We start from the raw sequence: 228,847 nt of genomic DNA, 5'->3' as shown, positions 1-228,847 counted from the left end.
ACGCCCAGCGAAAGCGTGGCGGCTCCGAGGGACGGCCGAGCAAAGCAGCGCGGCCGAGCAAAGCAGTGCGGCCGAGCAAAGCAGTGCGGTTCACGGGAGACGCCCGGCCGCGGAGAGACGAGAGCGAACAGCAACCGTACGGACCGAACAAGGGAGTGCGCCATCACCGCCCCTACGCCGGTCGTTGGCAGCGTCGCCGACTATGTGCCGAAGACGAATGCGCCGACCACACAGCAGACCGCTCCGACCACGAAGAAGGACTCGGACCAGCCGCTCAACCCCGGTGGGGAGCTTGGCAAGGACACGTTTCTCAAACTGCTAGTGGCGCAGCTGAAGTACCAGGACCCGATGAATCCGATGGACAACACCCAGTTTCTGGCGCAGACGGCGCAGTTCACGACGGTCGAGAAGCTTAACGATCTGGCCAGTGTGCAGCAGAGCCTGCTGACCGCGCAGCTGCAGCTCGGGGCCAGCAACCTGATCGGCAAAACGGTCTCGTACGCCGACAAGGACGGCAAGGTGCAGACGGGCGTCGTGACCGCGGCCAAGTTCGACGGGACCACGCCGACGCTGCGCGTGGGCGACGCCGACATCGCGGTCTCCGACGTCAAGGAGATCAGCGCCGCCGGGGCCCAGCCGACTACGTCACAAACCGGGCAAAGGCCCCCAGCAACGCAAACCGGAACAGCACCGGCCGGGCAAACGTCACCGCCGACGCAGAGCGACCAGACGGCGCCGCCGACGCAGAGCGACCAGACAGCGCCTCCAACGCAAAGCGGCCAGACAGCGCCTCCAACGCAAAGCGGCCAGACGGCGCCGCCGACGCAAAGCGGACCGGAGCCTGGTCAGAGCCAGCCCCAGACGCAACCCCAGACACAGAACCAGAACCAGAACCAGAACGCGCCGAGCAAGCCCGCCGCCCTGGTGTCCTGAAAGGAAACCACCCCACATGCTCCGCTCACTCTTCTCCGGCATCAGCGGCCTGCGCGCGCACCAGCAGATGATGGACGTCACCAGCAACAACATCGCCAACGTCAACACCGTGGGGTACAAGGCGGCGCAGACGGTGTTCGCCGACACCCTCAGCCAGATGATGCGGTCCGCGGGCGCGCCCCAGCCGGAGCTCGGCGGCACCAACCCGGCCCAGGTCGGGCTGGGCGTGCGGCTCGCCGCGATCAACACCAACTTCGTGCAGGGCTCGGCCCAGTCGACCGGGCGGCCGACCGACGTGATGATCTCCGGCGACGGGTTCTTCGTGGTGAACTCGGTGAACGAGCAGCTGTACACCCGGGCCGGGGCCTTCAACTTCGACGCCGAGGGCAAGCTGGTGACCCCGACCGGCGCCGCCGTGCAGGGCTGGCCGGCCGCCAACGGCGTGGTCAACCAGAATGCGCCGCTGGGCGACATCCGCCTGCCGATGGGCACGCTGATCGCGCCGACCGCGACCGACGCGGTGGTCATCTCCGGCAACCTGCCGGCCAACGCGCCCGACCCGTCGTCGATCACGCGGACGATCAAGATCTATGACGTCACCGGCGGGCAGAAGACCATGTCCATGGTGTTCAAGTTCGCCAGTGGCGCGTGGACGCTGGACCTCGACGACGGCGCGGGCGGCACGCCGATCACCGGGCAGGCGCTGACGTTCACCAACGGGCAGATCACCGGCCCGACGTACACCGACGCCAACGGCGCTACCAAGATCGGCCTCCAGTGGGACCCGACCGGCACGGGTAGCAACATCGACGTGGACCTGTCGGGGCTGACGGAGTACACCGGCAGCACCACGGTGCAGCCGCTGAGCCAGAACGGTGCGCCGGCGGCGACCCTCCAGTCGTTCTCCATCAACCCGGACGGCCAGCTCGTCGGCATCTTCTCCAACGGCAACAAGCAGACCGTCGCGCAGCTGGCGCTGGCCAACTTCAACAACCCGCCCGGCCTGGAGAAGGTGGGCGACTCGCTGTACCGCTTCACGGTGAACTCCGGCCTGGCCCAGGTCAACGCGCCGGGCTCCGGCGGCCTCGGCACGCTGCAGAGCGGCTCAGTCGAGATGTCCAACGTCGACCTCGCGCAGGAGTTCACCAACCTGATCGTCGCCCAGCGCGGCTTCCAGGCGAACTCCAAGGTCATCAGCACCTCGGACGACGTGCTGCAGGAGCTGGTGAACCTCAAGCGGTAAGTCCTAGGAGGGCGCCGTGATACTGCTGACCCGCCTCAACGGCCCGGTGTTCGCGCTCAACCCCGACCTGGTCGAGCGGGCCGACTGCACGCCGGACACCGTCATCACCCTCGTCGACGGGACCAAGTACCTGGTCGCCGAGTCGTTGCCCGAGGTGGTGGCGCTCATTCGGCAGTACCGCGCCTCGGTCGTGGCCGAGGCCCAGAACCTCGTCGGGCAGACGCCCGACGAGCGCGCGGAGGCGGCGGCCGAGCGGGTCAAAGAGACCAACGTCGTCCGTCTGCACCGTCGGGAGCGCTAGGCACCATGGATCCGGCAACCCTTGTAGGCATCGTCCTCGCCTTCGTCGCGATCTTCACCGCGATGATCCTGGAGGGCGGCAGTCCCGCCTCGATCTTCCTCATCGCGCCGTTGGTGCTGGTGTTCGTCGGCACCCTCGGCGCGGCGATGGCCGGCGGCATGCTCAAGGACACGATCGGCCTGATCGACTCGTTCAAGCGGGTGCTGCTGAGCAAGTCGGCCGTGTACGACCAACTGGTCGACGACATCGTCAAGCTCGCCGAGAAGGCCCGCCGCGAGGGCCTGCTCGCGCTCGAGGACGCGATGAAGGAGGTGCAGGACCCCTTCCTGAAGAAGGGCCTGCAGCTCGCCATCGACGGCACCGACTCCGAGGAGCTCGCCGGCATCCTGGAGGCCGAGGTCGACGCGAAGAAGAAGGCCGACAAGCAGGCCGCGGCGATCTTCACGGCCATGGGCGGCTATGCGCCGACGATCGGCATCATCGGTACCGTCATCGGCCTCATCCACGTGCTGGAGAACCTCAGCGAGCCGGCGAAGCTGGGCGAGCTGATCGCGAGCGCGTTTGTGGCCACCCTGTGGGGCGTGCTGTCGGCCAACGTCATCTGGCTGCCGATGGGCGCCAAGATGAAGCGCCTGTCCGAGATCGAGTGCGGGCAGATGGAGCTGGTCATCGCGGGCATCATCAACATCCAGGCGGGCGCCAACCCGCGCCTGGTCGCGCAGAAGCTGCGCAGCCTGCTGCCCCCGGGCGCCGCCAAGGAGAAGGAGAAGGCCGCCTAGGTCGTGTCTCGTGGATCTTTGGTGAGGTCGCGTAGCCAGATCTTCATCGTGGCGATGTCGACGGTGGCCCGGAACATGTAGTCGCGTTTGTCGTACCTGGTCGCCACGGCGCGGAACTGCTTGAGTTTGTTGATGCAGCGTTCGACGGTGTTGCGCTGTTTGTAGCGTTCGCGATCGAAGTTGGGTGGCCGGCCGCCGTGGGAGCCTTTCTTGCGGCGGTTGGCCGCCTGGTCGGCCTTGACCGGGATGGTCGCGGTGATGCCCCGTCGGCGCAGGTGCGTCCGGATCGCCTTGGACGAATATGCCTTGTCGGCCAGGACGTGCCCGGGCCGGGTCCGGGGACGCCCGCGCCGGCGCTGCACTCGGATACCGGTCATCACCTGCGCGAAGCCGGTGCAGTCGGCGCGTTGCCCCGGCGTGGTGTGCCGGGAGATCGGCCGGCAGCGCCGGTCCGCGGCGAGGTGCAGCTTCGTCGTCAGCCCGCCCCGGGACCGTCCGAGGCACTCCCGGCCGCCCGATTCGTCCTTTGCTGCTTCCCCTTTTTCGGATGGTCGACGGCTGGGGCATGGCGGGCGCCGGCGGCGTGCGGGTGCGCCCGGATCGAGGAACTGTCCACGGACACGGTCCAGTCCTCGCCTTCCTCGGCGTCGCAGTCGATGCGCAGCGTGTCGCAGATCCGCATCCAGGTGCCGTCGATAGCCCAGCGACGTTTTCGCTGGTAGACCGTCTTCCACGGGCCGAACCGCTCGGGGAGGTCCCGCCAGGTGATCCCAGTGCGTTCCCGGAACAGGATCGCCGAGACCACCGTGCGGTGGTCCCGCCAGCGACCACCACGCGGTGGATCAGGCGGCAGCAGCGGCTGCAGCAACGCCCATTCCTCATCAGTCAGCTCATGCCGTCGAGACACAGCCGTCTATTTACCGCATCCGACACCGATGATCCACGAGACACGCCCTAGCCTCCCGCACCGCGCCACACCGCCCCGGCAACCGTCCGGCACTCACGTGTCGGACGGTTGGGCCGATCTCAACCCCGACGGCGTTACAGCAAGCCAAAAGGGGGGCCGCCGGATGAGTGGTGGTGGACACGCGGCGAAGGCCGGCGCGCACGCCAAGCACAAGAAGGGCGGCCACGAGGAGGAAGAGCACGAGAACCACGAGCGGTGGCTGGTCTCCTACGCCGACATGATGACCCTGCTCATGGTCCTGTTCATCGTCCTGTTCGCCATCTCCCAGGTCGACCAGAAAAAGTTCAACGAACTCAAGAACGGCCTCGCCGTCGGGTTCGGCAACCCCTCCGTCGCCTTCAACGGCGGCGAAGCCAACCTCCTGGAATCCTCCGACTCCAACTCCCCCATGGACCTCTCCTCCGGCATCGGCGGCACCACCAGCGACGCCACCGCCATCCAGGAAGCCGTCCAAGCCAAAGAACGCGCCCAAGCCTCCCGACGCCAGGCCGCCGCCCAGGCCGAAGTCCACAACTTCGACAAGATCAAACAACAGATCACCGACGCCCTCACCAAACAGGGCCTCCAGGACCAGGTCCAGTACTCCATCGACGAACGCGGCCTCATCGTCACCATCGTCACCAGCAACATCGTCTTCAACGGCAACGAAGCCGACCTCCTCACCGACGGCCGGAACATCATCGACAGCATCGGCCCCGCCATCGCCGGCCTGCCCAACAAGATCGAAATCGACGGGCACACCAACCAGCTCACCGGCGGCACCGGCAACTACCCCTCCGGCTGGGAACTGTCCACCGCCCGCGCCTCCGCCGTCCTGCGCATGCTGCACACCGACGCCGGCATCGCCGAAACCCGCCTGCAAGCCACCGGCTTCGCCGACACCAAACCCCTCTACCCCGCCACCGACCCCCGCGCCACCACCCGCAACCGGCGCGTCGAAGTCATCGTCCTGTCCACCCTGCCGGCCGACACCCGGGCGCTGCTGCCCTCGGCCACCACCAGCTGACCGGGGAGGTAACCCACCATGGCCAAAGACGACAAGACCACCGAGGACGCCCCGGCCAAGGGCGGCAAGAAGAAGCTCATCATGATCATCGCGATCGCGCTGGCCGCCCTCATCGGCGGCGGCGCCGGCGGGTACATGATCTTCGCACCCAAGAAGGCCACCGCCGAGCCGCCCCCGACGCCCGGCGTGGTCTCGGTACTGGACGCGATCACGATCAACCTCGCCGACGGGCACTACCTGAAGCTCAAGATGACCCTGCAGGCCACCACCGACGCCGCCGAGGCCCCGGACGGCAGCAAGGCCCTCGACATCGCCATCGAGCTGTTCAGCAACCGGGACCAGGCCGGGCTGCTGACCTCCGACGGGCGCGACAAGGCCAAGAAGGAGCTCGTCGCGAAGGTCGTGAAGGCCTACACGGTGGAGAAGAAGAAAGAGGTCATGGACGTGTACTTCACCACCTTCGTGATCCAATAGGTCAGAGGCGGGGCGGACCTGAGGGGTTTCCGAGGAAACCTTCAGGTCCGTTTCGGCCGTTTTACGTCAACCTGCACCCGAAAAGACCGATGGTAAGAGAGTGACGCAGTCAACGTCCGCGACCGGCAGCGGCCGCACGCCCGGCAGGATGAGCCGGCGCGGCGGCAAGAGCTCCGGCCCGGAGCCGTATGACTTCCGTCGCCCGACCAAGCTCTCCCGGGAGCACATCCGGACCCTCCAGATCGCCTACGAGACCTTCGCCCGCCAGTACGCCACGCTGCTGACCACGAGCCTGCGCGCCGTGAGCCAGATCAGCCTGATCTCCATCGAACAGCTCACCTACGCCGAGTACATCAGCGGCCTGTCCAGCCCGACGGTCGTCGCGATGTTCTCCATCGATCCCCTGCCCGGCACCGCCATTCTGGAGTTCTCCCTGAGCACGGCCATGGCCTGCATCGACCACATGCTGGGCGGCCCCGGCGGCCCGCAGCCACAGCGCCCGCTGAGCGACATCGAGATGCCGTTGCTGCACGGCCTCATCGACCGCACGCTCGGCGAGCTGCGCTATGCCTTCGAGGGCATCGTGGCGCTGCGGCCGCAGATGACGACCATCGAGTACAACCCCCAGTTCGCCCAGGCGGGTGCCACCTCCGACGCGGTGGTGGTGTCGTCGTTCGAGATGCGGGTCGGCACCGAGGAGTGCGTCGCGACGATCTGCCTGCCGTTCGGCTCGATCTTTCCTAAGCTGCAGGGCGAGCGCGGCGAGGGTGTGCTCACCGAGGCCCAGCGTGCCGCGCGCGAGGCCGCGTACCGCAACGTGGTGGCCGGACTGGAGGGTGCGCCGATCGAGGTCTCCGTGCGCTTCCAGCCGGTGCGGATGCACCCCGCCGACCTGATCGGCCTGCAGCCCGGAGACGTGGTGCCCCTGGCGCACTCCACGTCGACGCCGCTGGCGGTCGTCACGGCGGACATCACGTTCGCCCACGCGGTGCCCGGCGCGCAGGGCAACCGGATGGCCTGCCTGGTGGTGCCGAGCCCCCAGCCGGGCCAGCGCCCCACGCAGCGCCCCACCAGTCAGGGCCTAGCCGGCCAACTCGGCATGAGCAGCCGCGCTGAGGAGAGCAGCCGATGACCATCGCCACCAACGAGGCCTTGCTGGCCCGGGCGGAGGCGGCCGCCCAGGCCGCCGTGGCGCTGCTGCCCGCCAGCTCGCCGCTCTCCGTCGGTGCGCCCACGCAGAACGTCGACGAGCTCGGCGTCTCCGGGCAGGCCGTCCGGGCCCGCTTCACCGGGGCCGCGCAGGGCGAGGTCGCCATCGTCGTCACGCAGGACCTCGTCGAGGCGCTGGCCAACTCCCCCATGGGCAGCCTCGACCTCAGCCAGGCCGTGCGGCCCGCCCTGGAGGCCGCCGCGGCCGTCCTCGGACCCGTGGTGGTCGACCCGGGCGAGCTGCTCGAGCCGGCCCAGGCCCTGGGGGAGCTCGTCGCCGCGGGCGGCGTGCTGGTGCCCCTCGTCGCCGACGAGCTCGGCGTGCAGGCCGCGGTCGGCCTGGCCGTGGCCGCGGAGGTGATGGGCGGCCAGGGTGGCGGCGCGGAGGCGCCCGAGCGCGAGCGCGGCCGCAGCGGGCCGCCGGCGTTCGACCTGCTGCACGACGTCGAGATGGAGGTCACAGCCGAGCTCGGGCGCACCCGCATGAGCGTGCGCGAGCTGCTGTCGCTGGCCCCCGGCGCGGTGATCGAGCTCGACCGCGCCGCCGGTGGCCCGGCCGACCTGCTCGTCAACGGCCGGCTCATCGCACGCGGCGAGGTGGTCGTGATCGATGAGAACTTCGGCATCCGGATCACCGAGATCGTCGGCCCGAGCGACCGGGCCTAGCGGACGGCGATACGACGATGATCGAACTGGTGTTGCGCGTTCTGTGCTCACTCACCGTAGTCTTTGCGATACTCTGGGCGCTTACGCGGCTGGTCCGGCGCCCGCTCGGCAGCCGCGGCGGGGGAACGGTCACCGTGGTAGCACGCCAGCAGCTCAGCCGTGGGTCGTCGGTCGCGGTCGTGAAGGTCGCCGATCGGGCGCTCGTGCTCGGCGTGAGCGACGCCGGCGTCTCGCTGCTCGCCGATGCCGACGCCGACCTGTTCCCGGAACCGCAGCCGGCGCAGAACCCGGTCGGGCAGGCCCTCAAACGGTTCCGGACGGGGCCCGCGTGAACCGGCTCAGCATGAAGCGGTTTTTCGCGACGGTACTGCTGATGCTCGCCCTGGTGCTCCTGGCCTCCCCGGGCGTCGCGCAGGCCGTACCGACCCCGAAGCCCCCGGCCCCGCCGACCGCGCCCGTGGTCGACGGCTCGCCGGACGGCAGCGTCAACATCGACGTCAACGGCGTGAAGCCGAGCCAGTCGATCACGATCCTGGTCGCGCTGACCCTGCTGTCGGTGGCGCCGGCGCTGCTGCTGACGATGACCTCGTTCACGAAGATCTTCGTCGTGCTCAGCATCACCCGCAACGCGCTCGGGCTGAGCAACGTCCCGCCCAACCAGGTGCTGGCCGGCCTGGCCCTGTTCATCAGCCTGTTCATCATGTCGCCGACGCTGTCGGACGTGAACAGCCAGGGCGTGCAGCCCTACCTCAAGGGCGAGAAGACGCAGTCCGTGGCGTTCAAGGACGGCTCGGCGCCGTTGCGCACGTTCATGCTCAAGCAGACGCGCAAGGACGAGATCGCGCTGTTCACCAAGATCTCCGACCGCCCCGCGCCGAAGAACAAGAACGACGTGCCGATGACCACGCTCATCCCGGCGTTCGTGCTCTCCGAACTGCGGGCCGCCTTCATCATCGGCTTCGTCGTGTACATCCCGTTCCTGGTGATCGACATGGTGGTCTCCGCCGCGCTGATGTCGCTCGGCATGATGATGCTGCCGCCGGTGACGATCGCCCTGCCCTTCAAACTCCTGCTGTTCGTGCTGGTCAACGGGTGGGGGCTGATCCTCACCGCGCTGGTCGCCAGCTATCGCGGCTGATCCGAGGTACCGAATCATGACCGACACCAAAATCATCGAGCTCGCCGTGCAGGCCATGACCATCGCCGCGAAGCTCGGCGGCCCGATCCTGCTCACGTCGCTGATCGTCGGCTTCGCGGTCTCACTGTTCCAGTCGGTGACCCAGATCCAGGAGAGCACGCTGTCCTTCGTGCCGAAGGCGGCCGCCATCGGGGCCGCGCTCATCCTCGCCGGCAACTGGATGCTGCACGAGATGGTGGCGTACACCGAGCAGCTGTACGCCCAGATCCCGGCCCTCATCAATGGCGCTTGAGCTCTCGCTCAACACCGTCATCGCGATCCTGCTCGCGTCGGTGCGCGCCGGCGTCTGGCTCGCGCTGTGCCCGCCGTTCAGCAACCGCGGCACCCCGGCGACGGTGAAGGGCCTGCTGTCGATCGCCATCGCCCTGCCGCTCGCCCCGAAGCTGGCCGCGCAGGTACCGCCGCAGATGTCGACGCCCTTCCTCGTCGCCAGCGCCGTCGAGCAGGCCGCGGTGGGCGCGGCCCTGGCGTTCCTGACCATGCTGATCTTCGCCGCGACCCAGGTTGCCGGCAACCTCATCGACATGGTCGGCGGCTTCACGCTGGCGTTCGCGTTCGACCCGTTCTCCCTGCAGGGCAACGCGATCTTCGGCCGGTTCTACGGCCTCATCACCATGGCCATCATGTACGCCACCGACGCCCACCAGCTGATCCTGCGCGGCTTCACGCAGTCGTACACCGCCATCCCCCTCGACGGCACGATGTCCGTCAACCACTTCACGCAGCTGGTGACCACCGGCACCGGCGAGATGTTCCTGGCCGGACTGCAGATCGCGGCCCCGCTCGTCGGCATCATGCTGGCCGTCGACGTCGCGCTGGGCCTGCTGACCCGCGCCGCCCCGGCGCTCAACCCGTTCTCGTTCGGCTACCCCGCGAAGATCCTCTTGACCCTGACGGTGGCCGGCACGGCGATGATGCTGCTGCCCAACGCGATGGCGAACCTGACGGACCGCTCGCTCACCCTGCTCCTGCGCCTCCTGGGAGGCTAGCCGGCCCGAGCACGTTCGTGTGTACGCCGGCCGCGGAGCCCTTCGACTTCAGCAGCATGATGAAGGCGAGGACGCGCGCGACGGCGCCGAAGAACTGGGGCGGGATCTCGTCGCCCAGCTCGCACGCGGCGAACAGGGCGCGGGCCAGCGGCGCGTCCTGCACCAGCGGTACACGATGCTCGGTGGCGATCTCGCGGATCTTTGCGGCGACGAGGTCCGCGCCCTTGGCCACGACGCGCGGCGCGCCCTTCTCCGGCTCGTAGCGCAGGGCCACCGCGACGTGCGTCGGGTTCACCACCACGACGTCGGCCTTCGGCACGTCGGCCATCATGCGGCTGCGGGCCATCGCGTGCTGGCGGGCCCGGATCTGGCCCTTGACGTGCGGGTCGCCCTCGGACTTGCGCTGCTCCTCCTTGACCTCCTCCTTGGACATCCGCAGCTGCTTGTTGACCCTTCGCCGTACCACCGCGTAATCCGCCGCGGCGAGCACCAGGCCGGTGGCCGCGGCGATCTGGATGACGTGCAGGACGGTGCCCCCGACCAGGCCGATGACGGTCGGCAGCGGCACCGCCGTCGCCGACAGCAGCGCCGGCACGAGGCTCTGCATGGAGTTGTAGACGACCGCGCCCAGCACGAGGACCTTGAACAGCGACTTGACCGCCTCCCACAGGGCCGGGCCGCCGAACGTCTTCTTCAGGCCGCTGAACGGGTTGAGCCGCTTGAAGTCGGGCTTGAACATCTTCGTCGCCGGCCGCAGGCCGCCCTGCGCGGCGGTGGCCAGGATGGCGAACGCGAACAGCCCGACGGTGAGCGGGGCGGCGATGACCGCCATGTCCTTGGCGCCCTCCTTCACCAGCTGGAGGGCCTTCTCGGGCTCGGGGTCGACGAACGCCTGGGTGGCCCGCACGAACAGCTCGTGCGTGCGGTTCACCGTCTGGCGGGCCATCCACGGGATGATCAGGCTGGCGAGCAGGACGCCGCCCCACGCGCCGAGGTCCGGCGTGCGCGCCCGGGTGCCCTCGCGGCGCGCCTGCCGCTTTTTCTGCTCGGTAGGCTGCTCGGTCTTCTCGCCGGCCATCGGCTACGCCGTCTTCCTTCCGGCCGTCGCTAGGCCAGGCCGCTGCCGAGCGCGCCCTCGATCGTCTTCATCGACCAGCCCACCGCGGACAGGTACGCCTTGGCCAGCTCGCTGGAGGAGACCGGCGACACGGACAGGGCCTGCTCGTCGGCGAGCTCGTAGGCCCGCACCACGGCGAGGACCTGGCCGAGCCGGCCGTGGCCGTCGACGAGCGCCTCGACGACCTCGACGGTCAGCGGCAGCCGCGACGCGATCTCGGCGATCGGCTCGGAGATCAGCTCGGCCACGCCGGCCAGCAGCCCGACCGTGAACGCCGCCTCGCCGGACAGCCCGAGGCGCTCGGCGACGGTCTGGCACAGCCGCGCCCGCGCCATCGTGCTGGACAGCTGCTCCTCGCTGGCCGACTCGGCGACGTCGCTGACGAGCATGAGCGCGGCCCACTGCCGGATCTTCGCCGAGCCGAGCAGCACGACCGCGTCGCGCACGGAGGCGACCTTGCGCGGCAGGCCGCTGGCCGCGGAGTTCGTCGCGCGCAGCACGCGGTAGGACAGGGCCGGGTCGCTCTGCACGATGGCGACGACCTTCGCGAGGTCGGCGTCCTCGGCCGTCACCGCGCCGAGCAGCTCCAGGCGGCGCAGCCGGGACGGGGACAGCGCGACCGCGCTGAGCACCTGCGGCCGCCCGACCGCGTAGCCCTGCAGCAGATCGAAGCCGAACCGCTTCGCCAGCAGGATGTGCTCCTCGGTCTCGAGGCGCTCGGCGACGAGCTTCACGCCGGGGTACCGCCGGCACTGCTCGACCACGACGGCCAGCTCGTCCGGCTCCCGGATCAGCAGGTCCAGCTTCACGTAGGCGGCCAGGCCGAGCAGGCGCTCGTGGCCGAGGCCGAAGACGAAGTCGTCCAGCGCGATCTCGTACCCCTGCTCGACGAGCCGGGCCGTGCCCGACAGCACCGCGGCGTCGATCTCGACCGTCTCCAGGATCTCGAGGATCGCGTGGTCGGGGTCGAACGGCAGCGGCAGGTCGCCGACGAGGAACTCGCGGGTGAGGTTGATGAAGCACTTGCGCCCGCCGACCAGCTGCTCCAGCCCGAACTCGGTGAACGCGTTGACGATGACCTGGCTGGTGGCGTACGAGCTGCGCCGGGTGGCCTCGCGATCGTCGGCCGCACCGCGGAAGAGCAGCTCGTAGCCCACGACGTGCCCGCCCCAGTCGTAGATGGGCTGGCGGCCGATGTGCACGAGCTGGGTGGAGTCGGTGCGGGAGGGGGTTGTTGCGGGCTGCACGTCCCCAACGATCGGCACCGGGCGCTGCAACCCAAGGAAAACCCTCAGAACTACCCGGATGGCACCGATCAGGGGGACAGCGACCGAGGGAGAGAGGAACTGCACACGGTGCCGAAGCGCCTTTCGCAGTACATCGTGCCGATCGGCATCGTCCTGATCATCCTCATGATGGTCGTGCCGCTGCCGTCGTTCATCCTCGACACGCTCATCGCCGCGAACATCACCCTGGCGTTGGTCATCGTCCTGGTCAGCATGTACGTGAAGCGGCCGCTCGAGTTCTCCTCGTTCCCCTCGCTGCTGCTCATTGCGACGCTCTTCCGGCTGGCGCTGAACATCAGCGCGACCCGGCTCGTGCTCACCAACGGATTCGCCGGTCACGTCATCGACGCGTTCGGCCACTTCGTCGTCGGCGGCTCGCTCATCGTCGGCCTCGTCATCTTCCTGATCCTGTTCATCATCCAGTTCATCGTCGTCACCCGCGGCGCCGAGCGCGTCGCCGAGGTCGGCGCGCGGTTCACCCTCGACGCGATGCCCGGCAAGCAGATGGCGATCGACGCCGACCTCAACGCCGGCCTGATCGACGAGGGCACCGCGCGCAAGCGGCGCTCCGAGATCACGTCCGAGGCGAGCTTCTACGGCGCGATGGACGGTGCGTCGAAGTTCGTCAAGGGCGACGCCATCGCCGCCATCATCATCACGGTCGTCAACCTCGTCGGCGGCTTCGCGATCGGCATGCTGCAGCGGGGGCTGTCGCCGCAGGACTCGATCTCGACGTACTCGCTGCTGTCCGTCGGCGACGGCCTGGTCTCGCAGATCCCGGCCCTGCTGCTGTCGGTGGCGACCGGCCTCATCGTGACCCGCTCGGCCAACGACGGCGACATGGGCACGACGGTGAGCCGCCAGCTCAGCCAGAACCGCCGGGCGCTGCAGATCGGCGGCGGCGCGGCGCTGGCCCTGTGCCTGGTGCCCGGCCTGCCGAAGCTGCCGTTCCTGCTCGCCGGCGGCGCCGCGGTCATCATCGCGATGCGCCTGCCGAAGCGGGCCGAGCCCTCCGACGAGGAGCAGGCGGCCATCGCGCAGGCGGAGGCCGAGGCCCAGCCGACGGACCCGACGGAGGCGCTGCTCGGCGAGATGCGCGTCGACCCGCTCGAGCTCGCGCTCGCCCCGGACCTCGTCGACCTCGTCGACACCAGCGGCGGCGACCTGCTGGAGCGCGTCCGCGCGCTGCGCCGCAAGGTCGCCCTCGAGCTCGGCATCGTGATGCCACCCGTGCGCACGCGCGACGACCTGGAGCTGCCCCTGTCGACGTACGTGGTGCGCATCAGCGGCGTCGAGGTCGGCCGCGGCCAGGCGCCGCCGGGCACGGTGCTCGCGATCGGCGAGGGCCTGGACTTCCTGCCCGGCCGCGCCGGCATCGAGCCGGTCTTCGGCCTGGCCGGCAAGTGGGTGCCGGCCGAGCTGCGCCACCAGGCCGACCTCACCGGCGCCACGGTCGTCGACCGGGCGTCGGTCATCATCACGCACCTGGCCGAGATCGTGCGCGTCCACGCGTCGCGGCTGCTCGGCCGCGAGGACGTGCGCGCGCTGACCGAACTCGTCAAGCGCAGCCACCCGGTCGTCGTCGAGGAGCTCACCCCGTCGACGCTCAGCCTCGGCCAGATCCAGCGGGTGCTGCAGGGCATGCTCGACGAGGGCGTGCCGATCCGCGACCTCGTGCGCATCTTCGAGGCACTGTCGATGCAGGCCAAGCAGTCCACCGACCCCGACGCGCTGCTGGAGGCGGCCCGCGCCTCGCTCGGCGCGGCGATCGCCAACCGCTATTCGCACGACGGCATTCTCACCGCCATCACGCTCGACCCGCGGCTGGAGCAGCAACTGCTGGAATCGATCCGCCCGACCGATGTCGGCCTGCAACTGCTCATCGACACGGCCCGCGCCGAGTCGATTATCGCCGACTTCGAGCGCCTGACCGAACAGGGCGAGGAACGCGGCGTAAGCCCCGTTGTCGTCTGCTCTCCGCAACTGCGCACGCCGCTACGCCGGCTGGTCCAGATAGGACTTCCGCGTTTGCCGGTTTTGTCGTACTCAGAGATCGCCGGGAGTACGCTGCGAATTGAGACTATTGGGGTGGTGAACGGTGCCTACCCGGTTGCTGCTTGAGGGTCGTGACCTCGAAGAACTGCTCGCGCAAGTCCGCGACGAGCACGGGCCCGACGCTGTCATCATCTCGGCCGAAAAGGTCCGCTCCGGTGGTGTCGGCGGCCTTTTCGGCACCCAAAAATATGAGCTGACCGTCGAGGTCCCCGACGCCGGAGAATCCGTTCCCGCCGCCGTTGACCCAACTCAATCATCCGCGGCCGCACCCGACCAAGCCGACACGCCGAAACGCACCATCAGCATCGAGGATCTGGCCGCAATGGCCGACGCCGCGGAGCGCCGCGGCGAAAACCCGACGGCGGCCGCCGCATTCGCGGATCTGCTCGCGGATGCGCAGCAGAAAGAACAGCAGACCCCCGCCTCGGTACACCAGGAACGCCCCGCATTCCACCACGAGCGCCCGGCCACGGCCGCCGATGCGCTCAACCGCCTGCTGGGCGGCGACCGTCCGCCCACAAAGGACTCCGACACGGCGGCCCCGTCGGTGCGCCCCTTTCGCCCCGGCGCCGACCAGCCCGTGGCGAAGCTCGGCATGCGTCAGGTGGTCACTCCCCCGCCGCCTCCCGGCTCTGCTCCCGCGGCCAAGCCGGCCGCCGCCACCGGGTTGCCCACCGCTCGCCCGCCGGCCGTGACGCAGCCCGCCGCTCCCGCGCAAGGACCACCCGCGGCTCCGGCGAAGGGACAGCCCGCGGCTCCGGCGAAGGGCAAGGGCGCGGCCGCACGCTCGTCCGCTCCGGCCCCTGCCGCGACGCCACCACCGCCCGCCGCATCCGCTCTTCCGTCGCCGCAGTCGGCACCGCCCCAGGCCCCGATGCCGCCGCAGTCCGCGGCGCCGCAGGGCCCGGCGGCACCGCGATCGGCAACGCCCCCGCGCAGCGCGACGCCGCCGATCGACCCGCCGCGCACCGCTGCACCGAACCTGCCGTCACTCACCCAGACGCCGTCGTCTTCCGTAACCGGGGGGGCCACGGACGCCCCGACCACCGGCGTGCCCGCGGCCGGCGGTCCCGTGAACGGCGGGCCGGCGGCCGGTGGTCGCATGACCGGTGGTTCGCCCTCGGCCGCCGCCCTCCAGCGCGCCGCCGCCCAGTACGCCGCCGCCTCCGCGCCGGCCACGCCACCAAACACCGGCGCCTCGAACGCCACCACCGTGCCGAACGCCCCCGCGCGCGGCGCTGCGGGCCCGGATGCCGCATCGGCGGGCGCCGGACCCAGTGGCGAGGCAGCCGGCGCGATGGCCGCCGGACCGGGCGCCGGCTTCGCACCCGGCCTCGGGGTGACCGAGCCCGTGGTACCGACCTGGACCCCGGCGACACCGCCGGTCATCCAACCCGACGTTGCGGTCCCCGACGATGTGGACTGGAGCGAGCTCGACCGGCTCGAGAGCCCGGACTGGGACCTACCGGCCGCCGCCGAATGGCCCGCCGACGACGCCTGGTCCGCGGCACAGCAGTGGGGCTCGCGGGCCGCCGCAGCCTGGGATCCTCCGCCGCCGCCGAGCCGTGGCGGCCCACCGCCCCCAGGCAACTGGGGCGACCCGTCGGCCCCGGGGAACTGGAGCGACCTCACGGCCGCCGCAAACTGGGACCGCCCACCGGCGCCCGGCACCTGGGGCGAACCCCCGGTCTCGGGCGGCTGGGGCCAACGACCCGTCTCCGGCGGCTGGCACCAGGGCGGATGGACGCAGCCGCCCAGCCTGCGCACCTGGGCCCCGACCGCGGCACCATCGGGCTGGGGGCCGCCGCCGCCCGCCGGAACACCGATGCCGACCGGCGCCGCCCTGCAGGGCGCGGCCGGCCGGGGCGTACCGGGCCGGACCCCACCGGGCCACACGGGCCTGTACGGACACGGCGGCATGCCCGGCAACGCATACGCCGAACCAAGCGCACTCGACAAACCAAGCGCCCTCGACAAACCAAGCGCACTCGACAAACCAAGCGCACTCGACAAACCGAGCGTGTTCGGCGAACCGGCCGCATTCGGCGCGGCGACCGGATATCGGGGATCGCCCGGACGCGGCGCGACCACACTGCGCGGGGTCACCGGCGGGGCGTTCCCGCGCGACCCGGTCCCCCCGCCGCCGGCCTGGACCGGCGGGGCGCGCCCGACCGGGCCGCCGGGCCCGGACGCCACGCCGTTCGAGCACACCGACCACGCGCCATCTGGATTCAACCGTTCCGAGCCGGCCTCGTTCCGGCCTACCGATTCCCGGCAGGAGTCCCTAATGCCTGTTGAAGCGACCGCCACGGTGGAAAAACCGCGTACCCCGCCCGCGAGCGAACGCCTCGCCGGCGCCTACGCACAGCAAGCCTCGGCGCCGTCCATCGCGGCCGCCGAGGCCGCCGCGGCCATGGCTGAGAAGGCCGAGCGGCCCGATCGGCCGCCGGCCGCGCCTGGACTGTCGCGCAAGCTGCAGTCTCTTGGCGTACCGACGGATATTGCGGTTCGCGCGACGAACGGCGACACCTACGGCGCCATCGTCGAGGCGTTCACCGCGCTGCCCGTCGCCGAGCCGGCGCCGGACGCGCCGGGCGAAACGCTCATCGTGGTCGGCGAGTCCACGCACGCCATGGACGTGGCGCGGTTCGTCGCCGAGACGCAGCGCCTGGACGCCGAGCACATCCTGTTCGCCGGGCGCAACGCCGCGGCGGCGGGCATCGACGGCAAGCGGCGCATCACCGGCGCGCACGACGCGCGGCTGTGGGCGAAGAAGCTGCGCAAGTCCGACGCGCCGAGCGTGGTCGCGGTCGAGGCGGCGCTGGACGAGTCCAACTGGGCGGCGGCGATCGTCGAGGCGGTACGCCCGGTCGCGGTCTGGGTCGTCGTCGACGCGAGCCGCAAGACCTCGGACGTCGCGCACCACCTGCAGGGCCTGCGCCGCGTGGACGCGATCTGCCTGCGCGGCACCGGCTCCAGCGGCGACCCGGCCAGCCCGCTCTCGCTGCGCGTGCCGGTGGCGCTGCTGGACGGCCGCCCGTCCACGCCGTTCCAGTGGGCCGCGATGCTCTGCGAGCGGCTGAGCCTGGTGGGCGGCTGACGTGCTCGGGATGGCGCGGTTCTCGACGCTGTTCCTGGCGTTGGTGATCGCGTCCCCGGCGCTCTACGCGGGCTTCGTCACGCATCAGCTCGACCAGAAGACGGCGCTGCTGCGGCTGCTCATCGCGGTGCCCGTGGCCGCCGTGATGCTGGGCATCTTCCGCATGATCACGCGGGGGTACGGCCGGAAGCCCGACGACGAGAAACCCCGCAAGCCGGCGGGGGGCGCCGAGCCGGCCCGCGCCGGCGACGAGCCGCTGCGCGCGGAGGCGACCGCCGGCGAGCCCTTCCCGCAGCGCCGGGCCGAGGACCAGTCCTAAATGTCGTTGGAGGATCGGCTGCGCAGCCCGTAGCGGGCCGCGACCGGGTTCCACACGCCCAGGAAGCGGGCCTTGGCGTCGCTCGCGTTCTGCGACTGCCGCTGCGCCTCGTCGTAGTAGCTCTGACCGCCGCCGTTGCAGCCGCTGGCCTGCTCGGCCTGCCCCCACGGCACGAAGCTGCGGTCGGCGGCGAGCGAGAAGCCCAGCGCCTCCTTGAGCATGGACCGCACCTGCTCGCCCTCCGGGATGGCGGAGAGGTCGAAGCGGGCCACGCTGTCGATCTGCGACTGCCGCTCGGTGCCGACGGTCTGCATGTCGGAGATCGCCTTCTCGATCAGCGTGCACTTGTTGACCAGGTCGATCGCCGCGTTGAGCTTGGTCCGGCTGGAGATGCTCGCGTCGAGCAGCGCGTCGACCGCCGCCGCCTGCGCCTTCGGGTCCCCGGCCGGCGTGGTCGTCGCGGCCGCCGGGGTCGTCTGAACCGCCGCCGGCGTGGTGTTGGCCGGCCCCGCCCCGCCGCCCTGCGTGGTCGCGACGTTCGTGGGCCCCGGGCCGGCGGTGCCGCTCGTGCCCCGCAGGCGTACCACGGCAATCACCGTGCTGGCGATGACCAGCACGACGACGATGACGGTCAGCGGCAGCAGCGCGCGGGTGCGGGCGGGCTTCAGCGGCTGGTAGTACCCCGGCTGCGGCGACCCGGAGATCGGCGTCACCGAGATCGGCTGCGGCGACACCGGCATGCCCGGGTAGGGCGCCCCGCCCGACACGGGCGGCAGCTGCGGATACCCGCCGGTGGGCACCTGCTGGTATCCCCCGGTCGGGAACTGCTGCGGGTACGCGGCCGGCGGCGCCTGCTGCGGGTACGCGGCCGGCGGCGCCTGCTGCGGATACGCCCCGCTGGGGAACTGCTGCCCCGGGTTCGGTGGCGGCGGCCACTGCCCGTTCTGGAAGGGCATGGCCGGGCCCGGCTGCGCCATGACCCCCGGATCGGAGATCGGGTTCACGTCGTACGCCGTCACGGGCGATCCCGGGTATGCACCCGCCGCGGGCGTCAACGACGAGCCGCAGTTCGAGCACTGCGTCGCGGCCGCGTCGTTGCCCGGAAAGAAACAGATCGGGCAGGGCATGGGTCTGAGCCTATCCAGCGCCCACAACCGCGGGGAACCACCGAGCGTTCCGCGTCGTCCACCAAAGGCCGATCCTGTCCCCCGTCAGGACGGACCGCGCTCATTCGGACGGATGGTGCGTTCCGTCAATCGTTGCCGGGACCGCGGCACCGGCCGCAGGCCCGGGCCGCTGAGCACGGCGTTCGCCTCGGCCGCTGGATTGGCGGCCTTCGCGATTGCCCCGCGTGCCGGGCGCCGCGTGAGATCCTCGGACCATGGATGGCGGCGACGAGCGGTTCGACGTCGTGGTGGTGGGCGCGGGCCCGGCCGGCTCAGCGGCCGCGCTCGCGGCCCGACGCGCCGGCGCGACGGTCCTGCTGCTGGACAAGGCGTCGTTCCCGCGCGACAAGCCGTGCGGCGACGGCATCGCCCCGCACGCGCTGGACGTCGCGCGCGAGCTGGGCGTGACGGGCCTCGCCGACGGCTACGCCCCGGTGCCGTCGCTGCGCCTGGTCGGCCCGGGCGGCGGCGCGGTGGCGCGCCGGCACGCCCGCCCGGCGTACACCATCCCGCGCCTGGTCTTCGACCACCGCCTCGTGGAGGCGGCCGTGCGCGCGGGCGCGGTGCTGCGCCGCCACGCCGTGCGCCACATCGAGGACCGCGGCGACCACGTGCTGGTCGACGGCGCCATCCGCGCGGGGGCGGTCGTCGGGGCCGACGGCGCGTACTCGCTCGTGCGCCGCACCCTCGGCCACGCCCCCAACGCCCCCGGCCACCTGGCCCTGGCCATCCGCGGCTACGCGACCGCGCCGGACCTGCCACCCGAGCAGCGCATCGTGACGACGCCGGCGGGCTGGCCCGCGTACGCCTGGGCCTTCCCCATCGGCGACGGCCGCGCCAACATCGGCTACGGCGAGGTACTGCGCGGCCGTTCCCTGTCCCGCGCCTACCTCCTGGAACGCCTGGCCACCCTGCTGCCCGACGTGGACACCGCCGGCGCCCTCGCGCTGCGCGCCCACCACCTGCCGCTGTCGACCCGCCGCCCCCCACCCGCCCACGGCCGCCTCCTGCTGGCCGGCGACGCGCTGTCGCTCATCAACCCGTTCACGGGCGAGGGCATCTTCTACGCGGTGCTCTCAGGCGCCCTGGCCGGCGCCGCGGCGGCCCACGGCGACGCCCCCGCTCCTCGCTACCGCGCCGCCCTGCGCCGCCGCCTCGCCCGTCACCTGCGCCATTCGCGCGCGGCCGCGGCGCTGAGCTCGCAGCGCTGGATCGTCGACGCCGCGGTACGCGCCGCGGACCGCGACCAGCGCGTGTTCGACGCGCTGATCGAGCTCGGCCTGGGCGACGGCCTCTTGGGCCCTTACACGCTGGCGTCGGTCGCGGCCGCCGTTCCCCGTCGCTGACGCCTTCGCCGTTGTTCGTCCACATCGGACTCCGCACTCCCGCACCGGCCTGACGGACCGGCGCGCCGCTCCCAACTCACTGCGCGATCTCCTCGGCCCGTGCCGCCGCCTGCCGGCACCCGATTGGCGCACCGCTGAGGCCCGTGGGCGAAACGACAAGTCGGGCACTCCGTGCCACGACTTGTCGGATTTATACCCCGACAGGCGAAAAATCGGGCGGATCCACCTCGGCCGCGGCTCGCGGGATGCGGTCGAACAGCGACCGCAGGCGGGACGCGACCGCGCAACGACCGCAGGCGGGACACGACCGCGCAACGACCGCCGCCGGAACACGACCGCACAGCGACCGCCGCCGGAACACGACCGCACAGCGACCGCCGCCGGAACACGACCGCACAGCGACCGCCGCCGGAACACGACCGCACAGCGACCGCCGCCGGAACACGACCGCACAGCGACCGCCGCCAGAACGCGGCCGCACAGCGACCGCCGCCAGAACGCGGCCGCACAGCGACCGCAGGCGGAACGCGACCGCACAGCGACCGCCGCCGGGACGCGGCCGCACAGCGGGATGCGGCGCGACCTCGAGGGCGTCGCGGAGGTGCTTGCGGGCGGCGTGCAACAGGCCAGACGGGCCGCGACACGGTCACCGTCCTGCATATGCCAAGACGCCCACATACCCCGTCGGGCGAAAAGTCGGATAAATCTGGATGCGCCAGCATCCGGATTTATCCGAGATTCGCGCTCATCGCCGCCAACGTCCGAACCGTCGTCCGATAGTCCTCATCCGACACCCCCACCATCGCCCGCGCCCGGATCTGCTCCACCTCGGCCAGGATTTCGGCCCGCGCCGCCTCCCCCGCCACCGTCACCGCCCCATCCGCCCCCGCCCACCCGCGAGCCGCCAACGCAGAAACCACCGACGCATACGGCCGTTCCCCCGCCCCCCAGAACGGAGAGTCGGGCCCCAGCCCGTTCAGCACCTGCCACTCCCGCCGCTCAACCCCCCGCGCCGCCAACACCGTCGCAAACGTCGACTCCAAGCGGCGATCGAGTTCCCGTAGCCAGTACCCAATGGGACGCTCCATGGCAAACTCCGTTCCAGAAGCAAGTACATGCCGATAGAATGTAGATAACCGAAATTATGCATACCCACGACGACGGCGACAAGGTGCTCGCGAGCATTGAGAGCGCCATGGTGGCCATCCGGCGGCGGCAGACGCGGCGGGCGCTCGCGCGCGGGTTCGGCGAGGTCGATCGCGCGCTGTTCGATGTCGTGGACGCCGTCGAGGACGGGGAGCTCGGGCACCGCGACGTCACCGTGACCGATATCGCAGCGGCGCTCGACGTGGCGCAGCCGCGGGCCAGCAAGCTCGTCGCGGCGGCCGTCGAGGCGGGGCTGATCCGGCGCGAAGCGGACCAAAGAGACGGGCGTCGAGCGTTTCTGGTACGCACCGTCGCCGGCCGCGAACTCTCCGACCGCGTCCACGCGTCGCGGCGGGGGCGGTTCGCGCGAGCCACCGCGGACTGGACGGCGGCCGAGCGGGCCACGTTCGCGCAGCTCCTGGGGCGGTTCGTCGACGGGCTCACGGATCCGGGGGCAGAACGGCACTGAGCGTCGATTCAACGCGCGCGCCCGTTGCAGTAATCTTCGCCGGGGGTGATGCGGTGGCGGGCTCGGACGGCCAGGGCGATGCCGGCATCGATCCTGCGCTGTCCGCCATTGCGCGCCAGTGGGTCGCCGCCGTGCGGCAGACCAGCTACATCGACCTCTCCGCCGAGGCGCTCCAGCGCTTCTTCGAGCGGCAGGTGGCCGCCCTGCAACAGGATGACCCCGGCGCGTGGGACGAGGCCGGCGTGGCGCTCGTCGCGGCCGGGCTGAACAGCCCGGAGGCGCTGCGGCGCTCGATCGGCGTGCTCCACGCGCTGCCGGGGGCGGGCGGCGAGCTGGTCGGCGCGTTCGCCGCCGGGTTCGCGCGGGCCGCGCGGCAGAAGGTCCTCGACGACCAGGAGCGCATCCGCCGGGCCTGGACGCGGGCGCTCACCGACGCCGAGCACAGCCTGCAGCGCGAGCTGCACCACCAGGCGCACCACGACCCGCTGACCGGGCTGCCCAACCGGGTGCTGCTCTACGGGCACCTGGCCGACGCGCTGCGCGACGCCGAGGACGGGGCGCGGATCGGGGTCTGCTTCCTCGACCTCGACGAGTTCAAGACCATCAACGACACGCTCGGGCACGGGTTCGGCGACCAGCTCCTCGTCGCCCTCGCCGACCGGCTGCGCTCGTGCGTCATCGACGCGGGGCACTTCGTGGCGCGGGTCGGCGGCGACGAGTTCGTCGTCGTGGTGCGCAACACCAAGGGGCCCGACGAGCTGACCGAGCTCGCCGAGGCCATGCTGGCCGCCCTCAACCGGCCGGTGCGGCTCGACGGGCACGAGCTCGCGGTGTCGGCCAGCATCGGCATCGTCGAGCAGGCGGCGCGCGGCGCGGAGCCGGAGGAGCTGCTGCGGGCCGCCGACGCCACGCTGTATCTGGCCAAGGCCGACGGGCGGGCCCGCTACGCCGTCTTCGACGCGCAGCGCAACGCCCAGCAGCTGCTGCAGTACGGCCTCACCGGGCGGTTGGCGGGCGCCCTGGAGCGCGGCGAGTTCGAGCTGGTGTACCAGCCGCTGGTGGCCCTGGCCGACAACCGCCTGCGCGGGGCGGAGGCCCTGCTGCGCTGGCGGCATCCGGACCTCGGCACCGTCTCGCCCAACACGTTCATCCCGGTCGCCGAGCAGTCCGGCATGATCCTGCCGCTGGGGCGCTGGGTGCTGCGCGAGTCGTGCCTGGCGGCCGCCGCGTGGCAGCGCAGCCACCCGGGCCTGCCGCTGCTGATCAGCGTCAACGTCTCGCCCCGCCAGTGCACCGACCCGCGGCTGCTCGACGACGTGCGGGCGGCGCTGTCCGACTCGGGGCTGGAGCCGGGCAACCTGCAGCTGGAGCTGACCGAGACCGTGCTCATGCAGTCGACCGGGCGGCCGGTGCAGACGCTGCGCACGATCGCCGACCTCGGCGTGCGGATCGTCATCGACGACTTCGGGATCGGCTACTCCAACCTGGCGTACCTGCGCCATCTGCCGGTCCACGGCCTGAAGCTGGCGGGCGCGTTCATGGCCGGCATCCGCAAGCTCGAGAGCGACCACGTCGACGAGCAGATCGTCGAGACCGTCATCCGCCTCGCGCACACGCTGCAGATGACGGTCACCGCCGAGGGCATCGAGACCGCCGATCAGGCCGCCCGCCTGGCCGCGCTGGGGTGCGACCTGGGTCAGGGCTGGCACTTCGGCCGGCCCGTGCCGCCCGCCCGCATCCCCGCTACACGTTCGCCCGCCGAAGCCTGATCCAGCGGTACCCGTACGGGCCCAGCGCCAGCTTCGAGAAGTCCCCGATCTCCGGGTACTCCCGGTCGCCGAACACCTCGTTGGGATGGTTGGTGTCGGCCCCCAACTCGCTCAGGTCGGCCACGACGTCCTCGGTGCCGAGGTTGTGCAGGAACAGCATCGCCCCGGTCCGCCCCTCGGCCATGTGCGCCAGCACGCCCGGCGGCAGCGCCCGGTCGACGGCGGTGCAGGTGCCGTTGGAGACCTCGGGGCTCTCCCGCAGGGTGCGGATCATCCGCTCGAACCAGGCCAGCAGGGACCGGTCGTCATGGCGCTGGGCCGTGACGTTCACCTTTTGGTACCCGTACTCCCCCTTGGCGATGACCGGCCGGATCGGATCGGCGTCGCTGAACCCGCCGTTGGTGTCGAACGACCACTGCATCGGCGTGCGGATCGCGTAGCGGCCCGGCAGCGAGAGGTCCTCGCCCATGCCGATCTCCTCGCCGTAGCGCAGCACGGGAGTGCCGCGCAGCGTGAACTGCAGCGAGTACGCCAGCTCGATCCGGCGGCGGTCCCCGCCCAGCATCGGGGCCAGCCGGCGGCGGATGCCGCGGTCGTACAGCTTCATGTCGTCGTCGGGGCCGAACTGGCTGAAGACGTCGTCGCGCTGCTCGGCGGTGAGCCGCGACAGGTCGATCTCGTCGTGGTTGCGCAGGAACGTCGCCCACTGCCCGCCGTCGGGCAGCTTCGGTGTGGTGTGCAGCCACTCGATGACCGGCTCCGGGTTCTGCCGGGCCAGGGCCAGCACCATGCGAACGTTGAGCATGAAGTCGAAGAGCATGTGGATGCGGTTGCCCGAGCCGCCGCTGTCGCCGAAGTACTGCGGCAGCTTCTCCGGCTCGACGTTGGCCTCGGCCAGCAGCATCGCGTCACCGCGGCGCCACTGCACGTGCTGGCGCAGCTCGGTGAGGTAGTCGAAGTCCATCGCCGGGTCGGTCCGGCCCGGCTCGGTGAGCTCGATGATGAACGGCACGGCGTCCATGCGGAACCCGGCCACGCCCAGCTGGATCCAGAACGCGAGCACCTTCTTGATCTCGCTGCGGACCTCCGGGTTGGAGTAGTTCAGGTCGGGCTGGAAGTTGTAGAAGCGGTGGTAGTACCAGGCACGGGCCTTCCGGTGGTACGTCCACGTCTCGGCCTGCTCGCCGGGGAACACCATGCCCTGGTAGCGGTCGGACGGCTCCTTGGCGGACCAGATGAACCAGTCGCGGTACGGCGAGTCCGGCGACGACACCGCCGACTGGAACCACGGGTGCTGGTCCGAAGTGTGGTTCACCACAAGGTCGATGATCACCTTGATGCCCCGGTTGTTCGCCTGGTGCAGCAGCTCGGCGAAATCGCCCAGCGTGCCGAGCCGGGGATCGACGTTGTAGAAGTCCGTGGCGTCGTAGCCGTCGTCCCGCCCGGGCGTCGGATGGATCGGGTTGAGCCACAGGCAGTTGACTCCGAGCCTGGTCAGGTAGTCCATGCGGCTGATGACACCCTGGAAGTCACCGATGCCGTCGCCGTTGGAGTCCTGGAACGTCTCGACGTCCAGGCAATAGATGACACTCTCGGTGTACCACCGCTCGCCCATGCGATTCGGGTAACCGAATCGGGCTCCGCTCAAACGCGCGCTTGCGTGCGCGCGGCCCGGACCGCGAGGATGGCTCCCGGGGGGCTGATGGTCGACTTCGCTGGCGCGCTACGAGATGCAATCCAGGCACGTGGTCTGGGGCTGGAGCGCATCCAGGAGCGGTTACGGGCGGAGGGCTACTCGGTCAGCCTCGCGACCCTGAGTTACTGGCAGACCGGTCGCAGCCGGCCGGAGCGGCGCGAGTCGCTGGCGGCGCTGGCCGAGCTTGAGAAGATCCTGGAGGTCGAGCCGGGCTCGCTCGCCGCGCTGGTCGGGCCGCCGCGCCCCCGGGGGCGCCACCTGCACAAGAGCGCGGAAAACCTTGAGCTGGGCGCATTCTTCTCCGAGCGCGACCTCATCGTCGACCTGGCGCAGGGCATCGACACCCGCTGGGACGAGCGGCTGACCCGGCTCAGCCAGCACGACCGGGTGAACGTCGGGCCCGGCCGCGGCGAGGAGTCGTTCCGGGTCCGGCAGGTGCTGCGGGCCGAGGCCGACGGGCCGGACCGCTGGGTGGCGATCGTCCGGCTGGACGTGCCGGGCAACCCGCTGCCGCTGATCACCCCGTCGCGCAACTGCCGCCTCGGGCGGGTCGTGGAGCACCCGGAGAGCGGCCTGTTGCTGGCCGAATTGTTGTTCGACCGGCCGCTCGCCAAGGGTGAGACGGTGATCACCGAACACGCGCTGCACAATCATCCGCCGTTTCCGCTGGCGATCCAGTACGAGCGCAAGTTCCGGTTGCCGGTCCGCGAATATGTCGTCGAGGTCTGTTTCGACCCCGCCGCCTTACCGCGGGCCGTCTATCAGTATCAACAGATGGACGGCCAGGACGAACAGGTCACGTCGATGGAGGTCGACGTGAACCACACGGTCCACGCGATCGCCCTCGACTACGGCCCTGGCCGTTACGGATTACGTTGGGACTGGGAGTAGCGGGCGCTACTCATCACGAGCCTGCGCTGCTCACAACACCTTTGACAGGGTCGATCGCAACACCTTGGACGGTAGGGAAGAACAACGGGGCGCCGGTGTGGCCAGCGCCCCGCCTCTGTTCCCGGAAATACCCGGCGTCACCATCGGAACGGCTGGGATGTCGCCGCGACGGTTAGGGTGGAACGCATGTGCCGCCTCCACAAGGAAGTCTTTTTCCTTGGGAAGGAACCTATTGGCCGACGCGAGCCGTCTCAAGATTCTGGATCGCCTTAACAGTTAACGCTCGCGGACCTCGGCAGCCTTAACAGTTAAGAGATAAAACAGTTAAGAGTTAAAAAGGGCCGGACGGTCGCACCCGCCAACTTGTGCGACCGCCCGGCGTCTGAGATCCCCGTGAAGGTGCGCCTACGCGAGCCGGATCCAGGCCGACGCGTCCGGCGGCAGCGTGCCGTCCTCGTTGAGCGGGATGCTGCTGAGCAGCACCTCGCGGTGCGGCGGAAGGACGGCCGGCTCCGTGCCCAGGTTGGTCACGTTGGCAAACGAGTCGTCGCGGGCGAACGCGAGGACCTGCGGGTCCGACTCCAGCCAGCGCATCGGCCCGTCACCCAGGGCCGGGTCCTCCCGGCGGATGCGCAGCGCGTCGCAGTACAGCTGCAGGAACGATCCCGGCCTGCCCTGCTGCGCGGCGACCGAGAGCTCGGCCCAGTGCGCCGGCTGGGGCAGCCACGGCTCGCCGGCCGCGTCGGCCGGGCTGAACCCGAAGGGAGCCTCCGACCCCGACCAGGGCAGCGGCACGCGGCAGCCGTCCCGGCCGGGGTCGACACCCCCGGAGCGGTGGTACATGGGGTCCTCGCGTAGCGCGTCGTCGAGGTCCTCGACCTCCTCCAGGCCGAGCTCCTCGCCCTGGTACAGGTAGTACGCGCCCGGCAGGGACATCGTGAGCAGCGCCGCCGCCCGCGCCCGGCGGGTGCCGAGCTCCAGGTCGGACGGGACGTTGAAGCGCTTCTCGGCGAAGGCGAAGTTGGTGACCTCGCGACCGAAGCGGGTCACCTCGCGGGTCACGTCGTGGTTGGACAGCACCCAGGTGGCCGGCGCCGCGACGGGCGCGTGCACCTCGAGGGTCATGTCGATCTCGTACCGCAGCTTCTCGGCCTCCCACGGCGCGCCCAGGAACGCGAAGTTGAAGGCGGTGTGCAGCTCGTCGGCGCGCAGGTAGCGGGCGAACGCCTCGTGGTCGGGCAGCCAGACCTCGCCGATGAGGGCGCGCGGCGGGCTGTAGGTGTCCGAGATGCGCCGCCAGGCCTGGTACACCTCGTGGATGCCGTCGTTGTCCTCGTACGTGTCGCTGACGAGCGGGTCCTTGATGAGTACGGCGGCGGAGTCGATGCGGATCCCGTCGATGCCCCGGTCCAGCCAGAACCGCAGGATGTCCTCGAACTCCTCGCGGACGGCCGGGTGCTCCCAGTTGAAGTCCGGCTGCTCCGGCGCGAACAGGTGCAGGTACCACTCCCCGTCGGCGACCCGGGTCCAGGCCGGGCCGCCGAAGATGGACTGCAGGTCGGTCGGCGGCAGCTCGCCGTCGGCGCCCCGGCCCTTGCGGAACCAGAACAGGTCGCGCTCCGGCGAGCCCGGGGCCGAGGCGAGCGCCCGCTGGAACCACGCGTGCTGGTCGGAGCAGTGGTTGGGCACGATGTCGCAGATCACCCGGATGCCCGCGGCGTGGGCCTCCTCGATGAGCTTCTCGGCCTCGGCCAGCGTCCCGAAGACGGGGTCGATGGCGCGGAAGTCGGCGACGTCGTAGCCGCCGTCGGCGAGCGGCGAGGGGTACCACGGCACGATCCAGATCGCCTCGATGCCCAGGCCGGCCAGGTACGGCAGGCGCGAGCGCAGGCCCGCCAGGTCGCCGACGCCGTCGCCGTTACCGTCGGCGAAGCTCCGCAAGTAGACCTGGTAGATAGCGGCGCTGCGCCACCATGCTTGGTGGTGTTGGTCGGCCACGTGGAACCTGCTTTCTCGCACTTTGAGTTGCCTTACCACGACAGATGGATGTGCTTAGCCCTTGACGGCCCCGCCCAGTCCGGCGCCGGAGAGGAACAGGCGCTGGAAGGCGAGGAAGAACACGACCGGGATGAGCGTGGAGATGGCCAGCGACGCGAGGAACACGCCCAGATCCGTCTGCGACGCGATCGCGGGCAGACGCACCGACAGCGGCTGCTTGTCCGGGTCCTTGAGCACGAGCATCGGCCACAGGAAGTCCTTCCAGCTCGCAATCGTCGCAAACACCGACACGACGCCGAGAATCGGCTTCGACATCGGCAGGACGACCGACCAGAACAGCCGGAACGAGCTGGCGCCGTCGACCTTGGCCGCCTCGAACACCTCGCGCGGGAGGCTGTCGAAGAACCGCGTCATGAGCACGACGTTGAACGCGCTCGCGCCGGCCGGCAGCCAGACGGCCCAGAAGCTGTTGATGAGCGAGGTGCCGATGCCCGGCGGGTTGAGGATCGTGAGGTACAGCGGCACGAGGAGCACCACGCTCGGCACGAACAGCGTCGCGATCACCAGGCCGTTGATGATCTTGCCCCAGGCCGGCCGCAGCACGGAGATCACGTAGCCGCCCGTGGTCGCGACGAGCAGCTGCACGAACCACGAGCCGGCGGCGAGCCAGATCGTGTTGAGGAAGTACCGGCTGATGTGGACGTCGTTCCACGCCTCGGAGACGTTCGCCCAGCGCATGCCGTGCGGGAAGATCGCCAGCGGCGTGCGGATGATGTCCTGCGTGGGCGTGATGGCGAACTTCGCGAGCAGCAGCATCGGCCCGATGCCGACCACGAACAGCACTACCAGCAGGATGGTGTGCAGGACCTTCATGGTGGCGCTGACGCGAGGGTTGCGCCAGTCCTTGGCCGAGACGTAGCCGCGGCCTCCGTCGAACTGGGACGCCTTGCGCTTGCGGACCGGCTCCGCGACCCGGGCCGCGCCGGCGGGCGAGGCGACGTCGGGCGCCAGCCCTCGCGCACCCGCGGCAACCGCGGTCGTCCCCGCGCGGGCGCGGCCGGATCCGTCGGTGGTCGGCGGGTAGGTCATGGTGCTCCTCTCCCCCTCGGGGACGTGCCGGCCGGTCACGACTTGCTCCAGCCGGAGGTGAGCTTGAAGTACACCAGCGAAAGGATCGCGAGGAACGCGGCGAGCATGACGGACAGGGCCGTGGCCGCACCGTAGTTTCCGCCGAGGGATCGGCCGAACGCGTAGTCGTAGATCATCAGCAGGATCGTCAGCGTGGCGTTGGCCGGGCCGCCGTCCGTGAACAGGTACGGCTCCAGGAAGACCTGGACGGTACCGATGATCTGCAGGATGAAGGTGATCAGCAGCACACCGCGCAGCTGCGGCATGGTCACGTGCCACACCTTGCGCCAGATGCCGGCCCCGTCGACCTCGGCGGCGTCGTAGAGCTCGTCCGGCACGCCGATGAGTGCGGCCAGGTAGATGATCACGGTCCCGCCGGCCGCGGCCCACGTCGCCTCGACGACCAGCGAGGGCATCGCCATGGACGGGCTCGAGAGCCAGGTGTACGGGCCGAGCCCGACGTAGCTCAGGATCGTGTTGAACACGCCGTCCGCGGCGCCGTCGTAGAAGAACTTCCACAGCAGCACGGCGACGACCGGCGGCACCACCACCGGGAGGTAGGCCAGCACGGAGTACAGGCCCTTGCGCCGTCGGACCGAGCTGATGAGCACCGCCGTCACGAGCGGGATCGGGAAGCCGATCACCAGGGCGAGCAGCGCGAAGTAGAGGGTGTTGCGGATCGCCGTGGGCAGGTCGGGATCGGTGAGCACGAACTGGAAGTTGTGCCAGCCGACCCACTTGGGGTCCCCGACGAGGTTGGTCTTCTGGAAGCTCATGACGACCGACCGCACGATCGGCCACCACGAGAAGACGCCAAAGATGATCAGGAGCGGCAGCGCGAACAGCACCGAGCTCAGCCCGCCGCGCTGGACCCAGGTCACCGGGTTGCGCCGGCGGACCCGGCCGCCCTTGGGCCCGCCCGTCCCCGGCCCGTGATTGCCCCCGGCGACGGCGGCGTCGCCGGCCTGCCGCAGCGCGCCCGAAGCGCTCACGACGCCACCTCCGCTTCGCCCCGGTGCCGACGCGAGTCAGAGCTGTGCATCCGGTTCGCGGCTCCTCCGCTTCGCTCCGGACCACTCACGACGCCACCTCCGCTTCGCTCCGGTGCCGACGCGAGTCAGAGCTGTGCATCCGGTTCGCGGCTCCTCCGCTTCGCTCCGGACCACTCACGACGCCACCTCCGCTTCGCTCCGGTGCCGACGCGAGTCAGAGCTGTGCATCCGGTTCGCGGCTCCTCCCGTTCGCTCCGGACCACTCACGGCAACATCACTCCTCGTCCTGTTTTCGGCCAGAGCCCCGGTATGGGCCGCCGCTCGCACGACGGCCCATACCTAGGGTTTGTTGATGGTGTTGTGGACGATCAGCCGGCCGAGTCGATGGCGCGCTGCGCCTTCGTGTTGGCGTCGGTGAGGAGCTGGTCGATGTTGGCGTTCTTGTCCGTCAGGACGGCCTGGACCACCGTGTCGAGCGACTTGTAGACGTCCTGGGTGGCGATGGCCGGCTCGTTGACGAGCTTGGCGTCGAAGACCTTGCCGGTGAAGGTGGTCATCTGGTCCAGCGGCACGTTGACGTAGGACTTGATCCAGTCCTGGTACTGCTGGTACTGCTGCTGCGAGAAGATCGGCAGCTCGGGGGTGCCCACCGGCTGCTTGCTGGCCACCATGATCTCCGCGTTCTTCTTGGCGGCGTCCTGGTTGGTGTACTTGCGCAGGTAGTGGTAGTCGATCCACTTGACCGCCGCGGCCTTCTCGACGTTGCTGGCCTTGACGGACACGGCCGCCATGGTGCCACCGCCGAGCACGCCGGAGTCGCCGCCGGTGAGCGGGATCATCGTGAGGCCGTACGTCTTCGGGTTGATGTTGTTGGTCTGCACCAGGCTCGTGTAGACGTCCTGACCCGAGGTGTACATGCCGATCTTGCCGGCGGCGAAGGCCTGGTTGATGCCCGACCAGTCGTAGTTGAAGTTGGCGCCCATCGAGTTGTCGGTCCAGCGCAGGTCCTTGAGGAACTGCAGCGCGGCCTTGGTCCCGTCGTTGGTGAGCGTCGCCTTCTTGCCGTCCTCGACGCGCCCGCCGCGGGCGTAGGTGTCGACCGTCAGCTGCCAGCCGCCGGTGCCGTCCTTGGACATCTGGGCGAAGCCGGCCTGGCCGGTCTTGTCCGCGATGGCCTTGGCGTCCGTGCGGACCTCGTCCCACGTCGTCGGCGGCTTGTTCGGGTCGAGCCCGGCCTGGGTGAACAGGTCACGGTTGTAGTGCAGGCCGACGGCGTAGATGCTCTTCGCCGGGATGGCGTAGATGTGGCCGTCCGGGCCCTGGCCGTACTGCAGCAGGTTCTTGTTGAAGTTCGACGCGTACGACAGCTGGCTCAGGTACGCCTGCATGTCGCTGACCTGCTGGTTCGCGATCAGCGTCTTGCCGTCGGTGAAGGGGATCTCGAACACCGTCGGCAGCGTGCCGCCCGCGAGGTCGGCCGCGAACGTGGTGGCCTTCCACTCGTAGTCGTGCGTCTTGACCGTGATGTTCGGGTTTTCCTTCTGGAAGTCCGTCACCTCGTCCGCGAGCGCCTTCTGCGCCTCCGGCTTGGCGCCGGGGAGCAGACCCACGACGTTGAGCGTGACCTTGGTGTTCGGGTCGAGCGTCGTGGACTCCGAGCCGCCGGCCTTGTCGTCGCTCGAGCCGCACGCGCCCAGCGTGCTGCCGAGCGCGAGCGCACCCACGATGGCGATCGCCAACGTGGTACGTGATTTCTTCATCGTCGCTCCTTGTTGGGGTGTGTGTCAGGCATCCGGCCCGGCACGGGGGCCTTCCCGTGCGGACGCTGTCTTTCGGTGTGGGTCGGATGGATCGGACGAGAGGCTCAAGGTCGCGCGGGGCGGTGGGGCGTCCAACCGTGGCCGCTCCGCACGGTGCGCAGCCCGGCGTCGGGCTGCTGGGAGTGCTTAAGGCGCGTTACTGCTCGGTTTCGATCGCATCGCGTCAGGGTTTCGGCCTGGCGTTGGCAAGAGATTAGGCTCACGCTGCACAAGAAGTCCATGGCCCGTTGCAAAATTTTAATCGTCCGCGGGCACCCATTTGCACGGGCACGCTCCCACGGCACGGCAACTTGCATGGAATCGGCCGAAAACTCGCAGCTAGGGGCCGCCGCGGAGGCGCTGACGATCACCGACGGCGGCCGGGCGCTCGCGCTGGGGTCACGAAGGACCTTGACGAACGGCGCGAACGATGCAAGCGGGCACCGGCAAGCCCGTTGCGCACAGATGCAAAGAGCGCCACCACTTCGCGCAGAAGTCGTGGCGCTCTGGGAGCTTCGCCCCCTCCGGGGCCGTGCCAGTGCTAGCGCCTGTTTCATGACTGGGGTGGGAGCGAGGCCGAGTCCAGATTTCGTCTGGCGGTGGCCCGCGGAAGCCTGGCTACCGGTGTTGTAACCCGGCTTTCGCGGGACGCCGCCAGGCGGAATCTGGGCCGGCCGCAGCCCCGCCTCAGTAATGAAACAGGCGCTAGGCGGCGGTGGTCGCCCGGGCCGCCTCCTGCAGCGCGCCGGTCGAGCCGCGCACCACGAGCTCGGGCTCGAAGAGCATCTCCTCGGTCGGCACGAGCGTGCCGGCGACCTGGCTGACGAGCAGCGTCACGGCGGCCTGGCCCATCGCCTGGATGGGCTGGCGGACCGTGGTCAGCGGCGGGTCGGTGCAGTTCATGAACAGCGAGTCGTCGAAGCCGACCACCGAGACGTCGTCGGGGACCTCGCGGCCGAGCCGGCGAGCGGCCCGGATGGCGCCGAGGGCCTGCACGTCGGAGGCGCAGATGATGCCGGTGACGCCGTGCTTGATGAGCCGGGTCGCGCCGGCGCGGCCGCCCTCCATCGAGAAGATGACCCGCTCGACGTCGCCCTCGTCGACCGTGCTCGACTCCGCCGCGGCCGCCTGGAACGCGGCCAGCTTGCGGTTGGACGGCGCGTGGTCGGCCGGGCCGAGGATCAGCCCGATCCGCTTGTGCCCCAGGGAGCTGAGGTGGTTGAACGCCTGGTCGACGGCGTGGCCGTCGTCAACCGACACCCGCGGGAAGCCCAGGTCGTCGATGGCGGCGTTGACGAGCACGGCCGGCAGGCCGCGGTCGTGCAGGCGGTGGTAGTGCTCGTGCTCCGCCGCCGCCTGGTGGTAGAGCCCGCCGCAGAAGATGATGCCGGACACGTGCTGGTCCAGCAGCATCTCGACGTAGTCGGCCTCGGAGACGCCGTCCGCGGTCCGGGTGCACAGCACCGGGGTGAAGCCGCGCTTGGACAGCGCGCCGGCAACCACTTCGGCGAAGGCCGGGAAGATCGGGTTTTGCAGCTCCGGGAGCACGAGGCCGACCAGGCGGGCCCGCTCGCCGCGAAGCTTGGTTGGCCGCTCGTAGCCCAGCACGTCGAGGGCGGTGAGGACCGCCGTGCGGGTCGCGTCGGAGATGCCGGGCTTGCCGTTGAGCACCCGACTCACGGTCGCCTCGCTCACGCCGGCGTACTTCGCCACCTCAGCGAGTCGTCGAGTCATGCCCGCAAGCGTAGTGCATGACTACGCAATTTTTTGCACGATGTCGCCCACGCAACCGTGCGCGACCGCATCTCACCGGTGCGGCGCCCGAAAAATACCGGATTTTTCGGGCACCACGTCGGCGTTCACGCCGGTCACCCGGCGAGCGCGAGGGAAATCTTGCCGCCGCCGTACCCGCTGACGTCCACCCTGAGGTCCAGTCGCCGCCCGAGCGCGAGCAGGTAGTTCACCGCGTCCGCCGGCGGGCCGCCACCGGGCAGGAAGGTCTGGTGCAGCTTGACGCGGGGAGCTTCGTCGTTGTTGATCAGCCCGGCCAGGATGTTGCAGATCTCGATGGCGTTCTCGCCGATCATCTTCGAGATCTCCTTGTCCTCGATGCACGCCTGCGCCCCGCCCGGCGGGATCAACCCGATCGCCGCGCCGGCATAGGCGGTGAGCTCGAAGTCCATCCCGATCACGGCCATGAGCTGGAGCCGTTCGTCGGTGTAGAGGGCGACCAGGGTGCGGGGAACGTCGGCGGCTTTCAGGGGGTCGGCCGGGTTCACGGTGACCGACCGGCCGAGCAGGTCGTCAAAGAGGTCCTTGACGGCCTTGGGAACGGGCAGAACATGCGACATAGCTCATATCATCCCAAAATAGGATCGAGTGCGTCCTTGAAAGTGTCGGCTGTGAACGGCTTGGTGACCAGGAACAGCGCGCCGGCGTCCTCGGCCGCCTGTCGCATCTCCGGGGTGCCCTCGGACGTCACGAACCCGAACGGGACCTTGTTGCCGTTGGCCCGCAGCATCCGCAGCACCTCGACCCCGGTCATGTGCGGCATGTTCCAGTCCGACAGCACCAGGTCCGGCTTCTCGGCGACCGCCTTGTCGAAGGCCTCCTGCCCGTCGCAGGCCTCCACGAGGTCGTGCCCTTCGTACCCCGCCTGGCGCAGGGTGCGGGTCACGATCTGACGCATCACCCGGCTGTCGTCGGCGATCAGAATCTTCATGCGGGTGCTCCAGCAAGGTCGGCGGTGCTTTCCAAAACGGTGACGATGACGGACTCGGCCAGCCATGAGCCCTGGAGATGGCAGACCTCGGTCACGGACGGGTAGCGGCCGTTGTTGCCGTCGACGTGGACGTGCGGCAGCGAGAGCGCGCACGGCTCCGGCAGCAGGCTCTTGACGTTGCCGCCGATGATGTTGGCCAGCTCCCCCAGGGCGTCGGCCACGTCCTCCTCGGCCACGTCGTCGACCTCCAGGCCGAGCAGCGCGGCCGCGACGTTCTTCGCGGCCAGCTCCGAGCAGCTCACCAGCACGTGGCCGCGCCACGCGCCGGTGACCGAGACCGACGCGGTCACGTCGGTGGCGGGTTTCTCGGGCGGAAGGGGGACCAGCGGGCTCGCCCCGTCGAGGTCGAGGTACGACGACCAGACCTGCTCGGCAATGACCTTCAGGTCCTCTTCGGTGGGATTGGTCATGCTGCGACTCCGTTCGGGACGAGGCCGAGCAGGGCCAGCTTGTCGATGATGGCGTCCGGGGTGAAGGGCTTGATCACGTACTCGTGCGCCCCCGAGGCCAAGGCCCGGACGATCTGACTCTGCTCGCTCTCGGTAGTGACCATCATGAGCGTCATCCCGCGCAGTCGCGGCTCGGCGCGGACCGCCGTGACGAACTCCAGCCCGTTCATCTCCGGCATGTTCCAGTCGACGAGCGCCAGCCCCGGGATCTCACCGTCGCCGTCGAGGACGTTTGCCTTGAGGTAGTCCATCGCCTCTTGGCCGTTTCCCGCCTCGACCACGTCGAAGCCCAGCTGTGCCACGATCCGCTTGAGAATCAGGCGCATCGCGCGCGAATCGTCGATCACCATGGTGAGCATCTGGCTTCACCCCTTTCCTACAGCGCTCACTGGGGTGGCGGCCTTGCCGGCCGCCCGGAGCTTGTATGCGGACGTCCGGCCGGCGACCACCCGTTCGAACCTGTCGTCAATGCCGATCGTCGTCTCGGCGGAGCCGAGAAACAGCCAGCCGTCGGGACGCAGGGTCCCGGCGACGCGCTGCAGCACGGTCCGCTTGGTCTGGACATCGAAGTAGATCAGCACGTTGCGGATGAACACGATGTCGAACGGTCCCATCGGCGGGAACGGCGCCGCCAGGTTGAGCCGGCGGAACGACACGTTCTTGCGCAGTGCCTGCGCAACCTTCCAGTGAGCGCCGTTGCGCTCGAAATGCCGGACCAGCAGCGGCGCCGGCAGTCCCCGATTGACCTCCAGCTGCGTGTACTGCCCGGCCTCGGCCCGGGTCAGCATCTCGGTGGAGATGTCGGTGCCGAGGATGTCGAAGGCCCAGCCGGTCGGCAGGGTGTCCTGCAGCACCATCGCCAGCGTGTAGGGCTCCTGCCCGCTGGAGCTGGCCGCCGACCACACCTTGATGGTCTTCGTCGCCGCCCGCCGCGCCAGCAGGTCCGGCAGGACCGTGTCGACGAGCTGCTTGAACGGCTCGCCGTCGCGGAAGAACGACGTCTCGTTGGTGGTGAGCGCGTCCACGATCTTCGCGTGGATCTCCGGCTCGGGCCGCTGCTGCGCACGGTTGACGAACTCCGAGACCGTCGGCAGGCCGGACTGGCGGGCGAGGGGCAACAGCCGCGCCTCGACCAGGTACTCCTTGCCCGCCTCCAGCACGATTGCCGCGTCACGGCGGACGAGGCCGCTGATGAAGGCGAACTCCTGCGCACTCAAGGTCATCGGGTCACCTCCATGGACTTCGCACCGCGGCCGCCGGCGGTACGGCTGATGAGATGGTTCGCGATCTCGCCGAGCGGCAGCACGGCGTGCGCGATGCCTGCCTGGGCCACCGCGCCCGGCATCCCCCAGACGACCGAGGTCGCCTCGTCCTGCACCACGATCTCGGCGCCGGCGGCGCGCAGCTGCTCCGCCCCCCGCTTGCCGTCCTGGCCCATGCCGGTGAGGATCACGGCCAGCGTCGAGCCGCCGTACGTACGCGAAACGGACCGGAAGAGCACGTCCACGGCGGGCCGGCAGAAGTTCTCCGGCGGCCCGGTGTTGAGCTTGGTGACCACCTCGGTGCCGCGCCGCACGACCTCCATGTGGAAGTCCCCGGGCGCGATGTAGACGGTGCCGGGACGCACCACCATGTCGCCGGCGGCCTCGACGACGGAGAGGGCGGCGGTGCGGTCGAGGCGGTCCGCGAACATCTTGGTGAAGACCGGCGGCATGTGCTGGACCACGACCACCGGCACCGGCAGGCTCGCCGGCAGCGCGCGGACCACGGCGGTGAGCGCGTCGGGCCCGCCGGTGGAGCAGCCGACGGCGACGACCTCGATGCCGCCGGTGCGCGGGGCGGCGCGCACGGGCGCGACCACCGGGCCGCCGGGCGGGACGTTGGGCGGGCGGACCACGCCGGGCAGCGCGGAGCCGCCGGGCCGGGCCAGCGGCGGGGCCGACGGGTGGCCGGCGCCGGGCAGCGGGCGGCCGGGGGCGGCGCCGGGGCGCGGCGGCGCGAGGGGGCCGCGCGCCCGGCCGCCGCACAGGGCGTGGATGCGCGGGATGATCTGCTCGCGGACGCTGCGGATGCTCTCGGCGACGCTGCCGACGTTGGCCGGCTTGGTGACGTAGTCGCTGGCGCCGGCCGACAGCGCGTCGAGGGTCGCGGTGGCGCCGGCCGCGGTGAGCGTGCTGAACATGATGACGGGCAGCCGGGCGTACTGCTGGCGGATCGCCCGCATCGTTTGCAGCCCGTCCATGATGGGCATCTCGATGTCGAGAGTGACCAGGTCGGGGCGCAGCTGCTCGATCTTGGTGAGAGCGACCTTGCCGTTCGGCGCGGTGCCGACCACGCGGATCTCCGGGTCGTCGCCGAGCGCGTCGGTGATCAGACGCCGGACGACGACCGAGTCGTCCACGACCAGAACCGAGATCACGCGCCTTGCCTCCAGCACCGGGGGGCCGCGGCAGTTGCGAGGCCCGTCACGTTCCAGCGGGCTAATCGGCGTCGAGTCCGGTGTGGATAAGGGAAATTCCCAAAAGAACCGCCTCTGCCCGGAGCATTCCGGACAGAGGCGAGGTTCGAACCCGTTCAGCCGGCCAGGGGGCCCATGGCGGTGAAATACGGGTCCAGGAGGCGCTGCGCGGTGGCCGAGTCGAGCAGGTCGCGGACCATGAGCGCCTGCACGGCGCCGCTGAGCAGGTTCCAGACGCCGCCGGCGCGGTCGGCGACCGGCACGCCCGAGCGGTCCAGGGCCTGCACGAGCAGCAGCTGGGCGGCCGCGCCGGCGCGGACGCGGCCGGAGAGGAACACGGCCCACGACGCGGAGTGCACGGCGGGCGCCCAGTCGGTCAGACCGGGGCGGGCGCTGTCGGTGACCTTGTTGAGCCGCTGCATCTCGGCCGGGGTCAGCGCGCCGACCCGGGACAGCAGCGCGCGCACGTCGTCGGCCTGCGGGCCGAGGTCGTGCTCGCGCTCGGGCAGGGCGCGCGCGGCGACGGTCCACGGCCCGCTCAGCCGGCGGCGGGACTCGTCGGAGAGCAGCTCGCGCAGGTAGGCGGCCGCGGCGGCGTCGGACAGCACGCCGGTGGCGCGGCTGGCGACCGGGCTCTGCCGCTGCCGTGGCGTGCGGGCCTGCGGCGTCGGCATGGTCGCGGACGGTGCGGGGCGCTTGCCCCAGGTCCAGTCGAGCACGTCGTAGCGCAGGCAGTGCAGCAGCCCGTCGAGCGTGCCGAGCGGCGCGCGCTCGATCGTGGTCAGCGTGCCGGCGTCTGCGACGGTGGCCCGCCGCTCCTGGGCCGCGGCGTCGACGTCGCGCCACAGGTCGGCGCGGTCCCAGTCGTCGTCGGTGCGGGCGTCGGCGATGGCCGGAAGATCACCCTGCGTAAGGGTGAGGCTGCGAAGCAGTACATCGGCCGCGGCCGATCCACCCTGCAGTCGGGAGAGGTCGAAGCCGAGAACGGGGGCGCTAACCAGGCTGTACATGGCAACTAGTCTGCAACGCAGCTGCACCCCGGTCTGTCCACCGAAAGGGCCGGGGGCGACGCCGGCCGGTAGCCGTGCGTCACCCCCGGGGTGTCAGCCGATGAGCAGAATCAGATCTTGAACCGGGCGACCAGCTGGCGCATCTCGCTCGACATCCGGGACAGGTCGCCGGCCGCGCGCTGGGCTTCGGCTACGTTGCGTGACGTGTTCTGGGTGGCCGTGGCGACCGTGGACACGTTGTTGGCGATCTCCGCGGAGCCGGTCGCCGCCTCGCTGACGCTGCGGTTCATCTCGTTGGTCGTGGCCGTCTGCTCCTCCACCGCGGAGGCGATGGTGAGCTGGTAGTCGTTGATCCGCGAGATGATCTGCCCGATCTCGCCGATCGCGGCCACCGCGCCGGTGGTGTCGGCCTGGATCGCCTCGACCCGCCGGGAGATGTCCTCGGTGGCCCGCGCGGTCTCCTGCGCGAGCTCCTTGACCTCGTTCGCGACGACGGCGAAGCCCTTGCCCGCCTCGCCGGCCCGCGCCGCCTCGATCGTCGCGTTGAGCGCGAGCAGGTTGGTCTGCTCGGCGATCGACGTGATCACCTTGACCACGTTGCCGATCTCGGTCGAGGACTCGCCCAGCCGGCTGACCGCCTGGTTGGTCGACTCCGCCGCCATGACCGCCTGCGACGCGACCTTCGCCGCCTCGCTCGCGTTCTGCGCGATCTCGCGGATCGACAGGCCCATCTCGTCGGCGCCGGCCGCCACGGTCTGCACGTTGCGCGAGACCTCCTCGGCCGCCAGGGCGACCACGTTGGCCTGGTCGCTCGCCTCGCCGGTGCCCGACGCGATCTGCGCGCTGATGCCGGTCAGCTGGTTGGCCGACGTGGCCAGCGACGTCGCCGTCGAGTCCATCGTCTGCACCGTGCTGCGCATGCTGTCGGTGGCCCGGTTGAGCGCGGTGGCCATGGCGCCGACCTCGTCGGTGGAGGCCACCTCGACCTTCGTCGACAGGTCGCCGTTGGCCACGGCGCCGAGCACGTCGGAGACCCGGCGCAGCGGCCTGACGACGAGCGCGGTGACCCAGAACCCGATGCCGAAGGCGGCGATGAGCCCGATCACGGCCGCTGCGATCATCCACATGCGGCTGGTCTTGTAGTCGTCCTCCGCGCTCGTGCGCCAGGCCTCGGCCTCGGTGATGTCCGCGCTCTGCAGGCGGTCGATGGCCTGGGCCGCCTTGGCCATCTGGGGCTGGCCCTGGGCCGTCATGATCTCCACGTACTGGGCGACCCCGCCCGTGGCGATCGCCTGGGCCGCCGGGCCGTCGCGCACCGTGCGGTACGCCGCCACCGCGGTCTCGATCGCGGAGAGCTCGCCGCCGCGGTCCGCCTGGGCATCCGCGCGGTAGCGGGCGATCGCGTCGGCGAGCTTGGCGTCCGCCGCCTTCTGCTGGTCGAGGCTGAGCGCGCCGAGGATGTCGGCGAGGCCCTGCCGCATGTCGGCCAGCGCCACGAACTGCTTGTTCTTCGCGGTGAACTGCCGCATCTTGTCGTTGGCGCTGCTGAGGCTGCTGAGCCCGACGAACGTGATGACGACGGTGACGATCCCGCCGACGGCGATCGCCGCGAGCACCTTGGCCCGGACGCTCATGTTGGTGAACCAGCTCATGTGGTCATTCCTCGCGGTTGTTGCCGATGCCGGGCGGGTTGGTGTTGACGGCCTTGGTGGTGTCGAGCGCGAGCAGGAGCCGCCCGTCGAGCTTGAAGGCGCCGGTGATCAGGTGCCGGGCGCGCCCCTGCAGGGTGTCCGGCGGGGGCTCGAACGTGTCCTCCTGCAGCGTCACGACCTCGCCGATGCGGTCGACGAGCAGCGACACCGACTCCTCCTCGGTCCTGACGATCACGTTCATGGCCGGCTCGGCGGACTTGGTGCGCGGCGGCAGGCCGAGCTGGACCCGCAGGTCGACCGCGGCGATGACCTGACCGCGCAGGTTGAACAGGCCGCCCACGGACTCCGGGGCGAGGGGGACGGGGGTGTACTGGTCGAAGGAGAGGACCTCCTGGACCTTGGCGACGTCGAGGCCGAACAGCTGGTCGGCGACCTCGAAGGTGGCGTATTGACGGCTGGCCATGGTCAGGCTCCGGCGGGCTGGTAGGAGTTGTACTCGGCCTCGGTACCGGCCTGGTACGGGTCGTGCTCGTAGGGGTCCATCGAGGTGTGGAACAGGGGGTCGGCGGCGAGGATCGCCCGCCGCACGTCCAGCAGCTCGGTGACGCGCTGCTGGATGACGGCCGAGCCCAGCAGGCCGTCGTCGCCGAAGTCGCGGCGCGAGTCGTCGAGGCCCTCCTCGACGATGTCGATGATCTTCTCGACGGCGAGCGCGACCGAACGGCCGTTCTCGGTGTAGACGACCACCGGCACCGTCGGGCCGGGCTCCGTCTCGTAGGCGCCGAGCAGGTGCGACAGGCGCAGAACGGGCAGGATCTGGTCGCGGTACTGCACGACCTCGCGGCTGCCGGTGCGCTCGATGCGCTCGACCGGGAACTCCTCGAGGCGGGTGACCATGTCGAGCGGGATCGCCACGCGCCGGTCCCCGACGCCGGCGATGAGCAGCCGGTCGGCGTTGTCGCCGCCGCGGCGCACGGTGGTGTCGGCGTCGGTGCGCTCGCCACCGGAGGCCAGGTGGGCCCGGCGGGCCAGCGACGCGACGTCGAGGATGAGCGCGACCCGGCCGTCGCCGAGCAGGGTGGCCCCGGCGTACACCCCGATGTCCTTGAACCGCGAGGTCAGCGGCTTGACCACGACCTCCTCGGTGTTGAGCACGCGGTCGACGACGAGCCCGAAGCGCTTGCCCTCGGCCTGCAGGACGGCGACGTAGACGTCGGTGTCGTGCTCGCCGTCGCGGGCCAGGCCGAGGGTGTCGTCGAGGTACACCAGCGGCAGCAGCTTGCCCCGCAGCCGGTACACCGGCGCGCCCATCGCGTGCTCGACCACCCGGCCGGACTGGCCGTCCAGATAGACCAGCTCGTGCACGGCGACCTGCGGGATGACGTACCGCTCGGCGCCGCACTCGATCGTGAGGGCCTGGATGATGGCCAGCGTCAGCGGGATGGTGAGCCGCCACGTGGTGCCCTGGCCGACGACGGAGTCGACGTCGACGGCGCCGCCGATGCGCTCGATGTTGGTCTTCACCACGTCCATGCCGACGCCGCGGCCGGAGACGTTGGTGACCGCCTTCGCGGTGGAGAAGCCCGGCCGGAAGACCAGGCCGAGGACCTCCCGGCGGTCCATCGCGGCGAGCTGGTCGCGCGAGACGATGCCCTTCTCGACGGCGATCCGGGCGATCTTGTCGGGGTCGATGCCGCCGCCGTCGTCGCGGACCTCGACGATGACGTGGCCGCCCTCGTGGTACGCGCGCAGGGTCAGCGTGCCCTCCGGCGACTTCCCGGCCGCGACGCGGTCCTCGGGGGTCTCGATGCCGTGGTCGACGGCGTTGCGCACGAGGTGCGTCAGCGGGTCCTTGACCGCCTCCAGCAGCGATCGGTCGAGCTCGGTCTCCTTGCCCTCCTGGGCCAGCCGGATCTGCTTGCCGAAGGTCGAGGAGAGGTCGCGCACCACCCGCGGCAGCTTCGACCAGAGGTGGTCGATGGCCTGCATGCGGGTCTTCATCACCGATTCCTGCAGCTCGGAGGTGATGAGGTTCAGCCGCTGGCCGGTGCGCGTCATGCCCGGGTCGGCGACCGAGCCGATCGCCCGCACGAGCTGGTTGCGGGTGAGCACGAGCTCGCCGACGAGGTTCATGAGCTTGTCGAGCAGGTCGACGTCGACGCGGATCGACTGGTCGGCCACGCTGCGGCGGGAGACCGCGTCATCGCCCGGCTCGGCGGCGGCCGCGGGCTTGGCCCCCGCGGGAGCGCTCGGCGCGGGTGCGGGCGGCGGCGGGGCGGCGGTCGGCGGGGCGGCGGCCGGCGGTGGAGCGGCGGCGGACGGCGGGGCGGTGGGGGCCGGCGGCGGGGCGGCGGACGGCGGCGGTGAGGCCGGGGCTTCGACGACCGCAACCACCTCTTCCACGACCACGACCTCGACGGGTTGCTGCTCGACGACCACAACCTCGGGCGCCGGTGCGGCGGCCGGCTTCGCGGCGGCGCGCGCGGCCGGAGCCGCCTTCGGGGCCGAGTCGTCGGTGATGCAGGCGTTGACCGCGGCGACCACCTCGGAGTCGTCGCCGGGCTGCTCCTGGCCGTTCTCCTCGATCTCGGAGAGCAGCCCGCGCACCGTGTCGACCATGCGCAGCAGCGCGTCGGTGGTGGCGGGAGTCATCTCCTGCGCGCCGTCGCGCAGGCGGGACAGCAGGGACTCGCCGACGTGCGTCACGCGCTCGAGGCGGTTGAACGCGAGGAAGCCCGACGTGCCCTTGATGGTGTGGATCGTGCGGAAGATCGACGACAGCAGGTCGCGCGAGCCCGGCTGGGCCTCGAGCGCGACCAGGTCGCGGTCCAGCTGATCGAGGTTCTCGTGGGACTCAACGAGAAACTCCTGGACAATGTCACCCAACTCGCTCACGGCCAGGCGCTCCTTTCGACCCCCGCACGGGGGACACGACACGCATCGGGACGAACCCAGCGGCTGCGACCCACTGGGACAATCGGCACCCACGATGGCCGGTAAAGGAGATTCGCCGCGATTGGTAATGACCCCGCTACGCCGGGTAAAGGACCAGGTCAGGCCAGTTCTGCCGGGCGGGGGCCGGCGTGCGGGTCGCGGCGCACCAGCGTGGCCTGCCGGACCAGGCGCCGGGCCGCGCTCAGCCGCGGATCGCCGGTCACCAGGGTCAGCCGCGGGCCGGCGCCGGGCGGGGGCGGCTCGAGCAGCGCGTCGTCGTCGGGGCGGACCACCCGGGCCTCGATGACGCGGTACACCAGCCACGCCTCCCGCGTCTCCAGCACCACCGGGTCGCCGATGCCGACGCGGTCGAGTTCCCAGAACACCCCCGGATACCGGCCCCCGGCGATCCCGGTGTTGCCGGCCGCGCCGATCGGGGCCGTGCCCGGGATGAGGCCCGGCCCCTGCCGCAGGTCCGCCTCCGCCGATCCGCCCACGACCACGAGGTCGAGGCGCAGCGTCGGCAGGTGCAGGCGGGCGATCGGCGCGGGCCGGGCCGGCGGCGCGGCGCCGCTCGCCCACTGCGCCTCGAGGCCGCGCGACAGCCGCTGCTGGGCGGCGTGGATGTCACGGGTGCGCCCGAGCCACGTCCACGCCGTCGTGCCGCCCGCCGCGAGGGCGGCGAGCAGCAGCAGTACCGCGGCGGCCAGCAGCAGTCGCGGGGCGCTGTCCCGGCGAATGCCCATGAACGCACTATAAGTGGATCAACGGGTCAGCGCGGGCGCCCCGGCCCGACGCGTGAGCAGGGCGAACGCCCCGCCCGCGCAGGCCAGCACGCCGATTGCGCCGGCCAGGACCAGCGTCGCGCGCGGGCCGATCCCCTCGCACAGCGCGCCGAGCACCGGGGCGCCGACCATGCCGCCCAGCGCGCTGACCATGGCCGTCGCGGCGACCACGCGGCCGCGCATGTCCTCGCGGGTGTCGAGCTGGACCCGGGAGGCGACCGTGGTGTCGACGATGACCGCGGCGGCCGCGATCGGCACCAGCGCGGCGGCGAACGTCCACAGGCCCGGCGCCACGCCGGCGAGCATCTGCAGGCCGCTCGCGACCAGCCCGGCGACGATGAGCAGCTGGTGGGTGAGCTCGCGGCGGCGGCCGATGACGACGGCGCCGAGCACGGTTCCGGCGGCGAAGACGGTCGACAGGGCACCGTATCCGGCCGGACCGGCCGACAGCGGACCGTCGCTCATTGCCGCCATAGTGACCTGGTAGTTGCGTCCGAGGCTGCCCAGCACGAACGAGACGGCGAGGGTGACCAGCACGATCGGCTGGGTCGCGAGGTAGCGCAGGCCGGCGCGCACCGCGCCCCGCTCGGCGGCCGGCGCGGACGCCAGCTCGTGCAGCGAGGAGGTGCGCATCGCCAGGAGCGCGGCGATGACGGCGGCGAAGCTCACGCCGTTGGCGGCGAACAGCACGGCCGGGCCGGCCGTCGCGGCCACCACGCCGCCGACGCTCATGCCGACGATGCGGCCGGTGGAGCTGATGAGCGAGCCGTTGGCCAGCGCCCGGGAGAGCAGCCCGGGCCCCGCCACCATGCCGCCGAAGCGGCCCAGCGCCGGCCCGTCGGCCGCCGACACGACGCCGGTGAGCAGCGACAGGGCGTACAACCACCACAGCGAACCACCGGAGATCACCACGGCGGCGAAGCCGAGCGACAGGACCGCGTGCGCGGCCTGCGTGACGAGCAGGACCCGCCGCACCGGCAGGCGGTCGGCCAGCGCCCCGCCCAGCGGGCCGAGCAGCAGGATCGGCAGCGTCTGCAGCATGAGCGCGAGGCCCATCGCCGTCGTGGATCCGGTGGCCTGCAGGACGAACCAGTTGACGCCCAGGACCTTCATCCACGTGCCGGTCACGGAGACCAGGTCGGCGGCGGCCCAGAGACGGTAGTTGCGCGATTTCAGAAGACTCACGCCGTTTCGCATCGGAACCGGTGACGCGGCACCGAAGCGCTGATCCGCCTTGCACCCCGTCGCGCAACCCGCCTGCACCGCGCGTCCCGGTCAATGAGTATGTGCGAATCTGGCTGTGGTTTCTGGTGTGCGCCGTTGTGGGCTCCGCGCTGGCCGCCGCGCTCTCGCCCGACGGCTCCGGCCGGCTGAACCTCGTGGTGCTCGCGATCGGCATCGCCGCCGCCGTCGCGGGGCTTCGCCGGCACCGGCCCGAGCCGGCGGCCGCCTGGTGGCTGCTGCTGGCCGGCGTGGGGGCGTCCGCCGCCAGCACCTTCGCCGCCGCCGTGCTGCCCGGCGGGCCGCCGGCCCTGCAGTCCGGGTACCTGTTCTGTTATCCGCTGACCGGCGCCGGCCTGTGGCTGATGGCCCGGCGGCTGCGGCCGTGGACCTCCACGCGGCTGCTGGACGCGGTCATCGTCACGCTGGGGATCGCCCAGCTGACGTGGGTTCTGGTGTTGTACCCCCTGTTGCACCGCGGCGACCTGAACCGCATGACCACGACCGGCATCGCCTCGATCGTCGCCTGCCAGCTGCTGCTCGTGGTGCTGCTGCTGCGCTTCGCCTTCGCCGTGCGCCGCAGCGTCCCGGCGCTGCTCGTCATCGCCTCGACGACCGCGATGGTCGTCACCGACGCCACGTACGTCGCGATGCTCGTCGTCGGCCGCGGCGGCGAGGTGCACAGCTTCGTCACGCCGGCCGGCCGGCTCACGTGGACGTTCCTGCTCGCGGCCGCGCTGCTGCACCGCCGCATCGGCACGGTGGCCGCGCGCCCGCGCACCACCGGCGCGGACACCGGCACACCGATCGCGGGGTGCATCTGCCTGGCGCTGCTGGGCCCGTGCGTGGTCGTCGTCGACCTGTTCCTGCGCCCGGGCGTGAACTCGTGGCAGCACGCGCTGGTACCCACCATCCTGACCGCCGCGCTCATGGTGGCGATGGTGCTGCGCCTCGGCCGCGCGCTGCGCGACCGGGAGCGGCTGCAGCAGGAGCTCGCCTTCCGCGCCCAGCACGACGTGCTCACCGGCCTGGCCAACCGCGAGCTGTTCCGCAGCAGCCTGCAGGTCGGCATCGACGCCGGCGGCGAGGTCGGGCTGCTCATCATCGACCTCGACGGCTTCAAGGACGTCAACGACACGCTCGGCCACCCGGCCGGCGACGAGCTGCTGCTGACCGCGACCGAGCGGCTGCGCTCGATCGTCGGCGACGCGTCCCCGTGCGCCCGGGCGTCGCTGCTGGCCCGCCTCGGCGGCGACGAGTTCGCCATCATCTGCCCGCCGGCCGCGCTCGACGAGCTGTCGGCGGCGCTCGTGCAGGAGCTCGCCCAGCCGTACCGCGTGGCCGGCCGCGAGCAGCGCATCAGCGCCAGCGTCGGCGTGTACGCCGGCACCCCGGCGAGCACCGGCGAGGCGCTGCAGAGCGCGGACATCGCGCTGTACGCCGCCAAGGAGGCCGGCCGCAACCGGGCCGTGCGCTACCACCCCGCCATGCGCGAGGCCCACGTCGCCCACACGGTGCTCGCCGACCAGCTGCGCGCCGCCGTCGACGCCGGCGCCGGCTTCGCCATGCACTACCAGCCGGTCGTCGACGTCCGCACCACGCGCGTCACCGCGGTCGAGGCCCTGCTGCGCTTCACCGCGCCGGACGGCACGGGGGTCTCCCCCGCCGTCTTCGTCCCCGTGGCCGAGGAGATCGGGCTCATCGGCCGGCTCGGCGCCTGGGTGCTCGAGCAGGCCTGCACGGACGCGAAGGCCTGGCACGACGAGCACGGCATCTCGGTCACCGTCAACGTCTCGGGCCGCCAGCTGCGCAACCCGCAGTTCGCCGACGAGGTCCTGGCCGTGCTCAAGCGCACCGGCCTGCCCGGCGCCGCGCTCGTCCTGGAGATCACCGAGACCGTCCTCGTCACCGCCTCGATCGAGGAGACCGCCGAGGTGAGCCGCCGCCTGGCCCGCCTGCGCGCGTTCGGCATCCGCATCGCCATCGACGACTTCGGCACGGGCTACTCGTCGCTGGCGTACCTGCGCACGCTGCCCATCGACGTGCTGAAGATCGACCGCGCGTTCGTCTCACGCATCGAGGAACGCCAGGACAAGGCCCTGTTCCGCGCCGTCGTGGAGCTGGCCCGCAGCCTGTACCTCCAGCCGGTCGCCGAGGGCGTCGAGACCCGCGGCCAGGCGGGCGTCCTGCGCGAGCTGGACTGCGGCCTAGCGCAGGGCTTCCTGTTCTCCCGCCCGCTGCCGGCCCCGCGCCTGGCCGAGTTCCTCACCGAGCAAGCCACCGCCCCCGCCGCCTAGGTGCGGCCCTCGCGCTCCTGGGCCGACTTCAGGGTCGGGGAGTGCGGGACCCAGGCGGCCAGGCGCACCGGGTAGCCGAGCTCGCGCAGGCGCGACACCACCTCCGGGTCGTCGTCCACGACGACCTCGATCGGGGACTCCTTCGCCAGGCGGGTCAGCTGGCGGGGCTTGAACTCGCGGGCCGGGCGCCGGTCGTTCGCCGGGCGCATGAACAGCAGCTCCGCCGGCAGGCCGGCGGCGCTCAGCCACGCCGACGTGATGTCGCGCAGGTGCTCCGGGCGGCCGGTGAGCCAGACCAGGACGTGGTTCGCGGCGTACTGCTGGGCGAGCTCGACGCCTTCCGGCAGTACCGGATCCCGGTCCGCGGCGGCGAAGAACCGGGTCCAGTCCTTCGGGCGGCGCTCCAGGTAGCGCAGCCGGTGCCGCACGTCGGCGACCACCCCGTCGATGTCGAACACGGCCAGCGAGGACTCCATGCGCCCAGTCTGGCAGGCGCAACCGGGCGGCAACGGTCGGCGAACCGGGCGCGCACCGCCGTGTCGGGAGTCTGGAGACACCTCGCCCCCACCGGCTGACCGAAGGAGACCCTTTCCGATGCGTGCTTCCCTGCGGACCAGCTTCGTCTCCGCCGTCGCCGCGGCCGGCCTGCTCGCGGCGGGCAGCCCCGCGCTGGCCGCGCCCGAGGGCGAGATCCTCGGCGCGAACGAGGCCGGCGCCATCAAGGGGCGCTACATCGTGGTGTTCAAGGACTCCGTGAACGCCGACGCGACCGCGGCCACCGCGGCCCGCCTCGCCGACAAGTTCGGCGGCACGGTGCGCCGCTCCTTCGGCAAGACGCTCAAGGGCTTCTCGGCCCAGCTGAGCGAGCCGGCGGCGCGCCGGCTCGCGGCCAACCCGCTCGTCGACTACGTCCAGCAGGACAAGACGGTGAGCGTCGCCGACACCGAGACGAACGCGCCCTGGGGCCTCGACCGCATCGACCAGCAGAGCCGGCCCCTGGACGGCAGCTACACCTACGCCTCGACCGCGGCGGGCGTCACCGCGTACGTGCTCGACACCGGCATCCGCATGACGCACACCGAGTTCGGCGGCCGGGCCCGCTCCGGGTACGACTTCGTCGACAACGACACCGACGCGAGCGACTGCCACGGCCACGGCACCCACGTCGCCGGCACCATCGGCGGCGCCACCTACGGCGTGGCCAAGGGTGTGTCCCTGGTCGGCGTGCGGGTGCTCGGCTGCGACGGCTCGGGCAGCTACTCCGGCATCATCGCCGGCATCGACTGGATCACCGCCAACGCGCGGAAGCCGGCCGTGGTCAACATGAGCCTCGGCGGCGACGCGGACGGCTCGCTCGACCAGGCGGTGCGCCGCTCGATCGCCTCCGGCGTCACGTACGCGGTCGCGGCCGGGAACTCCAGCGCCGACGCGTGCAACGTCTCCCCCGCCCGCACCGCGGAGGCCATCACGGTCGGCGCGACCGACCAGAACGACGCCCGCGCCTCGTTCTCCAACTACGGCGCGTGCCTGGACATCTTCGCCCCCGGCGTCGGCATCGTCAGCGCGAGCAGCGCCGGCGACACCGGCAGCCGGGTCATGAGCGGCACGTCGATGGCCGCCCCGCACGTCGCCGGCGCGGCCGCGCTGTACCTGTCGGCCCACCCGCAGGCGACCCCGGCCGAGGTCCGCGACGCGCTCGTCGCCGGCGCCACGGCCGGCGCGGTGAGCAACCCCGGCTCCGGCTCGCCGACCGGGCTGCTGTTCGCCGTCGGCGGCCCGGCCGCCCCCGTCCAGGAGAAGGCGCCCGTGACGGCCCCGGTGAGCGACCCGGTGACGCCGCCGGTGGCCCCGGTGACCCCGCCGGTCGCCGCGCCCTGCAACGTGGCGAGCAACGGCACCGACGCCACGATCCGCGACCGCGGCACCGCCGTCAGCGCCGTCGCCGTGACCGCCTGCCCCGGCAAGGCCTCACGCGCGGCCAAGGTCGAGGTCCACGTCGTGCACCCGAAGCGCGGCGACCTCGTCGTCGAGCTCATCGCCCCGAACGGCGCCGTCAAGCGCCTCAAGGCGGCCAACCAGCGCGACAAGGCGGCCAACCTCAACGCCGTCTACACCGTGAACCTGGCCAACCGCCTGCGCAACGGCACCTGGAAGCTGCGCGTGCGCGACTCCTACAAGGGCGGCGCCGGGTACCTCGACTCGTGGACGCTGACCGTCTAATTCGATCGCCGTCGTCGTCCCCCGCCGCCTACCCTCGGGGGACGATGACCAAGCGGACCGACCCCCGCCTCGTCCGGCTCGACGAGTCCTGGACCACGCTGCCCAACCCCTACGACATCCCGGTCGAGATCTGCGCCGGGCCCGGCGTGCCGATCGAGCCGGCCGCCCTCGACGAGCTGCTGACCGTCCTCGACACCCAGCGCACCCTCGAGTCGCTCGCCGCGGATGGCGTACATCCACGCATCGACCGCGTCGTGTGCACCCCCGACTTCCACAAGGGCGCCGGCATCCCGATCGGCACCGTCCTGCGGACCGCCGGCGCGCTCGTGCCGCAGGCGGTCGGCAACGACATCAACTGCGGCATGCGGGTCGAGGCCACGTCGCTCACCGTCGAGCAGGTCCGCCCGCGCCTGGACGAGCTCGAGCGCCGCCTGCGCCACGTCTTCTTCGAGGGCGGCCGGCGCATCGGCCTCACCCCCGCGCAGCGCGAGGCCCTGCTGCGCGGCGGGCTGCCCGGCCTGCTCGCCGAGGCCCCGCTGGACCACACCGTGCGCGACGCCGACCGCCTGCACGCCGGCGCCTTCCCGGCCGCGTCCGCCGCCGACTTCCAGGACTGGGTCACCAGCGGCGGCGGCACGAGCTACGACAGCATCATCGGCAGCGTGGGCGGCGGCAACCACTTCGCCGAGCTGCAGTACGTGGCGGCGGTCCACGACGGCCCGACCGCCTACGCGTGGGGCCTCTCCCCCGGCCGGATCGTCACGATGGTGCACAGCGGCTCGCTGTCGCTGGGCCACCAGGCCGGCGCCACCGGCCGCGACGCCGCGCGCAAGGCCTGGCCCACGGGCCGCCCGCTGCCGGACAACGGCATCCTGCCGATCCCGCTGTCGGAGAGGACCGAAAAGCCCCGGCAGCGGTACCTCACCAGCTTCGCCAACGCCGCCAACTTCGCGATCGGCAACCGCTACTTCCTCTCGCTCATGCTCCGCGGCGCCCTGACGACGGCCGTCGGCGAGCTGGACGCCCGCCTGGTCTACGACGCCCCGCACAACCTCCTGTGGCCGGACGGCGACGCCGTGCTGCACCGCAAGGGGGCGACGCCGGCCGGCCTGTCCGCCGACGGCTGGGGCGAGCCGGTCATCGTGCCCGGTTCGATGGGCGCCCCCAGCTACCTGCTGCGCGGCCTGGGCAACGAGCGCTCGCTCGCGAGCGCCTGCCACGGCGCCGGCCGCAGCATCCCGCGCGGCGCGACCGCCCGCGGCGGCGACGAGGAGCTCGACGCGTTCCTGCGCGACTTCCGGGTGGTGACCCCGCTGAACCACCGCGACCCGGCGGTGGCCGCGCGGCGCGACATCATCGCGGCCTGGCGGCGCGACCTGAAGCAGGAGGCGCCGTGGGCGTACAAGGAGGTGCGCCCCGTCGTCGACAGCCTCCGCACCGCGGCCGTCGCCGAGCCGGTCGTCGAACTGCGCCCGCTGCTCACCGTCAAGGGCTGACCCGCCTCCGGTCCTCCACCACCCGACCGCGGCCCCGCGGACGGGCCACCCGGTCCGGCGCCGCCACGCGGACGGCCGCCACCCAGACGGCGCGGCGGCGCGGCCGTCAAAGCGCGGCCGTCAGGGGCCGACGCGGCGTTCCACCGTTTGCACCAGGCGGGCCGCAACGGTGGTCAACGGCAGGTCGAGCCGGCTCGCGGTGGAGCGCAGCACCTCCAGCGCCGCCTCCGCCGAGCAGGCGCGCTGGACCATCATGATGCCGACGGCGCGGTTCACCGTCTCGCCGTCGGCCAGGGCCTCGGTCAGCTCGGCATGGGCGCCCGCGCGGCGGCCGCGGTCGAGCACCGCCGACAGCAGCAGGCCCGCGTGCTCGGCCACCAGCATGGCGGCCAGGCCGACGTCGGAGTTGAAGCGGCCCGGTTCGGCGCAGAAGACCGTCAGCGCGCCGATCACCTGCTCGTCGATGTCGACCGGGACGCTCAGCACCGCCTTGACGCCGGCCGCCAGCGCGCGGGTGCGCCACGACGGCCAGCGGGTCTCGGCGGCCAGGTCGTCGGCGAGGATGAGGTCGCGGGTGCGGATGGCCTCCATCGACGGGCCGCCGTCGCCCTCGCCGTCCAGCAGCGCCTCCGGCAGGCCGGGCGACGCCGCCGCGGTCGACGGGCCGCCCGAGCGGACCAGCGTGACCGCGCACCACGACGCGCCCTCCACCAGGTCGGCGGCGGTCTCGACGAGGTCCTCCAGCGCCTCGTCGAGGTCGTCGCTGGCAATGAGCCGGGCGGTGAGCTGGCGCAGTACAGCAGCGATCTCCACGGTGTGGAGGTCAGACACGGCTCCCCCTTCGTCGGCCGGGGGGCCTACTACCCGGTGGGCGCGGATCTCAACCGTCGAGCAGCGCCCGCCGCAGGCCGTCCAGGGTACGGCTGAGCAACCGCGACACGTGCATCTGCGATATACCCAGGTCGGCGGCGATCTGGGCCTGGGTGCGGTTGCCGTAGAAACGCAGCGAGAGGATTCGCCGCTCCCGCTCGGGCAGGCGCGCGATGAGCGGCTTGATGGCCTGGCGGAACTCGACGCCGTCAATGTCCCGGTCGTCGTCGCCCAGCACGTCGGCCAGCGTGCCGGCGTCGTCGTCGCCGCCCAGCGGGGCGAAGAGCGACACCGGGCGGTACGCCGAGGACGCCACCAGCGCCTCGAGCACCTGCTCCTCGTCGATGCCGAGGTGGTCCGCGACGTCCTTGGGCGTCGGCGAGCGACCCAGCCGCTGGCCCAGCGAGTCGCGCACGCGGTTGATCTCGATGCGCAGCTCCTGCAGCCGGCGCGGGACGTGGACGCCCCAGCCCTTGTCGCGGAAGTACCGCTTCAGCTCACCCACGATCGTCGGCGTCGCGTAGCCGCCGAAGTCGGTGCCGTAGTCGGGGTCGAAGCCCTCGATCGCCTTCATCAGCCCGAGCGCGGCGACCTGGCTCAGATCCGCGGGCGACTCGCCCATGCCGTGGAAGCGGCGGGCCAGCCGATCCGCCAGCGGCAGGCTGTGCGCCACCGCGCGGTCGCGCAGGGCGCCCCGGCGCGGGTCGCCGCGGTCCATGGCGGCCGCCTGGCGCAGCAGCTCGTTGACCGTGGTCCACTGGCTGGGCGGCTCGGTGCCCTCGGTCTCCTGCGGCGGGGCCGGCGGCGCGCCCGGCGGCGGGTCGTCGTACGCGCGCAGCTGCTTCGCGGCGCCGATGATTTCCAGCACGTCCAGCACGAGGTCGTTCGCGCCCGGGGCGCGCAGCGCGCCCCCGCGCTCCTGTGCCTCGGTCTGGGCGCGCAACAGCGTGTCCGCCGCGGCGCAGTCGAGCAGGCGGAGCCGGGAAAGGTCGACGGTGAGGTTCAGCTGCCCGGCGTCGAGCCGGCGCGAAAGCTGCATCCGCAGTCCGACGCTCGCCGCATAATCGAGAACTCCGGAAGGACGCAATACTTCGTCGTCGCCATTCCGCCAGCTGTCCAGTTCGGGCAAACAATCCGTAGGCATTGTCTCCATGGCGGAGACTCCCCCTAATCTGCTCAGGCGGATTTGCTTTCCGGATCACTGTACGCACCAATTCCCGCGCAAATTCAAAGCGAAAGGATGAGTTCGCGGGTGAGCTTTTTAAATGCGAAGAGTCGCCCAGACCACCTTTCCATCGGGCACCGGAGTACAGCCCCAGGCGTGCGTCAGGGCGCTCACCACAAGCAGGCCGCGGCCGTCCTCGCGCAGCGGCTCGTCCTCCGGCTCCACCGCCGTGTACTCCGTCGGCGTCCGGCCCGCGGCGGCCTGGCCGGGCACCGCGCCGGCGGTCGCCATGACCTTCGCGGTGGGCCGCTTCCCGCCGCCCAGCCGGGGCAGGCCCGGTGCGTGGTCGCGCACGGCGATGTGCAGCAGGCGGCGGTCGCGGGCGACGCCGACCTCCATGTCGGTGCCGGCGTGGCGCAGGACGTTGCTCACGAGCTCGGTGACGACCAGCTCGGCGATGTCGCGCACGCGGTCGACGCCCCACCGCACGCAGGCCCGGCCGACGAGGTGGCGGGCCGCGGAGGTGGCGTCGAGCATCGGCTGGAGCTTGAGCCGCATGCGCTCGGCGGCGCCGGTCGTGCTCTTCAGGGCGGCGTCGGTCGTCGGGAACACCGGCACCGAGCGGCCCACGGCCATGCGGTCCAGCGCGGAGGCCAGCTGGGGCGGGGCGGCGGCCAGGGTCATGGCGCTGCCGGGCCACGCCGCGGCGTGCTGGGCGAGCGCCGGCAGCACGGTGAGCGCGACGTCGTCGCGGTGGCGCAGGTCGGCGACGTCGAGCACGATCACGGACGGCTCCGCGGCGAGGCAGGCGAGCACGGCCGATCGCAGCGACGGGGAGCTGTCCACGTCCAGCACGCCGTCGAGGCGCACGACCGTGGCATCACCCCGGCGCTCGACACGGGCCCGCAGGTCTTCCGCCCTCATGGGGTGATGCTCTACCCACCCGCGGCGTTATAAACACCGCGATCCCGGCACCTTCTCGGCGCCGGGATCGCGGTGATCGGAATGACCCTCGGTTTACACCGGGGTGGGCAGTGCGCTTGCCTCCCACATCTGCGTGCACATCTGCAGCACGTGGGTGTCGGTGAGCGGTGCAAAATCCTGGTAGTACAGGCCCAGGGCGAAGAACTCGCGCGGGCTGTGGATGTCGATGACCGCGTCGACGTCGGCGGCGAGCAGGTCGACCGACTCGGCCGCACACACCGGTGCGGCGAAGACCAGATGGGCCGGCTTGCCGGCCCGCAGGGCACGGGCGGCGGCCCTGGCGGTCACCCCGGTGGCAAGGCCGTCGTCGACGACGACCACCACCCGGCCGGTCACGTCCGGCGCGGGCCGGGAGCCGCGGTAGCGTTCCTGGCGCCGGCGCAGCTCGACGCGTTCGCGCTGCACCGCCGGGGACAGGTCGCTCACGGTGAGCCCGACGGCGGCGACGGCGCTGAGGTCGAAGACGGCCGGGCCGTTCTCCGCGATGGCGCCCACGCCGTGGTCGGACTGCCAGGGCAGGCCGATCTTGCGCGAGATGACCAGGTCGAAGTCGGCGCCGAGAGTCTCGGCCACGCTGACGCCGACCGGTACGCCGCCCTTGGGCAGCCCCAGCACCAGCGGGGCGCGGTCCGGGTTCAGACCCATCCCGCCCGTGTGAGTCTCGCGCAGGTGGTTCGCGACGGCGGTGCCGAGCATGCGTCCCGCGGCCGTACGGTCCGCGAACCGCTCGTGTTCAGGCGGCCACATCGGCGTCACCCTTCGCCCGGCGGGCATTGCGCCCGGCGTCGCACGCGATCCGCAAATCGATCCGCATCAAGCGGACACCCCCTTCGGTCGGCGCGGTGTTCCGGTTCGCCCTGTTCGGCGCCCCTCGCTGTCGCCGCTCTGCCGCGGTCGCCGCGCCCGGTGCGAAGCCTACCCGTCGCTGACCTGGGAAAACTCCGGTTTGGCTACTCTTGTGCGGGTGATTGCCCCACGGTGCGGATAGACATGGTGACGGAGCGCGAAAAGCCGCATAACCGAAATATCGGATATGTCCGTCACGAAGTGGCGGACATATCCGTTGCTTTTGTTCTTGGCACCGCGGAGGCCGGGATTCCTCGTGGGAAGAACGGTCGTGAGTTGCACGGACCCGAGCCATGGAAAAACGAACTAATGGGAAAGGCAGTTTATGGTCGCCAGGAGGCTGTTCAGCGGGCGGCCGTGCGTGAGGCGGGCGTCGGCCAGGGAAAGGCCGTGCACCGACGTCGCGTGCGGGGCGTTGGCGCTGTAGAACACGACCGGCAGGTCGGCCGTCGCCGTGTTGTGGCGCAGCAGGTCCAGCAGTTCGTCGCCGTCGGCGCGGGGCAGGTGCAGGTCGAGGACCGCCACGTCGAAGCGCGGATGGTCCGCCGCCATCGTCAGGGCCTCCTGCGGGGTGGCGGCGGAGATCACGTGATGGCCGCCGATCTGCAGGCGGATCGCGGTGGTCTCACGGATCTCCGCGTCGTCGTCGATGAGCAGGACTCGCGCCATGGCCACATGGTTCCCTTCCCGAGGGGTCGCAATCCCCATCGGTCGGGCGGCGGCGAAATCAAGCGCGCGGGCGGCGCCGGCGCATGATGATCACCGCGACGACCACGGCGGCGATGACGACCACCGCGCAGCAGCAGGCGCCGATCGCGCTGCCGCGACCGTAGCCGCGGCGGCGGTTCAGCTCCAGCCCGGCGTCCAGGGCGTCCGTGGCCGCCGGGCTGAGGTAGCTGTACAGCATCGCGAAGAGTGCGGTCATTCTTCGACGGTAACCGCGGCTGTCACGCCCGCAGCCACGCCGTGGTGTCCGGGGGCAGGCCGCCGTCCGCCGCCAGGTCGCCGCTGGCCAGCAGGACCTCGCCGGGCGGCAGCGGGATGGGTGCCGCTCCGAAGTTGGTGATCACCCGGACCGCGCCGTTGCGGAAGTCGACCGCGTCGGGGGCCTCGTTCCAGGCTGCATCGGTCCAGGTCAGTGTACCGCGACCGAGCCCGTTGGCCCGCCGCAGCCGCAGCGCCTCGACGTACATCGACATGGTCGAGCCCGGCACCCCGCGCTCGCGGTCGGCGGCGAAGCGGGCCCAGTCGGCCGGCTGCGGCAGCCAGGCGCCGGCGCCCGGGCCGAAGCCGTACGACGGGGCGTCGGCCTCCCACGGGATCGGCACCCGGCAGCCGTCGCGGCCGCGGACCTCGTGCCCGGAGCGGGTCCAGGTCGGGTCCTGGCGCACCGCGTCCGGCAGCGTCGTGTGCTCGGGCAGGCCGAGCTCCTCGCCCTGGTACAGGTACGCCGAGCCGGGCAGCGACAGCATCAGCAGCGTGGCCGCCCGGGCGCGGCGCAGGCCCAGGGCCTCGTCCGGCTGCGGGTCGTCCACGCCGATGCCGCCCTGCGTGGAGTGCCCGGGCGGGAACCCGAGGCGGCTGGCGTGCCGGACCACGTCGTGGTTGGACAGCACCCACGTGCAGATGGCCCCGACCGGCTCGACGCCGGCCAGGCTCGACTCGATCGCCTCGCGCTGGTCGGCGGCGGTCCACGGGGCCATCAGGTAGTTGAAGTTGAACGCCTGGTTCATCTCGTCCGGGCGCACGTACCGCGCGAGCCGCTCCGCCGGCGCCACCCACGCCTCGCCGACCATCATCCGGTCGCCGGGGTAGCTGTCGAGGATGCGCCGCCACGAGCGGTACACCTCGTGCACGCCGTCCTGGTCCCACATCGGCGGCGTGCGGTGCTCGGCGCCGGGGCTGGTGATCGGGACCTGGGCCGCGGTCCAGTCCGGCAGCCCGGTCTCCTTGATCAGGCCGTGGGCCACGTCGACGCGGAAGCCGTCGACGCCGCGGTCGAGCCAGAAGCGCAGCACGTCCTCGAACATGGCCCGCACCTCGGGCAGGTCCCAGTTGAGGTCGGGCTGGCTGGTGTCGAACAGGTGCAGGTACCACTCGCCGTCGGCCACGCGGGTCCAGGCCGGGCCGCCGAAGACGCTCTGCCAGCCGTTGGGCGGCAGCTCGCCGTCGACGCCGAAGCCCTTGCGGAAGTGGTAGCGGTCGCGGGCGTGGCTGCCCGGGCCGGCCGCGAGGGCCTCCTGGAACCATGCGTGGTCGCTGGAGGTGTGGTTGGGCACCAGGTCGACGATGACGCGCAGGCCGCGCTCCTTGGCGGCGGCCATGAGCTTGTCGAAGTCGGCCAGAGTGCCGAAGCGCGGGTCGACGTCGCGGTAGTCCGCGACGTCGTAACCCGCGTCGTGCTGTGGAGAGGGGTAGAACGGCGACATCCACAGGGCGTCGACGCCCAGCTCGACCAGGTGGTCGAGGCGCGACGTGATGCCGCGCAGGTCACCCATCCCGTCGCCGTCCGCGTCGGCGAACGAGCGCGGGTAGACCTGATAGATCACGGCATCGCGCCACCAGAGCAGCGGACTCACCCCTTAACTCCACCGGCCAGCAGGCCGCGTACGAAATAACGTTGCAGTGACAGGAACACGACCAGCGGGATGATCATCGACACGAACGCGCCGGAGGTCAGCCGCTGCCAGTCGTTGCCGCGCGTGCCGGCGAGCTCGGCGAGCCGCACGGTCAGCGGGCGGCTGCCCGGACCGGAGGTGAAGACCAGCGCCACCAGCAGGTCGTTCCAGATCCACAGGAACTGGAAGATCGTGAGCGACGCCAGGGCGGGCGTGATGAGCGGGAGCACGATGCGCCAGAACGTCATCGCGGGACCCGCGCCATCGACCCGCGCCGCCTCGAAGAGGTCCTTGGGCAGTTCCACCATGAAGTTGTGCAAAAGGAAGATACCCAGCGGCAGGCCGAAGCATGTATGCGCGAACCAGACGGCGAAGAAACCGCCGCCCCACTCGGTGTAGTTGTGCAGGAGCTTCAGCAGCGGGATCAGGGCCATCTGCAGCGGCACGATCTGCAGCGCGAAGACCCCGATGAAGATCCAGTCGCGACCGCGGAAGTTGAGCTGGGACAGCGCGTACGCCGCCATCGCCGCCAGCGACACCGAGAACAGCACGGCCGGAACGGTGATGACCAGGGAGTTGATGAAGTAGCTGGCCAGCCGGCCGGACGAGGCGCTGGTGCCGAAGACGACCTCGTTGTAGTTGTCGAGCGTCATCGTCGGGTGCTTGAAGAACGTCCACCAGCCGGTGGTCTTGATGTCGTTCTCCGGGCGCAGCGAGGAGACGAACAGGCCGAACGTGGGGATCGTCCAGATCAGCGCGATGATGATCGAGATGATGCTGGCCGCGCGGGTCGCGAGCTTGCGCCGCACCCGGCCGGCCATGGTGTCCGTGCCCGCCTTGTAGAGCGGGCTGGCCTCGGGCGCGTCGGTGCTGACGGTGCTGCTCATCGGATCTCCGTTCGGTGCCGCAGTTGCCGGGCCTGGTACACGACGACCGGGATGACCAGGACGAAGAGCAGCACGGCGAGCGCGGAGCCCTTACCGTCGTCGTAGGAGCGGAACGCCTGGGTGTACATCTCGAAGGCGAGCACGCTGCTCTTGAACTGGCCGCCGGTGGAGGTCCGGACAATGTCGAAGACCTTCAGCGTGGCGATGGTGATGGTGACCGTCACGACCACGACCGCGGGCCGGATGCTCGGCATCGTCACCCGCCAGAACATCTGCCACGGGTTGGCGCCGTCGAGCCGCGCCGCCTCGACGATCTCGGCGGGGATCGCCTTGATGGCGGCGGAGAGGATGACCATCGCGAAGCCGGCCTGGATCCAGATCAGCATCACGATCATGTAGAACGTGTTGCCCGGCGCCTCGCTCAGGAACTGCTGCGGCTTGCCGCCCAGCCAGATCAGGATCTGGTTGAGCAGACCGATCTGCTCCTGGTCCGGCTCGCGGTAGGCGTAGATGAACTTCCAGATGATCGACGCGCCGACGAGGGAGATGGCCATCGGCATGAAGATCAGCGACTTGGCGATGCCCTCGCCGCGGGCCTTGTCCACCAGGACCGCGTAGAGCAGGCCGAAGCCGGTCGACAGCAGCGGCACGCACACCACCCAGAAGAGCGTGTTGCGCAGCATCAGCAGCGTGTCGTCGTTGGTGAAGATCCACGTGTAGTTGTCGACGCCGATGAACGACGAGCCGTCCTCGTTGAAGAAGGACAGGTACACGGTGCGGATCAGGGGGTAGAGCAGCCCGAGGCAGAGCAGGACGAGCGCCGGGCCGAGGAAGCCCATGGCCTGCAGGCGCTCCTTGTGCTTGCCCCAGCGGGGCAGGATGTCGAGCACGAGCAGCAGCGCGCCGACCGCGACGACAAAGATGACCATGAACGTGAGAGCCGGCCAGATCTTGTCGACATCTTCGGAGAAGTCGTAATCCATGGGGGTGTCCTCCGACCAGCCGGGTCCGGCGCCGTGTTGCTCTGGCGCCGGACCCGGACCTCAGCTCATTACTTGGGCCAGGTGCTTTCGATGTAGTCCAGCGTCTGCTTGGTGTCCTTCGTGCCGTTGATCCAGTCGGTCATGCCGGTCCAGAAGGACTTCGAGCCGACCTGCGCGGGCATGAGGTCAGAGGCGTCGAACCGGGCCACGGTGGCCGGGTCCTGCAGGATCTGCACCGACAGCTTGTCGATCGAGCCGGCCACGGCGCTGACGTCAAGGCTCTTGTTCGCCGAGATCCAGTCGCCGAGCTTGGCCTTGCTGTTGGCCCACTCGCCGGAGGCGAGGTAGGTCTGCACCTTCACGACCTCGTCGCGGTCCGAGAACGCCGAGACGAACTCGCCGCCGACCTCGACCGGCTTGCCCTTGGACGGGTCGATGGCCGGGAAGTAGAACGCGTAGACGTCACCGTCCGGGCCGACGTTGGTGCCCTTCGGCCACTGGTTGGAGTAGAAGTTGGCCTGACGGTGCATGCCGCACTTCTTGTCCTTGACCGGCAGGCCACCCTCCTGGAACGAGGTGGTCACGATGGTCTTGGGGTTGCCGACGTACTTCGGGTTCTTGAGGATCGACCCGACGCGCTCGGTCGCCGAGAAGATCTTCGGGTCGTTGAACGGGATCGTGTGGGCGACCCACTGGTCGTAGACGTCCGGGCCCTGGTCGCGCAGGACGACGTCCTCGATCCAGTCGGTGGCCGGCCAGCCGGTGGCGTCACCGGACTCGATGCCCGCGCACCACGCCTGGATGCCGCTCGCCGCGATCTTGTCGGACAGGGCGATCATCTCGTCCCAGGTCTTCGGGACCTCCCAGCCCTTCTCCTTGAACAGGCCCGGGGAGTACCACACCAGCGACTTGACGTTCGCGCCCAGCGGCACGCCGTAGACCTTGCCGTCGACCGTCGCGTACTTGGCCCAGTCCTTCGACCAGTTCTTGTCGAGGTTGGCCTTGACCGGCGCCGGCAGCTCCTTGAGCTTGTTCGTCTTCGCGAACGAGGCGAGCAGGCCCGGCTGCGGGAAGACCGCGATGTCCGGCGGCTGGCCGCCGTCGGAGCGGACCTTGATCTGGGTCTCGAACTCGCCGGAGCCCTCGTAGTCAATCTTGATATTGGTGCAGTCCTCGAACTGCTTCCACGACTGCTCCAGCTTGTCGGCCTCGGCGTCACGGATCGTGGCGTAGATCGAAACGTGCTTCGTCTTGTCGACCTTGTACTGCGCGTAGGGCGCGCACTCGGGCTTGTCGGCGTTGCTGGAGCCGGTGCCGCTGTCGCCACTGCCGCAGGCGGATGCGGCGAGGGCCAACGCGGCCACACCGGCGAGCGTGAACGCCCGACGCCGCCTCGAGAGGACGGCCATGGTTAGCCTCCTTTGGCTAAACCCGGTCCGAGGGCGTTGCTTCGCCCGCGTACCCGGTGTGCTGGGGTGTGCCTGTGTTCCTCGGATGTAAGCGTTTGCAAGGTCGGTTTGTCGAGCCCTTCGGCCGCTTTCATCGATAACGAGTTAGCAACACGGCGGACATATTGCCGTTGCCTCCCGCGTTGCCTAGCCTTCCGCGTGTGGCTGACGTTCCACCGCCCGTCAGCATGGAGGACGTTGCCCGGCTCGCGGGGGTTTCGACCGCTACCGTGTCGCGGACGCTCCGCGGGCTGCCCAACGTTTCCGGCGAGACGCGCGACCGTGTGCTGCAGGCCGCGGCGTCGCTTTCGTATGTCGTCTCGCCGATCGCGTCGCGCCTGGCCAGCGGCCGGACCCACACCGTGGGCGTCATCGTGCCGTACGCCTCCCGCTGGTTCTTCGGCCAGATCGTGGCCGGCGCCGAGTCGGTCCTGCGCGAGCACTCGCTGGACCTGCTGCTGTACAACCTCGGCGACATCCCGGCCCGCCAGCGCTTCTTCGGCGCCCTCCCCCTGCGCCGCCGCGTCGACGCGGTCCTGACGGTCGCCATGCAGTTCACCGACGCGGAGATCGCGGACATGCAGTCCCTCGGCGTCCCGATCGTCGCCGTCGGCCACAACGTCCCCGGCGCCGGCTGCGTCCGGATCGACGACATGGCCGCCGCCGCCACCGCCGTGCAGCACCTGCTCGCGCTCGGCCACCGCCGGATCGGCATGATCTCGACGTTCAACGACCAGAGCATGTTCCTGCCGGTCGCCCACGCCCGGCGGCGCGCGTACGTGGAGACCCTGGCCACGGCGGGGATTCCGGTCGCCGAGGAGCTCGTCATGTCCGTACCGCACGGCATGGACGGCGGCGAGCAGGCCATGCGTCGCCTGCTCACCCTCCCGGACCCGCCGACGGCCGTGTTCGCCGAATCGGACGAACTCGCCTTCGGCGCGCTCAGCGCCCTGCGCCGTACCGGACGTCACGTATCGGTCATCGGCTTCGACGACCACGAACTGAGCGCCCTGCTCGACCTGACCACCGTCCGCCAGCGCGTCTTCGAGCAGGGCGTGCTCGCCGCCGGCATGCTGCGCCGCGCGATGACGGCCGGCGACTGGACCCCCGAAGAGCTGCTCATGCCGACCACCCTGGTCCTGCGCGCCTCGACCTGGCCGGTCGCGGTTAGGACCGCCGACGCCGGGTAGGTCGCCGCACGCCAGTTTGGCAATCAGATCCGGTACCCACGGGGGTGTGCCATGACAGCCGAGATGCCGAATTCGCCCGTGACCTGGGACCAGCCCGACGACGAGCTGGACGAGCTCGCCGGCCCGGACTCGGACCTCCTGGAGGAGGACCCGGACCAGGCCTCCCAGACGGACTTCTTCTGGGAGGACGACGAGGAGTAACGCGGGCCACGTTCTGGACGGGGGTATCTCGTTTTTGCGGCCTCGCGGGGCCGTGCTAGGGTTACCTCCGTTCAGCCAGCGCCGCTAGCTCAACTGGCAGAGCAGCAGACTCTTAATCTGCGGGTTGTAGGTTCAAGTCCTACGCGGCGTACGGAATCAAATCGGCGGCCTCTGCTTCGCGGCGGGGGCCGCTTGCCGTTGTTGATTCCGCGTATTTCGCGCTCGCTTCGCTCGCTCCCCGATGGGGGAGCTCCGCTCCACCCACACCCCCTCAAGACGTGCATTTTCGCGCGTCTTTGAGGTATCAGTCCACGGCTGGAATGGTCCTTCGCCCGGGCTAGTCCGACTGGCGACGAGGCGCCAATTCGCGGCAGGCGATATATAGGGCAGCGTTAACGTTGCTGATCAACTAATCTGCCGCGGTGTTCCTGACACGCGCAACACTCACGGGGGTCGCCATAGCGGCGGTCCTGCTTCCCTCCTCCGTCGCGGCGGCCGACACCGTCCCGTCCGCGACCGTGACCGGCACCGCCACCTGCGATGCCGCCACCAGCACCTGGGTGATCCAGTGGAGCATCCGGAACAACGTCGACGCGCCGGCCCGCGTGGACGAGTTCGCCGTCGGCCCCAGCTACGGCACGATCTCCGGCCTCAAGGTCGGCGACGGCATCGGCACGCGTACCGGCGGGCCGGTGACCGTGATCGAGCGCGTTCCCTCGTACGCCATCGACCCTCACTGGACCGTTGACGCCGGGCTGGCGCTCGCTCTGACGTGGGGCGGCGTTCAGGCCGAGGCCGATGGCCAGCTGACCCTGACCGGCACCTGCGGGCCCTCGATCAATCCGACTGTCACCTTCACCTCCAAGTGCGATAGTTCGGTCGACGTCGCCGTCACCGAACCGGCCAACGGCGTGGCCACGCCGGTCGACATCATCAACATCAAGCGCGTCGAGTTGCAGCCCGGCGGCACCGTTGTCGTGAACGTTCCGTTCCCGAACAGTTCGAACATCAACGTGTACGTCCACAACGTCCTGATCGGCCATGGCGCGTTCGCCTGGCCGGCGGGCTGCTACCCGGCCGGCCCGAGCGCGGCCGACCGCCTCCACGAGGGCGAGGGCCTGATCCGCGGCCGCGCCGGCGCGGACCGCATCACCTCGCCCGACGGCCGGTTCAGCCTCGTGCTGCAGGCACAGGACGGCAACCTGGTGCTGTACGAGTACGGCAAGCGCCCGCTGTGGTCGAGCGGCATCCACGGCAACGCCTCGTGGGCGACCCTGAACTGGGGCTCGCTCAGCCTGTACGACGACCACCACCAGCCGATCGGCTGGTCGACACCGGCCACCGGCAATTTCCCGGCCACACTGGTGATGCAGAACGACGGCAACGCGGTGGTGTACCGCGACAGCGACCACGCCGTCCTCTGGGCGACGAACACCTGCTGCCACGCCCCGGCCCCGCCTTCGCCGGCGCCCGGCGCGCACCAGCTCAACGTCGGCCAGGCCCTCCCCCTGGGCGGCCAGATCACGTCGCCGAACGGCGTCTACCGCCTCGTGCTGCAGGACTTCGACGGCAACCTCGTGCTGTACAAGAACGGGACGAAGGCGCTGTGGGCATTCGGCGCGCGCTTCGACTCGTACTTCAAGAACCAGACCGACGGCAACCTCGTCGCCTACCTGTCCGAGGGCCCGGCCGTGTGGGCGTCGAACACGGCCGGCAAGGGCGCGGGCACGCTGGTACTGCAGGACGACGGCAACTTGGTGCTGTACCGCAACAGCGACCACGCCGTCATCTGGGCCACCAACACCTACGGCAAGTAACAGCAGGAAGGGCCCGGCCATCCGCATGGCCGGGCCCCGGCGGCCCACTCGTTGACCCGCCCCTTGCACGTCTGGTCCGTCCGGTGTGGACGGTGGCTGCCCGCTGCGTGCTTCCTGCTGGGTCCTCGCCGCCCGGCCACCCCGGCTACGTCAGCGGCCGCTTCCGGCTTCTGCTCCGCCAGCTCGACATCCCACCGATCCGCCTGCACGACCTGCGCCACACCGGCACGTCGATCGCCCAGCGCCGCAGCGCCGACACCACCGCCAACTCGCCCTCGTCGTCACCCACCGCACCCGTACCAAGATCCGCGAGAAGGCGGGCCGCTGCCGGCCGCCGACCAGAGCCCCATCCCCAGCTGGACCCAACCCGCAATCACCGAGCTCGGCGAACGCCCGCGAGCGGACTCACGCAAGGTACGGCACCCACCGTCCACAAAGGGCGCGCATCGGTGCGGATAGTGCTCGACAGGTGCGCGGCATCCGATCACACCCGGAACACGACGCGATCGCAGCCCTCGCCGCTTTGGTGATACGCAGGGTTCGGCCGGCGACCTCGAACGACCATGGTCACGTGCGCACTCATGCCGATGAGCGGAAGTCCGTCGTCGCGGATTCCAACCCCATGGACATTGTCGACTTCGGTCGTTGGAGGAGGCGTTGCAGGAACGCTACCGCTGGTCTCGGGCTCGGCGCCGCACGGCGGCTGCCACCTCCGGCGGTAGCTCGTCGACTTCGTCCATGGTCCGTCCGGGTCGTAGAAAATCGAACAACAGCACCGTGCGCGTGCCCGCGGAATAGTTCCACGCTTCATGAGCGACCGAGTCGTCGAAGACGAACAGCCCACCTTCGTGCCAGGGCCGGGTCTGCGAGCCGACCCGCAACGCGCAGTCGCCGTCCGGCACTACCAAGCCCAGGTGGGCGCGGTAGACAGTCGTGACCCAGCCCTGGTGGGGCTTGATGTGAGTCCCGGCAACCATGCGGGAAAAGCCCGCGGTCGTGAGGCCCGGGATCTGACTCAGCGCGGCTGCGGTGCGCGGGCAGTTCGCCAGTGCCGCGTCGATGCGGGTGCCGAACGCGACGATTCCGTAGACGCTCCAGCCGGTTTCGTACATCTCGCGTTGTACCCAGGGCTCGAACGATTCGTCGCCCAGCGTCAAACACTCCGCGCGGATGTCTCGCCAGACTCGTTGAAGATCGGCCAGGAACGGGAACTGGTCATCGTCAACGCACGCCGAACCTCCTCCCGCGGTTGGCGCACGCCGAACGGCCGGTGTCCGACGCCACCCCTCACGCGCTGGACAGTACCGCACAGCAGGGGCGCTTCCTGGGCCCACGAGCTACTGCGCGGATCTGCCGCGATGGGAGCGCGATGAAAGGCCAGGGATCGTCACGCGTGGTGAGTGGCGGTGCGACGGCGTGGCCGTGCCGGCTGTGGCCGATGACCGTATGCGCCGGACGGAACGTCGGCGGGTCGACTGGTCGGAACAATTCGTGATTGGGCGATTCGAGGATGCCGTGGCATAACACCACGCATGACTGGGCCGGTCTGGTGGATGCTGATCACCTGGCCGAGGTGCGCCAGCATCCGGACAGGTTTGCTCCCGGCGGCATGCTGCACCTCATCCTCGAGGTTCTCGCGTACGCCGCCGACGACACCCGAGACCGCTGCCGCCGGACGGTGCATCGTCACCCTGCACGCCGACGGCTCGGTATCAGTGGGCGACAGCGGGCGAGGAACCGATACCCGCCACGGTGAGCAGGGCCGGCCGATCAAGAAGCCGGTCATGGCGACCAAGGATCTGCGGTACTTCGAGTTCCCCGACGCACAACGCCTCCCGGACCGTCAGCCCCGCCGGGGGATGTCCGTGGTCGCGGCACTCAGCGCATGGCTCATCCACACCAACTGTCGCCACAACGGGGCGTGGAGCCAACGTTACGAATACGGGATGCCGGTCACCGACCTGCTCCCGATCCCCGCCGATGACACGACAGGAACGACCGTGCGTTTCCTCCTCGGCGCAGCAGCACGTACGACACGGCCGGTGTCAGCGTCGGGCTCGCTCGATTCACCCTCACTGCCTGGCCCAAGCTGGCCGTCGAGATCGTGGACGAGCGCATGGTGTGAAGCAATTCGGCCCTGCGGCACGCCGCAGGGCCGGATCGCGCTCACACATGCCGCCGACGGTGCGCGGTTCATGAGGCATGGAGGCCCTCGCCGACGATGGTGAGCCGGCTCCGCGTTGGCGATGCGCTTTGGCCGTGGCCCACCTGGACGAGTACCGTAAGCGCAGCCACCTGCTGGCGGAGTTGGCCCGGCCGATGGTTGCGTCCGGCGCCGGCGCGGATGAGGTCGGCCATCGACGCCGCGACCGGCATGGGCATGGGCATCGGCGAGGCCAGGCGGATCGTGCACCACAACCACGACCCCGACGTTCGAGGCGACGGACAGGTCCACGGCTCCGTCCCTCGTAACGCATGCCATCGCGATATTGCTCAGACTAGAGCCACCGCTTCACGCCACCGTGGTGGGAGCAGGTGCCTTGCCGATGCTGGCTGAAGCTGAACGTGCCGTCGTTGCATTCCGCGGTTGCTCCGGCCGGCGCTGCCGGAGCGGCGGTTGGACGATGCACGCAGTTGCCCGAGGAGTTGACGTAGTAGTCGGGGCCGCAGTGCACGGCCGGCGCCGTGGTGGTCGTTCTGGTCGGCGCCGGGGCTGGCGCGGTGGTCTCGGCTGCCACCACCGTGGGCGGCGGGGTCGCCGACGTGGTGGGTGACGGCGTCGCGACCACGGGCGAGGAACTGACCACCGGCGCTGGCGTGACCTGCGTCGCCGCGCCGCCCGTGCCGGCCGCCGTTGGTCCACACCCGGCCAGCAGCGCCACTGACGCGGACACCATCAGCATGCGGAGCTTCAAGACCATCTGGTCACCGTAGCGTCGCGCAGCGTGGAGAACATCGACCGTACCGGCGAGGACCGGTCTCCGGCCGGCGGTGATCACGCCACCGTACGACGGCCGGGAACGAGAAACGGACCAGACAATCCGCGTCTATGCCAACAGCGACGTGAGGATGTCGGCAATGCCGTTGACGAGATTCAAAGCCTGGCCTGACGAGGTGCTTGACGACCGAAGGGTCCGCCGGGAGCAGCTATCGCGCTCGTATCCGTCGACTCGGCGGCGTCCGGATCCCGAAGACGCCACGAGCCCCGGTCCGCTCTCCGCGACGTGGTGATTCGTGACGTGACGATCCCCCACCGCCGGGATTCGACCGGTCGCCGAGGCCGCCGCTATGCGCGCACATGCCGCGATCCGGTCGGCCTCGGCGGTAGCGCGAGCCGTGGACTATTGCCGGCGCGGCAAGGCTGAATCCGCCGCACGCCACGGCCATTCGATCGACGCTCTAGAAAGCCAGACGGGGGTGGCATACCCCCATGCCGCTACCCGGCCGCAGCGCCCCCAGGCAGCGCCCCCCGCGCGATCCGCTGAAATTGCGCGGGCCTACCGGCTGGTATCACTCGTCCGGGTGCGCTTTCCCGACGAACTTGATCATGGACCGGCTCAAACGCCTCCACATTGGACATCGGCTGTTCGGACAAATGGCGGCTGCCGGAAGCCCGATTGGGCTTCCGGCAGGCTCCTTGATGTCGGCGTCAGGCGAAGTGGAGGGTGTCGGGGCTTGCGGTCCAGCCGCTGCCGATGGCGGTGGTGGTGCCCCAGTTGCCGGGTGAGAGGTTCGGGTAGTCGTAGATGTAGTTGTTCTTGTACTGCAGCAGGTCGGCTTGGCCGTCGCCGTTCATGTCTGCGAAGTACACGGTCTTCGGGTCGACCCCGGTCCAGCCACTGCCGATCGTCGCGGTGGTGCCCCAGTTGCCCGGCGACAGGTTCGGGAAGTACAGGACACTGTCGTTCTTCAACTGCAGCATGTCGGCCTTGCCGTCACCGTTCATGTCCGCGAAGTAGATCGACTCCGGGTTGACCCCCGCCCAGCCACTGCCGATCGTGGTCGTGGTGCCCCAGTTGCCCGGACCGTTGCTCGGGTAGAAGTAGATCAGCCCGTTTTTCAGCTGCAGCAGATCCGCCTTGCCGTCACCGTTCATATCGGCGAAGTAGATGGACTTCGGGTCCACACCGGTCCAGCCGCTGCCGATCGTGGTCGTGGTGCCCCAGTTGCCCGGACCATTGTTCTGGTAGTACAGGATGCTGTCATTCTTCAACTGCAACAGATCCGTCTTCCCATCACCGTTCATGTCCGCAAAGTAGACGCTGTTCGGGTCCACACCCGCCCAGCCACTGCCCACCGTGGCCGTCGTGCCCCAGTTCCCCGGCGACAAGTTCGGGTACTCACTGATATTCCCGGTCGACGCCGTATCCACGTACAACAGATCAGCTTTACTGTCCCCCGAATACGATGCGCCGCTGGGCAAGATGTTGTCGTACCGGATCGGCGTGTAGTTCTGCAGGTCGTTCCAGCTGTTGAAGCCACGGTTGCCGAAGTTGCTGTTCGCATACGGGTTCTGCACCGTCTCGTTCGTGCTGTTGAACGAGTAGACGTAGGCGCCCTGATGGTGATCGGTGGGGACTTTCCAGAACGCGAACAGCTCAATGTGGCCGTTCTTGACCATTGCGTCGCCCGGCTGGAAGCTATCCAGGCCCGGTAGTACCGTCCACGGGTGTGCCGAGTCGTGCGGCTTCTGGAAGTCGTCGGTCGTGGGGCTCCAACTCAGATGCCAGGTCATCGAAACCAGCCCGGAGCAGTCGGTTCGATAGTTCCGGCCGGCTGGATCAGGTGCCGACTTCGTGCTGATCACATTGCCGTTGCCGTCGAAGACAGTGCCGTAGAGGACGCCTTGATTCACCCAGTACTGGGCACGGGACAGGACCTCGTTTTGCGTGATCGGACCGGCGACCGAGGAGTCGGCATGAGCGGCAGTAGTCGGTCCGGCGAACGCGGCCGCCGTAGCGACGCCAACGGTGAGCAGACCAGCGAGGGCACGGAACGCCAAGGTAGAGGGGCGCATGGTAGGTGGTCCTTTCGACTTCGGGGTTTGATAGAGGTGGTGCGGCGTCAACGCGTGGCGGCGTCGAACACCGCGCAGGCTTGAGCTAGAACCGGGACGGCGTCGCCGCAGTCGATGGCCGCACCTCGCGCGAGGGTGGCCCAGTGACCGCCGGTGTACTGCAGGAAGAACTGGTCTCCGGCCGGTCGCTGGCCAGTTGGGTCGGGGTTGGCCTTCGCGTATAGCCGGGCGTACCCACCGACACAGTTGTCGATCTTGACCTCGCCGAACCCGGTCGCCGGTCCGTGCTGCGTACGGACATATGCGAGCAATGCGGCAGGAGTGCACGCCTCGCCGAAGCCGTTCGGCGCAGGTGGCACCGTCGATAGCGACGGCATCGGTGAACGTTCCTGCGTGCTGAGCAGACTCGTCGTGATGCTTTGCTTCGGCGCGGCCACGGTCGCGGCCGCCGACGCTTGCGGCACCGTCGAGGCGACGGGGGGTTGCGCCGCTGCATGGGCGACAGGTGGTTCGGCGGCCCTCAGGTCGGGGTGGTGCGCCGAGGAGCATGCGCCAAGAGCGGTAAGGGCGATCCCGGCCATGACGGTTCCGGCCAGCACCCGGGCAGCGGTGAACATTGCTTCACTCCTTTTCTTCAGATCGGGTCATTCGATGAGGTGCCAGCCCGCGAGTTCGGGATGTTTGGCCAGGACTCGCAGACAGAATTCGCGGGCATTTCCTTCCGGAGTGCGGACGAAGAATCCGAGGTGCACTCGGTCCGGACCGGCTCGGGCGCTGACGTGTTCCAACTGGTCATCGATCCCTATGTCCCGCCGGAAGAACTCCACAGCCTGAGCCGCTGTCAGGGCTCGCAGCCGGGCGCTGCCGGTCGGTGCGATCGCCAGGCTGACCAGGTACATCGCTCAGTCCCAACCCCACCCGTTGGTCGAGGTGGGCGACGGGGCCGGCGAGCTCTCGGCGTGCACCGAAATCGAATGGCCAACCGGATGCGCGGCGGAGACCGCCGGTGCAAACAATGCGACGGCGGCCACGACAATTGCCGCTGCGATGCCGATTTTCCGGACCGAAAAAGACATGGCTCCGCCCCTGTTCGAGAGTGGGATTCAAATTCCGGTTTCGCGTTCCGCCGGTTTCCGTTGCGCCGGCGAGAACTACTGTTCCGCACCGGCGGAACAAGTGAAAGGCTTTCGGAATGGACGGTTCCGGCCTGACCGGAACCGTCCATCGGCCACGCCAAATGGTCGGATATGTCCGCTTTGTTGGGGGTCACGAAATATCGACCCATTGCTATGGACACCCGGGCTTGAGATGATGACCGGCGATCGCGGGGGGATGAGATGCTCGAGTACTTGGGGCTCGACGCGACCGCCGAAGGCGTGTATCGCTTGATGCTGGCCAACCCCGACTGGGGCGTGGCCAGGCTCGCCGACGAGCTGGACGTTGAGCCGAAACAGATTCATGCGGCGTTGGACGAGCTCTTCGAGCTATCGCTCCTGCGTGAGTCCGTCGAGCGGGACGGTCACTTCCGTCCCGTCAGCCCGGGCGTCGGCCTGCAGTCGCTGATTGCCAGGCAGCAGGCCGATCTGGACCGGCGCCAGCAGCAGATCGCCGAGAGTCAGGCGGCGATGGCCGCGATGGTGGCCGAGTTCACCGACCGGCAGACCAACGACCGCCCGGCCGACGTGGAGCACGTCATCGGCATGGACATGATCCAGCGTCGCTTGGAAGACTTGGCCGAAAGCGTCCGGGTCGAGGCGCTGAGCATCATGCCAACCATGCAGACACCGGAGGCTCTGACCGTCGCCATGCGCAACAACACCGGATTGCTCGCCCGGGGGGTGACGATCCGAACCGCAATGCAGGACTGCGCACGCAACGACAAGCCCACGCTGGCGTACGCCCAATCGCTCACCGACGCAGGGGCCGAGGTCCGCACGGTACCGGTGCTGCCGCCGCGAATGCTCGTCTCCGACCGGTCCACCGCAATCGTGCCGATCGACCCGGCCGATACCCGGGCCGGCGTGCTCGTCCTGACCGGCCGCGGGGTCGTCGCCTCGCTGGTCGCCCTCTTCGAGCAAGTCTGGAACACGGCGGTACCGCTGGGCGCCAGCAAGGCCCGCGACCGCCAAGGCGTCACCGCCCAGGAGCGGGAACTGCTGAACCTGCTGGCCCAGGGCCACACCGACGAATCAGCCGCGAAGCGCCTCGGCGTCTCGGAGCGCACCTGCCGAAGGATGATGGCCGACCTGATGGAGCGCCTCGGCGCACGGTCCCGCTTCGAGGCCGGCCTGCTGGCCGCGCGGGAGGGCTGGCTCTGACCGGGTGAGACAGCGTCCGGCTCAGGCGGCAGGAGCCGGGTATTGGCCTCGGCGATGGGGGCGTGCAACTGGTCGAGCTGAGCATACGGTCCGGCGAGTTCAATGCCGGGAACGCCGCGGTGTTCGAGGTAAACCAGGATGCTGCGCAAGACGCGTAGTTGCGCGTCCACGATGGTCAGGAGTGCGGCGATCTCCGGGTCGGATCGAGGCCCCCGCAGCATCGACCGTACGGCGCCGCGCCCCCACATGACGCCTCGCCAGGCCGATAGCTACTATCGCGTATAGACGGCCCTCTTTCGCTCATTCCGTCGCCTTCCGGTGGCATCCGCTCATGCCGCATTCAGGCGAGCGCTGGATGGAGTACGCCCGGATCAGCGGGCCGCGCGGCGCCGGCGCAGGAACGGGCCGAGGCCCTCGCCGTCCTCGATCGCGATGAACGCGCCCCGCGCCCGAAGGAGCGTCTCCTCGGCGTGTGAGGCGCATGACCAGGCGGCATCGCCCCACGAGTCGGTCAGTTTCACCTCGGCCGGCTCGCTGCACGCATCGCCGTTCGGCTGGCCGATCTGGCAGCGCTCCGGCGCGCCGCCGCGTTGCTCGATGGCCTCCGCGGCCCGGCGGATGAGGGAGAACCGGGCCTCCGCCCCGGTCGGCTGGCGGCGTTGGTCCTCGGCAACGGCCGAGCGCTGGCCGAACAGCACCACGTTGCCGTCCGGGTCTTTGGTACGCGCCTCGCCGCCCGGCGCATGGTCCGGATATCCGGCCAGGTCGACGGTGTGCCCGGCCGCTTGGAGCTGCCGCATCGTCGTGTCGAGATCGTCCACGAAGATGTAGATCAGCAACGGCAGCTCGACGGTGATGAGCTGCGGCTGCACCGCGGCGATGAGCATCGTCAGCTCACCGGCGTGCAGGTACAGCCAGCGTGACGCACCGTCACTGCCGCTGCTCGTTTCCGCGAACCCGAACAGCGCGTAGAACTCCTTCGCGCGGTCCACGTCAGCGACGTAGAGCACGGGCACCAACGCTTCAACTTGTTGTCGCACTGCACGAAGGTACCGGCACACGTTGCGGGTGACCGCAGGGCCATCGCAGTTGCCGCCAAGCCGTGACGGGCGGACGCACGAACGCCCCGGCCGGACCGCCGGATCCGTCGTCTCCACCCGATGCCCGCGTCTCCACCCACGGGTGGACGCCGTGGATCAATTCTGACGCCGACGCGACCGGGGGGCGGTGCGCCCTAGCGTCTGGGACATCGACGTTCCCCGGTTCGCAAAGGAGAGTCCGATGCGCCGCATGGCCCCGGTCGTCACTCTGTTCTTCGTAGCACCGTTCATCGCGGAGTTCCTCCTCGGCGACATGCCCATCGTGTTGCTGCCGGCCATCGTCGCGCTCGCACCGATGTACGGCGGGGGCGCTCTGCTGATCCGCGAGGTCGCCCGGCGGACCGGTCGCGGCTGGCCGACGATGCTCATACTCGGGCTCGCCTTCGCGGTGATCGAGGAGGGCCTGCTCACCGAGTCGTTGTTCAACCCCAACTACGTCGGTCAGCATCTGCTCCAGTACGCGTACATCCCGTTCCTGGGCATCGGCGGGCTCTGGACGCCGTACGTGCTCGGCATCCATGTGCTGTGGAGCGTGGGCACGCCGATCGCGCTGGTCGAGGAGGCGACCGGGCCGCGCCGGACGCAGCCCTGGCTGGGCCGGCGCGGGCTGTGGGTGACGAGCGCCCTGTTCGTCGTCGGATGCGCGGTCTTCTTCGCCATCTCGTACGGGATGAGCAACGGCTTCCTGGCCTCCCCGGCCCAGATGCTCTCGTCCGCCGCGATCGCCGCCGCCCTGGTCGCCGCCGCGTTCGTCCTGCCCCGCCGCCCGTCCGCGGTCGCACCCGGCACCGCCGCGCGCCCCTGGCTCGTGTTCCTGGCGGGCGCGGTCGCCGGCGCGCTGTTCATGGGCATCACGTTCCTGCCGTGGTACTCCGGACTGGTTGCCGGGCCGGCCGCGGTCGCCGTCCTCGCCGTCCTGGTGTCTCGCTGGGCGAAGCGTGCCGACTGGGGGCACTGGCACCGCTTTGCGCTTGCCGTCGCCGGTGTGTTCACGTACGCCTGGCACAGCTTCATGATCAACGGTGTCACCACCACGGATCTGGTGCTCGACATGGTCAGCCACGTGACCTTCGGTCTCGCCGGGGCCGTGCTCGCCTTCCGGGTGTACCAGCGGATCAAGAGCCACCACCCGGCCGCCGGACAACCCGTCGCCACGGGCCTCGCCGCCCCTGCGCTCGTCGCGGCCTGACGCCGTACCAGGGAAAACGACCCGAGAAAGGTTTCCGTCCATGAGCAACGTGCAGATCCTCGCCGCGATCGGCATCGGGGTGGCGTTCGCCGCCTTCGTGATCAGCCGCCAGGTCCGGCGGCGCGCGGTCACCCCGCGGGGCCTCGTCGTGCTGCCGGTCTGGTTCGTGGCCCTCTCGATCCTCGCCGACCACCGGATGGTCTACCGTCTCGACTCGGTGGTCGCGATCGGCTTCTTCGCCGCCGGCGTCGCGTTCGCGGTCGCCATGGGATTCGCGCGGGCCGCCACCCTGCGGGTCTGGCACACCGAGACCGGGCCGATGTGCGAGGGAACCTGGCGCACCGGCGCGTTGTGGGTCGCCACGATCGCGGTACGCATGGCACTGTTCCTCCTCGCGGCAAAGCTCGGCGCACACGAAGGGATGGGCGAGGCGATGGTGTTCGTGGCCGTGACCCTCGGCATGCAGAACGTGCTGCTCGCCCGGCGCGCCGGCCTGTTCTCGCCGGCTCAGGGCCGGACCCCTGCTCTCGTCGAGGAATCCGCCCTCGTAAGGGAATCCGTCTGATGTCGTGGCTCCGACGGCTCCGTCCGAACGCCTCCGGTGTGGTGATCGGGCGGGCCGTCGGCACCGTCGCGTACGCGGTCGCCGCCGTCGTCGTGGTGCCGGCCCACCTGCGGTGGGTGGCGCTGCTGTGCACGGCGGTCGCGTTCGCCGGTGCGGCGTACAGCTGGCGGGCCCGGATGGACCAGCCCGTGCACCGCGTGATCGGCCTGCTGGTGATGGCGGCCGGCGGTCACGCCCTGTACGTGGTCGACCCGTCCTCCCCCGGCTGGCTCCCGGCCGGCATCGCCATCTCGGTCGCGCTCGCGGTGCTGCCGCTGGCGATCGCGGTGCCGTTCGCGTTCCTCACCGCGGGCGCCGGCGCCCTGATCGCCGAGTTGCGCAACCCGACGGCGATCGTCCCGCTGCTCGCGGGGTGCACCGGGTTCGCGGTACTGGGGGCCGTTGTCGGCACCTCCCGGCAGCGGGCCGACCAGGCGGAGCGGTTGCTCACCAGCGAGAAGGCCGCCCGGGAGGCCGAGGCCCGGGCGCAGGTGTACGCCGAACGCGCCCGCCTGGCCCGGGAGATCCACGACATCCTGGCCCACACGCTCTCGGCGCAGATCGTCGGCCTGCAGAGCGCCCGCCTGCTGATGCTGCGGGGCGCGCCGGCCGAGGCGGTGCTCCAGCAGATCGACCAGGCGCAGAAGCTCGCCCGCGAGGGCCTCGACGAGACCCGCCAGGCCGTGTACTCGTTGCGCGGCGACACCCGGCCGACCGCCGACGCGGTCCGCGAGCTGGCCCAGGGCGCGAGCGCGAAGCTGACGATCGAGGGCACGCCGGAGCCGCTCACCCCGGAGGCGGGGCTCGCGGTCGAGCGCACCGTCCGCGAGGCCCTCACGAACGTCCGGAAGCACGCACCGGGGGCCGCGGTGCGCATCCGGCTCGCGTACACCCCGGACCAGGTCGAGGTCGAGGTGTGCGACGGCGGCTCCGCAATGCACTCGGCGCTGCGCGACGCCGGCACCGGCTACGGTCTGGCCGGGCTGCGCGAGCGCGCCGAACTGCTGGGCGGCAAGCTGGACGCGGGTCCGGTCGATGACGGCGAAGGGTACCGGGTGTGGCTGACGATCCCGAGGTGACGACCATCCGCGTGGTGATCGCCGATGACCAGCGGGTGATCCGCGACGGCATGAAGCTGATGCTGTCCCTGATGGACGGCATCGAGGTGGTCGCCGTGGCGAGCGACGGCGACGAGGCGATCGCCGCCGTCGCCGAGAACGATCCCGACGTCGTGCTCATGGACCTGCGCATGCCGCGCTGCGACGGCGTGACGGCGACGAGGCGGATCCGCGCCGAGCACCCGCGCACCCAGATCGTGGTGCTGACCACGTTCGCCGAGAACGCCGAGATGCTGGCCGCCCTGCGGGCCGGCGCGCGCGGGTACCTGACCAAGGACGCGGACGCCGACCAGGTGGTGCAGGCACTGCGCCGGGTGGCCTCCGGCCAGGCCGACCTGGCCCCCGAGGTGCAGCACCGGTTGCTGGAGCTGCTGCCGCCGGACGGCCCGGTGCGCGAGGGCCCGCCGCCCGACGGCCTCACCGACCGCGAACTGGAGGTGCTCCAGCTCGTCGCGACCGGCATGTCGAACGCCGACATCGCCGCGCACCTCATGGTGAGCGAGGCGACCGTCAAGACGCACATCAACCACTTGTTCGCGAAGACCGGCGCGCGGGACCGCGCACAGGCGGTCGCCTACGCCTACCGCAACGGCCTGGCCTCCTGACCGTCCCGCGGCGTGATCCCCGCGGGCGCCTCGCTGCCGACGGCGAGGCCGGCGACGAGGTCCGCCTCAGCCCACGGGCGGCGCCGCCGGCCACGACGGCGAGTCGGGCGGCAGCTCGGCCGGTGGCGCCGTCAGCCACGCGGGCGCCTCCTCCCAGACCGGCGCCGCCTGCCAGGCCGGTGGCGGCGCCTCGATCGCCGCCGGCTCGTCCCTGCCGCGGCCGACCACCCGCCGGCCGAACGCCGCGCCGCGGCTCAGCATCGGCGCGGTGGCGTTCTTGAGCTGCCGGCCGTAGTCGACGGCGGACGCGCGCACGTCCTGCGTCAGCGACGCGGCGCGGTCCTCGTCACGCAGCGGGTAGTCGCCGGCGAGCGCCGCCGCGTACTGCTCACCGCGCGCCCACCCGTCGAGCTCCGCGACCCGCACCACGACAAGCGGGTGCGTCGCCTCGCGCGCCAGCATCACCCGGGCCACGGTGTCGCGTACATCGCCGACCCGCGAGTACTCCGCGGCCTGGAGCATGAACTCGTCGATGTCCATCTCGTGCAGATGGGAGCCGCCGGCGTCGCGCACCATCGCGTGCAGCCGCCCGAACTGCCGATCGCTGGTGCGCACCGCCGCCCCGAGGTGCTCCATGCGGATGAGCCGCTCGGGGAACAGGCTCTGGAACTTCTTGACAGCCGTGTCGAGCCCGTGCAGCTTGCGCAGCGCGCCCAGGGCTGCGCCGTCGGCCGGGTGCTCGTACGCCCGCGACGAGATCCCGCCGAACCGCACCCGATCACCGTCGGCAACCGCCAGCTCACCCATGCGCCTGAGGTTAATGCGGCCTCACCCGGCCCAAATCGGCCGATCGATCGCGCTCTGTGACCCGATCAGCGCCCCGTTCCGGCAGTCTCCGAAATGTTGTAGGTTTCGGCTTCCGGTCCAGGTCCAAGGAGTGTCATGCCTCAGTCGGAGTCCGCCCCGGCAGCTGCCGCGAGGCGTCGGGGTCGGCTCGTTGCGTCCTATTCGATGGATGCGGCGCGGAGCTCCGACTGGCTCAGGCAGTTCCTGCACACCCTCGCGAAGAACGCGGCCTCAGCAGCGGAAGCGGCCGGGGCGGAGGTCAGGTTCGTTGACGCTGCCCGACCGGACGGCGATGCGGCGGAGCTGGTGCGCGACGCGGACGGCGTCCTCATCCTCGGCGGCGGCGACCTGGATCCCGCCACCTACGGACAGCAGCGCCGGGTGAAGAACCTCTATGGCCTCGACGCCACCGCCGATGCCTTCGAGCTCGGGTTGGCCCGGGCCGCCCTCGACTCCGGTGTACCGATTCTGGGGATCTGCCGCGGCATGCAGGTCCTCAACGTTGCCGCCGGCGGGTCGCTGATCCAGGATCTGGGCCCCGGGACGATGCACAACGTCGAGTCGGACAACTCGACGATGACAACGCATACCGTCGAGATCATCCCGGGCACGCTGCTGGGCGGCATCTACGGGCCCGTGCAGCTGCAGGTCCGCTCCGGTCACCACCAGGCCGTCGATGCCGTCGGCGCCGGCCTTACGGTCAGCGCGACCGCGTCGGACGGAATCGTCGAGGCCTTCGAAGGCACCGCAGGCTGGGCGCTCGGCGTGCAATGGCACCCCGAGGACCCCGACGGCGATCCCGAGCAACTCGCCACGTTGATGAAAGCCTTCACCACGGCGATGGCCGCCTAGGCCAACCGGCCGGGCTGGTGAGACGAGACGACCGCGGCGACGGCGGCCGACATGGTGGGCACCAGCGCCGGGTGCAGCGCCTCCGGCAGGAGGCGGCTGGGCGTGAGCAGTTCGTCGCCGACCAGGCCGCCGAGGACGTCGGCGGCGGCCAGGAGTGCGGCGGCGGTGACCTCTGATGCCCGGGCGTTGAGCAGGCCCCGGAGCGTGCCGGGGGCGGCCGGCAGGTCGCTGATGTGGTTCGGGTACTCGCGGCGGGCGGTCGCGATGATCGCGCTCGAGCCGGCGAGGTCTTCGGGCTGGATCTCCGGCTCGGGCCGGGCGAGCGCGAAGACGATCGGTGGTGCCGCCATCGCGGCGATGAGGTGGGGGCTGAGCAGGCCGGCGGCGCTGAGCCCGATGACGGCGTCGGCGGCGGTGAGGGCCTGTTCGAGGTCTCCGCGCAGACGCCGGGGATTGGTGGAGCCGGCCAGCCACGCGGTGTGGGCGGGCAGCCCGGCCAGGTGCGGGCCGAGAATGCCGTGGCGGGTCCAGACGGTGACGTCGTGGGCGCCGGCGTACAGCAGCAGCCGCGTCACGGCGATGCCGGTGACACCGGCCCCCATGACGACGATGCGGGCCGTGGAGAGCTGCTTGCCCGTGATGCGCAGCGCGTTGCGGAGGGCGGCCAGGACCACGACGGGTGTGCCGTGTTGCTCGTCGTGGTACACGGGGATGTTCAGGGCGTAGCGCAGGCGACGTTCGACGTCGAAGCACGCCGGAGCGGAGATGCCGGTGAGGTTGACGGCGCCGAAGGTGGGCGCGACGGCCCGGATCGCGGCGACCATGCGGTCGGGCTGGTCGGTGTCGAGGGCGAGCGGCACGGCGTCGATGCCGGCGAGCTGCGCGAGCAGCGCGGCCTTGCCCTCCAGCATCGGCAGCGCGGCGAGCGGCCCGAGGCGGCCCAGGCCGGGCAGTGCGCTGCCGTCGCTGACCACGGCCACGCGGTTGGGGCGGCCGGTGACGTCGGCCGCGGTGCCGGGCCGCGAGGCGATGGCGGCCGCGAGGCGATCGGTGCCGGGCGGGGTCAGCAGCGCGAGATCGTCGCCCGTGCGGGCCGGGTGCCGGGGCCGCGTGGTGATCCGGCCGCCGGCGGACATGCGCCAGAGCCGGTCCGTGTAGGCGATGACCCGGCGATGCCGGCTCGCCGCGTGGCAGAGCCGGTGCAGCTGCCGTTCGTCGGCGACCTCGATCAGCAGCTGCTGATGCTCGGGCCGCTGGGCCGGCAGTGCGGTCACGGTCCAGCCGGGTTCGATGAAGTCCAGCGCCGCGACGGCGGCCTCGGGCGTGTCGGCCTCCACGGTGAGGGTTGCGGTGACCCGGTCACCGTCCCGGTCGCGCCCGGTTCCAGCTGGGGATTTCATCAATTGCAGATTTTAGCAATTTACGAGTACAGCAACAGGCCCGATCACAACCCGGCAACGGGCGTGGTGGCGTGGTCGGGGTGCTCGGTCGGCGGCCGGTGCTGGAGGTGGTGGCGGGCGTAGCTGATGGCGCTCGGTGTATCGGGGAAGACGTGGCCGGCCTCGCGCAGCCGGTCGGCGATGCCGAGCGCGGTCAGGACCCGGTCGTGGTGGTCGGCGATGCCGGACAGGAGCACGGTGACGCCGCGCCGGCGCAGGCGGGTGATGGCGTCGCCGAGGACGCTGGCGCCGGTGGCGTCGATGGTCGTGACGCGGGACATCCGCAGGATCACGACCCGCACGTCGCTCACGTCGGACAGTTGGATCAGGAACTGGTGCGCGGCGGCGAAGAAGAGCGGGCCGTCGAGCCGATAGGCGACGATGTGCTCGGCGAGCAGCCGCAGCTCTTCGGCCGAGTGATCGGCGGGATCGAGCGGTACCTGCTCCATGCGGACGGTGCGGGCCACGGCGCGCAGCGCGAGGACCACGGCGACGCCGACGCCCACGGCGATGGCGGTGACCAGGTCCACGGCGACGGTCACGGCGAACGTGAGCGCCAGCACGAGGGCGTCGCGGCGGGTGGCCCGGGCCAGGGCGAGCAGCGAGCCGGCCTCGACCATGCGCACGGTCGTGGCCAGCAGGACGCCGGCCAGCGCGGCCAGGGGAATGCCGGCGACGAGCGGGCCGGCGGCGAGGACGATGCCGGCCAGGACCACGGCGTGGGTGAGCGCCGCCAGCCTCGAGCCGGCGCCGGCGCGGACGTTGACCGCGGTGCGCGCGATCGCCGCGGTGGCGGGAATCCCGCCGAACACCGGCGTCACGAGATTGGCCACGCCCTGGCCGAACAACTCCCGGTCGGGATCGTGCTGCTCGCCGACGCTCATCGCGTCGGCGACGGTGGCGCACAGCAGGCTCTCGAGCGCCGCGAGCGCGGCCACCGCGAGCGCGGAGGGCAGGAGCGTGGCGAACGCGCCCGGGTCCAGGAAGCCCAGCGACAGCGGCGGCAGCCCGGTGGGGAGGCTGCCGATCCGGGCGAGGTCGAGGCGCAAGAGGTCGGCCAGCGCGGTGGCCATGGCCACCGCGATGAGCGAGAACGGAAGCCGCGGCCGCCACCGCGCGCCCAGCAGCATGACGGCGGCGACGCCGATCGCGACGGCCGGTGCGGTGGGGTCGGGGTGGGCGGCGAACCGCACGGCCGCGTCGGCCGCGACGGCCCACACCTTCCCGCCGTGCGCGTCGAGAATCCCGAGCGCGGCCGGGACCTGCTGCAGTGCGATGACCACGGCGATTCCCGCGGTGAACCCCTCGACCACGGGAGTCGGCAGGTACCGCACGTACCGGCCGACGCGGAGCACCGCGAGGACCACGAGGATGGCACCGGCCATGGCCCCGACCATGAGCACGCCCGGGCCGCCGAACCGGGCGACGACCGGCACCAGGACGACCGTCATCGCCCCCGTCGGACCCGACACCTGCAGGTTCGACCCGCCCAGCACCGCGGCGACCGCGCCGGCGACGACCGCGGTGACCAGCCCGGCCTGCGCGCCGAGCCCGGAGGTGACGCCGAACGCCAGCGCCAGGGGCAGGGCCACGACGGCGACGGTCAGGCCGGCCAGCAGGTCCCTCCGTGGGGCGCGGCGGGCGGCGGCCCAGTCCCGGCGCCGTGGCAGCAGGCCAACGATGCGTACCGCGGCGCCGCGGACGGTTTTCGTGCGGATCGGCATGCCACCCCAGTCCCAGCGTCACTTCAATGCGAAGACTTTATCAGTTGCAAAAGTCTTCAACTCATGGCACTGGCGCGGTCGGCGCACCCGCCTCCGCGGCCCGCCGGCTGCTAGCCTTTGATGCCAGAAACCCGGCAGCGTGGTCGCGAAGGCGCGCCGAGGCATCGAGGATGCAGCGGCTTCGCGACCCCACGCGAACGAGGGATGGTGCGCGCAGGTGTCGGTGCCGTTGTACCAAGCGAAGGCGGAGATGTTCCGCACGCTCGGCCACCCTGTGCGCATCCGGGTCCTCGAGCTGCTGCAGAACGGGCCTCGCCCCGTTCGTGAGCTCCTCGCCGAGATCGAGGTCGAGGCGTCCAACCTCTCCCAGCAGTTGGCTGTGCTGCGCCGGGCCGGGATCGTCACCACCTACCGCGACGGCCCCCTGGTGATGTACGCCCTGAGCACCCCGGACATCGCGGACCTGCTCGCCGTGGGCCGGAAAATCCTCAGTTCGCTGCTCACCGACCGCGACGGCCTGCTGGTCGAGCTCCAGGCCCGCCCCGAGTAGAAGGCTCGCGACCCGGCCCCAGGCGCCGGCGCGGGATTCCTTGAGGGCCGGGGGCCGGTGCCGATGTCCGCTACGTCGTCGGTGGTGGCTTGGGAGGGCTCGTGGCGGTCTTTGCTCGTGCGGCCGGTCGGGCCGTCGCGCTCGCGTTCCGACCGGCCGCCGCGCTCGTCGGGCTGCTCCGCTACGCGCAGAAGTTCGTCGTCGTCGGGCTGGTGCTGCTGGTGCCGCTGTTGTCCGTGGCCGTGCTGTACGTCGGCGAGCAGGCCCAGGTGATCCGCGCAACGTCCCTGGAGCGGCAGGGCGTGCAGTTCATCGAGCCGCTCACGGTGCTCACCACGCACCTCGTGAACGCGCGGCACGAGGTGGTGCTGTCCGGCGGGACCGCGCGGCCGGACCCCGGGGCCGACCTCGCCGACGTCGACCGGCTCGATCAGCGGCTCGGGGGGCGGCTCGGCACGAGCGCGGACTGGCGCTCGGTGCGGCGGTCGATCGAGGCCGCCGGGAGCTCCACGGCCGAGCCGCTGGATCGGATCCGGGTGTACGACGCCGCCGCCGACGCATTGCTGGCGTTCATCGTCAAGGTCGGCGACGAGTCCGGTCTCACCCACGACCCGGGGCTGGACGCGTACTACCTCGTGCAGATCGTGCAGAACGAGCTGCCCTCGCTGCTGGACGCGGTCGGGCGGGCCACCGATCGGGCGGCGTTCGCCGACTCGCGCACGCTGTCGCCGGACGCCGACGCGTTCATCGAGCTCGGGGTGTACAGCGGCGTTGTGTCCAGCGCCCACCAGGCCATCAGGCGCGACGCACGCACCGTGGCCGCGCGCACCGGGGACGGCACCGTCCGGCGGACCGTGGAGAGCCACTTCGCGCGGCTGAACGTGGTGAGCGGGGCCTTCGTGCGGCAGCTGCAGGAGACCGTCGCCGGGCGGCGGGTCGGTGCGGCGTTCGCCAACGGGGCCGACAGCGTGCGCTCCGAGGCCACGTACTTCGCGACCGACTCGGCCACCGCGCTGGACCGGCTGCTGCAGACGCGGATCGCGACGCTCACGACGCGCAAGGAACAGGTGCAGTACGGCGCCGGGCTGGCGTGCGTGCTGGCGGTGTACCTCTTCGTCGGCTTCTATCTTTCGGTGGCGACGCCGATCCGGCGCATCGTCACCGCGCTGGGCGACGTCGCGGAGGGCGACCTGACCCGGCGCGTCAGCGTCGACACCCGCGACGAGATCGGATTCGTCGCGCGGGCGCTCAACGACACCGTCGCCCGGACCGAGGTCGCCACGCGGCGGCTCGGGCGGCAGGCCAGCCACGACACCCTGACCGGGCTGCCGAACCGGGCCACCGTGCTGCTGCGCCTGGAGCAGGCGCTCGAACGGACCCGGCGCGGCGACTGCGCGCCGATGGCGGTGCTCTTCATCGACCTCGACAAGTTCAAAATCGTCAACGACTCGCTCGGCCACCCGGCCGGCGACACCGTGCTCCGCACGGTCGCGGAGCGGCTGGCCCGCACGATGCGGCCGGACGACCTGGTGGCGCGGCTCGCCGGCGACGAGTTCCTGGTGATCGCCGAGGGACTGCAGCGACCGGACGAGGCAATCGCGGTCGCCGAGCGCATCGTCGAGGAGGTGAGCCGGCCGATCGCGATCACCACCCAGAACGGCGAGCGGGAGGTGGGCGTCGGCGGCAGCGTCGGCATCGCGTTCGCCGACGGCGCGCGCACCTCGTCGCCGGACGAGCTGCTGCGCGACGCGGACCTGGCGATGTACCGGGCCAAGGAGCGCGGCCGGGGGCGGGTGGAGGTCTTCGACGACGAGATGTACAGCGCGATCGAGTCCCGGCTGGAGCTGCAGGCCGAGTTACGCCGGGCGCTGGACGAGGACGGGATCGAGGTGCACTACCAGCCGGTGTTCGACCTCGCGGCCGGGCGCGTCGTCGCCTTCGAGGCGCTCGTGCGCTGGGACCACCCGGACCGGGGCATGGTCGACGCCCGCGAGATCGTGGCGCTGGCCGAGGAGACCGGGCTGATCGGCGCGCTCGGCGCCGCGGTGCTCGCGCGGGCGTGCCGGCAGGGCGCGGCCTGGCGCGCCGAGCGGCCGGACCTGGACGGGCTGAGCGTCGGGGTCAACGTGTCCGGGCGGCAGTTCGGGGAGCCGGGGTTCGTGGCCTCGGTCGCCGCGGCGCTCGCCGAGTCCGGGCTCGAGCCGGGCGCCCTCTGGCTGGAGATCACCGAGACCTCGATCATGGCCGACACCGCCGCCACGCGGGCGACGATCGACGCGGTGCGGGCTCTCGGCGTACACCTGGCGATCGACGACTTCGGCACCGGCTACTCGTCGCTGTCGTACCTGCGCCGCTTCCCGGTCGGGGTGATCAAGATCGACCGGTCGTTCATCGCCGGCCTCGGCGCGGACGAGACCGCCGAGGCGATCGTCGGGCTCCTCGTCGGCCTGGCCCGCGCGCTGGGCATCCACATCGTGGCCGAGGGCGTGGAGAGCGCCGCCCAGCTGGAGCGGCTCGAGCGGCTGGGCTGCCCCTTCGCGCAGGGCCGCCATCTGGCGCCACCCGCGCCCGCCGCGGAGGCGATGCGGCGGGCGACGGCGGGCGAGATCGTTGGCGCCGCATAAGCCCGTTTTGCTGGGAAATATCATGCTAGAACGGAGCCATGCGAGGCGTCCCGGTGCCCGTGGTCGGCGTGCTTACCGCGTTGCTCTCGACCGCGGGCTGCACGCAGAGCGTGGAGAGCGCGCCGCCGGCGTCGCACACCGTCAGGATCGGGTTCATCACCAAGTTCCCCGGCGATTTCTACGACACGATGGTCGGCGCGGTGCGCCAGTACGACACCGCGCACGACGACGTCGAGGTCGTCTTCGGCCAGGGTAAGAGCGGCACCGACGACGAGAGCGCGATCGGATTCGTCGACGACATGATCGCCAAGAAGGTGAACGCCATCGCGATCACGCCGACGAGCCCCAACGTGCAGAGCGCGCTGGACAAGGCGATCGCCCACGGCATCAAGGTCGTGCTGGTCGACAACGACATCCCGGCTGGACCGGCAAGTCCGCCGTCGTGGCCACCGACAACCTCGCCGGCGGCCGGCTGGCCGGGGCCTGGCTCGCCGGGCGGCTCCCGCGCGGCGCGGCGCTGGCCGTGCTGCAGGGCCGGCTCGGCAACCCGTCGCTGGACGACCGGGTCACCGGCATGAAGGACGGCCTCGGCGCCGGCTTCGACGTCATCGCCGAGGTGGCCACCGACTGCGACCGCACCAAGGGCTTCAACGCCGTTCAGGACATCCTCGCCACCCACCCCGAGGTCGCCGCCATCTACAGCGCCTGCGGCCCGCCCGCGGTCGGGGCGCTCGAGGCCGTCAAGGCGGCAAACCGGCGCTCGAGCGTCACACTGGTCGGCTTCGACGCGAGCACCGAGGAGCTGGCCGCCATCCGCTCCGGCGACCAGGCCGGCTCCGTGGCCCAGTTCCCGGCCCGCATGGGCTCGATGGGCGTCGAGGCGGCGGTCTCGGTGGCCCGCGGCCGCGCGGTGCCGGCGAAGATCGACACCGGCACCGAGATGGTCACCAGGGCCAACGTGGACGCCTTCAGGTAGCCGGGCGGCGAAGTGCTCAGGTCCGGGCGTCGCGCTCCGATTAGCGGGCTGACAAAGACCCGGACGGCAGGACGGTGCACGTGGCTGGGCTCTCCATTCTCGGGCGGATTCTGACCGCGCTGTTCGTCGTCGCACTCGCGGCGGCCGGGGTCGGGCTGCTCTCGCTGCAGCAGATGTCCAAGCTGAGCGGCGACCTGGACGACCTGCGGGTCGCGCAGAGCGCCAGCGACGAGGCGCTGCAGCGGGTGCGGGCCGCCGAGGCGCTCATGTTCCAGAACCTGTGGTCGCTGGCCGCGCAGGGCGAAGGCGCCGCCGCCCGGACGAAGGCGGCCGTCGCCGCGTCCGACGAGGTGATGGACAAGGCCCTGCAGGACTACGGCGACAGCGCCGCGAGCGCGGCGACCCGCGCCGCCGCGACCGACTTCACGAAGCAGTGGAAGCAGTTCCAGCAGGTGCGCGATGCGTTCGTGTTCGGTGCCGCCGCGCCGGCCGGGGTGTCCGTGCCGGGCGACGCCGAGGCGTTCGAGTCGATCGCGATCCGGCTCGGGGCGGGCCTGGAGCGGATCGTGCGGGCGCAGCAGGCCGACGCGCGGGCCGCGCAGGCCGTTTCGACGCACGCGTACTCCCGGGCGCGCAACATCGCCATCGGTGGCATCGCGATCGGGGTGCTCGCCGCGCTGGCTATCGGCATCTTCATCTCCCGCATGATCGCGCGGTCGCTGTCGCGGGTGTCCGAGGTGCTGAAGGCCGTGGCGGACGGGGATCTGACGCAGTCGGTTCCCCAGCAGTCGGCGCGGGAACTGCAGGCCATCGCCGAGTCGGTGAACACCGCCACCGGCAGCCTGCGCGAGACCGTGTCGGCGCTCGCGAAGAGCTCCGAAGTACTCGGCGGGACCTCGAGCCAGCTCAGCACGAGCAGCGACGCGCTCAGCGTGGGGGCCGAGCACGTCAGCGCGCAGGCCGAGCGGGCCACCGCGACCGCGTCGTCGGTGTCCGAGAACATCGGCACGATCGCGGCGGCGGCCGAGGAGATGAGCATCTCGATCCGGGAGATCGCCTCGACGACCCTCGAAGGCACGAAGATGGCGAGCCAGGCGGTCGACGTCGCCGAGTCCACGAGCCGGACGATGGCGCGCCTCGGCGAGTCCAGCCAGCAGATCACGCAGATCGTCGAGATCATCACGTCGATCGCCAAGCAGACCAACCTGCTCGCGCTCAACGCCACGATCGAGGCCTCGCGGGCCGGGGAGGCCGGGCTCGGCTTCGCCGTGGTGGCCGGGGAGGTCAAGGACCTGGCGCAGGAGACCGCGCGGGCCACCGAGCAGATCTCGCAGCAGGTCGGCGCGATCCGCACCGAGTGCGAGGAGGCGGTGTCCGCGATCGCCTCGATCACGTCGATCATCGGGCACGTCAACAACTTCCAGGCGACCATCTCCGCGGCGGTCGAGGAGCAGTCGGCCACCAGCCTGGAGATGAGCCGCAACGTCTCGATGGCGGCGACCGGCAGTACCGAGATCGCACACGACATCGAGGCGATGACGGTGACCGCCCGGAGTTCGGCCGACTCGTCCTCGCACAACCGGCGGTCCGCGGCCGAACTCGCGGCGTTGGCCGGCGACCTGCAGCACATGGTCGCCCGGTTCCGCATCTGATCGGCTGGGGGTACCGAAATGGCAAGGATTGTGTTGGGGCTGGCGCTCGCCGCCGTCATGGCGGCCTCGGGGTGCACCGAGAGCATCTCCGCGCCCGACCGGAAGGTGACGCTGACCGTCGACACGTTCGGCAAGTTCGGCTACGACGACCTGTTCAAGCAGTACGAGCAGGCACACCCGGGCATCACCATCAAGAGCCGCGTGGTCGAGAACCTCGACGCGTACTGGCCGAAGCTCAACGTGTACCTCGCGGCGGGCAGCGGCGCCGGTGACGTCGTGGCGATGGAGGAGGGCGTCATGCCCTTCTACAAGGGCCAGGCGGAGAGCTTCGTCGACCTCGCGCAGTACGGCGCCGGAAAGATGCAGGCGGACTTCCTGCCCTGGAAGTGGGCGCAGGGCACCCTCGACAACGGCAAGATCGTCGGGCTCGGGACCGACATCGGCGGCCTGGCGATGTGCTACCGCAAGGACCTGTTCGCCAAGGCCGGGCTGCCGTCCGACCGCGACTCGGTCTCGAAGCTGTGGCCGACCTGGGACGCGTTCCGGCAGACCGGCCTGAAGTTCAAGGCGGCCAACACGGGCGCGGCGTTCGTCGACTCGCCCGACCAGATCCTGATCGCGGGGATGTCGCAGGCCGCGGCGAGCAACGACAACCTGACGTACTTCGACCGCAACGACAAGCTCATCATCGAGACGAGCCCGGCGGTGAAGACCGCCTGGAGCGAGGCGACGAGCATCGTCGCGGCCGGCCTCAGCTCGAAGATCGTGACCTGGACCGACGCGTGGCACGCCGGCTTCCGCGACGGCACCTTCGCCACCACCGCCTGCCCGAGCTGGATGCTGGGCATCATCGAGGACGGCGGCGGCCCGCAGAACAAGGGCAAGTGGGACGTGGCCGCGATACCGGGCGGCGGCGGCAACTGGGGCGGCTCGTTCCTCGCCGTGCCGGTGCAGAGCAAGCATCCGCGCGAGGCCGCCGACCTGGCGATGTTCCTCACCTCGCCGCCCAGCCACGTCGCCGCGTTCAAGGCGGTCGGCGCCCTGCCGTCCGACGTGAAGTCGCTGCAGGACCCGGGCTTCCTGGCGCTGACCAACCCGTACTTCGGCGACGCGCCGGTCGGCAGGATCTTCGGCGAGGGCGCAATGAAGATCCAGCCGATGTACGTCGCCGTGCGCCACCGGCCGGTCGCCGAGTCCACGCAGGCGGCCCTGGACGCCTACGTGGCCGGCAAGATCTCCGCGGACGAGGCCTGGCAGCAGGCGGTCGCCGCCGCCAAGCGCAAGGCGGTCTAGCGTGGGCCGCCGGCCCACGGGGGTGGGCCGGCGGCGACACGGGTCAGGCTTTCTTCAGGGACGACATCCAGCTCCGCAGCTGGCGGACCTGGCGGTCGAGCTCGCCACGGGCCTCGCTGGTGCCCGCGGCGGGCGAACCGGCGATCGCGGTGATCCGGTTGAGCGACGTGCCGGCGGCGTTGTAGTCCTGCCGCAGGTAGGCCGCCTGGGCGTCGTCGAGCAGTGCGGCGGCGGCCGCGGCGGACTCCGGCGTCAGGGTGCCGGCCGAGGCGCCGGCGGTGATGAACGTACGGGTCTGCCGGAAGGTCGAGCAGTTGGCGTCGATCTGCCCGGCCGTCCAGTTGATGCCGGCCAGCAGGATCTGGGTGAACGGGTCGCGGCCGTACTGCGCCCGGTCGTGGCCGAGAATGAGTGAGAACTCACGGCCGCCGTCGTACTCCTGGCACCACGCGATCGGGTGGTCTCCGCCCATCAGCGGCAGCGGGTTGTTCGCGGCGTTGCCGCTGTTGAGGCTGCGCCGGTAGGACTCCTCGTCGAGGCTCAGCAGCGTGTGCACCTCGGCCCGCGGGTTGTGGTCGAAGTTGTACAGCTCGTCGATGGTCAGCCAGGTCTTCGGCAGGTGCGCCGTGGCCGGGTTCGTGGCGTCCTCGGTGTTGACCCGCACGTTGATGCAGCTGCCACAGGTGCCTTCGCCGTTCTGACCGCCCGGGTGGTTGGTGAACCACGCGCCGACCAGGTCGCGGTACCAGGGAACGTTGTGAATCGCGTCGGACGCGCCGTGCAGCGCGACGTATCCGCCGCCGGCCCGGATGTACTCCTGGAACGCGGCCAGCTCGGCGGCGTTGAGCGCGTCCGCGCTCGCCGGGCTGTTGGCGTTGGTCCCGTCGACCGGCGAGGAGAAGATGATGGTCTTGTACTTCGCGAGGTCGGCGCCCGAGGTGAACGGCGTGCTCGCCAGCGACGCCGGGGCCAGGCGCGGGTCCCAGATGTCGACGTCGAACCCGTACCGCTGACCCCACTGCTGCACGAGCAGGGCAGAGTCCGGGATGTGGTCGTGCCGGAAGCCCTTGGTGGCCGAGAAGTACAGGACCCGGAACTTGGCCCCGGGGAAGTTGGTCGACGCTGCGAGCGGAACGGCGGCCGGAATGGGGTCAGGCCCGACGGCGGGCGTGACGATCATGCCGGTCTCCGGGTCGGCCGGCAGCTCGCCGGCGACCTGCTGCTGCAGGTAGCGGGCGTCGCCGACGAGCGTGTCCCGGACCGGGCCGGGCTTCGTCGCGCCCTGCGCGGCGGCGACGAACTGGTTGAGGGCTCGCTTCGCCTGGTTGGCGTTGCCCGCCTCGGCGAGGCTCGCCGCCTCCGCCAGCTTGGCGCGCAGGTCGGCCGCGGGGCCGGCATCGATCGTGCCGGCGGTCGCGAAGCCGTCGAGGAGGGTGCCCAGCTCGCCGAACGACGTGGTCACCACGAACGTCTGGTCGAACCGCGCCGCGTTGCCGGCCGCGTCGCTGGCCACCACGCTGATCGTGTGCGCGCCCGTGGACAGGGTCGAGGTGCGCACCGGCAGCGGGGTCGTCTCGGTCTGGTCGATCCACATCTTCTGGATGAAGACGCCGCCGGAGCCGGGAGCGGGGTCGGTCCGGGTCGGGATCAGCGTGGCGGTGTGGCCCACCTTCCCGGCGACGATGCCGGGCCAGCTGACGACCGGGGCGACGGTGTCGATCCGCACGGTGATGGTGCGGGTGGCCTCGACCGAGTTGTCACCGCTCACGGCGCGGTACCCGACCGTCGTGGAGCCCTGCTGCGTGATCTGCACCGACCCGGCCAGCGTGCCCGGGTAGGGGGCGCCGGCGGACACCGCGGTCTGGAAGGGCGCCGCGTTGCCGAGGCGGTACTCCAGGCGCTGTACGCCGCCGGAACCGTCGGTCGCGGACAGGTTCAGCGTGACCGGCCCCCGGTACCAGTTGTTCGTGCCGGTCGCGACCGCCGGGGTGAGCGTGGCCGGGGTGCTGGTCGGCGCCGCCCAGGCCGAGGCGGCGAGGACGAGCGACCCGACGGACACCGACGCGGCCGGCAGAGCGAAGGCGACCAGGCCGCGGAGCAAACGTCGACCGGGTTCGCCGGCCGTGCGGGCGGATACGCCTAATCGTTGACTGGACATGCAGGTCCTTCCAGTTCCGTGATGGGACGCGCAGGCACGACTCGACGAGCGAGGCGCGGGTGGCTCGCTCGTCGAGTCGCTGCCTGAGGCGTCCGGGGGTGTGGGGTGTTGGGTGAGAGAACGATGACGCTGAGCGATCGATCGGTTCGGCGAATCGTATCGCAGTACAAAAGTAAGTGGTACTTCTAACTAACTTTCGTCTGTTTTGACGAAAGTTTCCCGCTAGTTGGCTGAAAGCCAGGCGGCAAGATCGCATAACAAGGAGCAGGGCCACGATCGCCGTGACCCTGCTCGACTCGGCAACGCGAAGCGCCTCAGGCCGCGAAGGCCTTGACCTCCAGGAGGCCCACCGAGCTGACGCCGTTGGACTGCAGCACGACCCGCAGCCGAGCGGTGCCGACCTGGGTGAAGGTCACCGTGATGTACGCGTTGGCAGTGACCGGGTAGCCGCTCGCGCCCGGCACGTCGGCGTAGGCGGAGCCGGTCCAGTACTGCAGCTTCCAGCTCGACGGCACGTCGATGCCCTGGTTGTCGTCGAACAGGTACACCTGCGCCCGCTTCAGCGTCTGGGCGCTCGGCCACTGCAGCTCGGCCCACTGCTGGCCGCTGTTGGGCCACGTGCCCCAGCGCGGATTCACCGTGTCGTTCGACGACGGCGGGTCGATGCCGTCGTTAATGGCCGCCACCGACTCCCACGGCGACGTGTACGAGGCCGACGGGGTCGCCGAGCGGGCCAGGTTGGCGTCGGGCTGCGGGTTGCCGCCGCCGCCCGTTCCCTTGATGAGGAACAGGTTGTCCGCCACGTTGTAGTACTGCGCCAGGTACGACCCGGCCGGCGGGTTGGTGTTGTAGTAGTCGTCGTGGTTGCAGTCCAGCCGGTCGTCGTGGGACCGGTCGGCGCACACCGTGCGGACCGTGACGCTGGGGTCGTCCTTGTAGCACATGACGTCCCACTCGTCGGTGCAGTGCCCGAAGCCGGAGGCGTTCGGGGCGTTGTTGTTGACCGCGCCGAGCGTGTGGCCGAGCTCGTGCGCGGCGACGCCGGCGACCCAGCAGCCGTTGTCCGCGCGGGCGTACTCCGGACCGGTGTTCGACCGGTTGGCGTCGCTCTTGCGGGTGTCCCCCGCCAGCCCGCCGATGCCGCAGTACACATTGGCGTCGACGAACTGCAGGTACTTGCGGTCGGTGCGGGTGTACCCGGCCGCCTTGACGGCGTTGAGCAGCGGCGCCCAGTCGTTGGCGTTCAGGGCGGAGTCGGCGATCTGCACGTCGCGCACGACCGGGCGGCAGGCGCCGTTGACGGTCTCGGTCACGTACCGCACGTGCCGCTCGCCGCCGGTCTCCTTCGCGCTCTCGTTGAAGATCGTGTCGACGCCCTCGGCCAGCGAGCGGAACGTCTCCAGGTACTGCGTGTAGCGGCTGGTCGAGCCGTGGACGTACAGGACCTCGACGCGCCGGCCGCTGGTGCTGTCGCCCTCGCACACGGCGAGCGACTGCACGGCCGCGGCGGCGGACGCGGGCGCGGCGGCCAACGCGGGCACGCGCGACTTGACCGACAGCCCGGCGGGCGGCGCGTCGGGCCCGTGCGTGCACATGACGGGGCTGGTGCCCTTGACCTCGAGCAGGCCCGGACCGCAGGGCCCGGCGGCGCGGCGCTGCAGCCCGTCGTACACGAGCCCCTTCGCCGGCTCGTTGGCCGGCAGCACGGCCCGGTCCCCCGCGAACGCGGTACCGGCGAAGATGCCGGCGCCGATGAGGCCGAGGGCGGCCACGGCACCGATGACGATGCGGGCGGATCTTCGCATGATTGAGCTCCCCTCCAGAGCCGAAATCCTTTTCGGCACGGTGGCAGGCTCAATTGTCGAACGTCAATGCTTGTGACAGGCTGTGCCAGAGATTTAAGCGCAAGCAAAAGTCCGAAAACTTTTCAGACCAGCTGCTGGCCGCCGTCAATGTCATAGGTCGCGCCGGTGACGGCGGTGTTGGCCATCAGGTGTACGGCGAGGGCGGCCACGTCGGCCGGGCCGACCACGCGGCCGATCGGCAGCATGGTGCGCAGCTGCTCGCGGCGGCGCTCCAGGTCGTCGCCGAGGAGGCGCGCCGACAGCTCGGTGTCGACGAAGCCCGCGGCGACGAGGTTGACCCGGGCCGGGGCCAGCTCGATAGCGAGGTTGGCGACGAGCGCCGGCATCGCCGCGGTCAGCGCGCCGGGCAGCAGCAGCCCGGGACCGGGCCGGCGGCCTCCGGTGCCGCCCATGAACAGCAGGGAGCCGGCGGGCCGCAGGCGCCCGGTGACCGCGAGGGCCAGGTGCAGCGGCAGCCACAGGTGCTCCTCGACGAGGCGGCGGGCCCGGTCGAGATCGAGGTCGGCCAGGCGGGCGTAGTAGTTGCCGCCGGCGGTGACCATCACGTGGTCGACCGGGTCGCTCAGGCCCGCGAAGAACCGCTGCAGCGCCTCGGGATCCGTGGCGTCGAAGGCCGCGGTGGCGGCGGCGCCGACCTCGTCGGCCGCGCGGGCCAGGCGCTGCGGGTCGCGGCCGACGATGACGACGTCCGCGCCGGCCGCCCGGGCGCGCCGCGCCGTCTCGAGCCCTATGCCGCCGCTGCCGCCCAGCACGACCACGACCTGCCCGGCCAGTTCCGACATGCGCCTCAGCCTAGGTACGGCGCGGCGCCCGTCCGTCCACCTTGGAGGGTGAGACCGCCGCCTCAGCCGACGCCGGCCCGCTGGCGCTCGGGCTCGATCACGCCCACGACGCGCTCCCGGTCGCGGGCGTACGGCCCACCCGTGTGCTTCATGCACAGCGCATCGACGATCTCCCAGGCCTCGTCGCCCTCGAGCCACTCGACGAGCCGCCCGCGGATGGCGACCGGCGTGAACGGGTCGTCGACGGGCGCGATCGACAGCGCCAGGCGGGGGTCGCGGCGCAGGTTGCGGGCCTTGCGCATCCCCGGCCCGGTGAGGAACACGATGTGCTCCCCGCGGGCGCCGACCCAGACCGGGACGACGTGCGGCGCGCCGTCGGGCAGGATCGTGGCGAGGTGGGCGATGGAGACGCCGTCGAGCACGCGGCGCACTTCGGGGTCGAGCATGGCGGTTCTCCTTCAGCGGGGGTTGTCGGCGCGCCACGCGACGTAATCGGCGACCGCCGCGGCGACGTCGCAGGCCGGCTCGAAGCCCGTCTCCTCGGTGAGCCGGGTGGGCACATCGATCTCGACCCCGCCGGAGGGCAGGCTTCGCTGCACGTAGGCCTTCTCGGCGGTGCGCTGAGTCCACACCGTGCGCACCACGCCGGCCAACTCCGCCCGCGGCGGCCGCTCGACATACGCCTCCATCGCGGGTCATCCTCCCACTCCCCCACGGCCCCGCCGGGGAGTGATAGGGTTCGTACATGCGTTCGAATGTGCTGTTCAGCCCGTTCCTCAACCTGCCCCGGCCCGTCTCCGGCGTCCGCATCATCGCGGGGGACGCCGCCGTCGGCCAGGCCTGCTACGACCCGGCGACATTCGCCGACGCGACCACGCTGGTCGAGGGCTTCGGCTCGAGCGCACCCCCCGTCGACGCCCGCGCCCGCGCACTGCTGCGGATGGTGTGGCCGAGCACCGTGGCGCAGGCCCGGCTGCAGTGGTCCCGCCGGTTCACGCCCGCCGCGGACGTCGAAGACCTGGTGGCGTCCGTGGTCGGCATCCCGCCGGCCACCTTGCGCGCCGCGGTGACCCGCTCGGCCGAGGCGTCCCGCACCCGCGACAACGACTTCGCGCGCGCCGCAACCCCGATGGCCGTGCTCCACGAGGCGGTCGGCTTCGCGGTGCGCGCCCGCGCAAGCTCGCCGAGCGGCACCGAAACCGTGCTCGACGAGCTGCTGTTCTGGCGCGGCCTCGGGCGCGAGCGCGTGTCGCTGGACGAGGTGTCCGCGCTCGTGACCGCCCTGACGGCCGCCGCCTGGGACGCGACGCACACCGCCCCGCAGCCGAGCCGAAGCCTCGGCTGGCTTCGCGTTACGACGCAGGCCGTCGTGCTGGACGGCGAGACGATCCCGGCCGGCGAGCACTGCCTGCTGCTCGTCGATGCCGCGGAGCCCGCCGACCGCCCCGCCCGGCCGGCACTGCAGACGCTGCGCTGGCTGTCACCCGGCTCGCCCAACGGCGCCGGCGCCACGTTCGCCCGCCTGGCCCACGACGCGATGCGCAAGGAGCCGAGCAAGACGGCGGCCGCGTGACGCTGCCGCCGTTCGCAGCAGACGCGCGCCCGCCCATGATCCGTGCCGCCAGCGGCCATCGTGGATGGCCGCTCTCCTCGCCGGCCGCGTCGATCATCCGAGCGACAGCCGCCTCCACCGCTTCGATCATCCGAGCGACAGCCGCCTCCACCGCTTCGATCATCCGAGCGACAGCCACCTCGACCGCTTCGTGCTCCACCCGCGCAGCCTCATCACCACCGCCGGGGCGTCGTGCGCGGGACAACGACGGTGGTGATCGGCCGGTAGACTGAGATAGCCCGAAGCGAATCGTCGACAAAGGCGAGCCGGAGGTGCGTTGATGGGGCTTTCCACCTACACATGCGAAAGCTGCGAGCGCCGAGTCAAGGAGCCGTTGCAGGAAAGCATTCTCGGCCGGAAAGTATGCGCCGAATGCTCACGAGCAACGCTGTTGGGGGCGGGCGTCACCGTGATGACCGGAGACCGAGGAGCCGGCGCCGGCGTGTGGTCGATGCTGATGCGGAAGGTACGTCGCAGCGGTGAGTAGCGCCGCGTCCCCGCCGGGCCGCGTGAGCTAAGCAGCAACGACCGCGATGACTGACGAGGCCGGGATCGGGCCATTGCAGGCCGAGTCCACCGAGACGGCGCGCGAGTCGCCCAGCACGAACAGCTGGTCGGCCGGGACCCGAACCTCCCCGAAGCGGCGGCCTCCACAGTGGACCGTGCGGTCGAGCGGGGCGTTCTCGCCCACGTACGGCTCGGGCAGCCCCGCGCCGTTCACCGCCACCCGGCCCTGGTCATCGCAGCACGCGACCGTCTCGCCGCCGAGGCCGACGACCCGCTTGATGCGCACGTCCGCCTTGCCGCCCGGCCACGACAACGGGGCGTGGAACACCACGATGTCGCCGCGCTTGGCGGCGTACCCCGACTTCGGCACGGGCTGGGCGGTCACCGTGGTGCCGGCCTTCAGCGCCGGCGCCATGCTGTCCCCGTCCACGCGATAACGCGTCGCACCGTTCGGCGAGCCACATCCGGCGAGCACGCGCGCCGGCGCGGCCGCCGTCGCCGAGGCGCGGAGCAACGCCGTCGTCATCCTCACCCGGCGGATTCTGCCGAGCATCGAGCGGCGCCGCTACCCCGCGGGCGTGGGCCGCTCGCGCGAGCACCACCAGGTCACCAAACCCCGGCGCATCGGGGCGCGGGCACCGGCCGTCGCCCGCTCCACCGGCGTGGCCGCGGCCAGCGTCAGCGCCTTCAACATCGGCAGCCACTGGCCGGTGGCGATGACCATCGGCTGAGCGAGAAAGCAGCACCGGGGCGCGTCCGCTACTGCGAGGCCGCCCCCTTCGGCGTGGCCGCGGCCAGCGTCAGCGCCTTCAACATCGGCAGCCACTGGCCGGTGGCGATGACCATCGGCTGAGCGAGAAAGCAGCACCGGGGCGCGTCCGCTACTGCGAGGCCGCCCCCTTCGGCGTGGCCGCGGCCAGCGTCAGCGCCTTCAACATCGGCAGCCACTGGCCGGTGGCGATGACCATCGGCTGAGCGAGAAAGCAGCACCGGGGCGCGTCCGCTACTGCGAGGCCGCCCCGTTCGGCGTGGCCGGCTGCTCGCGCGAGCACCACCAAGTCGTCCGGCCGCCGACCACGCCGCGGTGCATCGGGGCCCGGCAGCGCGGGCACCGGCCGTCGGCGTGGCGGAACGGGACCACCGTCAGCGTGTGTACGCCGCCGCCGGCCACGGCTTGCCCCACCGACGCGACCACGGCCCGGCGCAGGCGGTCCACCTCGGCGCGGGAGAGACCGTCCACCGGGCGCGCCGGGTTGAGCTTCGCCCGCCACAGCGCCTCGTCGGCCAGCAGGTTGCCGACACCGGCGATGGCCTCCTGGTCCAGCAGGCGCGCCTTCACGGGCGCCGAGCCGCGCGCCATGAGAGCCCGGAACTCGGCCAGGCCGACGTTCAGGGCATCCGGGCCCAGGCGCTCGACGGGCGGGTCCAGGCGCACGCGGCCCAGGCGGCGCGGGTCGACCAGGAGGATGGCCGTGCCGTCGGTGAAGCGCAGGGCGAAGCGCGTGAAGCGGTGGTCGCCGCGCGGGCGGCCGCGCTGCCAGTAGTCGCCGCCGTCGGTCTCCTCGCCGTCGCGGTCGACGAAGACGATCTTGCCCGACATGCCCAGGTGGATGCCGAGCGTCGGGCCGGGCGTGTCGCACCACATGCTCTTGCCGCGGCGGTTCGCCGCCGTCAGCTCCAGGCCGGCCAGCGCCGCGCGGATCTGGCCGGGGGCGTGCGGGCGGCAGACGTACGTGTCCGAGTCGTCGACGTCCGCGATGGTGCGGCCGAGCGCGTGGCGCTGCAGGACCAGGCGCGCGGACTCGACCTCCGGCAGCTCGGGCATGAGACCTCCAGACGGGCTAACGAACGGGGAAGGCGGCGCACTCGCCGTCCCACACCTCGGCGGCCGCGGACAGGTGGGCGGGGCTCAACGTGAAGGGCACGTAGAAGTCGAATATGTCGCCCGCGGCGAAGTGGGGGCGCGACTCAAGCGAGAAGTGCACGCGGATCACCACGCGGGCCGGGGTGTACGACTCCTGGCTCCACGCGACGTTGGGCTCGGTGAAGTGCAGCAACTCGTCCTCCACGGGGCCGGCCGACGCGGCGTGGAGCCAGCGGGCCAGGCTGCGGGCCTCGGACGTGGTCAGGCACGGGTCGCGGAACGTCCACGTGTCGCCGGCCGCGGTGCGCACGGCGCCGCCGACGATCAGCCAGTTGGCGTCCCAGTCGGTGCCGGGCGGGCCGGACGCCGGCCGGCCGGGGAACTGGTACGCGGCCAGGCCCAGCGCCAGCGACGCGCCGTCGCTCGAGTGCAACATCACCCGGCAAGAATGCCAGGATTGCGGGCGTGGAGGAGCTGCCTGTCGCCGCCGTGCTCGGGGATGTCGTCGCGGCCGTGCGGGGCGGGGCGGGCGTGCTCGTGGCGCCGCCCGGGACCGGCAAGACCACGCTCGTGCCGATGGCGCTGGCCGACGGGCTCGGGGAGCGCGTCGTGGTGGCCGAGCCGCGGCGGATCGCGGCGCGGGCGGCCGCGCGGCGCATGGCCCAGCTGCGCGGGGAGCGGGTCGGGCAGAGCGTCGGCTATTCGGTACGCGGCGATCGGCGCGTCGGCCGCGAGACGCGGGTCGAGGTGGTCACGACCGGGCTGCTCGTGCAGCGGCTGCTGGCCGACCCGGACCTGCCCGGCGTCGGCGCCGTCATGATCGACGAGTGCCACGAGCGGCACCTCGACACCGACCTCGTCACCGCGTTCCTCGTCGAGGCGCGCGAGACGCTGCGGCCCGAGCTCGGGCTGCTGGCCGCCTCGGCGACCGCCGACGTGGCCCGCCTGCGCGCCGTGCTCGGCGCGACGGTCGTCGAGACGGCCGACCCGCTGTTCCCGATGGAGGTGCGCTGGGCGCCGCCGGGGCGGACCGAGATCGTGGAGCATGTCGCGCGCACCGTCCGGGCGGCGTGGCGGGAGACGGAGCACGACATCCTGGTGTTCGTGCCCGGCGCCTGGGAGATCGAGAAGGTACGCCGGAGCATCCCCGACATCCCCACCGTGCCCCTGCACGGGCGGCTCCCGGCCGCGGCCCAGGACGAGGCCCTCACCCCGGCCGGGCACCGCCGGGTCATCGTCGCGACCGCCGTGGCCGAGAGCAGCCTCACCGTGCCCGGCGTGCGGGTCGTCGTGGACTCGGGGCTCGCCCGGGTGCCGCGCATCGACCTGGCCCGCGGGCTCGGGTCGCTCGCGACCGTGCGGGTGTCGCGGGCCGCGGCGGCGCAGCGGGCCGGGCGCGCGGCGCGGGAGGGCGCCGGCGTGGTGTACAAGTGCTGGTCCCCGGCCGACGACGAGCGCCTCCCGGCCCAGCCCGAGCCCGAGGTGCACACGGCCGAGCTGACCGGGTTCGCGCTGGCGCTGGCCTGCTGGGGCAGCCCGGGCGGGCAGGGGCTGGCGCTGCCGGACGCGCCGCCCGAGGCCGCGATGCGCGTCGCGACGCAGACGCTGCGGGCGCTCGGGGCGGTCGGCGAGGACGGGCGGGCGACCGAGCGCGGGCGGCGCATCGCGCGTGTGGGCGCCCACCCGCGGCTGGCCCGGGCGCTGCTGGACGGGGCGCCGATCGTCGGCGCGCGCAACGCGGCCGAGGTGGTGGCCGTGCTGGCCGAGGACTCCCACCCGTCGGACGACGTCGCGGCGGTGCGGCGGACCACGGACCGGTGGCGGGCGGAGGCCGACCTGCTGTACCGCATGATCGAAAACCCGGTCGAGCGCCGCACGAGCGCCGACCGCGCGGCCGGCATCATCGCCGGGCTGGCCTACCCGGAGCGGATCGCCCGGCGGCGGCGCGACGCCTACCTGATGGCCGGCGGCACCGAGGCCGAGCTCGCGGCCGGCTCGCCGCTGGCCGGGCACCCCTGGCTCGCGATCGCCACCGCCGACCGCCCGTCCGGCCGGGTCAACGCGCGCATCCGGCTCGCCGCGGCGATCGACGAGGACATCGCGCGCGAGGCGGGCGCCGCGCTGCTCTCCACTGTCGATGAGGCCTCCGCTTCGGGTGTACGCCGGGTCGAGCGCCTCGGCGCCATCGTGCTCTCGGAGCGCATGGTGGGCGCGGCGCCGGCCGAGCTGGCCGCGGCCGCGCGCCGGGAGCGGCTGCGGCGCGAGGGCGTGCCGTGGACTCCGCTGCGCCACCGGCTGGCCTTCCTGCACCGCGCGGTCGGCGCGCCCTGGCCCGACGTGAGCGACGAGCCGCTGGCCGAGTCCATGGCGGACGGCGCCGACGTGCACACCGCGCTGCAGGCCCGGCTGCCGTGGCCGGCCGCGAAGGACCTCGACCGGCTCGCGCCCGAGCGGCTCACCGTGCCGAGCGGGTCGGCCGTGCGGCTGGACTACGCCGATCCCGAGGGGCCGGTGCTCGCGGTCAAGGTGCAGGAGATGTTCGGGCTCGAACGGACGCCGGAGGTCGGCGGGCGGCCGGTCCTGCTGCACCTGCTCTCCCCCGCCGGCCGCCCGGTCGCCGTCACCCGCGACCTGGCGTCGTTCTGGCGCACCGGCTATCCGCAGGTGCGCGCGGAGCTGCGCGGCCGTTATCCGCGTCACCCCTGGCCGGAGAACCCGGCGACCGCGCCGCCGACCCGGCGCGCGAACCCCCGCCGCTGAGCACGGTCACCCGCGGCCTCACCCGTTCGGCACCGGCCAGGCCCGGACGCTGGAGGCAGGACGAGGGAGGCTGCGTATGAGAGACGACCTGCCAACGCTGGCCGCCGAGGCGTACGGCTACGGCTATCCCCTGCTGCAGGACCTGCAGGCCGTCGGCACCGCGACGGTCTTCAATGCGTTCGCGCACCAGCGCAGCGTGCCCGACACCCCCAACGCCAACCCCGACGTGCTGTACTCCACCGCCCAGCTCGACCTGTCCGGCGGCCCGCTGTGGCTGCGCGTGCCGGACACCGGCGGCCGCTACCACGTGGTCCAGTTCATCGACGCGTGGACGGACAACTTCGCGTACGTCGGCAGCCGAACCACCCGCGACGAGGAGCGCGAGTTCCTGCTCGTCCCGCCCGGCTGGGCGGGCCGCGAGGCGCCGGCCGCCGAGGTGATCCGGGTGCCGACGATGATCGCCACGCTCATCGCCCGCTTCGGTGCCGGCCCGGGCGTCCACGCGCTGCAGGACGGGCTGGCGATCGAGCGCATGTACCCGCAGATCCCCCTCGACGGCCTGCCGCACCCGCAGGCCGGCGTCCCCGACGACCTGCTCTTCCTCGAGACGCTGCGAAGGAGCCTCGCGGCGTTCCCGCCCTCGCCCGCCGAGCGGCGTTACCAGCGGCGCTTCGAGCCCCTCGGGCTGTTCGACGGGGGCAACTCGCCGTACCCGACCATGCCCCGCGACCAGCGCACCGCCATCCGCGAGGGCCTCGAGCGCGGCCGGGAGGCGCTGGAGGAGGCCGCGACCACGGACCACGCCGCGCTGGTCAACGGCTGGACGAACGACCTGCACGCCTACGACTACAACCTGGACTACTTCGAGGTCGGCACCGTCGACGCTCCCCAGTGGACGGTCCCCGACCGGGATGCCGCGCACCGCCTGCGCGCGGTCGCGGCCCGCACGCGGCTGTGGGGCAACCACGCGTACGAGGCGGCGTACCCGACCGTGCACAAGGACCGCGACGGCGCCCGGCTGATCGGCAAGCGCAACTACACGCTGCGGCTGGACCCGCCGCCGCCCGCGAGCGACGGCTGGTCCGTGTCCGCCTACGACACCGCGACGTCCCGCCTGGGGCCCGGCCGGTCGCTCGGCTCCGGCGACCTGCGGGCCGGCCCGGACGGCTCCGTCACGATTCATCTGGGACCCGACCGGCCCGCGGATGCGGCGGCGAACTGGCTTCCCACGCCCGAGGGCGAGTTCCATCCGGTGCTGCGCATCTACGGGCCGGCCGAGCCGTACCTGCAGGGCGAGTACGCGCTGCCGCCGCTGGTGCCGGCGTAGCCCCGGTCAGGGGGCGGCCAGCGCCTCCGTGGGGGCCAGGCGGGCGGCCCGCACCGCCGGGTAGAGGCCGGCGATCGCGCCGATGACGAGCGTCGCGGCGACCCCGCCGGCGGTCACCCAGGCCGGCACGATGGTCGGCCACTCGCGCACGGTGGCGTACACGGCGGTCACCGCGATGCCGATCGTCACCCCGCCTACCCCGCCCAGGGCCGACAGCAGCAGCGACTCGGAGAGGAACTGCAGCAGGATCTGCGACCGGGTGGCGCCCAGCGCGCGGCGCAGGCCGATCTCGGCGCGCCGCTCGAGCACCGAGATGACCATCGTGTTGGCCACGCCGACGCCGCCGACGAGCAGCGCCACCGCGCCCAGGCCGAGCAGCAGGCCGGTGAACGTCTTGTCGGTCGCCTGGCGCGCGGCGAGCGCGTCGGAGGGGCGCGAGACCTTCACCTCGTTGGGCGCCTGCGGGTTGGCGGTGGCGCCGAGCACGGCCTGGACCGCCTCGACGTAGGCGTCCTTCGAGCGGGTGTACACCGTCGTCGGGTGCCCGTCGAAGCCCGCGTAGTCCTTCGCCGCGTCCCAGCCGACGAGGGCCGAGGAGTCGATCTCGGGCGCCAGCGGCACCTCGGCCAGGATGCCGATGACCGTGAACCAGCGCTGGTGGATGTAGATCTGGACGCCGTCGTTGACGCCGTCGATGCCGAGCCGGCGGGCCGCGGCCGCGCCGAGGACGACGGCCGGGTACTTCGCCGTGGCCGCGTTGAGCCAGACGCCGTCGGCGACCTTGCCGCCGACGGTGCCCAGCAGCCCGAGCTGGGCGGCGCGCAGTGCGATCGCGTTGGTCTGGCCGGCCGGGACGCGATCGGTGCGGTACACGTGCACGTCGCTCACCTTCCCGGTGGCCGCGACCTGGGTGACCGGGCCGATCCGGCTGATCATCTCGACGGCCTCGTCGGGCAGCGTGGCGTTGCCACCGAAGATGTCGTTGCCGGGCGAGACGGTGAGCATGTTGGTGCCGAGCGCGGCCAGCTGCCGGTCGAGCTCGGCCCGGCTCGACGAGGAGATCCCGACGACGGCGGTCATCGCGGCGATGCCGATCGCGATGCCCAGCGCCGACAGGAACGCCCGCATGGGCCGCGTGCGCAGGCCGGCCCCGCCGACCCGCAGGACGTCACTGAGGAACAGCCGAGCGGGCGTCAACGGCGCCGTCATCGCAGACCACCTCCCCGTCGCGCATGCTCACCTGGCGCGGCAGGCTCGCCGCGATCTGCTGGTCGTGCGTGATGACGAGGATCGTGGTGCCGCCGTGGTTGAGCTCGCTGAGCAGCTGCATCACGCCGGCCCCGGACGCGGAGTCCAGGTTGCCGGTCGGCTCGTCGGCGAGCAGGATGGCCGGCCCGCCGACGACGGCCCGGGCGATCGCCACCCGCTGTTTCTCGCCGCCGGACAGCTCGTGCGGCATGTGGTCGAGCCGGTCGCCCAGCCCGACCCGCACGAGCGCGTCCTCGGCCATCCGGCGCCGCTGCGCGCGGGACGGCCCGGCGTACAGCAGCCCGTCGGCGACGTTGTCCAGCGCGGGACGGCCGGGCGCCAGGTGGAACTGCTGGAACACGAAGCCGATGCGCCGCGCGCGCAGCGCCGACAACTGCCGGTCGCGCAGGCCGGCCACCTCGTGCCCGTCGATGCGCACCGCGCCCGCCGACGGGCGGTCCAGCGTGCCGATGAGGTGCAGCATCGTGCTCTTGCCCGACCCGGACGGCCCGACGATGGCGACGAACTCCCCCGCCTCGACGGTCAGGCTCACGTCGCGCACGGCAACGACGCCGCCGGGGTACTCCTTGCGCACCGACTCGAGCTCGACGACGCTCATCCGGGCATCCCCACGACCGTGCCCTCGCCGATCCCGTCGCCGGAGACCTCGACCTTGCCGGCGGCGAACAGGCCGAGCTCGACCGCGACGATCCTCGTGGCGCCGTTCTCCACGACCTGGACGCCGTAGCCGCCCTCGGACAGAGCCAGAAGCGCCTGCACCGGTACGGCGAGGACGTTCTCCTTCCGGCCGGCGGTGAACCCGACGGTGACCGTCATCTGGTCGAGCCCGTCGAACGCCTTGGCGTCGTCGGGCGTGATCGTCGCGCGGTACTTCGTCTCCGCCGGCGTGTTCCCCGAGGCCGGCTGGATGACGGTCTGCACCGTCGTGATCTTCGCGGCCACGCTCCGGCCGTCGGGCATCTTCACCGTGACCGCGCTGCCGGACTTGGCCAGCCGCTGGTCCTCGACGTCGAGGTCGACCGTGACGACGGCGGTGGTGTTGGTGTACGTCAGGATCGCCCCGCCGGCCGCGTCACCGACCTCGGCCTTGTGCTCGTTGACCCGCACCGCACCGAGCGCGTAGACGACCCGGCCGGCCTCGACCGAGCCGGTCTTCGTCAGCCCGAGGTCGCCCTGCCACTTGCGGACCGCGGCCGCCGTCGACGCCGTGAACTTCTCGTCCACGGTGAAGCCGGTGTACCCCAGGTCGGCCAGATTCTGCTCGAGCTGCCGGACGTCGGGCCCCTCGTCGCCGGTGGCGAGGTTGCGGTACGACGGCAGCGTCCCGTAGAGGAGCACCACCGGCGCGTTGTCGACCCGGTAGATCGCCTGTCCGCGCTGGACGGTCGCGCCGGCCGCGGGCACCTCGGTGAGCGTGCCGGCGCCGCGCCCGGCGAGGGTCCGGGTGTCGCCGTGGCCGAGCTTGCCCGACTCGTTCTGGGTGTCGACGAGCGTCTGCCTGGTCACCTTCGCCGTCTTCGGCGGCAGCGTCGAGTGGGTGCCGGCGTCGCTGCCCCGGTCGGGCAGCCCGAACCCGGCGGCCGCGGCCGCGCCGACGGCGGCCACCGCGGCGACGCCGAACACGACCCGCCCCGCGCGCCCGCGCCTCCTGCTTCTGCTCATGCCGTTGCGCCCCCGTTTTCGGCGTGCTCCTGGGTCTGCGGGCCATCCCCGCCCTCGGCGCCCTCGCCGCCCTTGGGCTTGGGCTGGTACTGCTCGCAGGCCTTCTCCGCATCCTTGAACGGCTGGCTCCGCGGGTCGATCCCGAGCTTGTCGCCGTCGATCATGAGCCCGCCGTTGTCCTGCGGGTCCGGGAAGTCCTTGATCCCGTGGTCGCGCATGCACTGCGAGAACTTGCGCAGCTGTTCGGCCTGGGCCGGGTCGAGCTTCGGCGGCTGCCCGCCGTTGGGCATGTACTGCTTGCACTCGGCGTTGGCCGCGTCGACCTTCGATTTGTCCGTGCCCTCCGGGATCATGATGCTGATCCCGTTGCCCTCGAAGTTCGGGTCGTCCATCGGGATGCCGTGGTCGCGCATGCACTGGGCGTACCTCAGCGACGACTCCTGGTCGTCCTTCGGGTTGTGCGGCGCGCTGTCGGTCGCGCTCGCGCTCGGCTTCGCCGTGCTCGCCGACGCCACCCCGTCGTCCCCGCCCGGGCCGCGGGCGCAGCCGGCCACCGGCAGCAGCATCAGCAGGGCGGCGGCGAGCCCTGTCCGGAATCGCATGATCTTCTCCATCCGATCGCCGCGGCCGGCCCGTGCCGGCCCGCTCTCGGAAGCAGTCCAGCCGGGGGCGCGTCACCCGGCCGTAATCGCAAATGTTGACGGCGCGTTGACACCGCCGCGCGGGACCATGGAGTCATGCGGATTCTGGTGGTCGAGGACGAGCGGCTCCTGGCCGAGACCGTCGCGCAGGGGCTGCGCCGCGACGCGCACGCCGTCGACGTCGTCCACGACGGCGCCGCCGCGCTCGAGCGGCTCGGCGTCAACGACTACGACGTCGTGGTCCTCGACCGCGACCTGCCGGTCGTGCACGGCGACGACGTGTGCCGCGAGCTGGCCCGCCGCGAGTCGGACGCCCGGGTGCTCATGCTCACCGCGGCCGCCGACGTCGACGACCGGGTGGCCGGGCTCGCGCTGGGCGCCGACGACTACCTGCCGAAGCCGTTCGCGTTCCGTGAGCTGGCCGCGCGCGTGGCGGCGCTCGGGCGGCGGGCCCGCCCGGCCGCGCCGCCGGTGCTCGAGCGGGCCGGGATCCGCCTGGATCCGCACCGCCGGGAGGTGTACCGCGACGGCCGCTACGTCCCGCTCTCGCGCAAGGAGTTCGCCGTCCTGGCCGAGCTGCTGCGGGCCGCGGGCGCCGCGGTCTCGGCGGAACAACTGCTGGAGAAGGCGTGGGACGAGCACGCCGACCCGTTCACGCACACCGTGCGCATGACGATTCTGAAGCTGCGCCGCAAGCTCGGCGAACCGGCGGTGGTGCAGACGGAGCCGGGAGTGGGGTACCGCATCGCATGAGGAAGATGACCATCCGGACGCGGCTGACCCTGGTGTACGGCGGCCTGCTCCTGGCCGGGGGGATCCTGCTGCTCGGCATCACGTACGTGCTGGTGTACCAGCGGCTGGGCGACAAGCTCTTCGTCGGCACGCAGATAGGGGCGGCCGAGGTGCCGCCGCCCGGCGAGGCCGGCGCCGCGCTGAGCCGGACGATCACCCAGTTCCAGGGCGAGGTGAAGACCAACGCGCTGGACACGGTGCTCACCCAGGGCGGGATCGCCCTCGCGGTCGTGGTCGTCATCGGGCTCGCGTTCAGCTGGCTCATCGCCGGGCGGCTGCTGCAGCCGCTGCACGTGGTCACCGAGACCGCCCGGCGCATCTCCGGCGCCCCCGACCGCGGCCTGCACGAGCGCATCGCCATGGAGGGGCCGTACGACGAGGTGAAGGAGCTGGCCGACACCTTCGACCTGATGATCGCCCGGCTGGACAAGTCGTTCGACGTGCAGCGGCGCTTCATCGCCAACGCCTCGCACGAGCTGCGCACGCCGCTGACCGTCAACCGCACGCTGCTCGAGGTCACCACCGAGGGGCCCGACGCGTCGCCCGAGCTGCGCCAGCTGGGCCGGACGCTGCTGGCCGTCAACGAGCGGCACGAGCGGCTCATCGACGGGCTGCTGCTGCTCGCCCGCTCGGAGCGGGCGGTCGCCGATGGGTCCTATGTGGACATCGCCGACGTCGTCGTCCACGTCGTCTCGCAGGTGCCGGCGGACAGCGTGGAGGTGACGGCGGCGGCCGAGGAGGCGCCGACGACCGGCAACGCGGTGCTGCTCGAGCGGCTCGTGCACAACCTCGTGGAGAACGGGGTGCGCCACAACGTGGCCTCCGGGGGCTGGGTCCGCGTGGAGAGCGGCACGCGGCACGACGGCGTCTTCGTGAGCGTCAGCAACACCGGGCCGGTCGTCCCGCGGTACGAGATCCCGAATCTCTTCGAGCCCTTCCGGCGGCTCGGCGCGGAGCGACCGGCGGCGCCCGGGGCGGGCCTGGGCCTGTCCATCGTGCGCGCGGTCGCGGCGGCGCACGGGGGCCGCGTGTTCGCCGACCCCCGCGACGGGGGCGGCCTGACCGTGACAGTGATCCTGCCCACCGCCGCAACCAGCGAATTCCCGACATAATCGCGCGCGCGGGTCCGGCAGACTCGTGGGATGTCCGCACCGCCGTCGTCCACCGCCGAGCTGCTCCGCCTCATCGAGTCCGGGGCCCGCGTCAAGTACCTGTTCTTCTGGGGCCATCACCCGCGCCCCGACGGCTCTGCCGGCCCGAGCTGCCTGAGCCAGTGGTGGCCGGCCGCGTTCGAGGTGGACGGCGTCGGGTTCTCCTCGGCCGAGCACTACATGATGTGGCGCAAGGCGATGCTGTTCGGCGACGAGGCCATCGCCGCTCGGGTGCTGAAGGTTTCGCATCCGAACGAGGCCAAGACCCTGGGCCGGCAGATCGCCGGGTTCGACGAGCAGACCTGGGTCCGGGAGCGGTTCGCCATCGTGGTCGAGGGCAACGTCGCGAAGTTCGACGCCCACGACGACCTGCGCGCGTACCTGCTCGGCACCGGCGACCGGGTCCTCGTCGAGGCGAGCCCGATGGACCGCATCTGGGGCATCGGCCTGGCCGCCGGCGACGCGTCCGCGGACGAGCCCGTCCGCTGGCGCGGGCAGAACCTGCTCGGCTTCGCCCTCATGCACGCCCGCCACCGCCTGGCCGGTCGCTCGTGAGCGCCCGCGGCGCCCGCGGGGCCCGTGCCGCCGGTGGTGCCCGCGGCGCCGGTCGTGCCCGCGGTGCTGGAGGTGCTCGCGGCGCCCGCGGCCGCAACCAGGTCGAGCCGCTGCCGGGCTGGATCGCCTGGCCGATCCGCATCCTGGCGGTCATCTTCGTGGTGCCGTTCCAGCTCGCGTGGGAGGCGCTGTCGTTCATCACCCGCCTCATCGGCCGATACGTGCTCATGCCCATCGCCCGCTACGTGCTCAAGCCGATCGCCGAGTACGTGCTGTACCCGGTGCTGTACTACGTGCTCTGGGTCCCGCTGCGGTTCATCTTCGGCACCCTGCTGTGGCGGCCGCTGGCCTGGCTGGGCAAGCACGTCCTGGCGCCGATGTTCGTCGCGTTCTGGCACGGCCTGGTCTGGTTCGTCAAGGCGCTCGGCCCGTTCTGGCGCCTCCTCGGCCGGGTGCTGCTGGAGGCGGCCCGCGCGGTCGTCTTCGTCGTGACCCTGCTCAACCGCTACTTCTTCTACCCGCTCGGCATCGCCATCGCCTGGGCCTGGAACCACTCGGTCGTGCTGCTGTGGCGCTACCTCGTGGTCATCCCGTTCAAGTACCTCGTCGCGATCCCGGTGGCGTGGGTCTGGCGCAACGTGGTGGTCCCGCCGGCCCGGTGGGTCCGCAGAGCGGTCCTCCACCCGATCGCCGAGACCACCCGCCGCGTCCTCGAGAGCCTGGGTCTTCGCTGACGGTTCAGCCGACCAGGACCGGTTCCTCGGCGCGCTCGACCTCGACGCGCGGCAGGAGCCGGTCCAGCCAGCTCGGCAGCCACCAGTTCGCGCGCCCGAGCAGGGCCATCGTGGCCGGAACGAGGACCAGCCGCACGACCGTCGCGTCGACGAGCACCGCGGCCGCCATGCCGACGCCGGTCATCTTCACCGTCACGTCGGGGTCCAGCGCGAAGCCGACGAACACCGCGACCATGATGGCCGCCGCGCTGCTGATGACCCGCCCGGTCGCGGACAGGCCGCGGACCACGCTGCCCTGCGCGTCGCCGGTGGCGAGCCAGTCCTCGCGGACCCGCGAGAGCAGGAACACCTCGTAGTCCATCGACAGTCCGAAGAGGACGGTGAAGAGCAGGATCGGCACCCAGCTCGACACCGGCACCTCGTGCGGCAGGCCGACCGCGCGGGCGCCCGCGTCGGTCTGGAACACCGCGGTCATCACGCCGTACGCCGCCGCGACCGACAGCAGGTTCATCACCGCCGCCTTGAGCGCCACCACCGGCGCCCGGAACAGCACGGTGAGCAGCAGCAGCGACAGCCCGGCGACGAACGCGACGACGATCCACAGCCGATCGGCGAGCCGGTCGGAGATGTCGGCGAACACCGCGACGAGCCCGGTGACGAGCACCCCGTCGGGCAGCACGTCGGCGCGCAGGTGAGCCAGCAACTTGGTGGTCGCCTCGTCCTGCGGCCCGGTCTTGGGCTCGACCGCGATGACCGCGGCATCGCCGTTGACCGCCGGCGGCGCCACGGCGGCGATGCCCGGCTCGGCCCGCAGCCGCGCGACCAGCCCGTCGAGGTCGGTCACCTTGCGCCGGTCGACGGCGAGCAGCAGCGGGCCGTTGGCGCCCGGGCCGAACTCCGAGGCGACGAGGTCGTACGCCTGCCGCGTGGTGTTCGACGCCGGCTGGCTGCCGGCGTCCTGCGGCCAGGTGCGCATACCCAGCATCGGCGCGGCGAGGACCGCGAGGACGGCCAGCGAGCCGAGCGCGGCGAGGATCGGGCGCCGGCCGACGCCGGCGGCCCAGCGCGCGGTGAGGCCCCCGTGCGCGGTGGCCCGCTCCGTGCCGCGGCGCGCCTTGCGGGGCAGCACTCGGTGCCCGGCGAGGCCGCACAGCGCCGGCACGAGCGTGAGCGCGGCGACCATGACGGCGGCGACGGCGGCGAAGGTGGCGTAGCCGAAGGAGGAGTACACCGGCAGCGTCGAGAGCTTCAGGCCGAACAGCGAGACGAGGACGGTCAGCCCGGCCACGACGACCGAGGCGCCGGCGGTGGCGTTGGCGTGCGCGGCCGCCTCCCGCGGCGAGAGCCCCCGCCGCAGCCCCTCGACGTGCCGGGCGACGAGCAGCAGAGCGTAGTCGATGCCGACGCCGAGCCCGACCATGGTGGCGATCGTCGGCGCCGTGCCGCTGATGTCGGTGGCCTTCTCCAGCAGCGCGACGACCGCGGTCGCGATGCCCAGCCCGGCGATCGCGACGACCAGCGGCAGCCCGGCCGCGATCACCGACCCGAGCCCCAGCACGAGGATCAGCAGCGCCACGACGATGCCGACGCCCTCGGCGGTGCCGCTCGGCGCCGAGATGTTCTCGGCGACCTGCCCGCCGAACGCGACCTGCACCCCGTCACGGTTCAGCGGCTCGGCCGCGGCGCGCAGCGCGTCCATGCCCTCGGTGCCGTGGAAGTCGGTGACCGGGATGTCGTACTGCACGCCGATCAGCGCCGTGTCACCGTCGGCCGACAGCCGCGCGGGCGCGACGACGCCGGCGCCGGGCATCCGGCCCAGCCGCTCGCGCAGCGCCTCCAGCGCCGCCGGGTCGAGCGCCTTGTCGGCGTGCACCACGACGCGCGCGTCCGCGCCCGACATCTGCGGGAAGTTGGCCCGCAGGAACTCGGTCCCGGCCTGCGACTGGGTGCCCGGGACGTTGTAGTCGTCGTGCGGCGTTCCCCCGAACACCGTCGACAGTGCCGTGAAGGCGACGAGCGCGATGAGCCACGCGCCGATCGTGCGCCAGGGGTGGGCGGCGGCCGCCCCGCCGAGGCGGCCAAGGAAACGAGCCATGATGTCCTCCAGATTGGTCCTGGGTGACACACTCCCCCGCCGCTCTTACAGCCCACTTGGAGTCCACTAGCCGGGGTCACCGCCGTCGGCTTCCGGCGCTTAAAGCCGCCGCGGGCGCGCTCGCCCTCGTCGCGGCGTGCGCGCTCAGGCGGCCAGCGCCGACTTCGCCGCCGCCAGCCAGTGCGGCGCGTTCCAGCGGGTAGCCACGTCCGCGGCGAGCTGGAAGTGCACCGTCGCCTCCTCCGCGCGCCCCTGCAGCCGGAACAGCTCGCCGAGCGTGAGCGCCACCGGCTGCATCGCGATCGACGTGCTGGAGAAGCCGGCCAGCTGCGTGCGCACCGGCATCAGCGCGTCGATGACCGCCTGGGCGAGGTCGGCGCGGCCGAGCGCGACGACCGCGAGGCCGCGGACGGTGTAGAGGCCGGACTCGAAGTAGTCGGGCCGGATCGGGTACTCCCCGATCGGCACCGCCCGCGCCGCGTCCAGCTGCCCGTCGGCGGCGAGCGCGAACGCGTAGGCGTCGTCGCCGATCGGCCCGAGGCTGTCACGCCCCGCCCGCGCGAGCTCGACGATCCGCCCGGCGCGGCCCTGCGAGATCTCGAGCGTCACGGTGGCCAGGAAGTGGAACGAGTCGGCGTGGATCGAGCCCTGCCGGCGCAACTGCTCCCGGCACTCGTCGTACAGCGCCTGCGCCCGGGCGAAGTCCCCCTCGACATGCGCGAGCGCGGCCTGGTTGGCGAGGTTGATCGCGAACGCCTCGGCCAGGTGGTACGCGCGCGCCAGCGACACCTGCCGGGACACCGCCGCGGCGACGTCGTCCGGGCGGTTGGTGGCCGCGGCGCAGTTGCCGAGGATCTGGTCGGCCATCCAACGGTACGACACGAGCCCGTGCCGCTCGGCCAGCCCCTGCAGCTCGATCGCGATCTGCTCGCGCCGCTCGACGTCGCCGTCGCGGTCGAACGAGAGCGTCCGCGCCCGCGCGGTCAGCGCGAGCGCGAGCAGCCGCGGATCCCCGACGGCCCGCGCGATCTCGAGCGCCTCGATCCCCGCGGCGACGCCGGCCGGATCGCCCTCCCCGTCGAGCTCGTTGTTGAGCGCGTCGAGCAGCCGGCACCGGTCCTCCGGGTCAAGGTCGTCGCGGCGCAGCAGGCCGGAGAGCAGCCCGATGATGCGTTCATCGCGGATGGCGTACTGCCGGATCTGCCACGGCGTCGCGACCGTCCACGCGGTGAACGCGGCGACCAGCAGCTCGTCCCGCCCGGACGCGACCGCCACGTCCACGGCCCGGTCCCGGGTGCGCCGGGCCGCCGCCACCGCCCCCGCGCGGGCCTGCGCGCGCAGCAGCCGCCCCAGCAGGTCGATGAGCATCGCGTCGCGGTCGCCGGGCAGCACTTCCGCGGCCGGCAGCGCGCCCTGGAGGGCCTCGATCGCGGCGTCGTACGCGTACCGGCGCTCGGCCAGCTCCGCCGCCCGCACCGCGTAGTCGACGGCCAGCGCCGCGGTCTCCGAGGACGCCGCGCGGGCGTAGTGGTGGGCCAGCGCCGGATAGTCGTCTGGCCGCAGCCGCCGCGTGCTTGCCGCGACCCGGGCGTGCATGCGGGTCCGGCGCAGTTGGGCGAGGTCGGTGTACATCGTGTCGCGCACCAGCCCGTGCACGAACCGCACGCGCCCGGGCGCCGGCTCGGTCAGCAGCCCCGCGATGAGCCCCGCCTCGAGCGCGTCGAGCACCCCGTTCTCGTCGGTGTCGGCCGCCTCGACCAGCGTCTCGACGTCGGCCTCGCGCCCGACCACGGCGGCGAGCCGCAGTACGGCCACCGCGGGCTGAGGCAGCCGCGACAGCCGCCGCCGCAGGACGTCGCGCACCCCCTCGGGCACCTCGGACGTGGCCACGAGCGCCCCCTCGGAGGCGAGCAGCTGCGCCGACTCCCGCACGTAGAAGGGGTTCCCGCCGGTCCGCTCGGTCAGCGCCGCGACGGTCTCCTCGTCCACCGCCCCGCCCACGAACGCCCTGATCAGCTGCGCGACGTCGGCCCCCGCGAGCCCGTCGAGGGCCACCCGCACCGGCGAGCGCCGCGCGAGCGCCGCCATCGTCGCCGCGAGCCGCTCCCGGTTGTCGGCCGGCCGCAGCGCCCCCACGATGAGCAGCGGCGGCCCGCCCCGCTCGACGAGTTCGGCCACGGCGGCGAGCAGCATGAGCGTCTCCCCGTCGGCGGCGTGCAGGTCGTCGAGCACGATGGCCACCGGCCGATGGTTCTCGGCCGCGCTGCGCAGCCACCCGACGACGGCCCGATGCAGCCGGAACCGCCCGGCGGCGGCGTCCTCGCGCTCCTCGCCGGGGTCCTCCTCGAGCAGGGGCCGCAGCGCCGCGCTGAGCTCCCCCGGCGGCACCTCGGCGGCGAGCCGGCGCAGCGCCTCGACCCACGCCCAGGCCGGCGGGGCGCCCTCGACCTCGGGACAGCGCCCGACGGCGACCAGCCAGCCCTGCGCGGCGAGCTCCTTGCGGAAGCGCCGCAGCAGGCTCGTCTTGCCGACGCCGGCCTCGCCCGTGATCAGTACGACCTGGGGCCGGTCGGCGGCCGCGGCCAGCAGCGCGGCCAGCTCGTCGCTCCGGCCGACAAAGTGGTCGGCGCCTCCGCTGATGGTGTTGCGATCCGAAATGTCAGGCGCTGGCGCGCCCGACATTTCGGATTTATACGATATGCGCGTTTCGCCGGCGGCGGGCGTCGCCTCATGGGACAGGCCCGTTTGGCCACTCCCCGCCCGGACCTCGCCATCCGCGCCACGCGACGCGTCCGAACCTCCACCAATCCCCGCACGCACCGCGGGGTCCACGCCGCCCGACGCACCCTCTCCGCCGATCTCCGCACGGCCCGCAGCATCCGCGCCGCCGGCCCCCGCACGAGCCGCGGCATCCGCGCCGCCGGCCCCCGCACGAGCCGCGGCATCCCCGCCGCCAGTCCCCGCACGAGCCGCAGCATCCGCGCCGCCGGCCCCCGCACGAGCCGCGGCATCCGCGCCGCTGGCCCCCGCACGAGCCGCGGCGTCCGCGCCGCCAGTCCCCGCACGAGCCGCGGCGTCCCCGTTACCAGTCCGCGCACCAGCAGCAGCATCCGCGTTGCGCGACGCGCCCGTGCCGCCGATCCCGGCGACAGGACCACCGCCGGCTTCGGCGCGATCCATGCCCGGGTTACGCCCCGCATCGGCCGAGGAGCCGGCGCCGCGCGGCCCTTGATCATCGTCCCGGCTCGCCGAAGCCGACCATCCGCGCAAATACGAAATATCCGATATGTCGGGCGCGCCAGCGCCCGACATATCGGATCTCGCCGCAGCAATCGACCCGCGGGCGGAACCGGCGGACGGGCCGCCGAGCGCCGGAAGCAGATCCTCGCGGCCCGACAGGATCGCCGACTCCAGGTCCAGCAGCGGGCGGCCCGGGTCAAGGCCCAGCTCCTCGGCCAGCACCGTCCGGGCGCGGCGCAGCGCCGCCAGCGCGTCCGCCTGCCGCCCCGTGCTCCACAACGCCAGGGCCAGCAGCCGCCACGTCTCCTCGCGCAGCGGGGCCTGGCGCGTCAGCAGCTCGGCCTCCGCGACCGCCTCCGCCGCCGCGCCCGTGCGCAGCGCGACGTCCAGCAGCAGTTCGCGGGCGGCGAAGCGGAGCTCCTCCAGGCGCACGGCCTCGGGCTGGGCCCAGGACTCGCCCGCGAACTCCGCGTAGGCGTCGCCGCGCCACAGCCGCAGGGCCGCGCGCAGCTGCGCGACGGCGCGGCGGGGGTCGTCCCGGGAGGCGGCTCGCGCGTCGGCCAGGAGCTGCTCGAAGCGCCACGCGTCCACGGCGTCGGACGGTAGGCGGATCGCGTAGCCGGGCGGGGCGCTCACCAGCAGGCGCGCGGGGGCGCGGCGTTCGCGGTCGGGTTCGAGGAAGCGGCGGAGGTTGGAGACGTACACCTGCAGGGACGCGATGGCCCGGGGCGGGGGCTCGCCGCGCCACAGATCGTCGATCATCCGGTCGACGGAGACCACGTCGCCGCGGGCGGCGAGGAGTCGGGCGAGCACGGCGCGCTGGCGGCGGCCGCCGATGTCCACCGGCCCGTCGCGTCCTACCTCGGCCTCGAAGGGCCCGAGCACCCGCATCAGCATGACGCGCGCCATCGTAACCGCCGACAAGCCGGCTCCAAGACCGCTACAAGACAGTCCGGCGACCGTAAAGCATCCGATCGCCTTGTTAAGGAGCTGCCGATATGACCGCCACCGTTGAGCGCCCGTGGGTGCAGGAGATGGTCGTCGTCCACCGCGTCTTCCGGCGGGAGTCGCGCAACCTGCCCGATCTCGTCGCCGCCGCCCGGGTCGGGGACACCGCGCGGGCCGTACTGCTGGCCGGGCTCGCCCGGGAGTACATCGAGGGGCTGCACCACCACCACACCGCCGAGGACGAGCTGCTGTGGCCCAAGCTGCTCGCCCGCGTCGACCTCGACGCCGAGCTCGTGCTGCGCATGGAGCAGCAGCACCACGTCGTGGCCGAGGGGCTGGAGGAGGTCGAGCGGCGGCTCACCGCCTGGGAGCGCACGGCCGGCGCGGCCGAGCGGGACGCCCTCGCCGACGCGCTGCGCCGGCACCGCGAGGACCTGCTGATCCACCTCGACGAGGAGGAGCGGCACATCCTGCCGCTGGTCTACGAGCACATCACCGTCAAGGAGTGGGCCGCGCTCGGCGAGTCGGGCATGGAAAAGACGCCGAAGGACAAGCTGCTGTTCCTGCTCGGCGCGCTGCTGGAGGACGCCACGCCGGAGGAGACGGCCCGCTTCCTGTCGCCGCTGCCGCTGCCGGCCCGCCTGCTGTGGTACACCGTCGGCAAGCGCGCCTACGCCAAGCGGATGCGCAAGGTGCGGACCATCTAGTTGGACGCGTAGCCGGGCAGGTCGCTCGTGCCGTCGGCGGTCTCGATGCGGTCGACGTGGCCGTCGTAGTCGTCGTCGTGGTAGATCAGGTCGATCTTGCCGTCGTGGTCCTGGTCGTACGCCACCTCGTCGACGATCCCGTCGTGGTTGGTGTCCCACATCGCCACGTCGGCGCGCCCGTCGTGGTCGGTGTCGGCGAGCAGCATGTCGGCGCGCCCGTCGCCGTCGGAGTCGTATCCGACGGTCTCGGCGTCGCCGGCCATGCCGCCCGCCGACGGCGCGTCGTCCTCGCCGGCGGCGTGCAGGCCGGCGTGCCCGTACGACTCGGGGGTCAGCGGGCCGTGGCCGAACACCGCCTGCGGGTCGGCATAATCGTCCGGATTGAGGTCGAAATGGTAGTCGTCGGACTGCAGGCCCCAATCGGTCATGGTGTCAGCTTTGCAGCAGTACCGACCGATCCGCCACCCGGCCGCTCGGCGCTCAGGGTGGCCCGGCGCATGCCGTAGGCGAAGTACATCACCAGCCCAATCACCATCCACACGACGAACCGCACCCAGGTGACGACCGGCAGGTTCAGCATCAGCCAGACGCTCGCCAGCACACTCAGGGCCGGCAGCCACGGCACCAGCGGCGCCCGGAACGCCCGGGGCAGGTCCGGGTGGGTGCGCCGGAGCACGATCACGCCGAGCGAGACCACCACGAACGCGAACAGCGTGCCGATGCTCGTCAGCTCCGAGAGCTCCGACAGCGGCACGAACGCGGCCAGGACCATCACCACGGCGCCGGTGATCGTCGACATCACCCACGGCGTACCGAAGCGGGGATGGACCTTCGCCAGCACCGGCGGAAGCAGGCCGTCGCGGGCCATCGCGAACGAGACGCGGGCCTGGCCCAGCAGCAGCACCAGGATCACCGAGGTGATGCCGCAGACCGCGCCGAGCGAGATCAGGTCGGCCGCCCAGCCCTGCCCGACCAGGTCGAACGCCTTGGCCAGCGGGGCGGCGGTGTCCAGGTCGCCGTAGTGGACCATGCCGGTGACCACGAACGACACGCCCATGTACAGCACCGCGCAGATCACCAGCGAGCCGATGATGCCGACGGGCACGTCGCGCTGCGGGCGGCGGGTCTCCTCGGCGGTGGTGGCGACGACGTCGAAGCCGATGTACGCGAAGAACACGATCGAGGCGGCCGCGACGATGCCGAACCAGCCGAAGTGCTGCGGCGTGATGCCGGCGAGCACCTGCAGCAGGGGCGCGTCGCCGCCGGACTCCTTCGCCGCGGCCTTCGCCGGCGGGATGAACGGGGTGTAGTTCGCCGCCTTGATGAAGAACAGGCCCAGGCCGATGACGAACAGCACGACCGCCACTTTGATGATCACCAGCGCGCCGGTCACGCGGCCGGAGAGCTTGGCGCCGAGGATGGCCACGATCGTCAGGGCCACGACGATGAACGCGGCGCCGAAGTCCGGGCGGGCCTTGTCGCCGGCCAGCCAGGACGGCAGGTCGAAGAGCTCCTGCAGGTACGCCGACCAGCCCCGCGACACCACCGCCGCGCCCAGCGCCAGCTCCAGGCACAGGTCCCACCCGATGATCCAGGCGACGAACTGGCCCAGGGTGGCATAGGAGAAGGTGTACGCCGAGCCGGCGACCGGCACCGTGGAGGCGAACTCCGCGTAGCACAGCGCGGCCAGGGCACACACGGCGCCGGCCAGGGCGAACGACAGCACGATGGCGGGGCCGGCGTTGCGCGCCGCCTGCTGTCCGGTGAGCACGAAGATGCCCGTGCCGATGATCACCCCGACGCCGAAGACGGTCAGGTCGAAGGCGGAGAGGTTCTTGCGCAGCTTGTGGCCGGGTTCGTCGGTGTCGCGCATCGACTGTTCGACCGATTTGGTGCGAAATAGCGACGACATTTCAGGGACATGCCCGAAGGATCGCGAAGCTACACGTCGCCGGCTCTCTGGAGTACCATTAAATCTATCGGTTAAATAGGAATTTGACGAAGGGGCGACGGCCGATGGGACACTCGGAGGTGACCGTCGTGGTGGGCGGCGGCTGTAGCGGGGCGCTGGCGGCGATCCACCTGCGCGCGGAGGCGGCGCGCGAGGTGGTCATCGTCGATCCGGCGCCGTTCCACGAGCTCGGGCGGGGCGCGGCGTATCGCACGAAGGACCCCGCCCACCTGCTGAACTCGCGCGCGGCGGCGATGAGCGCGCTGGCCGGAGAGCCCGCCGACTTCGTCGACTGGTGCCGCGACCAGGGCCTGCCCGTCGGGCCGGCCGACTTCGCGCCCCGGACCGTCTACGGCGACTATCTGCATGACCGCCTGCGCCGGGTGAGCTTCGCCCACGTCCGCGCGGGCGCGGCCCGGGTGCGCGCCGACGGCACCGTCCTGCTGCGCGGCGGCGGTTCGGTCCCGGCCGACCGGGTCGTGCTAGCCGTCGGCCACGGCGCGCCGGCCGGGCCGCTGGCGATCACCTCCGCGGTGCGGACCCACCCCTACTACGTCGCCAACCCGTGGAGCCCGGGCGCGCTGGAGCGGGTGCCGGCCGACCGGCCGGTGCTGCTCATCGGCACCGGGCTGACCGCGGTCGACGTCGCCATCACCCTCGCCGGGCGAGGCCGCCGCGCGCCGCTGGTCGCCGTCTCCCGCCGCGGGCTGCTCCCCCAGGCCCACCTCGCGGGCCCGCCGGCCGGCGCGGCCGGGTTCGCCTACCACGGCGGCGACGCGGCCGGGCTGCTGCGGGCCGTGCGCCGCTTCGCCGCCGCGCAGCCGGACTGGCGATCCGCCGTCGACGCGCTCCGGCCCCAGCTGGACGAGCTGTGGTGGCAGCTGTCGGTGGACGCCCGGCGGCGGGTGCTGCGCCACGCCCGGGCGCACTGGGAGGTGCACCGCCACCGCATGGCGCCGGCCGTCGCGGCCACGGTGGGCGAACTGCGCCGCGGCGGCGCGCTGACGCTGCGCTCGGGCCACATCCGGGCGATCCGCCGCAGCGAGCAGGGCTTCGCGGTCACCATCGACGAGACCACCGCGCCCTACGGCGCGATCGTCAACTGCACGGGCCCGACCGGCGCGGCCGCCGGGCCGCTCGGCCGGGCGCTGCTCGACGACGGGCTGGCCCGCCGCGACGCCACCGGCATCGGCCTGGACGTCGACGGGCGCGGGCGGCTCATCGACCGCGGGGGCGAGCCGGTCGACTGGCTCTTCGCGGTCGGCCCGGTCCGGCGCGGCGCCTGGTGGGAGACGACCGCGGTGCCGGAGATCCGGGCCCAGGCCGGCGCGCTAGGCCGCCACCTGCTTGAGGGTCATGACGTGCTCCACCAGCGCGATCAGCACGTCCTTGGCCGACCGGCGGTCGCGGGCGTCGCACAACACGACCGGCACGTCGGGGTCGAGGTCGAGGGCCTTGGAGATCTGCTTGGCGCTGTGCTTCTGCACGCCGTCGAAGCAGTTCACGGCGACCAGGAACGGGGTGCTGCGCCGCTCGAAGTAGTCCACCGACGGGAAGCAGTCGTTGAGGCGGCGGGTGTCGGCCAGCACGACGGCGCCGAGCGCGCCCAGGGCCAGCTCGTCCCACAGGAACCAGAAGCGGTCCTGGCCCGGCGTACCGAAGAGGTAGAGCACGATGTCCTGGTTGATGCTGATCCGGCCGAAGTCCATGGCGACGGTCGTCGTGCGCTTGCCCTCGACCCCGTGGACGTCGTCGATGCCGACGCCCGCGTTGGTGAGGACCTCCTCCGTCTGCAGGGGTCGGATTTCGCTCACCGCGCTGACGAGCGTGGTCTTGCCGACGCCGAACCCACCCGCGACGAGGATCTTCACCGCGAGGGGAACGTGACCGTCAGAGCGCTCGGAGGCCATTGACAACCGCCTTGAGGATGCGATCGTCGGGCCGCTGCGGCCCGACGGACTGGTCGTACTCCGGTTCGTGCATCTCGATGAGCCCCTGCTGGAGCAGGTCGCCCAGCAGCACGCGCACAACGCCGAGCGCGAGATCGAGGTGGGAGGCGAGCTCGGCGACCGACACCGGCTCGCTGGTGCGCGCCAGGATCGCGCGCTGCTCGGGCAGCAGGTGCTGCTCGCCCGAGCCGTCGACCCGGCTCACCACGAAGGCGACCAGGTCGAAGGCGCCGGCGGCCGGCCTGGCGCGCCCGCCCGTCACGGCGTACGGGCGCACCACCGGGCCGGCGTCGGAGTCCAGCCAGTCGTGTTCACCCTGCGGCATCGTGTGAGGGGCCCGGTCGCGACGGTGCGGTGAGGTACTGCCCGACCCTGGTCACCAGCATCGCCATCTCGTAGGCGATCACGCCGATGTCGGAGTCGGCGGCGCTGAGCACCGCCAGACACGCGCCCTGTCCGGCGGCGGTGACGAACAGGAACGAGTTGTCCATCTCCACGATGGTCTGGCGGACCGCGCCGCCGTTGAACTGCCGGCCCGCGCTGCGGGCCAGGCTCTGGAATCCGGATGCGACCGCCGAGAGGTGCTCGGCGTCGTCGCGCCCCAGCCCGCTGGACGCGCCCATGAGCAGCCCGTCGGCGGAGAGCACCACGGCGTGCTGCGCCGACTCGACCCGCTCGACGAGATCGTCGAGGAGCCAGTCGAGCTTGCCGGTGCGGCTCGTCGAGTGCGTCACCTCTATGCGTCCCTTTCCGGTTCGTTGGTCGGCCCGCCGAGCTCGATGTCGATCTGCCCGGCGTCGCGGCGGCCCCGGGTGAACCCGGCCTGCAGCGAGGTCATCATGGCCTTGGTCTGCTCGGGCGAGCGCCCACCGACGCCGGTGGCGGCGAACTGGGCGGCGGGGATGCCGTCCACGGTCATCTCCTCCTCGGGCCGCTCGCGCAGCTGCGGCGCGAGGCTGGCCTGGCGGCGCCGCCGCGGCAGCCCGTCGTCGGTCAGTTCCAGCTCCACCACCACCGCCGCCTCCTCCACCACCGGCTCCCGGGGGGCGGGGACGGCGGGCGGCGGGGTCACGGCAATGTGGTTGGCGGCCCCGACGTCGGTCAGCGTCGGGCGAATCACGTCCGCCGGGTCCAGCTCCAGGACCGCTTCCGCGGCGGCCTGCTGCTCCTCGGCCGGGGTCGGCGCGGTCAGCTCGTGCGTCGCGGCGGTGATGAGGTGCGGCGGGACGAGCACGACCGCGGTGATGCCGCCGTAGGCCGAGGCGCGCAGCGTCACCCGCACCCCGTGCCGCGCGGCGAGCAGCGCCACGACGAACAGGCCCAGCCGGGCGCTGTTGGCCGGGTCGAAGTCGGGCGGCTGCAGCAGCCGCTGGTTGGCCTCGTCGATCGCCTCCGGGGCCATGCCCAGGCCGCGGTCCTCGATCTCGATCGCGTACCCGTTGGGCACGAGCTGCCCGCTGATCTGCACCCGGGTGTGCGGCGGGGAGAACGTGGTGGCGTTCTCGATGACCTCGGCCAGCAGGTGGATCACGTCGGCGACGGCCCGCCCGACGAGCGACGCCTCGGGCAGGGCGAGGAACCCGACCCGCGAGTAGTCCTCGACCTCGGAGACCGCGCCGCGGATCACGTCGACCATCGGCACCGGGTTGCGCCAGCCGCGGCCGGGCGCGGCGCCGGCCAGGATGACCAGGTCCTCGGCGTGGCGGCGCATGCGGGTGGCGAGGTGGTCGACGCGGAAGAGGTCCTCGAGCTCGTCCGGGTCGGTCGTGCGCCGCTCCATGCGGTCGAGCAGGCCGAGCTGGCGGTGCAGCAGCGTCTGGCTGCGCCGCGCGATGTTGAGGAAGACCTCGTTGAGGCCCTGCCGCAGCTGCGCCTCGTGCGCGGCGGACTGCACGGCGGTGCGCTGGACGGCGCTGAAGGCGTTGCCCACCTTGCCGATCTCGTCCGTGCCGTACTCCAGCGGCGGCGCCGCCGCCACCACGTCGATCTTCTCGCCCTGTCGCAGCCGGGCGACGAGCTCGGGCAGCCGCACGTCGGCGAGGTTCTGCGCGTCCTGGCGCAGGCCGACCAGGCGCCGGATGAGCGAGCGGCCGATCCGGATCGACAGCAGGATCGAGACGAGCACCGCGATGAGGCCGAGGATGCCGGCGGCGACCACGCGCAGCACGATCGCGGTGCCGACCGGCCCGGCGTTGGCAACGATGACCTCGCCGAAGCGCAGGTCGAAGTCGCGCAGCTGCTCGAACAGCTTGTCGTAGGCGTCGCGCCAGGCGTTGACGTCGATCGGCAGCGCCACGCCGGCCCGGGCGTCCGACATGATCTTGTTTTCGAGCTCCTGGACCCGCCGGTAGGAGTCGCTGGCCGCGATCGGCTGCCAGAGCGTCACGCCGTCCGCCGGCAGCTCGACGACCGCGCTTGCGTAGAGGTCGCGCTTGGTGCCGATGGTGGCGATGAGGTCGGCGCTCTCGGTCTTCTGGAACTTGCCGGCCGCGGCGGTCCCGTTGATCAGCGCGTCCTCGCGGGCGAGCATCTCGCGGCCGCGGCTGGTGGCGATGACCGTGCGGGCGTTGCGGGTGAGGGCGGCGTCGCTGATGCCGGGCAGGGAGTTGTACCACCGGTAGATCGCGTCGATCGGGCGGTTGTACGCCTCCATGGCCCCGGCCCGGTCCATCTGCCCGAGCGAGATCGCCTGCCGCTCGTTGGTGAGCCGGTCGAACGCGGCGACGACCTCGGTGAGCCGGCCGCGGGCGACCTCGGGGATCGCGTCCTGCAGGTCGGAGTCGGCGGCGCGGCGGCGGAAGTCGGCGAGCACCCCGTCGACCTTGCCCCGCTGGTCGTTGAGCGCCGTGGTCTCCGGCCGGCCCTCCTGGCGTCCGGTGGCCAGGAACACCTGCGTCAGCGTGCGCTCGCGCTGCAGCTCGACGATGACGTTCTCCGACGGCTTGCCGCTCAGCGCGTAGTACGTCTGGCTGTTGAACAGCTCGGCGGCGTCACCGGCGGTCAGCGTCGTCGCGAACACCCACATCACGACGAGCGAGGCCAGGGGCGGCAGCAGCAGCGTGATGATCTTCGCGCGGATCGACCACGTGCGGATTCTCCACGAAGGGCTCTTCATGCGGTCGGTTCCTCGCAGGGGTCGCGGGGCAGCGGAGGGGTGGCGCCTCGGGCATGATACGGACAGGAAGGGCCTGAAGTCACCAGGCCGGACGTCCGAGGTCGAAAGCGGTCTCGTACGGTTTTTCGCCCTTCGCCCGGTGTACGAATTCTGTCCCCGGGCACCGTCGCGCCATGCGGGTTGCACGATGGGTGCTGGCGATCGGGGCATGGATCATCGTCGCGGCGGCGCTGAGCGCCTACGGCCTCGACGAGACCACCGCGGCACGAAACGCCCTGCTCGACGCCACCCGGCCGGCCCCCGGGGCGAGCCCGCCGCCCTCCCCGTCGCCCTCGCCCGGCACGCCGCAGATCCTGCGCACGGCGGGCGGCAACGTCGTGGCCGGGTGCCTGAACGGGCAGGTGCGGGTGCAGTACCTCAGCCCGGCGAACGGATTCCACATCGAGAGCGCCGACCGCGCGCCGGGGCCACAGTCGCGGGTCACCTTCAAGACCGACGGGCGGGAGGTCCGGGTCGTCGTGCACTGCGAGGGCGACGGGCCGCTGGCCGACGTCACGCTGGGTTAGCGGCGGCATCGACGCGAGTTTATATGACAGGTAGTTGTATCACAGGTAGAGGCCCACCCCGGCCGGCTCGTCGGCGGGCACGACGAACTGCGGGCCTCCGTCGCGGCGTTCGTAGAGCTCCGCGAGCGTGGCGCCGTCGGGCCCGATCCCGTCCGCGCCCACACCGGCCGCCTCCAGCCACGCGGCCGCCTCGTCGAACGGCAGCGGGGCGACGTGCAGCTGCGCCAGGCAGCGGCCGGGGCGTACCACCGCGGGATGCAGCCGGGCGAGATCCTCGTTGGTGGTGATGGCCACGAGCACGTCGCGACCCTGCCCGAGCAGCCCGTCGGTGAGGTTGAGCAGCCGCGACAGCGCCTGCCCGGTGGCCTGCTTGGCCTCGCCGCGGATCAGCTCGTCGCAGTCCTCGAGCAGCAGCAGCCGCCAGCGCCGCCCGCCGCCCTCGTCGCCGTCGATGCCCAGGGCGGTGTCCATGAGGTACGCCGGCTCCGCGAAGAGCCGCTCCGGGTCGAGCACGCAGTCGACCTGGCACCAGTCCCGCCAGCGCCGCGCCAGGGCGCGCAGCAGCGTGGTCTTGCCGGTGCCGGGCGGCCCGTGCAGCAGCAGGAGCCGCCCGGCGACGTGCTCGGCGTCCAGCGCCATGAGCCGGTCGATCGCCTCGGCCGTCTTGGCCGCGTAGTTGGCCCGGATCTCCGGCCAGTCGGGCGCGGTGATGCGCCGCTCCCGCCGCCGCGGCCCGTGCTGCGCGGCGTGCCAGAAGCCGATCGGGACCGAGTCGTCGGCCGGCGCCTCGGCCTCCTCGGCGCCCTCGACCGCACCGGCCAGGATCCGGTCGGCCAGCTCCGCGTCGACGGCGGTGACGGTGACCGTGGCGTTGCGGCTGTGATGCCAGCGGGTCGCCCGCAGCGTCCAGCCCTCGCCGGCGGCCAGCGTCGAGCGGTCCTGGTCGTCCACGGCCTCGCGCAGCACCACGGCGCCGTCGGGCAGCAGGGTCGCGTCCTTGCGCAGGTTGGTCAGGCGGCGGGTGCGGGCGTGCGGCTGCCGGCCGCTGACGAACGCCGACAGCGCCAGGACGTCAAGCACATCGATCACGCCGTCGCCGTCGTCGACCCAGCTGGTGACGGGGACCGCGGCGGTGGGCTCCACGATGGACATCAGTCAAGGATCAGGCGGGTTCGCGCTGCAGTACACCCAATTTCTGCGGCACCACGGCCGTCCCCACGCCCCGGATCGCCATCGAGGCGCAGCGCTGCGCCACGTCCGCCGCCTCGGTCAGGCCCGCGCCGGCCAGGCGGGCCAGCACGAACCCGGCGAGGTAGGCCCCGCCCGCCCCGGCGGCGTGCGCGGCCGGCGCCGGCGGCGCCGCGGTGCCGAACGTCTCCCCGTCCAGGCTCATCACCACCGAGCCCTCCGCCGCCAGGGTGACCGCGACGGCCGCCGCCCCGGTGTGGCGCAGCAGCTGGCCCCGGTCGCGCTCCCGGTCGAACGCGTGCCCGAGCGCCCGCCCCGCCTCCTCGCGGTTCGGCGTCACCAGGTCGGCGCCGACCTTCGCCCACGACAGCAGGTCGTGCGCGTCGACGGCCAGCAGCGGCAGGTCGAGGCGCCGGGCGGCGAGCAGCGCGCGCAGGCCCGGCCCGAGCGTGCCGAGCTCGAGGTCGCAGACGACGACCGCGTCCGGGCGCGGTTCGGTGTCGAGGGCGTCGGCGAGGCGGCCGGTGAGCGTCTCGGCGGCGAGCGGCGCGAGCGGGCCGGTGTCGCCCTCGTCGAAGCGGACCAGCACGTAGTCGTCGGCGACCACCCGGCGCTTGGTCACCGTGCGGCGGCCGACGGCGGTCACCAGGCGGTCGGCCACGCCGCTGTCCCACACGCAGGTGCGCAGCCGGGCGCCGGCGTCGTCGTCGCCGACCGCGCCGAGCAGGGTGGTCCGCGCGCCGAGGGCGGCGAAGTTGGCCGCGGTGTTCGCCGCGCCGCCGCAGACCTCGCGGGTGGTCTCCAGCGCGATCACGGGCACGGGGGCCTCCCGGCTGAGCCGGGTCGGGGTGCCGCAGAGCCAGCCGTCGAGCAGGGCGTCGCCGACGACGAGCACCGAAGCGTCGCGCCAGCCGTCGGCCAGCGCGGCGAAGTTGCCTGAGGTTTGCACCGCCCGCCGGTACCCGGCTCCGAGCGCTTCATTCCCTGCGACAATCTTCCTATCGAACGCGCAGACGTGGCGATCATCGGCGGGGGCATCGCCGGCCTGGCCCTCGCCGCCGAGCTCGCCGAGCTGGACGGGCGGCTGGCGGACCGGTCGGGCGGCACCCGGACGCAGCTGCGCATCATGCTGCTCGAGCGGGAGAACCAGTTCGCGTACCACACGACGGGTCGCTCCATCGCCGCGCTGTGCGAGAGCCTCGGCGGCCCGCCGGTGCAGGCCCTGACCCGGGCGTCGCGCACGATCCTCGACGCGCTCGGCGCCGAGTCGGGCACGCCGCTGCTGCGGGCCCGCCCGGTCGTGTGGGTGGCCGGCGAGGCCCACCTGGGCGCGCTCAACGAGCTGCTGACCGCCAATCCCGGGTTGCGGGCGGTCGACCCGGCCGCCGCCCGCACGCTGTGCCCGGCGCTGCGCCCGGACGCGGTGGCCCGGGCCGCGGTCGAGCGCACGGCGGCGGACGTTGACGTCGACGCGCTGCTGCGGCAGTACCGCGACCGCGCCACCGCCGCCGGTGCCGTCCTGCGCACCGGCATCGGCCTGGAGGCCGGCGTCCACGACCCCGGCGCGGGCGGCTGGCGGCTCACCACCGACCGCGGCGAGCTGACCGCGGGCCGGGTCGTGAACGCGGCCGGCCCGTGGGCCGACGCCGTGGCCGCCCGCCTGGGCGCGACCCCGGCCGGCCTGACCAACCTGCGCCGCACGGTGGCGATCGCCTCCGCCGCCGGCATCGGGCCGGCCTGGCCCCTCGTCATCGACGTCGGCGACACGTTCTATTTCCGCCCCGAACGCGGCGGCCTGCTCGTCTCCCCCGCCGACGCCGCCCCCTCGCCGCCGACCGACGCGGTGGCCGCCCCGCAGGACGTGCGGCTCGCCGTCGAGCGCGCGGCCGCCGCGACCACCCTGACGCTCGACCGGGTGCGCACGAGCTGGGCCGGGCTGCGCACGTTCGCGCCCGACGGCCTGCCGGTGCTCGGCCCGGACCCGGTCCAGGCCGGCCTGTTCTGGTTCGCGGGCCTCGGCGGCACCGGCATCCAGACCGCGCCGGCGCTCGCCCGCCTGGCCGCGGCCCAGCTGCTCGGCGAGCCCTACGAGGTGCCCGACCTGAGCCCGGACGAGCTGCGGCCTACGCGGTAGCAGACAGGCCGCGCGGCTGCCGGACCGCCGGCGCGGGCAGCGCGCCCTCCGTGCGCAGCAGCGCCCGGTCGGCGTCGTCGACGAAGGAGAGGTCGGCCTCCACGTGCCGGCTCGCCGCCGACAGCAGCAGCGCCACCACCGGGTCCTCGGCCTTGCGCCGCAGCCCGTCGAGGTTGCGCAGCTCGCGCATGAGATAGGTGCGCTGCTGGCTCAGCACCGTGCGGACCGTGTCCGCGTCGCCCGAGCGGGCCGCGGCGGTCACCTTGAGGAAGAAGTCGTCGCGGAACCCGCCGCTGCGCGGGGACGCCTCGTCCAGCCAGCGGCGCAGCTCGGCGTGGCCGGCATCGGTGATCTCGTACATCACCCGGTCCGGCTTCACCGCCTGCGCGTGCCGCTGCGAGCTCACCATCCCGTCGCGGGACAGCCGGTCGAGGATCTGGTAGAGATGGCCGATGTTCAGCGGCCCCCACTGCGGGCCGACCGCCGCCTCGAAGGCGCCCTTGAGCTCGTAGCCGTAGCTCGGGCCGTGCGACAGCAGCGAGAGCACCGCGTGATGGATCGGCATGCGCGAAACTCTACCCCTTGCATTGTCACAATGCATTGCGACAGAGTAGGGGCGTGATCCCATTCATCTGGGCACATCTACGGGGGCGTGCGGCGAGGTCGGTGGCGCTCCTGTTGGGCGTGCTCACCGCGACCACCGGCTTCACCGTACTCACCGGAGCCACCGGCACGGCGCGGCTGGTCGTCAACGGCGAGGTCGACCGGACCGCCGTCGCCGCGTACCAGGTGCTGGTGCGCCCCAAGGGGGTGCGCACCCAGCTGGAGAACGACCGGCAGAAGGTCCGGCCCAACTCGCTCAGCGGCATCTACGGCGGGATCAGCCGGGCGCAGCTGGCCACGATCGCCGGCCTCGACGGCGTGGACGTCGCCGCCCCGATCGCAATGGCCGGCTACGCCAACACCTCCGCCGCCAGCGGCGTCGACATCACCGGACTGGTCGACAAGTCGCTCGACCGCCAGGTGATCCGCGTCGACCGGCACTTCTCGGCCGACCGCGGCCTGAGCGCGGTCGACGGCCGGCCCTTCTTCGTCTACATCACCAAGCACCCGGTCTCATTCCCGATCATCGACGGCTACGGCCCCAAGAGGGCGACGTTCACCGGCGGCGAGGTGATCCCCGGCGAGACGCTCTGCTCGGGCGAGATCAGCGTGCTGGAGGACGGGCAGCCGGTCTGCAACTGGATCACCGGCGGCATCCTGTCCGACCTGCTGACCGACGACGACAACGTCAACCTCGAAATCCTGCACCTGACCGCGGACGGGCGGTTCCAGCAGGGCGGCCTGCCGCCGGGCAACGCGGTCGAGACGTTCGACCAGCTGAGGGTCGGGCTGTCCTGGGCGCGGCCGATGCTGCTCGCCGCCGTGGACCCGGTGGCGGAGGCGAAGCTGGTCGGGCTGGACCGCGCCGTCACCACCGGGCGGTACCTCAGCGCGTCCGACCGCGTCACGAAGTCGTACGACGAGCCGATCCTGCCGGTGATCGCGGTCGACCAGCCGTATCCGGACAACGGCCTGAGCATCGCCGTGAGCCGCATCGCCGTGAACGCCCCGCCGCCCGGCACCGCGGCTCATGACGCGATCGATGCTCTTGACGCGCTGCACGGGCCGGTGCTCGACACCCGCACCGTCGTGCCCGACCCGTCGACGGTCGGCCACGGGGCGTACCTCAACCCCTTCATGCTGACCGGCGACGTCACCTACCGGGAGAACCCCGACGGCTCGCTGAGCGCCGTCACCGTCCCGGAGAACAGCGAGGCGTGGCGCACGCCCGACATCCACGGCATCTTCCTGCCCTGGCAGATCGACGACACCTCCTTCCGCACCGTCAGCCAGGCGCATCGGTTGGGCGGCACACAGATCGTCGGCACCTACGACCCCGGCAAGGTCGCCGCGTTCAACCCGCTCAGCAGGGTGCCGATGGAGACCTACGCGCCCCCCGAGGCGACCGGCGGCGACCAGCGCACCCGCGACCTGCTCGGCGGGCAGCCGCTGCGGCCGGACGGCAACCCGGCCGGGTACCTCTCCACCCCGCCGACGCTGCTCACCACGCTCGACGCGTTCGACCAGGCGCTCGCCCAGGCGGGCCAGACGACCGCACGGCAGGCGCCGATCTCGGCGATCCGGGTGCGGGTGGCCGGGGTCAGCGGGTTCACCGCCGAGTCGCGCGAGCGGGTGCGGGTCGTGGCCGAGCGCATCGCCGCCGAGACCGGCCTCGACGTCGACATCACCTACGGCTCCTCGCCGGTGCCGCAGCTGGTGGACGTGGCCGCCGGCGCGAAGGGCCGGCCCGCGCTGCGGCTGTCGGAGCTGTGGACCCGCAAGGGCGTCGCCGCGGCCATCGTCAGCGCCGTGGACCGCAAGAGCGTGGTGCTGTTCCTGCTCGTACTCGTGGTCTGCGCCCTGTTCCTGGCCAACGCCGTCGCCGCCGGGGTCCGCGACCGGCGCACGGAGCTCGCCACGCTGACCGCGCTCGGCTGGCCGGCCCGCCGGGTGTTCGCCATCGTGCTCGGCGAGGTCGCCGCGATCGGGCTGGTCGCCGGGGCCGGCACGATGCTGCTCGCGGGCCCGCTCGGGCTCCTGCTCGACGTGCGGGTGCCGTGGGGGCGGGCGCTGCTTGCGGTACCGATAGCGCTGGCTCTTTCGCTCCTGGCCGGTCTGCCGCCGGCGCTGGCCGCGTCCCGGGCCCGCCCGGCGAAGGGGCTGCGGCCCGTGGCGCTGCGTCCGCGGCGGGCCGGGCGCCCCCGCGGGCCGGTCGGGATGGGCCTGCGCAACCTGCTGCGCGTGCCGGGCCGGACGCTGCTGGGCGCGGCCGCGCTGGCCATCGGCATCACCGCGGCGACCGTGCTGGGCGCGATCACGTTCGCCTTCCACGGCGCGATCATCGGCACGCTGCTCGGCGACGCCGTCTCGCTGCAGGTGCGCTCGGTCGACACGATCGCCGTCGTGGCCACGGTCCTGCTGGGCGCGCTCGCCGTCGCCGACGTGCTCTACCTCAACATTCGCGACCGCGCGGCCGAGCTCGCGACGCTGCGCGCCACCGGCTGGACCGCGGGCGCGCTGGGCCGCCTGGTCGCCGCCGAGGGCTTCGGCATCGGCGTGCTCGGCGGCCTGCTCGGCGCCGGCCTCGGCCTGGCCGGCGCCGCCTGGCTGGTCGGCGCGGTCACCGACGCCCTGATCTGGACCGCGGCCGGCGCGCTCGCCGCCGGATCCCTGGTGGCAACGGCCGCCGCGCTCGTACCGGCGCTGCTGCTGCAGCGCATGCCCACCGCCCACCTGCTCGCCGAGGAGTAAGCCATGCCGGGTGCCGCGCTGTCGGTCGACGGGCTGACGAAGCGTTTTCAGGACATCGTCGCCGCCGATGAGCTCTCGCTCGAGATCGCCGCGGGCAGCTTCACCGCGGTCACCGGGCCGAGCGGCTCCGGCAAGTCCACGCTGCTGCACCTCGTCGGCGCGATCGAGTCGGCCGACGGCGGGAAGATCGTCGTCGACGGCGTCGAGGTGACCGCGCTGCGGCGGCGCCGGCTCAGCGAGTACCGGCGCACGATCGGCTTCGTCTTCCAGCGCTACCACCTGCTGCCGGCGCTGACCGCGCTCGACAACGTCATCGCGCCGGTGCTGCCGTTCAAGGTCGGCTTCGACAAGCGCGAGCGCGCCCGCGAGCTGCTCGACGCCGTCGGGCTGGCCGGGCGCGAGAAGGCGCTGCCGTCGCAGCTCTCCGGCGGCCAGCAGCAGCGCGTCGCGATCGCCCGGGCGCTGATCGGCGCGCCGCGGCTGCTGCTGGCCGACGAGCCGACCGGCAACCTCGACTCGGCCAACGGCTCGCAGATTCTCGACCTGCTGCTCGAGCTGCGCGAGGAGCGCGGCATGACGGTGCTGCTGGCCACCCACGAGCAGCAGATCGCGGCCCGCTGCGACCGGCTCATCCGCCTCGCCGACGGCAAGCTCGTCGAGGACATCGACCTGACCGAGGGAGAGTCGCCGGAGTCGACGCTCGCGCGCGCCACCCAGCTGCGGCTTTAGCCGGGTTTTGCCCCGTTTTGCGAGTACGATCATCCGTACGTGCTCGCGGGTTGGGGGTGGAATGCCGCAGCTCGATACCGGCGTGCTCACGCGGCCTGAGCGGCTCCGCGCGCTGCGACGCGCCCAGTTGCTCCTGAGCTCCGCATCGGCCTCCGTCGACGGCCTGGTCCGCCTGGCCGCCCGCTCGGTGGTCGCGCCCGTCGGCCTGCTCACGCTCGTCGACGACGAGCGCATGCACGTCATCGGCCGCCACGGCCTGCCGCCCGACCTCGACAAGGTCCGCGCCGAGCCGGCGACGAGCTCGTTCTGCCAGTTCGTGGTCAGCGAGGACCGCGCGCTCGTGGTCCCCGACGCCCGCGAGGACCCGATGCTGCGCGACCTCGGGGTGGTGCACAGCCGGCACATCACGGCGTACCTCGGCCACCCCGTCCACGACCGCGCCGGCCACACGCTGGGGGCGGTGTGCGTGACCGACTCCGTGCCCCGGCACTGGAGCGACGACGACATCGCCGCGGTCGCCGAGTGCGCCGGGCTCATCGAGGTCATGCTCGCCGCCGAGACCTCCCGCGACGACATCGCGCTCGCCGCCGCGGAGACGGATGCCGTACTCGAGACCGCCCTCGAGGCGTTCATCGCCATCGAGCTGAGCGGCGAGATCACCCGCTGGAACCGCGCCGCCGAGCGCACCTTCGGCTGGTCCGCCCAGGAGGCCATCGGCCACCAGGTGCACGAGCTGATCATCCCCGAACGGTTCCGCGCCGCCCACCGCGCCGGGCTGACCCGGCTGGCCCGCGGCGGGGTGCCGCGCCTGATCGGCCAGCGGCTGCAGCTGTACGCCGTGAACCGCGCCGGCGCCGAGTTCCCCGTCGAGCTGACGCTCAACGTCGTCGAGGGCCCGCTCGGCCGGCACGCCCACGCCTTCATCTACGACATCAGCGAGCGGGTCGCGGCCGAGCGCCAGCTCGCCCGGGAGCGGCACTTCCTCAGCGCGCTGCTCGACAACCTCGACGCCGGCGTCGTCGCCTGCGACGAGCGCGGCCGGCTGATCCTGTTCAACCGGGCGATGCGCGAGATCACCGGCCACGACGCCAACCAGAGCACCGCCGAGGAGTGGACGGCGCAGCGCGGGGGCCAGACCCGGCGCGGCGGCGAGATGCCGCTGTCGCTGGCCTTCCAGGGCCAGCACATCCGCGACGCCGAGTTCGTCATCCACCTGCCGGACCGGCCGCGCCGCTCGTTCACCGTCAACGCCCAGCCGATCCGCGACTCCGACGGCGCCCGCCTCGGCGCGGTCGCCGCCCTGCACGAGGTCACCGACCGCCGCCGCGCCCAGCGGCTCATCGAGTGCGAACTGGCCGTCTCGCGCATCCTCGAGCAGGCGCAGACGATCGAGGAGGCCGGGCCGGAGCTGCTCGAGGCGGTGGCGACCACGCTGCACTGGCCGCACGCCGAGCTGTGGCTCGTCGACAAGGTCGGCAACGTGCTGCGCGCCGCGGCGATGTGGACCGAGCCCGGGTACGAGATCCCGGACCCCGACCCGCTGGCCCCCGGCAAGGGCGTCTCCGGCCTCGCCTGGGAGACCGGCCAGCCGACCTGGATCCCCGACATCTCGGCCACCGGCAGCCGGCTCAACCTGCCCGAGCTGGCCCGCCACGGCCTGCGCGTGGGCCTGGCCATCCCGATCCGCGACGGCGCCGGGGTGACCGGCACGCTCAGCTTCTTCGGCGACGCCGCCGAGGAGCCCGAGGAGTCCCTCATAGCCCTGCTGTCGGGCATCGCCGCGCACGTCGGGCAGTTCCTGGAGCGCCGCCGCGCCGAGGACCTCGCCAAGCAGCTGGCCCGCACCAAGGACGAGTTCATCGCGCTCGTCGGCCACGAGCTGCGCACGCCGCTGACGTCCATCTCGTCGTACACCGAACTGCTCCTGCACGACCACGAGGACGAGACGACCCGCGACCAGTTCCTGGCCGTCATCGCCCGCAACGCGGAGAACCTCCGCGCGATCATCGACGACCTGCTCGACCTGGCCGGCCTGGAGAGCGGCTACGTCACGATGGTCGAGCGCCCGCTGGACTTCGCCGCCGTCGTGCGCGAGGTCGCCGACGCCAACGAGCGGGCGGCCCGCGAGAAGGACCTCGACGTCACGCTCGCCCTGCCCGAGGGCCCGGCCCCGGTCTCCGGCGACCTGCCCCGCCTGCGCAAGGTCGTGGACCACCTGGTCACCAACGCGGTCAAGTTCACCCCCGCCGGCGGCCGGGTCGAGATCCGCCTCGACAGCGACGTGGCCGGGGTCACACTGCGCGTCGTCGACACCGGCGTCGGCATCCCGGAGGAGGAGCGGTCCCGGCTGTTCGAGCGCTTCTTCCGCGGCTCCAACATCCGCAACCAGGGCGTCCCCGGCACCGGCCTGGGCCTGGCGATCAGCCGCACGGTCATCGAGCGCCACGGCGGCACGATCACCGTCACGGACCACGGCGACAAGCCCGGCACGACGTTCGTCGTCCGCCTGCCCGCGTACTGCCCGTGAGTTTCGCTCAGCGCCCGCCCAGGGCAGTCTGGTCTACATGCGGTTTCGACGGTTGACCCCGCTCGCGCTGACGGCGGCGCTGGCACTCGGCGCCTGCTCGGGCCCGGACGCCTCATGGAACGGCCCCGGCAGCAGCGGTACGCCAGGTGCCTCCCCCATCCACATCACGTCCCCCAAGGACGGCGAGAAGGACGTCTCAACGGCCCTTGACCTGGTGTTTTCCGCCCCGTCGACGGCCACGGTGACCCTGAAGGACGCCTCCGGCACGTCGATCTCCGGTTCGCCGGCCCCGGCGTCGTCGACTACCGGTTCTTCGGTGTCCCCTTCCGCTTCTTCGGGTTCCCCTTCGGCGCCGGCCTCCTCGGGGGACGTGAGGTGGATTCCGGACAAACAGCTCAAATGGTCCACCGAGTACACGGCCACGGTGACCTCGGGCAGCGCCACGGGCACCGTGAAGTTCACCACGATGGCCAAGCCCTCGAACCTGGCCCGGGTCTCCAGCCAGGTCGGCGACAACCAGGTCGTCGGCGTCGGCATGCCCATGATCCTGTCCTTCGCCGTCGACATCCCGAAGGACAAGCGCGCGGAGGTCCAGCGCCACCTCTTCATGGCCTCCGACCCGCCCCAGGAGGGCGTCTGGAACTGGTTCAGCTCCAAGGAGATCCACTACCGCCCGAAGGAGTACTGGCAGGCCGGCACGAAGCTCACGCTGCGCGCCGCCCTGGGCGGCGTCTCCCTCGGCGGCAAGTGGTACGCCGAGAAGGACCTCACGGTCGACGCCACGGTCGGCAAGCGCCTGATCATGGAGGTCGACAACGCCTCGAAGAAGATGACGGTCACCGAGGACGGCGTGGTCCTGAAGACGATGCCGGTCAGCCTGGGCAAGCCCAGCAACCCGTCGGACAGCGGGAACTTCATCGTGATGGTGAAAAATGAGTGGGAGTGGTTCGACTCGTCCACGTACGGCGTCCCGGTCGACTCCCCCGACGGCTACCGCACGAAGGTCCAGTACCCGCAGCGCATCACGTGGAGCGGCCAGTACATCCACGCCGCCCCCTGGTCGGTCGACGACCAGGGCAAGCGCAACGTCTCCCACGGCTGCGTGAACATCTCGCTGGAGCTGTCCCAGTGGCTCTACGGCGTGACGCACATCGGCGACCCGGTCATCGTCAAGGGCACCGAGGAACACGTGAAATACGGCGACGGCTGGACCGACTGGGACCTCCCGTGGGACCAGTACGTGAAGGGCAGCGCCCTCTAGCCCCTCGTTTTGGCTGGCTGAGGGGGAGTCTGGTAGCCTGATTCATCGCGCACGGTGACGCGTCGTTGTTCCATGCGCCAAGAAATCCAACCCGAGCGATCAAGACGAGGCTGTCGCGTGGCGAACATCAAGTCCCAGATCAAGCGCAACCGGCAGAACGAGAAGCGCCGCCTGCGCAACAAGTCGGTAAAGTCGTCGCTGAAGACGGCGATCCGCAAGTTCCACGAGGCGACCGCCGCGGGTGACACCGAGACGGCCACGACGCTGCTCCGCGACGCGTCGCGCAAGCTGGACAAGGCCGCGAGCAAGGGCGTCATCCACAAGAACCAGGCCGCCAACCGCAAGTCGGCGATCAACAAGAAGCTGCACTCCCTGACGACCGCCGCCTGACGTCGTTCTCATAAGCCGGCACCGCGAAAAGCGCCGCCCACTCCGGTGGAGCGGCGCTTTCGCTGTGCCCGCTCTTCCAGTACCTGACTGACTACTGCGGCGCTGACGCCCCGACCGTCTCCGGCGCGCGGACTGGGGCGACCTCGACGGCCGAACGGCGCCCCCACACAAAGGCCGACGGCTTTCCAGGGCCACGTGCACCGACACTCATATGCCGGATAAATCGGAACTATCGGTTGCGTGCCGCCGCATCACGACGATCGGCGGTTGGAGAAGCCTCACGGACCGAGCCGGATCGACAAACGTCCCTCGCAGGCACCACCGGCCGTCGGGGACCCCGTGAGGCCCAGCCAGCCGTCCGTGAGCCACGCCAGGCGCACCCCGGCGGCCAGGCCCTCGTCAGGCGCGACCAGCCGCCCAAAAGCCAGGTCAGGCGCAACCGGCCCGCACGGAGCCGTCTCGCCCAGCCAGCCGCCCAAGAGCCACATCAGGCGCGACCGACCCGTCCAGGGCTCGGTCAGGCCCAGCCGGCCACGTCAGGCCCAGCCGGCCACGTCAGGCCCAGCCGGCCACGTCAGGCCCAGCCGGCCACGTCAGGCCCAGCCGGCCACGTCAGGCGCGACCGGCCGCGCCGGAGATACGTCGGCGAGGCGGCCGGATGGGGCGCCTCAGGCGAAGCGGCCCTGGTTGATGCCACCCCCGGCGCGCTGACGCGCCAGGTCCTCCTCGGAACGCCACGGCCGCTCGGCATGACGCCCGGTCGTGAAGTGCCCCGACGTCGTCCCCTCGCCGTCCTCGGAGCGCCGCCGCCCCGGCGGCTGGTGCCGTGCGTGCCGACCCCCGGCGGAGTCGCGGTTCTGCGGCCGTCCGTCCGGTTCGCGGTCGCGACCGCCGTTGACCTGCTCGTGCGGCGCTTCGCCCGATCGGCCGTACGCGTCGCCGGACGGGCCATAACCGCCGTCCGTCGCCCCGCCGTACACATGACCGGAGCGCGCGATGTCCCCCGTCGAGCCACCGTAACCGTCGCCGCCCGAACCGCCGTAACCGTCGCCGCCCGAACCGCCGTAGCCACCGCCGGCCGAACCGCCGTAGCCGTCGCCGGTCGAGTCGCCGTAGCCGTAGCCGGACCGCGCGCGCTCGCCGGTCGAGGCGCCGGGCGCGTCGGCCGATTGAGCGGCGTCGCCGTAGCCGTAGCCGTCCGCGGCAGGGGCGGCCGCGTCGTCGTAGTGGGCGTGGCCGTACGTGCTGCCGTGCGACTCCCCCGACCGGTACGCCTCGCCCCGGGCCGCCAGGTCGCGGGCCGCCTGCTCGCGGGTGGCCGAGCCGAACGCCGAGCGCGGGTCGGTCTCCTCGCCCGTGTAGTCCGAGACGTAGTCGGGTGCGCCGCTCTCCCAGCCCGCGTAGGGGTCCCACGAGGAGCGGGAGCCGTACGACGAGCGGGAGCTCCGCCACGCCGCCTGGTCCGCCCAGCCCGTCTCGTCGTCCCAGTCCGCCGCCGGCTGCGCCGGGGCCTGATACCCGCCGGACGAGCGCCCGCCCTCGTAAACGCCCTGATAAGCGGCCTCGCGCTCGTACGGCGCCTGGCGCTGCGAAACGCCCTGATAGACCCCGTCCTGGTGGTGGGCGCCGGCCCGGTGCGCGGCCGCCGCGGACTGGGCGGCCCACTGCTCGCGGTCGCCCCACGCCGTCTCGTCGCCCCAGTTGCCGCGTGCGGTGCCGCCCACCGGCGCCGTCCAGGCCTCCCGGTCGCCCCAGCCCGCGGCGGTCTCCGTGGCCCAGTCGGCCGAGACCTCGGGGGCGGTCGCGCGCACCGGCTCGGCGGCGTGCTCGGCCCACGGGTCCTGGGCCGGGCGGTCGCTCCAGCCCGACGGGTGCAGCGGCTTCGAGCGCTGGAAGCCGTGCGAGTCGGTGTCCGTCCACTCCTCCGCGGCCGCGCTCAGCGCCGGGCCGCTCACGCTCTCGTGCGCGGCGGCGTCGGCCGCGGACCGGTGCGCGCCCCCGTCGGTCGTCGGCTCCGGCGCGACCGGCTCCGCGCGGGCCGCGGCGGCCGCGGCGACGGCCTCGTCCGAGGCGGGCGAGATGCCGTGGCCGGCGTCGACGGCGCCGCGGCGAGGAGCGGCGTCGCGCGGCGGGACCGAGATCTTGATGACGCCCACCTTCTTGCGCTGCGCGGGCGGCTCGACCACCCGGGTGCGCACCGCGGCCGGGGGCCCGGAGTCGGCGGGCGCCGCATCGGCGGTGGGGGTGCCGCCCGCCGGCGGGCGGGCGAGATCGGCCCGGTCCAATGCCGTCGCGGTACGCCGGGCAACCGACGCCCTCTCGTCGGTCCGGGCATCCGGATCCACCCTGATGGATGACGCTCGATCGGATGAACCCCGCCCGGCGGAGCGCGCCTGAGCGCGGACCCGGCGCGAGCCGCCGATGACCATGTCGTTGACCTTGACCATGATCGCTACGACGGCCGGCAGGACGGGCACGGCCCACCAGCTGACCAACTCGGCGAGGGCCAGCAGCACGCCCACGGCGATCATGCATTCGAACAGCAGGAAACTCACGAACCCGCCAACGTGCAGGTGCCGAAGACGCAGCGCACGCACGTACAGCGGTGCCTGATGCGCCAACCCGTTGCTCGTCGTCATCGTCCTATACCTCCACCGCGCGCAGCGACCACTGCGAACACCGCCCGCTCGAGGGCATAGCCGCGGTCATCAGATCCACCCTTCACGGCGGCGTTGCACTCTGCGGCCGCTCGCATGGCATCAACGAGCGCGTCCTGGGTCCAGCCACGGGCTTGGCGCTGAGCGCGTTCGACCTTCCACGGAGGCATTCCCAAACTTCCGGCGAGTTGATATGCGCCGCCCTTCCCGGCGGCGGCCACCCGGGCGACCGTGCGGACCCCGTCGGCGATGGCGTCGGCGATCGGCACCGGGTCGACGCCGACGTGCAGCGCCCACCGCAGCGCCTCCAGCGCCGCGGCCGTGTCGCCGACCATGACGGCATCGGCGACGGTGAACCCGGACACCTCGGCGCGACCCTTGTAGTACTGCGCGACGACCTTCGCGTCGATCCGCCCGCCGGTGTCGGCCATGAGCTGCGAGCAGGCCGCGACGATCTCCCGCAGGTCGTTGCCGACGGCGGCCAGCAGCGCCTCGGCCGCGTCCTCGCCGATCTTGCCGCCCTGCCGCCGGATCTCGTTGCGCACGAAGTCGACCCGCTCGCGGTGCTTGCTGATCTTGGCGGCCGGCACGACGTCGGCGCCGGCCGCCTTGAGCCCGTCGGCGAGCGCCTTGCCCTTCGCGCCGCCCGCGTGCGTGACCAGCAGCACGACGTCGTCCTCGGGGTCCTTCGCGTAGGCCAGCAGGGCCGCCGACACGTCCTTCTTCGCGTCCTGCCCGTCGTGCACGACGAGCACCCGCCGCCCGCCGAAGAGCGAGGGGCTCAGCATCTCGGCGAGCTCGCCTGCGACGAGCTCGCCGCCGGGCCGCTGGCGCACCTCGGTGTCCGGCTCCTCGGCCCGGGCGGCGGCGATGGTCTCGGCGACGGCACGGGAGACGAGCAGCTCTTCGTCGCCGATCACCAGGCGAAGGCGGGGAAGGTTCGACACGCGAGTCATCGTTTCACGCCCCACCGACAAAAATTCGGCGCCGACGTCACTCCTTACTTACCGCGACGGAGAGATTACCGTTGGTGTCCCGCAGTACGGCCAGGTCGCCCTGCTGGTCCGTCCGCAGCACTCGCGCGCCGCCCCGGACCAGCCGCGCCAGCAACACCCCGCTGGGGTGCCCATAGTCATTGCCGACCCCCACGCTGACCAGCGCCACCCGCGGCGCCACGGCCTCCAGGAACCCCTCGTCCTGATACGCGCTGCCGTGGTGCGCCACCTTCAGCACATCGGCCCGAAGCGCCGCCGGATCGTCCGCCGCGAGCAGGCTGAGCTGCTCCTCCGTCTCGGCGTCCCCGGTGAGCAGCACGCGGAACCCGCCCGTCGTCGCGGCCAGCACGAGCGAGTTGTTATTCGGATCCGAACGAGTACCGGTCAGCGGCCGCACCGGCCCCAGCACCTCGATGTGCACGCCGCCGACCTCCAGCGGCCCGGCCACCCGCGCCAGCCCGTGCCCGAGCACCGCGGCCCGCGCCGCCGCCGGCTCCCCGAAGTCGGGCGCGAGCAGCGCGCCGACCGTCCGCCCGTGCAGCACGCCGTCGAGCCCGCCGACGTGGTCGGCGTGGAAGTGGCTGATCACCAGCAGCGGTACGCGCCGGATGCCCAGCCGCCGCAGGCACCTGTCCACGGCGTCCGGCTCCGGCCCGGCGTCCACGACCACGGCGGCCCCCGGCCCGGCCGCCAGCGCGACCGCGTCGCCCTGCCCGACGTCGCAGGCCACGACCAGCCACCCCGGCGGCGGCCACGGCGCGGCGAGCAGCCGCACGGGCGCGGCCCCGAGCACGGCGGCGACGGCGGTGACGAGGACCCACCGGCGTACCGCCGGCCGCCGGAATGCCACGAGCAGCGCCGCGATGAGGGCGCCGAGCAGTAGCCCGCCCGCCGCCCCGCCGGGCCACGGCAGCAGCCCCGCCGGCACCTCGGCCCCGCGATGGGCGACCAGGATCAGCCAACGGGCCGGCCACGAGGCGAGCCAGGCCGCGAACTGGGACGCGGTCGGGGCGAGCGGTGAGAGTACCGCCGAGAAGATCCCGATGATCGTGGCCGGCGCGACCGCGGGCGCCGCGAGCAGGTTGGCCGGGACGGTGGCCAGGCTGACGCTCGCCGAGATCGCCGCGATGACCGGCGCGCACGCCGCCTGCGCCGCCGCCGGCACGGCCAGCGCCTCCGCGGCCACGCGCGGCCAACCCCGCGCCCGCAGCGCCTCGGTCCACCGCGGCGCGATCAGCACCAGCCCGCCCGTGGCCAGCACCGACAGGGCGAAGCCGGCATCGACGGAGAGCTCCGGGTCGTACGCCACCAGCCCGAACACCCCCGCCGCCAGCGACGGCACCGCGGCCCGCGGCCGCCCGAGCGCCAGCGCCACGAGCGCGAGCCCGCCCATCGCGGCCGCGCGCAGCACGCTCGGCGAGGGCCGCACCAGCACGACGAACCCGGCGAGCGCCACCACGCACACCACCGCCGCCACCCGCGGCCCGGCGCGGCACCACCGCACGACCACGAGCACCAGCCCGACCACGATCGCCAGGTTCGCGCCGCTGACCGCCGTGAGATGTGTGAGCCCGGTCGTGCGGAAGTCGTCCGCCAGCGCCGGGTCCAGCCGGCTCGTGTCGCCGACGACGAGCCCCGGCAGCAGCCCGCCCGGCTCGGCCGGCAGCCCCGCGCAGGCCCGCTGCAGCCCGGACCGCAGCGCGCCCGCGGCCCGCTGCACCAGCGGCGCCCGCCCGACGAGCGTCGGCGCCCCCGGCACCGACACGAGCGCCGCGCGCAGGTCGCCGCCCCCGGCCGCCGCCAGCCGCCCGTCGGCCTCGGCGTCCTGCCCCGGCAGCAGCCCGAGCCACCGGCGGTCCCCGGCGAGCACGAGGACGCGGGCGGAGACCACGATCCGCGTGCCGTCCGGAGTGGACACCCACGCCAGCCGCGCCGGCACGACCACGGTCGCGTCCCGCCCGGCGTGCGCCCGGCCGAGCCGCGGATCGTCGGAGATCTCCAGCCCGACCCGCACGTCGGCGTGCCGCGCGACCAACGCCCGCAGCGGCTCCGCGTCCCGTTCGCCGACGCGCGCCGCGGTGGCCGAGGCCCCACCGGCGATGCCGGCCGCGACCGCCGCGACAATCCATCGCGTACGCCAAATGCCGGCCCGCCGCGCGGCGAGGCGCCCGGCCACGGCGGACCAGGCGAGCGCGACGAGCAGGGCGCCACCGGCGATCCCCCACCCGGCGGCGGCGGGCAGGAACAGCGCCCCGATCGCCGCGAACCAGCACCCGAGCGCGGCCCCCACGAGCCGCATGTCCGCGCTCATACCGTCACGCGGTCCTTGAGCTGCTGAAACTTCGCGTCCCCGATCCCCTCGACCTGCCGCAGGTCGGTGACCGCGCGAAACCCGCCGTGCCGGTCCCGGTACTCGACGATCCGCTGCGCCAGCACCTCCCCGATCCCGGGCAGCGTCTGCAGCTCCGCCGTCGTCGCGGTGTTGAGGTTGACCGGGCCGCCCGCGGTACCGCCGCCGCCACCCGCGCCCGTCACCGCACCCGGCGGCGGCGTGATCCCGATCGCGATCATCTCGCCGTCGACGACCTTGCGCGCGAGGTTGACGCCGGTGAGATCGACCCCCGGCAGTACGCCGCCGGCCGCCTCGATCGCGTCCGCCACCCGCGACCCGGCCGGCAGCCGCACCAGCCCGGGCCGGTGCACGCGCCCGGTGACGGAGACGATCAGCACGGCCGCCGCGCTCGACCCGGGCGCGGCCACGGGCGCCGCGCTGACCTGCGGCGCCGGCGTGACCCTGGGCCGCGACCACCACACCAGCCCGGCCGAGACGAGCACGACCAGCCCGGCCACGGCGAGCAGCACCCGCACCCCGCGCCGTCCGGGGTCGAACGCCCCGAGCCCGCCGCCGCGCACCTCGGCCGAATTGTCGGGCTCGATCGGGGGCGGCTCCGGTCTTCGGAAGCTCGCATCCCATGGAAACGAATCGTCGGATTCGTCCGGCGGCAGGGACGTCACCCGGGCCAGGCGGGCGGCGGAGGATCGGCCGTCGTCGTACTCGTCAGAGCGCCACATGCCCCGGCACGCTAGGCCGAACCGCGCCCCGCCCGCTCGCCCCCGATGCCGGTTCTGTGGATAACCGACCGCTTGTGGATAACCGCCGCGGCCCCGGTTGATCTGCTATGCGACGCGGTGCACCACGACCGCGACCATCCCCGGCCCGACGTGGGCGCCGACGACCGCGCCGACCTCCGTCAGGTACGCGCCGCGCAGCCGCTCGCCCAGGCGCTCCTTGAGTGTGGTGAGCAGCGCATCGGCGCGGTCGGGTGCGGCGAGGTGGTGCACCGCGATGTCCACGTCCGCGTCGCCGGCCGACTCGACGGCGATGTCGACGAGCCGGGCCAGGGCGCGGCTCGCCGTACGAACCTTCTCGCGCACCACGACGCCCTGGTCCGTGGTGTGCAGGATCGGCTTGACCGACAGCGCGGTGCCCAGCAGCGCCGCCGCCGCGCCGATCCGGCCGCCCCGGCGCAGGAACTCGAGGGTGTCGACGTAGAACAGCGTCGTCGTACGGGCCACGGCGTCGACCGCGGCCTGCCGCACCTCGGCCGGCGAGCCCCCGGCGGCGGCCGCGTCGGCGGCGGCGAGCGCCGGGAAGCCGAGGCCCATGCCGGTGGACTGGGTGTCGATGACCTCGACCCGCCCGTCGAAGTCGCCCGCCGCCAGCACCGCGGCGTCATACGTCCCGGAGAGCCGCGCGGACAGGTGCACGGACAGCACGGCTTGTGCGCCGGAGTCGAGCAATTGGCGGTACACCTGGGAAAACGCCTCCGGCGAAGGACGCGACGTGGTCACGGCGACCCGCCGGGCGTTGAGGGCGTCGGCGACCGCGGCGGAGTCGACGTCCACGGTCTCCAGCCCCGGCACGCCGTTCACCACCACGGCGAGCGGCACAACGGTGAGCCGCCCGCCGGACACGGTGTCCGCGGGCAGATACGCGGTCGAGTCGGTAACCACGGCGACGGCGGGTTGTGGGCCGGTCATCACCGCACCGTAGCCGATTCCGGCCGCGACGGACCCGTCAGAGCCAAGCTCGTCCCGGCCCTCACACCGCGCCGCCGGCCGAGACCGGGACAATTGGGAACGAAGGCGGCTACTGCTCGACCCGGGTCACCTTGAACGGCGTCCCCTGCTGGCAGGTGGTCATCAGGTCGTTCTGCTCCACCCCGTAGACGGTGACCTGCGACCCGGTCTTCAGCATCGCCTTGTCGCCGCCGATCAGCAGGTAGGTCTTCGCGTCCGTGGCGAGCAGCACGCACCCCGGCTCTACGCCCTCGCGGATCGTGCCGTGGATGGACATGGTCGAGCCCTGCGGATCCGGCCGCAGCGACGAGCCGCTCCCCGGCGCCGACGGCACGGTGGTCGGCACGATCGACGGCGGCGGGGCCGTGACCGGCTCGGAGGAATCTTCCGAGCCGCATCCGCCGAGCGCGCCCAGCCCGAGCCCGGCAACCACAGTCAGCGCAACGATTCGAAGTCTCATGACACCTCTGACGCTAGACCCCCGCGGCCGGTTCCGCTGCCCCAATAATGATCAAAAAATGGGCAGGTCAGACCACGTTGTGGGCCTCGAGGGTCCAGCCGCGCAGCTCGTCGTGGCGCAGGTGCGTGGCGTGGCAGTTGTGCAGGGCGCCCAGGGTCGGGGCCAGCGCCATCGGCCAGCCGAGCAGCGCGACGGTCGCGAAGCGGGCCGCGGCGCCGTGCGTGGCGGCGACGACCACCGCGCCGGGGCCGGCCTTCTCGGTGACCTCCTGCAGCGCCTCGACCATGCGTTTCGCGACGGCGTCGATCTCCTCGACGCCGGCCTCGCCGACCTCCTCGCCGCGGCGCCACCGCGCGAACGCCTCCGGCCAGCGCTCGGTCGCCTCGGCGTGGGTGTGGCCCTCCCACTCGCCGAAGCCGCGCTCACGCAGCCGCGGGTCGTACGTCACCGGGAGCCCGGACACCTCGACCAGCGCCCCCGCCGTGGTGGCGGCGCGCTTGAGGTCGCTCGCCACAACCACGGTCGGGCGCAGCGCGGCCAGCCGCGGCGCGCTCTCCCGGGCCTGTGAGACGCCGACCGTGGACAGCGGCGTGTCGGTCTGCCCCTGAATGCGATGGGCGGCGTTCCACTCCGTCTGCCCGTGGCGCCAGAGGATGAGCAGCGTCAAGAGGAAACTCCCCGAAGCAGGCGCCGCACCGGCGAAGACCGGGCGCGCAACGTCACGCCGTGGCCGGCAGGTCGCGGTCCACGAACTCGATCTGCGGGCAGTCCTTCCACAGCCGATCCAGCGCGTAGAACTCCCGCTCCTCGGTGTGCTGCACGTGCACCACGATGTCCACGTAGTCGAGCAGCACCCAGCGCCCGCCCCGCTCGCCCTCGCGGCGCACCGGCTTCGCCTTCTCCGGCAGCTGGACCAGGCGCTCCTCGATCGCGTCGACGATCGAGAGGACCTGGCGCTCGTTGGGCGCCGAGGCCAGCAGGAACGCGTCGGTGATGACCAACTGGTCGGCCACGTCGAGGATGACGATGTCTTCGGCCTTCTTGTCGGCGGCCGCCTGCGCAGCGGTGAGCGCCAGCTCGCGGGCACGCTCAGTGGCGGGCACCGGACTCCCTTCGTCGAACCACCCCGGCCACCTTCACCGGGCTCGTTCCAGCCTCTCACGCCCGTACGACATTTTGCCTCTCAGATGTTGCCGACTTTTCGGTACAAACCACGCTTCGCGATATATTGCACCACACCGTCGGGCACCAGGTACCACACCGGCTTACCCTCCTCCACGCGGCGGCGGCAGTCGGTCGAGGAGATCGCCATCGCCGGGACCTGCACCAGGCTCACCCGGCCGGCCGGCAGGTGCTCGGCGTTGAGGTCGAAGCCGGGCCGGGTCACGCCGACGAAGTGCGCCAGGTCGAACAGCGCGGCGGCGTCCTTCCACGACAGGATCTTGTCGAGGGCGTCCGCGCCGGTGATGAAGAACAGTTCGGCGTCGTCACCGTAGAGCATCCGCAGATCACGCAGCGTGTCCACCGTGTAGGTCGGGCCGCCGCGGTCGATGTCGACCCGGCTCACCGTGAACCGCGGATTGGAGGCGGTGGCGATGACGGTCATGAGGTATCGCTCCTCGGCCGGGCTCACCGCCTCGTCGCTCTTCTGCCACGGTTCGCCGGTCGGCACGAAGACGACCTCGTCCAGCCCGAACGAGTCGGCGACCTCGCTGGCGGCCACGAGGTGCCCATGGTGGATCGGGTCGAACGTCCCGCCCATGATGCCCACACGCATCACCGCATCGTAATGATCGCGCCGCCGAACGAAACCAGTGCCGCTCGTCACACTCGGTGACGAGAGACCCCCCGGGCTGAATTCGACGGGGCGTACCGAAGATGGAACATCGGCAGCGGTAGCGTGTCGCCCATGACGTTGCCCCACCCGAAAGGCGACTTCGACAGCTCCCGTGCCGTCTGGCGATCGGCGCCCGGCGACAGCCACGGCAGCCGTGTCGAGGTGGCCTTCGTCGGCGATCTGATCGGGCTGCGCAATGGCGCCGACCCGAAGAGCCCCGTGCTCGTCTTCACCCAGTCCGAATGGGACGCGTTCGTGGCGGGCGCCAAGGACGGCGAGTTCGACGTCTGACGCGACGCCCGCCCCGAACGACCAGCGATTCACAGCAACAGCGACCGCAACGGTGTCATGCGCTCGAGCCGCGGCCCGAGCGCCCGCACCCGCAAGGTAAGCGTCACCGCCTCGAACGTGGCCGCCTCGCCGGAGGCGCCCTCGAGCACCGGCACCCGCCCGGTGAGCCACTCGAGGACCTCCGGCCAGTCGTACACCGGCCGCCGCGGATGCTCCCGCACCACCCCCGGCAGCCCCCAGGACCGGACCGCGGCCACGGGCCGATCCACCCGCTCGGCGATCGTCTCGGCCGTGACCAGCGGATCGTCGGCGATGGCGGCCGCCACCGGCAGCCCCGCCGAGTCGAGGTCGCGCACCCCGGAGACGACGGCGTCGATCAGCGACGGCGCCATCCGGTCGAACGCGACCCAGGTCAGCACCCCGCCGTCCCCGCCGCCCGCGTCGAGCCCGTCGACGACCGGCCCGAGGCCCGCGCCGCCGAGGCCGGGACGACCGAGCCCGGCCGGCAACACCTCCACGCAGAGGTCGTCGCACCGGCCGAAGAGCGTCTCGACCGCCGCGTCGCCCGGTGCCGAGGACGACGCGACCAGCAGCCGGAACTGCCGCGGCCGCATCACAGCGCCCGCCCGCACGCCCGGTGCCGATGGGTGAACGCGTCGATGCGCCGCGCCACCCGTTGCGCCGCCGGCCCCCGCGGCACGTCCGCCGGCACGCCGAGCCATCCTTCACACACCGGGCACTCCAGCCGCAGCCAGGCCCGCCCGTCGCCGAATTCGTGATCCGTGTTGCGCTGCACAGGTCCCTCCCCGTTTGCTCGCCCCGCCCGACCCAGCGAACACCAGAAAACGCCGCTTGGGAGGGGCCAGCGCGGCCCCGCCGACGACCGGCCCGCGCGACGCGCTCCCGGTGCTATCCTTGGCACCATGTCGCCGCGCACCGTCCGACAGCTCAGCTGGCGCGCCCCATAGGGGCGGCCGACCTTCGCGCGCATTCCGCGACAACCCCAACACACCAAGGCCGCCCGGTCCGGGCGGTTTTTTCGTGTGTACGGCCACCGCTCGGCCCTGGCGCCCAAGCCCACAGGAGCGCATGCCATGACCCAGCCCGGCCGCCGGATCTCGGGGTTCAAGCCGACCGGCCACATGCAGTTCGGCAACTACGTCGGCGCGATCCGCCCCACCGTGGAGGGCCAGCACGCCCAGCCGACCGTGGTGTTCGTCGCCGACCTGCACGCCCTGACCGTGACCCACGACCCGCACGAGCTGCGCGAGCTGTCCCTCGAGGCCGCCGGCCTGCTGCTGGCCGCCGGCCTCGACCCGCGGCGCACGCTGCTGTACCGCCAGTCCGACCTCCCCGCGCACACCGAGCTGCACTACCTGCTCGAGTGCGTCGCGAGCTACGGCGAGGTACACCGGATGATCCAGTTCAAGGAGAAGGGCGGCGGCAGCGGTACCCGCCTGTCGCTGCTCACCTACCCGGTGCTCATGGCGGCCGACATCCTGCTGCACGACATCGTCGAGGTGCCCGTCGGGCGCGACCAGCGCCAGCACGTCGAGCTCACCCGGGACATCGCGCTGCGGTTCAACGAGCGCTACGGCCCGGCGCTCACCGTGCCGCACGCGGTCCACCCGCCGGTCGCCGCGCGCCTGGCCGACCTCGCCGACCCGACGGCGAAGATGGGCAAGACCAACGCCTCGACCAACGGCGTGCTGTTCCTGCTCGACCCGCCGGACGTGCTGCGCCGCAAGATCATGCGGGCGGTCACCGACGGCGGGACCGAGGTCGCCTACGACCCGGAGCGCAAGCCGGGCGTCTCCAACCTGATCGACCTGATCTCGGCCTGTACCGGCGACGATTCGGACCGGATCGCCGCGGACCACGGAACCTACGGCGCCCTCAAGGCCACGGCCGTGGACGCCGTCCTGGCCGTCGCCGAACCGCTGCAGCGCCGCTACAACGAGCTCAGCGAGGAGGACATCGAGGAGACGCTGCGGGCCGGCGCCGAGCGGGCGAGCGAGCGCGCCGACGCCACCGTGCAACGGGTCAAGGAGGCCATCGGCCTCACCAGCGCACGGCGCGCTCCCGCAGGTAGCCGAGGGACGCCGCGGACGGCGCCGGCACCGCGCTGAAGCGGGCCGGCCGGTAGTCGATCTCCTCGATCAGCAGATCGGCCTCCACGAGCAGCGCCCACGGCACGTGGAACACCTTCTCGCCCGGCACGGACACGCCCACCAGGTCGACGGCGGGCAGCAGCGCCGGCGTCCCGACCGCCCACACGGCGGACGTGAACGCCGAGCCGTCCGGCCGGGCGGCGAGGGTGGCCTCGGCGAGCCGCGGGTCGGCCAGGGTGCGCCGCTGGTGCTCGGCGACGTCGACCGCGAGCCGCCGGGCGGCCCGCGCCGCGGCCGGGTGGGCCGGGTGCCCGCGCGGCGGCAGGAACGGCACGACCCGCCCGTCGTCGTCGGTCGTGTACGCCATCGGCGACAGCGGCCGCGGCGTGCGCGCGTACTCGTCCGCGGCCAGCTCGAACAGCTGCTCCACCAGCCGCGGCTCGTCGGCGCAGACCAGCAGCATGAGCGTGCTGGGCAGGAACGCGACGGCCCGGCCGCCGACCTGCTCGTCGAGCTCGGCGAGCCAGCCCTCCAGCAGCACCCACGAGACCAGCTGCTCGCCGCCGTAGTCGGGCACGTGCAGTACCGAAGGACCGAAGAACCCGGCGGAGGACGGCAGGTCGGCGCGGGCCAGGGTCCGGTGATGGGCCGCGGCGAAGATCGCCTCCGCGCTCACCCCCCACCGGCCGGGACTGTCGATGTCGAGGGGCACGTCGCCGGCGAGCACGACCTCGTCGAGGTGCGGCAGCGCGGGCCGGCGCAGCGTGCGGGTGCCCCGGGCGGCGTGGCGCAGCGCGAGGCGCAGGTCGGGCAGCGCGTCGGCGAAGGACTCCGGCTGGGCCGGCGGGGTGAGGCTGTGCGCCACGAACTCCCGCACGAACTGCTTCCGGTCGCCGCCGGGGTTTCGCTGGTACTGAGTAAAGGCCTTCGAAAGGAAAAGTGTGCTGTACGCGTCCTGGCCGCATTCGCAGACGATGGCGAACTGGGTCGGGCGGAATTCTGCGTCGGTGAACCCGAGTCTGCGCAGCTCGGCCAGCACCTGGTCGGCGAAGCGCTCCCGTGGAGAACGGGCCGGTCGGGTCAGCCGCTCGAGGATGCCCACCGACCAGACACTAGCCTCAGGCGAGCTCGGACGCGATGGGCTCGGGGGCAATCACGAGTTTTTCGTAGCACAGGCTGAGCGGGCTCTGTACGTACGGCCCATACGGCGGAATCGGTCGGTAACCGGCCGATTCGTACAATCGGATGGACTCCGGCTGCCGGGATCCGGTTTCGAGCCGGATGAGCGGATAGTGCGACCCGGCGGCCAGGTCCTCCAGCGCCGCGAGCACCCGCCGGGCGATGCCGTTGCCGCGGTACGCCGGCCGCACATACATCCGCTTGATCTCGACGGTCTGGTCGTCCAGGGACTGGATCGCGCCGCAGCCGGCGGCGACGCCGTCGACGGTGGCCAGCACAAACCTGGCCAGCGGGTCGACCGGGAACCGCCGGGCGTCGGGGCTGCCGTAGCGGGTCGCGGCCTCGTTGCCGGCCAGCGCGACGAGCTCGGAGACGGCCGGGTCGGCGGTGGAGCGGCGGACCACCCGGACCTCGCGGCCGGCGTCGTCGAAGCGTTTCTCGAAGCAGCGGCTGGCCTCGTACTTCACGTAGCGCCCGAAGCGCGCAATGGGCCGGTAGCCGGCGGCGAGGAACAGCGCGATGGCCTCGGGCGAGGTGATGCTCGCCTCGGCCCGCAGCACCCGGTGGCCCCGGGAGGCGGCGAGGTCCTCGACCGCGGCGAGCACGCGCCGGCCGATGCCGCGGCCACGGTACGCCGGGCGGACGTACAGCCGGGTGACCTCGGCCGCGTCGATGTCGAAGGCGAGCAGCGCGCCACAGGCCACGGCGTCGCCGCCGTCGATCGCGACCAGGTAGCGGGCGGCCGGGTCGACCGCATACACGTGGCCCTCCCGGCCACCGTCGCGCGCCCGCAGCTCGACCTGCTGGTCGACCACGAGCGCGATCACCTCCGAGTCGCCCGACGGGCGATGCTCGATCAACATGGCCCGACGGTACGCACACTCGATTTCCCGGATGTTTCGCTCAACCGGCGAATTACGTTGCGCGTGGGGTTAAAAATCCTCGTCGTCGGCTGAAACTTCCAGCTCCTCGTACGGGCGCCGCCGCGCCGCCCGCATGGCCTTGCGCTCGGCCGCTCCGACCCGCTTGTTCGGCTCCTCGAGGCGGTAGTCGGTGCCCCGGTTGCCGGGCACGAACTCCTCCTCGGCGAACTGGTTCGGCTGCCATTCGAATTCATGGGCGCCAATTCGAACGGGATCGCCCGGTTCGGCGCCCGCCTTTTTCAGGGCCGCCTCGACACCGAGCCGGGCGAGGCGGTCGGCAAGGTACCCGACGGCCTCGTCGTTGTCGAAGTTGGTCTGGCGGACCCAGCGCTCCGGCGATCCGCCGCGCACGACGTACACGCCCTCGCCGTCGCGCTCGATGGTGAAGCCGCTGTCGTCGACCGCGACCGGTCGCAGGATGATCCGGGTGCGCTCCGGCGGCGGCGCGGCCAGCCGGTGCTGCTCGACGGCCTCGGCGAGGGCGAAGGTGAGCTCGCGCAGGCCCTCCCGGGACACCGCGCTGACCGCGTACACGGGCAGGCCGCGCGCCTCGAGCTCGGGCCGCACGATGTCGGCGAGGTCGCGCCCGTCGGGAACGTCGATCTTGTTGAGCACGACGAGGCGCGGCCGGTCCTCCAGCCCGCCGTACGCGGCCAGCTCCGCCTCGATGGCGTCGATGTCGGACAGCGGGTCGCGCTCGGTCTCCAGCGCCGCCGTGTCGATCACGTGCGCCAGGACGGCGGTGCGCTCGATGTGCCGCAGGAACTCCAGCCCCAGCCCCTTGCCGGTGGCCGCGCCGGGGATGAGCCCGGGCACGTCGGCGACGGTGAACGTGTCGTCGCCGGCCTGCACGACGCCCAGGTTGGGCACCAGCGTCGTGAACGGATAGTCGGCGATCTTCGGCCGGGCCGCGGAGATGGCCGCGATGAGCGAGGACTTGCCGGCCGACGGGAAGCCGACCAGGCCCACGTCGGCGACGCTCTTGAGCTCGAGGACCACGTCGAGCTGCTCGCCGGGCTCGCCGAGCTCGGCGAAGCCGGGCGCCTTGCGCCGGGTGCTGGCCAGCGAGGCGTTGCCCCGCCCACCGCGGCCGCCGCGGGCCAGCTCGTAGCGGGTGCCGGCGCCGACGAGATCGGCGAGGACCTCGCCGTCGAGGGACTGCACGACGGTGCCGTCGGGCACTCGCAGCTCGAGCGTCTCGCCGTTGGCGCCGTCGCGGTTGTTGCCGGCCCCGCCGTGGCCGTTGCGGGCCTTCTGGTGCGGGTGGAAGTGGAAGTCCAGCAGCGTGTGCACGCCGGCGTCCACGACGAGCGTGACGCTGCCGCCGTGCCCGCCGTCGCCGCCGTCGGGGCCGCCGAACGGCTTGAACTTCTCGCGGTGGATGGACACGCAGCCGTGACCGCCGTCGCCGGCCTTCACGTGCAGCACGGCCCGGTCAACGAACGAGGTCACTTACCCACACCCTTCAAAAAACCTATTTCCATGGCTCGGGCTCGTGCAATGCACGACCGTTCCTCCCGCGAGGAATCCCGACGTCCGCAGTTACAAGAGCTGGCAAACGCGACTGGCGCTCGCTCCGCTCGGGCGCGCCGGGGGTTCCCACCCCGGACCCCCATGCTCGCTACGCGAGCACCAAGCCCCGATCGGGGCTTCTGAACGCAGCAACGGCGGGCCGGGGGCGTGATGCCCCCTGCCCGCCGCGCGAAGAAACGAACTCAGCCCTCGGCCGGAGTGATGCTGACCGTCTTGCGGCCGCGCTTCGTGCCGAAGGTCACGTGACCGGCGGCGAGCGCGAAGAGCGTGTCGTCGCCACCGCGGCCGACCAGGTCGCCCGGGTGGAACTTGGTGCCGCGCTGACGGATGATGATCTCACCCGCGTTGACCAGCTGGCCGCCGAAACGCTTCACGCCGAGCCGCTGGGCGGCGGAGTCGCGCCCGTTCCGCGAGCTTGACGCACCCTTTTTGTGTGCCATCGCGCTTAGCCCTACTTCCCGGTGGAGATGCCGGTGACCTTCACCTGGGTCAGCGGCTGACGGTGACCCTGGCGCTTGTGGTAGCCGGTCTTGTTCTTGAACTTGTGGATCCGGATCTTCGGACCCTTGGTGTGCGCGACAAGCTCGGCGGTCACCGAGGCGCTGGCAAGCTTGGCGGCGTCGGTGATGAGATCCTCGCCGTCGACAAGCAGGACCGCGGAGAGCGTCAGCGCATCGCCCGGCTCGCCCACGAGCTTCTCGACCTCGATCACATCGCCCTCGGCGACCTTGTACTGCTTGCCGCCGGTCTTGACGATCGCGTACATGAGACGCGGACTCCTGTCGTAGCTCAGCGGGCTGGTCGGGTTAGTGGCTTTTCAAAGCACACAACGACCCCAACGCACGAAAGTGCGCTTCAGGAAGAGTACGCCATCGCTGGCGTACTCCCCAAATCAGGGCCGGGTCCGGCGACGGACGCCACCCCGGCGGGTCCGGCGGCGGGCCCCGTTGCCCGCGCCCTCGTCCTCGTCGTCCTCGACGTTGTCGGGGTCGTCCTCGGAGGCGATCGGCGTGAACTCCGCCTCCTCCTGGGCGTCCTCGACCACGTGCGGGGCCTCGACGGACTCGGCCTCGGGCGCCTCCTCGGCGACCGCGGTGGCACCGCGGCGGCCGCGTCGGCGGCTGCGCGGCGCGGGCGCGTCGGCCTCCTCCACGCCCGAGGTGACCGGCGCGGCGGTCGCGGAGGCGACCTTGGTCACGGCGTGGCCGTGACCGCCGCCGGTTCCGCCGCTGCGCTTCTCGGGGATCGGCTCGGTGTGGATGATCAGGCCGCGGCCCTTGCAGACCTCGCAGGTCTCGCTGAAGGCCTCGAGCAGGCCCTGGCCGACCCGCTTGCGGGTCATCTGCACCAGGCCGAGCGAGGTGATCTCGGTGACCTGGTGCTTGGTCCGGTCCCGGCCCAGGCACTCGGTCAGCCGGCGCAGCACCAGCTCGCGGTTGGACTCCAGGACCATGTCGATGAAGTCGATGACGATGATGCCGCCGAGGTCGCGCAGGCGCAGCTGGTGGACGATCTCCTCGGCCGCCTCGAGATTGTTGCGGGTGACCGTCTCCTCGAGGTTGCCGCCGGCCCCGGTGTACTTGCCGGTGTTGACGTCGATCACGGTCATCGCCTCGGTGCGGTCGATGACCAGGCTGCCGCCGGAGGGCAGGAACACCCGCCGGTCGAGCGCCTTGATCAGCTGCTCGTCGATGCGCAGGTCGGCGAAGACGTCGCCGGTGCCGGTGTAGCGGTGCACCCGGTCGACGAGGTCCGGCGAGACGTGCGACAGGTAGGGCTCGACCGACTCGAAGGCGTCGTTGCCCTGGATGACCAGGTCGCGGAAGTCCTCGTTGAACAGGTCGCGCACGACCCGCACGACGAGCTCCGGCTCCTCGTACAGCAGGGCCGGCGCGCTGCTGCCGGTCGACTTCTCCTGGATGGCCTCCCACTGCGCCTGCAGCCGCTTGACGTCGCGGGCCAGGTCGTCCTCGGAGGCGCCCTCGGCCGCGGTGCGCACGATCACACCGGCGCCGTCGGGGACGAGGTTCTTGAGCACGTCGCGCAGGCGCTTGCGCTCCACGTCGGACAGCTTGCGGCTGATCCCGGAGGCGTTGCCGTGCGGCACGTACACCAGGTGCCGCCCGGACAGCGCGATGTGGCTGGTGAGGCGGGCGCCCTTGGTGCCGATGGGGTCCTTGGTGACCTGGACGAGCACCGAGTCGCCGGACTTCAGCGCCTGCTCGATGGTGCGGGTGCGCCCCTCCAGGCCGGTGGCGTCCCAGTTGACCTCGCCGGCGTAGAGCACCGCGTTGCGGCCCCGGCCGATGTCGACGAACGCCGCCTCCATGCTGGGCAGCACGTTCTGGACGCGGCCGAGGTACACGTTGCCGACCATGGAGCTCGACGACGCCCGGGTGACGTAGTGCTCGACGAGGACCTTGTCCTCGAGCACGGCGATCTGGGTGCGGTCGTTCTTCTGCCGGATGACCATCGAGCGGTCGACGGCCTCGCGGCGGGCCAGGAACTCCGACTCGCTGAGGATCGGCGGGCGGGTGCGGCGCTGCTCGCGGCCGTCCCGGCGGCGCTGGCGCTTGGCCTCCAGCCGGGTGGAGCCGGAGACGCCCTGGACCTCGTCCCGCTCGCGGGTGGCGGTGCGCGGCTCGCGGATCTTCACGACCACGTGCGGGTCGTCGCCGGCCTCGGCGTCGGCCGAGCCCTTGCGGCGCCGGCGGCGCCGGCGGCGGGTCAGCCCCTCGCCGTCGTCCTCGCCCTCGTCCTCGGCGGCGGCCTCGGCCTCCTCGGCGGCCTCCTCCTCGGTGTCCTCCGCCTCGGCGTCCTCGGCCTCGTCCAGCTCGTCGCCGGCAGTGCCGCGACCCCGGCCCCGGCCCCGGCGGCCGCGGCGGCGGCGACGCCGGACGGCGCCGTCCAGGCCCTCGTCCTCTTCCTCGTCGACCTCGGTCTCGTCTTCTTCCTCGGCCTCGACCGGCGCCTCGACGACCTCGACGGCGGCGGCCTCGGCGAAGACCTCCTCGGCGGCGGCCCGGCCGCGGCGCCGGCGGCGGCTGCGGCCGGCCGGCTCCTCCTCGGCGGGCTCGACCTCCGCGGCGGGCGCGGGCGCGACCTGCTCGCTGGGCGGCATGAACAGCAGCTGGACGGGGGCGGCCCGGCGGCGGCGCGCCGGGGGCTCCGGCTCGGGCTCCGGCTCCTCCTCCACGACCAGCGGCTCGAGCTCCTCGACGGCCTCGGGCTCGTCCAGGGGCGCGGCCGGCTCCTCCTCGATCGGGAGCGGCTCGGCCGGCGGCTCCTCGACGACCTTGGCGCGGCTACGCCGGGTCCGGGTGGCCTTCACGGGCGCGGGCGGTTCCTCGATGGGAAGGGCCTGCTGCCCAGAATCGCCCGACTCGCCGGTTTCCGCCTCCGCCGTCACCTTCCGCCGGCGGCGGGTGGTGGCCTTGACGGGGGCGGGCTCGATCTCGGCCGGGGGTTCTTCCGCCGGGGGTTCTTCCGCCGGCGGCTCGGCGGCCGCCTTGGTGGCGCGGCGGCGGGTGCGCCGGACGGGGGTCTCGGTCTCGCTGGCTGCGGCAGCAACCACCGGCTCATCGCCGGTGGTGTCGCCGCTCGCCGACTCGTTGTCGAACATGCGGACGTTCTCCAGTTCTGGCGCTCCCGGGCGCGTAGCAACGCAGCCACACGGGGGCACCGCATATATGTTGTGCCGGCGGAGGTATCCGCTCACGCGGACGATCCGCCGAAAGTCTGCCAACCTCGCGCCCGGCGGCCGGTGGCCCGCCACCTGGCGGATCACCCGTCGTCTACAGCGACGAAGTCCCTACGACGGCCGCCGGCCGATCCACTTCGCCGGACTGGGCGAGCGGATCGACGAGGTCGCCCTGCTCGGTCAGCACTCCCTGAGCCAGTCGGGTCGCACGGGGCGGTACCGGCGGCTCCAGGTCGGCCACTACGCGCAGACCGGACAGCACATCGTCGGGTCGCACGGTCGGGGTTACCTGCCGCACGACAAGGTCGAGTATCGCACACGGTATGTCGGTGACCTCGGAAGGTAGGTCACTGACGGTGGAATCCGACAGTTTTTCAAGATCGAGGCAGTCGAGGCGGACCACCGCGGCCCGCGTGTCGAAGGTCCGGCGGCCCTGTTTCGTGAGCCGCTCGACGAGCACCTCGGGCGCGTCGAGGAACGCGCGGACGGCCACCACGGCGTCGTGCCGGGCGATGCCGGGCAGCTCGATGCGCCAGCTCGACGCGTCGATGCGGTCGGCGAGGCTGCCCCCGCCGTTGAGCGGCGACTCGACCGCCTCGAGCACGTCGAGGCCGGGCGAGAGCGCCGCGTCCAGCGCGAGCCGCAGCCGCGCGGGCTCGACGACCGCCCGCAGGCCGATCTCCAGGTACTCCGCCTCGCTGGCCACCCCCGTCGGCGCGGCGCTGGCGTAGGAGACCTTGGGGTGCGGGGTGAAGCCCTGGGAGTACGCGATCGGGACGTTGGCCCGCAGCAGCGCCCGCTCGAACGCGCGGGCGAAGTCGCGGTGGGAGGTGAAGCGGAGGGGGCCGCGCTTGGCGTACCGCAGCCGGATCCGCTGGACGACGGGCTCCTGGTTGCTCTCCGGCTGGCGCTTAGGCATTCGGCACCCGCAGTCCCGCGACCGGGGTGAGCGGCAGCAGCTTGCGGCCCGTCGGGCCGATCTGGATCTCCGTGTCCTGGCTGGGGCAGACGCCGCAGTCGAAGCACGGCGTCCAGCGGCAGTCGTCCTGCTCGTAGCCGGTCAGGGCGTCCTGCCAGTCCTGCCAGAGCCAGTCCTTGTCCAGCCCCGAGTCCAGGTGGTCCCAGGGCAGGACCTCGTGCTGCTCGCGCTCGCGGGTGGTGTACCAGGCCAGGTCCACCCCGAACTGCGGCAGCACCTCGGCCGCCGCGTCGGTCCAGCGCTTGAACGAGAAGTGCTCCGACCAGCCGTCGAAGCGCCCGCCGTCCTCCCAGACGCGGCGGATCACCGCGCCGACGCGCCGGTCACCGCGGCTGAGCAGGCCCTCGACCTGGGAGGGCTCGCCGTCGTGGTACCGGTAGCCGATCGCCTTGCCCAGCGACCGGTCGGCGTTGATGGCCTCCTTGAGGGCCTTGAGCCGCCGGTCGATGACCTCCGGCTCCGCCATGGAGGCCCACTGGAACGGGGTGTGCGGCTTGGGGACGAAGCCGCCGATCGAGACCGTGCAGCGGATGTCCCGCGAGCCGGTCGCCTCGCGGCCGGCCCGGATGACGTCGTGCGCCAGCTTGGCGATCTGCAGCACGTCGTCGTCGGTCTCGGTGGGCAGGCCGCACATGAAGTACAGCTTCACCTGCCGCCAGCCGTTCGAGTACGCCGTGACGACCGTGCGGATCAGGTCCTCCTCGGTGACCATCTTGTTGATCACCTGGCGGATCCGCTCGGAGCCGCCTTCGGGGGCGAAGGTGAGGCCGGTGCGCCGCCCGTTGCGGGAGAGCTCCTGGGCGAGCGTCACGTTGAACGCGTCGACCCGGGTCGAGGGCAGCGACAGCGAGACGTTGGTGCCCTCGTACTGCTGCGCGAGCCCCGAGCACATGTCGCCGATCTCGGAGTGGTCCGCCGAGGACAGCGACAGCAGCCCGACCTCGTGGAAGCCGGAGAACTCCAGCCCCTCCTTGACCATCTGCCCCACGGTGGTGATCGAGCGCTCGCGGACCGGCCGCGTGATCATCCCCGCCTGGCAGAAGCGGCAGCCTCGAGTACACCCGCGGAAAATCTCCACCGCGTAGCGCTCGTGGACCGTCTCGGCCAGGGGCACGAGCGGCTTCTTCGGGTACGGCCAGGCGTCGAGGTCCATCGTGGTGCGCTTGTGCACGCGGAAGGGCACGTCGGCGCGGTTGGGCACGACCCGCTGGATGCGGCCGTCGGGCAGGTAGTCGACGTCGTAGAAGCGCGGCACGTACACCGACTCGGTCCGCGCCAGCCGCAGCAGCAGCTCGTCGCGGCCGCCCGGCTCGCCCTCGGCCTTCCACTGCCGGACGATCGCGCTGATCTCCAGCACCGCCTCCTCGCCGTCGCCGAGCACGGCGGCGTCGATGAAGTCGGCGATCGGCTCCGGGTTGAACGCGGCGTGGCCGCCGGCGACGACGATCGGGTGCCGCTCGTCCCGCTCGCGCGCGTCCAGCGGAATGCCGGCGAGGTCGAGCATGGTGAGCATGTTGGTGTAGCCGAGCTCGGTGGCGAACGACACGCCGAACAGGTCGAACGCCGACACGGGCCGGTGCGCGTCCACGGTGAACTGCGGCACGCCCTCTTCGCGCATGAGGCGCTCGAGGTCGGGCCACACGGCGTAGGTGCGCTCGGCGAGGACGTCGGGCTGCTCGTTGAGCACCTCGTAGAGGATCTGCACGCCCTGGTTGGGCAGGCCGACCTCGTAGGCGTCGGGGTAGGACAGCGCCCAGCGCACGGTGGCGGCGTCCCAGTCCTTCACAACCGCGCCGAGCTCACCGCCGACATATTGGATCGGCTTGCTGATCCGCGGCAGCAGTCGCTCGAGTTGGGCGAAGACGCTCGTCACACTCACGGGAGACCAGCCTACCTACCCCTCCCGCTTGCGACGATGCGGCGCCCGGTGGGGCGGCTGGACCGGGGCCGGCGTGGACGGGTGCGGAGCGGGAATGGGCAGCGTGACCGGCTCGTCGGCGCGCACGGTGACCTCCTCGCCGTGGTGGCGCAGCGTGATCTCGCCCTCGTCGACGGCGTAGGTCGCCTGGCCGTGCTCCACGGTGACCCGCAGCACGTCGCCGCGGATCGTGACGGCGAACCGCAGCTTGTTGAGCTGCCCCGGCAGGCGCGGCAGGAACGACAGCTCGCCGCCGTAGTCGCGCATGCCGCCGAAGCCGGCGACGATCGCCAGCCAGGTGCCGGCCAGCGAGGCCATGTGCAGCCCGTCCCTGGAGTTGTGCTGCAGGTCGTAGAGGTCGACGAACGCGGCCTCGCCGAGGTAGTCGTAGGCGAGCTCGGGGTGGCCCACCTCGGCCGCCATGACCGCCTGCGTGCACGCCGACAGCGAAGAGTCACGGACCGTGCGCTCGTCGTAGTAGTGGAAGTTGCGGGCCTTCTCCTCGCGGGTGAACGCGTCGCCCCGCAAGTGCATGGCCAGCACCAGGTCGGCCTGCTTGACCACCTGACGGCGGTACAGGTCGAAGTACGGGTAGTGCAGCAGCAGCGGGTAGTGGTCGGCCGGCGTGCCGGCGAAGTCCCACTCCTGGTGCAGCGTGAAGTTGATCGACTGCTGGTGCACGCCCAGCTCCCGGTCGTACGGCAGGTGCACATTCGCCGCCGCGTCGAGCCACGAGGCGATCTCCTCGTCGTCGACGCCGAAGCGGCGGGCCTCCTCCGGATACCGGTCCGCGGCCGCGGCGGCCGCGCGCAGGTTCAGCTGGGCCATCAGGTTGGTGTAGATGTTGTCGTCGGCGATCGCGCTGTACTCGTCCGGCCCGGTCACCCCGTCGATGTGGAAGACGCCGTGCCGGTCGTGGTGGCCGAGCGAGCGCCACAGCCGGGCGGTCTCGACCAGCAGCTCCAGCCCGTTCTCGCGCTCGAACTGGGTGTCCCCGGTCGCCTGCACGTAGCGGACCACGGCGGCGGCGATGTCGGCGTTGACGTGGAAGCCCGCCGTGCCGGCCGGCCAGTAGGCCGAGCACTCCTGGCCGCGGATCGTGCGCCACGGGAACGCCGCGCCCTTGAGCCCGAGCAGGCGCGCCCGGTCGCGGGCCAGGTCGAGCGTGTCGTGCCGCCACCGCAGCCCGTCGCGGGCGACCTGGGGGTGGGTGTACGTCAGGACGGGCAGCACGAAGCTCTCGGTGTCCCAGAAGACGTGGCCGTCGTAGCCGCGCCCGGTGAGGCCCTTGGCCGCGATCGGCCGCGCCTCGGCCCGCGCGCCGGCCTGCATGAGGTGGAACAGCGCGAAGCGGACCGCCTGCTGGATCTCGGCGTCGCCGTCGACCTCCACGTCGGCCTGCGCCCAGAACTGGTCGAGGTAGGTGCGCTGGGACTTGATCAGCCCGTCCCAGCCGCCGAGCCGGGCGCCGGCGATCGCGCCGTGCACCTGGTCGCGGATCGCCATCCGGGAGCGCTGGCTGGACCAGCCGTAGGCGAGGTACTTCACGATCCGCAGCCGCTGGCCGGGCTGCAGCTCGCAGGCGAACGTGGTGCGGGCCCAGTCATCGGTGGCCTCGGTGTGCGAGCGCACCGGCACGGGCGCGGACACCTCGTGGTCCATCTCGGCGCCGAGGCGCAGGCAGCTGGCGTTGGTGCGGTGCAGCAGCTGGGCGTCGAGGTCACGGGCGTAGTGGCCCTCGGCGACGAGCGCGTGCCCGAGCGCGGCGGCGACCCGCGGGTCCCGGCTCGGCGTCGGCACGTCCTCGTTGGCCACCAGCTCGGACTGCACGATGACCCGGGCCGGCGCGTCGACCGGCTCGACCTCGTAGAGGAACGCGGCGACCGAGCGCTGCTCGAGCGAGACCAGCCGGGTCGTGCGCACCTTGATCCGCTGCCCGGCCGGCGAGGTCCACTCGACGTCGCGCTGCAGGGTGCCGGCGCGCAGGTCGAGGACCCGCTGGTGGTCGTGCAGGACCCCGTAGCGCACGTCGAACGGCTCGTCGTCGACCAGCAGCCGGAACACCTTGCCGTTGGTCACGTTGAGGATCGACTGGCCCTCCTCCGGGAAGCCGTAGCCCGCCTCGGCGTAAGGCAGCGGCCGCTCCTCGTAGAAGGAGTTGAGGTAGGTGCCGGGCAGCCCGAACGGCTCACCCTCGTCCAGGTTGCCGCGCAGGCCGACGTGCCCGTTGGACAGGGCGAACAGCGACTCCGTCTGGGCCAGCGCGTCAAGGTTGAGGCGCGTCTCGCGCAGCGCCCAGGGCTCGACGGGAAACGTGCTCACAGCAACTCCCCCAGGTCCGCCACGACGATGTCGGCGCCGCTGCGCCGCAGGTCCGCGGCGTGGTCGCCGCCGACCCGGTCGATGCCCACGACGAAGAACCCGCCGGCCCGCCCGGCCTCGACCCCGGCCAGCGCGTCCTCGAACACGGCCGCATGGGCCGGCTCGACGCCCAGCTCGCGGGCGGCCTCCAGGAACGTGTCCGGGGCCGGCTTGCCCTTCAGGCCGCGCTCGCGGATCGTCAGCCCGTCGACCCGGACCTCCAGCAGGTCGGCCAGCCCCGTCGAGGTGATCACCTGCAGCGTGTTGGCGCTCGAGCTCACCACGGCTCGGCGCAGCCCGGCCGCCTTGGCCCGCTGCAGGTACGTCAGCGAGGCCGGATACGGCTTCAGCCCGCCCTGCTCCAGCAGCTTCAGCAGCTGCACGTTCTTGCGGTTGCCCAGCCCGTTGACGGTCTCCGCCTCCGGCGGGTCGTCGGGCGAGCCCTCGGGCAGCGAGATGCCGCGGGAGGCGAGGAAGTCGCGGACGCCGGCCTCGCGGGGCTTGCCGTCCACGTAGTCGTTGTAGTCGTGGACGGGGTCGAACTCCCGCTGGCCTCTGGCCGTGAGGAACTCGTTGAACATCGCCGTCCAGGCTTTGTTGTGGATGACCGCCGTCGGGGTCAGCACACCGTCGAGATCGAACAGGCCCGCGCTCACGTGATCCGGTAGACCCAGCACGCTTGCGACGTTAGCCCCGAACAGCGAACTCTGCGCGGCGTGCGCGCACTCGTTAGCCTTCGTGTTGTGACACAACCGGCGGACGAGTCGCCGACCGAGCGGCAGCCGGCCTCACCCACGTGGGTCGGTTCCGCATCCGTACCCCCCGGCGGCTCACGCCGCCGGCGGCAGTGGGAGGACACCCTCGACCTCCCCGCGGCCCCGCGCACCCTCGATCTGCCGGCGGCACCGCCCCAGCCGCAGGTTCAGTACGTGCCGGTGACGCCGCCGGGTTACCGGCCCGGCCCCATCCCCCCGCCGTGGCAGTTCCAGCGCCGCCGGCGGCGCAAGTGGCCCTGGGTCCTGCTGGTGATGTTCCTGCTGTGCGCCGGCTGCTGCGGCAGCTCCTACGCCTGGGCCCGGCAGTGGTGGGTCCAGTACCCGGCCTCGGTCAACCTCGACGCCACCGTGCCCGGCCTGACCCGGATCAACGACACCAACGCGAAGAAGACGGCCGGTCAGCTGCAGGCCTCGCTGACGTCCGACCACCTGGACGAGGAGGGCTTCACCGCCGTCTACCGGGACGGTGATCGACACACCGTGCTGCTCTTCGGGGTCACCCGGTTCATCACCCACCCCACCCGCGACCTGGAGGCGAGCCTGCGCAAGCTGGGCACGAAGACCCAGGTCCAGAACGTGCGGGAGGTCGACGCCGGCCCGCTGGGCGGCGAGGAGCGCTGCGCCGCCGGCCGCGCGGGAAGTACCATCTGCGGCTGGTCCGACCACGGGATGATCGCGATCGCGGTGTTCCCGGACACGACGCTCAGCGAGGCCGCCACCATGATGCAGAACCTGCGGGCCTCGATCACGGTCCGCAACTAGCCCTCGACGTCGGCCTGCCACGTGGCTCGCGGCCCCCTCACTGCCGCCGGGTGATCGGGCCGCGCGCAAAGAACGGCTCCGGAGAATCGGGCGCTGGGAACACCCGATCCCCCGGAGCCGTGTTGGTGGGAGGAAGGTCTCTGGTTACGGCAGCGTGGCCAGGTGCGGCTTGACCGTGTTGGCGAAGCCGTTGCCGTTCTTCACGTCCCAGTTGATCGACCAGGTCATCGCGCCGCGGATGCCCGGGTAGGTGTGCGGCGGCTTGAACGTGCCGCAATTGGTGCCGACGGCCAGGCAGTCCAGCGCCTGGTTGACCAGCGACGGCGAGACCACGCCGCCGCCCGCCGCGCCGGTGCCGGCCGGCAGGCCCAGGGCCACCTGGTCCGGGCGCAGCCCGTTCTCCAGCTGGATGCAGGCCAGGGCGGTCATGAAGTTGACCGTGCCCTGCGAGTACGCCTGCATCTGGTCGCAGCCGAGCATGCTGCCGGAGTTGTAGTACTGCGTGTGGACGACCGTCAGGATGTCCTTGATGTTGAGCGCCAGCGCGAAGTAGCTGCTGCCGGTCGACTGCATGTCGATCGTCTGCGGTGCCATCGTGATGATCAGGTTCGCGCCCACCTTGGACCGCAGCGAGCGCAGGGCCTGGGCCATGTACGTCGGGTTGAGCCCGTTCTCCAGGTCGATGTCGATGCCGTCGAAGCCGTAGGCCTGCATGATCGAGTACGCCGAGTTGGCGAAGTTGGTCGCCGAGTTGGCGTCGCCGACGCTCACCGTGCCGGTCTCGCCGCCGACGGAGAGGATGACCTTCTTGCCCCGCGAGTGCATCGTGGCGATGTCGGCCTTGAAGTCGGCGTCGGTGTAGCCGCCGACCGCGTTGGACAGCCCGGAGTCGACGCTGAACGACAGGCCGCCGGGGGTGCCGGTGGCGGCGGCGAAGGCGACCGCGATGAGGTCGTAGTTGGCCGGCGTGTCGCGCAGGCGCAGCGGCGTGGCCGGGTTGACGAAGTCCTGCCAGTAGCCGGTCAGGAAGTGCTTGGGCAGCGGGCCGGGCGGCGTCGACGGCGACGTGGAGGTCGACGGCGAGCTCGACGGGGACTTCGACGGCGAGGCGGACGGCGACGCCGAGCGGGACGGCGAGACCGAGGGCGACGGGGACTTCGTCGTCGGCTCGATCGTGGTCGGGGTGCCGCCGGGGCCGTTGAGCGAGAAGTCGTCGGCCGTGTACGCGGGCTGGCCGTACCAGCCGTGCACGTAGACGACCGCCGAGGTCTGGCTCGCGCCGGTGGTGAACGCGACGCTGAGCTGCGAGTAGCCGCTCGTGCCGGGCGTCCAGGTGCTCGCGTCGACCCCGCCGGTGACGCCGATGAAGACGTAGGAGCCGTTGACGTACCCCGAAAGGGTGTACTTCGTGTTCGGCTGCACGGAGACCGTCTGCGAGCACTGCGCGGTGGTGCCGCCGGGCGTGCCCGCGAGCTTGTAGGTGCCGGTGTGCGCGGCGCCGGACGTGACCGACGCCGACTCGCACGTCCAGCCGGACGTGGTGCCGGTCTCGAAGCCGGGGTTGGACAGCAGCTCGGCGGCGGACGCGGGCATGGCGAGCACAACCCCGGTAAGGGTCAGTGCCACCGCCCCGGCCCCCGCGAGCAGGGTGATGTGCCGTCTACGCATGGTGTCTCCAGATGGGGGTGACGTCGATGGGCGTCGACGCGTTCCCCAACGTTGCCCGTGCGGGAATTTAATGTCAAGGTTTCTTTACTATTTCTTATGGCGCCCGCGAAACCCGCTTCCGGGGGCGCGCTATCCTCTGTGGTACAGGTGTCGACCCGGCGATCACCGGCGAGCCTCCGGAAGAACGGCCGATCGCCGGCCCAGTAGAACCGGACGGGTACCGGCCCGTGACAGCCGGCCAACGAGCGGCCGCCGAGCGCACCATTTCGGCGGCAAGCGGGGTGGTACCGCGGATCGGGCGACCGGTTCGTCCCCGCGTGGAGTCGAGACAGCGACCACGCGAGGAGAGCGACCACCGATGGCCTACCCGATGCACCGCACGGGCACCGGCGTCCCGGCGAGCCCTAACCTCCCCGAAGTCGAGCGCGACGTCCTGGACTACTGGTCCGCGGACGGCACGTTCCAGGCCTCGGTGGAGCAGCGCCCGGCCGGCGACAACGGGTCGAACGAGTTCGTGTTCTACGACGGGCCCCCGTTCGCCAACGGCCTGCCGCACTACGGCCACCTGCTGACGGGCTACGCGAAGGACGTCGTCCCGCGGTACAAGACCATGAAGGGCTTCCGCGTCGAGCGCCGCTTCGGCTGGGACTGCCACGGCATGCCCGCCGAGGTCGAGGCGGAGAAGCAGCTCGGCATCACCACGAAGGCCGAGATCCTCCAGCTCGGGGTGGACAAGTTCAACGCGGCCACCAAGGAGTCGGTGCTGCGCTACACCAGCGAGTGGGAGCGGTACGTCACGCGCCAGGCCCGCTGGGTCGACTTCACCAACGACTACAAGACGCTCGACCTGGACTACATGGAAAGCGTCATGTGGGCCTTCAAGACCCTGCACGACAAGGGCCTGGTCTACGAGGGCTTCCGGGTGCTGGCGTACTGCTGGCGCTGCGAGACCCCGCTGTCCAACACCGAGCTGCGCATGGACGAGGACGTCTACCGCGACCGGCAGGACCCGGCGCTGACGGTGGCGTTCGCGCTGGAGACCGGCGAGAAGATCCTGGTCTGGACGACGACCCCGTGGACCCTGCCCTCCAACCTGGCCATCGCGGTCGGGCCGGAGATCGAGTACGCGGTCTTCGAGGAGGACGGGCAGCGCTACATCCTCGCCGACTCGCGCGTCGCCGCCTACGAGAAGGAGCTCGCGAACGCGACCCGCGTGGGCACGCTGAGCGGCGCCGAGCTCGTCGGCCGCCGGTACACGCCGCTGTTCACGTTCCTCGCCGACACCCCGAACGCCTTCCAGATCATCGGGGCCGACTTCGTCACGACCGAGGACGGCACCGGCGTGGTGCACATGGCGCCCGCATTCGGCGAGGACGACCAGAACGCCTGCGCGTCGGTGGACATCCCGACCGTGGTGACCGTCGACGAGCACACCCGGTTCACGTCGCTGGTGCCGCCGTACCAGGGGCTGCAGGTCTTCGAGGCCAACAAGCCGGTCATCCGCGACCTCAAGGCCGCCGGCGTGGTCGTGCGCCACGACTCGTACACGCACTCCTACCCGCACTGCTGGCGCTGCGACACCCCGCTGGTCTACAAGGCGGTGTCGTCCTGGTTCGTGCAGGTGACCGCGTTCCGCGACCGGATGGTGGAGCTCAACCAGCAGATCACCTGGACCCCGGAGCACATCAAGGACGGCTCGTTCGGCAAGTGGCTGTCCAACGCCCGTGACTGGTCGATCAGCCGGAACCGGTTCTGGGGCTCGCCGATCCCGGTGTGGAAGTCGGACGACCCGCAGTACCCGCGGGTGGACGTGTACGGCTCGCTGGACGAGCTCGAGCGCGACTTCGGCGTACGCCCGGTGGACCTGCACCGGCCGGAGATCGACAACCTGACGCGGCCCAACCCGGACGACCCGACCGGGCAGTCCGTCATGCGCCGGGTGCCGGAGGTGCTGGACTGCTGGTTCGAGTCCGGCTCGATGCCGTTCGCGCAGGTGCACTACCCGTTCGAGAACGCCGAGTGGTTCGAGCACCACTACCCGGGCGACTTCATCGTGGAGTACATCGGCCAGACCCGCGGCTGGTTCTACACCATGCACGTGCTGGCCACGGCGCTGTTCGACCGCCCGGCGTTCAACAGCTGCGTCAGCCACGGCATCCTGCTCGGCGAGGACGGGCGCAAGATGTCCAAGAGCCTGCGCAACTACCCGGACGTGTACCGGGTGTTCGACGAGTACGGCTCGGACGCGATGCGCTGGTTCCTGGTCGCCTCGCCGGTGCTGCGCGGCGGCGACATGCCGGTCACCGAGGTCGGCATCCGCGACGCCGTCCGGCAGGTGCTGCTGCCGCTGTGGAACGTGTGGTACTTCTTCTCGCTCTACGCCAACGCCGACGGCTACACCGCGCGGCAGCGCACCGACAGTGCCGACCTGCTGGACCGCTACGTGCTGGCGAAGACGGGCGAGCTGGTGGCCACGGTCGAGCGGCAGCTGGACGCCTACGACCTGTCCGGGGCCTGCGGCAGCGTGCGCTCCTACCTCGACGCGCTCACCAACTGGTACGTGCGCCGCTCGCGCGACCGCTTCTGGTCGGGCGACCGGGACGCGTTCGACACGCTGTACACCGTGCTGACCACGCTCGCGCAGGTCGTCGCGCCGCTCGCGCCGCTGACCGCGGAGGAGATCTTCCGCGGCCTGACCGGCGAGCGCTCGGTACACCTGACGGACTTCCCGGCGGCGGCGGACTTCCCGGCCGACCACCAGCTCGTGGCCGACATGGACGCCGTGCGCGACGTGTGCTCGGCGGCGCTGTCCCTGCGCAAGGCCCGCGGCCTGCGGGTGCGCCTGCCGCTGCAGACGCTGACGGTCGCCACCCCGAACGCTGACGCCCTGCGCCCCTTCGCGGCGCTCGTCGCCGACGAGGTCAACGTCAAGGCGGTCGAGTTCACCGGCGACGTGGCGGCCCACTGCACGCCGGTGCTGACGCTGGTACCGCGGGTGCTCGGCCCTCGCCTGGGCAAGGACGTCCAGCAGGTCATCAAGGCGGTCAAGGCCGGGGACTGGGGCCAGACGGGCGGCGCGGTCGTGGCCGGCGGGGTGGAGCTGCGCGAGGGCGAGTACGACCTCAAGCTCGTGGCCGCGGACCCGACCCAGTCGGCGCCGCTGCCCGGCGGCGAGGGCGTGGTCGTGCTCGACAGCACGGTGACCCCGGAGCTGGCCGCCGAGGGCCTGGCCCGCGACCTGGTCCGGGTGATCCAGCAGGCCCGCCGCGATGCCGACCTCAACGTGTCGGACCGGATCGTGGTCGTGGTCGACGGCCCGCCGCCGGTCGCCGCGGCGCTCGAGGCGCACGCGGCCTTCGTCGCCGGCGAGACCCTGGCCAACTCGGTCGAGATGGGCACGCTCGTCGACGGCTTCGCCGGCGAGGTCGGCGAGGATTCGCCGGTCAAGGTCACGGTGACGCCGGTCTAGTTTTACGCCCGGCGGTCGTACTCCCCCGGGGGCATGACCACCACCATCGTGAGGACCGCCTCTGCAGTGCCGGGGTTCCGGTAGCTGTGGGGGCGGTCCGCCGGGAAGTCGATGGTCTCGCCCGTCCTGACGCGGTAGCTCGTGACGTCGACGGTGACTTCCAGCTCGCCCTCGGAGACGTGGATGAGCTCCCGCGTGTGCGGCGTGTGATCGCCGGAGTCGTGGTCCTCGCCCGGCGGCATGCGCCACTCCCAGAACTCGACGAACGCCGGGTCGTTCACCCCGCGCAGCAGCCGCCCGGTCCCGCCGAGCGACCCGTGCCACAGCACCGCCGGCTCGTCCGCCGCGACGATCTTCACGACCGGCTCGGGCTCCCCTTCCAGCAGCCGCCCGATGCTCACCCCGAACGACTCGGCGACCCGGCACAGCGTCCCGATGCTCGGGTTTGTCCGGGCCCCTTCGATCTGCACGAGCATGCCCTTGCTCACACCCGAGCGGCTGGCGAGCTCGTCAAGCGACCAACGCCGGCCCTGCCGCAGGCTCTTGACCTGACGCGCAATGGCGGCCTGCGCGTCCCGCTCCCGGTCGGTCAACATATTTTCCTTCACGGTCATTATTGTGATACGAATACGGCATGTTCGCCGTCGCCGAGGATGTTCTCGATCTGTGCCGCTCCGTGGGCCACGAGGCTACCGTGTTCGCGGTCCTCGCCGACGGCCTGCGCAGCGGCCCCGCCGCCCCGCAGCTGCTGCACGACGCCGTCGCCGCGGCCGGCGACCTGACCGCCCCGCACCCACACCTGGAGGCCTGGCGCGACGTCTACCGGGCGTTCGGCGCCAAGCCCCAGCGCACCCCCTGCTCGGCCGAGGCCCTGCGCAAGCGAGCCGCCCGCGGCGACGTCCCGTCGGTGAACGGCCTGGTCGACGCCTACAACGCCGTGAGCATCCGCTTCGCCGTCCCGATCGGCGGCGAGGACCGCGCCACGCTGGTCGGCACCGAGCGCCTGGTCCGCGCGACGGGCGACGAGCCCTTCGACACGGTGAAGGACGGCGCCCCCGCCGTGGAGTCCCCGGAGCCCGGCGAGGTGATCTGGCGCGACGACGTGGCGGTGACGTGCCGCCGCTGGAACTGGCGCCAGGGCCGGCGCACGGCCCTCACCGCTTCGACGACGTCGGCGGTCTTCCTGCTGGAGGGCCTGGACATCGACCTGACGCCGGCCGCGGAGCTGCTCGCTTCGCTGCTGACGGCCGACGAGATCCGCATAGAACGCCTCGCTTGATTGCGCCGCTCCTTCGCCCACCCGACCCCGGCGCCCACGCCCGCGGCCGCCACCCCGCGTTTCGACAACCACGTCTCTCCTCTAGCGGCCACGCCTGCGTTCTCGACAGCTCCGTTGCGTTGTTCAGCGGCTGCGTTGTATTTCGGCGGCCCCGCTGGCGCGTTGGCGGCGACGCCGCGCTTCACCCGTCCACGCCGCGCGTTGCGTTGGCGGCGACGCCGCGCGTTGCGTTGGCGGCGACGCCGCGCGGCTCGCAGCGCGTCGCGTGTGTGGGCCCGCGCGGTGCATATCGGGGCCGTGCCGCGCGTTTGCGTTGCCGGCGATGCCGTGCAGCCCGCGACGCGTCCGTGTGCGGGGCCGTGCCGCGCGTCGCGAGGCCGTGCCGCACGTCGCGAGGCCGTGCCGCACGTCGCGAGGCCGTGCCGCACGTCGCGAGGCCGGCGCTGCCGTGCACCTCGCGACCGCGGCGAGCGTTGGCGGCGCTGCCGTGCACCTCGCGGCCGCGCCGTGTTCCAGCGGATATGTCCGCCGCTCCGCAACGGACATATCCGACATTTCGGTTATACGAGGTTTGGGAGCCTTCTAGTGATCGGGATCGTGCTCGCCGCGCTGTCCGGCCTGGTCTGGGGCGTCGGCGACTTCTCCGGCGGCAAGGCCAGCCAGCGCGCCGACGCGCTGCTCGTGGTCGTGCTGTCCAAGGCGGCCAGCCTTCCGTTGCTGGTGCTGTACCTGATCCTCATGCCCGCCGCGGCGAGCGCCCACGCGATCGGCTGGGGCGCCGTCGCCGGCGTCTTCGGCGTCGTCGGCATGTTCGTCTTCTACCGCGCCCTGTCCGGCGGCGCGATGGCGATCGTCGCGCCGATCAGCGCCGTGACCACCGCCCTGCTGCCCGTCGCCTACGGCCTGGCCACCGGCGAGCGCCCCGGCATCCTCGCGCTCACCGGCGCGGCCTGCGCGATCGCCGCGATCGGCCTGGTCAGCGCGGCCGGTGGCACCGGCACCCGGGTGACCGGCGGCCTGGTCGGCCTCGCGCTGCTGTCCGGCGCGGGCTTCGGCCTGTTCTTCACGTGCCTGTCCCGGGCCGGCGACGGCGCGGGCCTGTGGCCGATCGCCGGCGCCCAGGCGGCCGCGATCGTCCTCGGCGCGCCCCTGGTCGTACAGCGGCTGCGCAACGGCGCGACCCGCCCGTCCGGCTCGTCGCGGCGCTGGCTGCTGGCGGCCGGCGTGCTGGACATGTCGGCCAACGCGCTCTACCTGCTCGCGTCCGCCCGCGGCGACCTGAGCATCATCGCGCCGATCGCCGCGCTGTATCCGGTCTCGACGGTACTGCTGGCCATGCTCATCGACCGCGAACGCATGCGCCCCGTGCAACTGGCCGGCCTGGGCCTGGCCGCAACGGCGCTCGTCCTCGTCGCATCGTGATCAAGGAAGCGCGGGTGGTCTTGCCCACCTTGTGACGTCCTCGGCTGCTGTTGCCAGGCCCGGCCGTTAGAGTGTGCGGCAGCGTTGAGTTGAGCCTGGTGGAGGGCATTTGTCCGCGCTCTATGCGGTCGGCAAGATGACGGTCGCACCCCTGGTCCGGCTCCTCTGGCACCCGAAGATCATCGGCCTGGACAATGTGCCGAAGACCGGCCCGGCGATCCTGGCCAGCAACCACCAGTCGGTCCTCGACTCGGTGATGATGGGCGCCATCGCCCCTCGCAACGTCTACTTCCTCGCCAAGAACCAGTACTTCAGCGGCCCCGGCCTCAAGGGCGCCGCGCTGCGCAACATCATGTACGGCCTGAATCAGATCCCGGTCGACCGCTCCGGCGGCCGCGCCAGCCTGATGGCCCTCGACGCCGCCTTGCCGGTCCTGCGCGAGGGCCACGTGCTGGGCATCTTCCCGGAGGGCACCCGCTCGACCGACGGCCGCCTCTACCGCGGCCGCCCCGGCGTGGCGAAGCTGGCGCTGGACGCACCGGCCCCGATCATTCCGGTCGGCCTGATGGGCTTCGACAAGGTCATGCCGGTCGGCGCATCCCTGCCGAAGCTGGGCCCGAACGTCGAGGTACGCATCGGCGAGCCCCTGGACCTGAGCCAGTGGCAGGGCGGCGGCGAGGTCGACAGCCGCGCGTTGCGCGAGGTGACGCTGAAGCTGATGAACGCGATCCAGCAGCTGACGGGCCAGGAGTACGTGGGCCGGTACGCCCCGAAGCGCCCCGACCAGATCGCCGACCCCGACTCGGCCTGACCGCCAAGTACTCGCCACCGCGACGCCAGGTAGTTCTCCCTGGCCAGCAGAATCCGCGACGCGCCGACACGGGCGCACGCACGCGGATTGCCCGCTTTTATCGCCTGTCAGGGTATAAATCCGACAAGTCGTGGCGCGGAGCGCCCGACTTGTCGCGACAACGGCCGAAAGCGAACTCAGCCCGCCGCAGAAGCGACGGGCTGTCGTAGCGGAGCGCCCGACTTGTCATGACAACAGCCGAAAGCGAACTCAGCCTGCCGCAAAAGCGACGGGCTGTCGTGGCGCGGAGCGCCCGACTTGTCGTGACAACGGCCGAGAGCAAACTCAGCCCGCCGCAAAAGCGACGGGCAGTCGTGGCGCGGAGCGCCCCACTGTCGTAAGCAACTCAGCCCGCCGCAAAAGCGACGGGCTGAGGAAGTGAACGGCCTGCCCCAAGGGCGCCGGTGCCGATTAGAGCTCCGGGTACCACAACCCGATCTCGCGCTTGGCGCTGTCCGGCGAGTCCGAGGCGTGCACGAGGTTTTCGCGGTTGGACAGGGAAAAGTCGCCGCGGATGCTGCCCGGCGCCGCCTTCCGGCCGTCCGTCGCGCCGATCAATGTGCGCACCACCGTGATCGCCTCGTCGCCCGAGACCACCAGCGACACCAGCGGGCCGCTCGTCATGAAGTCGCGCAGCGCCGGGTAGTACGGGCGCTCGACGTGCTCGGCGTAGTGCTGGTCGGCCAGCGCCACGTCCATCGTGCGCAGGGTCATCGCCTCGACCGTCAGGCCCTTGCGCTCCAGCCGGCCGATGACCTCGCCCACCAGGCCGCGGCGTACGGCGTCGGGCTTGATGAGAACGAGCGTGCGCTCCGACACGAAACTCCTCCAAGTTTCCCAGGTACTGGCGCCGAGCCTACCCAGCGTCACGACGCGCGCCCCGCCCGGGTGCCGGAGACTTCCGTTTCGGCGATGATCAGGCATAGCCTGATGTCAGTCGTCTGGGGAGGTCGACTTGCCATCCAGCAACCGCGCATCGTCATCCGACGGCCGGAACCTGGTCATTCTGCTGCTGATCCTGGTCGGCGGTTTCCTGGCGTTCTGCGGCTGGGGGGCGGACGAGGGGCTGATGATCGCCCTCGGCGTCGTGGTCGCGGCGGCCGGGCCCGTCATGGTCATGGTCCTCAACTCGCGCAACAAGGTCCGGGTGTACGTCCAGGGCTCCGCCCTCGTTGAAGACATCACGCCCCGGCCGACGCAGGAGGGCCGGGTGGCCCGCGGCCGGTTGAAGCTGACCATCACCGCGCCGGGCATCCGCGGGATCACCGTGAGCGGCATCGACCCGGCCATCCCGCTGGAGAAGTGGCCGGAGCCGGGCGCCACGCTGCCGGTGCAGGTCCTCAAGGGCGCACCGCGCAAGTTCACCGTGCTCTGGGACCGCGTCCAGACCCACCAGGAGGTCGTGCTCGCCGAGCAGCGCGGCCCGATCGGCGGCGCCGACGACCTCGGCGGCAACTACGGCTACTCGCTCGACGGCGACGACTACGGCCGCCCGTCCGACGACCTGCTCCCGCCGGACAACACGCTGCCCCCGCCGGACAACACGCCGACGCTGACCAACCTTCCCCCGATCGACGCCGGCATCGACGAGCACGTCGGTAGCGGCGGGGTCGCGACGCTCGCGCCGCCGGCGACCGTGACGGAGGCCGAGCAGATCCCCGAGGCGGCCCGGCGCCAGGCCCGCCCCGGCCGGCCCCGGCACGCGGCGGCCGACCCGGCCCACTACACGAGCGAGCCCCTCGGCGCGGGCAGCACCGCGGTCGCCTTCGCGGAAGCGCCGATCGTCGAGCCCGAGCCTGAGGCCGAAGTCGAGGCCGAAGCCGAGTCGCCGGCGAAGGAGACACCGGCGAGCGGCGCGGGCCAGACGATCATCGGCGACGAGGACGAGCCGATCATCATGCGGCTGCGCTCGACCCCGAAGCCGAGCCCGCACCGCCGCCCCAGCCCGCACCCGCGCACCGGCGCCCACGACCGCGTCCGCCGCGGGCGCCCGGGCCGCGGCCGCACCGCGGCCGAGACCGAGACCGAGACCGAGACCGAGGCAGACGAGACGCCGGAGGAGGCGGAGACCACCCCGGTATCGACGACGGCGGTCGCGGAGACCCAGCCGGAGGAGTACACGATCCCCGAGGCCGGCTACGCGCTCGTCGCCCCGCCGGCCGCGCCCGAGCCGGAGCCGGAGTCCGGGATCGAGCCCAGGCCCGAGCCCGAGATCGAGTGGTGGACCGACTCCTTCCCGGACCGCGAGACCGAACTGCCCCCGGTCCGGGCCGAGCACACCGAACCCACCGTCATCGAAGGCGAGCTGGCCGAAGAGCCGGCCCCGGAGCCGACCAGGTCGGCCTGGGCCGGAAACGGGCGCGGACCGGTGCCGGTCGGCGCCGGCCTCTACAGCGCCCCGCCGATCCTGCGCCCGCCGCCCATGCAGGAGAGCGATGACGACGAGGCAGTGGCCCCCGACCCGTATGCGACCGAGCACTACCTGCCGCCCGAGGACCAGCTCGAGGAGCAGCCGCTGAGCGAGGGCGCCGTCGCCGAGTTCCTGGCCACCGCGCCGCGGCGGCAGACCATGCCGCTGGACGGGGTCAACGGCGTGAGCATCACGCTCATCGTGTCCGACCTGCAGCGCTCGCGCCGGTTCTACCGCGACACCCTCGGCCTGACCGAGCTGGACAGCGGCGAGACGAGCGCGGTGCTGGAGACCGGCACGGCCCGGGTCGTGCTGCGCCGCGTGGCCGACATGCCGCCGGTCGACCGCCGGGTGGTGCACCTCAACCTCGACGTCCCCGACGTGTACGAGGCCTACGAGCGCCTCCGCGAGCAGGGCGTCGACTTCGTGCACCGGCCGCGGACGGTACCGCAGGGCGAGCACCTGGAGCTGTGCTCCGCGACGTTCCGCGACCCGGACGGCCACGCCATCGCGCTGACCAGGTGGGAGCTACGGCGCTGAATACCGCCGGACGGTCTCTTCGGCGGTAGCCCGCATCAGCGCCCGCAGCTGCAGGGGTTCGAGCACCTCGACGTCCGGCCCGAACCGGCCGAAGTCGATCCGCGCGTGCTCGAAGGACTCGATCGGCAGGGTCACCCGGACCCAGCCATCGCTTTCGAGCACCCCGTGCTCCCGGCGGGCCCGTTCGGCGACGGGCCCGAGCATCCACCACAGCGAGACGGCGCGCGGCGAAAGGCGTACCGTCGCCGAACCTCCGTTGTAGAGCGTGCGCTCCAGATTTTCCGAGAACTCCAGCCAGTACCGCCGCAAATCGAAATCGGCGGGGCGCTCGAACGTCTCGTCGAGCACGGTGAGCGCGTCGACGCGGGAGATCCGGTAGCCGTTGACGCGCGTGCGGCCGCGGGCGACCAGGTACCACGCGGTGCCCTTGAGGACCAGGCCGAGCGGCTCCAGGGTGCGTTCGACCGAGGTCCGGTCCCATTTGCGGTACACCACCTGGATCCGGCGCTGCTCCCACAGCGCGCCGGCGGCGGCATCGAGGTGCGGCGGCGCCTCCGGGTCCCGGAACCATCCGGGCGCGTCGACGTGGACGCGCTCCTGGATGCGCCCGGCCATCGAGCGCTGCTCGGCCGGCAGCGCGGCCAGCAGCTTGAGCCGCGCCGCCTCCAGGGTCGGGCCGAGCCCGAGGTCGCCCGCGGTGGCGCCGCTGCCGTTGAGGAACAGCGCGGCGGCCTCGTCGGTGGTCAGGCCGGTGAGGCTGGTGCGGTACCCGTCGAGGAGCGCGAACCCGCCGGTCGGCCCGCGGTCGGCGTAGACCGGCACGCCCGAGGCGGACAGGGCCTCGATGTCGCGGTACACGGTGCGGACCGACACCTCGAGCTCGTCCGCGATCTGCTGCGCCGTGAGCCGGCCCCGGGTCTGCAACAGCAGCAGCGTCGACAGGAGCCGGCTCGCGCGCATCAGTCGGGCTTGTTCGCGTAGACCGCGCGCCGCACGTACAGCGCGTACAGCCAGGCCGCGCCGAACACGACGCCGAGCGCGAGCAGCGACCAGTGCAGGAACCCGCCGACGAGCAGCGCGACCTGCACGAGCAGCCCGGCGATCCACGCCCACGAGTGATTGAGCAGCCCGCACAGCCCGAAGCACACGACGGCGAGGACGCCGCAGGCCCACATCGCGCCCGTGTTGCTGCCGTGGCCGAGCTTGGCCAGCGGCAGCAGGGCCAGCAGCAGTACGACACCCTCGACGACGAGCCCGGCGGCGCCCATGCCCCGCACGGACCCCGCGGGGTTCTTCAGGCCGGTCGGCGCGCTCATCGCTTCAACAGCCCGCGAGCGTCGGCGACGGTCACGACCGAGCCGGTGATGAGAATGCCCACGGTGCCGGGCACGGCATTGTCGGACTCGGCGAGCGTCACGGCCGCGTCGATCGCATCGGGCAGATTTGGTACCACATGCACCCGGTCGGCCCCGAACAGTTCCTCGGCGATCGCCGCGAGCTGCGCGGCCGGCATCGCCCGCGGCGAGCTGTTGCGGGTCACCACGATGCTCTCGGTGATCGGCTCCAGCAGCTCGAGCATGCCCTCGACGTCCTTGTCGCCCAGCGCCGCGACGACCGCGACGAGCCCGCTGAACGCGAACTCCTCGGTGAGCGCCCGCACCGTGGCGCTCATGCCGTGCGCGTTGTGCGCGGCGTCGAGCAGGATCGGCGGCGAGTTGCGGATCCGCTCGAGGCGGCCGGGCGACGTCGCGCCGGCGAAGCCCTCGCGGACCGACTCCGCGTTGAGCGCCCGCTCCGCGCCGGCGCCCAGGAACGCCTCGACCGCGGCGAGCGCGATGGCCGCGTTCTGCGCCTGATGTTCACCGTGCAAGGGCAGAAACACGCCCTCGTACACCCCGGAAAGCCCCTGCAGCGTCAGCACCTGCCCGCCGACGGCCAGGTCGCGCTGCACGACGCCGAACTCGCGCCCCTCCCGGGCCAGCGTCGCGCCGACCTCGGCACAGCGCTCCAGGATCGGGCGCATCGCCTCCTCCGGCTGCAGCGCGCAGATCAGCGTCGAGCCCTTGTGCACGATCCCGGCCTTGGCCCAGGCGATCTCCTCGATCGTGTCGCCGAGCCACTCGGTGTGGTCCAGCCCGATCGGCGTGATGACCGTGGTCTGGGCGTGCAGCACGTTGGTGGAGTCGTCCGCGCCGCCGAGGCCGACCTCCACCACGGCCACGTCGACCGGCGCGTCGGCGAACGCGGCGAACGCCATCGCCGTGGTCATGTCGAAGTACGTCAGCGGAGCGTCGCTGCGCGCGTCGAGGAACTCGGCCAGCGGCGCGACCTCCTCGTACACCTCGACGAACTTCTCCTCGCTGATCGGCTCGCCCTCGATGCTGATCCGCTCGGTGATGCTCTGCAGGTGGGGGCTCGTGTACCGCCCGGTGCGCAGCCCGTGCGCCCGCAGCAGCGAGTCGATCATCCGGGCCGTCGACGTCTTGCCGTTGGTGCCGGTCAGGTGGATCGCCGGATACGCCCGCTGGGGGCTGCCGAGCGAGTCGAGCAGCCCCTCGATGCGGCCCAGGTCGAACACCATGCGGGTGAACCCGCGGGCGTTCAGCTCCTGGTCGACCTCCGAGAACGACCTGGTCACTGCAGCGCTTCCAGCTGGGCGGCGATGCGGGCCAGGTCGGCCTCGGCCGCCTCGAGCCGCTGGCGGATCTTCGCGACCACCGGCTCGGGCGCCTTGTCGGTGAAGGCCGGGTTGCCGAGCTTGGCCCGGCACTGCTCGGCCTCCTTCTCCGCCGCGGTGCGGTCCTTGGTCAGCCGTGCCCGCTCGGCGGCGACGTCGATCGTCCCGCGGGTGTCGAGCGCGACGGTGACCCCGACGCCGACGGCGAGCGTCGCGGTCGCCGCGAAGTTCGCCCCGGAGGGGTCGAGCCGGGCGAGCGATCGGATCAGCCCCTCGTGCGCGACCAGCCCGGCGGCGTCAAGCCCGTCGAGGCGGGCCACGACCCGCTGCGCCGGCTTCACGCCCTGGTCGGCGCGGAACCGCCGGACCTCGGTGACGACCCGCTGGAGGTTCTCCACCTCGCCCTCGGCCGCGTCGTCGATGAGCTCCTTGTCGGCCGTCGGCCACTCGGCGCGCACCACGGTCGGCCGGCCGGTGAGCGTCGTCCACAGCTCCTCGGTCACGAACGGCATGATCGGGTGCAGCAGCCGCTGCAGGCTCTCCAGCACGTGGCCGAGGACCCGCCGGGTGACCGCCTTGGCCGCCTCGTCGTCGCCGGTGAGCACCGGCTTGGTGAGCTCGAGGTACCAGTCGCAGACGTCGTCCCACGCGAAGTGGTACAGCGTGTCGCACACCTTGGCCAGCTCGAACGCCTCGAACTGCTGGTCGACCTCGCCGATGACGTGCTGCAGGCGGGACAGGATCCAGCGGTCGACGGTGCTCAGGCCCTCGACCGGCAGCTCACCCTCGACGGTCGCCCCGTTGGACAGCCCGTAGCGGGTCGCGTTCCACAGCTTGTTGGCGAAGTTGCGGGCGCCCTGCACCCAGTCCTCGCTGACCGGCACGTCGGCGCCCGGGTTGGCCCCGCGCAGCAGCGTGAAGCGGGTCGCGTCGGCGCCGAAGCGCTCGATCCAGTCCAGCGGGTCCACGACGTTGCCGAAGGACTTCGACATCTTCTTGCCGTACTGGTCGCGGACCATGCCGTGGAGCATGACCACGTCGAAGGGCTGGCGGCCGCCCATCGCGTAGAGGCCGAACATCATCATCCGGGCAACCCAGAAGAACAGGATGTCGTACCCCGTGACGAGCACGCTCGTCGGATAGAACTTGGCGAGATCGGGCGTCTCGTCGGGCCAGCCGAGCGTCGAGAACGGCCACAGCGCCGAGCTGAACCAGGTGTCCAGCACGTCGGCGTCCTGCACCCAGCCCTCGCCGGAGGGCACCTGATCCTCCGGGCCGACGCACACGACCTCGCCGTTGGGCCCGTACCACACCGGGATCCGGTGGCCCCACCACAGCTGCCGCGAGATGCACCAGTCGTGCATGTTGTCGACCCAGCCGAAGTACCGCTTCGTGAGCTCCGGCGGCTCGACCCGCACCCGCCCGTCGCGCACCGCGTCGCCGGCCGCCCGGGCCAGCGGCTCGGTCCGCACGAACCACTGCAGCGACAGCCGCGGCTCGACGGTGGTGTTGCACCGCGAGCAGTGCCCGACGGCGTGCATATACGGCCGCTTCTCGGCGACGATGCGCCCCTCGGCCCGCAGCGCGGCGACGACCGCCGGCCGCGCCTCGAAGCGGTCCAGCCCGAGGAACGGCCCGTGCACGGTGATGACGCCGTGCTCGTCCATGATGGTCAGGCTCGGCAGGTCGTGGCGCTGGCCGATCTCGAAGTCGTTGGGGTCGTGCGCCGGGGTCACCTTGACCGCGCCGGTGCCGAACGCCGGGTCGACGTGCGGGTCGGCGACGATCGGGATCCGCCGCCCGGTGAGCGGCAGCTCGACCTCGGTCCCGACGAGGTGCTTGTAGCGCTCGTCGTCGGGGTGCACCGCCACCGCGATGTCGCCCAGCATCGTCTCTGCCCGCGTGGTGGCGACCACGATCGCGTCGTCGCCGTCGCCGTAGCGGATCGAGACGAGCTCGCCGTCGTCGTCGGAGTGCTCGACCTCGATGTCGCTCAGCGCCGTCAGGCACCGCGGGCACCAGTTGATGATCCGCTCGGCCCGGTAGATGAGCCCGTCGTCGTAGAGCCGCTTGAAGATGGTGAGGACGGCCCGGGACAGCCCCTCGTCCATGGTGAACCGCTCGCGGCTCCAGTCCACGGAGTCGCCGAGCCGGGTCATCTGCCCCAGGATCTTGCCGCCGGACTCGGTCTTCCACTGCCACACGCGCTCGACGAACGCCTCGCGCCCGAGGTCGTGCCGCGACAGTCCGTCGGCGGCCAGCTGCCGCTCGACGACGTTCTGCGTGGCGATGCCGGCGTGGTCCATGCCCGGAAGCCACAGCGTCTCGTACCCCTGCATGCGCTTGCGCCTGGTCAGCGCATCCTGCACGGAGTGGTCGAGCGCATGCCCGATGTGCAGCGAGCCCGTGACGTTCGGCGGCGGCAATACGATCGAGAACGGCGGCTTGTCGCTGGACGCGTCCGCCTTGAACAGACCGTCGGCTACCCATTGCTCGTACCGCCGCTGCTCGACCTCGCCAGGGGCATACTGCGCCGAGAGCGCCGGGGTTGCTTCCGCCGCGCGTGGAGTATCCGTCACACGCAAAGTCTAGAACTGTCGCACAGGGGGTCTACGCTCGCCATTGCCCCTTAACTCAGGAGACTGATCGACGGTGACCTACCCGCCGCACAACCCGGATGACGAGCCGCGTTCCGAGCCGTTCCGGCCGGTGTCGTACGACCTGGCACCGGAGTTCGGCACGCCCCCGCCGCCGTCGCCGGGCCCGCCGCCGGCCGAGTACCGCACGCAGAGCCAGCCTGGTGGCTATCCGACGCAGTCCGGTTACGTCGCCCCGCCGCCGGGCTACCCGGCGCAGGGTTACGCCGCTCAGCCCGCGCCGCCCCCCGCGTATCCGGTGTCCGCTCAGCCCGCGCCGCCCCCGGCGTATCCGGTGTCCGCGCAGCCGCAGGCCTATCAGCCGGTCTCCGCTCCACCACCGTCCGTGTTCACGCCGGCGCCGCCGCCCCCGCAGAAGAAGGGCCGGGGCTGGAAAATCACCCTGAGCGTGATCGGCGGCGTCTTCCTGGTCTGCGTCGTCGCCGGCGGCTTGTTCCTGTATCCGTACATCAAGGAGACCGCCCACGTCAGCGCCCCCGCCACGCTGCCCGGCGACCTGACCAAGTCGAACACCGACGCGGCCGGCCAGCTCGAGGACACGGTCGAGAAGGCCCTGCGCGACGGCAGCGCCGACCTCGACGAGGTGGCCACGGGCGTCTACACCACCGACGGCGACGTCCAGAAGATCGTCGTCCTGGCCGCCGCCACCGGCACGTTCCTGTCTCCCGGCTCCGAGGCCGACAGCGCCTTCAACGGCTTCGAGTCCGGCGGCTCGGGCAAGCGCGACGTCGGCTCCCCCCGCACGTACGCCGCAGGCAAGCTGGGCGGCACGGTGAAGTGCGCCGACGGCCAGGCGGGCACGGACGACTCGGAGAAGACGGCCTTCGCGATGTGCGTCTGGGCCGACCATGGCAGCCTCGGCCTGGTGCTGTTCTTCGGCCGCACCGCGGACGAGTCCGCCCCACTGTTCGTCCAGATCCGCGAGGCCGTAGTAACCCGCTAGCCCCGCCGCACGCCGTGTTTCACTCGTCACGTCGCGCACCGCTCCGCTCGTCACGCTTTTGTTCGTCGCGTTTTTTGTTCGTCGCGTTTTTTGTTCGTCGCGTTTTTTGTTCGTCGCGTCGCGCGCCGCGTTTGCTCGTCGCGTCGCGCGGCGTTTCGCTTCGCGCCGCTTTTCGCTCGTCGTCGGCCATTCGCCGTGCCGGCGGCGAGCGGCGCGACGCTTCTGTGGGGGCGATCGCGGCGTCCACTCGAGCCGGCCGTCCCCTGAGCAGCGGAAGCGCGCTGGCCGACGGCTGTGCAGCGAACGCTTCGTGTTCGCTGCTACAGTGCGCCGATGGTCGACCCCGACGGCGGTCCCGCCGGCCTGTACTACGACGACGAGGAGCCCGAGGAGGCTCCCGCCCGTTCCGGCATCCCCGTGAAGCGCTTCGCCCAGGTCGCCGCGGCAGTCGCGGGCCTGGCGGTAGTGGTCTCGGCCGTCATCTACGGCCCCACCGTCATGCGGGTCTTCAACCAGAGCGACACCACGATCAAGTCCCCGGACAAGGTCGGCGCCTTCACGCTGGACACCAGCGACGGCGCCAAGGCAGCCGCCGAGTACATCCGCGACGCCATCGCCTCGGAAGTCAGCCTCGACACCAGCTACGGCCTGATCTACCGCGAGGGCGACACCAACGCGATCCTGGTGGCCGGCACCGCCCGCATCTGGAACCCCGACGCGAGCCTCAAGTCCGCCCTCGCCGTCGTGAGCGACGACAAGGGCGGCGTCCGCGACCTGAAGGACGTCAACCCCGGCCCCCTGGGCGGCACCATGCGCTGCGGCGTCACGAAGGTCGACGACGCCGACCTGTCCGTCTGCGGCTGGGCCGACAACGGCTCCGTGGGCGTGGCGATGTTCTCGGCCCGCTCGGCAACGGACTCCGCCAGGGCGATGCTGGATCTCCGCAACGCGGTGGAACACCGCTGACCTCTCGCCGGCGCGGCCTTGAGCTCCACCGCGCCCGGCAGCCGCCTCAACTCGACTCCCGGCCGCACCTACCGGCCTGGACTCCGCAGCTGCACCGCTCCCCACGGCCGCCAGCACCCGCCTCGCCTCCGGGCCGCCACCTGTCGGCCCAATTTCGCGGCCGCTTGCGCCCGCCTCGGCCCAGTCGCGGCCGCTTGCGCCCGCCTCGGCCCAGTTTCGCGGCCGCTTGCGCCCGCCTCGGCCCAGTTTCGCGGCCGCTTGCGCCCGCCTCGGCCCGATTTCGCGGCCGCTTGCGCCCGCCTCGGCTCAACTCGCGGCCGCGCCTGTTGGCCTAGACTCCGCCGGCTCTAGCTCTGCGAGTTCCGCGAGCTTCCCCGACGATGGCCAAACGGACCTTGCAATGCGGAACGGCCGGCGACAACGCGCCCGAGGATTTGTCTCCGGAAACGCGTCAGGGGCCCACCGAATGGTGGGCCCCTGAGCGAAAGTTTGTCCGGCGGCGTCCTACTCTCCCACACTCTCTCGGGTGCAGTACCATCGGCGCTGGAGGGCTTAGCTTCCGGGTTCGGAATGGGACCGGGCGTTTCCCCTCCGCTATGGCCGCCGTAACACTATGAACCTATCAACCCCGCACACCCACAGCCTTCCGGCCTGCGGGGTGCGATCTGGTGTTGGTTCAGAATCACACAGTGGATGCAAAAACTTCTTTGATGCTTGTGTTGTAGGTCAAGTCCTCGGCCTATTAGTACCGGTCAGCTCAAACCTGTTACCAGGCTTCCACTTCCGGCCTATCAACCCAGTGGTCTCGCTGGGGGCCTTAACCCTCAAGGGGTGGGATACCTCATCTCGAAGCGAGCTTCCCGCTTAGATGCTTTCAGCGGTTATCCCTTCCGAACGTAGCCAACCAGCCGTGCTCTTGGCAGAACAACTGGCACACCAGAGGTTCGTCCGTCCCGGTCCTCTCGTACTAGGGACAGCCCTTCTCAAGTATCCTACGCGCGCGGCGGATAGGGACCGAACTGTCTCACGACGTTCTAAACCCAGCTCGCGTACCGCTTTAATGGGCGAACAGCCCAACCCTTGGGACCTACTCCAGCCCCAGGATGCGACGAGCCGACATCGAGGTGCCAAACCATCCCGTCGATATGGACTCTTGGGGAAGATCAGCCTGTTATCCCCGGGGTACCTTTTATCCGTTGAGCGACACCGCTTCCACCTGCCAGTGCCGGATCACTAGTCCCGACTTTCGTCCCTGCTCGACCTGTCAGTCTCACAGTCAAGCCCCCTTGTGCACTTGCACTCAACACCTGATTGCCAACCAGGCTGAGGGAACCTTTGGGCGCCTCCGTTACATTTTAGGAGGCAACCGCCCCAGTTAAACTACCCACCAGACACTGTCCCTGAACCGGCTCACGGCCCAAGGTTAGATACCCAAATCCAACAGAGTGGTATTTCAAGCTTGCCTCCACCCCCACTGGCGTGAGGACTTCACCGGCTCCCACCTATCCTACACAATCGAATTCGAGTACCAATGTCAAGCTATAGTGAAGGTCCCGGGGTCTTTCCGTCCTGCCGCGCGTAACGAGCATCTTTACTCGTAGTGCAATTTCGCCGGGCCTGTGGTTGAGACAGTGGGGAAGTCGTTACGCCATTCGTGCAGGTCGGAACTTACCCGACAAGGAATTTCGCTACCTTAGGATGGTTATAGTTACCACCGCCGTTTACTGGCGCTTAAGTTCTCCGCTTCGCCCCGAAGGACTAACAGGTCCCCTTAACGTTCCAGCACCGGGCAGGCGTCAGTCCATATACGTCGTCTTACGACTTAGCATGGACCTGTGTTTTTAGTAAACAGTCGCTTCCCCCTGGTCTCTGCGGCCACCAACCGCTCCACCAGCATGTGGTCTCACCATCGGTGGCCCCCCTTCTCCCGAAGTTACGGGGGCAATTTGCCGAGTTCCTTAACCACAGTTCGCCCGATCGCCTCGGTATTCTCTACCTGACCACCTGTGTCGGTTTCGGGTACGGGCCGCTCGAAACTCGCTAGAGGCTTTTCTCGGCAGCATGGGATCACTGACTTCACCTGAACGGCTCCGCTTCACGTCTCACCCTCAATGCAGCACGGATTTGCCTATGCTGCGGGCTACACGCTTGCCCCGGCACAACCACCGGCCGGGTCCAGCTACCCTCCTGCGTCACCCCATCGCTTGCCTACTACCCACCAAGATCCCAACATTGATCCCTCCGCCCGAAGGCTTCAGAATCTCCGGAGGTTAGTACAGTGAGGTTCAGCATGGACGCTTCTACGCGGGTACGGGAATATCAACCCGTTGTCCATCGACTACGCCTCTCGGCCTCGCCTTAGGCCCCGACTCACCCAGGGCGGATTAGCCTGGCCCTGGAACCCTTGGTCATCCGGCGGCAGGGTTTCTCACCCTGCTTTCGCTACTCATGCCTGCATTCTCACTCGCGTCACCTCCACGGCTGGATCACTCCGCCGCTTCACCGGTGACACGACGCTCCCCTACCCATCCACACACCTGGACCAATAAAGGCCGGGTACATGTGTGAATGCCACAGCTTCGGCGGTGTGCTTGAGCCCCGCTACATTGTCGGCGCGGAACCACTTGACCAGTGAGCTATTACGCACTCTTTCAAGGGTGGCTGCTTCTAAGCCAACCTCCTGGTTGTCTATGCGACCCCACATCCTTTACCACTTAGCACACGCTTAGGGGCCTTAGCTGGTGATCTGGGCTGTTTCCCTCTCGACTACGAAGCTTATCCCCCGCAGTCTCACTGCCACGCTCTCACTTACCGGCATTCGGAGTTTAGTTGACTTCAGTAAGCTTGTAGGCCCCCTAGGCCATCCAGTGCTCTACCTCCGGCAAGAAACGCGTAACGCTGCACCTAAATGCATTTCGGGGAGAACCAGCTATCACGGAGTTTGATTGGCCTTTCACCCCTAACCACAGGTCATCCCCCAACTTTTCAACGTTGGTGGGTTCGGCCCTCCACGCGGTCTTACCCGCGCTTCAGCCTGCCCATGGCTAGATCACTCCGCTTCGGGTCTAGGACACGCGACTCAAACGCCCTCTTCAGACTCGCTTTCGCTACGGCTCCCCCACACGGGTTAACCTCGCCACGTACCACTAACTCGCAGGCTCATTCTTCAAAAGGCACGCCGTCACCCCCACCAAAGGTGGGACGCTCCGACGGATTGTAGGCGCACGGTTTCAGGTACTATTTCACTCCCCTCCCGGGGTACTTTTCACCTTTCCCTCACGGTACTTGTCCGCTATCGGTCACCAGGGAGTATTTAGGCTTACCAGGTGGTCCTGGCAGATTCACGGCAGATTACAGGAGTCCGCCGCTACTCGGGAACACACACCAACAGATCGCAGATTTTCGCCTACAGGACTGTCACCCGCTACGGTGCCGCTTTCCAGCGAACTTCGACTAACCCACGATTTTCTGACTGTCACCCAGGCCGGCAGACCCGAAACGGTGCGTCCCACAACCCCTACCATGCAACCCCTGCCGGGTATCACACATGCCAGGTTTAGCCTCATCCGCTTTCGCTCGCCACTACTCACGGAATCACAATTGTTTTCTCTTCCTGCGGGTACTGAGATGTTTCACTTCCCCGCGTTCCCCCTCACTGCCCTATGTGTTCAGGCAGGAGTGACACCACATGACTGGTGCCGGGTTCCCCCATTCGGACACCCTGGGATCACAGCTCGGTTGACAGCTCCCCCAGGCCTATCGCGGCCTCCCACGTCCTTCATCGGCTCCTGGTGCCAAGGCATCCACCGTACGCCCTCAGCAACTTGACCACAAAGCAAAAAAGATGCTCGCATCCACTGTGCAATTCTCAACCAACACCAAACCCAAAACCTGCGCGCACAAGCCTTCAGCTACCAGAACCACGGTTCCTGTGCAGTCTTGGATTCCGTCCGAAACAAACCGTTGGTTGGTTGTTTCAGGACCCAACAGGGTGCCTATACGCTCCAGAACCAGCCGCACCAGCCACCGTTCCACACCCAAGGGCAGTACTAGGTTGAGCCGGCCGTTGCCGACAGGAGCTTCGCCAGTGTCTCCGCCATTGAGCACCCCACCACCACATTCGGGTGATGCGGGCTCCTTGCACGCTTTCGCGTGAAGGTGCTCCTTAGAAAGGAGGTGATCCAGCCGCACCTTCCGGTACGGCTACCTTGTTACGACTTCGTCCCAATCGCCAGCCCCACCTTCGACGGCTCCCTCCACAAGGGTTGGGCCACCGGCTTCGGGTGTTGCCGACTTTCGTGACGTGACGGGCGGTGTGTACAAGGCCCGGGAACGTATTCACCGCAGCATTGCTGATCTGCGATTACTAGCGACTCCGACTTCACGGGGTCGAGTTGCAGACCCCGATCCGAACTGAGACCGGCTTTTTGGGATTCGCTCCACCTCACGGTATCGCAGCCCTTTGTACCGGCCATTGTAGCATGCGTGAAGCCCTGGACATAAGGGGCATGATGACTTGACGTCATCCCCACCTTCCTCCGAGTTGACCCCGGCAGTCTTCGATGAGTCCCCGGCCGAACCGCTGGCAACATCGAACAAGGGTTGCGCTCGTTGCGGGACTTAACCCAACATCTCACGACACGAGCTGACGACAGCCATGCACCACCTGTGAACGCCCCCGAAGGACCCGACATCTCTGCCGGATTAGCGCACATGTCAAACCCAGGTAAGGTTCTTCGCGTTGCATCGAATTAATCCGCATGCTCCGCCGCTTGTGCGGGCCCCCGTCAATTCCTTTGAGTTTTAGCCTTGCGGCCGTACTCCCCAGGCGGGGCGCTTAATGCGTTAGCTGCGGCACAGAGAACCGGAGAGGCCCCCCACACCTAGCGCCCAACGTTTACAGCGTGGACTACCAGGGTATCTAATCCTGTTCGCTCCCCACGCTTTCGCTCCTCAGCGTCAGTATCGGCCCAGAGACCCGCCTTCGCCACCGGTGTTCCTCCTGATATCTGCGCATTTCACCGCTACACCAGGAATTCCAGTCTCCCCTACCGAACTCAAGCCTGCCCGTATCAGCTGCAAGCCCACAGTTGAGCTGCGGGTTTTCACAGCTGACGCAACAAGCCGCCTACGAGCTCTTTACGCCCAATAAATCCGGACAACGCTCGCGCCCTACGTCTTACCGCGGCTGCTGGCACGTAGTTGGCCGGCGCTTCTTCTCCAGGTACCGTCACTTGCGCTTCGTCCCTGTCGAAAGAGGTTTACAACCCGAAGGCCTTCATCCCTCACGCGGCGTCGCTGCATCAGGCTTCCGCCCATTGTGCAATATTCCCCACTGCTGCCTCCCGTAGGAGTCTGGGCCGTGTCTCAGTCCCAGTGTGGCCGGTCGCCCTCTCAGGCCGGCTACCCGTCGTCGCCTTGGTAGGCCATCACCCCACCAACAAGCTGATAGGCCGCGAGCCCATCCCAAGCCGAAAAACTTTCCACACCACGTGATGCCACGCGGAATGAATATTCGGTATTAGCCCCCGTTTCCGAGGGTTATCCCAAAGCCTAGGGCAGGTTACTCACGTGTTACTCACCCGTTCGCCGCTCGAGTACCCCGAAGGGCCTTTCCGCTCGACTTGCATGTGTTAAGCACGCCGCCAGCGTTCGTCCTGAGCCAGGATCAAACTCTCCAACAAAACCTACATCGGTGAGCACATCACCCGGCAACAAACATGTTGTCACCAAAGGAATCCCAGACACGACACCCACCAAACCGGCAGGCCCGTGCCACGGGGTAATAATCATTTGGCACTGGCTTAACAAGCACCCTGTTGAGTTCTCAAACAACCAACACACACCGCCGAGGGTCGCGATCGCTCGCTTGCCTCATCCGGGGCAACTTCTCTACTTTACCAGGTTGCTCTCCGTTGTCAAGACCGTTGTCCGATCTTCCTACTTCGAGCGGGTTTCCCGAGCATAGCAAGGCCACCGTTTCCGGTGATCTTGTTTCGGGAGATCCGATCGCACCGGCCGACTCCGAGAACTCTCGGCGCCTGCCCGGCTCGCAACCGGCTTGTCTACCTTACCAGCCCGTTCCGTCCTGTCAAGGTCGCGATTTCCGCTTCTCGACTTTCTGGACCGTTCCTCCCGCGCGCGCCAGACTCGCCGTTTCCGGCGGAAGGTCTGCTCGGGAAGTCGATCGGCCGGCCGGCTCTCGCGAGCCCGCCCGGTTCCAACCGGCTGGAGTACCTTACCCGGCCGGCTTCGCGAGTGCCAAATCGGCTCTCACACCGCCCGTTGACGTACTAATCCGGCAAACTTCGCAGCCCGCCGGACCCGCAGAACCATACGGAAGCGACGAGCGCCGAGTCAAATCCGCCGGTTGGCGAGGCTCGGCAGCGTCGACCGGATCTCGGCGAGCCGCGCGAGGTCCAGGTCGGCGAACGTCACGCCGACGACGTCGGGCGCCTGCGCGACGACCGTCCCCCACGGGTCGACGACCATGCTCCGCCCGAAGCAAGTGCGATCAGGATCATGGTTGCCGATCTGCCCGGCCGCGAGCACATAGCACTGGTTCTCGATGGCCCGCGCTCGCAACAGGACCTCCCAGTGGTCCCGCCCGGTGTGCAGCATGAACGCGGCCGGCACGACGAGGACGTTGGCGCCGTCGATGGCCAACCTGCGGTACAACTCGGGAAACCTCAGGTCATAGCAGATCGACAGCCCCAGTCGGACGGCCTCGACCTCGGCGATCGCCGTCGACGTGCCGGGCGCCACCGTGGCCGACTCCTGGTAGGAGACGCGGCCGGGGATCTCGACGTCGTAGAGGTGGACCTTCCGGTAGGTCGCGGCGAGCGCGCCGGCGCGGTCGAAGACGAGCGTGGTGTTATACGTGTGCTCGGCGTCCGGCCCGATCTCGTGGAACGACCCGGCGTGCACCCACATCCCGAGCTCGCGCGCGGCGTCGGCGAAGAACGCGCCGAACTCGCCGTCGATCGCCTCCGGCTTGGGCGCGGTGGCGGCGCGGCCGAGATAGTCGACGTACTCCGGCAGGACCGCCAGGTCGGCGCCTCCGTCCGCGGCCCGTTGCAACAGCTCCCGGGCGGTGCGGAGATTTGCCTCACGATCGTCCCGGGCGTTGAGCTGACACACCGCTACGCGCATAGCGCCCAGCCTACGTTCACCCCGCGGTCAGCACGAGGGCCACGGCGGCGAGGCCCAGCCCGGTGATCTGCAGCGGCCGCATCCGCTCGCGGTCGACGGCCAGCGCGAGCACGACGGTCGACACCGGATAGAGCGAGGCGAGCGGCGCGGCGACGCTGAGCACGCCGTTGCGTACCGCGAACAGATAGAGCGCGTTGGCGGCGACGTCGAAGGCTCCCGCAGTACCGCCGAGAAGGAATGTGCGGCGAGACGCCCGAACCGGAACGTGCCGCGCGCGCATCGCCACGAGCAGGCCGCTCACGCCGGCCACGCGGCCGGCCAGCAGCGGCCACAGCCCGGAGGCGTCGGACGCCTGGGCCACGAGGGTGAAGTACCCGCCGAAGAGCACCCCGGACAGCAGCGCCAGCGCCAGCAGGGCCCGCGGCGCCCGGGACCCGTCGCGCGGCCCGGCGCTCACGAGGGAGATCGCGGCCACCGCCAGGACGGCCCCGACGAGCGCGAGCGCCGACGGCCGGCGGTCAAGGACAAGACCGAGCAGCAGTGGTACCGCGGCAGTCGTGGTCGCCGTCAACGGCGCGACGACGGACATCGCGCCGCCGGCGAGCGCCCGGTAGAAGATCACCAGCCCGGCGTTGCCGACGATCCCGGAGGCCGCCCCCCACGCGAGGTCGGCGGCGCTCGGCACGCCCGTCCCCGCGATCAGCAGCCAGGCGGCGACGAGCGGGATGCCGGCCGTCTCGGCGACGAGCGCGACAACGAACGAGTCGGCGCGCTGGCTCGCCTTGCCGCCGGCGAAGTCACCCGCGCCCCAGACGAGCGCGGATGCGGCGGCACACAGCAAGAACAGCACGCGGCAACGATATGCGTGGCGCTGGGTACCCGCCACGATTATTTCCGTTGTGTACACCCCGACAGGCGACGGTTTCCCCTGTTCGAGCCGGGCATGATTCCGTGGCACCGACCCGGGGTGGCGTTCACCACTCGTCCCCGGACATGACAGGGCCGGGACCGCCCGTGAGGCAGTCCCGGCCCGATGTCTGAGAACGGGAAGTCCGGGCTAGGCCGACTTCTCCTCGCGGTCCGCGCGGCGGCGGCCGGCGCGGTGGGCGGCGAGGTCCCGCGGCACGATGGTCGGGATGACCTTCTCGAGGACGACCTCGCGGGTGATGAGCACGCGCGCGATGTTCGGGTTGCTCGGCACCTCGTACATCACGGAGAGGAGGACCTCCTCCATGATCGCCCGCAGGCCGCGGGCGCCGGTGCCGCGCAGGATGGCCTGGTCGGCGATCGACTCGAGGGCCTCGGGCGCGAACTCGAGCTCGACGCCGTCGAGCTCGAACAGCCGCTGGTACTGCCGGACGAGCGCGTTGCGCGGCTCGGTGAGGATCTTGACCAGCGCGTCGCGGTCGAGGCTCTTGACGCTCGTGATGACCGGCAGGCGCCCGATGAACTCGGGGATCAGGCCGAACTTGAGCATGTCCTCCGGCATGACCTCGCCGAAGGCGTCGTCGGCGGTCCGGTCGGTGATCGAGCGGAGGTTGGCGCCGAAGCCGGTGCCGCCCTTGCCGACGCGCTGCTGCACGATCCGGTCGAGGCCCGCGAAGGCGCCGCCGCAGATGAACAGCACGTTGGACGTGTCGATCTGGATGAACTCCTGGTGCGGGTGCTTGCGGCCGCCCTGCGGCGGCACGTTGGCGACCGTGCCCTCGATGATCTTGAGCAGCGCCTGCTGCACACCCTCGCCGGAGACGTCCCGCGTGATCGACGGGTTCTCCGACTTGCGCGCGATCTTGTCGACCTCGTCGATGTAGACGATGCCGGTCTCGGCGCGGCGGATGTCGTAGTCGGCCGCCTGGATCAGCTTGAGCAGGATGTTCTCGACGTCCTCGCCCACATACCCGGCCTCGGTGAGCGCGGTGGCATCGGCGATCGCGAACGGCACGTTGAGCATGCGCGCGAGCGTCTGGGCCAGGTGGGTCTTGCCGCAGCCTGTGGGGCCGATGAGCAGGATGTTGGACTTCGCCAGCTCGACGCCGTCGCCGCCCGAGTTGCCGCCGGACTCCGCCTGGACCCGCTTGTAGTGGTTGTAGACCGCCACCGCGAGGGCCTTCTTGGCCTGGTCCTGGCCGACGACATATTGGTCGAGGAAGGCGCAGATCTCCATCGGCTTGGGCAGCTCGTCAAACTTGACGTCGCCCGACTCCGCCAGCTCTTCCTCGATGATCTCGTTGCAGAGATCGATGCACTCGTCGCAGATGTAGACGCCGGGGCCGGCGATCAGCTTCTTCACCTGCTTCTGCGATTTGCCGCAGAAGGAGCACTTCAGTAGGTCGCCGCCGTCGCCGATCCGTGCCACCTACGATCTCCCTGCCTTCGGCCGGACCCTACGCCCGGATCGCATCTTCATCACCAACGCGGCGAACTTGCCGCCATGCTGGCTACTGCCTCGACGTTACCTGGTGGTCGCCCGTATTCCGACCCCCTACGCGGGGGTGTCTTTTCGGCCGTCCTCCCGACGACGAGTCACACCGGCCCGCTCGGGCCCGAAGGGCGAGCGAGCCGGTGCGATCGGCGTCAGCTGCCGGAGGCCACCAGGGCCGACTTCTTGCGGCTGACCAGGATGTTGTCGACCAGGCCGTACTCCTTGGCCTCCTCGGCCGTCAGGATCTTGTCCCGGTCGATGTCCTTGCGGACCTTGTCGATCGGCTGGCCCGTGTGGCGCGACACCATCTCCTCCAGCTGCGTGCGCATCCGCATGATCTCGCGCGCCTGGATCTCGATGTCCGAGCCCTGCCCGTAGCCGCCCTCGGTGGCCGGCTGGTGGATGATGATCCGCGAGTTGGGCAGCGCCAGGCGCTTGCCCGGGGTGCCGGCCGAGAGCAGCACCGCGGCCGCGCTGGCCGCCTGGCCGAGGCAGACGGTCTGGATGTCCGGGCGGACGTAGAGCATCGTGTCGTAGATCGCCGTCATGGCCGTGAACGAGCCGCCGGGCGAGTTGATGTAGACGATGATGTCGCGGTCCGGCTCGTTGCTCTCCAGCGTGAGCAGCTGCGCCATCACGTCGTTGGCCGACGCGTCGTCGATCTGCACGCCGAGGAAGATGATCCGGTCCTCGAACAGCTTGTTGTACGGGTTGGTCTCCTTGATGCCGTACGAGGTGCGCTCGACGTACGACGGCAGGATGTAGCGGTTGTGCACCTCGCGCAGCGCCGGCGGCAGGCTCAGGTCGGTCATGGCTTCCTCGCTCCTCAGGCCAGTGTTCCGGCGCCTTCCGGAGCCTGCTGGGCCCCGGTGATCACCTTGTCGATGAAGCCGTAGTCCCGCGCCTCAGAGGCGGTGAACCAGCGGTCGCGGTCGGAGTCGGCCTCGATCTGCTCGAGCGACTGCCCCGTGTGGAACGACACGCGCTCCTGGAACATGCGCTTCGTGTAGAGCATCTGCTCGGCCTGGATGGCGATGTCGGCGGCCGTGCCCCCGATGCCGCCGGACGGCTGGTGCATCATGATCCGCGCGTGCGGCAGCGCCATGCGCTTGCCCGGCGCGCCCGCGCACAGCAGCAGCTGGCCCATCGAGGCGGCCATGCCCATCGCGACAGTCGCCACGTCGTTGGTGACGAACTGCATGATGTCGTAGATCGCCATGCCCGAGTAGACGGAGCCACCGGGCGAGTTGATGTACAGCCAGATGTCGCGCTCCTCGTCCTCGGCGGCGAGCAGCAGCATCTGGGCACAGATCCGGTTGGCGACCTGGTCGTTGACCTCGCTGCCCAGGAAGATGATCCGTTCCTTGAGCAGCCGGTTGAACACCGAGTCGTCGAGCGTCAGGCTCGTGTCCGCGCCCCGACCGCGCCCCTGGGGCGCGGGACTGACTGGCGACGCTGGAATATGCAGGTCGGTCATGGCAGCCCTTCGCAAGAGTCTTGTACTTGCCGACCCTAACCGGTGCGAGAGGCGACGGCTTCCCGTGCTGACCGCATTTCGCTATGAGCGCACCGTGGTGAAGGCCGGGGCTTTTGCCCCGGCCTACAACGTTAGTGGTTGTGACCCTCGTGGTCCCCGTGATCGTGACCCTCGTGGTCCTCAACCGCACCCCGCAGGTCGTCCAGGCTCAGCGTCGTGCCCTCGGAGTCCACGATCTTCACCCGCTCGAGCACCACGCCGAGCGCCTTGCCGCGGCGCACGTCGCCGAAGACCGCGCCGGCCACGCCGGCCTGCACGAGCTGGTCGTAGTACTGCTGGGGCCCCATGCCGGCGCGCTGCGCCCGGTGCACGATCTCGTGCCCGAACTCGTCGTCGGTGACCTGGATGTCCTCGGCGTCGGCCAGGGTGTCGAGCACCAGCTGCACCTTCACGCCCTCGACGGCCGCCTCGTTGAGCTCGGCGTCCATCTCCTCCTCGGTCTTGCCCTCGGTCTGCAGGTAGTCCTCGAACGACGCGCCGATGCGCTGCAGCTGGTCGTTCATCGACTCCTTGCGCGACTCGACCTCGTCCTTCACCACGCCCTCGGGCGCGGGGACGTCGGTCGCGTCGATGACGGCCTTGAGGGCGAGGTCACGGGCGGAGTACAGCTGCTCCATCCGCTTCACCCGGGTGAGCCGCTCCCGCAGGTCGCCCTTGAGCTCGTCGAGCGTGTCGAACTCGCTCGCCAGCTGGGCGAACTCGTCGTCGAGCTCCGGCAGCTGCTTGTCCTTGACCGACTTCACGGTCACCGCCACCTCGGCGTCGCGGCCTTCGTGCTCGCCGCCGACCAGCTGCGTCGTGAACGTCGTCGAGTCGCCCGCGCCCATGCCCACCAGCACGTCGTCCAGGCCCGGCACCAGCTGCCCGCTGCCGACCTCGTGGGACACGTTGGTCGCGCTGCCGCCCGGCACCTCCTCGCCGTCGACGGTCGCGTTGAGGTCGATCTGCACGTAGTCACCGGTCAGCGCCGTGCGCTCCACCGTCTTCAGCGTCGCGAACCGGTCCCGCAGCCCCTTGAGCTGCTCCTCCACGTCCTCGTCGCTCACCACGAGCGCGTCGACCGTGACCTCGATCCCCGCCAGGTCCGGCAGCGTGATCTGCGGCCGCACGTCGACCTCGGCGGTGAACTTCAGCGGCTGCCCGTCCGCGAACTCCGTGATCTCGACCTCGGGCCGTCCGAGCGTCTTCACCTCGTGCTCACGCACCGCGGCCAGGATCTGCGTCGGGATGACCTCCTGCACGGCCTCGTTGAGGACCGCACCGCGCCCCACCCGCTGGTCGATGACCGCCGAGGGCACCTTGCCACGACGGAACCCGGGGATGTTGACCTGCGAGCCGATCTCGCGGTAGGCCTTCTTGAGGCTCGGCTCCAGCTCGGCGAACGGCACCTCGATTTCGAGCCGCACGCGCGTCGGGCTCAGGGTCTCGACGGTGCTCTTCACAGAACTTCTCCCTAATTGCTACGGCTGCTGGACTGGCGGGCTGTGCTTGACTGTTCCCGGTCGGGGTGGCGGGATTTGAACCCACGGCCCCTCGCTCCCAAAGCGAGTGCGCTACCAAACTGCGCTACACCCCGGTGGTGTGCGTCGGCAAGTGTATGCGCTCGCCTAGGCAGAGCGCCCGTCGGTATGCCGCTGTCGCACACAGTGGGCCCCCCGCCCCCTGCACGGGCGCCGCGGACCCGCTACTCTGGGAGCCGGCATCCCGCGGGCGTAGCTCAATGGCAGAGCTTCAGTCTTCCAAACTGACGGTGGGAGTTCGATTCTCCTCGCCCGCTCCAAGCTCCAAGTCCAGGTCAGGCGGCATCAGGCAGACTGGCTACCGATGGCCATATGGTGTGCCAGGCGAGATCATCTCGCACAGTTTTCTCACATGCGGTTTTCGGCGCTTAGCGGGGCGGATTGATGCTGTTCCGATTGATCACTATGTCGTCGCCGGAACCGGCGTATGCAGCGCCGATGACCCCGCCGGCGGCCGTGAGCGCCTCGTCCTGGCTGTGCACGTAGGTGTCCATGGTGAAGCTGACCTTGGCGTGACCGAGCCACGCTGAAATCACCGCCACCTTCACCCCGCGCAGGTGCATGAGCGTCCCGCAGGTGTGACGCGCGTCGTGCAGCCGGATCACCGGCAGCCCCGCGGTGCGGGCGAGCCGCTCGAACTGGTCGCCGTACCACTCCGGCCGATACGGCTGGCCGAGCTCGTCGGTGACCACATGGTGCCCGCCGCACAGCGGACACAGAGGCTGGTACGCCTCGCCCGCCAGGTCGCCCTCCTCACGCTGGCGCAGCTGTAGCGTCACGAGCGCATCAACCAGACCCGGGATCGACTTGAGCGGCAGGGTTCGCTTCGACCGCTCCGTCTTGGGGTCCTCCTCGTAGATCACCCCGTCGGACATCTTCCGAGCGTTGTTGACCGTCAACGTGCCCGCCACCAGGTCGAGATCGGACCAGCGCAGGCCCAGAACCTCCGAGCGGCGCAGCCCGTACAGGCTGAGCTGCCAGGCGGCCGACAGGCGGTGCGTGCTCACCGACTGCAGGAACGCCGCGGCGGTGTGCTCGGTCCAGGTGCTCATCTCGTACGCGTTCGGCGACGGCCGCTCAACGAGCCGGACGACGTTGCGGCCGATGATGCCCTGGGCGAGGGCGTTGTCGAACGCCTGCTGCAGGACCGTCAGGGTCCGGTTGACGGTGGCCGGCTCGAGGGATTGGCGCTGTACGTTGCCGGTGCCTCGCCGCCCGCCGCTGAGCATGTGGTCCACCATCTTGTCGATATCGGCCTGGGTGACCTGTTGCATGCGCAGGTGGCCGATGCGTTCGACGGCGTGGGCGAGGTTGTTGCGGTAGGTGGTGCGGGTGCCACGTCTGATGTTGCGCTTGGACGCCAGCCACTGTTCGCAGAACTCAGCGACAGTGATCTTCGACGGCGCGACGTACGTCCCGGCTGACTTCGCCGCGATGATCTTCGCCCGTTCGGCCTTCGCCTCCTTCAGCGTGTCGAAGGTGAACGTCCGCTGGTCGCGGCTCCCGTCGGGCTTCTTGCCGACGTCGATCACGAACCGGTACCGGGTCGCCCCGTCGGCGAGCGTGACCTTCTTGATCGGGTCCTGGCGTCTCGGCGCCATCACTCCTCCGTCTCGTCCTGGTCGTCGTTGTCGTCGTTGAACGTGACCGGCCTCAGCTTCCGGCGCTCCTCGGCGGGAAGCGCCAGCCAGTCGTCAACTGGGACCCATGTGAAGCGCTGGCGTTCCAGCAGCGCCGCAATGTCCTCGTCGACGGCGGGGAGCTGCATCCCCCGCCGTTGCATCGCCGCGCGGGTAAGGCTGAGATCCCGCAGGGCCACCCGAGCGCGCCGACGCGCGGCCTTGCGCTCCGGGTCGCCTTCCTCCGCTGGCCACAGCTCGGCCTCAGCGTGCGCGTAGCCGAGCTCGTTGACGAGGCGCTCGTGTTCCTCATAGATCCGCACGTGCGACCACTCATCACGGGGTTTGCCCTCGTTGTCGAGACGCCGCCGGCCGCTGAACCACTGGGCCGCACTCCAGGTGTCGACGACCTTGCCTGGCAACAGCTCAACAGTGGGCACTTCGCCCAACGGCAGGATGAGCACGATCGGCGGCACGTCCAGCGCAGTTGCCAGGGCGGCAAGCTCGGTCAACTCGACTCGGCGCTCGCCCTTCTCCAGTCGCTGAACACCCATACGCCCCATGGGTGCGCCGAGCTTTGCGAGCCGCTCCGCGAAGTCGGTTGCGGAAATGCGCTGCTGCTCACGAAGCCGTCTGACATTGGCCGCTAGGTGCTCCGCCATCGTGCGGGGCTTGTCCTGCCCGTCGGTTTCACTGGTCACCGGGCGAGTATTGCACGGATTCTGTGCATAGGGTGCGCCGGTGCATCACTTGCGTGCATTGCGTGCGGCGACTACCGTGATCGCATCAAGACCGAGCGCTTCGTCGGATCTTGCTAAAAATCCGTTCACCGCAATCAGGAGCGACCCGTGTCAACAGCCCAGAGCGCGAGCCGCAACCCCGAGCAGTCGCGCGAACTCCCCGACCCCAAGACCGAGCCGACGATTCCGATCGAGCGCGCGAGCCTGATCCTCGGCGTCAGCCGCCGGGCGGGCTACAGCGCCGTGGAGCGCGGCGAGATCCCCACGATCACCGTTGGCCGCCGCAAGCTCGTGCCGACGGCCCGGTTCCTCGCCAAGTACGACCTCACGCCGGCCAAGACCGATCCGCTAGCGGCGTAACCGTCAGTTAGCAGAACTGACGGCGTGGCTCTGACCTGCGAAAACAACCCGCCATCTAACGCGAATCTCACGCCCGGGAGACCCCTCGACTCGGCGCAGAGACCCCCCGAAACGAAGCGGGCCGGTCCCCCGACAGGACCGGCCGCTACCACCAACGCCCATAAGAGGGACGCACCCGTGAACACAGTAACCAGACCCGGCCGCGCCGCGAAAGCAAGCGACCCGGAGCGGCAGCGTGACTGACACCGGACTGGAGGGCGTTCAGAACGACGCAGATGACCTGCCCGCACTGCCAGCCCTCATGGTCGAGCTGGCCGGCATCAAGGCCGACGAGCTCGCGCTGCGACGCAAGCTCAAGAACGTCATCGACCTGCTCGGCGCCCGGGACAGCCACGTCCAGCAGTACTACCGGGACGCCATCGTCGGCGCCGGATACAAGACGGCGGGAGACTGGCGAACCTCACTCGCCGAAGCCAAGGCGAAGCACAAGGCGAGCCGTCGCAAAGAACGCACCACTGCAACTCTGGACGCCGAAAGCAGATACCTCGACGAGGGCGGCTGCATCTACATCGTCGACGAAGACGGTGGCCGGACCCTGCTCGCAGAGTTCGATCCCCGCATCCTGTCCGAGGTAATCCGCGACGACGGCACCGAGCGGCTCAGCTTGGTACAAATCCGCGTCACCCTGCCCAACGGCTACACCGGCGAGGCCGAGATCCCTGCCGAGGAGGCGCCCAAGGCGCGGAAATGGGCAGCGATCGCCGTCGGCGCCCACGCCACGATCATGCCGATGAGCAGGGCCGAGGACCACGTCTGGACCGCAACGCAGATCCTGTCCCGCGGCAGATGGACACAGACCGTCCGCTACGCCCACACGGGGTGGCGGAACATTGGCGGCAAGTACCGGTTCCTCACCACGTCCGGCGCGATCGGCGCCGACGGGCTGGACCCGACCGTCGCCGTCGATCTCGGCAGTGAGGCGCTCAACCGGTACTGGCTTCCCGACCCGACGGCGGTCGCCGAAGGGGACCTGCGGGCAGCCGTCGCGGCATCGCTCGACATGCTGCGAATCGCGCCCGACGCGGTCATGGTGCCAATCCTCGCCGCGGTCTACCGTGCCCCGCTGCCCGGTGACCCCGAAACGACCGTATGGGTCCACGGCCCTTCAGGCTCACTCAAGAGCGCTGTGCTGGCCGTCGCCCAGCAGCATTTCGGCCCTGCCATGAACGCCAAGGCGCTGCCCACCTCCTGGACATCAACGGGGAACGTTCTCGAGGGCCTGGCGAACGTCCTCAAGGACGTGCTGATGGTCATCGACGACTACGCCCCTCAGTCGGTGGCGAACCTGGCCACCCTCAATGCCGCCGTGGACCGCGTCGTGCGCGGGTCGGCGAACGCCGCCGGCCGCCAGCGAATGAACGCGGACGCCACGATCCGCCCGCCGAAACCTCCGCACGCACAGCTGATGTCCAGCGGCGAAGACCTCCCGAGCGGGCAGTCCCTGCGAGCCCGGATGACCGCCGTCCCGACCGAACCCGGGAACGTCGACAAGAAGCTCCTCACCGAGGCGCAGAAGCGGGGCCGGGACGGGGTCTACGCCCTGTGCATGGCCGGGTACGTCCGATGGATCGCCAGCCAGATGGACGCCAACCCGACCTACGCCAACGACCTGCAGCAGCAGATCATCGACCTGCGGGATGATCTCGGCAGCGGCGGGCACCTCCGGCTGCCCGAGGCAACAGCCGGGCTGCTCACCGGCTGGAGGGTGTTTTTGGACTTCGCGGTCGCGGTCAAGGCGGTCACGGCGACGGAGCGGGACGAGTTGTTCGCCCGGTGTAAGGCCGCCCTTGGTGCGCTCGCCGGCGAGCAGCACGAGAACACGAAGCTTTACGAGCCGGTCCAGATCTACCTCAGCGCCATCGACAGCGCCCTCGTCGGCGGGTATGCGCACCTCGCGGACCGGAAGACGAACGACGTCCCGGAACTCGGCGGCACCATCGGCTACCGCCAGCTTGGCTGGGAGCGGGTCGCCTCCGGTGACCGCGTCGACTACCGGCCCCGCGGCGAGCAGGTCGGCTGGATCGACAAGGACGGCGTCTACCTCTACCCGGCGAACGCGCACTCCGTAGCGACTGCCCAGGCGAAGCGTATGCACATGCCGCTCGCCACCACGAAGGAGACGCTGCACAAGGAGCTGCACCGACAGGGCATCCTCGCCGCCGTCAGCAAAGACGGGAAGCTGGTCGTGTCCAAGCGGGTGGGCGGTACCAGTCTGTGGGTTCTGCACGTCAGGTCTGAGGTGCTGTTCAACACCACTCCGGCTCCAACCCTGGACCCGGTCGAGAACGACGACCAGGCGGCGGAGACCTCCGAGACTCGGGTCGCGGAGGTCGAGCAGGCGCCCCGCGACGAGCAGCTCGACGTGTTCGACGGCCCTCCGCGCTGCCCCGCGTGCAGCTTCGGCTTCGACGAGCAGGGCCACGCCCTCAACTGCGAGGCATCGTGAGTGCCGCACCGGCAATAGCCAGCAAGATCAACAAGGACATCATTTGCGTCCCTAACGCGTGTCTCTTGCGCCAAGAACCTGTGACACCTGTGACAGAGACCGTGAAACGAACCATTAGCGCAGGTCAAGGCCGTCACAGGTTGGTGTCACAGGTTCCGCCGGACGACCCGCGAACCTGTGACACCTGTGACAAGCCCGCGACAGCACACCAGCAGGCCAGGAAGTGCGCCACGTTGACTGCGTCACGTTCGGACCTCGGCGCTCCATGCCCCACCGGCGCGGACGCCAAGCCACCCGTGCGGACCCAGCCCACAGCCCTCCTCGCCGCCAAACCACCCACGACCGCTCCGGAGGAGACCACGTGATCCCCCACTCGTCCTCACCGCTCTACGCCGTCGGTGAAGCGGACACCCACATCGACCTGCTGCTCGTCGTCGCCTGGACGCCCCTCGACGGCTACAGCGCACTTCCGGTGATGCTCGACCTGCACTCCGCGAAGGACACCGCTCGCACGATGGCCGGCGAGCACCGGCGCATCACGTTCTACGACAATCGCGAGCTCGCCGGCATCGCCTACGAGTCGTGCATCAACAAGGTCCGCCAGTACGAACGCCGGCTTGCCGCCGAACGCGAAGACGCCGAACGCGTCGTGCGGCTGGCTGCCCGCGAGGAGGTGCCGGCATGATTCCGCAGTCCTTCCCGCTGTACGCCGTCGCGTCCGGCAAGTACGGCGCCGACCTGTTCCTCGTCGTCGGCTGGCAGGCCGTCGAAAGCCTCGACGCCTTCCCGTACCTCGTCACGCTCTCCTCGTCGGAGGCGCACCTCAAGGCGCCGACGGCGTCGATCGAGCACCGCCTCATCGAGGACGAGGTGACCCTCTCCGGCCACGACTGGATCATGTACTTCCAGGATCTGGAGCAGGCGCGCTCGAACTACGAAGCCGCAGCCGCACCCGAGCCCGGTATCAAGGTCGTGCCGTAATGAGCCTTCCTGAGATCCGCGGCGACGGGAAGTTGATCACCGAGCCGCGCAGCGGCATCGCCAAGACCGGAACGCCGTGGGCGAACTGCATGGTGCGCTTCACCGGCTACCGCAAGGACGGCGACGACTGGGTTGAGGACAGCTCGTTCGTCGCCGCCCTGGCCGCGTTCGGCGACGAAGCCAAACAGCTGACCAGGTACGCGAAAGGCGACGCCGTACACATCGAGGGCCGGCTGCGCAGCCTGCGCCTCTGGCAGCCGGAGCGCGGCGAGCGGCCCGAGCTGGAGATCACCGTCAAGTCGGTGACGCCGCCGGAACGCCGGCCGCGCGGCAACCGTGGCGGCCAGCACCAGGGACAGCAGGGCAACGACTGGCCCCGCCCTGCCACGTCCGGCGCGGGCAGTCATGGGGCAGAGCATCACGGCCAGGCCCGCACCGACCCGCGTAGGCATCAGCCCCACGCAGCGACCCGTACCGGTGTCACAACGGTCCAGCCCGAGGCGACCCCACGCCAGCGCGACGCCGGACAGCGTGACGCCGTCGTGCTCGCCATGCCCACCAACGGCGTCGAACGGCTCCGCCGCGCCCACGCCCGCAACCCGTACGTCCAGGGCAACCGCACCGGAGGCGAGCCCGCATGAACGAACGCAAGGACCGGGCGCCTCGCACGCGCCCGGTCCCGCCACCACCCAACCACAGCGGGGGAGACCGCACCATGACCACGACGCCCGCGACATGGAACACCCTGCTCAACCGGCAGGACGTGGGACACCTCGACTGCTGCGAGCCGTCAGCCGCCCCGGCGCGGTGTGCCCCATGAGTGCTCATGGGAACTTGGAGCACGGCCCGCAGCGCCGACCCCATGGACTGGACCAACCTCATGGGGCACGCCGATGCCCGTCGCGGCCGACGCCGGGGATGCCGTTGCGGAGAATCACCGTCGCAGGGTCACCGTCCACGCAGAGCGCGTCGACGAGTTGTGCGGCCAGCCGGGTCGACGGGGCTTTCTCGCCACGCTCGAGCGACCCGAGGTACCCGTGGCTCATCTGCAGCTTGGCGGCGAGCTGGCGCAGCGACAGCCGCCGGGCCTGGCGCACGTGGCGCAGTGTCGGGCCGAAGTCGGCGTCGGGGATGTGCCTGGTGCTGAGCGCGGCGGTCATTGCCTGATGATCGCCTACAACTCCCGGAAGCCGGAAGGTGCGGAGCAGGTGCGTCTCGCCGCGACGGTGGGCGCCCTGCTCCGGGGTCGCCGCGAGGCTGCCGCGTTGAGCCGTACGGCGCTCAGCGCCAGGTGCGGCGTGAATTCGAGCACGATTACCGCGATCGAGGGTGGCCGGTCCCGGCCGTCGTGGAAGACGCTGGTGCGTCTTGCGGCTGGCTTGCACCCTGCCGATCCGGTGCGGGCGGCGGCATTAGCTCACGACCTGGCGGACGCGGCTGGGCCTTCGCTGGCCTCGGACCCGACGCTTCCGCCGTGGGTCGCCCGCGAGCTGTTCACCGACATCTTGACGGCGTCGATGCGCCGTCTGGGCATCGACGCCGAGGACGACCACGTCCGGGCCGTGGTGATGGAAGAGATCAGGGCTGCGCTGCACCCGACCGCGGATGCAGCCGCACCCAGCGAACTGACGACCGGAAGCGCGTGAGGCGCTCCCACAAGTAGGAGGGACCGGAGGATGACCGGCACCATGGACACATCAGGCCAGGGACACAATGCCGCGCCCACCCAGGCGGATGCTGCCACTGCCAGTGAAGGGCAGGGTTGATCCGTCGGGCACCCCTCCCCGATGGATTGTCTCGCCGCCCTACAGCCCCCGTCGGTGCGGTCCCGCCCGCCGCGCACCATGGCGAGCCCCTGCTTGGCGCTCATGTGGGCGGCTTCTCGGCCTTTGTCATCTCGGTGCTGCTCGCCAAGCACCTGCCCGCCGAACTGGTCAGTCTCGGCCGCAAAGTCGAGGAGGGCCGGCTTGATCCGGCCCAGCTCGTCGCCGTGCGCCAAACGTGGGCTCAGGTCATCGCCGCGGCGGAGATGTGGAAGGCTCGCCGCGCTTCCGCAGACGGCAGCACGGAAGTCCTCGCAGCGGAAATGCCCGCAGGCTCAGATCCATGGATCGATACAGCCGTCGCCGCGGATCTGCTTGGGGTGAGCACCTCGAGGGTTCGCCAGCTACTGCGATCAGGCGCCTTGGCCGGCCGCCGGGCGGGCGGCGTCTGGTGGGTGCATCGCGCCGACTGCGAGTCGTACCTGGCAGCCTGACGACGGATGCGCCGGCGGGGCTTGCCGCTACGACTGCTGCGCTTGCGGTGGCCGTCCACGATGCGCTCGGCATGGATGCTGTCGCGGCGCAGCGGTACGCAGCCACGCTGCAGCGTCGGGAGACGGCACGCGGCGGCGTCGAACACGGCAAGCGGTGGCTGTCGGCCCTCACCAACGCGCTGCTGTTGGAGACCGCCGCATGAGCCATCCAACGGCAGTACCGTTCGTCCAGTCGATCCGCCGCGGAGTTCGTCAGGCTGGCGACGTTGCGCTGCTGCTCTCGGCCGCCGTTGATGCCGGTGTCGACTCCATGACCGCGGTCGAATCGGCGATCATGCACGTCTACGACTCCCGGATCGACGCGGCGGCCGTCAGCGCCCGCAGTCCCCTCTTCGGTCCCTGCCCTGACCTTGAGGCAGCGAAGCTGCTCGGGCGGATCGTCGGCGAGCAGGCCGTTGCGCTCACCTTGGCCTTCCAGATGCTCGCCGACGCCAAGGACATTTCGGTGGCCGAGGCCGTTCAGCAGCTCAACCACGTCGTGGAGGGGTGAGCCGTGGCTGACAACGGCATCTCCGCCGGATCGGTATACGTCGATATAGTTCCGCGTGCTGACCGCTTCTGGCCGGAATTTGTGGCCAAGAACCAGGCCGGCGCCGAGAAGACCGGCCAGGAGATCGGCAAAGTCATCGGCCGGGCCATCGCCGTCGAAGTCGCCAAGGGCGTCCGGGACGGGCTTGATCGCGCCGGCGCCGGCGTCCGCGCGCAGGGCGGCAGGTACGGGCAGGAATTCGGCGGCACGTTCGCCGACACCGCCCGCCGCCGGATCGAGGCGGCGCTGCGGTCGCTGCCGACCCCGCAGATCGGCGTCGCGACCACCGAGGCCGAGCAGAAGCTGAAGGATCTCCGCGGCGAACTGTCGACGCTTGCCAGCAAGCGGATCGGTGTCGACATCGGCGCCACCGAGGCGCTCGAGGAAGTCCGCCGGCTGAAGGCCGCCCTTGACGAGCTCGCGGCGAAGTCCCCCAATGCGCAAGTGCGGGTCGACACCGGGCAGGCGTCGCTCGAGCTGGCGGCCATCGACCGGGAACTTGCCCGTCTCGACGGGCGCCGGGCCAGCGCCAAGGTTGACGTCGACACGGGCAACTCCCGCGGGGAGATGAACGCCCTTGTCGCTGCCGGGCTGGCGCTGGGTCCGGCGATCGTGCCGGGCGCCGCGGCCGGCGCTGCCGCGATCGTCGGCCTCGGTATCGGCGCCGCCTCGGCCGTGCCCGCAGTCGGGGTGCTGGCCCTCGCGTTCCACGGTGTCGGCGACGCCGTCAAAGCGCTCGACGCCGCCCAGTCGGCGTCAGCGAAAACCGGCGCGACATTGCTCGGCCAGCAGCGATCGCTCGCGTCCTCGGCCGACCAGCTGCGTTCCGCTGAGGCCGGGCTGGCTAACTCGAGGGCGACCGCCGCCGACGCGCAGCGACGCTCCCTGCAGCAGATCGCAGACGCGGAGCGGTCCCTGGTCCGCGTTCAGGAGGATGCGCAGCGCGCGCAGCAGGCGCTCAACGATGCCCGCGAGGAGGAGAAGCGCAGCCAGGAGGACACGGCGCTGCGGCTTCGGCAGAACGCTATCGACCAGCGGCGTGCCGCCGCCGAGGTTGAGGCGGCCACCGCCGCAGTCAAGACCAAAAGCACCCAGCAGACGCGGGATGCGCTCGAGGAGGCGCTGCTTCGCCAGGAGGAGTTGGCGGTTCAGGGCCGTCGGCTCACCGAGGAGCAGGCTCGCAATCAGCAGACCGGTGTTGACGGGTCGAGGCGGGTTCAAGCTGCCCAGGACGCTGTCGCCCGCTCCCAGGAGCGGATCGCCGAGGGTGAACGTGCCGTCACCGAAGCCCGGCAGCAGGCCGCGGCCCAGGCCCGCCAGTCGGCGTACGCCATCCAGCAGGCGCAGCAGGCCGTCGTGGCAGCGCAGCGGGCCGCTGGCGCAGCGACCGTCGCTTCCGCAGCCACCGCCGGCTCGGCGGTCGACAAGCTCGACGACGCTATGGGCAACTTGCCCGCCACCGGCCAGCGTTTCGCCAGGTTCCTGTTCGGCCTCAAACCGGAACTGCTCGACCTGCAGACGGCAGCCTCGGATGGGCTCCTGCCGGGGGTGCAGGAGGGCATCCAGATTCTGCTGCCGCACCTCGCCGACGTGCGTGGCTTCATCGGTGGCGTGTCGACAGAGATGGGCACCCTGGCCCGGCGGGGCGCGGAGACGTTCACGAACCCGTTCTGGCGGCAGTTCTTCTCCTACGTCGGCTCGCAGGCCGTGCCGACGATGGACGGCTTGTTCACCGCAACCGTCAACGTCGCCGAGGGCGGCGCACGGATCATCCAGCAGTTCGCGCCGTTCGAGCGGCAGGTCGGCGGCGGCCTCGTCAACGTCACCCGACGCTTCGCGGAGTTCAGCCAGGGGCTTGACCACAACCAGGGCTTCCAGGAGTTCATCCGTTACGCCCAGACCGAGGGGCCGCGGGTCGTTCAGACCGTTGGCGCGATCGCCACCGCCGGATCCCACATCGCCCAGGCGTACGCGCCGATCGGTTCAGTAGTTGTCACCGAACTGCGCATCCTCGCTGAGGTCATCGACGCCATCCCCGTGCCGGTCGTCTCGGCGCTTGCGACGGCGCTCACTGCCTACAAGCTCGCAGCGCTTCTCGGCGGGGGCGCCCAGGCCGTCCTCAACTCCAGCTTGCTGCAGGGCACGGGGCGGATGCTCGGCTTCCAGGCCGCTACAGCCAGCGCCGCAACCGGTGTGACGGGCTTCCAGTCGGCGGCGAAAGCCACCTCCTCGTTCATGGGCGGCCCGTTCGGGCTGGGAATCGGTCTGGCCGTCACCGCGATCGGCTACCTGATCACCGCTCACCAGCAGGCAAAAGCCGAGATCGATCAGAACGCTCGGTCGCTGAGTGACGTCGGCGACGAGTACAAACGCACCGGCAAGGTGTCAGCCGAGTCGATCGCTTCGATGGTCCGTCAGAACCCGCAGCTGCGTGACCTGACCGCAGTCCTGCGGCAGCAGGGCCTCACCGTCGACGACCTCGGCCGGTCGTACCAAAACAATCTTGAGCTGCAGAAACGGGTGTTGGACGCGGCTAAGGCGCAGGCCGACGCGGACGCCGAGGCGCACAAGAGGGCGTTCCAGGGGTCCTTTGGTTTCGGCGGCGGCGCGGAGCTCGACAAGGCGAAGCGGTCGCGTGAGCTGTACGAGTCGCTGAAGAAGTCGTACGAGGACGCGAAGTTCTACGCGGACGCCTACTCCGATGCTGCCAACAATTCGGCGGACCGGACCAACAGGGTTGCGATTGTGTTCCGGGACGCCTCGCCGTCGGTGAAGTCCCTTGCCGACAGTTTCCGGATCGTCGCCGACACGGCGTCTACGGCGGCGCAGAAGACCGATGCGTTGCGCGCCGCTGAGGATTCCCTGTTCGGTGCTGCCCGGCAGGCCGACGAGGCAGCCGAGGACCAGGCAAAGGCGATCATCGCCGCGAACAAGACCCTCGACGACCGGAACCTGCTCAACGAGAAGGGTGCCAAGAAGCTCGACATGACGACCGAGGCGGGCCTGCGTGTGCGGGACAGCCTGAAGGACGAACTGATCGCGATCAACAACACGTACCGGGCGAACATTGCCAACGGTATGAGTGTCGACGCGGCGACGAAGGCGCACGACGCCGAGGTCGAGTCGCTGAAGAAGAAGTGGGAGGCGAAGGGCCTCGACCGGGATGCCACCCAGAAGCTGATCGACATCTACGGCAAGGTGCCGACCTCGGCGACGACCGACATAGCCGTCACCGGCTTGGATGCGACGAAGGCGCAGCTCGACGAGCTCTTGACCTACCAGTACGCGCTGCGCAACGGCATCACCTTCAGTCAGGCGCAGGGTCAGCTTCACCCCGAGACCCACAGCCCCGGCGGGCGGGGCCAGTCGCGCGGCTCGCTCCTTGCCGAGGGTGGGCCGGTCATCGGACCGGGGTCCGGCACCTCCGATGACGTGCCGGCCATGGAGCGGTCGACGGGCGCACCGTTCTGGCTGTCCAACGGCGAGTTCGTGCACAAGACGGCGGCCGTCAACTACTACGGTCCGGCCTTCATGCATGCCGTTAACGACATGAAGATCCCGAAGCAGGCGGTCCGCGGGTACGCGTCGGGTGGGCTCATCCAGCAGCTCCTCACCGACCACTACCCGTACCCGACGACGACCGCGATGACCCGCATCCCCACCCGGGCCGAGGTGGCCCGCGCTGTCACCGAAGGCCCCTCCTCGGGTGGCCGCGAGGACATCAAGGCGTTCATTCGGGCCGTGGACCGGCTGCCGTACATCTGGGCGGCTGCGGGCCCGTTCGGCTACGACTGTTCCGGCCTCGCATCAGCGGTGTTCGGCCTTGTCACGGGGCGGGGCGGCGGCCACGGGCAGCGGTACTTCACCACCTACGACTTCGCGAACGGCGCCCCGGCAGGGACCGGCCTGAAGCCCGGCGCAGGCGGCGTCCTGACGCTCGGCGTGAACCCGCAGTCGCACATGGCCGGCAACTACGGCGGGCTCGGGTTCGAGGCGGCATCGACCCGCTCCGGTATCAAGATCGGCACGTCGGCTCGGAAACCGTCGACTTTCCAGAAGCAGTTCCACCTGGCCTCGGGTGGTCTCGTGTCGGCAGCGCTCCTCGACGAACTCGGCCTCGACATCGGCGGCGACCCTTCCGGGATCACCGTCGACGGCCGCCGTATCCCGCTGGGCGCCTACGACGTCGGCGGCTACCTCCCTCAGGGTCTGTCCCTCGCCTACAACGGCACCGGACGGCCCGAACCGGTCATCCCCGCCGAACGCCTCGAACGGGCAGCCACCGGCCGGGCGCCCGTCGTGCAGAACTTCTACCCTGCCGCCGACTTGGACGAACGGGCGGTGGCGACGATGGCGGCCCGCAGGCTCGCCCTTGCAGCCGTCAGCTGACCGGGCTAGTTCTTGAACCCGGACTGGGCGCACACGGTGGCGAGGTTCGTCACCGCCGTGCCCATCTCGATGCTCGCGGCAACGTCGTCGGGGTTGCTTTTCGCCGCCTTCGCCTTCTCCACGATCGCCCGCCCTTTCGCCGCGATGAGACTGTCAGCTGATGTCGCCGCCTGTTCCCCGATTGCCAGCATCGCAGCAGCATCGTCGTAGATCGCCGTCGTGCCCATCGCTTTGGCTACCTTCGGGCAGACGATCGCCCCGACCGGGTCCGGCGCCGCCGGTGATGGCGGCGGAAGCGGCTCGTCGGTGCCGCCGGCGCAGTAGCCGCTGGGGAGCCGGCCGTGCGGGCAGCGACTCGGCGTCGGCGGCGGGGCCGCCGACGCTGAACTGCTCGCCGCCGTGCCGGGCTCCGCGGTGTTCGACGCGGGTTTGCTCGAACATCCGCCGAGGGCCAGGAGCAGGGTTGCGGCGAGTAGGGGTGTGCGGCGCACGGCGGGGCCTTCCAGGTCGGCGTGATGGCCGAGAATGTCACATCGGCGCGATGGAGCGTCAGGCCTCAATACTTGGTTCGGCACGTACAGCCGAGTCGCTTGGTCCGGATGGTGGGCGAGAACGACCGGTCCAGCTGGCCGATTCCGGATGGCAGCGAGGGATGCCGAGTCGGCGCGGTGCACTGTTACGTCGGCCCCACCGGCTGCGGACGGGCTGGGCTGCTCTCGCGTCGCTGCGCTGATGCCGCGGGCATCACAGCAAGAAGCCCCGCGTCCAGCTGGACAGCGGGGCTTCTGCCTGGGCGGGGGTCTTACCGGCGGAACAGCGCGCCGGTCGCCACGAGCATGGCCACGAGGACTGTCCCGTAGTGCGGCTCGTAGTGGGTGACGACCCCGGCGAGAAGCACGGCGCCGGCCTTGCCGACGGCGCGCCAGGTGGGCCGTTTGACCCTGAACGTGAAGTACCGCGCGCGGCGGTCCCCTCGGTGCTGCACCTCAATCTCCACTTGACGCAAGCGTTGAGGTGGCGCCTATAGTGGGGCGCCACCATACCTGTGGCACCGGGCGGCGCGGAGGTGAGAGTCCGTGCCGTCCTTTGCTGTCCGGGTCCGGTGGTGGCCGGGTGCCGGTTGGCGGCCCGCACGAGGGTGAGCGGGCACGAGGGCGGCGTTGCGCTCGGTGCTGAGCGTGGACCCTACACCCGAAAGTGGCAGTGCGGAATTAGACCGTAATGGATCATGGCACTCTTGTTGGAAAAGCGGCAAGAATGTTGCGTGGAGCCAAGCCCATTAGCTGCCATGATTGCCGAAAGTCAGCCGAACGCTACGCGTTGCAGTCGGGAAATGTGGCGCTCGTCACCATGCCTAGGCGGTGTGGCATACCGCCTCTGAACTGTGCGTTCGAACTAATGTTTGAAATTATGTGACTACTGACAGTGGGGTAGAACGCCTGTGTGTAGCGGTTCGCTAGTGGATTCGGACTGCAATTGGGTTGGCGACGGTTAGCGTCGGTCAGCGACGAACTGAACCGCAATCTTCACGGTGCGCGCTGAGATTTCTCAACGGGAGAATTCTCAATTCGAAACCAAGTCAACTTCTCGCAAGGTTTCCCGATTGCTCCCGCAAGTCAACGATGTCCACGCCGACCGTAGCCGCGCCGGCAGTCAATGCCGTCAGGCTCGGGAAGTTCCGCTCGTAGCTGGCCCCGGCAAGCCGGCACCACTTCGTCGCCCCGACACCGCCCACGTCGACTCGCCCCCGTCGCCGGTGCACATCGACCCGACCCACGCCCCCATGCCTCGACGCTAAGACACGCGTTGGCCAGGCCAAAGACCAGCAGACGAACTACCCCGATGTGATGCGGGCCCGAAGAGTGGCCAGATACATCCGCAAGCCACAGGCGCAGACGGCGAACCCGCAGAACAACCGCAGCGCCCGCAGCGCAACCCCATCGTCACCCGGACCACGGGTTCCGTCCGGGCTGCGGGGACCGACATACAAAGATCGTTCGGCCCCTGCGAAGCCAGGTAGGCGACCCGCAGTGGGTCATGGTCGGCGATGTCGCGGTCGTGCAGAGCCGCCTGCTCCTCGGTATGCCGTCGCAACGTCTCCGTCGCGCGCAGCAGGTCGGCATCGACGACAACAGGCTGCTGCCGCCCCGCTTCGACCTGAAGCGGGTCCGACAGTACCTGGAACTTCGAATCCCAACCGATGCTCGCCTTGAGCTCCGGCATCGACGGCGGGTCGTCGTCGCTGATCCGTATCACCACATCCAGCGTCAACCCCACGTGCGATCGCAGAAGCGGGACCGACAAGTCAACCGCCCGGCCGTTGTTCAGCTCGCGGAACGCGTCGATTGCACCGGCTACAAGCTCAGCGACTTTGACGACGCAACCCCAGCCGGGGAAAAGTGCCTCAACGCCACGTTCGGCCGCCAGCATGACGACGCTCTCGAGACTCTTGGAGACGAGTTCGCCCAGCTGTTGCTTGACGTCGGGCCGGTCGGTGGCGCGTTCGCCAGTTTCGTGGCTGAGCTCGCCGTGGCTAAGTTCCTGGGCCGCTTCGGCCAGCCGCTGAGGCGCGGGCCGAGCGAGCTTGCCGTGGCCGAACTCCTCGTACCGTTCGCTGCGCTTCACGACGCCCGCGTCTTCATGTAACGCCACGCGGTTGGGGCAACAGCAGTCGGAGATCACAGCGTCGGCTGCCGATGAGATCCAGGCACCAGCCGACGTGTTCACGGAACGCCTGAGCGGAATCTCGTCGCGGACGGGGTCCTCATGCCAAGGCTCAGGCAGCTCCGACGGCCCGGAAATTGCGCGGCGCATCACCTGACGGTCGCACATCGGATGAGCGGGCGGACAGTGACCGACGTGCCGATCTCGTGATCATCAACCGGATGGCGCCCCGTCAATGTTGGGGCACTGTCCCAGCTGACGGCGTTTTCGCCCTGAGGGACGAGATCCGCTCTGACCCGCCCGCTCTCAAATGTAGCCATCGCCGCCCCTCCTGCGAGAGAAGGCCACCTCGGTAGGGGTGTCGGAATCTCGGCCCGTCCAACATGATCGCGATGACCGGCGGTTATGCGCATGACTCCCCGGCCCAGCGCCGGCCGTACCGAGACTATGCCCTGGCTGACCCCGCGGCTGACGTACGCACTTTTATCCACAGGCTGCGATCCGCTGTTGAACCCTTGCGCCTTCGCGCGGCACCCTGGTTCACGTCCATCGATCACCATCGGCTGAGGAGAACCGTGCCCCCTGACCAGCAGCCCGACGACACCCGGCGCCTCCGTCGTGCCCCGGCCATCATCGCGCTCCTCACCACCGCATCCGCCCTGCTGATCGGCATCCCCACCCTCGCTGCCAACGCCCGCGACCACCTCATCAACGCCGGCGCCACCACCCTCTGGGCAGTCGGCACCGTCGTGCTCATCGCGTCCAGCGTCCTCGCTGTCAAACTGCTGCGCACCCGCGATCGTCAACGCCAGGGCCACCTGGCCATCGCCACATTCATCGTGTGGCTCGTCGGCGCCGGCATAACCATCTACGGCCGCAGAGCCTGGGGGGCGATGTGAACCTGCGGATCGACCCAGCAGTTCTCGACGACGCCGCCAGCAACCTCGACCAGATCGCACACCACATTGGCGCCGCGACCACCTACCTGCCCCGCGTCGACGGCCAAGGCAGCATCTTCACCACACTCGTGCAGCGCCATCAGGACATGCTCACGAACCTGGAATCATGGCTGGGCAAGCTGCAAACCCTCGCGAACGGGTCCCGCACCGCGTTGACCGCTGCCGCCGGCTACTACCGCGGCACCGACATCGGCGCGGCAGCCCGGTTCGACGCGGCACTGCCGGACGCGAACCCGGGCACGTACCCGGGCGCCGACCATCAGCGGGTGTCATGATCCCGATCGAGGATGCGACGGCGATGCTGACGGCCCCCGACGCCGGCGACGCGACGCCCGGCGGCGGCTACTTCGACGCCACCGAGTTCACCTCCTTGTTCTCCCCGACCTGGTGGGGCAACGAGATCATCAAAGAGGTCACCGGCTTCGACTTGTTCGGCGAGGTCGGCCAGGCCCTGATGGGCAACTGGGAGCTGTTCGCGAAGGCCGGGGACGCGTTGAAGCACCTCGCCGACTGGGCCGAGGTGACCGGCACGAACGTCAACTGGGTGGCGGCCGAGCTCGGCAACCGCTGGGACGGGCACGCCGCCGACGCGGCCGTCAACTACTTCGCCGGCACCGCCGCGCCGGTCCTGGCGCTGCCCGAGCCGCTGCGGAAGGCCGGTGAGGGCTACATCAGCACGTCGAAGGGGATCTGGCAGCTGTCGAACCAGGCGACGAACTTCGCCGAGGCGCTCGCCGATTCGTGCATCGTTGCGGTCGCGGCCACCGCGGCCGGCACGGTGGCGGTCGAAACCGGCGTGGGCGCGGTGATCGGCTACGGACTCGCCGCGCTCGAGTTCGCCCGGGCCGTCGAGCTGGTGTCGAAGCTGACGCAGATCGCGGTGGCGGCGAACGCGCTGGCGTTCAGCAGCATGGGTCTGATCAAGGCATTGGAGACGCACCTGATCCACACCGGCGACTTCCCGCTGCCCGACGTCCCGTACGCGTTTCCCGGCCAGGGGAGGTAGCGATGATGTTCGACGCCGACGACCGGGCTCGCACCGAGATGCGGGCCGCGCTGATGCGGACGCTCGCCCGCGGTGTGGCCGGCGAGATGTGGCAGGAGATCGGCCGGGACGTCGCCGACGGCGTGCTCGATCTGCGGGACGCGGCCCGATCGGGCGCGTACCGCCACATGTTCGCCGAGGCGGCTCGGGAGTTGGCGAGCCACCGCGCGGAGATCGGGGAGACCGCGTTCGACCGGGAGGGTCGGCAGGCGGCCGAGGTGGTGGCCGAATTGCGCCGCGGCGGCTCGACGTGATCACGCCGGCAACCGCCCGCGAGCACGGCGGCGTAGTGCTGGCGTGTGGACTCCGGCGACGCGCACCGGCGAACCCTTGACGCGGTGAAGCGTGCCGCCGGGATGGTGCCGGTCATCCACTTCGACCTCGGCCGGCTGAAGGTCCACGGGCCGGGCTGCTCGTGTTCAGGCGTTGAAGCCATCACCACCACAGCTGTTCCTCAACGAAGATGGCCCGTGCTAACTAGCACGGGCCATCCTCTGGGGCTTGCTAGTTCTGCTCGACGTTGACCGTCACGTTAACTTCCACCGGGATCTCTGTAGTTTCCCCGATTGCTCCGCCAAGTACCGCGATTGTCGTTGCAATCACTAGGACCCTTCGGTGTTTTTCGCTTCGGTTTTTAATCCGTTGAAGTTTTCCGCGTGGTTCGCCGGGCAAGTTTTCGTGTAGTCTTGGCTTCGCCATACGTCCTCGCTTCCGTCCCCTGCAGGGCTCTAGTGCGGATGTCGGCAACCTGCGGGTCTCCAGTTGCAGCTGGGGGCCCGCGTTGCTGTCCAAGGGGACTGCACGTCCTCGACCCAAATGGGTGGTGGTCGCGCTGACGACAAAAGCCTACGCTGCCCCCCTATCAATTTCGCAGCCGGAAAGGCGGGCGAGACTTCCGCTTTCCTTGGCTGGAAGCTGGGAGGCTCTGGCTTCTTGATCGACAGATGCCTGACCTGCGCGAATTACTGGCGGTGAATGTCGAGGGTGTGACACAGCGTCACACCCTACTCAGCCATTCGGCTAGTCCACTCTCGCCCCGCAGGTTCTAGGCGAGTAAACGATTGGCCATCAGAGGCAACTGAAAAGTCGAGTTTCATAACGTCTGAAGTCGGACATCGCGGACGAATATGTCGGCGCCGGAGTGTCTCAAGTCACATGGGCTTACTTGATCAAAAATGACGCTGCGAAGTCGCGGGATAACACGATCGGTATTGCTTATCCCGTTCCGTAATGCATGGGACCCAACGCTGTCCGCATGTTATTGCAATCCGAACTCACGTAGGGCGCCAGGTCGATACCGTTTACACCGGCCGCCTTGAGTACCGACGCCATTGACGGCAGGTTCCCGGCTGACGCCCGGCCCCGACAGGCCGACACCACTGGACCTTGCCCGCACCGCCAACCCCCACGCCTCGATGCGAGAACGGGCGTCACCCCCAGACCTAGGGTGACGCCCGAACTACACGGCTGTCGTCATCTACAGCGGCTGTCCACAGCCCTACAGCGGTTGCGACCACCGCCAGCCCGGCATACGCCGCGCCTGCTGCTCGTGCCCCAGGCAGCGGTCGGTTACGCGACAGCGCGGGATCTATCCCGCAGCGGTTGGTTCGAGATAGCCGATCGGGCCTCCACTGGAGACAGTGATCCTGCTGGCCATTATTTGCTTCGCCAGCTCCCGCAGGTGGCCAGGCGCGTTCTTCAAGTGTTCCGCCTGCATCCCGGGGTGGACCCGCGCCAGGAGTTGCCCAGCGTAGTGGTGGCGAGGTTGGTCCTCGCCTTCCCGGTACTTCTCGTTGACGCGGTTGGTGACGCGATACACCGCGACGGGGAAAGTCGCCAGAGTGACGGCGAGCAGGACGTTGTCAAGAACCCGGGCTGGGTCGGAACGCCACCACCGGAGGCTTGATTGTTCAAGTTCATCGTTGCTATGCGCGACGTGGAACCCGATGTACTTCCTGTCCTCCCCGGGGTAGGCCTCCGCGCGTGCGTCGATGCGGAGAACCGTGAGCTCGCCATCAACTACCTGGAGCGGATCGCGCAAGGCCAACTCTTCGACCCGGCCGGTGGCGATAGGCACGTCGAGGACGCCGGCACGGACCAGTTTGTCGACGCCGGCAGGGGAGATTCCGAGCCGACCCGCGGCCTGAGGGCGGGTCAGTGTCGCCGACCGCACAGGGGGTTCTGAAGGCGGCGCAAACGTGGGCAGTGGCATGTAGTCGTCCCTTTCGACAGGGGGAGTCCCAGGCTCTCGCGGCCCCTGTACTCGATGACTCTTGCACCGTACCGTGCGTTGTTCACACGCACCAGTCGAGTTGTGCTTATACCAACTGGCGAGCTGTATCTGCTACCGCAGCGCAGCTCAACAGCTGCTGCCGCGGTCTCGAATCCGATGACGGACCCCCCGTTGAGCGGCATGAAGGGCAGGTTGTCGCCGAAGCACACGCACCGCCGGTACGAGCCCATCCACAGCACATAAACGGTGAGACCGATGCCGCGAACAACGGTGTCGCCGCCGCCCGCCTTCTCCGTCACCCGCGGGTCGGCAAGCACGCTCACGCCGACACCTCCGCGCCGCCAGCGATTACCACGATCGACAGTTTCGTTCATCTGTGCCCGTTACCTTTTCTCTGATCGGTGTGGGACGGCTCGACTGCCGTAGCGAAGTGGCATTAGCTGGTCGGCACCTCGTACAGGCCGCGGCCGGACCGCCGCAGCACGTCCTCTTTGACGAGATCCGTCAGGGCCTTGTCCCGGGCGTCGTCGCCGATGCCTGGCGTCGCGGCGACCAGGTCCGGTTTGGTCAGCGGCAGACCCTCCGCGGCGAGCTGCTGGGCAGCGGCCAGGACGACATCGCGCGCCCGGCCCGTCTGGACCACCGGCGGCGTCTCGTCGCGCGGCGGCCGGATCCTCTCCTGGATCACCAGCGGCATGTAGACCGGCTCCGCCTGCCGCTTGCAGTGCTCAACCACGGCGTCGATCTCCGCCTCAGACACCCACGCAGACTGAACCCGCACCGGCTCGGCGGCGCCCATCGGCAGGAACAGCGCATCACCCTTGCCCAGCAGCTTCTCGGCGCCCGGCCGGTCGAGGATGACCCGCGAGTCGGCGAGGCTGGACGTGGCGAAGGCCAGCCGCGACGGCACGTTGGCCTTGATCAGGCCGGTGACGACGTCGACGCTGGGCCGCTGGGTCGCGAGCACCAGGTGGATGCCGGCCGCGCGGGCCAGCTGGGTGATGCGCACCACCGAGTCCTCGACGTCGCGCGGGGCGACCATCATGAGGTCGGCGAGCTCGTCGACGACGACGAGCAGGTACGGGTACGGCCGGATCTCCCGCTCGCTGCCCGGCGGCGCGGTGATCTGCCCAGCCCGCACCTTGCGGTTGTAGTCGTCGATGTGCCGGACCCCGGCCGCGGCCATGTCGTCGTAGCGCATGTCCATCTCGGCAACGACCCATTCGAGGGCATCGGCTGCCCTCCTGGCATTGGTAACGACGGGCGTGACCAGGTGCGGAAGACCGTCGTAGTTGGTGAGTTCGACCCGCTTCGGGTCGACCAGCAACAGACGTACCTCGTCCGGCGTCGCCCGGGTCAGCAGCGACACGAGCAGGCTGTTGAGGCAGCTGGACTTGCCCGCGCCGGTCGCGCCAGCGACGAGAATGTGCGGCATCTTGGCGAGGTTCGCGACTACCGCCTGGCCCTCGAGGTCCAGGCCGATCGCAACCAGGAGCGGATGCCGGTCCGTACGCATCGCCGGGGCGTCGAGGACGTCGGCGAGCGCGACCGTGACCCGCTCGGCGTTTGGGACCTCGAGCCCCATGACGCTCCGACCGGGAATCGGCGAGTGCAGCAGGATTTTGGGCTGTCCGACCGCATACGCGAGGTTCCGCTGCAGCTTGGTGACCGCCTCGACTTTGACGCCGGCGCCGAGCGTGATCTCAAACCGGGTCACCGCGGGGCCACGGGTTGATCCGGTGACCCTCGCGTCGACGGTGAAGTCCGTGAGCACCTGCTGGATCATCTTGCCGCGTCCGTCGGTGTCGTCGGTTTTTGCTGCCGATCCGGCTGCCGCCGTCAGGCTCGGCAGCTGGTAGCGGGCGGTGGGTTGGGCTGCCACCACGGCCTCGTCGAGCTTGCGGTCGTTCGCGACATCGGCGGCCGGCGGCTGGCTCGACGGGCGCGGCGGGCGCTCCGGGTCGGGCAGTCGCAGCCGGCGCCGCTCGGCCGCCGTCCACACCGGGTAGGACCACAGCGCCCACACCGTAGCGCCGGCGATCCACACGACACGGCCCGCGGCCGTGCCCGGGTCGGTGGCCGCCGCGGCGGCCAGCCACAGCCCGGACGTGCCGCCGGCGGCACCCCACGCGAGCGCCTGCTGATGGATGCGGAGGACCCTGCGGCCGGTCCGCTGCGCCCGCTCGATCCGCCCGCGCCTGATGGCCCGCGCAGTCAGTCGTTGACGGCGGACCGCATACCCGCCCACGGCGAGGACCGGCGCGGCAGCAAACGCAGCCGCGAGGTTCACGCCGTCGACGGCGACGAGGCCCGCCACGATGTGACCGCCGAGGATCCCCCACGGGATCAGGTGGTCGCGGTACGTCTTCGCCGAGGTGCGCATGAGCGCCTGCAGCTCGAGCCGCTCGACGAGGGACGGGCCCGGACCGCCGTTGCCGGCCCCGGCCGGTTCGGGTGTGGCCTTGTTTTCTTGGACGGCCTTGGCGATGCTGCGGACGTAGCTCCATGTCGACGGCATCGGAGTCCTACCTCCCGGCCATGACGGCGGCGAGGACGAGCGCCACCAGGTAGAAGCCCCACCGCCGGGTGGGTCGCTGCAACATCCAGCGGAGCGGGCCCTGGGCGCCGGTCGGCGCGACGAGCACGAGCATGAACATGATCAGCCGGTCGGTGCGGTTCGACCACCGCCAGGCGGTGATCAGCCACGGGAACCGCTCGGGTGCCCGGTCGGCGTCGACGCCAGACAGCCGCCACATCGAGGCCAGCGACGCCGGCCGTGCCGTCCATGCCCACCAGCCGCGAACTGCCCGGCCGATCACGGAGGGTGCTTGCCGAAGTTCGACGACACGGCTACTCTCGCGCGCGCGCGTCGACACGGCCGGGCTGTCATCTTCGACCCCTTGGGCTTCCAACTTCGATCGAACATCACCGTCAGTGACGGATGCGGTCGTGGATGCGCTCAACGTCGATCCCCTCTCGGATCAGGTCGATCACGGTCCGGACCAGGCTCGTGACCTGCTCCAGCTGGGCGACCTGGCCCCCCTCAACGAGGAGCCAGGCGCACGTCTTCCAGAAACGGCCGCGGTCGGTGGGCTGCTCGGCGATCTGCGCCTCGGCGTGCACCCGCCGCCGCTCACGGGACTTCTCAGCCCGGGTTGGCACAGATCAGCCCCGCACGCCGGCGGGAACGTTGCCGCCGCGCTGGCCGGCCCGGGTCTTGGCGATGACGCGGCGGGCCAGGACGAGCGCGACGCCGGTCGCGATCAGCGCGAGCGCAGTCAGGGAGCCCTGCCCGAGCCACTCGCCGAGCTTCGCCGAGCTGTAGGCGTTGAGGTCGGCCGCCCACTGCTGAATCGTCTGCCCACCCTTGCCGTTGATCGACTGCGCGATCGACGGCAGCAGGATCGCCGTCCAGATCGCCGGCCGGTTCGGGGTGCCGTCGAGCAGGATGTCCAGGATGGCGGCGACGCCAAGCACGACGCCGAGCAGCGGCGCGAGCCAGTCGGGACCGACGCCGACGATGGCGGCGATCCAGTGCCCGAGGAAGCTGGCGGTCATCGCGCAACCGCCGATGACGGCCAGGGCGAGCGAGGTCCAGCCGAGGTAGACGATGCCCTTGTCGTTGATGATCGGGTTGGCCACGGGGTGCTCCTTCTGTCGGTCCGGCGGCCCGGTCAGGCGCCGGTGCTGTCGGTGTTGATGTCGGCCTTGGCGTGGTGGGCGGTGCGGGCCGCGCGGACGCGGTCGTGCGACCACTTCATGTCGGTGCGGATCGTGTTGTCGGCGGCCGGGAGCCGGTTGCCGTACCGCTCGCGGAGTGCGGCGGCGTTGGCGATGGCCGACGGCGAGTGCTTGGCTTTCCCACCCCGCCTGGCGGTGCCGGTGGCGGTCTTTCTGGCGGGCTTCCTGTCGGTCCCGCTGTCGGTGTTGTTGGCGGTCGAGCTGTCGGTCCCGCTGTCGGTCTTCCTGTCGGTCTGGCTGTCGATGTCGGTGTCGGTCCCGCTGTCGGTGTCGACGGCCGACACCTGTCGGCGCGTGGCGGTCCGTACCTGTCGGCGGTTCTGTCGGTGCGCCTGTCGGTGTGCGAGGCGCCGGGCTGTCGATGGCGCTGTCGGCTCCGGCGCCGACAGGTTGGCGATGTCGGTGTCGGCTCCGCTGTCGATGGCGCTGTCGATCTGCCCGTCGATGGCGAGCACGTCGCGTAGGGGTGTACCGACGTCGGCTTGGACCTTTCGCGGAGGCTGCTCGGCGGCGAGCCGGTCGGGCGTGAGCGCAGCGCCGATGAGCGCAGTCAGGCCGTCGTAGTCGGCGCCGTCGGCGAGGCGGACCGCGATCTCGTCGAGGTCGTAGACGGCCACGGCGATGTCGGCGGTGGTCGGGTCGACCGCGGCGCGGATCTTGCGGTGCAGCACCTTGGCGATGGCGGCCGTGCGCACCTCCCGCCGCTTCTCCGCCTGGGCCGCCGCAATCGACGGGTACAGCCCGAGATCGGGATTGGCCTTGGCGAGATTCTTCGCGCGCAGCGTCTGCCAGGGGTGCCGCAACCAGTGCCCGATCAGCTCATACGCCGGCGTCACCGGCGGCAGCTGCCCCTTGGCCCGCAGCCGGTCGCGGCGCTGGTTCTCGGTGTGCATCAGCCACACCAGGTAACCCAGCGCGGACATCGCCGCGAAGAACCCGGCGAGCAGTTTGTTGTCGTGCGCCATCCAGTTGAACGCGACCGCGAACGCGGCGATGGCGGCGGACAGGATGCGGGAGGCGTTGGCCTTCTCGCCGAGCCGGCGGCGCACGTCGGCGTTGGCGAGCACGACGATGCCGCCGAGCTCAAGGGCGCCGACCGCGGGGATCGCCCAGATCAGCGGAATGCCGAGGGCGGCGACCGCGCCGGAGACCTGCCCGGCGAGGGCGACGAGGAGCACGACGACGTAGAAGAGCTGCCGCATGTACGAGGTGCGCTTCACGGTCTTGGCCAGGTCGGCGTCGAGCTCGGCGGCTGCTGCGGTGTTCGCGCTGCGCGGCTCGTCGGCGGCGAGGACGGCCGGGATGTGACCGTTGACCCGCCCGACGGCCGGGGGAACCGCCGGGCGGGGGTCAAAGGTGGTGAGGGCGTTCACAGCGTCACCTCGGTGGGAGTCGTGGGGCTCCGCCTGGCGACCTGGCGAGTGCCGGTCCGCGGCGGGCGGGGCGTCATGCCTCTCATTGTAGAACGTTGCGAACGTTGCGAACAATACGAACGTTAACGCATACTCGTAGCGTGAGACGACAGCCGAACATCACGAACGGTGCGAACGATCTGTACGATCGCCAGCAACCGTCGAAGGCAGGCTGCGCAGTGGTCGTCGAGAAAGACCCCGGGAAGCTCGAAGAGCGCCTCAAGCGGGGCGACTGGCTGACGCCCGGCGAGGTCGCCCTCCTGCTGCAGCTCGGCCGGACCAAGGTCCACACGATGCTCGTGCAGGGCCAGATCCGATCCCGGAACAAGCCAGCCAGCCGTCACCGGGTCTGCAACCCAGAAGACGTCCGCCGCGAGCTCGCGAAGCTCCGCGACGCCGAGGCCGAAACCACTGCGCCGGCATCCGACACCGAGTAGCAGCTGCTCATGCACCGAGCGCCGCCCCGTGCTCCCGCATGAACGGCACCGGGTTGACCGCGCCCTGAGGCGAACGGTCGTTGTTCAGATGCACCTCGAAGTGCAGGTGCGGGCCCGAGCTGTGCCCCGACGAGCCGACGATGCCGATCTGCTGCCCGGCCGCCACGTGCTCCCCCGCTGACACCGCTGGCCGCTGGGTCATGTGGCAGTAGCGCGTGATGATCCCGGCCGCATGCTGGATATCCACGAACCAGCCGCACCCGGCCGCGCTCGGCGACCCGTCCCTGTCGCAGGTGCCGACCGTTCGGGCCGTCGACGCGTCGCAGACCGCCTTGATGACCGTGCCTGACGACGCGGCCCGGATCGGTGTCCGCCGCGACGCCATCAAGTCGACGCCGGCGTGCAGCCGACCACCCCGCGGCCCGAATGGCGAGCCGACCTCACCCGACACCGGGCGTACCCAGCCGCCGGCCGTGACCTCGGCGGGAGCCGCGCACTGGCCTGGCTGCTGTCCGGCCAGGTCCGCGCCGCCGGAGACCGCACCGACGAGGGCCGCCGCTCGAGGTTCGTGCTTCGCGTAGGCCCCCGGGAACGCTGAGCGCTGCACCCGCTGGGCTGCCTGTGTGAGCGACAGCGACTGCCAGCCGGACACGCGCTGCAGCGCGTCGTAAAACTTCCTCGCGGACGTCGCCGGCGTCATTAGGTCCTGGACCGTCCCCCACGAGCCGGCGCCCTCCGGCGGGCTTGGCCTCTGCTGGAACAGGCCGACGCTGTCGTGGTCGCGGCCCGAGCCCTCGTGCGGCAGCGCCATGGACGACGGCACGCCGGGGTTGGCGAGGTTGTGCAGGTTGCTCTCCTGCATGGCCGTGGCCACGGCGATCACCCAGCCCCGCGGCGGCACCTGCATCTGCTGGCCGGTCCGAACGATTGCCGTCGCGTTCGCCACCTGGGTCGCCGTGAACCCGTCGGCCTTTACCGCTGAGGCGTCGTGGACCTGCAGTTGGCCACCGCCACAGTCCGACGCCGGCGGTGCCTCCTGCTGCTGCGTGAACCAGCCCTGCATCGACGACGCCAGGCCGACCCCACCCATGCACAGGACCGCCCCGACGCCCAGCGCAATGGCGAGCGTGACCGCGCCGCGGCCGGTCACGCCTGCTCCAGGTCGAGCTGCGACCCGAGCCACCGATGGCCCGCCCCCGTCAGCGTCACCTTCGCGGTGGCCACGAGCGTCTGCCCAGAAGCGCTGACGATCGGGATCGTGACCGTCACCAGCTCATCGCCGGCGGGCGCGACCGCAATCTGGTCACCGACCCGACCGACCGGCACCTTCGCCGGGTCGGCGTCGGCGAGCTCCGCAGCCAGCTCATCGGTGACGAGCGGCCGGAACCCGGCCCGCCACTGCTCCGGTGACTTGCCCTGCGTGTTGAGGATCTTCACGAGCAGGTCGACGGCCGCCTCCCGTGCCTCGATCGGCCCGGCGGTGATGTCCGCCGGCTGGTCGCTCACGTCGGCGCTGCCGTCGTCGCCCGACTCCTCGTCGCCGCTCTCGGCCGCCGCGGCGGACGTGGGAGCGGCCTGCGACCCGCCCGAGGCGTGCTCAGCGCTCCCGGAATGCCGTCCGGCCAGCAGTACCGCGGCGATGACGGCAGCGGCCACGGCGGCAACGATCCAGCGGACCGGCAGGCGCCTCATGCCCGGTTCCCCGCGGTCGTCTCCGGCCGGGGCCGTGAGGCGGGATGCGAACTGGGCGCCGCTTCGCGGGCGTCTTTGACGGTCTGCCCGGCGAACGACAGCAGCCGGTACAGCAAGCCGGGCTTCTCGTCCTCCTCGTCGCGTTTGCGGGCCCCGACCCGGACGAGCCGCTTCACGGGCCGCAGCACCATCCACAGCACGACACCGGTCAGGCCGACCGCGCTGATCTGGACGAAGCCGGACAGGTCCGAGTCGAAGACGGAGTCGACGATCCACAGGTAGAGGCCGGCACCGGCCCCGAACATGATGATGTTGGCGACGGAGCCGACGACGGCGTTGAACAGCCGCATGACGGACGGGTGACCGGGCTGCAGGATTCCGATGGTGGCCATGAGCGGGAACGTCATGACTGCCACCCGCACGACGAGGAATCCGAGCAGGATGACCACGCTGGCGCCAATATCGAAGATCGAATAGATCCCGGCGGACAGCATCGCGATGAAACCGCTGCCGAGCCGGTCGTCGCCGTGCAGACCCTGCAGATGCTCGTACGCTTCCGGATCTTCGGCCTTGACCGCCTCGGCGATCGAGATCCACTGTTCAGCCTTCGCCTGCACGATCACCGGCCGCAGTTCCGGGTGGGCGTCGATGTCCGCGGCTTCGCCCCATGTGATCGTGGTCGCGTCGTACAGTGCCGGGCCGTACTTCTTGGCGATCGGGCAGTCGTCGCAGCCGAGCATGGCCCGGACCCAGTTGCGGTACAGGATCGCGTAGACGGCCGCGTCCGACGACCTCACGGCGACGGTCCGGTGGTCCTTGCACGCGTCAGGGTTCCTGTCCCGCGAAGCGCAGTCCTCGAGCGGGATGTCGTTGGAACCCGGGCCGACAACCTCGTGCATCGCGCTCAGGCCGGTGACGGCGACCCGGTCGGCGCCGTGGGTCACGAGCAGCGGGTACTTGCCGATGCCGGTGACGGCGACCATGACGAGCAGCGCCCATCCGGCGAGCTTGGTCGCCTCGGACAGCCTGCCGAGCCGTGCCCGCCAGATCAGCCATCCGCCGGCGGCAGCGAGGGCCAGTGCGCCGAGCACGGAAAACACGTAGTCGTAGGTCTTCTCGGTGGCGGTACGGACGATCGAGTCGGACCAGCCCCACATCGCGTGCGGGTCGTAGGCGAGTTCCCGCAGCCCGTTGGCGGTACCGAGGGTGATCTGGGCGATCGAGAACTCCATACCGGCGATTGCGTTCTGGCCCGTGTCCGTTGGGTGCGTCACCGCCCCGGCGCAGGAGGTGTCGTACATGTCGAGCGGGTAGCCGGCCATGCCATGCCGGGCGTACTGGCCGAGGACGCCGGGACGCAGGTCGGCGTCGGGGCGGCGGCTGAGCCAGCCGGAGATGCCGGAGTCCGGCGAGGCGGGTGTTGGTGCTTTGACGCAGTCGGCGCGGCGAGCGGCAGCGTTGCCGAGGCGGTGGGCGCAGTCGAGGAAGTTCGCGGGTACCTGCCACTCCTCGACCGTGCATAGCGGCTTGACCGGCTCCGGGTCGGCGTGCGCTGGAACGCCGGGACCGAGGACCAGCAGCGCGGCGGCAGTCAGGGCGGCAAGCGCGTGAAGGGTGCGGCGGATCATGCGACGCCTCCAGGGGTGGTGTCGAGGTGAGCGAGCAGCCGGTCGGCGTAGGACACGTCGACGCGGATCTTCTGCATGCGGCCGTCCACGTCGCGCATCACGAACTCGCGGAACCCGAGCCGGGCATCCGATGTCGGGTCGGCCTGCGAAAGTGCGGCCAGGGTCTCCTCGTAGCCGACTCCGCCAGCCAGGCGCAGCAGCTGTAGCGCCCCGGCCGCGACCTCCGGATCGGCGGCGATGCGCCCCGCGAAGACGGTGGAGACAAGGTTCTGGACGTCGAGGTCGAGAATGTCCTGCGGGTTCTGCGACGCCACCAGCGCGGCGATGTTCCACTTCCGAGAGTCGCGGGCCAGGCGGACCAGGAACGAGCGGCCGGAACGCCAGCCCTGCATCACGTGCGCCTCGTCGAGCGCCACCAGCTTGCGCCGGTGCATGTCACCGCCGTAGCAGCGCCGGACGGCCAGACGGTGCGCGAGGTGCAGCATCGGCACCGTCAGCGCCTCGGCCGCCGACCAGTAGTCGCGCTCGACGGTCATGTCTGGCAGCCGCAGACCGGCCATGGTGATGATCGTCAGGGGGGCGTCGGAACCGAGCGCCCCGACGGGCGGGCGGCCGAACAGCAGCCGCGCCATCTGCAGCTCGGCGGCGTCGTTGAGCAGCGCCGCGAGCTCCTGGGCGCTGCTGTCGCCGGCATTCAGGACCGCGACGATGTCCTCGAGCTGCGACGCCTCCTCGGCGGGAACCTGCCGGGCGGCCCGGCGCAGCAGCGACGCGGCGGCTTCGCTGCGGGCGACCTGTGGCGGCAGCAGCATCATGGCGATGTCGAGGACGAGGGTTCGCCGCTCGGCGCGGGCATCGGTCACCGCGACGTCGAACAGGTGGTCGCCGTGCTCGCCCGCCGCGAAGTCCGTACGCCGCGGCGTCGGGATCAGGGCGTACGGGGCGAGGGTGCCCCGGTTGGCGCCGACGAGGTTGAGCACCTGTGCTCGTCCCCGCATCAGCGGCATGTCGGCGAGCCGGGCGAGGGGCCCGGACGGGTCGAGCAGCGTCGTCTGGACGCCACGCAGCGCGGAAAGGTAGCCGATGGACCCGATGAGCGTCGACTTCCCGCCGCCGGGCTCGCTGACGACGATGGCCAGGCCCGAACGCTCCCGGACCTCGGTCGCGAAGTGCGGGTCGAACATGACCGGCCGGCGGCCGGTCCCGGACGTGTAGCCGATCAGGTCGCCCCGACCGTCACCAACCGCGGCGGCGGCCTGCGGGACGGCGGCTGCGAACAGCTTCACGGACATGCGCCGCAGGTAGCCGGTGTCAGCGATCGGCTCGCCCGGGATGAACTCGCGGGCCAGTTCGGGCTGATCCTTCGGGTGCTGCAGGGCAATCCGGGCGTGCTGCTGGTAGAGCCGGGCGACCTCGTCGGCGCGTTCGAGCGCCACCTTCTCGGTCGGGCCGGTGACCGCCAGGCGGTGCCAGCCGTGCACGCGTGCGGCGTCGACGGGCTGCCCGGTCGAGATCTCGTCACCGACGGCCACGGCCCGCTCGGCGAGCCGCCCGAGCTCGGGCGGCATGTCCAGGCCGTGCTCGGCGTAGTCGCGCTGCTGATTGCGCAGCAGCAGGAGACGCCGGTTCAGGCTGGACGTGGCGCCGCCCGGGCCGAGGACGTCGACGCGCGAGGACACCTCGACCGGGTACGGCAGTTCGTCGGCGAGGTGCAGCCACGGCAGGTGCTGCTGCGGGATTTCCAGCGGCTCCATCCGGCCGACGGTGAGCACGGCGGCATACGACTCTTCGCCGGTGAGACGGTTGACGACGCGGGTCGTCGCCCCGTACCGGGTCCGGTACCGGTCGACGTGCTCGGTGAGGGCCATGATGTCCTCGGGCCCCGTCGCGGTGACTCGCCGGTCGGGCGGAGTCAGGCCGAGGCCAACCGACCGGTACAGCAGCCACGCAAGCTGTGTCGGCGTCGCGGGCTCGGCGCCGAGGCCGAACGGCCGCAGCAGGGCCGTGAACTTCTCGACCTTGGCGGCGATCCGGTCCCGCTCGCTGCGGGCCACACCGCCGCGGCCGGCGCGGGCGCGTACCCACTCGCTGACCGCATCGCCGACGTGCCGACGGGCCACGGTCACGCCGAGGTAGGTGACCCCCTCGGCGTAGCCGAGCGCGTCGACGTGGTTGGCGGCGGCTCGCAGGTGATCGGCGAGGGCCTGCTGCCCGACGATCGGCGCCGAGGACCGGAGCAGGTTCCCCGCCCACTGGCCGGTCGGGTACGGCCGGGACGTGCGGCGCAGGTGGAGCCGATGCCCGGCGAGCTTCGCGTACTGCTCGGCGACGGCGGTCATGAACGTCTCGCGGTCGGCGTCGGGTCGGAATGCCCACACCCGCTCCGGCAGGACGTACCAGGCGGTGGCGGTGCTCGCGGTGAAGGTCAGGTTGCTGACGAACTCGCGGAGCTGCAGGTCGACGGTCGGCGCCGGGTCGCGGGGCTGCCGCACGTACGGCGTGAGCGCCACGACCCGGCCGAGGGTGCGACCGTCGGTGAGGTTGCGCTTCATCGCGGGCCTCCGATTCGGATACGGGCGGCTGACAGGCTCGGCAGTTGGGCCGGCGGCGGGGGCCCGGTCTGGCGCCAGTCCCGGGCGGCGGTGGCGAGGATCTTCCGTGCGGGCCGGTCGGGGTCGACGTGCCGCCAGATGGCGTAGGTGCTGACCATGGCCGCGCCGATCTCGACACCGATCCAGCCGAAGCCGCCGGTCAGCAGGGTCCCGGCGCCGACGAAGCCCGTGCACAGGACGGCGAAGAGGCCGTACTGGGCGTACGGGAGCTGGATCGGGAGTGTGTAGTTCGGTGGGCCGAGGTAGACGAGCCTCGCCCGGTAGATGTCGTCGTCGGTGCGTAGCAGCACGTCAGGCTCCTTGCAGGAAGTCACGGCCCGCGGCGGTGAGGTGGATGCGGAGGAGCTCGCTGCGCTGGGCGCTGCCGGCCTGGCGGAGCGCCCAGCGCATGGAGACGGTTCCGCCGCCGCTGTGGCGGACCTCGACCAGGCCACGGTCGGCTACGTCGAGGAGGAGATGCTCGGTGAAGTTGTCGGCCATGTAGCTCACGGGGTGGCCGTACTGGGCGGCTTCGAGCAGGTCGAAGGTGCTGCTGGTGGGCGTGGTCATCGGCTGGCCCTACTTGAACAGCAGGTCGACGATGGATCCGCCGAAGAAGAACAGGCTGGTCGCGCCGGCGATGAACGCGATGCCGATCAGGGCGACGCTGCTCGAGGTGAGCACCTTCGACACCTCGCCCTTGTTGGCGCGGGAGACGAAGATGATCCCGAGTCCGGCGAGCAGGATCGGCACGATCTTGGTGACGAAGAAGTTGAGGATGCCGTCGGTGTTGAGCTCCTTCGGCGTCGGTGCTCCCGACGGCTCGGGCGCGGCCAGGATGTGCAGGTGGTCGGCGGTCGTCTGGGCGACAGCGGTCAGGAGGTGCATGACGTGGTCTCATTTCCGGTCGAGGGTTGGTAGACGAAGTCGTAGAGGGCTTGCTGCAGGGCCACGAGGTCGCCGCCGTCGGTGACTTCGGGGAAGCCGTGTTCTGCGAGGACGCGGCCGACGGCGAGCAGCAGGCCGTACGTGAACCGCGGACCGGCGTCGGGCTGCGGCGTGATCGGGTAGGCGCGGGTCACGGAGCCACCTCCGCCAGGTCGGCCGGGTCGAACGTGGCGGCTGGGGACGTCTCGTCGACCGCCTCCGACAGGTCCGTGTAGACCTGGACCGTGCCGTCGCACGGCTCGTCGACGTCGTCGCAGTGACACGCGTCGACCATGAGAAACCGCACGACGTGCACCCGGCCGTCGAGGACGATCCGGTCACCGATGCGCAGGTCATCCGCGCGTTTCGAGCCGGAGGCCTCCGCCGCGGCGGCGAGCAACGCCATGGCGAGCTCGCGGGCCGCGGCCGGGGAGAATCCGTACGTCTCCGCCTTCAGCTGCGACGACGGGTCGACCCACACGACCGGGTCGACCGTGCCGTCCGGCCGCTCGTCGCGGGTCGCGCCGACGACGAGCAGGCCCGGCGTCGGCTCGTGGAAGCCGTCGAGGTCGTAGCTGGCCGCCCGCATGGCACCCGCGTGATGCTGGGCGCCATCGTGGTCGGCCTCGTGCGACACACACCAGGACAGGGCCGCGGGGCAGTCGACAGGCTCCGACGCGAGGGTGGTCCACTCGGCGCTGCAGGTCCGGCATGACCATGCATGCTTCGGGCCGGGCTGCTCGCCGAGCTCGTACACGGTCTCGGTGGTCGCCCCGACATAGACCACAGCGGCGCAGGTGCCGCACTTCGGGCAGTCCGGGTCGACGTCGGGGCCGGCAAGTGTCCCAGTTGGGACAGTTGCCGACACGGCGACCGGCTCGAGGACGGCCGTCATGACGGGCTCCCCTCGGCGTGCTGAAACTTCCGCATGGCCTCAGGGCCGGCGGGGTCGACGTCGACCCATGGGCCGTCGGGCCGGTAGCCGTCGGCGATCAACTGGCCGGTGATCTCCCGCTGGGCGCCGAGCATGGACACGGCGGTCAGGTCGCGGGTGCCGGTCGTCTCGTCGGTGTGGACGAGCATGCAGCTGATCGGCGGGCGTGCACCCATAAGCCAGACCTCGGCCACGGATGGCACCACAACGGGGCTTTCGACGACCTCGCCCGCGCTCGGCGCCTCGTCGACGACCGGCGCCAACTCCGGGTCCGCCGGCGGCTTCGTCGAGGGTGTATCTGTAGGTACACCCTCGGGGCGGCAGTGCGATCGACCAGCGACCTCGTCGAGGGGGTCCAAATTCGGACCACCTTGGGTCTCCAGCGGCTTGGTGAGCGACTTCGCCAGCGCCGCGTCGAGGTTGCTGTTGTGCGCGTCGCGGGCCTCGATCGCACGGGCGCGGGAGCAGGCTCCCAACGTGGCCCGGAGCAGTTCCTCGGCGCCTTTGGCGCTGACCCGCCGCCCACCGAACTCCTTGGCGAGCACGTCGACGAGCCGCTCGATCGGAACGACCGTCTTGCGCGACGGCTTGGCCTCGTCGGGCTTCGGCTCATCCGGCATCGTCACCTCGGCCGACACCGCCGAGGCGAGCCACTGACGAAGGTCCGGGATGTCGATGCCCAGTTCCTGCAGGTGCGTGAGTGACGTGTTGATCAGCCGGTAGGCGACTGCCTTGTCGGCGCCGAGCCGGGCAGCGACCGTCGACACGGGCTGCCGGTCGACGCAGTGCAGCTGGACCGCCATCCGTGCCGGCGGGCCGAGGAGGTCCCATGCCGCCTTCACGTCGTCCGGTTTGGCGGCGGCCTTGAGCGGCTTGGTCATGCCGGCTCTCCTTCGTGGCTCAGCGAAAGCAAGGCGTCCCGCGCCTCGGTCAGGAGGCGGGTCGCGGTGGTGGTGTTGACGCCGAGGCGTGCAGCGATCTCGCGCACCTTGAGGCACTCGACGAAGCGCATTGCGAGGATCTGGCGGTGATGCTGATCGAGCCGACGCAGCAAGCGCGGCTGTGCGATCAGCGAGAGGATCTCGGCCTGAACGTCCTCGTGGCGCCTTCCCTCGACCACAGGTGCGCCGGCGCGCAGACGCTCAAGGGTTCGGAACACGAGCTTCTGGGCGGCCGGAACTGGCACGTCCATGTACTCTGCGATCTCGTCCCAGGAGAAGCCGTGTAGGCACCACAGCTCGACCGCGGTGCGGCGTAGCGGCGGCAGGGATTCGATCACCGACGCGACGGCGGCCGCGGTCTCCTCGTCGGCCATGCACCGTTCGTCACCCTCGATCGGCTCGGGTTCGCCGAAGAGGTCCAGGAAGTCGCTACCGGCGATCTCGCGCTGGCGGTGGTGCGTGACCTGCAGAGCGGTGTGTTTGGTGGTCTTCATCAACCACGCGATCGGCTCGTCGAGCGCTGTGACCGTGTCTCGCTTCAGCAGGCCGATCATGAATGCCTGCTGAACGGCGTCCTCGGCGTCGTCCCAGGTGCGGGCGTGCCGGCGGGCGTAGCGGAGCAGTTCGCCGCGGTGCTCGCGGCACATCTCGTCGAAGATGTCGTTGACCTGCTGCTGGGAGAGGGCGAGCGTCATGCCGCACCCGCCGTGGTGGCCGAGCCATCGACCGTGACGCCCCACGCGCGCAGCTGCTGCTTGGCGCGGGAGATGTAGACGCGGACCCGGTCGGGGCCGACGCCGAGGATGCGGCCGATGTCGGCGAGGGTGAACCCGAAGCCGTACCGCAGCCGCATCGCGATCATCTGCCGGGACGACAGCCGCGACAGGTGCTCGTCGAGCTCGTCCATGACGGCCGGCGCGATGCTCAGCCCGCGGGCGGTCGCCACGTGGCCGAGGATCGTTCGGCCGACCTGCTCGGCCTCGTGGATCGTGGCGTAGCCGCCGCACGCGCCCGAAGGGGAGCCGTCACGGAGGAGCGCCATGTAGATGCGGGTGTGCCCGATCTCGCCGTCGAGGGTGTCGCGGCGCTCGAGGCTGACCGTGTACCCGTCGCAGCCCTCGCCCGACCCGGCCGTGAGCGGCAGGTCGACGGCGGCACTGTCGTGGTACAGCGGCTCCCCCTCGCGGGCGAGGTCGAGGTCGTGGTTGTTCGCGTTGCCGGTGCACCACGGCACCCCGGCCGTGCAGCCGGTCGGCTGCGGCGCCTCCGCGGTCTCAGCCGAGACGAGGGCCAGGTTGGGGCGGATCGTCGTGACGGTCATGCGGGGACTCCGCCTTTCTGGTCGTCAGGGTGGTTGAGGCTGGCGAGGTGCGGCTGGTCGGCGTCGAGGACGTGACCGGCCGCGGCGAGCGCGGCCCGGAGGCGGCGCAGCTGGTCGGCGCCGATGTCGAAGACGGGGCTGACGGGTCCGCTGGTCGCCGGGACGATCGACAGCTCGAGCAGCGGCTGCCCGTGGTGGGTGCCGTAGATGCTGACGACGTACCGGGCGCTGTCGCGGTCGGCGCCGGCCTCGGCCGGAACGTCGATCGCGCGGCTGTGGTGCAGCTGGAGCCCTTCGGCGTCGCACTGCGCGTCGTCGCACCACGCCGGATGGGTGGAGGCCGAGGTCCCGGTCACAGCGATCCGTCCTCAGTCCGGAGCCAGTCCATCTCCCCGGCGTACGCGTCCTCGGCCGTGCACATGGCCAGCAGCACCTCGGCCAGATGGGAGCGGACCGGCGGCGCCGACACGTACAGCTGGGCTTCGGGATGACGGCCACTGCCGACGGTCACCACCAGCCATTCGGCACCGCAGGACTTGTGCAGCGCCGTCCCGAGCAGCCCATCGGGCGAGGTCCACTCGCGGGCGTCGAACACGGCCGCGGTCAGCCCTTCGACGGGCACGGCGACCGACACCTTGCCGGTGCGGATCGACACGTACCCGGGGCGGGCGGTGCCGTGGATCAGGTAGCCGACCTCGCCGGCGAAGTCGGA

207 protein-coding genes, 3 tRNA genes, 3 rRNA genes and 2 pseudogenes are annotated in these 228,847 nt (G+C 71.1%); 84 read left to right on the top strand and 131 right to left on the bottom strand.

The window, feature by feature from the left end; genetic code table 11:
• The first annotated feature begins 204 nt into the window (after nt 1-204).
• From ACQEVU_RS01075 to ACQEVU_RS01060, 4 genes are read left to right on the top strand one after another with little or no spacing between them, the layout of a single operon-like run.
• Nucleotides 205-933, top strand: coding sequence for a flagellar hook capping FlgD N-terminal domain-containing protein (locus tag ACQEVU_RS01075; protein WP_433319102.1), 729 nt, complete (start codon nt 205-207; stop codon nt 931-933).
• Between the two features lie 16 nt (nt 934-949).
• A complete protein-coding gene (gene flgF, locus ACQEVU_RS01070; RefSeq protein WP_433319099.1) occupies nt 950-2,176 on the top strand; it encodes a flagellar basal-body rod protein FlgF in 1,227 nt (408 codons plus the stop codon).
• Nucleotides 2,177-2,192: 16 nt separating this feature from the next.
• Nucleotides 2,193-2,477, top strand: coding sequence for a flagellar FlbD family protein (locus ACQEVU_RS01065; protein WP_433319096.1), 285 nt, complete (start codon nt 2,193-2,195; stop codon nt 2,475-2,477).
• A 5-nt stretch (nt 2,478-2,482) separates the two neighbouring features.
• Nucleotides 2,483-3,256 (top strand): flagellar motor protein, encoded by a 774-nt coding sequence (locus ACQEVU_RS01060; RefSeq protein WP_433319093.1) that lies wholly within the window; start codon nt 2,483-2,485, stop codon nt 3,254-3,256.
• Here ACQEVU_RS01060 and ACQEVU_RS01055 read toward each other — a convergent pair.
• Nucleotides 3,253-4,163 (bottom strand): IS5 family transposase gene (locus ACQEVU_RS01055; RefSeq protein ID WP_433319090.1). Its coding sequence is split into 2 segments (ribosomal slippage): nt 3,253-3,765 and nt 3,768-4,163, totalling 909 coding nucleotides; the frame shifts between segments, so codons are not numbered across the junction. The genes ACQEVU_RS01060 and ACQEVU_RS01055 overlap by 4 nt on opposite strands.
• 163 nt (nt 4,164-4,326) lie before the next feature.
• Here ACQEVU_RS01055 and ACQEVU_RS01050 point away from each other — a divergent pair.
• The 8 genes from ACQEVU_RS01050 to ACQEVU_RS01015 all read left to right on the top strand — a co-directional run bounded on the left by ACQEVU_RS01050 (nt 4,327) and on the right by ACQEVU_RS01015 (nt 9,765).
• Entirely contained in the window at nt 4,327-5,229 is a 903-nt protein-coding gene (locus ACQEVU_RS01050; RefSeq protein ID WP_433319087.1) for an OmpA/MotB family protein, read from the top strand.
• A gap of 18 nt (nt 5,230-5,247) precedes the next feature.
• Nucleotides 5,248-5,703, top strand: a complete 456-nt coding sequence (locus tag ACQEVU_RS01045) for a flagellar basal body-associated FliL family protein (RefSeq protein WP_433319084.1) — start codon at nt 5,248-5,250, stop codon at nt 5,701-5,703.
• A 100-nt stretch (nt 5,704-5,803) separates the two neighbouring features.
• The gene (locus ACQEVU_RS01040; RefSeq protein WP_433319081.1) at nt 5,804-6,835 is read left to right on the top strand and encodes a flagellar motor switch protein FliM; all 1,032 of its coding nucleotides are present in this window, start codon (nt 5,804-5,806) and stop codon (nt 6,833-6,835) included.
• Nucleotides 6,832-7,578, top strand: coding sequence for a flagellar motor switch protein FliN (fliN, locus tag ACQEVU_RS01035; RefSeq protein ID WP_433319078.1), 747 nt, complete (start codon nt 6,832-6,834; stop codon nt 7,576-7,578). The genes ACQEVU_RS01040 and fliN overlap by 4 nt, the downstream gene beginning before the upstream one ends.
• A gap of 17 nt (nt 7,579-7,595) precedes the next feature.
• Nucleotides 7,596-7,910: a FliO/MopB family protein gene (locus ACQEVU_RS01030; protein ID WP_433319076.1), complete on the top strand. Its 315-nt coding sequence runs from the start codon at nt 7,596-7,598 to the stop codon at nt 7,908-7,910.
• 11 nt (nt 7,911-7,921) lie between these two features.
• Complete coding sequence (fliP, locus tag ACQEVU_RS01025; RefSeq protein ID WP_433319074.1) at nt 7,922-8,716, top strand: flagellar type III secretion system pore protein FliP; 795 nt, start codon at nt 7,922-7,924, stop codon at nt 8,714-8,716.
• A gap of 16 nt (nt 8,717-8,732) precedes the next feature.
• Nucleotides 8,733-9,008 carry a flagellar biosynthesis protein FliQ gene (gene fliQ / locus ACQEVU_RS01020; RefSeq protein ID WP_433319071.1) on the top strand — a complete coding sequence of 92 codons (276 nt, stop codon included), beginning with the start codon at nt 8,733-8,735 and terminating at the stop codon, nt 9,006-9,008.
• Nucleotides 8,998-9,765: a flagellar biosynthetic protein FliR gene (locus ACQEVU_RS01015; protein WP_433319068.1), complete on the top strand. Its 768-nt coding sequence runs from the start codon at nt 8,998-9,000 to the stop codon at nt 9,763-9,765. The genes fliQ and ACQEVU_RS01015 overlap by 11 nt, the downstream gene beginning before the upstream one ends.
• Here the strand turns inward: ACQEVU_RS01015 and ACQEVU_RS01010 are convergent.
• Together ACQEVU_RS01010 and ACQEVU_RS01005 are read right to left on the bottom strand one after the other, a co-directional pair.
• Complete coding sequence (locus tag ACQEVU_RS01010) at nt 9,734-10,843, bottom strand: EscU/YscU/HrcU family type III secretion system export apparatus switch protein (protein ID WP_433319065.1); 1,110 nt, start codon at nt 10,841-10,843, stop codon at nt 9,734-9,736. The two genes, ACQEVU_RS01015 and ACQEVU_RS01010, sit on opposite strands and share 32 nt — an antisense overlap.
• Before the next feature lie 29 nt (nt 10,844-10,872).
• Nucleotides 10,873-12,129, bottom strand: a complete 1,257-nt coding sequence (locus tag ACQEVU_RS01005) for an EAL and HDOD domain-containing protein (protein ID WP_433319062.1) — start codon at nt 12,127-12,129, stop codon at nt 10,873-10,875.
• 108 nt (nt 12,130-12,237) lie between these two features.
• Here ACQEVU_RS01005 and flhA point away from each other — a divergent pair, with 108 nt between their 5' ends.
• Genes flhA through ACQEVU_RS00990 form a run of 3 tightly spaced genes read left to right on the top strand, consistent with a single transcriptional unit; the run spans nt 12,238 to nt 17,642 of the window.
• Nucleotides 12,238-14,289 carry a flagellar biosynthesis protein FlhA gene (flhA, locus tag ACQEVU_RS01000; protein ID WP_433319059.1) on the top strand — a complete coding sequence of 684 codons (2,052 nt, stop codon included), beginning with the start codon at nt 12,238-12,240 and terminating at the stop codon, nt 14,287-14,289.
• A complete protein-coding gene (locus ACQEVU_RS00995) occupies nt 14,267-17,323 on the top strand; it encodes a hypothetical protein (RefSeq protein ID WP_433319056.1) in 3,057 nt (1,018 codons plus the stop codon). The genes flhA and ACQEVU_RS00995 overlap by 23 nt, the downstream gene beginning before the upstream one ends.
• Nucleotides 17,324-17,333: 10 nt before the next feature.
• Nucleotides 17,334-17,642, top strand: a complete 309-nt coding sequence (locus ACQEVU_RS00990) for a hypothetical protein (RefSeq protein ID WP_433319053.1) — start codon at nt 17,334-17,336, stop codon at nt 17,640-17,642.
• On the opposite strand, the gene ACQEVU_RS00985 is transcribed toward ACQEVU_RS00990, so the two are convergent.
• Nucleotides 17,639-18,661 (bottom strand): hypothetical protein, encoded by a 1,023-nt coding sequence (locus ACQEVU_RS00985; RefSeq protein WP_433319050.1) that lies wholly within the window; start codon nt 18,659-18,661, stop codon nt 17,639-17,641. The genes ACQEVU_RS00990 and ACQEVU_RS00985 overlap by 4 nt on opposite strands.
• 362 nt (nt 18,662-19,023) lie before the next feature.
• Here ACQEVU_RS00985 and ACQEVU_RS00980 point away from each other — a divergent pair, with 362 nt between their 5' ends.
• Complete coding sequence (locus tag ACQEVU_RS00980; RefSeq protein WP_433319047.1) at nt 19,024-20,154, top strand: NAD(P)/FAD-dependent oxidoreductase; 1,131 nt, start codon at nt 19,024-19,026, stop codon at nt 20,152-20,154.
• 728 nt (nt 20,155-20,882) lie between these two features.
• On the opposite strand, the gene ACQEVU_RS00975 is transcribed toward ACQEVU_RS00980, so the two are convergent.
• Nucleotides 20,883-21,242, bottom strand: a complete 360-nt coding sequence (locus tag ACQEVU_RS00975; RefSeq protein WP_433319044.1) for a hypothetical protein — start codon at nt 21,240-21,242, stop codon at nt 20,883-20,885.
• A gap of 56 nt (nt 21,243-21,298) precedes the next feature.
• Between ACQEVU_RS00975 and ACQEVU_RS00970 the strand changes: the two genes are divergently transcribed.
• Together ACQEVU_RS00970 and ACQEVU_RS00965 are read left to right on the top strand one after the other, a co-directional pair.
• A complete protein-coding gene (locus tag ACQEVU_RS00970; protein WP_433319041.1) occupies nt 21,299-21,769 on the top strand; it encodes a MarR family winged helix-turn-helix transcriptional regulator in 471 nt (156 codons plus the stop codon).
• Between the two features lie 53 nt (nt 21,770-21,822).
• Entirely contained in the window at nt 21,823-23,538 is a 1,716-nt protein-coding gene (locus ACQEVU_RS00965) for a putative bifunctional diguanylate cyclase/phosphodiesterase (protein ID WP_433319038.1), read from the top strand.
• Here ACQEVU_RS00965 and ACQEVU_RS00960 read toward each other — a convergent pair.
• A complete protein-coding gene (locus ACQEVU_RS00960; RefSeq protein WP_433319035.1) occupies nt 23,513-25,153 on the bottom strand; it encodes an alpha-amylase family protein in 1,641 nt (546 codons plus the stop codon). The two genes, ACQEVU_RS00965 and ACQEVU_RS00960, sit on opposite strands and share 26 nt — an antisense overlap.
• 87 nt (nt 25,154-25,240) lie before the next feature.
• Between ACQEVU_RS00960 and ACQEVU_RS00955 the strand changes: the two genes are divergently transcribed.
• A complete protein-coding gene (locus tag ACQEVU_RS00955; RefSeq protein ID WP_433319032.1) occupies nt 25,241-26,125 on the top strand; it encodes a helix-turn-helix domain-containing protein in 885 nt (294 codons plus the stop codon).
• A 405-nt stretch (nt 26,126-26,530) separates the two neighbouring features.
• On the opposite strand, the gene ACQEVU_RS00950 is transcribed toward ACQEVU_RS00955, so the two are convergent.
• The 17 genes from ACQEVU_RS00950 to ACQEVU_RS00870 form a co-directional block, all read right to left on the bottom strand.
• Nucleotides 26,531-28,123: a glycoside hydrolase family 13 protein gene (locus tag ACQEVU_RS00950; RefSeq protein ID WP_433319029.1), complete on the bottom strand. Its 1,593-nt coding sequence runs from the start codon at nt 28,121-28,123 to the stop codon at nt 26,531-26,533.
• A 54-nt stretch (nt 28,124-28,177) separates the two neighbouring features.
• Entirely contained in the window at nt 28,178-29,212 is a 1,035-nt protein-coding gene (locus ACQEVU_RS00945) for a carbohydrate ABC transporter permease (protein WP_433319026.1), read from the bottom strand.
• Nucleotides 29,213-29,247: 35 nt separating this feature from the next.
• Nucleotides 29,248-30,243, bottom strand: coding sequence for a carbohydrate ABC transporter permease (locus ACQEVU_RS00940; RefSeq protein WP_433319023.1), 996 nt, complete (start codon nt 30,241-30,243; stop codon nt 29,248-29,250).
• Between the two features lie 368 nt (nt 30,244-30,611).
• Nucleotides 30,612-32,003, bottom strand: a complete 1,392-nt coding sequence (locus ACQEVU_RS00935) for an ABC transporter substrate-binding protein (RefSeq protein WP_433319020.1) — start codon at nt 32,001-32,003, stop codon at nt 30,612-30,614.
• A 744-nt stretch (nt 32,004-32,747) separates the two neighbouring features.
• Nucleotides 32,748-33,776, bottom strand: coding sequence for a LacI family DNA-binding transcriptional regulator (locus ACQEVU_RS00930; RefSeq protein WP_433319017.1), 1,029 nt, complete (start codon nt 33,774-33,776; stop codon nt 32,748-32,750).
• Between the two features lie 134 nt (nt 33,777-33,910).
• Nucleotides 33,911-34,393 (bottom strand): hypothetical protein, encoded by a 483-nt coding sequence (locus tag ACQEVU_RS00925; RefSeq protein WP_433319014.1) that lies wholly within the window; start codon nt 34,391-34,393, stop codon nt 33,911-33,913.
• Between the two features lie 8 nt (nt 34,394-34,401).
• Nucleotides 34,402-34,764: a response regulator gene (locus tag ACQEVU_RS00920; RefSeq protein WP_433319011.1), complete on the bottom strand. Its 363-nt coding sequence runs from the start codon at nt 34,762-34,764 to the stop codon at nt 34,402-34,404.
• Nucleotides 34,761-35,234: a chemotaxis protein CheX gene (locus ACQEVU_RS00915; protein ID WP_433319008.1), complete on the bottom strand. Its 474-nt coding sequence runs from the start codon at nt 35,232-35,234 to the stop codon at nt 34,761-34,763. Before ACQEVU_RS00915 ends, ACQEVU_RS00920 begins: the two co-directional genes overlap by 4 nt.
• Nucleotides 35,231-35,632, bottom strand: a complete 402-nt coding sequence (locus ACQEVU_RS00910) for a response regulator (RefSeq protein WP_033365181.1) — start codon at nt 35,630-35,632, stop codon at nt 35,231-35,233. Before ACQEVU_RS00910 ends, ACQEVU_RS00915 begins: the two co-directional genes overlap by 4 nt.
• 6 nt (nt 35,633-35,638) lie before the next feature.
• Complete coding sequence (locus ACQEVU_RS00905) at nt 35,639-36,496, bottom strand: CheR family methyltransferase (RefSeq protein ID WP_433319005.1); 858 nt, start codon at nt 36,494-36,496, stop codon at nt 35,639-35,641.
• Nucleotides 36,493-37,692 (bottom strand): protein-glutamate methylesterase/protein-glutamine glutaminase, encoded by a 1,200-nt coding sequence (locus tag ACQEVU_RS00900; RefSeq protein ID WP_433319002.1) that lies wholly within the window; start codon nt 37,690-37,692, stop codon nt 36,493-36,495. The genes ACQEVU_RS00905 and ACQEVU_RS00900 overlap by 4 nt, the downstream gene beginning before the upstream one ends.
• A gap of 155 nt (nt 37,693-37,847) precedes the next feature.
• Complete coding sequence (locus ACQEVU_RS00895; protein ID WP_433318999.1) at nt 37,848-38,741, bottom strand: hypothetical protein; 894 nt, start codon at nt 38,739-38,741, stop codon at nt 37,848-37,850.
• Between the two features lie 110 nt (nt 38,742-38,851).
• Nucleotides 38,852-40,393 (bottom strand): methyl-accepting chemotaxis protein, encoded by a 1,542-nt coding sequence (locus tag ACQEVU_RS00890; protein WP_433318996.1) that lies wholly within the window; start codon nt 40,391-40,393, stop codon nt 38,852-38,854.
• A gap of 4 nt (nt 40,394-40,397) precedes the next feature.
• The gene (locus ACQEVU_RS00885) at nt 40,398-40,856 is read right to left on the bottom strand and encodes a chemotaxis protein CheW (protein ID WP_433318993.1); all 459 of its coding nucleotides are present in this window, start codon (nt 40,854-40,856) and stop codon (nt 40,398-40,400) included.
• Between the two features lie 2 nt (nt 40,857-40,858).
• Nucleotides 40,859-43,288 (bottom strand): chemotaxis protein CheW, encoded by a 2,430-nt coding sequence (locus ACQEVU_RS00880; RefSeq protein WP_433318990.1) that lies wholly within the window; start codon nt 43,286-43,288, stop codon nt 40,859-40,861.
• Nucleotides 43,289-43,446: 158 nt separating this feature from the next.
• Nucleotides 43,447-44,073, bottom strand: coding sequence for a sortase (locus ACQEVU_RS00875; RefSeq protein ID WP_433318987.1), 627 nt, complete (start codon nt 44,071-44,073; stop codon nt 43,447-43,449).
• Nucleotides 44,074-44,091: 18 nt separating this feature from the next.
• Entirely contained in the window at nt 44,092-45,297 is a 1,206-nt protein-coding gene (locus ACQEVU_RS00870) for an MFS transporter (RefSeq protein WP_433318984.1), read from the bottom strand.
• Between the two features lie 101 nt (nt 45,298-45,398).
• Between ACQEVU_RS00870 and ACQEVU_RS00865 the strand changes: the two genes are divergently transcribed.
• Nucleotides 45,399-47,630, top strand: coding sequence for a putative bifunctional diguanylate cyclase/phosphodiesterase (locus ACQEVU_RS00865; RefSeq protein WP_433318981.1), 2,232 nt, complete (start codon nt 45,399-45,401; stop codon nt 47,628-47,630).
• Here ACQEVU_RS00865 and ACQEVU_RS00860 read toward each other — a convergent pair.
• Entirely contained in the window at nt 47,627-48,106 is a 480-nt protein-coding gene (locus ACQEVU_RS00860) for a hypothetical protein (RefSeq protein ID WP_433318978.1), read from the bottom strand. The two genes, ACQEVU_RS00865 and ACQEVU_RS00860, sit on opposite strands and share 4 nt — an antisense overlap.
• A 118-nt stretch (nt 48,107-48,224) precedes the next feature.
• On the opposite strand from ACQEVU_RS00860, the gene ACQEVU_RS00855 reads away from it, so the two are divergent.
• Nucleotides 48,225-49,850: a S8 family serine peptidase gene (locus ACQEVU_RS00855; RefSeq protein WP_433318975.1), complete on the top strand. Its 1,626-nt coding sequence runs from the start codon at nt 48,225-48,227 to the stop codon at nt 49,848-49,850.
• A gap of 44 nt (nt 49,851-49,894) precedes the next feature.
• Nucleotides 49,895-51,346, top strand: coding sequence for an RtcB family protein (locus ACQEVU_RS00850; RefSeq protein ID WP_433318972.1), 1,452 nt, complete (start codon nt 49,895-49,897; stop codon nt 51,344-51,346).
• Between the two features lie 120 nt (nt 51,347-51,466).
• Here ACQEVU_RS00850 and ACQEVU_RS00845 read toward each other — a convergent pair whose 3' ends face one another.
• The 10 genes from ACQEVU_RS00845 to ACQEVU_RS00800 all read right to left on the bottom strand — a co-directional run bounded on the left by ACQEVU_RS00845 (nt 51,467) and on the right by ACQEVU_RS00800 (nt 61,108).
• On the bottom strand, nt 51,467-52,177 hold the full coding sequence (locus ACQEVU_RS00845; RefSeq protein WP_433318970.1) for a GAF and ANTAR domain-containing protein: 711 nt from the start codon (nt 52,175-52,177) through the stop codon (nt 51,467-51,469).
• A gap of 49 nt (nt 52,178-52,226) precedes the next feature.
• Nucleotides 52,227-53,360: a SigB/SigF/SigG family RNA polymerase sigma factor gene (locus ACQEVU_RS00840; RefSeq protein WP_433334742.1), complete on the bottom strand. Its 1,134-nt coding sequence runs from the start codon at nt 53,358-53,360 to the stop codon at nt 52,227-52,229.
• Nucleotides 53,361-53,477: 117 nt separating this feature from the next.
• Nucleotides 53,478-54,305 carry an STAS domain-containing protein gene (locus tag ACQEVU_RS00835; protein WP_433318967.1) on the bottom strand — a complete coding sequence of 276 codons (828 nt, stop codon included), beginning with the start codon at nt 54,303-54,305 and terminating at the stop codon, nt 53,478-53,480.
• A 93-nt stretch (nt 54,306-54,398) separates the two neighbouring features.
• Nucleotides 54,399-55,112 carry a phosphoribosyltransferase gene (locus ACQEVU_RS00830; RefSeq protein ID WP_433318964.1) on the bottom strand — a complete coding sequence of 238 codons (714 nt, stop codon included), beginning with the start codon at nt 55,110-55,112 and terminating at the stop codon, nt 54,399-54,401.
• Between the two features lie 405 nt (nt 55,113-55,517).
• Nucleotides 55,518-55,880 (bottom strand): response regulator, encoded by a 363-nt coding sequence (locus ACQEVU_RS00825; RefSeq protein ID WP_433318961.1) that lies wholly within the window; start codon nt 55,878-55,880, stop codon nt 55,518-55,520.
• Between the two features lie 58 nt (nt 55,881-55,938).
• Nucleotides 55,939-56,136: a hypothetical protein gene (locus tag ACQEVU_RS00820; RefSeq protein WP_433318958.1), complete on the bottom strand. Its 198-nt coding sequence runs from the start codon at nt 56,134-56,136 to the stop codon at nt 55,939-55,941.
• A gap of 22 nt (nt 56,137-56,158) precedes the next feature.
• Nucleotides 56,159-57,790, bottom strand: a complete 1,632-nt coding sequence (locus ACQEVU_RS00815; RefSeq protein WP_433318955.1) for a glycoside hydrolase family 13 protein — start codon at nt 57,788-57,790, stop codon at nt 56,159-56,161.
• Complete coding sequence (locus ACQEVU_RS00810) at nt 57,787-58,716, bottom strand: carbohydrate ABC transporter permease (protein ID WP_433318952.1); 930 nt, start codon at nt 58,714-58,716, stop codon at nt 57,787-57,789. The genes ACQEVU_RS00815 and ACQEVU_RS00810 overlap by 4 nt, the downstream gene beginning before the upstream one ends.
• Nucleotides 58,713-59,699, bottom strand: coding sequence for a carbohydrate ABC transporter permease (locus ACQEVU_RS00805; protein ID WP_433318949.1), 987 nt, complete (start codon nt 59,697-59,699; stop codon nt 58,713-58,715). The genes ACQEVU_RS00810 and ACQEVU_RS00805 overlap by 4 nt, the downstream gene beginning before the upstream one ends.
• Before the next feature lie 68 nt (nt 59,700-59,767).
• Complete coding sequence (locus ACQEVU_RS00800) at nt 59,768-61,108, bottom strand: ABC transporter substrate-binding protein (RefSeq protein WP_433318946.1); 1,341 nt, start codon at nt 61,106-61,108, stop codon at nt 59,768-59,770.
• Nucleotides 61,109-61,308: 200 nt separating this feature from the next.
• Between ACQEVU_RS00800 and ACQEVU_RS00795 the strand changes: the two genes are divergently transcribed.
• The 4 genes from ACQEVU_RS00795 to ACQEVU_RS00780 all read left to right on the top strand — a co-directional run bounded on the left by ACQEVU_RS00795 (nt 61,309) and on the right by ACQEVU_RS00780 (nt 64,355).
• A complete protein-coding gene (locus ACQEVU_RS00795) occupies nt 61,309-62,337 on the top strand; it encodes a LacI family DNA-binding transcriptional regulator (RefSeq protein WP_433318943.1) in 1,029 nt (342 codons plus the stop codon).
• 63 nt (nt 62,338-62,400) lie between these two features.
• Nucleotides 62,401-62,538 carry a hypothetical protein gene (locus tag ACQEVU_RS00790; protein ID WP_345143337.1) on the top strand — a complete coding sequence of 46 codons (138 nt, stop codon included), beginning with the start codon at nt 62,401-62,403 and terminating at the stop codon, nt 62,536-62,538.
• A 78-nt stretch (nt 62,539-62,616) separates the two neighbouring features.
• Nucleotides 62,617-62,689 (top strand) — tRNA-Lys (locus ACQEVU_RS00785).
• A 271-nt stretch (nt 62,690-62,960) separates the two neighbouring features.
• Complete coding sequence (locus ACQEVU_RS00780; protein WP_433318940.1) at nt 62,961-64,355, top strand: hypothetical protein; 1,395 nt, start codon at nt 62,961-62,963, stop codon at nt 64,353-64,355.
• Nucleotides 64,356-65,023: 668 nt separating this feature from the next.
• Here ACQEVU_RS00780 and ACQEVU_RS00775 read toward each other — a convergent pair.
• On the bottom strand, nt 65,024-65,527 hold the full coding sequence (locus tag ACQEVU_RS00775) for an aspartyl/asparaginyl beta-hydroxylase domain-containing protein (protein WP_433334740.1): 504 nt from the start codon (nt 65,525-65,527) through the stop codon (nt 65,024-65,026).
• Nucleotides 65,528-66,853: 1,326 nt separating this feature from the next.
• On the bottom strand, nt 66,854-67,030 hold the full coding sequence (locus tag ACQEVU_RS00770) for a DUF3761 domain-containing protein (protein ID WP_433334738.1): 177 nt from the start codon (nt 67,028-67,030) through the stop codon (nt 66,854-66,856).
• Between the two features lie 10 nt (nt 67,031-67,040).
• Here ACQEVU_RS00770 and ACQEVU_RS00765 point away from each other — a divergent pair, with 10 nt between their 5' ends.
• Both ACQEVU_RS00765 and ACQEVU_RS00760 read left to right on the top strand, forming a co-directional pair.
• Entirely contained in the window at nt 67,041-67,289 is a 249-nt protein-coding gene (locus tag ACQEVU_RS00765) for a hypothetical protein (RefSeq protein ID WP_433335350.1), read from the top strand.
• 11 nt (nt 67,290-67,300) lie between these two features.
• Entirely contained in the window at nt 67,301-67,465 is a 165-nt protein-coding gene (locus ACQEVU_RS00760; RefSeq protein WP_433318937.1) for a hypothetical protein, read from the top strand.
• A gap of 539 nt (nt 67,466-68,004) precedes the next feature.
• Here the strand turns inward: ACQEVU_RS00760 and ACQEVU_RS00755 are convergent.
• The 3 genes from ACQEVU_RS00755 to ACQEVU_RS00745 all read right to left on the bottom strand — a co-directional run bounded on the left by ACQEVU_RS00755 (nt 68,005) and on the right by ACQEVU_RS00745 (nt 70,271).
• Entirely contained in the window at nt 68,005-69,357 is a 1,353-nt protein-coding gene (locus ACQEVU_RS00755; RefSeq protein ID WP_433318934.1) for an FG-GAP repeat domain-containing protein, read from the bottom strand.
• Between the two features lie 62 nt (nt 69,358-69,419).
• Nucleotides 69,420-69,989, bottom strand: coding sequence for a hypothetical protein (locus tag ACQEVU_RS00750; RefSeq protein ID WP_433318931.1), 570 nt, complete (start codon nt 69,987-69,989; stop codon nt 69,420-69,422).
• A gap of 27 nt (nt 69,990-70,016) precedes the next feature.
• A complete protein-coding gene (locus ACQEVU_RS00745) occupies nt 70,017-70,271 on the bottom strand; it encodes a hypothetical protein (protein WP_433318928.1) in 255 nt (84 codons plus the stop codon).
• A 438-nt stretch (nt 70,272-70,709) separates the two neighbouring features.
• Here ACQEVU_RS00745 and ACQEVU_RS00740 point away from each other — a divergent pair, with 438 nt between their 5' ends.
• The gene (locus tag ACQEVU_RS00740) at nt 70,710-71,690 is read left to right on the top strand and encodes a LuxR C-terminal-related transcriptional regulator (RefSeq protein WP_433318926.1); all 981 of its coding nucleotides are present in this window, start codon (nt 70,710-70,712) and stop codon (nt 71,688-71,690) included.
• Nucleotides 71,691-72,061: 371 nt separating this feature from the next.
• Here ACQEVU_RS00740 and ACQEVU_RS00735 read toward each other — a convergent pair whose 3' ends face one another.
• Nucleotides 72,062-72,730: a VOC family protein gene (locus tag ACQEVU_RS00735; RefSeq protein ID WP_433318923.1), complete on the bottom strand. Its 669-nt coding sequence runs from the start codon at nt 72,728-72,730 to the stop codon at nt 72,062-72,064.
• Nucleotides 72,731-72,971: 241 nt separating this feature from the next.
• Here ACQEVU_RS00735 and ACQEVU_RS00730 point away from each other — a divergent pair, with 241 nt between their 5' ends.
• The 4 genes from ACQEVU_RS00730 to ACQEVU_RS00715 are packed head-to-tail and all read left to right on the top strand — an operon-like array spanning nt 72,972 to nt 76,306.
• Complete coding sequence (locus ACQEVU_RS00730) at nt 72,972-73,979, top strand: hypothetical protein (protein ID WP_433318920.1); 1,008 nt, start codon at nt 72,972-72,974, stop codon at nt 73,977-73,979.
• Between the two features lie 40 nt (nt 73,980-74,019).
• On the top strand, nt 74,020-74,544 hold the full coding sequence (locus tag ACQEVU_RS00725; protein ID WP_433318917.1) for a hypothetical protein: 525 nt from the start codon (nt 74,020-74,022) through the stop codon (nt 74,542-74,544).
• Nucleotides 74,544-75,662, top strand: a complete 1,119-nt coding sequence (locus tag ACQEVU_RS00720; protein ID WP_433318915.1) for a sensor histidine kinase — start codon at nt 74,544-74,546, stop codon at nt 75,660-75,662. Before ACQEVU_RS00725 ends, ACQEVU_RS00720 begins: the two co-directional genes overlap by 1 nt.
• Complete coding sequence (locus tag ACQEVU_RS00715; protein WP_433318912.1) at nt 75,641-76,306, top strand: response regulator; 666 nt, start codon at nt 75,641-75,643, stop codon at nt 76,304-76,306. Before ACQEVU_RS00720 ends, ACQEVU_RS00715 begins: the two co-directional genes overlap by 22 nt.
• A gap of 66 nt (nt 76,307-76,372) precedes the next feature.
• Here the strand turns inward: ACQEVU_RS00715 and ACQEVU_RS00710 are convergent, their stop codons facing one another.
• Nucleotides 76,373-77,113, bottom strand: coding sequence for a hypothetical protein (locus tag ACQEVU_RS00710; RefSeq protein WP_433318909.1), 741 nt, complete (start codon nt 77,111-77,113; stop codon nt 76,373-76,375).
• A 204-nt stretch (nt 77,114-77,317) separates the two neighbouring features.
• On the opposite strand from ACQEVU_RS00710, the gene ACQEVU_RS00705 reads away from it, so the two are divergent.
• Nucleotides 77,318-78,004, top strand: a complete 687-nt coding sequence (locus tag ACQEVU_RS00705; RefSeq protein WP_433318907.1) for a gamma-glutamyl-gamma-aminobutyrate hydrolase family protein — start codon at nt 77,318-77,320, stop codon at nt 78,002-78,004.
• Here the strand turns inward: ACQEVU_RS00705 and ACQEVU_RS00700 are convergent.
• Both ACQEVU_RS00700 and ACQEVU_RS00695 read right to left on the bottom strand, forming a co-directional pair.
• Nucleotides 78,001-79,404 carry an NAD(P)-dependent malic enzyme gene (locus ACQEVU_RS00700; protein WP_433318904.1) on the bottom strand — a complete coding sequence of 468 codons (1,404 nt, stop codon included), beginning with the start codon at nt 79,402-79,404 and terminating at the stop codon, nt 78,001-78,003. The two genes, ACQEVU_RS00705 and ACQEVU_RS00700, sit on opposite strands and share 4 nt — an antisense overlap.
• A gap of 44 nt (nt 79,405-79,448) precedes the next feature.
• Nucleotides 79,449-81,167: a SulP family inorganic anion transporter gene (locus ACQEVU_RS00695; protein WP_433318901.1), complete on the bottom strand. Its 1,719-nt coding sequence runs from the start codon at nt 81,165-81,167 to the stop codon at nt 79,449-79,451.
• Between the two features lie 217 nt (nt 81,168-81,384).
• Here ACQEVU_RS00695 and ACQEVU_RS00690 point away from each other — a divergent pair, with 217 nt between their 5' ends.
• From ACQEVU_RS00690 to ACQEVU_RS00665, 6 genes are all read left to right on the top strand, one after another.
• Nucleotides 81,385-81,717, top strand: a complete 333-nt coding sequence (locus ACQEVU_RS00690; RefSeq protein ID WP_433318898.1) for an ArsR/SmtB family transcription factor — start codon at nt 81,385-81,387, stop codon at nt 81,715-81,717.
• A gap of 101 nt (nt 81,718-81,818) precedes the next feature.
• Nucleotides 81,819-84,341 carry a putative bifunctional diguanylate cyclase/phosphodiesterase gene (locus tag ACQEVU_RS00685; RefSeq protein WP_433318895.1) on the top strand — a complete coding sequence of 841 codons (2,523 nt, stop codon included), beginning with the start codon at nt 81,819-81,821 and terminating at the stop codon, nt 84,339-84,341.
• A gap of 53 nt (nt 84,342-84,394) precedes the next feature.
• Nucleotides 84,395-84,919, top strand: coding sequence for a sugar ABC transporter substrate-binding protein (locus tag ACQEVU_RS00680; RefSeq protein ID WP_433318891.1), 525 nt, complete (start codon nt 84,395-84,397; stop codon nt 84,917-84,919).
• Nucleotides 84,814-85,317, top strand: coding sequence for a sugar ABC transporter substrate-binding protein (locus ACQEVU_RS00675; protein ID WP_433334736.1), 504 nt, complete (start codon nt 84,814-84,816; stop codon nt 85,315-85,317). The genes ACQEVU_RS00680 and ACQEVU_RS00675 overlap by 106 nt, the downstream gene beginning before the upstream one ends.
• 80 nt (nt 85,318-85,397) lie before the next feature.
• The gene (locus tag ACQEVU_RS00670; protein WP_433318888.1) at nt 85,398-86,969 is read left to right on the top strand and encodes a methyl-accepting chemotaxis protein; all 1,572 of its coding nucleotides are present in this window, start codon (nt 85,398-85,400) and stop codon (nt 86,967-86,969) included.
• Nucleotides 86,970-86,987: 18 nt separating this feature from the next.
• Entirely contained in the window at nt 86,988-88,262 is a 1,275-nt protein-coding gene (locus ACQEVU_RS00665; protein ID WP_433318885.1) for an ABC transporter substrate-binding protein, read from the top strand.
• Between the two features lie 43 nt (nt 88,263-88,305).
• Here the strand turns inward: ACQEVU_RS00665 and ACQEVU_RS00660 are convergent, their stop codons facing one another.
• From ACQEVU_RS00660 to ACQEVU_RS00640, 5 genes are all read right to left on the bottom strand, one after another.
• Nucleotides 88,306-90,363, bottom strand: a complete 2,058-nt coding sequence (locus ACQEVU_RS00660) for a ThuA domain-containing protein (protein WP_433318882.1) — start codon at nt 90,361-90,363, stop codon at nt 88,306-88,308.
• 371 nt (nt 90,364-90,734) lie between these two features.
• The gene (locus ACQEVU_RS00655; RefSeq protein WP_433318879.1) at nt 90,735-92,225 is read right to left on the bottom strand and encodes a hypothetical protein; all 1,491 of its coding nucleotides are present in this window, start codon (nt 92,223-92,225) and stop codon (nt 90,735-90,737) included.
• A gap of 122 nt (nt 92,226-92,347) precedes the next feature.
• Entirely contained in the window at nt 92,348-93,067 is a 720-nt protein-coding gene (locus ACQEVU_RS00650) for an SDR family oxidoreductase (protein ID WP_433318876.1), read from the bottom strand.
• A 62-nt stretch (nt 93,068-93,129) separates the two neighbouring features.
• Nucleotides 93,130-93,513, bottom strand: a complete 384-nt coding sequence (locus tag ACQEVU_RS00645) for a TIGR03618 family F420-dependent PPOX class oxidoreductase (RefSeq protein WP_433318873.1) — start codon at nt 93,511-93,513, stop codon at nt 93,130-93,132.
• 12 nt (nt 93,514-93,525) lie between these two features.
• A complete protein-coding gene (locus tag ACQEVU_RS00640) occupies nt 93,526-93,756 on the bottom strand; it encodes a hypothetical protein (protein WP_433318871.1) in 231 nt (76 codons plus the stop codon).
• Nucleotides 93,757-93,812: 56 nt separating this feature from the next.
• Here ACQEVU_RS00640 and ACQEVU_RS00635 point away from each other — a divergent pair, with 56 nt between their 5' ends.
• The gene (locus tag ACQEVU_RS00635; RefSeq protein WP_433318868.1) at nt 93,813-94,640 is read left to right on the top strand and encodes a hypothetical protein; all 828 of its coding nucleotides are present in this window, start codon (nt 93,813-93,815) and stop codon (nt 94,638-94,640) included.
• A gap of 553 nt (nt 94,641-95,193) precedes the next feature.
• On the opposite strand, the gene lepB is transcribed toward ACQEVU_RS00635, so the two are convergent.
• The gene (gene lepB, locus ACQEVU_RS00630; protein WP_433334734.1) at nt 95,194-95,712 is read right to left on the bottom strand and encodes a signal peptidase I; all 519 of its coding nucleotides are present in this window, start codon (nt 95,710-95,712) and stop codon (nt 95,194-95,196) included.
• 52 nt (nt 95,713-95,764) lie between these two features.
• Here lepB and ACQEVU_RS00625 point away from each other — a divergent pair, with 52 nt between their 5' ends.
• Nucleotides 95,765-95,917: a hypothetical protein gene (locus ACQEVU_RS00625; protein ID WP_433318865.1), complete on the top strand. Its 153-nt coding sequence runs from the start codon at nt 95,765-95,767 to the stop codon at nt 95,915-95,917.
• Between the two features lie 272 nt (nt 95,918-96,189).
• On the opposite strand, the gene ACQEVU_RS00620 is transcribed toward ACQEVU_RS00625, so the two are convergent.
• Together ACQEVU_RS00620 and ACQEVU_RS00615 are read right to left on the bottom strand one after the other, a co-directional pair.
• The gene (locus ACQEVU_RS00620; RefSeq protein ID WP_433318863.1) at nt 96,190-97,011 is read right to left on the bottom strand and encodes an Fpg/Nei family DNA glycosylase; all 822 of its coding nucleotides are present in this window, start codon (nt 97,009-97,011) and stop codon (nt 96,190-96,192) included.
• Nucleotides 97,012-97,027: 16 nt separating this feature from the next.
• The gene (locus ACQEVU_RS00615; RefSeq protein WP_433334732.1) at nt 97,028-97,486 is read right to left on the bottom strand and encodes a WapI family immunity protein; all 459 of its coding nucleotides are present in this window, start codon (nt 97,484-97,486) and stop codon (nt 97,028-97,030) included.
• 29 nt (nt 97,487-97,515) lie between these two features.
• Here ACQEVU_RS00615 and hrpB point away from each other — a divergent pair, with 29 nt between their 5' ends.
• Both hrpB and ACQEVU_RS00605 read left to right on the top strand, forming a co-directional pair.
• Nucleotides 97,516-99,810, top strand: a complete 2,295-nt coding sequence (gene hrpB / locus ACQEVU_RS00610) for an ATP-dependent helicase HrpB (protein ID WP_433318860.1) — start codon at nt 97,516-97,518, stop codon at nt 99,808-99,810.
• Between the two features lie 76 nt (nt 99,811-99,886).
• Complete coding sequence (locus tag ACQEVU_RS00605; RefSeq protein WP_433318857.1) at nt 99,887-101,137, top strand: DUF1254 domain-containing protein; 1,251 nt, start codon at nt 99,887-99,889, stop codon at nt 101,135-101,137.
• A 6-nt stretch (nt 101,138-101,143) separates the two neighbouring features.
• Here ACQEVU_RS00605 and ACQEVU_RS00600 read toward each other — a convergent pair whose 3' ends face one another.
• Genes ACQEVU_RS00600 through ACQEVU_RS00585 form a run of 4 tightly spaced genes read right to left on the bottom strand, consistent with a single transcriptional unit; the run spans nt 101,144 to nt 104,670 of the window.
• Nucleotides 101,144-102,346 (bottom strand): ABC transporter permease, encoded by a 1,203-nt coding sequence (locus ACQEVU_RS00600; RefSeq protein WP_433318854.1) that lies wholly within the window; start codon nt 102,344-102,346, stop codon nt 101,144-101,146.
• Entirely contained in the window at nt 102,306-103,004 is a 699-nt protein-coding gene (locus tag ACQEVU_RS00595) for an ABC transporter ATP-binding protein (RefSeq protein WP_433318851.1), read from the bottom strand. The genes ACQEVU_RS00600 and ACQEVU_RS00595 overlap by 41 nt, the downstream gene beginning before the upstream one ends.
• Nucleotides 103,001-104,068, bottom strand: coding sequence for a peptidoglycan-binding protein (locus ACQEVU_RS00590; protein ID WP_433318848.1), 1,068 nt, complete (start codon nt 104,066-104,068; stop codon nt 103,001-103,003). The genes ACQEVU_RS00595 and ACQEVU_RS00590 overlap by 4 nt, the downstream gene beginning before the upstream one ends.
• Nucleotides 104,065-104,670, bottom strand: coding sequence for a hypothetical protein (locus tag ACQEVU_RS00585; RefSeq protein ID WP_433318846.1), 606 nt, complete (start codon nt 104,668-104,670; stop codon nt 104,065-104,067). Before ACQEVU_RS00585 ends, ACQEVU_RS00590 begins: the two co-directional genes overlap by 4 nt.
• 135 nt (nt 104,671-104,805) lie before the next feature.
• Between ACQEVU_RS00585 and ACQEVU_RS00580 the strand changes: the two genes are divergently transcribed.
• From ACQEVU_RS00580 to ACQEVU_RS00565, 4 genes are read left to right on the top strand one after another with little or no spacing between them, the layout of a single operon-like run.
• Nucleotides 104,806-105,462 carry a response regulator transcription factor gene (locus ACQEVU_RS00580; RefSeq protein ID WP_433318843.1) on the top strand — a complete coding sequence of 219 codons (657 nt, stop codon included), beginning with the start codon at nt 104,806-104,808 and terminating at the stop codon, nt 105,460-105,462.
• Entirely contained in the window at nt 105,459-106,613 is a 1,155-nt protein-coding gene (locus ACQEVU_RS00575; RefSeq protein WP_433318840.1) for a sensor histidine kinase, read from the top strand. Before ACQEVU_RS00580 ends, ACQEVU_RS00575 begins: the two co-directional genes overlap by 4 nt.
• A gap of 30 nt (nt 106,614-106,643) precedes the next feature.
• Nucleotides 106,644-107,207 carry an NADAR family protein gene (locus ACQEVU_RS00570; RefSeq protein ID WP_433318837.1) on the top strand — a complete coding sequence of 188 codons (564 nt, stop codon included), beginning with the start codon at nt 106,644-106,646 and terminating at the stop codon, nt 107,205-107,207.
• Entirely contained in the window at nt 107,204-107,941 is a 738-nt protein-coding gene (locus ACQEVU_RS00565; RefSeq protein WP_433318834.1) for a hypothetical protein, read from the top strand. Before ACQEVU_RS00570 ends, ACQEVU_RS00565 begins: the two co-directional genes overlap by 4 nt.
• Nucleotides 107,942-107,945: 4 nt before the next feature.
• On the opposite strand, the gene ACQEVU_RS00560 is transcribed toward ACQEVU_RS00565, so the two are convergent.
• Together ACQEVU_RS00560 and ACQEVU_RS00555 are read right to left on the bottom strand one after the other, a co-directional pair.
• Nucleotides 107,946-110,036: an MMPL family transporter gene (locus tag ACQEVU_RS00560; protein WP_433318831.1), complete on the bottom strand. Its 2,091-nt coding sequence runs from the start codon at nt 110,034-110,036 to the stop codon at nt 107,946-107,948.
• Between the two features lie 144 nt (nt 110,037-110,180).
• Nucleotides 110,181-114,173 (bottom strand): BTAD domain-containing putative transcriptional regulator, encoded by a 3,993-nt coding sequence (locus ACQEVU_RS00555; protein ID WP_433318828.1) that lies wholly within the window; start codon nt 114,171-114,173, stop codon nt 110,181-110,183.
• Between the two features lie 101 nt (nt 114,174-114,274).
• On the opposite strand from ACQEVU_RS00555, the gene ACQEVU_RS00550 reads away from it, so the two are divergent.
• Complete coding sequence (locus ACQEVU_RS00550) at nt 114,275-114,931, top strand: hemerythrin domain-containing protein (RefSeq protein ID WP_433318826.1); 657 nt, start codon at nt 114,275-114,277, stop codon at nt 114,929-114,931.
• On the opposite strand, the gene ACQEVU_RS00545 is transcribed toward ACQEVU_RS00550, so the two are convergent.
• Nucleotides 114,928-115,359, bottom strand: a complete 432-nt coding sequence (locus ACQEVU_RS00545) for a hypothetical protein (protein ID WP_433318823.1) — start codon at nt 115,357-115,359, stop codon at nt 114,928-114,930. The genes ACQEVU_RS00550 and ACQEVU_RS00545 overlap by 4 nt on opposite strands.
• Nucleotides 115,356-116,804 (bottom strand): amino acid permease, encoded by a 1,449-nt coding sequence (locus tag ACQEVU_RS00540; protein ID WP_433318820.1) that lies wholly within the window; start codon nt 116,802-116,804, stop codon nt 115,356-115,358. Before ACQEVU_RS00540 ends, ACQEVU_RS00545 begins: the two co-directional genes overlap by 4 nt.
• 143 nt (nt 116,805-116,947) lie before the next feature.
• Here ACQEVU_RS00540 and ACQEVU_RS00535 point away from each other — a divergent pair.
• Nucleotides 116,948-117,577, top strand: a pseudogene (locus tag ACQEVU_RS00535) (FAD/NAD(P)-binding protein); the annotation flags it as partial.
• 636 nt (nt 117,578-118,213) lie between these two features.
• Here the strand turns inward: ACQEVU_RS00535 and ACQEVU_RS00530 are convergent.
• The 4 genes from ACQEVU_RS00530 to ACQEVU_RS00515 are packed head-to-tail and all read right to left on the bottom strand — an operon-like array spanning nt 118,214 to nt 121,946.
• Complete coding sequence (locus ACQEVU_RS00530) at nt 118,214-118,792, bottom strand: GTP-binding protein (protein WP_433334730.1); 579 nt, start codon at nt 118,790-118,792, stop codon at nt 118,214-118,216.
• Nucleotides 118,773-119,156, bottom strand: a complete 384-nt coding sequence (locus tag ACQEVU_RS00525) for a DUF742 domain-containing protein (RefSeq protein ID WP_433318817.1) — start codon at nt 119,154-119,156, stop codon at nt 118,773-118,775. The genes ACQEVU_RS00530 and ACQEVU_RS00525 overlap by 20 nt, the downstream gene beginning before the upstream one ends.
• Nucleotides 119,143-119,565 (bottom strand): roadblock/LC7 domain-containing protein, encoded by a 423-nt coding sequence (locus ACQEVU_RS00520; protein WP_433318814.1) that lies wholly within the window; start codon nt 119,563-119,565, stop codon nt 119,143-119,145. Before ACQEVU_RS00520 ends, ACQEVU_RS00525 begins: the two co-directional genes overlap by 14 nt.
• A 2-nt stretch (nt 119,566-119,567) precedes the next feature.
• Nucleotides 119,568-121,946: a sensor histidine kinase gene (locus tag ACQEVU_RS00515; protein ID WP_433318811.1), complete on the bottom strand. Its 2,379-nt coding sequence runs from the start codon at nt 121,944-121,946 to the stop codon at nt 119,568-119,570.
• Nucleotides 121,947-122,119: 173 nt separating this feature from the next.
• On the opposite strand from ACQEVU_RS00515, the gene ACQEVU_RS00510 reads away from it, so the two are divergent.
• A complete protein-coding gene (locus ACQEVU_RS00510) occupies nt 122,120-122,512 on the top strand; it encodes a hypothetical protein (RefSeq protein WP_433318808.1) in 393 nt (130 codons plus the stop codon).
• A gap of 39 nt (nt 122,513-122,551) precedes the next feature.
• Here the strand turns inward: ACQEVU_RS00510 and ACQEVU_RS00505 are convergent, their stop codons facing one another.
• Both ACQEVU_RS00505 and ACQEVU_RS00500 read right to left on the bottom strand, forming a co-directional pair.
• The gene (locus ACQEVU_RS00505; protein WP_433318805.1) at nt 122,552-123,664 is read right to left on the bottom strand and encodes a DUF5925 domain-containing protein; all 1,113 of its coding nucleotides are present in this window, start codon (nt 123,662-123,664) and stop codon (nt 122,552-122,554) included.
• A gap of 10 nt (nt 123,665-123,674) precedes the next feature.
• Nucleotides 123,675-124,649, bottom strand: a complete 975-nt coding sequence (locus ACQEVU_RS00500; protein ID WP_433318802.1) for a bifunctional heptose 7-phosphate kinase/heptose 1-phosphate adenyltransferase — start codon at nt 124,647-124,649, stop codon at nt 123,675-123,677.
• 66 nt (nt 124,650-124,715) lie between these two features.
• On the opposite strand from ACQEVU_RS00500, the gene ACQEVU_RS00495 reads away from it, so the two are divergent.
• Nucleotides 124,716-125,834, top strand: a complete 1,119-nt coding sequence (locus ACQEVU_RS00495; protein ID WP_433318799.1) for an NAD(P)/FAD-dependent oxidoreductase — start codon at nt 124,716-124,718, stop codon at nt 125,832-125,834.
• Here ACQEVU_RS00495 and ACQEVU_RS00490 read toward each other — a convergent pair.
• Nucleotides 125,824-126,399, bottom strand: a complete 576-nt coding sequence (locus ACQEVU_RS00490; protein ID WP_433318796.1) for a PadR family transcriptional regulator — start codon at nt 126,397-126,399, stop codon at nt 125,824-125,826. The genes ACQEVU_RS00495 and ACQEVU_RS00490 overlap by 11 nt on opposite strands.
• A gap of 101 nt (nt 126,400-126,500) precedes the next feature.
• Here ACQEVU_RS00490 and ACQEVU_RS00485 point away from each other — a divergent pair, with 101 nt between their 5' ends.
• The 3 genes from ACQEVU_RS00485 to ACQEVU_RS00475 all read left to right on the top strand — a co-directional run bounded on the left by ACQEVU_RS00485 (nt 126,501) and on the right by ACQEVU_RS00475 (nt 132,444).
• A complete protein-coding gene (locus ACQEVU_RS00485) occupies nt 126,501-129,188 on the top strand; it encodes an FtsX-like permease family protein (protein WP_433318793.1) in 2,688 nt (895 codons plus the stop codon).
• A 3-nt stretch (nt 129,189-129,191) separates the two neighbouring features.
• Nucleotides 129,192-129,917 (top strand): ABC transporter ATP-binding protein, encoded by a 726-nt coding sequence (locus ACQEVU_RS00480; protein ID WP_433318790.1) that lies wholly within the window; start codon nt 129,192-129,194, stop codon nt 129,915-129,917.
• A gap of 61 nt (nt 129,918-129,978) precedes the next feature.
• The gene (locus tag ACQEVU_RS00475) at nt 129,979-132,444 is read left to right on the top strand and encodes an ATP-binding protein (RefSeq protein WP_433318787.1); all 2,466 of its coding nucleotides are present in this window, start codon (nt 129,979-129,981) and stop codon (nt 132,442-132,444) included.
• 33 nt (nt 132,445-132,477) lie between these two features.
• Here the strand turns inward: ACQEVU_RS00475 and ACQEVU_RS00470 are convergent, their stop codons facing one another.
• The gene (locus tag ACQEVU_RS00470) at nt 132,478-132,918 is read right to left on the bottom strand and encodes a hypothetical protein (RefSeq protein ID WP_433335348.1); all 441 of its coding nucleotides are present in this window, start codon (nt 132,916-132,918) and stop codon (nt 132,478-132,480) included.
• Between ACQEVU_RS00470 and ACQEVU_RS00465 the strand changes: the two genes are divergently transcribed.
• The gene (locus tag ACQEVU_RS00465) at nt 132,815-133,705 is read left to right on the top strand and encodes an Ig-like domain-containing protein (protein ID WP_433334728.1); all 891 of its coding nucleotides are present in this window, start codon (nt 132,815-132,817) and stop codon (nt 133,703-133,705) included. The two genes, ACQEVU_RS00470 and ACQEVU_RS00465, sit on opposite strands and share 104 nt — an antisense overlap.
• A gap of 117 nt (nt 133,706-133,822) precedes the next feature.
• On the top strand, nt 133,823-134,095 hold the full coding sequence (rpsT, locus tag ACQEVU_RS00460) for a 30S ribosomal protein S20 (protein ID WP_433318784.1): 273 nt from the start codon (nt 133,823-133,825) through the stop codon (nt 134,093-134,095).
• Between the two features lie 668 nt (nt 134,096-134,763).
• On the opposite strand, the gene ACQEVU_RS00455 is transcribed toward rpsT, so the two are convergent.
• The 9 genes from ACQEVU_RS00455 to nadD form a co-directional block, all read right to left on the bottom strand.
• Entirely contained in the window at nt 134,764-136,734 is a 1,971-nt protein-coding gene (locus ACQEVU_RS00455) for a hypothetical protein (RefSeq protein ID WP_433318782.1), read from the bottom strand.
• Nucleotides 136,731-137,699: a DNA polymerase III subunit delta gene (holA, locus tag ACQEVU_RS00450; protein WP_433318779.1), complete on the bottom strand. Its 969-nt coding sequence runs from the start codon at nt 137,697-137,699 to the stop codon at nt 136,731-136,733. Before holA ends, ACQEVU_RS00455 begins: the two co-directional genes overlap by 4 nt.
• Before the next feature lie 46 nt (nt 137,700-137,745).
• A complete protein-coding gene (locus ACQEVU_RS00445) occupies nt 137,746-140,058 on the bottom strand; it encodes a ComEC/Rec2 family competence protein (protein ID WP_433318776.1) in 2,313 nt (770 codons plus the stop codon).
• Entirely contained in the window at nt 140,055-140,819 is a 765-nt protein-coding gene (locus ACQEVU_RS00440) for a helix-hairpin-helix domain-containing protein (RefSeq protein WP_433318773.1), read from the bottom strand. The genes ACQEVU_RS00445 and ACQEVU_RS00440 overlap by 4 nt, the downstream gene beginning before the upstream one ends.
• Nucleotides 140,820-140,924: 105 nt before the next feature.
• Nucleotides 140,925-141,788, bottom strand: coding sequence for a DegV family protein (locus ACQEVU_RS00435; RefSeq protein WP_433318770.1), 864 nt, complete (start codon nt 141,786-141,788; stop codon nt 140,925-140,927).
• Nucleotides 141,789-141,897: 109 nt separating this feature from the next.
• On the bottom strand, nt 141,898-142,287 hold the full coding sequence (locus ACQEVU_RS00430) for a hypothetical protein (RefSeq protein WP_433318767.1): 390 nt from the start codon (nt 142,285-142,287) through the stop codon (nt 141,898-141,900).
• Between the two features lie 67 nt (nt 142,288-142,354).
• Nucleotides 142,355-142,954: a histidine phosphatase family protein gene (locus tag ACQEVU_RS00425; RefSeq protein WP_433318765.1), complete on the bottom strand. Its 600-nt coding sequence runs from the start codon at nt 142,952-142,954 to the stop codon at nt 142,355-142,357.
• Between the two features lie 52 nt (nt 142,955-143,006).
• Nucleotides 143,007-143,390 (bottom strand): RsfS/YbeB/iojap family protein, encoded by a 384-nt coding sequence (gene rsfS, locus ACQEVU_RS00420; protein ID WP_433080130.1) that lies wholly within the window; start codon nt 143,388-143,390, stop codon nt 143,007-143,009.
• A gap of 80 nt (nt 143,391-143,470) precedes the next feature.
• Nucleotides 143,471-144,064: a nicotinate-nucleotide adenylyltransferase gene (gene nadD / locus ACQEVU_RS00415; protein ID WP_433318760.1), complete on the bottom strand. Its 594-nt coding sequence runs from the start codon at nt 144,062-144,064 to the stop codon at nt 143,471-143,473.
• 132 nt (nt 144,065-144,196) lie between these two features.
• Here nadD and ACQEVU_RS00410 point away from each other — a divergent pair, with 132 nt between their 5' ends.
• Nucleotides 144,197-144,415, top strand: a complete 219-nt coding sequence (locus tag ACQEVU_RS00410; protein WP_433318757.1) for a DUF397 domain-containing protein — start codon at nt 144,197-144,199, stop codon at nt 144,413-144,415.
• Nucleotides 144,416-144,444: 29 nt separating this feature from the next.
• Here the strand turns inward: ACQEVU_RS00410 and ACQEVU_RS00405 are convergent, their stop codons facing one another.
• Entirely contained in the window at nt 144,445-145,029 is a 585-nt protein-coding gene (locus tag ACQEVU_RS00405) for a hypothetical protein (RefSeq protein ID WP_433318754.1), read from the bottom strand.
• On the bottom strand, nt 145,029-145,211 hold the full coding sequence (locus ACQEVU_RS00400) for a hypothetical protein (protein WP_433318751.1): 183 nt from the start codon (nt 145,209-145,211) through the stop codon (nt 145,029-145,031). The genes ACQEVU_RS00405 and ACQEVU_RS00400 overlap by 1 nt, the downstream gene beginning before the upstream one ends.
• 298 nt (nt 145,212-145,509) lie before the next feature.
• On the opposite strand from ACQEVU_RS00400, the gene trpS reads away from it, so the two are divergent.
• Nucleotides 145,510-146,544 carry a tryptophan--tRNA ligase gene (gene trpS / locus ACQEVU_RS00395; RefSeq protein ID WP_433318748.1) on the top strand — a complete coding sequence of 345 codons (1,035 nt, stop codon included), beginning with the start codon at nt 145,510-145,512 and terminating at the stop codon, nt 146,542-146,544.
• Here trpS and ACQEVU_RS00390 read toward each other — a convergent pair.
• The 10 genes from ACQEVU_RS00390 to ACQEVU_RS00345 form a co-directional block, all read right to left on the bottom strand.
• Nucleotides 146,477-147,628, bottom strand: a complete 1,152-nt coding sequence (locus ACQEVU_RS00390; protein WP_433318745.1) for a hypothetical protein — start codon at nt 147,626-147,628, stop codon at nt 146,477-146,479. The genes trpS and ACQEVU_RS00390 overlap by 68 nt on opposite strands.
• A 16-nt stretch (nt 147,629-147,644) precedes the next feature.
• Nucleotides 147,645-148,568 carry a GNAT family N-acetyltransferase gene (locus ACQEVU_RS00385; RefSeq protein WP_433318742.1) on the bottom strand — a complete coding sequence of 308 codons (924 nt, stop codon included), beginning with the start codon at nt 148,566-148,568 and terminating at the stop codon, nt 147,645-147,647.
• 69 nt (nt 148,569-148,637) lie between these two features.
• Nucleotides 148,638-150,080: a GTPase ObgE gene (gene obgE, locus ACQEVU_RS00380; RefSeq protein ID WP_433318739.1), complete on the bottom strand. Its 1,443-nt coding sequence runs from the start codon at nt 150,078-150,080 to the stop codon at nt 148,638-148,640.
• A 263-nt stretch (nt 150,081-150,343) separates the two neighbouring features.
• Nucleotides 150,344-150,601, bottom strand: coding sequence for a 50S ribosomal protein L27 (gene rpmA / locus ACQEVU_RS00375; protein ID WP_433318736.1), 258 nt, complete (start codon nt 150,599-150,601; stop codon nt 150,344-150,346).
• A gap of 11 nt (nt 150,602-150,612) precedes the next feature.
• Nucleotides 150,613-150,927 (bottom strand): 50S ribosomal protein L21, encoded by a 315-nt coding sequence (gene rplU / locus ACQEVU_RS00370; protein ID WP_344614214.1) that lies wholly within the window; start codon nt 150,925-150,927, stop codon nt 150,613-150,615.
• Between the two features lie 126 nt (nt 150,928-151,053).
• The gene (locus tag ACQEVU_RS00365) at nt 151,054-153,783 is read right to left on the bottom strand and encodes an Rne/Rng family ribonuclease (RefSeq protein WP_433318732.1); all 2,730 of its coding nucleotides are present in this window, start codon (nt 153,781-153,783) and stop codon (nt 151,054-151,056) included.
• A 172-nt stretch (nt 153,784-153,955) separates the two neighbouring features.
• Nucleotides 153,956-154,780, bottom strand: coding sequence for a TIGR03936 family radical SAM-associated protein (locus ACQEVU_RS00360; protein ID WP_433318729.1), 825 nt, complete (start codon nt 154,778-154,780; stop codon nt 153,956-153,958).
• The gene (locus tag ACQEVU_RS00355) at nt 154,773-156,719 is read right to left on the bottom strand and encodes a TIGR03960 family B12-binding radical SAM protein (RefSeq protein ID WP_433318726.1); all 1,947 of its coding nucleotides are present in this window, start codon (nt 156,717-156,719) and stop codon (nt 154,773-154,775) included. The genes ACQEVU_RS00360 and ACQEVU_RS00355 overlap by 8 nt, the downstream gene beginning before the upstream one ends.
• Before the next feature lie 15 nt (nt 156,720-156,734).
• Nucleotides 156,735-159,080, bottom strand: a complete 2,346-nt coding sequence (locus ACQEVU_RS00350) for a glycoside hydrolase family 65 protein (protein ID WP_433318723.1) — start codon at nt 159,078-159,080, stop codon at nt 156,735-156,737.
• The gene (locus ACQEVU_RS00345; protein ID WP_433318719.1) at nt 159,077-159,796 is read right to left on the bottom strand and encodes an HAD family hydrolase; all 720 of its coding nucleotides are present in this window, start codon (nt 159,794-159,796) and stop codon (nt 159,077-159,079) included. The genes ACQEVU_RS00350 and ACQEVU_RS00345 overlap by 4 nt, the downstream gene beginning before the upstream one ends.
• A gap of 66 nt (nt 159,797-159,862) precedes the next feature.
• Between ACQEVU_RS00345 and ACQEVU_RS00340 the strand changes: the two genes are divergently transcribed.
• A complete protein-coding gene (locus tag ACQEVU_RS00340) occupies nt 159,863-160,657 on the top strand; it encodes a hypothetical protein (protein WP_433318716.1) in 795 nt (264 codons plus the stop codon).
• 144 nt (nt 160,658-160,801) lie between these two features.
• On the opposite strand, the gene ACQEVU_RS00335 is transcribed toward ACQEVU_RS00340, so the two are convergent.
• Complete coding sequence (locus ACQEVU_RS00335) at nt 160,802-162,325, bottom strand: chitinase (RefSeq protein ID WP_433318713.1); 1,524 nt, start codon at nt 162,323-162,325, stop codon at nt 160,802-160,804.
• A 358-nt stretch (nt 162,326-162,683) separates the two neighbouring features.
• Between ACQEVU_RS00335 and ileS the strand changes: the two genes are divergently transcribed.
• Nucleotides 162,684-165,794, top strand: a complete 3,111-nt coding sequence (gene ileS / locus ACQEVU_RS00330) for an isoleucine--tRNA ligase (protein ID WP_433318710.1) — start codon at nt 162,684-162,686, stop codon at nt 165,792-165,794.
• Between the two features lie 2 nt (nt 165,795-165,796).
• On the opposite strand, the gene ACQEVU_RS00325 is transcribed toward ileS, so the two are convergent.
• Entirely contained in the window at nt 165,797-166,402 is a 606-nt protein-coding gene (locus ACQEVU_RS00325) for a helix-turn-helix domain-containing protein (RefSeq protein WP_433318707.1), read from the bottom strand.
• Nucleotides 166,403-166,428: 26 nt separating this feature from the next.
• Between ACQEVU_RS00325 and ACQEVU_RS00320 the strand changes: the two genes are divergently transcribed.
• From ACQEVU_RS00320 to ACQEVU_RS00310, 3 genes are all read left to right on the top strand, one after another.
• Complete coding sequence (locus ACQEVU_RS00320) at nt 166,429-167,073, top strand: B3/B4 domain-containing protein (protein ID WP_433318704.1); 645 nt, start codon at nt 166,429-166,431, stop codon at nt 167,071-167,073.
• 585 nt (nt 167,074-167,658) lie between these two features.
• Nucleotides 167,659-168,495 (top strand): EamA family transporter, encoded by an 837-nt coding sequence (locus ACQEVU_RS00315; protein WP_433318701.1) that lies wholly within the window; start codon nt 167,659-167,661, stop codon nt 168,493-168,495.
• A 109-nt stretch (nt 168,496-168,604) separates the two neighbouring features.
• The gene (locus ACQEVU_RS00310) at nt 168,605-169,306 is read left to right on the top strand and encodes a lysophospholipid acyltransferase family protein (RefSeq protein WP_433318698.1); all 702 of its coding nucleotides are present in this window, start codon (nt 168,605-168,607) and stop codon (nt 169,304-169,306) included.
• A gap of 450 nt (nt 169,307-169,756) precedes the next feature.
• On the opposite strand, the gene ndk is transcribed toward ACQEVU_RS00310, so the two are convergent.
• Nucleotides 169,757-170,164: a nucleoside-diphosphate kinase gene (gene ndk, locus ACQEVU_RS00305; RefSeq protein ID WP_433318695.1), complete on the bottom strand. Its 408-nt coding sequence runs from the start codon at nt 170,162-170,164 to the stop codon at nt 169,757-169,759.
• A gap of 136 nt (nt 170,165-170,300) precedes the next feature.
• On the opposite strand from ndk, the gene ACQEVU_RS00300 reads away from it, so the two are divergent.
• Nucleotides 170,301-172,295: a VOC family protein gene (locus ACQEVU_RS00300; protein ID WP_433318693.1), complete on the top strand. Its 1,995-nt coding sequence runs from the start codon at nt 170,301-170,303 to the stop codon at nt 172,293-172,295.
• Here the strand turns inward: ACQEVU_RS00300 and ACQEVU_RS00295 are convergent.
• The 4 genes from ACQEVU_RS00295 to ACQEVU_RS00280 are packed head-to-tail and all read right to left on the bottom strand — an operon-like array spanning nt 172,284 to nt 177,551.
• Nucleotides 172,284-173,255 carry a helix-turn-helix transcriptional regulator gene (locus tag ACQEVU_RS00295; RefSeq protein ID WP_433318690.1) on the bottom strand — a complete coding sequence of 324 codons (972 nt, stop codon included), beginning with the start codon at nt 173,253-173,255 and terminating at the stop codon, nt 172,284-172,286. The two genes, ACQEVU_RS00300 and ACQEVU_RS00295, sit on opposite strands and share 12 nt — an antisense overlap.
• Nucleotides 173,255-173,611 (bottom strand): DUF4233 domain-containing protein, encoded by a 357-nt coding sequence (locus tag ACQEVU_RS00290; RefSeq protein WP_433318687.1) that lies wholly within the window; start codon nt 173,609-173,611, stop codon nt 173,255-173,257. Before ACQEVU_RS00290 ends, ACQEVU_RS00295 begins: the two co-directional genes overlap by 1 nt.
• The gene (locus ACQEVU_RS00285; protein WP_433334726.1) at nt 173,608-174,876 is read right to left on the bottom strand and encodes a bifunctional folylpolyglutamate synthase/dihydrofolate synthase; all 1,269 of its coding nucleotides are present in this window, start codon (nt 174,874-174,876) and stop codon (nt 173,608-173,610) included. Before ACQEVU_RS00285 ends, ACQEVU_RS00290 begins: the two co-directional genes overlap by 4 nt.
• Before the next feature lie 53 nt (nt 174,877-174,929).
• The gene (locus ACQEVU_RS00280) at nt 174,930-177,551 is read right to left on the bottom strand and encodes a valine--tRNA ligase (protein WP_433318684.1); all 2,622 of its coding nucleotides are present in this window, start codon (nt 177,549-177,551) and stop codon (nt 174,930-174,932) included.
• Nucleotides 177,552-177,624: 73 nt separating this feature from the next.
• On the opposite strand from ACQEVU_RS00280, the gene ACQEVU_RS00275 reads away from it, so the two are divergent.
• Entirely contained in the window at nt 177,625-178,572 is a 948-nt protein-coding gene (locus ACQEVU_RS00275) for a hypothetical protein (RefSeq protein ID WP_433318681.1), read from the top strand.
• 19 nt (nt 178,573-178,591) lie between these two features.
• Here the strand turns inward: ACQEVU_RS00275 and ACQEVU_RS00270 are convergent, their stop codons facing one another.
• Nucleotides 178,592-178,819 carry a hypothetical protein gene (locus tag ACQEVU_RS00270; RefSeq protein ID WP_433318678.1) on the bottom strand — a complete coding sequence of 76 codons (228 nt, stop codon included), beginning with the start codon at nt 178,817-178,819 and terminating at the stop codon, nt 178,592-178,594.
• 86 nt (nt 178,820-178,905) lie between these two features.
• On the opposite strand from ACQEVU_RS00270, the gene ACQEVU_RS00265 reads away from it, so the two are divergent.
• Nucleotides 178,906-179,538 (top strand): hypothetical protein, encoded by a 633-nt coding sequence (locus ACQEVU_RS00265; protein ID WP_433318675.1) that lies wholly within the window; start codon nt 178,906-178,908, stop codon nt 179,536-179,538.
• Nucleotides 179,539-180,029: 491 nt separating this feature from the next.
• Here ACQEVU_RS00265 and rrf read toward each other — a convergent pair.
• The 10 genes from rrf to ACQEVU_RS00215 form a co-directional block, all read right to left on the bottom strand.
• Nucleotides 180,030-180,146, bottom strand: a 5S ribosomal RNA gene (gene rrf, locus ACQEVU_RS00260).
• Between the two features lie 114 nt (nt 180,147-180,260).
• Nucleotides 180,261-183,368, bottom strand: a 23S ribosomal RNA gene (locus ACQEVU_RS00255).
• Nucleotides 183,369-183,707: 339 nt separating this feature from the next.
• A 16S ribosomal RNA gene (locus ACQEVU_RS00250) occupies nt 183,708-185,222 on the bottom strand.
• Together the 16S, 23S and 5S rRNA genes form the textbook arrangement of a ribosomal RNA operon.
• A gap of 673 nt (nt 185,223-185,895) precedes the next feature.
• Nucleotides 185,896-186,690, bottom strand: a complete 795-nt coding sequence (locus tag ACQEVU_RS00245; protein WP_433318672.1) for a carbon-nitrogen hydrolase family protein — start codon at nt 186,688-186,690, stop codon at nt 185,896-185,898.
• Between the two features lie 16 nt (nt 186,691-186,706).
• The gene (locus ACQEVU_RS00240; protein WP_433318669.1) at nt 186,707-187,540 is read right to left on the bottom strand and encodes an EamA family transporter; all 834 of its coding nucleotides are present in this window, start codon (nt 187,538-187,540) and stop codon (nt 186,707-186,709) included.
• Nucleotides 187,541-187,747: 207 nt separating this feature from the next.
• On the bottom strand, nt 187,748-189,046 hold the full coding sequence (gene clpX / locus ACQEVU_RS00235) for an ATP-dependent Clp protease ATP-binding subunit ClpX (RefSeq protein ID WP_433318666.1): 1,299 nt from the start codon (nt 189,044-189,046) through the stop codon (nt 187,748-187,750).
• Between the two features lie 218 nt (nt 189,047-189,264).
• Nucleotides 189,265-189,924, bottom strand: coding sequence for an ATP-dependent Clp protease proteolytic subunit (locus tag ACQEVU_RS00230; RefSeq protein ID WP_433318663.1), 660 nt, complete (start codon nt 189,922-189,924; stop codon nt 189,265-189,267).
• Between the two features lie 14 nt (nt 189,925-189,938).
• A complete protein-coding gene (locus tag ACQEVU_RS00225; RefSeq protein WP_433318660.1) occupies nt 189,939-190,589 on the bottom strand; it encodes an ATP-dependent Clp protease proteolytic subunit in 651 nt (216 codons plus the stop codon).
• Between the two features lie 131 nt (nt 190,590-190,720).
• Nucleotides 190,721-192,091 (bottom strand): trigger factor, encoded by a 1,371-nt coding sequence (gene tig, locus ACQEVU_RS00220; RefSeq protein ID WP_433318657.1) that lies wholly within the window; start codon nt 192,089-192,091, stop codon nt 190,721-190,723.
• A gap of 60 nt (nt 192,092-192,151) precedes the next feature.
• A tRNA-Pro gene (locus ACQEVU_RS00215) sits at nt 192,152-192,225 on the bottom strand.
• Between the two features lie 130 nt (nt 192,226-192,355).
• Between ACQEVU_RS00215 and ACQEVU_RS00210 the strand changes: the two genes are divergently transcribed.
• A tRNA-Gly gene (locus ACQEVU_RS00210) sits at nt 192,356-192,429 on the top strand.
• Between the two features lie 108 nt (nt 192,430-192,537).
• On the opposite strand, the gene ACQEVU_RS00205 is transcribed toward ACQEVU_RS00210, so the two are convergent.
• Nucleotides 192,538-193,770, bottom strand: a complete 1,233-nt coding sequence (locus ACQEVU_RS00205) for a tyrosine-type recombinase/integrase (RefSeq protein ID WP_433318654.1) — start codon at nt 193,768-193,770, stop codon at nt 192,538-192,540.
• On the bottom strand, nt 193,770-194,489 hold the full coding sequence (locus ACQEVU_RS00200; RefSeq protein ID WP_433318651.1) for a helix-turn-helix domain-containing protein: 720 nt from the start codon (nt 194,487-194,489) through the stop codon (nt 193,770-193,772). The genes ACQEVU_RS00205 and ACQEVU_RS00200 overlap by 1 nt, the downstream gene beginning before the upstream one ends.
• 147 nt (nt 194,490-194,636) lie before the next feature.
• On the opposite strand from ACQEVU_RS00200, the gene ACQEVU_RS00195 reads away from it, so the two are divergent.
• The 5 genes from ACQEVU_RS00195 to ACQEVU_RS00175 all read left to right on the top strand — a co-directional run bounded on the left by ACQEVU_RS00195 (nt 194,637) and on the right by ACQEVU_RS00175 (nt 199,016).
• Complete coding sequence (locus ACQEVU_RS00195) at nt 194,637-194,888, top strand: hypothetical protein (RefSeq protein ID WP_433318648.1); 252 nt, start codon at nt 194,637-194,639, stop codon at nt 194,886-194,888.
• Nucleotides 194,889-195,123: 235 nt separating this feature from the next.
• Nucleotides 195,124-197,394, top strand: coding sequence for a DUF927 domain-containing protein (locus ACQEVU_RS00190; protein WP_433318645.1), 2,271 nt, complete (start codon nt 195,124-195,126; stop codon nt 197,392-197,394).
• A 361-nt stretch (nt 197,395-197,755) separates the two neighbouring features.
• On the top strand, nt 197,756-198,079 hold the full coding sequence (locus tag ACQEVU_RS00185; RefSeq protein WP_433318642.1) for a hypothetical protein: 324 nt from the start codon (nt 197,756-197,758) through the stop codon (nt 198,077-198,079).
• Nucleotides 198,076-198,375, top strand: a complete 300-nt coding sequence (locus ACQEVU_RS00180) for a hypothetical protein (protein ID WP_433318639.1) — start codon at nt 198,076-198,078, stop codon at nt 198,373-198,375. The genes ACQEVU_RS00185 and ACQEVU_RS00180 overlap by 4 nt, the downstream gene beginning before the upstream one ends.
• The gene (locus tag ACQEVU_RS00175) at nt 198,375-199,016 is read left to right on the top strand and encodes a single-stranded DNA-binding protein (protein ID WP_433318636.1); all 642 of its coding nucleotides are present in this window, start codon (nt 198,375-198,377) and stop codon (nt 199,014-199,016) included. Before ACQEVU_RS00180 ends, ACQEVU_RS00175 begins: the two co-directional genes overlap by 1 nt.
• 237 nt (nt 199,017-199,253) lie before the next feature.
• Here ACQEVU_RS00175 and ACQEVU_RS00170 read toward each other — a convergent pair whose 3' ends face one another.
• The gene (locus ACQEVU_RS00170; RefSeq protein ID WP_433318633.1) at nt 199,254-199,535 is read right to left on the bottom strand and encodes a helix-turn-helix domain-containing protein; all 282 of its coding nucleotides are present in this window, start codon (nt 199,533-199,535) and stop codon (nt 199,254-199,256) included.
• Between the two features lie 6 nt (nt 199,536-199,541).
• Here ACQEVU_RS00170 and ACQEVU_RS00165 point away from each other — a divergent pair, with 6 nt between their 5' ends.
• The 5 genes from ACQEVU_RS00165 (at nt 199,542) to ACQEVU_RS00145 (ending at nt 205,610) form a co-directional block, all read left to right on the top strand.
• Entirely contained in the window at nt 199,542-200,021 is a 480-nt protein-coding gene (locus tag ACQEVU_RS00165) for a helix-turn-helix domain-containing protein (RefSeq protein ID WP_433318630.1), read from the top strand.
• Nucleotides 200,022-200,245: 224 nt separating this feature from the next.
• Nucleotides 200,246-200,632 (top strand): helix-turn-helix domain-containing protein, encoded by a 387-nt coding sequence (locus ACQEVU_RS00160; protein ID WP_433318627.1) that lies wholly within the window; start codon nt 200,246-200,248, stop codon nt 200,630-200,632.
• A 71-nt stretch (nt 200,633-200,703) separates the two neighbouring features.
• Nucleotides 200,704-200,835 carry a hypothetical protein gene (locus ACQEVU_RS00155; protein WP_433318624.1) on the top strand — a complete coding sequence of 44 codons (132 nt, stop codon included), beginning with the start codon at nt 200,704-200,706 and terminating at the stop codon, nt 200,833-200,835.
• Nucleotides 200,832-201,182 (top strand): hypothetical protein, encoded by a 351-nt coding sequence (locus tag ACQEVU_RS00150; RefSeq protein ID WP_433318622.1) that lies wholly within the window; start codon nt 200,832-200,834, stop codon nt 201,180-201,182. The genes ACQEVU_RS00155 and ACQEVU_RS00150 overlap by 4 nt, the downstream gene beginning before the upstream one ends.
• 3 nt (nt 201,183-201,185) lie before the next feature.
• Nucleotides 201,186-205,610 carry a hypothetical protein gene (locus ACQEVU_RS00145; protein WP_433318620.1) on the top strand — a complete coding sequence of 1,475 codons (4,425 nt, stop codon included), beginning with the start codon at nt 201,186-201,188 and terminating at the stop codon, nt 205,608-205,610.
• Between the two features lie 5 nt (nt 205,611-205,615).
• On the opposite strand, the gene ACQEVU_RS00140 is transcribed toward ACQEVU_RS00145, so the two are convergent.
• Nucleotides 205,616-205,837, bottom strand: a complete 222-nt coding sequence (locus tag ACQEVU_RS00140) for a hypothetical protein (protein ID WP_433318617.1) — start codon at nt 205,835-205,837, stop codon at nt 205,616-205,618.
• Nucleotides 205,838-206,412: 575 nt separating this feature from the next.
• Nucleotides 206,413-206,607, bottom strand: coding sequence for a hypothetical protein (locus ACQEVU_RS00135; RefSeq protein WP_433318614.1), 195 nt, complete (start codon nt 206,605-206,607; stop codon nt 206,413-206,415).
• Nucleotides 206,608-207,647: 1,040 nt separating this feature from the next.
• Between ACQEVU_RS00135 and ACQEVU_RS00130 the strand changes: the two genes are divergently transcribed.
• The 5 genes from ACQEVU_RS00130 to ACQEVU_RS00110 all read left to right on the top strand — a co-directional run bounded on the left by ACQEVU_RS00130 (nt 207,648) and on the right by ACQEVU_RS00110 (nt 210,532).
• The gene (locus tag ACQEVU_RS00130) at nt 207,648-208,256 is read left to right on the top strand and encodes a hypothetical protein (protein ID WP_433318611.1); all 609 of its coding nucleotides are present in this window, start codon (nt 207,648-207,650) and stop codon (nt 208,254-208,256) included.
• 593 nt (nt 208,257-208,849) lie between these two features.
• The gene (locus ACQEVU_RS00125) at nt 208,850-209,173 is read left to right on the top strand and encodes a hypothetical protein (protein ID WP_433318609.1); all 324 of its coding nucleotides are present in this window, start codon (nt 208,850-208,852) and stop codon (nt 209,171-209,173) included.
• On the top strand, nt 209,170-209,508 hold the full coding sequence (locus ACQEVU_RS00120) for a type VII secretion target (protein WP_433318606.1): 339 nt from the start codon (nt 209,170-209,172) through the stop codon (nt 209,506-209,508). The genes ACQEVU_RS00125 and ACQEVU_RS00120 overlap by 4 nt, the downstream gene beginning before the upstream one ends.
• Nucleotides 209,505-210,239 (top strand): hypothetical protein, encoded by a 735-nt coding sequence (locus tag ACQEVU_RS00115; RefSeq protein WP_433318603.1) that lies wholly within the window; start codon nt 209,505-209,507, stop codon nt 210,237-210,239. The genes ACQEVU_RS00120 and ACQEVU_RS00115 overlap by 4 nt, the downstream gene beginning before the upstream one ends.
• Nucleotides 210,240-210,241: 2 nt before the next feature.
• Nucleotides 210,242-210,532: a hypothetical protein gene (locus ACQEVU_RS00110; protein WP_433318601.1), complete on the top strand. Its 291-nt coding sequence runs from the start codon at nt 210,242-210,244 to the stop codon at nt 210,530-210,532.
• Between the two features lie 1,334 nt (nt 210,533-211,866).
• Here the strand turns inward: ACQEVU_RS00110 and ACQEVU_RS00105 are convergent.
• The 6 genes and pseudogenes from ACQEVU_RS00105 to ACQEVU_RS00080 form a co-directional block, all read right to left on the bottom strand.
• Nucleotides 211,867-212,490 carry a hypothetical protein gene (locus ACQEVU_RS00105; protein ID WP_433318598.1) on the bottom strand — a complete coding sequence of 208 codons (624 nt, stop codon included), beginning with the start codon at nt 212,488-212,490 and terminating at the stop codon, nt 211,867-211,869.
• Nucleotides 212,491-212,947: 457 nt separating this feature from the next.
• A pseudogene (locus tag ACQEVU_RS00100) lies at nt 212,948-214,276 on the bottom strand (DNA translocase FtsK); the annotation flags it as partial.
• 760 nt (nt 214,277-215,036) lie between these two features.
• Nucleotides 215,037-215,330: a hypothetical protein gene (locus tag ACQEVU_RS00095; RefSeq protein WP_433318595.1), complete on the bottom strand. Its 294-nt coding sequence runs from the start codon at nt 215,328-215,330 to the stop codon at nt 215,037-215,039.
• 112 nt (nt 215,331-215,442) lie between these two features.
• Nucleotides 215,443-215,673, bottom strand: coding sequence for a hypothetical protein (locus ACQEVU_RS00090; RefSeq protein ID WP_433318592.1), 231 nt, complete (start codon nt 215,671-215,673; stop codon nt 215,443-215,445).
• A 3-nt stretch (nt 215,674-215,676) separates the two neighbouring features.
• Nucleotides 215,677-216,153 (bottom strand): hypothetical protein, encoded by a 477-nt coding sequence (locus ACQEVU_RS00085; protein WP_433318590.1) that lies wholly within the window; start codon nt 216,151-216,153, stop codon nt 215,677-215,679.
• 32 nt (nt 216,154-216,185) lie between these two features.
• Nucleotides 216,186-217,625, bottom strand: coding sequence for a hypothetical protein (locus ACQEVU_RS00080; RefSeq protein ID WP_433318587.1), 1,440 nt, complete (start codon nt 217,623-217,625; stop codon nt 216,186-216,188).
• A gap of 140 nt (nt 217,626-217,765) precedes the next feature.
• On the opposite strand from ACQEVU_RS00080, the gene ACQEVU_RS00075 reads away from it, so the two are divergent.
• A complete protein-coding gene (locus ACQEVU_RS00075; RefSeq protein WP_433318584.1) occupies nt 217,766-218,101 on the top strand; it encodes a hypothetical protein in 336 nt (111 codons plus the stop codon).
• Between the two features lie 7 nt (nt 218,102-218,108).
• Here the strand turns inward: ACQEVU_RS00075 and ACQEVU_RS00070 are convergent, their stop codons facing one another.
• From ACQEVU_RS00070 to ACQEVU_RS00005, 14 genes are all read right to left on the bottom strand, one after another.
• Entirely contained in the window at nt 218,109-219,191 is a 1,083-nt protein-coding gene (locus tag ACQEVU_RS00070; protein ID WP_433334724.1) for a M23 family metallopeptidase, read from the bottom strand.
• A 56-nt stretch (nt 219,192-219,247) separates the two neighbouring features.
• Complete coding sequence (locus ACQEVU_RS00065; RefSeq protein ID WP_433318581.1) at nt 219,248-219,793, bottom strand: hypothetical protein; 546 nt, start codon at nt 219,791-219,793, stop codon at nt 219,248-219,250.
• Nucleotides 219,790-221,421, bottom strand: coding sequence for an MFS transporter (locus ACQEVU_RS00060; protein ID WP_433318578.1), 1,632 nt, complete (start codon nt 221,419-221,421; stop codon nt 219,790-219,792). The genes ACQEVU_RS00065 and ACQEVU_RS00060 overlap by 4 nt, the downstream gene beginning before the upstream one ends.
• The gene (locus ACQEVU_RS00055) at nt 221,418-223,973 is read right to left on the bottom strand and encodes an ATP-binding protein (RefSeq protein ID WP_433318575.1); all 2,556 of its coding nucleotides are present in this window, start codon (nt 223,971-223,973) and stop codon (nt 221,418-221,420) included. Before ACQEVU_RS00055 ends, ACQEVU_RS00060 begins: the two co-directional genes overlap by 4 nt.
• Nucleotides 223,970-224,323, bottom strand: coding sequence for a hypothetical protein (locus ACQEVU_RS00050; protein ID WP_433318572.1), 354 nt, complete (start codon nt 224,321-224,323; stop codon nt 223,970-223,972). The genes ACQEVU_RS00055 and ACQEVU_RS00050 overlap by 4 nt, the downstream gene beginning before the upstream one ends.
• A 1-nt stretch (nt 224,324) precedes the next feature.
• Nucleotides 224,325-224,582: a hypothetical protein gene (locus tag ACQEVU_RS00045; RefSeq protein ID WP_433318569.1), complete on the bottom strand. Its 258-nt coding sequence runs from the start codon at nt 224,580-224,582 to the stop codon at nt 224,325-224,327.
• 9 nt (nt 224,583-224,591) lie between these two features.
• On the bottom strand, nt 224,592-224,900 hold the full coding sequence (locus ACQEVU_RS00040) for a hypothetical protein (RefSeq protein WP_433318566.1): 309 nt from the start codon (nt 224,898-224,900) through the stop codon (nt 224,592-224,594).
• A complete protein-coding gene (locus ACQEVU_RS00035; protein ID WP_433318563.1) occupies nt 224,888-225,094 on the bottom strand; it encodes a hypothetical protein in 207 nt (68 codons plus the stop codon). Before ACQEVU_RS00035 ends, ACQEVU_RS00040 begins: the two co-directional genes overlap by 13 nt.
• On the bottom strand, nt 225,091-225,834 hold the full coding sequence (locus ACQEVU_RS00030) for a hypothetical protein (RefSeq protein ID WP_433318560.1): 744 nt from the start codon (nt 225,832-225,834) through the stop codon (nt 225,091-225,093). Before ACQEVU_RS00030 ends, ACQEVU_RS00035 begins: the two co-directional genes overlap by 4 nt.
• Complete coding sequence (locus ACQEVU_RS00025) at nt 225,831-226,754, bottom strand: hypothetical protein (protein WP_433318557.1); 924 nt, start codon at nt 226,752-226,754, stop codon at nt 225,831-225,833. Before ACQEVU_RS00025 ends, ACQEVU_RS00030 begins: the two co-directional genes overlap by 4 nt.
• Nucleotides 226,751-227,509, bottom strand: a complete 759-nt coding sequence (locus ACQEVU_RS00020) for a sigma-70 family RNA polymerase sigma factor (protein WP_433318554.1) — start codon at nt 227,507-227,509, stop codon at nt 226,751-226,753. Before ACQEVU_RS00020 ends, ACQEVU_RS00025 begins: the two co-directional genes overlap by 4 nt.
• The gene (locus ACQEVU_RS00015) at nt 227,506-228,135 is read right to left on the bottom strand and encodes a sigma factor-like helix-turn-helix DNA-binding protein (protein ID WP_433318551.1); all 630 of its coding nucleotides are present in this window, start codon (nt 228,133-228,135) and stop codon (nt 227,506-227,508) included. The genes ACQEVU_RS00020 and ACQEVU_RS00015 overlap by 4 nt, the downstream gene beginning before the upstream one ends.
• Nucleotides 228,132-228,491: a hypothetical protein gene (locus ACQEVU_RS00010; protein ID WP_433318548.1), complete on the bottom strand. Its 360-nt coding sequence runs from the start codon at nt 228,489-228,491 to the stop codon at nt 228,132-228,134. The genes ACQEVU_RS00015 and ACQEVU_RS00010 overlap by 4 nt, the downstream gene beginning before the upstream one ends.
• Nucleotides 228,488-228,847: hypothetical protein (locus ACQEVU_RS00005; RefSeq protein WP_433318545.1), on the bottom strand; the 360-nt coding region annotated here is incomplete at its 5' end. The genes ACQEVU_RS00010 and ACQEVU_RS00005, both read right to left, overlap by 4 nt.

Origin of the sequence: Dactylosporangium sp. CA-139066 (assembly GCF_050936175.1) — a bacterium.
Lineage (GTDB): Bacteria > Actinomycetota > Actinomycetes > Mycobacteriales > Micromonosporaceae > Dactylosporangium.
The sequence above is the reverse complement of the archived record's forward strand: the minus strand, read 5'-3'. Positions and strand labels throughout refer to the sequence as shown.

Coding starts and splice junctions, on each gene's coding strand:
- flgF (WP_433319099.1), top strand. CDS start 950: ATGCTCCGCTCACTCTTCTCCGGCATCAGCGGCCTGCGCGCGCACCAG.
- ACQEVU_RS01060 (WP_433319093.1), top strand. CDS start 2,483: ATGGATCCGGCAACCCTTGTAGGCATCGTCCTCGCCTTCGTCGCGATC.
- ACQEVU_RS01050 (WP_433319087.1), top strand. CDS start 4,327: ATGAGTGGTGGTGGACACGCGGCGAAGGCCGGCGCGCACGCCAAGCAC.
- ACQEVU_RS01045 (WP_433319084.1), top strand. CDS start 5,248: ATGGCCAAAGACGACAAGACCACCGAGGACGCCCCGGCCAAGGGCGGC.
- fliN (WP_433319078.1), top strand. CDS start 6,832: ATGACCATCGCCACCAACGAGGCCTTGCTGGCCCGGGCGGAGGCGGCC.
- ACQEVU_RS01030 (WP_433319076.1), top strand. CDS start 7,596: ATGATCGAACTGGTGTTGCGCGTTCTGTGCTCACTCACCGTAGTCTTT.
- fliP (WP_433319074.1), top strand. CDS start 7,922: ATGAAGCGGTTTTTCGCGACGGTACTGCTGATGCTCGCCCTGGTGCTC.
- fliQ (WP_433319071.1), top strand. CDS start 8,733: ATGACCGACACCAAAATCATCGAGCTCGCCGTGCAGGCCATGACCATC.
- ACQEVU_RS01015 (WP_433319068.1), top strand. CDS start 8,998: ATGGCGCTTGAGCTCTCGCTCAACACCGTCATCGCGATCCTGCTCGCG.
- ACQEVU_RS01010 (WP_433319065.1), bottom strand. CDS start 10,843: ATGGCCGGCGAGAAGACCGAGCAGCCTACCGAGCAGAAAAAGCGGCAG.
- ACQEVU_RS00990 (WP_433319053.1), top strand. CDS start 17,334: ATGGCGCGGTTCTCGACGCTGTTCCTGGCGTTGGTGATCGCGTCCCCG.
- ACQEVU_RS00980 (WP_433319047.1), top strand. CDS start 19,024: ATGGATGGCGGCGACGAGCGGTTCGACGTCGTGGTGGTGGGCGCGGGC.
- ACQEVU_RS00975 (WP_433319044.1), bottom strand. CDS start 21,242: ATGGAGCGTCCCATTGGGTACTGGCTACGGGAACTCGATCGCCGCTTG.
- ACQEVU_RS00970 (WP_433319041.1), top strand. CDS start 21,299: ATGCATACCCACGACGACGGCGACAAGGTGCTCGCGAGCATTGAGAGC.
- ACQEVU_RS00960 (WP_433319035.1), bottom strand. CDS start 25,153: ATGGGCGAGCGGTGGTACACCGAGAGTGTCATCTATTGCCTGGACGTC.
- ACQEVU_RS00955 (WP_433319032.1), top strand. CDS start 25,241: ATGGTCGACTTCGCTGGCGCGCTACGAGATGCAATCCAGGCACGTGGT.
- ACQEVU_RS00945 (WP_433319026.1), bottom strand. CDS start 29,212: ATGACCTACCCGCCGACCACCGACGGATCCGGCCGCGCCCGCGCGGGG.
- ACQEVU_RS00935 (WP_433319020.1), bottom strand. CDS start 32,003: ATGAAGAAATCACGTACCACGTTGGCGATCGCCATCGTGGGTGCGCTC.
- ACQEVU_RS00930 (WP_433319017.1), bottom strand. CDS start 33,776: ATGACTCGACGACTCGCTGAGGTGGCGAAGTACGCCGGCGTGAGCGAG.
- ACQEVU_RS00925 (WP_433319014.1), bottom strand. CDS start 34,393: ATGTCGCATGTTCTGCCCGTTCCCAAGGCCGTCAAGGACCTCTTTGAC.
- ACQEVU_RS00920 (WP_433319011.1), bottom strand. CDS start 34,764: ATGAAGATTCTGATCGCCGACGACAGCCGGGTGATGCGTCAGATCGTG.
- ACQEVU_RS00915 (WP_433319008.1), bottom strand. CDS start 35,234: ATGACCAATCCCACCGAAGAGGACCTGAAGGTCATTGCCGAGCAGGTC.
- ACQEVU_RS00910 (WP_033365181.1), bottom strand. CDS start 35,632: ATGCTCACCATGGTGATCGACGATTCGCGCGCGATGCGCCTGATTCTC.
- ACQEVU_RS00905 (WP_433319005.1), bottom strand. CDS start 36,496: ATGACCTTGAGTGCGCAGGAGTTCGCCTTCATCAGCGGCCTCGTCCGC.
- ACQEVU_RS00895 (WP_433318999.1), bottom strand. CDS start 38,741: ATGTACAGCCTGGTTAGCGCCCCCGTTCTCGGCTTCGACCTCTCCCGA.
- ACQEVU_RS00890 (WP_433318996.1), bottom strand. CDS start 40,393: ATGAGCTGGTTCACCAACATGAGCGTCCGGGCCAAGGTGCTCGCGGCG.
- ACQEVU_RS00885 (WP_433318993.1), bottom strand. CDS start 40,856: ATGGCCAGCCGTCAATACGCCACCTTCGAGGTCGCCGACCAGCTGTTC.
- ACQEVU_RS00875 (WP_433318987.1), bottom strand. CDS start 44,073: ATGGGCATTCGCCGGGACAGCGCCCCGCGACTGCTGCTGGCCGCCGCG.
- ACQEVU_RS00860 (WP_433318978.1), bottom strand. CDS start 48,106: ATGGAGTCCTCGCTGGCCGTGTTCGACATCGACGGGGTGGTCGCCGAC.
- ACQEVU_RS00855 (WP_433318975.1), top strand. CDS start 48,225: ATGCGTGCTTCCCTGCGGACCAGCTTCGTCTCCGCCGTCGCCGCGGCC.
- ACQEVU_RS00850 (WP_433318972.1), top strand. CDS start 49,895: ATGACCAAGCGGACCGACCCCCGCCTCGTCCGGCTCGACGAGTCCTGG.
- ACQEVU_RS00840 (WP_433334742.1), bottom strand. CDS start 53,360: ATGCCTACGGATTGTTTGCCCGAACTGGACAGCTGGCGGAATGGCGAC.
- ACQEVU_RS00835 (WP_433318967.1), bottom strand. CDS start 54,305: ATGAGGGCGGAAGACCTGCGGGCCCGTGTCGAGCGCCGGGGTGATGCC.
- ACQEVU_RS00830 (WP_433318964.1), bottom strand. CDS start 55,112: ATGTGGCCGCCTGAACACGAGCGGTTCGCGGACCGTACGGCCGCGGGA.
- ACQEVU_RS00825 (WP_433318961.1), bottom strand. CDS start 55,880: ATGGCGCGAGTCCTGCTCATCGACGACGACGCGGAGATCCGTGAGACC.
- ACQEVU_RS00820 (WP_433318958.1), bottom strand. CDS start 56,136: ATGACCGCACTCTTCGCGATGCTGTACAGCTACCTCAGCCCGGCGGCC.
- ACQEVU_RS00810 (WP_433318952.1), bottom strand. CDS start 58,716: ATGAGCAGCACCGTCAGCACCGACGCGCCCGAGGCCAGCCCGCTCTAC.
- ACQEVU_RS00805 (WP_433318949.1), bottom strand. CDS start 59,699: ATGGATTACGACTTCTCCGAAGATGTCGACAAGATCTGGCCGGCTCTC.
- ACQEVU_RS00800 (WP_433318946.1), bottom strand. CDS start 61,108: ATGGCCGTCCTCTCGAGGCGGCGTCGGGCGTTCACGCTCGCCGGTGTG.
- ACQEVU_RS00790 (WP_345143337.1), top strand. CDS start 62,401: ATGCCGAATTCGCCCGTGACCTGGGACCAGCCCGACGACGAGCTGGAC.
- ACQEVU_RS00750 (WP_433318931.1), bottom strand. CDS start 69,989: ATGTTCACCGCTGCCCGGGTGCTGGCCGGAACCGTCATGGCCGGGATC.
- ACQEVU_RS00745 (WP_433318928.1), bottom strand. CDS start 70,271: ATGTACCTGGTCAGCCTGGCGATCGCACCGACCGGCAGCGCCCGGCTG.
- ACQEVU_RS00740 (WP_433318926.1), top strand. CDS start 70,710: ATGCTCGAGTACTTGGGGCTCGACGCGACCGCCGAAGGCGTGTATCGC.
- ACQEVU_RS00730 (WP_433318920.1), top strand. CDS start 72,972: ATGCGCCGCATGGCCCCGGTCGTCACTCTGTTCTTCGTAGCACCGTTC.
- ACQEVU_RS00725 (WP_433318917.1), top strand. CDS start 74,020: ATGAGCAACGTGCAGATCCTCGCCGCGATCGGCATCGGGGTGGCGTTC.
- ACQEVU_RS00720 (WP_433318915.1), top strand. CDS start 74,544: ATGTCGTGGCTCCGACGGCTCCGTCCGAACGCCTCCGGTGTGGTGATC.
- ACQEVU_RS00710 (WP_433318909.1), bottom strand. CDS start 77,113: ATGGGTGAGCTGGCGGTTGCCGACGGTGATCGGGTGCGGTTCGGCGGG.
- ACQEVU_RS00705 (WP_433318907.1), top strand. CDS start 77,318: ATGGATGCGGCGCGGAGCTCCGACTGGCTCAGGCAGTTCCTGCACACC.
- ACQEVU_RS00700 (WP_433318904.1), bottom strand. CDS start 79,404: ATGAAATCCCCAGCTGGAACCGGGCGCGACCGGGACGGTGACCGGGTC.
- ACQEVU_RS00695 (WP_433318901.1), bottom strand. CDS start 81,167: ATGCCGATCCGCACGAAAACCGTCCGCGGCGCCGCGGTACGCATCGTT.
- ACQEVU_RS00665 (WP_433318885.1), top strand. CDS start 86,988: ATGGCAAGGATTGTGTTGGGGCTGGCGCTCGCCGCCGTCATGGCGGCC.
- ACQEVU_RS00655 (WP_433318879.1), bottom strand. CDS start 92,225: ATGCGAAGATCCGCCCGCATCGTCATCGGTGCCGTGGCCGCCCTCGGC.
- ACQEVU_RS00650 (WP_433318876.1), bottom strand. CDS start 93,067: ATGTCGGAACTGGCCGGGCAGGTCGTGGTCGTGCTGGGCGGCAGCGGC.
- ACQEVU_RS00645 (WP_433318873.1), bottom strand. CDS start 93,513: ATGCTCGACCCCGAAGTGCGCCGCGTGCTCGACGGCGTCTCCATCGCC.
- ACQEVU_RS00640 (WP_433318871.1), bottom strand. CDS start 93,756: ATGGAGGCGTATGTCGAGCGGCCGCCGCGGGCGGAGTTGGCCGGCGTG.
- ACQEVU_RS00635 (WP_433318868.1), top strand. CDS start 93,813: ATGCGTTCGAATGTGCTGTTCAGCCCGTTCCTCAACCTGCCCCGGCCC.
- lepB (WP_433334734.1), bottom strand. CDS start 95,712: ATGACGACGGCGTTGCTCCGCGCCTCGGCGACGGCGGCCGCGCCGGCG.
- ACQEVU_RS00620 (WP_433318863.1), bottom strand. CDS start 97,011: ATGCCCGAGCTGCCGGAGGTCGAGTCCGCGCGCCTGGTCCTGCAGCGC.
- ACQEVU_RS00615 (WP_433334732.1), bottom strand. CDS start 97,486: ATGTTGCACTCGAGCGACGGCGCGTCGCTGGCGCTGGGCCTGGCCGCG.
- ACQEVU_RS00605 (WP_433318857.1), top strand. CDS start 99,887: ATGAGAGACGACCTGCCAACGCTGGCCGCCGAGGCGTACGGCTACGGC.
- ACQEVU_RS00600 (WP_433318854.1), bottom strand. CDS start 102,346: ATGACGGCGCCGTTGACGCCCGCTCGGCTGTTCCTCAGTGACGTCCTG.
- ACQEVU_RS00595 (WP_433318851.1), bottom strand. CDS start 103,004: ATGAGCGTCGTCGAGCTCGAGTCGGTGCGCAAGGAGTACCCCGGCGGC.
- ACQEVU_RS00590 (WP_433318848.1), bottom strand. CDS start 104,068: ATGAGCAGAAGCAGGAGGCGCGGGCGCGCGGGGCGGGTCGTGTTCGGC.
- ACQEVU_RS00585 (WP_433318846.1), bottom strand. CDS start 104,670: ATGCGATTCCGGACAGGGCTCGCCGCCGCCCTGCTGATGCTGCTGCCG.
- ACQEVU_RS00580 (WP_433318843.1), top strand. CDS start 104,806: ATGCGGATTCTGGTGGTCGAGGACGAGCGGCTCCTGGCCGAGACCGTC.
- ACQEVU_RS00575 (WP_433318840.1), top strand. CDS start 105,459: ATGAGGAAGATGACCATCCGGACGCGGCTGACCCTGGTGTACGGCGGC.
- ACQEVU_RS00570 (WP_433318837.1), top strand. CDS start 106,644: ATGTCCGCACCGCCGTCGTCCACCGCCGAGCTGCTCCGCCTCATCGAG.
- ACQEVU_RS00560 (WP_433318831.1), bottom strand. CDS start 110,036: ATGGCTCGTTTCCTTGGCCGCCTCGGCGGGGCGGCCGCCGCCCACCCC.
- ACQEVU_RS00555 (WP_433318828.1), bottom strand. CDS start 114,173: ATGCTGATGCGGGTGCTCGGGCCCTTCGAGGCCGAGGTAGGACGCGAC.
- ACQEVU_RS00550 (WP_433318826.1), top strand. CDS start 114,275: ATGACCGCCACCGTTGAGCGCCCGTGGGTGCAGGAGATGGTCGTCGTC.
- ACQEVU_RS00545 (WP_433318823.1), bottom strand. CDS start 115,359: ATGACCGATTGGGGCCTGCAGTCCGACGACTACCATTTCGACCTCAAT.
- ACQEVU_RS00540 (WP_433318820.1), bottom strand. CDS start 116,804: ATGCGCGACACCGACGAACCCGGCCACAAGCTGCGCAAGAACCTCTCC.
- ACQEVU_RS00530 (WP_433334730.1), bottom strand. CDS start 118,792: ATGGCCTCCGAGCGCTCTGACGGTCACGTTCCCCTCGCGGTGAAGATC.
- ACQEVU_RS00525 (WP_433318817.1), bottom strand. CDS start 119,156: ATGCCGCAGGGTGAACACGACTGGCTGGACTCCGACGCCGGCCCGGTG.
- ACQEVU_RS00515 (WP_433318811.1), bottom strand. CDS start 121,946: ATGAAGAGCCCTTCGTGGAGAATCCGCACGTGGTCGATCCGCGCGAAG.
- ACQEVU_RS00510 (WP_433318808.1), top strand. CDS start 122,120: ATGCGGGTTGCACGATGGGTGCTGGCGATCGGGGCATGGATCATCGTC.
- ACQEVU_RS00505 (WP_433318805.1), bottom strand. CDS start 123,664: ATGTCCATCGTGGAGCCCACCGCCGCGGTCCCCGTCACCAGCTGGGTC.
- ACQEVU_RS00490 (WP_433318796.1), bottom strand. CDS start 126,399: ATGCCGATCCATCACGCGGTGCTCTCGCTGCTGTCGCACGGCCCGAGC.
- ACQEVU_RS00480 (WP_433318790.1), top strand. CDS start 129,192: ATGCCGGGTGCCGCGCTGTCGGTCGACGGGCTGACGAAGCGTTTTCAG.
- ACQEVU_RS00475 (WP_433318787.1), top strand. CDS start 129,979: ATGCCGCAGCTCGATACCGGCGTGCTCACGCGGCCTGAGCGGCTCCGC.
- ACQEVU_RS00455 (WP_433318782.1), bottom strand. CDS start 136,734: ATGACGACGAGCAACGGGTTGGCGCATCAGGCACCGCTGTACGTGCGT.
- ACQEVU_RS00445 (WP_433318776.1), bottom strand. CDS start 140,058: ATGAGCGCGGACATGCGGCTCGTGGGGGCCGCGCTCGGGTGCTGGTTC.
- ACQEVU_RS00440 (WP_433318773.1), bottom strand. CDS start 140,819: ATGTGGCGCTCTGACGAGTACGACGACGGCCGATCCTCCGCCGCCCGC.
- ACQEVU_RS00435 (WP_433318770.1), bottom strand. CDS start 141,788: ATGACCGGCCCACAACCCGCCGTCGCCGTGGTTACCGACTCGACCGCG.
- ACQEVU_RS00430 (WP_433318767.1), bottom strand. CDS start 142,287: ATGAGACTTCGAATCGTTGCGCTGACTGTGGTTGCCGGGCTCGGGCTG.
- nadD (WP_433318760.1), bottom strand. CDS start 144,064: ATGCGTGTGGGCATCATGGGCGGGACGTTCGACCCGATCCACCATGGG.
- ACQEVU_RS00410 (WP_433318757.1), top strand. CDS start 144,197: ATGACGTTGCCCCACCCGAAAGGCGACTTCGACAGCTCCCGTGCCGTC.
- ACQEVU_RS00405 (WP_433318754.1), bottom strand. CDS start 145,029: ATGCGGCCGCGGCAGTTCCGGCTGCTGGTCGCGTCGTCCTCGGCACCG.
- trpS (WP_433318748.1), top strand. CDS start 145,510: ATGACCCAGCCCGGCCGCCGGATCTCGGGGTTCAAGCCGACCGGCCAC.
- ACQEVU_RS00385 (WP_433318742.1), bottom strand. CDS start 148,568: ATGTTGATCGAGCATCGCCCGTCGGGCGACTCGGAGGTGATCGCGCTC.
- rpmA (WP_433318736.1), bottom strand. CDS start 150,601: ATGGCACACAAAAAGGGTGCGTCAAGCTCGCGGAACGGGCGCGACTCC.
- rplU (WP_344614214.1), bottom strand. CDS start 150,927: ATGTACGCGATCGTCAAGACCGGCGGCAAGCAGTACAAGGTCGCCGAG.
- ACQEVU_RS00365 (WP_433318732.1), bottom strand. CDS start 153,783: ATGTTCGACAACGAGTCGGCGAGCGGCGACACCACCGGCGATGAGCCG.
- ACQEVU_RS00360 (WP_433318729.1), bottom strand. CDS start 154,780: ATGCCTAAGCGCCAGCCGGAGAGCAACCAGGAGCCCGTCGTCCAGCGG.
- ACQEVU_RS00335 (WP_433318713.1), bottom strand. CDS start 162,325: ATGCGTAGACGGCACATCACCCTGCTCGCGGGGGCCGGGGCGGTGGCA.
- ileS (WP_433318710.1), top strand. CDS start 162,684: ATGGCCTACCCGATGCACCGCACGGGCACCGGCGTCCCGGCGAGCCCT.
- ACQEVU_RS00320 (WP_433318704.1), top strand. CDS start 166,429: ATGTTCGCCGTCGCCGAGGATGTTCTCGATCTGTGCCGCTCCGTGGGC.
- ACQEVU_RS00295 (WP_433318690.1), bottom strand. CDS start 173,255: ATGCGCGCGAGCCGGCTCCTGTCGACGCTGCTGCTGTTGCAGACCCGG.
- ACQEVU_RS00290 (WP_433318687.1), bottom strand. CDS start 173,611: ATGAGCGCGCCGACCGGCCTGAAGAACCCCGCGGGGTCCGTGCGGGGC.
- ACQEVU_RS00285 (WP_433334726.1), bottom strand. CDS start 174,876: ATGGTGTTCGACCTGGGCCGCATCGAGGGGCTGCTCGACTCGCTCGGC.
- ACQEVU_RS00265 (WP_433318675.1), top strand. CDS start 178,906: ATGGTCGACCCCGACGGCGGTCCCGCCGGCCTGTACTACGACGACGAG.
- ACQEVU_RS00245 (WP_433318672.1), bottom strand. CDS start 186,690: ATGCGCGTAGCGGTGTGTCAGCTCAACGCCCGGGACGATCGTGAGGCA.
- ACQEVU_RS00230 (WP_433318663.1), bottom strand. CDS start 189,924: ATGACCGACCTGAGCCTGCCGCCGGCGCTGCGCGAGGTGCACAACCGC.
- ACQEVU_RS00225 (WP_433318660.1), bottom strand. CDS start 190,589: ATGACCGACCTGCATATTCCAGCGTCGCCAGTCAGTCCCGCGCCCCAG.
- ACQEVU_RS00205 (WP_433318654.1), bottom strand. CDS start 193,770: ATGGCGCCGAGACGCCAGGACCCGATCAAGAAGGTCACGCTCGCCGAC.
- ACQEVU_RS00180 (WP_433318639.1), top strand. CDS start 198,076: ATGATTCCGCAGTCCTTCCCGCTGTACGCCGTCGCGTCCGGCAAGTAC.
- ACQEVU_RS00175 (WP_433318636.1), top strand. CDS start 198,375: ATGAGCCTTCCTGAGATCCGCGGCGACGGGAAGTTGATCACCGAGCCG.
- ACQEVU_RS00170 (WP_433318633.1), bottom strand. CDS start 199,535: ATGACCGCCGCGCTCAGCACCAGGCACATCCCCGACGCCGACTTCGGC.
- ACQEVU_RS00165 (WP_433318630.1), top strand. CDS start 199,542: ATGATCGCCTACAACTCCCGGAAGCCGGAAGGTGCGGAGCAGGTGCGT.
- ACQEVU_RS00155 (WP_433318624.1), top strand. CDS start 200,704: ATGGATGCTGTCGCGGCGCAGCGGTACGCAGCCACGCTGCAGCGTCGG.
- ACQEVU_RS00150 (WP_433318622.1), top strand. CDS start 200,832: ATGAGCCATCCAACGGCAGTACCGTTCGTCCAGTCGATCCGCCGCGGA.
- ACQEVU_RS00140 (WP_433318617.1), bottom strand. CDS start 205,837: ATGGGCACGACGGCGATCTACGACGATGCTGCTGCGATGCTGGCAATC.
- ACQEVU_RS00130 (WP_433318611.1), top strand. CDS start 207,648: ATGGTCGGCGATGTCGCGGTCGTGCAGAGCCGCCTGCTCCTCGGTATG.
- ACQEVU_RS00115 (WP_433318603.1), top strand. CDS start 209,505: ATGATCCCGATCGAGGATGCGACGGCGATGCTGACGGCCCCCGACGCC.
- ACQEVU_RS00110 (WP_433318601.1), top strand. CDS start 210,242: ATGATGTTCGACGCCGACGACCGGGCTCGCACCGAGATGCGGGCCGCG.
- ACQEVU_RS00105 (WP_433318598.1), bottom strand. CDS start 212,490: ATGCCACTGCCCACGTTTGCGCCGCCTTCAGAACCCCCTGTGCGGTCG.
- ACQEVU_RS00070 (WP_433334724.1), bottom strand. CDS start 219,191: ATGGGTGGGGTCGGCCTGGCGTCGTCGATGCAGGGCTGGTTCACGCAG.
- ACQEVU_RS00065 (WP_433318581.1), bottom strand. CDS start 219,793: ATGAGGCGCCTGCCGGTCCGCTGGATCGTTGCCGCCGTGGCCGCTGCC.
- ACQEVU_RS00060 (WP_433318578.1), bottom strand. CDS start 221,421: ATGATCCGCCGCACCCTTCACGCGCTTGCCGCCCTGACTGCCGCCGCG.
- ACQEVU_RS00055 (WP_433318575.1), bottom strand. CDS start 223,973: ATGAAGCGCAACCTCACCGACGGTCGCACCCTCGGCCGGGTCGTGGCG.
- ACQEVU_RS00045 (WP_433318569.1), bottom strand. CDS start 224,582: ATGACCACGCCCACCAGCAGCACCTTCGACCTGCTCGAAGCCGCCCAG.
- ACQEVU_RS00040 (WP_433318566.1), bottom strand. CDS start 224,900: ATGCACCTCCTGACCGCTGTCGCCCAGACGACCGCCGACCACCTGCAC.
- ACQEVU_RS00030 (WP_433318560.1), bottom strand. CDS start 225,834: ATGACGGCCGTCCTCGAGCCGGTCGCCGTGTCGGCAACTGTCCCAACT.
- ACQEVU_RS00025 (WP_433318557.1), bottom strand. CDS start 226,754: ATGACCAAGCCGCTCAAGGCCGCCGCCAAACCGGACGACGTGAAGGCG.
- ACQEVU_RS00020 (WP_433318554.1), bottom strand. CDS start 227,509: ATGACGCTCGCCCTCTCCCAGCAGCAGGTCAACGACATCTTCGACGAG.
- ACQEVU_RS00015 (WP_433318551.1), bottom strand. CDS start 228,135: ATGACCGTCACGACGATCCGCCCCAACCTGGCCCTCGTCTCGGCTGAG.